The organism is Streptomyces sp. NBC_00210, from assembly GCF_045160975.1.
In the GTDB taxonomy this organism is placed as follows: Bacteria; Actinomycetota; Actinomycetes; order Streptomycetales; family Streptomycetaceae; genus Streptomyces.
This window is the reverse complement of the sequence record NZ_CP108120.1, coordinates 453,576-684,261: the sequence shown is the minus strand read 5'-3', so window position 1 is coordinate 684,261 and position 230,686 is coordinate 453,576. Positions and strand designations below refer to the sequence as shown.

Here is a 230,686-nt window from a genome sequence, read left to right as displayed (position 1 = left end):
TGGATCGCCGTCTGCGCGGCAGACGAGCAGCGGGCAGAGTACGAGTGGGTGAAGTGGCTGCCCCACAGCCTGCATCCGCAGGAGAACGACGGGGCGGGCGCGGCGCGCCGGATCGTCTCGTCGTTCAACGAGCTCGAGGACCTGCTGGGCGCCGAGTTCTCTGAGCGGCCGCCGTTCGACCCCGATGCCGTACCCGGCCGGGAAGAGCCGTTCACCGTGATCGTGCTGGACGGAGTCGCAGCCCCCGGCGGCCACCGCCTCGACGGCCCCGGACTGCGCAATGCCGTGGTGCTCGACCTCGGCTCCTCGCTGACCTGGCGGCCCGGCCGGGCGACCCTGCGGCTGGAGCTCTCCGACGGCCTGCTGCACCTGATCCGTACCGACCGTGAGCGCAAGGAACAGACCACCGCCCTGGGCAGGCCCGACAAGCTCGGCACTGTCGGCGCCGCCTCGCTGGCGAAACTGCTGGCGCCCTACCGGGTGGGACTCGGCACCGAGTCCGCCGAGCCGCTCAGCACCAACGTCGAACTCACCACCCTGCTGGGCATCTCCGACCTCCACCGGCACGACCCGCCCGCACTGTGGCAGCGGCGCACCGGAGCCGACCGGCTGCGGGTGCCGATCGCTGTGGCCGCCGACGGGGTGCCGGTGGAACTGGACATCAAGGAATCCGCCCAGGGCGGCACGGGACCGCACGGCATGCTCATCGGCGCCACCGGCTCCGGCAAGAGCGAGCTGCTGCGCACCCTGGTCCTCGCGCTGGCCCTGACCAACTCCTCCGAGACACTGAACTTCGTCCTGGTCGACTTCAAGGGCGGCGCGACCTTCCTGGGCCTGGACGAACTGCCGCACACCTCGGCGGTGATCACCAACCTCGCCGACGAGGTGGCCCTCGTCTCCCGTATGCAGGACGCATTGCACGGTGAGTTGATGCGCCGTCAGGAACTGCTGCGCAGCGCCGGAAACTACACATCGGCTCTGGAGTACGAGAAGGCCAGGGCGGCCGGCACTCCGCTCGACCCGCTGCCCAGCCTGTTCGTCGTTGTCGACGAATTCAGTGAACTTCTCTCCGCCCACCGGGAGTTCATGGAGCTGTTCGTCATGATCGGGCGACTGGGACGCAGCCTCGGAGTCCATCTGCTGCTGGCCTCGCAACGGCTGGACGAGGGGCGGATGCACCAGCTGGAGAGCCATCTGTCGTACCGGGTGGGGCTGCGCACCTTCTCCGCGATGGAGAGCCGCGGCGTACTCGGTGTGCCCGATGCCTACGAACTTCCGTCCCAGCCCGGAAGTGGCTTCCTGAAGACGGGTGTCGAGGCGCTCACCCGCTTTCGCGCGGCCTATGTCTCCGGCCCGTACCGCAAGCGCGGCGGGGCGATCAACCAGGCGCGGGTGGCCAGCCAGGTGGTGCCGTGGACGGCCGGCTGGGTGGTGCCCAGGAATGTGCCCGACCCGGCGGCGACCACGCCCCCGCCGGTTGCACCCGACGAGGAGGAGGGTGATTCGCTGCTGTCCGTGGCAGTGGAGCGGCTGCGGGAGGCCGGCCCGCCGGCCCACCAGGTGTGGCTGCCGCCGCTGGATCTGCCCTCGACGCTGGACGAGTTGCTGCCGCCACTCACGCCGCACCCCGAATACGGCCTGACCGCCGCCGACTGGCCCCGGCGCGGCACGCTGCGCGTCCCGGTCGGCATCGTGGACCGGCCTTTCGACCAGCTCCGCGACGAACTCGTCGTCGATCTGTCCGGCTCCGGCGGCCATGTCGCCGTCGCCGGCGGCCCGCAGAGCGGCAAGAGCACGCTCGTACGCACCCTGATCACCTCGCTCGCCCTCACTCACACACCGCGCGAAGTGCAGTTCTACTGCCTGGACTTCGGCGGCGGCACCCTGGCCGGCCTGGCCGGACTGCCGCACATGAGCGGCGTCGCCGCCCGTCTGGACGAGGAACGGGTGGGCCGGGTCATCGCCGAGGTCACCACACTGCTCGCGCAGCGGGAGCGGCTCTTTTTGGAAGAGGGAATCGACTCGATGGTCACCTTCCGGCGCCGCCGCGCCGCGGGGGAGTTCCCGCAGGAGGCACATGGGGACGTGTTCCTGGTCATCGACGGCTGGTCGACCGTGCGTCAGGATTTCGACCGGCACATCCAGACCTTCAACGCGCTGGCCGCACGAGGTCTGAACTACGGCATCCATCTCATCGTCACCACCGCGCGCTGGGTGGAACTGTCCTCCGCCGTCCGCGATCAGGCGGGGACCCATCTGGAGCTGCGCATGGGAGACGCGATGGACTCCGGGATCGACGCCCGCAAGGCGGCGACCGTCCCCCGCACACCGGGCCGCGGACTGACCCGGGACGGCAAACTCCACTATCTGACGGCGCTGCCGCGCATCGACGGACAGCCGGACTCCGACGACCTCTCCGAAGGCGTCGCCGCCATGGTCGCCGCCGTGCGGGAACACTGGTCCGGTCCGCCCGCCCCGCCCGTCCGCATGCTGCCGACCAAGCTGACGGCCGCCGAACTCCCCGCGCCCGAAGGGAAACTCCGCGTCCCGCTGGGACTGGAGGAGGACCGGCTGTCCACGGTCTGGCACGACTTCACCGAGAACCCGCACATGATCGTCGTCGGCGACTCCGAGAGCGGAAAGACCAACCTCCTGCAGCTGGTGGCGGCCGCGATCATGCGCACATACACGCCCGCCGAGGCCCGCATCATGGTGGTGGACTACCGGCGTGAGCTGGTGGAGGCCATTCCCGACGAGTACCGGCTCGGGCACGCGGTCTCCATCGACGCGCTCAAGGACCTTGTCGACGGCGCGGCGCGGGCCGTACAGACCCGGCTGCCGGGACCGGACATCGCGCCGTCCCGCATGCGACTGTGCGACTGGTGGACGGGCCCCCGGCTGTTCATCCTGGTCGACGACTACGACATGGTCGGCGGCAACCCGATGAACCAGCCCTTCGGCCCGCTCCTCGACCATCTCGCACTCGGCTACGAAGTGGGCCTGCACCTCGTCGTCGCACGCTCGGCGGCCGGCGCGGGCCGGGGACTCAACGAGTCGATGATGCGGCGCCTCCAGGAGGTCAACACGCCCGGACTGCTGCTGTCCTGCCCGCCGGCCGAAGGCTATGTGTTCGGCAATGTGAAGGGCCGCATCCTGCCGCCCGGACGTGGCACCCGTATCGCGCGTCGCAAGAGCGTGCAGATCCAGACGGCCCTCGCCGGACCGGAGGAGTCATGAGCGGCTCAGCGGTCCGCGGCACGCCAGCCGCGGGCCCGGCCACGGGGAATCACCGCAACTGCGCCGAGCACCAGCAGCCCGAGCATGCCTGCAGCCCCCGTGATCGCCAGCGCCTTGGTGCGCGGGCTCTTGGGGGCGTCCGCAGTGACGTGGGCCTCGGCCGCCTGCGGAGCCTTCGCGGGACTGCCGTCGAGGACCGCGGTCAGGGAGGCGTACGGATCGAGACGGGGAGTGTCGGCCGGGTAGGCGGCGGCGACCAGCCGGCGGGCGACCTCGGCGGCGGACAACTGCGGATAGCGGCCGCGTACCAGGGCGGCCACGCCGGCGGTGTGCGCGGCTGCCAGCGAAGACCCGGAACCGATGTAGTGGCCGCTGCCCTTCGGCCCGCCACCGACCACCGCGTCGCCGGGCGCGGACAGATCCGGTGCGAAGGCATCGGGCGCATTGGACGGACGGCTGCCGTCGGCGCCGTGGTCGACGACCGAGAGGACCTGCGGTACGAAGGCCGGGAAGTACGGCCGTGCCGTGGTGTCGGGTCGGTGGGTCGCGCCGTCCACGGGGGCGGTGTCCGGCGTGGCCGGCGCGACGACCAGCACATCCCGCTCGGTGGCGTGTGCGACGGCCGCCGTCAGTTCCGCCCTGCCGTCGAGCAGCGCCTGACCCACGTAGACCACGCGGGCGCCCCCGTCCACCGCCGCCCGGATGCCGGCTGCGACGGTCGCTCCTGTGCTCCGCCCGCGCAGGTCCGTGCCGCGCACGGCGAGCACCCGTGCCTGCGGGGCAACACCGGTCACTCCGGTCCCGGGCGTGGGTGCTGCGGCGATCAGACCTGCTGCGAAACTTCCGTGGCCCACACAGTCCTGCCCGGCGTCGTCCGCCGCCTCGACCCGGCCGGCCAGAGCGGGCACCGCCGTTCCGACCCCGGTGTCCACCACCGCCACCGGAACGCCGGCGCCCCGGGACAGTTGCCAGGACCGCGACAGGCCGAGCGCCCTGCGGGTCCAGGGCTCGGCCTCGGCGGTCACGGCCGAGGGACCGGTGCAGTCCTCGTCCGGGCCTATCCGGCCGCGCAGAGCGGGCAGTTCCACGGGCTTGTCGTCGGCGGCCCGGGCAACCGGCAGAGCCGTCCGGGCAGTTACGGCCTGGGCGGGTGGCATCAAGGTCAGGGTCGGTACGGCGGCAGCCGCCGCGAGAAGCAGAACACGCGGGTAACGGTCGTGTCGCATGAGGCACATGATGCCACCCGTCGGCAACCAAGGAGGAACGACCGTGTCACGGCAGGTACTTGTGGTCTCGCCGGAACAGCCGGACAGCTTCCGGACGATCAGTGAGGCGCTGGCCGCGGCACGCACCGGAGCAGTGATCCGCGTGCGCCCCGGCCGCTACGCCGAGAACCTCAGCGTGAAGACCCGGGTGACCGTCGTCGCCGACGGCGAGCCCGGCAGCGTAGAGATCTGTCCACGGCGTGGCACCGCCGTCGTCCTCGTCGCCGACGCGGTGATGCTCACCGATCTGGTCCTGCGCGGCGGCAGCGAGGACGTGGCAGTCGTCGACGCAGCGCGCGGCCAACTGGCCATGGACGGCTGCACGGTCACCGGCTCGGGCTGGACGGCGGTCCTGGCCCGGCAGACCGGCTCGCTGGCGATGCGCAACTGCCGTATCAGCAACCGTGAAGGCGCGGGCATCGTCGACACCGCCCCCACCGGCAGTGTCATCGAGGACTGCGTCATCGAGAACCTCGGTACGTCCGGAGTCGTCTTCAGCGAGCACTCACGCTCGACGGTTCGCAACTGCCGGATCCGTGACGCGCGCGGCAACGGAATTCTCGCCAACGGCGAGGCCCAGGGCACCGTCGAGGACTGCGAGATCTCGACCACCGACAAGCCCGCCGTCGCACTCGAGGGCAACAGCAGCACCCAGGTGCTGCGCGTCGCCGTCCATGACGTCGCGGTGGGCGTCTATCTCACCAGCGCTTCCCGTCCGGTCCTGGAAGATGTCACCGTCTCCACCACCACCGGTCCAGGAATCGCACTCTCCGCGGGCGCGGACCCGCTGCTCCGCCGCTGCCGTACGACCCGCACCAAGGGGAACGGGCTGTTCGTCACCGAACGCTCCCGGGGCACCTTCGAGGACTGCGAGTTCACCGGATCCACGGCCGCCGCCATCCAGGTGGCCGGCAGCAGCTCCCCGTCCTTCGCCCACACGGTCGTACGGGACTGCGCCGACGCTGCGGGCGCGGTGCTGCTCGCGGAGGAGTCGGCGGCGGAGTTCGACCGGCTGGAGGTGCTCGACGCCGCGGGCACCGCCATCACGGTCCGCTCCCAGGCCAACCCGCTGATCCGGCGCGCCCGTATCGTCGCCCCGGTCGGCACCGGGGTGGACATCGGCGACGACGGACGTGGCCGCCTGGAGTCCTGCACCGTGGAGGGCGCCGGGGGAGCAGGCATACGCGTCGCGGACGGCGGCCACACTCACATCAGCGACTGTGTCCTGCGCTCGGTCTCCGATGTCGCACTGCTGGTCGGGGCGCAGGGGGTCGCCACCGTGCGCGACTGCGAGATCGACTCCAGCGGGGCCTCCGGGGTCGTGATCGCCGACGGCGGCGAACTGACCCTGACCCGCGTGCGGATCAGCGCGGCCGGCGCCCATGGCGTACTCGTGCCGGCGGGCGCCCGCGCCGACCTGCGGTCCTGTGAGATCACCGGCAGCCTCGGCGACGGCATCAGGACCGACAGCGCCGAACCGGTCACCGTCACCGGCTGCTCCGTACGCGACAACAGGGGAGCCGGTCTGCGCCAGACAAGCCCGGGGGAGCGGCTGGAGGTGACCGATCTGACCAGCTCGGGCAACGGTTTGCCGGACGCCTGGGGCGCTGCGGCGGACCTCGCGGGGGTCGGCGGTGCCGCGGGCCGCGGCGAGGGCGCCAAGGCCGAACCCCGTGGCCCATTGGACGAGTTGGAGTCGCTGATCGGGCTCGACGCGGTGAAACACCAGGTCCGCACGCTCGTCAACCTCAACCAGCTCGCCCAGCGCCGGATCAGGCTGGGGATGCCGGTGCCCACCATGAGCAGGCATCTGATCTTCGCCGGCCCGCCCGGCACCGGAAAGACCACCGTCGCCCGTCTGTACGGCGGCATCCTCGCCGAACTCGGTGTACTGCGCTCCGGCCATATCGTCGAGGTGTCCCGCGCCGACCTCGTCGCGCAGTTCATCGGTGGCACAGCGATCAAAACGACGGAGGCCTTTACCGAGGCCCTCGGCGGAGTCCTGTTCATCGACGAGGCGTACACCCTGGTCTCCGACTCCAAGGGTTCCGGCCCGGACTTCGGCCGTGAGGCCATCGACACCCTGGTCAAACTGATGGAGGACCATCGCGACGACGTCGTGGTGGTGGCCGCCGGCTACTCCGCGGAGATGGAAGGCTTCCTGTCCGCCAACCCGGGAATGGCCTCTCGCTTCACCCGGAGCATCGAGTTCGCCAACTACTCGGTCCCGGAACTGGTCACCATCACCGAGAGCCTGTGCGCCGACAACCGATACGAACTCGGCCCCGGCACGTCGGCCGCGCTCACCGCCCACTACGAGCGGATGACCCGCGACGCCACATTCGGCAACGGCCGCGCGGCCCGTCGGGTCTTCGAGGAGATGGTGGACCGCCAGTCCTTCCGGCTGGCCGCCATGTCCGATCCGGCCGAGAGCGACTTGACGCTGTTGCTGCCGGAGGACGTCGCGGACGAGACCGCAACGTCAGTGCAGCAGGCGGGTGGCCGGGAGGAGATGCTGGCCCAACTGGACAACATGATCGGACTGGCCGCCGTCAAACGGGAGGTCACCGACCTGGTGAACCTCCTCTCCACGGCCAGACAGCGAGAGGCGGCGGGCCTGCCCGCACCGCGTATCAGCCAGCACCTGGTCTTCGCCGGACCACCCGGCACCGGCAAGACCACGGTGGCGCGTCTCTACGCCCAACTGCTGCACGCCCTGGGCGTGTTGCCCAAGGGGCAGCTGGTGGAGGTGGCCCGGGCCGACTTGGTGGGCCGCTATGTGGGTCACACCGCGCAGCTCACGAGGGACGTTTTCCAAAGCGCCCTCGGCGGAGTGCTGTTCATCGACGAGGCCTATGCTCTCGTCCCCGAGGGCAACTCCTCGGACTTCGGCCGGGAAGCCGTGGACACGTTGCTGAAACTCATGGAGGACCACCGCGACGAGGTGGTTGTCATCGTCGCCGGCTACGGCGAGGAGATGGGGCGTTTCCTCGATTCCAACCCCGGACTCGCCTCACGCTTCTCGCGCCATGTGGCGTTCGAGAACTACACCACGGACGAACTTGTCACGATCGTGGAACGCCATGCCGTGGCGTCGGGATACGAGTGCGTGCCCGAGACCCTGGAAGCGCTCGGCGCCCGGATCGCCACCCTGCCCAGGGGCCGATCCTTCGGCAACGCCCGGCTGGCCCGCCAGCTCCTCGAGACGATGATCACTCATCAGGCCCGGCGGCTCGGCACAGTGGGCACCCCCAGCGTGGACGACCTGCGGATGCTGATGCCGCAGGATCTGCCACCCCACCCGTTGGGCAGCTCAAGCTGAGCGCACGGGTCACACCCGCAGGACCTGGGGGCCCAGCAGTGCATAGCGCTGGGCCTCCACAGCCGTGAGCGAGCTGTCGGTGATGATGGCCTCGAACTCCCGCACTTCGGCGAACCGGCTGAAGCTCACCGCGCCGAACTTGGTGTGGATGCCCGAGAAGATCCGCCGCCGGGCCGACTTCATGGCCTGCGCCTTGACATGGCCGACTGCCGGATCGGGGGTGGTCAGCCCGTACTCACGGGAGATGCCGTTGGCCCCGACATAGGCAAGGTCGATAACCAGGCCGGCCAGCATGTCGGTCACCCAATGGTCCACAGTGGCCAGCGTGTTGCCCCGCACTCGGCCGCCGAGCAGGAGTACCTGGGTGTTTTCCCGAGGGGCCAGCAGGCCGGCGGTGGTGAGCGATGCGGTGACGACGGTCAGCGGCCGGTCCTGGGGCAGCGCCTCGGCGATCAGCTGTGGGGTGTAGCCCTCGTCGACGAAGACGGTCTCCGCGTCCCCGAGCAACTCGACGGCTGCCGCGGCGATGCGGGCCTTCTGTGGTACGTGCCGGGTGGTGCGGGAGGCGAGTGTCGTCTCGAATCCGGCGCTCTCGACGGGGTAGGCCCCGCCGTGCCTGCGCCGGACGAGGCCGCTTTCCTCGAGCATCCGCAGATCGCGCCGGACGGTCTCCAGGGACACCGCCAACTCCGTCGCGAGGGCAGCGACTTCCACAGAACCGTCGCGTCGCGCGACGGTGAGAATTGCACGCCGACGTTCGTCGCCGTCCAGGGTCTTCTCCTCCTTCGGTCGGAAGGTCCCTGGTCTCCCCGTTTGAGCCTGCCAGGATTCTCCACAGGATCCTTCGGCATCGACCAGCATGTTCTGCATTCGGGCATGAGTGTGATGAGCAGCACTGCTCTGTCGCTACCACCTCCTCTTTCTAGCCCGGAGGACGACGGGTTCTGGCGAGGAGCACCGCCACATCGTCCTGGGCCGTGGAGGGCAGCAGTCGGCCGAGAATGCGGTCGCAGATCTCCTGCAACGGATGGTCGAGGTGTCGCAGCGCCTGGGCGAGCTGTTGCATGCCCTGGTCGATGTCCCTGTCGCGAGCCTCGATGAGTCCGTCGGTGTAGAGCACCAGCAGACTTCCGGGGGGCAGCGGCACCTGTTCGGTCTGGAAGTCCTGCCCGCCCGCGCCCAGGGGAGTACCCGGGGGGCCGTGGAGGAATGAGATCGTCCCCCGGCCGTCGGCCACGGCCGGGGGCGGATGGCCGGCCCGGGCGATCAGGCAGCCGCCGGCAGCCGGGTCGTGGACTGCGTAGATGCACGTCGCCATCTCGTTCTCGCCCAGGTCGGCCACGACAACATCCAGCGAGCGCAGCATCTGGGCCGGGGGGATGTCGAGCCGCGCCAGCGTGCGCACCGCCGTGCGCAGCTGTCCCATGACGGCCGCCGCGTGGATTCCGTGCCCCATGACGTCGCCGATGACCAGCCCGGTCCTGCGCTCGGGCAGGGGGATGACGTCGAACCAGTCGCCACCGACCTCGTGGTCGCTGGCGGGGAGGTAGCGCCCGGTGAGGTCCAGGTCTCGCACGTCGGGCAGCGCGCTGTTCGTCAGGCTGCGCTGCAGAGTGAGGGCCGCCGCACGCTGGCTGGTGTACATGCGCGCGTTGTCGATGTTCAGCGCCGCTCGGGCGACCAGCTCGTCGATGAGCACGCAGTCCTGCTCGTCGAACGGCTCGCGGCCGCGGATACGCGTCACCACCACGGCACCGAGCACTGTGCCGCGGGCGACCAGCGGGACCAGTCGCGCCGAGCCCACATTGGCACTGAGGTAGGAACGCAGTCGCTCGGCCCCCGGATCGTTGATCAGCGCCGGGATGTCGGCCAGGTAGAGGTTCATGGGGCGACCGTCGGCGATGACCTGCTCGTACACCGAGCCGAGCGGGACCTGGAAGGTCATGCCCACCGCCAGGTGCGCGGTGGGGGCGGCCGGATCCGGGAAGGAGGCCGCCAGACGACGCACCACGCCGTGGGTGGATGCGGCGGCCTCATCGGGGTCGATCACCTCTGCCAGCAGTTGTACGTCGGCCGAGTCGGCCAGCTGGGGCACCAGCAGCTGCACCACCTCTTCGGCGGTCTGCCGCAGATCCAAGGTGGTCCCTATCCGCGTGCCGGCCTCGGCCAGCAGCGCGAAGCGGTGCCGCGCCCGGTCGGCGTCGACGTGTGCCTGCTGGCTGGCGGTGATGTCGATCAGGGACGCGATCAGTCCGAGCCTGTGGCCGGCGTTGTCGAGCAACGGAGCGTAGGAGCAGGACCAGGTCCGGTCGTGGTCCGGATCGGCTGCGGTGCGACCGGTGCGGCGTACGTCGACCACCGCCTCGCCGAGATCCAGGGACTGCCGCATCACCGTCTCCAGCGCCGCGGCGTTGACATCGGGCGCCACCTCGGCCGGGCGTTTGCCGAGGTGCTCGGCCGCGGAGACGCCGTTCATCCGTGCCAGCGCGTTGTTGACCCGCAGAAAGCGCAGATCGGGGCCGAGGATGGCCAGACCGATGGGGGACTGGGTGAACAGACCTTCCAGGGCCGCCAGCGAATCCCGCATCCGCAGAACCGCGGAGGTCTCCACGGCGATGACCAGGACACCGGTGCCGCCCTGCCGGTCCACAGCCGGGCAGATCCACATCTCCATCGGCACCAGGTGCCCGTCGCGATGGCGCACCGGGAGGGTCGCGACAATCGCCTCACCCGCCGCGACCTTTCGCGTCAGTTGCTCGGCCAGTTCCCAGTTGGGCTTGGGGACCAGCATCGGGATCCCGGACCGGCCCAGCAGCTGCTCCGGTGTGTAGCCGAGCAGGTCCTGAGCGGCGAGCGACCACTCGGCGATGCGCCCTTCCGCATCGGCCCTCCACAGCGCGATCGGAAGCAGGTCGCGGAGCACCCCCGCGTACCCGATCGCCGTCAGGGGGTGATCCGGCGCGTGGCTCGTCGACTCGTGTATGTCCAACGCAATGACCTCACCCCGGGGCGTGGGGGCCACTGCCTGCCAACCACTCCCTGGCTTCCGGCCGAGCGCTGCGGACGCATTGTCACTGCGGCGTCCTCGCCGCAGTGACTTTGGGCGCAGCGCTTTTCGGGTGCAATTGCTAACACATCAGCCTATCCGAGGCGCCGACGGGGGCGAGCGGAAACCGACGCGGTCACCTTCTGTGAGGAGATCGTTCCGGTCGGTCACGGTGATCTCTGTGCTGTGCAGCCGGGCGTGCCCCTCGTTTCGTTGAACGCGATCGTCAGGGCGATGGTCAGGCCCAGGGGTGGGAGGCTGCGATGGATCTCGTCTCCCTGACCCCTGGGCCCATTTCGATGGCCATCATGTTGTGTGCGTGTTGCGGCGTCGATAGGTCCTCCTTCCCTCGTCGGGCCCAGCCCGCTATGCGGGGCCGGCGCAGACATGAAGTTCGAACCACACCACCTTTCCCGCGCGTGTGCGGTGGCTGCCCCAGCAGCGGGACAGCAGGCTCAGCAGATGCATCCCCCGCCCTGCTTCGTCGTGCTCGCGGGCCTGGCGCCTCAGGGGGCCGGCCGGGTTCGCGTCCTCGATCTCGCACCGCAGCCCGCCGTCCTGGGAGGCCAGGGAGAAGGTGAGCCGTATCGGCCCCCACGCGTGGCGCAGCGCGTTCGTGACCAGCTCGCTGACGAGCAGCTCCGTGTCGTCGATCTGCTCGTGGAGCGCCCAGTGAGCCAACTGGGTGCGGGCGAGTCGCCGTGCTTCACGCACGGAGGACGGTTCGGGGGGCAGGAGCCAGGAGCTTGTACGGGCCGGCTCGTCCTGGGCGGCGCCGAGCCCGGCCGACTGAGCCTGGACAGCCGCTGGCGGGGGCATGGGCGCGGTGAACGGTTTCATACCGTCCTGCCCCCCAGAGCCTGAACGCTTGACGCGGAAGTGCCGTCGGGCAGGAGCTCACCCATGTCCTCGAAAACTGTCACACCGTTGCAGAGGAGGCCCCAGCCCTGCTCGGGGTGGTAGGCCACCAGGCGGGCGGCGTCACGGTCGGGCGCGGTTGAGGAAGGGCAGGATGGCTGGTGCTGGCACATTGCTCGGACCTTCGATTCTCCGCCCCGGCTGGGGCGGATCTCGTTTGACCCGACCATCCTGTGCCGACGGCAAGCGTGACGGGGAGGGGATAAATCCCCGGATTGGGTACCTGAAACCATTCCAGCGGACCCGGCGGGCTTCGGAGGGTGAGGGCGTCATCGCTCGGCGTGCGGCGCCGTCCCCGCATAAAGGGCCCAGTCGGCCGCTCCGTCGCGTCCCATCCTCGCTCCACGCCGTACTGCCGCGGCGTATCTGCGCTCGCCGAGCTCGGTGCGGAGACGGGATTCGGTCCTCTTGTGTCCCGCGGCCAGGTGCCGGAACCCGGACTGCGAGATCCCCGTGGAACGCCACTCGACCTCAGCCGCGCCCAGCAGCCGGGCACCCCGCTCGGCCTCGCCGGCCGAGGCGGCGGCCCAGGCCAGCGCCTCCAGGCACAGGGCGATTCCCCACCCGTCGCCGACGACCCGGCGGGTCCTGAGGGCATCGCGGAGGAGTTCTGCCGCACGCAGTGGCTCGCCCTGGCGCCACAGATGGAGGCCGAGCGCCCACAGGGCATAGGAGCGGGACCAGGGAGCGTGCGCCTCATTGCACAGGTCCAGGCAGTCCTTGCCGAAATCCGCGGCACGGGGATCGCCGGACATGGCGCAGGCCATGGTGAGCTGATAGAGGGCGGTCATCAGGCCATTGCGATCGCCGGCCGCGCGGTGGCCCTCCACGGCTTCCTCCAGAAGACCGATGGCCCTGGGGAAGTCGCCCTCGTACAGCGCGCGTCCGCCCAGGAACTGCTTGGCGTGCACCAGGGTGGGGCCGTCGTGAAGCCGGAGCGCGAGAGCCCGGCACTCCTCCAGCTGCGGCAGCGCGGAAGCCGTGTCGCCCCGGAGCACCGACAGCCAGCCGTCCACCCACAGCGCCTTGCCGCGGGCCACCGTGTCCTCGGGTGCCAGGGCCAGCGCCCTGCCGAGCCAGTGGCGGCCCTCGCCGAGGAACCCGCTGCACAGCCAGTGGAACCACAGCGACGCCGCGATCTGAAGCCCTGCCTGTGCCTGGCCGGGCTCACTGAGACAGAAATCCAGGGAGGTGCGCAGGTTGGCGTGCTCGCTCTGCAGCCGGGCGAGCCAGGTCTCCTGGCGCGGGCTCAGCCAGTCCGCCTCCGCGCGGTTCACCAGCTGCTGGTACCAGTCCCGGTGGCGGTACTGCAGGACCCGCGTCTCCCCGGCCTCGGCCAGGCGCTCCGCGCCGTACTGCCGGACCGTTTCCAGCAGGCGGAAGCGCACCTCGCTGCCCTGCTCCTCCCGGACCAGGACCGACTTGTCGACCAGCCCCGTCACCAGGTCGAGGATGCGTTCCTCGGGTATGCCGTCACCCGAGCAGACCGCTTCGACCGCCTCCAGCCCGCAGCTGCCGGCGAAGACCGATGTGCGCGCCCACACCCTCTGCTCACCGGGAGAACACAGACCGAAGCTCCAGTCGATCGACGCGCGCAAGGTCCCGTGCCGGGGCAGCTCCGCGGTGGTGCCATCCTCGGACAGATCAAGGTGTTCGTTCAGGCGCCACAGGATCTCGTCGGGCGTGAACGCCCTCAGTTGCGCCGCGGCCAGTTCGATGGCGAGCGGAATGCCGTCCAGGCGCCGGCAGAGCTCGACGACCGTCTCCAGGTTTTCGGGGCCGAGTGTGAACTCCGGCGACGCCTCCGCCGCGCGCCGCTCGAACAGCCTGACCGCCGCATAGTGCGTGGCCGTCGCTGAGCGGAGCGTTCGACGGGGTTCCGGCACCGCCAGGGCGGGCACCGGGAGGACGGACTCGCCGTACACCCCCAGGGGCTGGCGGCTGGTGGCCAGCACACACAGCCGGGGAGCCGCGCGCAGCAGGCGGTCGGTGAGCACCGCGCAGCTGTCCAGGATGTGCTCGCAGTTGTCCAGCACTATCAGGGAGCGTGCGTCGCTCAGGTGGTCGCAGAGCAGGTCCATCGGGTGTCGGGCCGACTGGTCCCGCAGCCCGAGCGCCGTCGCGACGGTCCCCGGAAGCAGCCCCTCGTCCTCCAGCGCGCCGAGTTCGACCAGCCACACGCCGTCCGGGAACGCCCTTCGCACCTCGTCGGCAACTCCTGCTGCCAGCTTGGTCTTGCCCACGCCACCCACGCCGGTCAGTGTCACCAGGCGGGAGTGCCACAGCATCCGTTTCGCCTCGGCCAGCTGCTGCCGGCGGCCGATCAGCAAAGACTCGTCGCCGAAGGCGGTGCCCCGCCGGAGACGGGGACCGGTGCCATTGGCGCCGTGGGCGGACATAACACCATGGTTGCACCCCACCGCAGGAGGAGCAGGATTCCCTCGGTCTTCGCTGAACGGGCAGGCCGGAGCCGCGGAGGAATAGGCTGGATGGCGTCGGCCCGGGTCGCGAACGATTGGTGCTCCGCGGATCGGACCGATCCGAGGAATCGATGGCTGTCGTGGCACCGAGCGTCTCGGCACGTCGGCAGGACGGCAAGCTGCCGGCCGAGGTGACGAGCTTCGTGGGGCGTCGGCACGAAGTGGCCGAGGTCCGACGAAGGCTGTCCGGCTCGCGTCTGGTGACGCTCACAGGAGTGGGTGGCGTGGGCAAGACGCGGCTGGCGTCGCGTGTCGCAGCCGAGGTCAGGCCGGCGTTTCCGGACGGCGTGTGGCTGGTCGAACTCGCGGCCCTGGAGAATTCCGAGCTGCTCGCCCAGACCGTGGCCGAAGCGCTGGAGATCCGTGACCACTCCTCCCGGGAACCGCTGGACGTCCTCACCGACCACCTCCGGGACAAGCGCACGCTGGTGATCCTGGACAACTGCGAGCATCTGCTGCCGCAGTGCGCGGTGCTGGCCGACTTCTTGCTGCGCTCCAGCCCCGACCTGAAGATCCTGGCCACCAGCCGGCAGGTGCTGGGGGTCGCCTACGAGCACACCCTGGCCGTGCCGACGCTGGACCTGCCGAGCCCCGGGAACCATCGGATGTCCATCAAGTCGCTGTCCCGGTGCGATGCCATTCGGCTGTTCATCGAGAGGGCGGGCGCCGTCCTGCCCGGCTTCGCCGTCACCGAGGACAACCGCGAAGCGGTGGAACGGATCTGCCGGCAGCTGGACGGCATTCCGCTGGGAATCGAGCTTGCCGTCGTGCGGCTGCGGGCCCTTTCCGTACAACAGCTGCTGGAGCGGCTGGACGACCGGTTCCAGCTGCTCACCGCCGGTTCGCGGGTGGTGCTCCCGCGCCACCGGACGCTGCGCGCGCTGATCGACTGGAGTTACGTGCTGTGCACCGATCAGGAGCGGCTGCTCTGGTCGCGCGCCTCGGTGTTCACCGGCGGCTTCGACCTGGAGGCGGCCGAGGAGGTCTGCTCCGGCGACGGCATCGGCCGCGAAGAGGTCCTCGACGTGGTGACCGGACTGGTCGACAAGTCGGTCCTGTTGCGGGAGGAGCCCCATTCGACGGTCCGCTACCGGCTGCTGGACACACTGCGGCAGTACGGCCGGGAGCGGCTCGTCGCGGCCGGGGAGGCGGTGCCTGCGCAACGGCGCCACCGCGACTACTACCGGCGGCTGGCGGGCGATGCGCGCGCCGAGTTGTTCGGTCCGTCCCAGGTCGCCTGGTTCACGCGGCTCCACCAGGAGCACACCAACCTGCGCACCGCCCTGGAGTACAGCTTCGCCGAACCCGGGGAGGCCGAGACCGGCCTGAGCATGGCCTCGGACCTGCTCTACCACTGGATCACCAGTTACTACCTCGGCGAGGGACGACGCTGGCTGGACGAGGGGCTCGCCGTTTGCACCGAACCGAGCCAGGTCCGGGCCCGAGCGCTGTGGACCAACAGCTGGCTGGCCGTCATCCAGTCCGAGACCGATGCCGCTGCGGCCATGCTCGCGGAGAGCGGGAGGCTCGGGGAACGGCTCTCGGACGAGTCCGTGGCCGGCTACACCGCGCTGTACTCCGGCATGATCGCCATGTACCGGGGGGACGCCGAATCCGCGATCGGGCTCTACGAGGAGGCGGTGGCCCGCCACCGGGCCACCGACGACCCCGTGGGGCTCGCGCTGTCGCTGATCCGGCTCTCCATGGTCCACTCGTTCCTCGGTGACTCGCCGCGCGCCATCTCCATCGGCGAGGAGTCCTTGAGGGTGTGCGACGCCTACGGAGAGGGCTGGCACAGGGCCTACACGACGATGGCGCTCGGAATCGAGGTCTGGCGCCAGGGCGAGTCCCGTCGCGCCGCCGAGCTCGAGAAGGAGAGCCTGGCGTTCAACCGTTCGCTCGACGATCCGCTGGGAGTCGGCGTCAACCTCGAGGTGCTGGCCTGGATCGCAGCCACCGAGGAGCAGTACGAGCGCGCCGCCCGGCTCCTGGGCGGCCTGCGGACCATCTGGCAGGCGATCGGCGCGCCGCTGTCCGGGTACGGGCACCTCGTCAAGTACCACGACGAATGCGAGTCCCGCACAAGCCGTGCCCTCGGCGCGACGGCCTTCCGTGCCGCCGTCCGGAAGGGCTCCCAGCTCTCCTACGACGAGGTGCTCGGCTATGCGCTCGAGGCGCCCCCTGCTGCGGGGGAACCGAGCGCAGAGGATGAGCGGCCGTCCCCGCTCACGCGTCGGGAGAACGAGATAGCCCGTCTGGTCGCGCAGGGGCTGAGCAACAAGGAGATCGCGGCCACGCTGGTGATCGCCCAGCGCACGGCGGAGGGCCATATCGAGCACATACTGAGCAAACTCGGCTTCACCTCCCGTGCCCAGGTGGCTGTCTGGGTCTTCGAACAGGACCGCCCGGAAGCAGACGGCTCGGCGTCAACTACCCCTTGACCGCACCCGAGGTGAGCCCCTGGACGATATGGCGGCTGGCGAAGGCGAAGAGCACCATGGTCGGCACGATCGTGAGCACGGCTGCCGCGGACATCGAACCCCAGTCGATGTTGAAGCTGGAGATGAAGCCGTTCAACGCCGTGGGGACGGTTTTGTTGTCGTCGCTGTTCATGAGCGTGACCGAAAGGAAGAGCTCGTTCCAGCAGTTCACGAAGTTGAAGATGAACGCGGCGATGATGCCCGGCTTCATCACCGGCAGAAGTACCCGGAAAAGCGCCCCGAACCGTGAGAGGCCGTCGATCATGGCGGCCTCCTCCAGCGCGTCGGGAATGTTCGCGAAGAATCCACGGAGCATCACCGTGCAGAAGGGGATGCAGACTCCTACGTACACCAGGATGAGACCGAGCCGGTTGTCGACCAGTTTCAGTTCGGTCATCATCAGGTACAGCGGTCCCAGCGCGATGAACGAGGGGATCATCTGCGTGATCAGAGCCGCCATCAACAGCGCGCTCTTGCTCCGGAACTCGAAACGGGCCAGCACATAGGCCGACAGCATCGAGATCGCGGTCGCCACCACCCCCGCGGCCGTCGCGACGATCAGACTGTTGGTCAGATAGACACCGAACTGCGCATTGCCGAACAGGCCCGCGTAGTTCTCCAGGGAGAAGTTCCGTGGCCAGTAGGCGATCGGGAACGTGAAGATGTCGCCGGGGCGCTTCAGCGATGTGATGGTGATCCAGTACAGCGGGAAGACCGTGACGGCCAGCCAGAGCGAGAGGAAGAAGACTCTGGTGACACGTCCTGGAACGGACTCCTTGTTGATCACGAATGTGCTCCCTTCTTCTCGCGCGTGGCCAGGAGGTAGAAGACCGAGAAGACCAACAGCACCGCGACGACGATGAGACCGAGCGCGGACGCCTTTCCGTAGTCGCCCTGCTGGGTAATCGTGATCATCCATGTGGTCACGATGTGCGTCTCGTTGTTCGGGCCGCCGCCGGTCATCCCGAAGATGATGTCGGGGAAGTTGAAGATCCAGATCACCCGGAGCAGCACGGTCAGCGCCAGCGTCATCCGGATGTAGGGAATGGTGACCTGGAAGAGCGTGCGGACCTTGCCGGCGCCGTCCAGTTCGGCTGCCTCGTAGAGGTCGTTGGGGATCGACTGCAGGGCGGCGAGGATCATGATCGAGAAGAAAGTGACGCCGTACCAGATATTGGCGACGATGACGGCGATCATCGCCATTTTCGGATCCGCGAGCCAGGCGATCGGCTCGTCGATCAGTCCTGCCTTCTCCAGAAGGTCGTTCACGACCCCGAACTCGCTGTTGAACATCCAGCGGAACAGAATGCCGATGAGGAACCCGGATATGGCCCAGGGGAAGAAAACCAGTGCCTGGTACAGCCCGCGGAAGCGGAAACGGCGGCGCAGCCACAGCGCGATGGCGAAACCGATGACGAACTGGGGAACGATGGAGGCGAACACCCACAGCGCGGTATTGCTGAGAACGGTGCTCCATGCCGGGTCCGTGAAGATCGCCTGGAAGTTCCCGAAGCCCACCCAGGAGGTGTCGGTGAGGTCCGTGAGGTTCCAGTGGCGGAAGGCCATCTGACTGCCCCGGAGCATGGGGTAGTAGATGAAGACAGCGACGAAGAGCGCGGCCGGGGCCATATACGCGGCGATGACCAGGCCGCGGCGTGCGGTGAAGGCCGGCTTGCGCCGGCGCTGACCGGACGTTGTCGGTGCGGGCCGAGCGCCCCCCTTGAGGGAGGGGCGCTCCACCTGCTCGTAGGTCGATCGGGTCACGTCCCGCCTTCCCCTCAGCCCTTGCTCTTCCACTTCTCGGTCCAGTACGTGTCCCAGCTGTCGAGCAGTTGCTTCGGGGTCATCTTGCCGAGCAGCACCCGCTGGATCTCCGCGTCGGCCTTCTGGGACCACTCGGTCCACCACGGCGCGTCACGGGGCTGTGTGACGGTGATGTACTTGTCCGGGTTCTCGGTCATCGTCACGTAGCTGGCCCACGGACCGGTCTTGTAGAACTCGTCCTGGCTCGCCGCCTTGAGGATCGGGACCAGGCTGTTCTCCTTGCTGAAGGTGGTCGACGCCTCGCCCTGCGAGAGGAACTTGATCAGCTTGATGGACTCCGCCTTGTGCTTGCTGCCCTTGGCGATTCCCCAGCCGGCGGTCGCCAGCGGCTGGACGGCCTTTCCGCCGGGACCGGCGAGCAGGGGAGCGGTGGTCCACTGGTCCTTCTTGATCGCCTTCGACTGCCCCACCGTTGCGATCACTTCGGGGTCCTGCAGCAGGAAGGCGGTGGAGCCGTTCGAGAAGCCCTCGACCATCTCGGGGTATCCCCAGGCGACCGACGACGGTGGCGACGCCTGCTTGAACAGCTTGAAGTAGGTGTTCAGCGCGTCGAGAGCCTCCGGTGCGGAGAAGATGGTGCTGCCGTCGGTGAGCTTGTACCCGTTCGCTCGGTCGACCTTGTCGGCGACATACGCCTCGATGGCCGCGGTCACATTGCCGTTGGCATTGGTTCCGCCCCGGAATGCATACCCGTACTGGCGCTTGCCCTTGTCCTGGATCGCGCCGGCCTGCTCCAGCAGTTCGTCCCAGTTGGCGGGCGGACTGGTGGCTCCGGCCTTCTTGATCAGGTCGGTGCGGTAGAAGAGGCTCAGTCCGTAGAAGCCGTACGGGACGAAGTACGTGTTTCCCTTGGCGTTCTTGGCGGCCTTGGTGGCGTTCGCGGTCATGTCCTTCCAGCCGCCCCACCCCTGAAGGTCCTTGCCCATGTCGTAGAGCCAGCCGTTGGTCGACCATGGACCGGCGGTGATGTCCCGCACCTCGAGGGTGTCGACGCCGCTGCCGGACTGGAGCATCTGCTGGATCTTCTGATCTGCCTGGTCGGTCGGCGGCGAGATCAGATTGACCTTGATCTTCGGGTTCTCCTTATGGAACTCCGCGACGAGTTTCTTCAGGAGCTCCGTCCGGGCGGGGTTGGTCAGGCTCTCCACCATCTGAAGGGTGACGGTCCCGTCACTCGCACTCGTGGAGCAGCCCGTCAGTACCATCGCGGCGGCGATGCCGAGGGCGACTATTGCCTTCCTTCTTCTCAACTGTCCTCCTCCAGAGATGTGAATCCGAGGGTGTGAATCCGCACAGCGGTATCGGGTGGGAACATGGCTCGGACCTCCTTACGCCGCGGCGTCCGCAGTGCGGGCCCATTCGCCGAGCACCGGGACGCAGCGCTCGGCGAAGTACTCGAAGTCGGCGGCCGTGTTGTACACGTGCGTCGACAGGCGGATGTAGCCGACTGCGTCGAAGCAGGTGAACGCCGCCGCGACACCCAACTCCCGTGCCACCCGGTCGCGCAGCGCGTCGGCGGCGGCAGGGCTGGTGGCCAGGCCTTCGGGGAGACGCACCAGCCGCAAGGCGTTGACCGGCATGCCGACGTCGACCTCGCAGCTTCCACCGGTGAGTTCGGCGAAGGCCTCGCCGACGATCCGCTCCGCGTAGTCGGCCAGATCCCGCATGTAGGTACGTGCCGTCTTCCAGCCCCAGGTGCGCTCGATGAAGTCGAGAGCGGTCGGCGCCGCCAGGTAGCTGGTGACGTCCACCGTTCCCTGGGTGTCAAAGCGTTCGGGGAACGGATCGGCGGCGCCCCAGGAGTCGATCAGGGGATAGAGGCTGTCGCGCAGCGCGCCGCGGGCGACCAGAGCCGACGTGCCACGGGGCGCGCAGCCGAACTTGTGAAGGTTGCCGATCCAGAAGTCGCACTCCACAGCGGAGAGGGGATCGTCGATCAGGCCGGGTACGTGAGCCCCGTCCACGAGGAGTGGGATGCCGCGCCTTCGTGCCTCCGAGCCGATCCGTTCCACGGGCATCCGGCGCGCGGTGGCCGAGGTGATGTGGTCCACGACGATCAGTTCCGTCGCGTCGTCGAGTTCGGCGACCACCGCCTCGTAGGCCTGCTCCTCGCCGGCGTCGAGGGGAATCCGCACTGTGCGGACTGTGGCGCCGCAGCGCCTCGCGAGGCGCTGAGCCCCCATGGTGACGGCTCCGTAGCCGTGGTCGGTCACCAGGATCTCGCCACCGCGCCCGACCGGCAGGTTCGCGTAGACGACGCTCGCGCCGCCACTCGCGTTCGGTACCAGAGCGAGGTCCTCCACGGCGACGCGCAGGAACGCGGCGATGTCGGCCCTGGCGGTCGCGACCCGCGCGGGGAGCGCCGGGAACCACACCAGCGGGGACCGTTCCATCTCCCGGCGCAACCGGTCCTGTTCGTCCTGTGCGACGAGGGGAACGGCCCCGAACGACCCGTGGTTGAGATGTCTCTGCGCCGGGTCCAGCGACCACGCTTGGGCGGCGGCCCGGCCGTCCGGGAGGAGCAGCGGGCGCGGTGCTGGGCCGAGGTGGGACTCGCTCACATGACTCCCGATCTCCCGTGATCTTCCAGATCTGCGTGCGACATCAGACGATTCTCAGAAGAGATATGATGACTTGGGGCGGCATCCTGGCACGCCCCCTCCTGCGAGGGCAATAGCCGTGCATCCCTCTTCAGGCTGCTGTGTCAGCCTCAAGGGTCGCGATCAACCAGTCTTCCTGTATCGGTCACCGACTATGACCTGCTCAAACAACGAGAGTTGAGGTTGTCCCCTTGGTGTCGTCCGCCGCTGCGTGCGGTGTGGCCGCGCGCCTGCCGCTGCTGGTCTTTCGTCGCTGATCGGGTCGCGAAGTCACCTTCGGAAACGTCTCTCGCTCCAAGTCATCTAATGACTTGTTGCTGATCACCGTGCACTGTCTGATGACTCGGTAGACTGTCCCGAGACCGGGCGGTGCTGCCGGGTCATCCGGGGAGGAAGCGATGTCCGCAGTCGACAAGGCATTTCACGGCCTCAGACACATGATCGCCACCGGTCGTCTGGGCGCGGGGGAGCGTATTCCGCCCGAGAACGAGTTGTGCGAGGAGCTTGGTGTGTCCCGGGGGCCACTCCGCGAGGCGGTGCGGATGCTCGTGGCCCTGCGTATCGTCGAGCCGCGGCACGGCTCCGGAACCTTCGTCTCCCAGCTGCGGCCCGAAGACATCATTGGCAGCCTGTCGTTGACCGTCGACCTGCTGCCGCTGAGCGGGCTGCTCGAGGTGTACGAGATCCGGCGCGTGCTGGAATCCCACATCGCTGCTCAGGCGGCTGCTCGCGCGACCCCCGAAACGCTGAAGACGATCCTCGAACCCATCGAGGCGATGGAGGCGACGGAGGACCCGACCGAGATCTCCGAGCTCGACAACCGCTTCCACTCGGCGATCGCCCGAATCGGAGGCAACCCGACGCTGGAGTCCCTGCTCGGCGTGTTCCGCGCGCGCTCCCGCGCCTACCAGTTGTTCACGCTTCCCGAGAGCGCCGAGATCAAGCGCGCAAGCGATGAGCAGCACCGGGCGATTGCCACCGCGATCGCCAATCGGGACCCTGTCGCCGCCGCCAGCGCGGCGGCGACCCACGTCGCTCACACGGAGAGGTGGCTGCACGTCTTTCTGCCGCCTCCGGAGGGGGACGGCACGAGCGCCTCCTCGTGACAGCCGAGCCCGGGCGCCTGCGGCTTGCCGCGCCGTACGCCTTGAGCCGGCATGACGGTCAGCCCGCCGAAGGTGCCCCGCTGCGCCGGTAGCGCAGAAGGGCGACTCCATTGCCGAAGGTCCGGGTCTCGACGAGCCGGAGATTGATCTTGGAGTCCGATGCCCGGAACAGGGATTTGCCCCGTCCGATGAGGATCGGATGGACGTAGACGCGGTACTCGTCGATCAGGTCGTGCCGCATGAATGCCGCGGCGAGGTCGGCACCACTGAGCACCAGATCCCCGCCCGGCTGTGCTGCAGCTCGTCGTCGACCATGTGCCAGTCGATCTCGCGGTCCGGTCCCTCGATGAAGCCATCGAGGGACACCGACATCGACAAGATGATCTTCCTCATCGCGGTCCTCGCCTGAGTCGGAGCAGCCGGCCAGAGGTGCGCGCCGGTCACGGCCGAGACGATACGCCCGCAGGATCCCGGCGGGACGCATCCAGGAGGAGACGGGCGTGCGCGGCGCCCACGAGAGCCCCTTCTCCCGCGTGCAGCCGAGGCGGATCAGTTGCTCCCGCCGCCGTCCCCGCCTTGCGCTTCGCCGAGCCGGCTGGACGCGCTGTCCAGCAGCATCTGCAGCGCGGTGGGATACGCACTGTGGTTCATCCGGGCGACCAGCAGATGCGCGGTCGCCGCGATGTGCGGATGGGTCGCGGCGGGCAGCCGGGCGTATGTGGCCTGCCAGACCTCCTCGTCCGCCGCGCGTGCCGCCGCCGGCAGCGCCAGCGAAGCGGCGTCCAGCGCAGCGAACGCCAAGCTCTGGTCGATGAAAGCGTGATAGATCCGGACCGCTTCGGCGTCCGGGAAGCCGGCTGTGCGCAGCAGACCCAGGATCGTCTCGTCGGCCGCCACCTCGTGAGCCTTGCCGGTCACACGGCTGGCGGTCAGCACTGCCGCCTGCGGATGTTCGACATACGCGGCGTGGATGCGCAGCCCCAGCTCCCGCAGGTCCCCGCGCCAGTCGCCGGTGCTCTCCCACCCCGCCAGTGCGCGCCCGATGAGCACGTTCCCCACCGCAAGCGTCAGGTCGTCGATGCCGCTGAAGTACCGGTACAGCGTGCTCGGGTCCGCCCCCAGGGCGGTGCCGAGGCGGCGGACGGTCAGCCCCGCGCTCCCGTGCTCCCGCAGCATCCGCAGCGCGGTCTCCACGATCAGCTGCTCCGAGAGCACCGCGCCGTTCTTCGTAGGACGCCGCCGTCTCCTGGCCTCCTCCGGCACCACGGGCTTGGGCACGACACGCTCCTTCCGTCGTTATCCGCCATGACTCCACCACCTTATGCCAACATGATTGACGTTAATAGTGGGGGGCGCGTTGGATCAGATTCGACAGGCGCCGCGCCCACAAGCGGCGCCCTGCACACCTGTGTCTGGGAAACGGAGTTTGGCCATGCGTGTTCTTCTCGTGGGAGCCGGCGGCGTCGGCACCGCCATCACCCGGATCGCTGCCCGCCGGTCCTTCTTCGACCATGTGGTCGTGGCCGACTACGACCTCTCCCGCGCGCAGGCCGCCGTCGCGGCCCTGGAACCGGACGGCCGCTTCAGCGCCGAGCAGATCGACGCGAGTGATGAGGGGGCCGTCACCTCCCTGCTGCGCAGCCGGCGTTGCGACGTCCTGCTCAATGCCACCGACCCCCGCTTTGTGATGCCGCTGTTCCAGGCGGCCCTGGCCGCCGGGGCGCACTACCTGGACATGGCGATGTCGCTGTCCCACCCGCACCCGGACCGCCCCTACGAGCTGTGCGGCGTCAAGCTCGGCGACGCCCAGTTCGAGCAGGCCGCGGACTGGGAGAAGGCCGGACGGCTCGCTCTCGTCGGCATCGGTGTCGAACCCGGGCTGTCCGACGTCTTCGCCCGTCACGCGGCCGACGAACTCTTCGACGAGATCGAGGAGATCGGCATCCGCGACGGGGCGAACCTCACGGTCGACGGCTACGACTTCGCGCCCTCGTTCAGCATCTGGACCACCATCGAGGAATGCCTCAACGCGCCTGTCGTCTACGAGGCCGGCCGCGGCTGGTTCACGACCGCCCCCTTCAGCGAGCCCGAGGTCTTCGACTTCCCCGAGGGGATCGGCCCCGTCGAGTGCGTCAACGTCGAGCACGAGGAGGTCCTGCTGGTGCCGCGGTGGGTGGACGCGGGCCGTGTCACCTTCAAGTACGGCCTCGGCGAGGACTTCATCCGTACGCTGCAGACGCTGCATCTGCTGGGCCTCGACCGCACCGATCCGGTGCCGGTGCCCGCGGCGGACGGATCGGGCACGGTCCATGTCTCCCCGCGGGACGTGGTCGCCGCCTGCCTGCCGGACCCGGCAGCCCTCGGGGAGCGTATGCACGGCAAGACCTGCGCGGGCACCTGGGTCAAGGGCACCAAGGACGGCCGCCAGCGCGAGGTCTACCTCTACCACGTGGTCGACAACCAGTGGTCCATGCGTGAGTACGGCTGCCAGGCCGTCGTGTGGCAGACCGCGATCAACCCCGTCGTGGCCCTGGAACTGATCGCCGCCGGCACCTGGTCCGGCAGCGGTGTCCTCGGCCCCGAGGCTCTGCCCGCCCGGCCATTCCTGGACCTGCTGACGGAGTACGGCTCACCCTGGGGCATGCGCGAGCAGTGAGGCTCGGTGTCCGGTCAGCTACCGTTTGCGTCAGAAATGTGTGTTTCGCGCACACTGGCCTCACGGCGGAAGGGCGCACGCATGGACCCGCAACTGGACGGCGCTGTGCGCGGCGTTCCCGGACCCATGTCGGCATGACGACCCCGGACCCGGAACCGCGATCGGCCGACTCCGAGCACACGGCCGCCACGGCAGCCCGCGCCGGCGACACCGCGGCCGCGCGGCTCAAGGAACGGATCTACGCGACCATCACCTTGACCGCGGTCGTGGTGACCCTTGCCGAGGCAGAGGACCCCGACCACCTCGAAGCCGCGCTCACCGTGGCGGCGGCAGCGCTCGGGGTCTGGCTGGCCACGCTGGTCGCCGACGAGCAGGCGCACCGAGCCGTGAGCGGGCGCAGCGCGAACCGCGCGGAAATCCGGACGGCGTTGTATGTCTCGAGTCCGCTGCTGCTGAGTGCCGTGGGGCCACTGGTGCTGATCGGTATGTCGGCACTGGACGTGATGGGTCTGGAGACCGCGCTGATGACAGCGGCAGGCGTGGAAGTGGCGACCCTGTTCGTGTGGGGCTGCCGGACAGGCCTGAGGATGGGCAACGGGCCGCTGAGTGCCCTGACCTCAGGCCTTCTGGACACCGTGATCGGCGCCGGGGTCGTGGCCGTGAAGCTCATCGCCGGCCACTAGGGCCTGTCTTTGGGGTCAGGCCGGATCAGCCCGGCAAGATCGGCCGGACAGGACCTGAGCCTGCCGGTCAACCTCCGGCCGGTTCGCGCGCCTTGCGCAGCGCCTGGTGGACCGACCAGAGGACGGACACCAACGGCACGGCCACCACCGCCCCCACCACTCCGGCCGCGATGGCGCCGCCGATGACCGTGAGCGCGACCACCACCGGATGCAGCTGAACGGCCCAGCTCATCACGATCGGGTGCAGCACATGGCCCTCGATCTGCCCGATGACCACGATGAGGGCGACGACCAGGGCCGCGATCAGCGGGCCCTTGGCCGCCAGCGCCACCACGGCGGCGACCGCGAGGGCGATGGGCGAGCCGATCAGCGGAATGAAGGCCGCGAAGAACTCCAGCAGAGCCAGCGGGACCGCGAGCGGCACGCCGAGAACGAAGAGGGCCACGCCGACCAGGATCGCGTTGGTCCCGGCCACCAGCACGATGCCGTGGGTGTAGCCCGTGAAGGTCCGCCAGGCCGCGCTGCCCCCGATCGACACCCGTTCCCGTGCGCCCTGCGGAAGCTGGTCGCAGAACCAGCTCCACTGCCGGTCGCCGGAGTGGATGAAGAAGACCGAGGAGAACAGGGCCAGGGCGAACACGGTCAGGACTTCGACCACCCGGCCGGCGCCGCTGATTGCCGTACTGATGAGGGTGGCCCGGTGGCTGGACAGGAACTCCCCGATCCGGGACTGGAGGTCGTTGAGTGCCCCGGGGTTGAGCCGGAGCGGCGGCCCCTCCAGCCAGCGTTCGATCCTCCCGAAACCTGAGCGGAACTCCCGTACGAGCCCGGCCTGCTCTCCCGCCACCGCCTGGCCGACCAGCGCCAGGACCCCGAGGACGACGACGATGCTGCCGAGCAGGGACACGGCGACGGCGAGCGGGCGTGGCATGACGCGTTCCAGGAGGTCGGCCAGCGGCCGGAGCATCGCGGTGATGACCATGCCGAGGAAGACGGCCACGGCAACCTCGTGGAACCGGCCCAGCAGCGAGAAGACGGCGTAGACGACGGCGCCCACGACGAGGATCCGCCAGGCGTACGCGGCAGCCGTCCGCAGGGTGGGGGACACCCGCAGCTCGACGCCGGGCCGCGAGCGGGGCGGTGGCCGCCGACCCGCTCGGTTCCCGGTCGGCGGGCGGGTGCCGCCGCCCAGTGCCTGACGCGACGCCGTACGGATCCGGTGCCGGCGCCCGGGGGAAGGCGCGCCGGGGTCCGGATTTTTGGGCTGCGGATCCGTGGGCCTGGACATCCACAAGCTCGTACCACCGGAGGCCCTTCCTGCCACGCCACCGGCCAGATATTCGCCCGAAGGCACCCGAACCGTGTGCCGGGGTCCACAGAGCGACGGGACCTTGATGACCCCGCCGTCGGCGCGCACCCGATCGGCCGCGTCGCCCGGCGGGGGCAACGCGGCCATGAGCCGCACGCCGTGGGCCGCTCGGCCTGCGGCCCGTTCGGGCTCAGCCGCCGTTGTTCTCCGGGTGGGTGAGGTTGACACCGGTGCGCGGGTCGAAGACATGCATGCGTGAGGTGTCCACCCACAGTTCGGCCCGGCCCCCCTCGGTGATGCGCGTGGACGCGTCGAGCCGGGTGACGATCTTGTTTGCTTCGGCTCCGGTCTCCTTCTGGCCGGAGTCGGCTGCCAGCTCCTCGAGTTCCGAGGTCATGGTCGGCTCCCAGCCCTCCTCGGTGACGTAGGCGTAGACATCCGAGCCGAGGGACTCGATCACTTCCACGGTCACGGTGAACCGCGTCCCTTCCCGGTCCGGATCCACAAGCGAGGCGTCCTCGAACGCTTCGGGCCGCAGCCCGACGATGAGGTCGCGCGGTGCGTTCTGGCGCTCCAGGCTGCGACGGATCTCGTCGTTCACCGGAAGGGCACCGATGGCGGTGTGCAGCCTGTTCTCCTCCAGCGTGGCGTGGATGAAGTTCATGGCGGGTGAGCCGATGAACCCCGCGACGAACAGGTTGCGCGGGGCGTCGTAGAGGTGCTGCGGGGTGCCGACCTGCTGGACGATGCCGCTACGCATGACGACCACTCGGTCCCCGAGGGTCATGGCCTCGGTCTGGTCGTGGGTCACGTAGACGGTGGTGGTGGCCAGACGCTGTTGGAGGCGCGAGATCTGGGTGCGCATCTGCACCCGGAGCTTCGCGTCGAGGTTGGACAGCGGCTCGTCCATCAAGAACGCCTTGGGACTGCGGACGATGGCGCGGCCCATGGCGACACGCTGTCGCTGGCCACCTGAGAGGTTCGCCGGTTTCCGGTCAAGGTGTTCCGTCAGGTCGAGGATCTGGGCGGCCTCCTCCACCTTGCTCTTGATGGTGGCCTTGTCGACCTTGGCCAGGCGCAGAGCGAAGCCCATGTTGTCGCGCACGGTCATGTGCGGATAGAGGGCGTAACTCTGGAAGACCATCGCGATGTCGCGGTCCTTGGGCGCCTTGTCGTTGACCACCTGATCGCCGATGCGCAGTGTGCCGTCGGTGATGTCCTCCAGCCCGGCGATCATGTTGAGGGTCGTGGACTTGCCGCAACCGGAGGGACCGACCAGGATGACGAACTCCCCGTCTGCCACGGTGAGGTTGACGTCCCGCACGGCCAGGGCGCCGTCGGGATACCTCTTGGTGATGCCCTCGAGAACAATCTCGGCCACGGTCGGTGCTCCTTGTCCTGACGATCGGCTGCTGCCGGTCAGCCCTTGACGGCCCCGGACGTCAGTCCGGCGACGATGCGCCGCTGGAACAGCAGCACGAAGACGATGATCGGAATGGTGATCACCACCGCGGCGGCGGCGATCGAACCGGTGGGCTGCTGGAACGCGCTGCTCCCGGTGAAGAAGGCGAGCGCCGCCGGCACGGTGCGGGCCGCGGTCGTCGAGGTCAGGGAGATCGCGAAAAGGAAGTCGTTCCAGCAGAAGATGAAGACGAGGATCGCGGTCGTGAACACGCCCGGCGCTGCCAGGGGTGCGATCACCAGCCGGAAGGCCTGGGCGGCAGTTGCCCCGTCGACCTTGGCGGCCTTCTCCAGGTCCCAGGGGATCTCCCGGAAGAACGCCGAGAGGGTGTAGATCGCGAGCGGCAGGGAGAAGGTCATGTACGGGATGATCAGCCCCAGCCAGGTGTCGAAGATCCCGATGATGCGCTCGATGTTGAACAGTGGGGACACCAGGGAGATCGGCGGGAACATCGCGATCAACAGGGACATACCGATCAGCAGCTTCTTGCCGGGGAAGCGAAGCCTCGCCACGGCATAGGCGGCCATGGTGCCGAGCACCACGGCGATCACCGTGGAGATCAGGGCGATACCGATCGAGTTGATCAGGGCACGGGTGAACTCCGAGGTGTCGAAGATGCCGCTGTAGTTCTCCCACGTCCACTTGTCGGGGACGAAGTTGCCGTCGGTGAGGGTGCTGGGGTCCTTGAACGACAGAGCCGCGATCCACCAGACCGGGAACAGTGCGTAGGCGATCACCACGATGTTGGTGATGGCCCAGCCGGTGATGTGCCTCTTGCCTGCGCTGGCCATCAGCGTCCCGCCTCCCCTGCGCCGGGGGCGGCAGCCCCGAAGAGTTTGATGAAGGCGAAGGCGATCACGCCGACGCAGATGAAGATGAGCACGGAGATTGCCGATCCGATGCCGAGGTTGAGTGACGTGAACAGGTTGTCGTAGCCGAGAATCGACACCGATCCTGTGCCATGAGCACCCGACGTCAGGATGTAGATGTTGTCGAAGATCCGGAAGGCGTCCAGGGTGCGGAACAGCAGGGCGACCAGGATGGCCGGCTTCATCAGCGGCACCGTAACCAGAATAAAGCGCTGCCAGGAGGACGCACCGTCGACCATGGCGGCGCGCAGCGTCTCCTCCGGCACCAGGGCGAGTCCGGCCAGCAGGAGCAGGGCCATGAAGGGGGTGGTCTTCCAGACCTCGGCGAGGATGATGATCCCGATGGCAGGCCACTGCTCGGTCAGCGGGGCTTCACCCGACGGAAGCAGCGCGGCGAGGTAGCCGGTGTCCGGGGTCCAGGCGTACTGCCAGGAGTAGGCAGCGACGACCGTGACGATGCCGTACGGGACGAGGATCGCGGTACGCACGGTCCCTCTGCCGAAGATGGCGCGGTGCATGACCAGGGCCAGCGCGAAGCCGAGGACGAGTTCCACGGCCACCGAGACGGCGGTGATGAACAGCGTGACCCAGAACGCCTCCCACCAGAAGTCGGAGGAGAGTACGGCCCCGTAGTTGCTCAGGCCCACCCACTTCGCCTGGTTCGGGAAGCGCAGGTCGTAGCGCTGCAGGGACAGATAGATCGCGTAGCCGATGGGGTAGGCCGTGACGGCGAGCATGACGACCACCGCAGGCGCGCACAGCAGCCAGCCCAGCCGTCGTTCCTGCCGTGCGCCCTCGGACAGTGCCTCGGCCGTGCCGGGGGCCGGGGCCGTAGCCGTAGCGGAGGTCGGGGTGTTCACGGGATCAGCCCCTTGGACTCGAGGGCGTCCTCGATCTGGCTGCCGATTTCATCGACATCGCTTCGGGGATTGATCGCCGAGGGCGGGGAGAGCGTGTGCGAGATCGCGATGGACACGTTCTGGTAGGCGGGGGTCTGGGGGCGGGTGCTCGCGTTCTCCAGGGCCGAGAGCACGTCGGCGGCGAACGGGTAGCTCTTGATCAACGCCTTGTCGGAGTAGAGCGAGCGCAGGGTGGGCGGAAGTCCGCCCTCGATCGCCGCGGTCATCTGGTTCTGACGATTGCGCAGGCACAGGGCGGCTTCGAAAGCGAGGCCCGGGTGCTTCGAATAGGCGCCGATGGCGAGGTCGATGCCGCCGATGGTCGGCCTGGAGGGCCGGCCGGGGACAACTCCTGGGTACGGTGCCCAGCGGAAACTCTTGAACAGCTCGGGGTTGTTCGCCTTCATCGAGGGATAGACAAACGGGTAGTTCAGCTCGAAGGCCGCGGTTCCCGACTCCATGGCCAGCCGGTTCTGGTCCTCCATCTGGTTGGACAGGGAGGGGTCTGCGGCGGGAGATGTGGCCAGGTCGTGCATGATCGTGGCCGCCAGGACCGCGGGCGGGCCGAGCGAGGGTGCGGTGGCCGTCCGGTTGAGGATGGAGCCGCCCGCGCTCTCCACGAGCGTGTTGAACCAGACCGTCAGACCCTCGTACTGGGCGCCCTGGATCTCCACGAAGTGGGGCTTGCCCTGCTTCGCGAGGACGCGCGCCATGGCCAGCATCTCCGCCCAGGTCTTGGGCGGCTTGGGCACGAGGTCGCTTCGGTACCACAGCAGCTGGGTGTTGGTGTTGTAAGGGACGGCGTACAGCCTGCCCTTCCACGTCGCCGTTTGCAGCGGCACTGCGAGGGTGTCCTCGGTGGCCCTGCGGCGGTTGCTGCCCGTCCACGGCAGGATCCACTTGGCCTCGGCGAACTCCGCGGCCCAGGTGACATCGAGGCCCAGGATGTCCATGGCACTGTCCTGGGCGGCGAGCCGGCGGACGAGCTGCTGACGCTGGCCGTCCGCGGCGCGCGGGAGCTTGTTGTACGAGATGCTGTACCGCCCGCCCGAGGCCCGGCTGCAGTTGGTCGCCGCAGTGGCCAGGGCGCCCGAGTCGTCGGGGAAGTTGTACCAGTTCAGGTGGACCGGGCCGCCGGATTCCTCTGAGCCGCAGGACGTCAGCAGCCCGGCCAGCAGCGACAGCGCGGCAAGGCACCGCAGCCGTTGCGCGGCACGACTTCCGGCGGTTCGCGGCGAAGCTTTGCCGCGCACCCGTACCGGACGGGCCTGTCCGTTCGTGCGCCCCACCATTCACCTCCCGGCCGGCGGTCACCGGGTGTCTGGTCACCCCGTGCAGCGCCATCGTCGCCGTGAACCTAACGGTTCCTTTGTCGTTGCCCGCGGAGGGCGGCGTGTCGGAGGGGGGAGATCCCCCGGATGGCCAGGGGGCGGCCGGCACAGGGAGCCGGCGCTGTGCGATCGCCACCACTGGCTCTTTCCGCCTACGAGGCACAGGAGAACGACGGCGACTCGGCGGCGCACACGAGGCCGTACCGGCTCGCACTTCTCGCCTCAACGGAGTCCAGGCCGGCGCCCTGCACAGGCGACTGGCCGCCCTCGACGGCCGCCCCCCGCCAGCCGCTCACTGCTGCTCCGCGGGGCGGCCACCGCGTCCCTCTCGCAGATCGCCTGGTGGGGTGCGCTCGCCATCGGCTTCCTCCACAGCCGGCAGTGACGTGCGCGGACCGGTTCCTTGAACTCGTCCTCGCGCGAGAAGCACTGTGTGCTCGGCGTCGGCGGGGCCGGCTCGTGGAGGTCCCAGCCCTCGAACGCGTTGCCGGTGTTCACATTCCGCTCCTTCCCGTCGGCTCCGCCGGGCATCGCCCGGGCGCCGTTCGGTTCGGGGGACCACAGCGTGACTCGGCCGTCCGGGGGTGTCGGGCACCTTGCTCCGACAGCGGTGTGTCGCACGCAAGGTCCTCGGTAGCCCGGCCGGCGGCGCACCGGATGCCGCCCCGCCCGGAACGCGGCAGGGTGGCAGCCACCAGAACCATCCCGCACAGACGAGGACCGCCCATGTCCGTGACCGATCACCGGCGCCTCTGCGTCGTCGCCGGGGCAGCGCTCTTGACCATCGCCGTCTCGGGCTGCTCCGGCCTCGGTCGCACCGCGGTGGGCACCATCTCCTACGGATCGGCGGACGAACGCTATGTGATGGTGTCGAACCCTCCGGTCAAGGGCTGCCACGGCCTCGGGCCCGCTGGTGCGAGTGCGGTCGCCAACAACACGCTGGTCGACATCATCCTGTATCCCGGCCAGGACTGCTCAGGGGACGAGTCGACGTATCTGCCGACGGAGACGTCCGACACCGTCGCGCCCGGCGGACGGCTGTGGCGCAGCTACTCCCTGGTGCACTGAGGCCTGCCGGGAGGGCCGGCCATGCCTCTCGGGGCGCGCCGGCAGCCGGCGATGCCGGAGTCAGGGCTCCCCGTCTTCCGGGATGCCATCGCCGGCCGGGTGCCCGGCGGGCACCCGGTGGCACGGCTACCACTGTGGACTGCTGTCCCTCAGATGAGCCCCTGGGCGAGCATCGCGTCCGCGACGCGCTCGAACCCCGCGATATTGGCTCCTGTCACATAGTCGCCGGGCGCTCCGTAGCGCTCGGCGGTCTCGTAGGTCACGCGATGGATATCGCGCATGATCCCCGCGAGTTCGTCCTCCACGCGCCCTGGTGTCCAGGAGTCCCGGGCGGCGTTCTGGCGCATCTCCAGGGCGCTGACGGCGACGCCGCCCGCATTCGCGGCCTTGCCCGGGCCGAAGGCCACCCCCGCGTCCTGCAGGATGCGAACCGCCTCCGGAGTGGTGGGCATGTTGGCGCCCTCGGAGACGGCCTTGACTCCGTTGCGGACAAGCGCGAGAGCGTCCTGGGCGTCGAGCTCGTTCTGGGTGGCCGACGGGAAGGCCACGTCGCAGGGCACCTCCCACACCCGGCCGCCGGGAACGTAACGGGCCGAAGCACCACGACGCTTGGCGTACTCGCTGACGCGTGCGCGTTCGATCTCCTTGATCTGCCTGAGCAGTTCGAGGTCGATTCCCTTCTCGTCCACGACATAGCCTTCGGAGTCGGAACAAGTCATGGGATGGGCGCCGCTGCGCGTCAGCTTCTCGATGGTGTGGACGGCGACGTTGCCCGAGCCGGAGACCACGGCCCCCTGGCCCTCGAGCTCCTCACCTCGCCGACTCAGCATTTCGGCCGCGAAGAGCACGCTGCCGTAGCCGGTCGCCTGTGTGCGCATCGCCGAGCCGCCCCACCCCTGGCCCTTGCCGGTGAGGACACCCGCTTCCCAGCGGTTGGTGATGCGCCGGTACTGGCCGAAGAGGTAGCCGATTTCGCGGCCGCCGACGCCGATGTCGCCGGCCGGAACGTCGGTCTGCTCGCCGATGTGCCGGTGGAGCTCCGTCATGAAGGACTGGCAGAAGCGCATGACTTCGGCGTCCGAACGGCCTCGTGGGTCGAAGTCGCTGCCGCCCTTGCCGCCGCCGATGGCCAGCCCGGTGAGGGCGTTCTTGAAGATCTGCTCGAAGCCGAGGAACTTCACGACGCCGAGGTTCACCGAAGGGTGGAAGCGCAGGCCGCCCTTGTAGGGGCCGAGCGCGCTGTTGAACTCCACCCTGAATCCCCGGTTGACGTGCACCCTCCCGTGATCGTCCTGCCAGGGCACCCGGAAGATGATCTGCCGTTCGGGCTCGCAGAGGCGTTCGATGAGCCCTGGCTGCGCGTACTCGGGACGGGCGGCGAGCACGGGAGCCAGGGTCTCCAGCACTTCCCTTGACGCCTGATGGAATTCCGGCTGTGCCGGGTTGCGGCGCTCGAGGTCGGCGCGCAGGGAGGCCAGTTGGGCCTTCGAGGAAGACAGGGTCACAGCATGTCCCTTCCTGCCCGGCCGGCGGACGACGGCCCGGCCGTGGCGGTGACGGTCCAGGTGTCGTTGCCAGCCAGCAGTACGGCCTGGTCGCACTTGCTGTTCACTGCAACAGCGGTTTCGAGTCATAGGTCACCACTCCATTGCCGGAGGGGTGACGCCATGAAGGCTGTGAGATTCCGGGGCCTTCGCTTTCCGGTTGGTCAACCGGGCGACGGGACGTGCGCTCGATGTGAGCGGCGCGTCGACCTCCGACGGCGCCGCGGCCATCGCGTGGACTGTCAACAGCGGCGCGAACCATCACTGGATCGCCACCACGACCGAGGGGGTACACACGGCTGACGAGCCTGCACAGCGGCAAGGTGCTCGAAGTGCCGCAGTCGTCCACGACGAACGGCACGGGGCTCGTGCAGTGGGGACACAACGGCACCAACACGCAGCAGTGGACGCTCCAGTCCACGGGTGACGGGTACCACCGGCTCGTCAGCCGCAACAGCGGCAAGTGATGGCGATGGGCGGATTTTCAAAGTCCTTCTGTCATCACTGAGTAACACCGCCCCGGTTTCCGTATCCCTGAGCGTTGAGCTGTGTTCTCGGACCGAACGTGCGAGGGCACGGCCCGACGCTGCCGAGGGGCAATGAAGCCCCCGGTAGGCGACCACGAACAATGAGGGGCGGAGCCGTGACGTACAGGCAGAGACACAAGCGGTCCAGATGGATCGGCGTGACAGTCGCCGCAGTGGCAGCGATGGCCGTGGGAGGCGGGGCTCTCCTGATGACCGACAACAACGCCTCGGCCGGTTCCGCGAATGCCACGCGCCAGGACGCCTGGGCACAGGCGCCGAAGACGATCAACTGTCCTGACGTCGCAGTCGGTCTGTCGAGTGTGCCGCAGCAGTCGCGGCCCACCGTCGACCATGAACTGGCGCAGCTGGACAGCCAGGTCGCGGCTGCCTATGGGCAGCTCGCCGCGGGCGGCGCGAAAGCAGACCAGGACTGGGTGCGCACTCGAGTGCTTGACCCGCTGTCGTCCCAGCGCCGCCGCACGCTGGACCGTATCGCCGCCGAAATCTACCGGGCCTCGAACAGGCCGGACGGATGGGACTCGCTGGCCTCCTGCACGGTCAAGCGGGACGACGTGGCCCCCCTTGCGGCGTCCGGGTCTCCCACTGGAACCCCGAGCGCCCCGGCCCCCAATGCCTCCGCTCCGGCCGCAGGCGGTCAGGCCGCAGCCGGTCAGGGGCAGGCCGGCCCCCGAAGGTCCGACTTCGTGGACATCCGTACAGTTCGGCCCAATGTCGCCAACCCCCGGCTACAGAGCAATGCCTCCCGCGGCACCTTCCGGTCGCGCTGCGGGCGCAACGAGAACAAGCACTTCAACCCCGACAACGTGATCGTCGCCCCCGGGGTCAGCAACGGCGCCCACCACATGCACGACTACGTCGGCAATCTCGAGACCGACGCCTTCGCCACCAATGACGACCTGGCCGCCGCCGGGACGACCTGCACCAACGGAGACCGCTCCACCCACTACTGGCCGGTCCTGCGACTGCGCAACGGAAAGATCGAGGCCGACGCGAACCTCCCCGGCGGAGGACAGGACGGCAACATCGGACGCATTCTCCAGCCCGCTTCAGTGCAACTCACCTTCCGTGGCAGCCCGGTCAGCAAGGTGACTGCGATGCCCAAGTTCCTGCGCATCATCACCGGCGATGCCAAGGCGTTCACCAACGGAACAGCCAACGCCAACGCCTCATGGAGCTGCACCGGCTTCGAGAACCGGCAGTTGAAGGACAAGTACCCGCTGTGTCCGCGGGGCAGCAATGTGGTGCGTACGTTCAAGTTCCAGAGCTGCTGGGACGGCAAGAACACCGACAGCGCGAACCACCGGACGCACGTGGCCTTCGCCCGCGCCGACGGCTCGTGTCCCGAGGGATTCCGGGCCATCCCGCAGCTGGTCCAGCGGATCACGTACGGGATTTCGCCCGGCTCGGTGTTCGCCGTCGACAGCTTCCCCGAGCAGTTGCACAAGCCGGTTACGGACCATGGCGACTTCATCAACGTGATGTTCAACTCACTGATGAGGAACGCGGTGAGCTGCATCAACAACGGCCGTAGGTGCGGCTGAGGCGCAGGACCCGGCACGGCGGATGCCTCGTTGCTGCCGGGTCCACCGCGGTCGCTCGGGCGGTACACCCGTGAGAATCCGGACATTGTAGTGCCATGACCACCCATGGGGATGTATCTACGTCACTGTCCTCTCACTGACGGCTATTCGGGGGATACGCTACGTCAGGAGCGAGGGAGAGATCGTCGACGTGCATGCTCACCGTCCCGGGAGGAAAACGGGTGGTCACGGATCGGTCCGGCAAAGAGCGAGCCGTAGCCCGGGCGGTGGACGACAAGCAGCGCGAGCGCGAGACGCGGTTCGTTCCAAGAACCCTTGAGCGGGACGCCGAGCTGGTCACTGCCAAGGCGGCGTTGGACGCCGTGTGCGGCGGTTCGACGACGGGTGCGGTGATCCCCTCCGCACGCTGCGGTGGACTGCTGGCCTTCACCGGGCCGGCCGGAGCGGGCAAGACGACCCTCCTTGCGGAGGTACGTCGCCTTGCGGCCGAGCGGGACTGTAAGGCGCTCTTCGCGAGGGGCTGCGAGCAGGAGCAGAATCTGGCCTTCCATGTGGCGCGACAGCTGCTCCAGCCGTTGCTGGCCTCGTACTCCGAGAGCGAGCGCCGGGAAGTGCTGGGCGAGTGGTATGGCATCGTCGGTCCGTGCGTCGGCCTGTGTCCGGCCGCCGAGGGCGCGGTGCCGGATCCGCAGGGCGTGCGGGACGGTCTGGACTGGGTGGTCACTCAAGTGGCCGTGCGGCGCGGTCCCTTGGTCGTGGTTGTCGACGACGCGCACTGGGCGGATGCCGAGTCCCTGACCTGGCTGACCTCCTTTGCCGGACGGGTCGAGGAACTGCCCATCCTCGTGGCCGTCGCGTACCGTCCGGAGGAACTGCCCGATGCGGCCAGGGCGTTCGACGGCATGGTCGGGCGGAACCGGGTGCGTCCGCTGGACCTGGCGCCGCTGACGCCGACCGCGGTCGCCGCCCTGATGCGCGATGCCCTGGGCACCGCGCCCGACGACGCCTTCTGTCGTGAAGCCTGGCTGGTCACCGGCGGCAATCCCTTCGAGACGGTCGAGCTGGCGGCGAAGGTACGTGACCGTCAGCTGGCCCCCAGGAAGGAGAACGCCTGCGCGTTGCGGGACCTTGCGGCCGAGACCACGGGCGGCGGCCTGGTGGACCGGCTGGAGCAGCTGGGTACGGTCGCGGTGCGGCTGGCCTGGGCTGTTGCCGTCCTTGGCTCGGAGGCGACCTTCAGCATGGCCGCGTCCCTGGCGGCGCTGGGACCGGCCCAGGCCGCGGAAGCGACCGAAGCGCTGCGGACCGAGCGCATTCTGACGTACAGCATGAAGCCGGAGTTCGTCCATCCGCTCGTCGCGACGGCGGTCTATCGGGCCATCCCGCCCGCGATGCGGGTGGCACTGCACGGCAAGGCCGCCTGGGAGCTCGTCGAGGCGGGCGAGGGCCCGGCCGTGGCGGCTCGACATCTGCTGGAGACACAGCCGGAGGGCGACGCCTGGGTGGCGGAGCAACTGCGCGACGCGGCCCGTGAGTATGTCCGACGCGGCGCTCCCGACGCGGCCCGGCGCTGTCTGAGCCGCGCTCTGCGCGAGCCTCCGCCCGCCGGACTGCGGGCCACGGTTCTGCACGAACTCGGTGCCCCGGCACTGCTGCACGATCCGGCGGTGACGGTGAACCACTTGCGGGCCGCGTTGGAGGAGCCGGATCTGCCGCCCGAACTGCGGCAGAGCATCGTGATCCGTCTCGGGCGCGCGCTGTCGTACTGCGACCGGCTCACGGAGGCGGCGGAGGTGGCGATGGAGGAAGTCCGCATCGCCACGGACTCGCGAGTACGCCTGCGCATGCTCATGGAACACTTCATGATGTCGTCGTTCACCTCTGACGACCGGGAGGCCCCGGTTCTGTCGCGCCGGCTCAGCCACCTCACCCGTCGGCTGTCCGGCCAGAGCAAGACCGAGCGCTATCTCTACGGGCTGCGCGCATGGGACGCGATGGTGCGCGGAGAACCGGCGGCGACCGCCATGGAGTTCGCGGAGCGGGCGCTGGGCCGCGATGGGATGAGCTGGACGGACGAGCAGTGGGGCTTCGAAGTCCCGTCGCTGGTGGCCCTCACCTTCCTGTACTGCGACCGCCCGGACCGGGCCGAGGAGCTGTACGCGGGAGCCATCGCGGAGTACGAACAGCAGGGCTGGCGCGGGGTGCACCTCTCGCTCGGCCACTGCCTGCTCGGGTACATCCGGCTCTGGAAAGGCCGGCTCACCGATGCCGAGGAGTTCGCACGCGCCGGGCTGCAGCTCGCGGACCGCCTGGGGCCCGCGGGCATCCATGCGCAGTGGTACGCAATGGCGGGTCTGATCGAAATCCTGATCGCCCGCGGGGAGACCGCGGCTGCTCAGGAGCTGGCGGTGGAACGCCGGTTCGGCAAGCCGTTCCCGTCGGCCGTGACGCTTCCCGACGCCGAGACCGTTCACGGGGAGCTGCTGTTGGCCCGGGGCATGCACAGGGAGGCCGCTGAGGAGCTGGCCGCGGTGGGCCGCCGCCTCGATCTGCGCGGTATGCGTAATCCGGCGTGGTGCCCGTGGCTGCCGCATCTCGCTCTGGCGGCCAGGACGACGGATGCCGGGCGAGCGCTGGAGCTGGCGCAGGAGGCACTGCGCCGCGCCGAACGCTTCGGTACGGCAACCGCAGTGGGTAAGGCGCTGTGTGTGCTCGCCCGGGTGACGGTGGGGCCCGGGGAGATCGCCCTGCTGCAGCGTGCCGTCACCACGCTGGAGTTGGCGCCGTCGCCGTACGAACTGGCGGTCGCTCTGGTCGAGCTCGGCGGCGCGCTGCGCCGTGCCGGACTGCTCTCGCAGGCGGCCGAGCCCCTGCACCGTGGTGTGGATCTGGCCGGTCAGTGCGGGGCCGGGGGCGTTGCGGCACGGGCACGCGACGAGTTGGTCGCGGCGGGACTGAGGCCGCGCCGCCTGGAGGTGGTGCGGCGGGAGCCGCTTAGCGGGGCACCATCCGCGTAGTCAACGGCGCACGGTAGCCCGTGCGCGCCATGCCGTGCACCCCATCGTTGGCCAGGGTCCGCCAGAGGCGGCATCGTCGGTTTCTGTCGGCGCCGAGAGGTGAAGCATCAAGGGCGAACGAAGGGCCTCGCCGTTCTACGAGCCACTCCGCCCAAGTCCGCCCTCTGCGCGCTCTGGTGGGCCGTCCCGACCTGACGGAGGAGCAGGCCGCCTCCGTACCGGCCATTGCGGAACACGCCGGGTCGTAGTGGAGCGGATGATCGCCCCTCGCTGCCGCAGAGCCACGAAAGCCCTCGACCACGCACCCTTCCTGGAGGCAACAATGCACACCCTTCACCAACTCGCCCACGCCGCTTCCGTGAGGGCGTTATGACCGAATTTTTCTTACCCGAGCTACCTCGGCTGCTGCCGGTGGCCTACCACCCCAAGGCAGCGCAGATCGAGTTCCGTTCGAACGGCTGGGTGCGCAGCCGGCTCGGCGACTGCTTCGTGAGTGAGGAGGACCTGCTGTGCTTCCTGCGTCAGCGGAACGGGCTCTACGGGCCGCTGACCGTGCCGTACGCCGATGAGCAGCGGGCGCTCGATGTCGCCGACTGGTACCAGTACGTCACCGTCATTGACAGCTTTGTCTCGGACCGCTCGGCACTGGGAGCCGATGAGTCCAGTGCCCGCGACGTGTTCGCCGGAATCATGGACGACTTCCACGGTGACGGCGGTGGGAGCGGGACATTTCCCCTCGGCGTGGCGGGCAAGGAGCTGTGGCGTCGGATCAGCCCCGGGCTCGCTCCCGGTCAGATACGAAGGTTCGCCGGTGCTCTCGAAGCGTTTCTGCGCGGGTGTGTCACCGAGATCCGTTTCAAGCTGACGGAGCGGGTACCGGACTACGAGACCTGTATGACCGTGCGTCAGGACAGTTTCGGCTGTGACTTCATCCGGTTGATGACCGAATATGCGGCCGGCGTCGACATGACCGGACACGATCGGCTGCTCGCGGACGTGCACACGCACTGCATGCGGCAGATGATCACCGTTAACGACCTGCTCTCATGGCGCAAGGAGCATGCCCAGGACGACAGGATGACGGTGGCTCGCGTGCTGATCGAGCGCGAGGGACTCGGTCTGCAGCAGTGCGTCGACCGCCTTCGTGAGCTGGTCGATCACCATGAGCGGGCCTACATCGCGGCTCGCGACCAGATGCTGAACGGTCCACACGGAACACGCGCGGACATGCGTGCGTATCTGAACGGCCTGGACCATCTGATCGGTGGCAGTGCGGAGTTCGAGTACCTCACGCCTCGCTACTTCGGCGACGGCTTTGTCTGGGACGGCTCCACCTCGGGCTGGATCAGCCTCACCGATCCCGTCACCCGATTCCGGACCCGACCCACCACCGATGCCGATGCGGATGTCGGAAGCAGCGGGCCGCAGGCAGCGACACCGCTCATGATGAGGAGTTGAAGCGTGGCAGACACCGCACGTGTACGGCCGAGCACCCAGCCGTCGACGACCGGCACGGCTGCGCCGTTGTCGAAGGGCAAAGCTCCCGGCCGGCTCCCCGTTCTCGGCCATGCGATCCCGCTGCGACGTCGTCCGCTGGAGTTCTTGGCCGCCCTGCCCACACACGGCGACCTCGTCGAGATCCGTCTCGGCCCTCAGCGTGCCTACGTGGTCTGCCACCCCGAGCTCGTACGCGAGGTCCTGCTGAACCCGCGCACCTACGACAAGGGTGGCCCGCTGTTCGACAAGGTCCGACCCCTGGTGGGCAACGGCCTGTTCACCGCGGCGTGGGCGGATCACCGATTGCAGCGCAGGCTGGTGCAGCCCGCCTTTCACCCCGGCCGAATGGCGTCCTACGCAGACGTGATGTGCGAAGAGATCGATGGCATGCTCGGTTCATGGCAGGAAGGCCGTGCCATCGACTTCGGTGCCACGCTGCATGCGCTGACGGTCCGGGTCACCACGCGAACGCTGTTCTCGACCACCATCGGTGGCCGGGCCGTTGCCGACGTACAGCACTGTCTGCCCATCCTCCTGCGGGGCATCTACCGGCGGATGACCTCGCCGGTCGGTCTGCTGGAGAGACTGCCCACACCGGACAACAGGCGCTTCGAGCAGGCACGCAGGAGGCTGTGCGCAGTCATCGACGAGACGGTCCAGGGCTGCCGGCGTTCGGGGGTGGACCATGGGGACCTGCTGTCGATCCTGGTCGGTGCCCGGGACGAGGAGAGCGGTGAGCGGTTCACCGATGACGAACTCCGCGACCAGGTCCTGACCTTGCTGATTGCCGGCACCGAGACCACCGCGAGCGTCCTGGGATGGGCCTTCCATCTCCTGGGTCGATACCCCGAGGCCGAGAAGCAGTTGCACGACGAAGCCGACCGCGTCCTCGACCGCCGACTGCCCGCCTTCGCCGACCTGCCCGCCCTGGACTTCGCCCGGCGCGTCGTCACCGAGACGCTTCGCCTCTACCCGCCCGCCTGGCTGATCAGCCGGATGGCCACCGTCGAGACGGAACTCGCCGGGCAGAGGCTGAAGCCGGGCGCGAGCGTCCTGTACAGCCCCTACCTCCTGGGCCGCAATCCCGACGTCTTCCCCGAGCCCGATCGTTTCGACCCCGATCGCTGGCTTCCTGAACGGGCAGCATCAGTGCCCCGTGGCGCGATGGTGCCGTTCGGCGGAGGCAGCCGCAAATGCATCGGTGACGCCTTCGGACTGGCCGAGGCGACCCTGGCTCTCGCTGCCATCAGCGCGCGCTGGCAGCTCCGTCCGGTGCCCGGGACGACGGTCAGGCCGAAGCCGGAAGCTGCCCTGGGCACAGGTCCCGTCTTCATGCTGCCGCAACCGCGCGACCTCGGAGCAGGCTCGGAGCGCAAGGACGCCTGACGCCGAGGCGCTCGCCGCTCGGGCTTGAGCCGCGCGGGCGGTCAGGTCACCGTCGTCGCCCCGGTTCCGGGACGGGGCCGGGCCCGGGCGATGAGCAGGGCCACGTCGTCGTGGTCTCCCGGCCGGCGCAGCGCATTCAGAAGCAGGTCGCAGGTCTCGTCCAGGGATCGCTGAGGCTTTCCGAGGAGTGCAAGAAGATCGTCCAGACGCTCGTCGATGGCCAGGTCGCGCGTCTCGACCAGGCCGTCGGTGTAGAGGACGAGTTCGTCGCCGGGGTGCAGAGCGACGGTGGTGGTGCTGAAGTCGACGTTGCCGACACCGAGCGGGGCGCCGCTGGGCAGGTCGAGCAGTTCGGGGAGCCGGCCGGGCCGTACCAGAGCGGGCGGCAGGTGTCCGGCGCTGGAGATGAGGCACTCGTTCCGGTGAGGGTCGTAGACGGCGTAGACGCAGGTGGTGATGGTCTGCCCCATGCGGTCGGTGATGCGGTCGAGGTGGCGCTGCACTTGGGCGGGGTCGAGGTCGAGTTCGGCCAGGGTGCGGGTGGCGGTGCGGAGTTGACCCATGGTGGCGGCGGCGCTGATACCGCTGCCCATGACGTCGCCCACAACGAGTGCGGTCTTGTCGCCCGTCAGCGGGATGACATCGAACCAGTCGCCGCCGACTTCACTGGCGGCCTCGGCGGGCTGGTAGCGGTAGGCGATCTCCAGGCCGGGCTGGTCCGGCGGCTGCTGGGGGAGGAGGCTGCGCTGGAGGGTGAGTGCGGTGTTACGCACCTGCCGGTACCAGCGGGCGTTGTCGATGCACACCGCGGCCCGCGCGGCGAGTTCGCCGGCCAGCACCTCATCGTCGGCGTTGAAAGGCTCCGGGTTGTGGGTGCGCTTCAGGTCCAGGGCGCCGAGGACTTCGCCGCGAGCGATCAACGGCACGGCCAGGTAGGAGTGCACGCCCGCGTCGGCCAGCATCGCGGCGGCTTCGGGACTGCGAGCGATACGCGACAGATCGTCGTGCTGCACTCGCGACACACGGACCGGGCGACCGGTGTTCACGCAGTGGGTGACCAGCCGGTCGGCCTCGTACTGGGCAACCTCACCGGGCTGATCAGCCGCGCGTACGGCATCGGTGGAATACGCGGCGGCCACGGCGAGAGCACGGAATACCGCGGGGCCTTCGTGTATCACGGTGGCTGAGCGTCCGTTGAGGACGCTGTCGAGGACATCCACCGCGGCTACGTCGGCCAGCTCGGGTACCGACACCGCGGCGAGTTCACGGGCAGTCTGGTCGAGGTCGAGGGTGGTGCCGATGCGTATGGACGCGTCGGCGACGAGCGCGAGGCGCTGCCGGGCCCGGGCAGCCTCGGTCGTGGCGACATGCCGCTCGGTGATGTCCACGACGGAGGTGGCCAGCCCCAGCACTTTCCCATTGGAGGACTCCAGCCGGTAGAACGAGACCGACCAGGCGTGCTCCCGGTCCGGGTCGGCCGGGGTACGCGCCACGGACTCGCGATCAAGGATCGGAATGCCGGTGGCGAGGACCTCGCGCATGGCGGCCTCGATGGCCTCGGCGTCCAAGAAGGGCAGAGCCTCACGGACGTGTCGGCCAACATGCTCGGCGGCGGGCAGGCCGTTGATGCGCTCCAGTGCCGGGTTGACCATGACGTACCGCAGATCGGTGTCCACGACCGCCAGCCCTATGGGGGACTGGGAGAACAGTCGGGTGGACAGCGCCAGGTCTCGCTCCACGCTCCGCAACGTCGTCTGCTCGGTGGCCAGGCCCAGGGCGTAGAAGTCCTTGTGGTCGTCCTCCAACCGCATATTGCGGAACTCCACCAGCATGGTGCTGCCGTTCTTGTGCCGCACGGGAAAGACACCCGTCCAGCCCTCTCCGCCCGCCATGACCTCGGTGAACCACCGGCGCACCAGTGCCATGTGCTTGTCGTGCACCAGCAGGCGACCCGCATTCCGGCCGAGTGCCTCGTCTGCGGCGTATCCGAACAGCTCCGCGGCCTGCGGGCTCCACAGCACGATCCGGCCATCCGCATTCAGCACCACGGCGGCGACGCTCAGTACGTCCAAGAGGCCGCCGGGCTCGGTCCTGCCGTCCCCGGACCGGGCGGGGTCGGCCGGGAATGACTCGATTGCACTCATCCCAGGCCCTCCGTCCGCCTGCTGCCATCCCTGCCCAGTGCCGATTCCGCCGCGGGCTTCCGCAGCACCCGATCACTCCTATCGTCCACTGTCGTGGCCGAGACCGTACCCCTGCCGAACCGGGTACTTCCCGCGTGCCCGCCCGAGAAGAAAATATGGCTCGGCGACGCCGCCGCCACGGACCAGGCTTCTCTCCGCCATTCTGGCGGCTCTGCGGGGACAGCGCGTAGTGGTTGCCCAATGATGCGTGTCGTGACGCGATCACCTGGGGACGCCGTGCCAAGGATTCGTGTATGAACAGCGCAGATTTGCTGGCAGATGCGTTCGAGCGCGTCCGGGAGGCAGTCCATGGCGCGGTCGGGGGGCTGTCGCCGGATGACCTGAATGCCCGGCTGGACGCCGACGCGAATTCGATCGCCTGGCTCGTGTGGCATCTGACGCGCATCCAAGACGATCACGTGGCCGATGCGGCCGCAGTGGAGCAGGTCTGGTTCTCGCAGGGCTGGGCGGATCGTTTCGAGCTGCCCTTCCCCAAGGGAGCGACAGGGTTCGGACACTCCAGCAAGCAGGTCGCCGCGGTACGGGTGCAGTCCGCCGAGCTGCTGCTCGGCTACTACGACGCCGTCCACGAGCAGACCCTGAGGTTCGTCCGCGGCCTCGACGACGCCTCGCTCGACAGCGTCGTGGACGAGTCCTGGTCCCCGCCGGTCACCCTGGGTGTCCGTCTGATCAGCGTCCTGGCCGACGACCTGCAGCACGTGGGGCAGGCGGCATTCGTCCGAGGACTGCTGGAGCGCCGGTAGGCAGTGCGGCGCACAGCCACGCCTCATCCCGGAACAGGCTTGGCCCGCACGCGCAGGACGGCCGAGACCGCGGGCGGCCATGTCTTGCTTGGCGCGCACGCGGACGCGGCTCCGTTGCCCGCCATGCCGGGGGCTCATGAGACCCTGCCCCCGACCGCGAATGCCGGTACAGTCAGGAAATCGTTTGTGGCCAAAAGAGGTTCTTGTCATGGGCATGTCGCCACGCCTATCTTCTCGGGTCATGAGTGAATCCCCCCACCCCCAGAGCGAGCCGTCCAACGGCCGCGAGAGCTCATCCCGTCGCGCAGTCCTCACCGGACTCGGCGCCACCGCCCTGTCACTGGCCGCCGCCGGACTCGTGGCCCCCGAAGCCCACGGCGCAAGCCCTCAGGGCAAGGCGCCGGCACCGGCGGCAGCCCAGCTCGAAGCCGCATGCGTGCTGACTCCCGAACAGACGGAAGGTCCCTACTACCTGGACCTGGAGACGGTCCGCAAGAACATCACCGAGGGCAAGGCCGGCGTGCCGCTCACCCTGCGCACGACGGTGATCGACACCAGAACCTGCGCCCCGATCCCGAACGTCGCCGTCGACATCTGGCAGTGCGACGCGGTCGGCATCTACTCCGGCTACGTCGCCGGCGGGTCGACCCCGGACACCACCTTCCTGCGCGGTGTGCAGCTCACGAACTCCAGCGGCGTCGCCGAGTTCACCACCATCTACCCCGGCTGGTACGCCGGCCGCGCCCTGCACATCCACCTCAAGACGCACGTCGGCGGCACCGTCTCCGGGGGTACGTACGAGGGCGGGCACGTCTCCCACACCGGCCAGCTGTACTTCCCCGAGAACTACAACACCCAGGTCGCCGCCCTCACCCCGTACCGGACCAACACCGCGCGCCGCACCCTCAACTCCCAGGACGGCATCTACCGCAACGGCGGGTCGTCGACCCTGCTCGGCATCACTTTGGTCGGCAGCACGCTCAGCCAGGGCGTCATCGGCACAGTGATCCTCGGCATCAATCCCACCGTGACAAAGCCCTGACGGAACCGGCTGACCGGAGGATCAGCTCGTGACAGCGCAGCCGTCCCCCAGCGGCTGCGCTGTCCCATGTGCGGAGAAGGCCGTCGCGAGGGCGACACGATGACGGCCGGAGTCCGCCGGGACGGGCGGGTGTGCGGTCAGTGCGCGATGGAGTCGATCAGCTCCCGTGCACCCTGGCGCAGGAGCGCGACCGCGACAGATGTGCCGAGGGTGGCCGGGTCGAGGGGGCCTGCCCACTCGTGTGCGTTGAGGACGGTCTTCCCGTCGGGGGTGAACACGCAGGCCCGTAGGGAGAGGTCGCCATTGCGCTCGGCCTTGGCGTACCCGGCGATCGGGCTGTTGCAGTGGCCCTGCAGGACGTGGAGGAACATGCGCTCCGCGGTGGCCTCGCGGTGGGCGTCGGGGTCTCCGAGGCCGCTGACCGTGTCGATCAGCTCGGTGTCGCCCTCGCGGCACTGGAGCGCCAGGATGCCCGCGCCGATCGGCGGGCACATCACCTCGGGCGTAAGGATCTCGCTGATCACGTCCGTACGGGCGATGCGTTCCAGGCCGGACACCGCCAGGAGCAGCGCGTCGGCCTCGCCGGCGGCGAGCTTGTCCAGGCGCCGGTTGGCGTTGCCGCGCATCGGGACGCAGGTGAGCCGCGGGTGGGAGGCGGCGAGCTGGGCGATGCGCCGTACGGAGGACGTACCGATCCTCGTGCCGGCCGGAAGCTGATCAAGGGTGAGCCCTTCGGGGTGGATGAGGGCATCGCGGATGTCGTCGCGCTTGAGGAACGCTGCGAACGTCGTACCGGCCGGCAGGGGTCGGTCGGCGGGCACGTCCTTGACGCAGTGCACCGCCAGATCGGCCTCGCCGGCGAGCAGAGCCGCGTCGACCTCCTTGGTGAACGCCCCTTTGCCTTCGACCTGAGAGAGGTCGCCCATCCACTTGTCGCCGGTCGTCTTGACCGCGACGACCTCGGTGCGGATGCCGGGGTGGAGGGCGGCCAGCTCGCTGCGCACGCGCTCCACCTGGGCGAGCGCCATGGGCGAGTCCCGGGAGACGATGCGGATCAGTTCAGGGGTGGACATGGCTTCCACGATAGAGCGTCAGGTCTGCGCTTCCGACCCCGAAGCCGACGGCCATCTCGGCCGTTTGGAAAGCGCGTTGGGGCATCGGGCACCTGTGCGAGGAAGTCACCGCCCCGCGTGCGGCGCGACATCTGCCTGTGTGACGGTGCTTCGTCTTGACGTCATGTCGCGCGTTCGGTACGTACATGCCAGACGCTTTGGTATAGACCAAGCCTGTGTCCAGTCTGCATGCTCGAATCCGCGCTTGTTCCCACTCGGGAGGCAGCAATGCGAAGATCGTTGGCGCTGGTCGTCACACTCATCGGGGCCTTCGTCCTGTTCCTGGCCCCACCCGCCGCCGCGGCCACACCGACGGCGGCGTTCTCGAAAACATCGACCTGGGACAGCGGCTACCAGGGCGCGTACACCATCACCAACGGCGGCAGCTCCCAACTGACGAGCTGGACCGTCGAGTTCGACCTGCCCGCCGGTACATCGGTCGGCTCGTACTGGGATGCGCTGCTCACCCAGAGCGGCAGTCATTACACCTTCAAGAACCGTGAGTACAACGGGTCGCTGGCGCCCGGCGCGAGCGCGAGCTTCGGCTGGGTGTCCACCGGGACCGGTACGCCGACGAACTGCAAGCTCAACGGCGCGCCCTGTGGCGGCAGTTCGGGCGGCGGGGACACGACGGCGCCGAGTGTGCCGTCGGGGGTGAGCGTCGGCTCGGCGACCAGCTCGTCCCTGACCGTGCGCTGGACGGCGTCCACGGACAATTCCGGCACGGTGGCGGGCTATGAGGTCTCCCGGGACGGCGGCACGCCCGTCGCCGCGACCGGCACCTCGTACACCGCAACCGGCCTGCAGTCGGGCACGAGTTACTCGTTCCGCATCCGGGCAAGGGACGCGGCCGGCAACACCTCGGCCTACAGTGCGGCGGTCAGCGGTACGACGAGCACAGGCGGCGGCATCCCGCCAGCCGGCGGCGTACGCACCGCGCCGTACGTCGACATGGGCGCGTGGCCGACCCCGAGCATGCCCGTGATGGCCTCGGCGAGCGGGCTGAAGAGTTTCACGATGGCTTTCGTCACGGCATCGGGCTGCAAGGCGATGTGGTTCAACGCCTATGACCCGCGGACCGGCTGGGCCAAGGACCAGGTTGACGAGATCCGGGCAGGCGGCGGCGATGTCAAGATCTCCTTCGGCGGCGCCAGCGGAATCGAACTGGCCCAGGCCTGCGGCTCGGTCGACGCGCTCTTCGCCGAGTACGACGCGGTCGTCACCGCCTACAACCTGACGTACGCCGACTTCGACATCGAAGGGGCGGCCACCGCCGACCCGGCCTCGGTAAGCCGTCGTTCCCAGGCCCTGGCGCGCCTTCAGCAGGCTCACCCCGGCCTGCGGATCTCCCTCACCCTCCCGGTTCTCCCCGAGGGGCTGACCGCCGACGGGCTCGCGGTGGTCAGGTCGGCGCGGGACGCGGGCGTGAACCTGGACGTCGTGAACGTCATGGCCATGGACTACTACCGAAGCATCGACTACGGCGACGCCGCGGTACAGGCGGCGCAGAGCACCTTCACCCAGCTGAAGTCGCTGTACCCGGCCAGGAGCGACGCCCAGGTGTGGGCGATGGTCGGCGTGACGCCGATGCTCGGCCAGAACGACGACGGACACGTCTTCGACCAGGCCGACGCACGTCAGCTGGTCGCCTTCGCCCAGGGCAAGCACCTTGGAGAGCTCGCCTTCTGGGAGACGACACGCGACCGCAACGCCTGCACGGGCGCCCTCTATATGTGCACGAACATCCCGCAGGCTCCGTACGAGTTCTCGAAGATCTTCGCGGCCTACACCGGCTGACGCCCGGCATTGCGTTCCTGGCGGCGCGAGGAGGCGCCCCGGTCCCGGCGGGGACCGGGGCGCCTCGACGTTCATGCCCGCGGCCGCGGAGCCGGCAGTGGCGGCCGGACTCGTGGTGCTCGCTATCGGGCCGCTGCGAAGTCCTGCGTCCAGTAACTGCCCGGCTGCGCGAGGCCGACGCCGATCTCCTTGAACGAGCAGTCAAGGATGTTGCGCTTGTGGCCGGGGCTGGCCATCCAGCCCGCCATCACGCTCTCGGGTGTGGTGTAGCCGTAGGCGACGTTCTCGCCGTAGGTGCTCCAGCTGTAACCGGCACCCTGGATCCGGTCGCCCGGAGATGACCCGTCGGAGCCGGTGTGGGACATGTTCTGATGGGCTGCCATGTCCTTGCTGTGAGCCTGAGCGGCCTTTGTCAGCTTCGCGTTCACGACCAGCGGAGCGCACCCGACCTTGCTGCGCTCGCTGTTGACGAGTTGCACGATGCGGGCCGAAATCCCGGAGGCCGGGGCGGTGGTTTTCGGAGCGCTCGGAGCTGCGGTGGTTTTCGCAGCGCTCGGAGCGGCAGTGGCCTTGGGAGCGCTGGGAGCTGCGGTGGTTTTCGGAGTGCTCGGAGCCCTGGTGGGCTTCTGCGTTGCTCGCGCAGTCGGCTTCGGGCCCCAATGGGCCTCGGTCCACCGGTGATCGGAGCGCGCACCCTTCCAATGGCCGTAGGACTGACTGCCCCGGTTCTCCTGGTGGTTCAGACAGGCCATGGCAACGGAGGGCACACCCACGGCGCCTATGGCGACGGCAGCGATGGTTATCTGCCGGTAGCGCGACTTCCTGCGATGCTTCCTCATGCGTGACCTCACTTGCTGATCGCGGAGCGTCCCTGGAGCGGCCAGCTCTGCACAGACCCTGCCTGAGCTGCGGAGACGCCTTGCGGGCCGTCATTCTTAGGACCACGGCGTGCGTAGGGCAACGGGGCGTTAGTACTACCTCGGTTAGTAGTGGCGGAAGCTCTTGCAATCGGCGCACAGGCGTGCTGGTCCGACTCAGGGGCACGTGCCGTCACGTGCCGTTGCTCCGTCAGAAGTCCTTATGCACCCGATGGACGGGCGAAAGCGCCGAGTGGATCGAATGCCGTCAAACCCCGCGTGAGGAATGTCCGATTCAAGACGGACAAATCTCTTATGTCGCCAAGGCGTCATCTACTATCCAACGGCCTCAGTACGTGAAGTTGATGTGACGGATGTCATGAGGCTGCGTGACGCCGGACCGTACGTATTCGGTCTGCGTCAGCGCCGTCGGTGCGGCGCTGATCCCTCAGTGCGGCCCGGTGTCCGATCCGGGCGGTCGCTCCGACCGTTCCAGGGCGAGTTCGACCTCCTTTCGCCCGTTCCCGGGCGGCCGGGGAGTACGTAAGGTGAACATCGATGCACGCAGAGCGTGATGCCAGTCTCTGAGGCGGCACAAAACCGTCTACCTCACGCCAAATGGAACTTTCAACTCAATCGAGAGGTTTTCTCAGCGTGTTGTGCCAACTTCGCGGCTGTACCGGCGGGTGCACGGCCTGGAGTGCTCATCGGACTGGCGGGCCTGTGTGACGTCGCTGGTCAGTCGCCGGTGACGGCCAGGCGACCGGCGAGTTCGACTCGGGACCGCACGGACAGCTTGGCGTAGATGTGGCTGAGGTGGTACTCGACCGTCTTGACTGACAGGAACAATGCGGCGGCCACTTCACGGTTGGTGTGGCCTTTGATGACAAGCACTGCGACCTGCATTTCCTGTTCGGTCAGTTCGGCATGTGTACCCCTGTGTCGGGCGGGCGTCCCGAAGCCGGCCGCCCGGAGCTCCCTTTCGGCGAGCGCAGTCCACGGCTCGGCGCGGAGCCGCTCGAAGACCTGCCGGGCGGCGGCCAGAGGGCGGCGGGCGGCGCGGCGCTTCCTGATTCTGCGCAGGAAGCGCCCGTAGGCCAGCTCAGTGCGGGCCTTGGCGAAGGGATCCTGCAGGCGCTCGTGGTGTCGTAGAGCCTCCCGGTATGCATTCTCGGCGGTGTCTTCGCCGTCCGCGACAAGCCCTCGGCAGCGCGCGGCCACGGCGTGTCCCCATGCGGACGGCGCCCGTTGGACCTGGCTCTGGAGTTCGGCCAGCGCTGCACGGGCGGCAGAAGGGTCGTCGGCCGCCAGGTTGGCTTCGATCAGGTCGGGCTGGTGCTGGAGCACCGTCGGTTCTCGCAGCCCCAGATCACCGACCCGCTGCTGGAGGTCGTTCAGGCGGGCGGCCGCCTCCGAGTCCCGGCCGGTTCCCAGTTCGAGCAGACCGAGTGCAGCTTCGATATAGGGGCTGACGAGCTCCGCGCCCCGGCTGTCGAGGAGTCCGTGGAACTGACGGGCGTGCTCGCTGCACTGCGCGGCTCGTCCTCGCGCGGCCTCGATCCGGGCCAGCGTGGAGAGCGCGTAGGCATGCAGGACCGGCTGTCCGGTCTCACCGGCGAGGTCAGCTCCTTCACGGGCCAAGGCGTAGGCGTCGTCCCAGTAGCCTGTGCGCAGTTGCGTCTCGGCAAGAACCGTCAGATACGGGGCGAGCCGTTCGGAGGACCCGACCTCCCGCACGCCCCGCACAGCCCGTTCCAGCAGCGTCCGCGCCGCGGAGTACCGCTCGAGCCACATGAGGTCCATTGCGGAAAAGCTCGTCACCTCGACGCCTACCGCGAGCGGGTCGGTGGCAGTGAGGAACTCCTCACGGGAGTTGAACACGGCGGCTGCCTCGGTGCGTTCGCCGGCGAGCATCATCGTGTGGGCCTGGAGGACAGCGGCGGAATGAGCAAGGACGGCAACGGCCTCGCCGTTGCGGGCCAGAGCTGCGGCCCGCTCAGCTGTCGCGCGGGCCTTGCGGATCGAGCCCCCCATACACGCTGCCCCCGCCGCGGCGACCAACAAGGGCACAGCCTGGGCTGGTTGGTCCGCCTCGAGTCCGGCCGCCAGCTCGGCCAGTTGATCGTGGACACGGCGGGGTGGCTGACGCAGGAGCATTACTTGGCTGCGCAGGCGAGTGGCTTCGGCGAGGATCGCAGGGTCTTCCGTGGTGTCGTTGGCCGCCTCGGCCAGGATCAACGCCTGGTCGCCTCGACCGGAAAGCTGGGCCACTTCGGCGGCGGCCAGCAGATAGCGGGCTTGGTCGACGGGGGACGGCGCCAAGGCAGCTGCACGCTCGTAGGCCCGGCGCGCGGCAGGCAGGGCACCACGGGCGCGGGCCCGCGCGGCCGTATCGGCCACGGCAGCCGCCGCGGTCGGGTCCGGGCCGACCGCGGCGGCCGCATCATGCCAGCTCCGCTGGTCACGGTCCACCGCGCCGTCCCGGTCAGTAAGCGCCCCGGCCAACGCTCGGTGGGCCTGGCGTCGCTGATCGGGCGCCGCAGTGTGGTACGCGCTGGCACGCAACAGCGGATGCGCGAACATGACCTTGCCGCCCGACAGCTCGATGAGCCCTGCGGTTTCGAGCACCTGCAGGACGTCGGCATCCAGGGCGAGGGCGCGAAGGGCTCCCATCAGGACCGCGGCATCGTCGGTGTAGCTGGCGGCAGCAACCGTCACTGCGCGGCGACTTGGCTCCGGCAGGGCCGTCAACTGCGCGGAATAGGCGGCGGTCAGTCGCGAACCAACCGGCAGGGGGCCCGCCGAAACCTGCCCGGCCCACGAGGAGCTGCGCAGCGCAGGCACAGCTTCCAGTAGTGCGAGCGGGTTGCCCCCGGTCTCCCGGTACAGCCGCTTGAACAGCTCGCCGTCAGCGGGCATGTCAGCCACCCGCCGCACCAGCGCGGCGGCGGCCGCGGGCTCCAGACCGGGGAGGCGCAGCGTCGGCAGGCCCGACTCGCTGAATACGGATCGTCGGCCATCTCGTGCCGTGACGAGCACGGCGACACCCTCGGCCTGCAGACGCCGGACTGCGAAGAGCAGTGCCTGGGCGCTGGCTTCGTCCAGCCAGTGCGCGTCATCCACGGCGACCAGCACAGGTGCTGTCGCTGCGGCGTCGGTGAGGAGCGTCAACGTGGCTGCTCCCAACGTCAACCGGTCCGGTGTCTCCGCCACTTCCAGTGAGAGGGCCATACGCAGAGCCCGCGCCTGCGGCATCGGCAATCGGTCGACCAGATACTCCACGGGGCGAATGAGCTCACCGAGGCCGGCAAAGGCGAGTTCCGCTTCCATTTCGATCCCAGTGGCCCGTAGCACTGTCATGCCCTCTGCCTCGGCCACCGCTTGGTCCAGCAAGGCGGTCTTTCCGATTCCCGGCTCACCGTGCACCACCAGAACCCCGCTTCGGCTCCGCCGGGCACCGGCAAGGATCTGCCGCACCCGACCGAGCTCCTCCGCACGCGACAGCAGTCCGTGCCGCCCACGCCTCATCGCGGCATCCCCCCACAGAAAAGACGACCACCAGTGCCGACGGATACACATGGCGTCACGATTGTCGCCGAACCCGAGCCACTCCCGCAGGACTAGGGAACATCCCGGTCCGCAACCATCACATCACGTGGAGTGTTGCCCCTGGAACTCAATCGCCGCGCCTTGGGACGCGGCACGAGACAAGGGGGCAAAGTGGCAGTCCACATCCCACGTGCCGACGACCTTCAGCGGCAACTGGCTCCGAGGCCGCAGGGGCGATGCGGTGGACGCAGGGCGATGACCGTGCCCCGGCCGCGCTTGTGCGGCCCGCTCTCACCCGGGGCCCGCGCATTCCCCGACTGTCACTAGAAGCGGGGTCTTGGGCAAATGTGGCGTCCCTCGCAGTTCACAACAGTGCTGTTCTCTCTCATCACCGTGCTGATACTTCCCGTCGCCATCAACGTCGCCGCCGGAGCCGTCCCGGACAATGTGAAGCCATACCTGTGGCTGGCCTGGCCCGCCGCGGCAGCGTCGGCCGTCGCGGCAGCCGTGCTGGAGGCGCGCAGCCGCCAAGCCGCCGCGACGCAGTCCGGGGGCGGAGCCGAGGCCGACGACGAAGCACGACTGCGCCGTGCGGCCGAGGAGTTGGCTCAGACGGTGCACCGTCAGTGGGCCGCCGAAGCGGAGATACGGATGCTGCACCGGCCGCAGCCGCTGCACCTGCGCTGGTCCACCACTGGCCGCCCGGTTTCCGCCGGCCCTTCCGCGGTGCTCGGCGACGGCGTGGTGGGCGGGCGTCCACTGCGACTGCGGCTGCACGGCGGGAACGACGACATCGTCCCCCTGTTCACGCAGTTGCCCAGGCGACGGCTAGTCCTGCTCGGCGATCCGGGGGCAGGCAAGACCGTGCTGGCCATCCTGCTCACCCTGGGCCTGTTGGAGGAACGGCGCGAACATGGTGGGCCGGTGCCGGTCCTGCTGTCCCTCTCGTCGTGGGACCCGCACATCGAGCATCTGCACCGGTGGGTGGTCCGGCGGCTGGTCGAGGACTACCCGGCCCTCGCCAACGCCGACGTCTTCAGCCCTGAGGCTGCCGCCCGGCTGGTCAACTGCGGGCACATCGTGCCCGTGCTCGACGGCCTGGACGAGATGCCTGCCGGGCTGCATCCCGTGGCGATCGACGCCATCGACCGGATCGCTCCCGGAAGCCCCTTGGTGCTCACCTGCCGCAGCGCGGAATACGTGGCTGCCGTTGCGACCGGTGGGACGGTGCTGAGCACCGCGGCTGTGGTGGAGCTGCAACCGGTCGGTGTTCAGGAGGTGATCACGTTCCTGTCCGCCGGCGGCATGGCCGGGGCCAATCGCTGGGCAGCGGTGCTGACCCATCTGCGTGAGGTGTCCGACGGGCCGCTGGCCGAAGCGTTGTCGTCGCCCCTGTTGACCGCCCTCCTCCGCGCCGTCTACACCGACCCGGCCGCCGATCCGGCCGAACTCCTCGATCCCGCCCGGTTCCCCGACCGGTGCGCGATTGAGAGCCATCTCCTGGAGGCGTTCGTCCCCGCTGTCTACGCCCACCGCCTCCCGCCGCCGATGGTGGAGGGCCTCGGTGCGACCCCCCTGCGGTATTCCCCCGAGCCGGCCCGCAGATGGCTGGCCTTCCTCGCCGGCCATCTCCAGCAGCACCAGACGCGTGATCTGGCCTGGTGGCAGCTGCACCGCGTCTTCTCCCCATCCGGACGCCGGGCGATCGGGCTGCTGCTCGGACTCATGAGCGGGCTCGTCGCGGGGCTCGGTGTGGGGGTCGGGGTCGGACTGGAGGTCGGCGTCGCGGCGGGTGTAGCGGGCGGATTCGGCGCAGGCCTGGTGGCCGTGCCCCCGCCGCATCCCCTGTACGCCAACCTCAGACTCCGGGGTGGCTTGCGGTCGTTCGGGAGGAAGCTCGTACCGGGGCTGGCTGTCGGCCTCATGATGGGGGCCGGAGCCCTGTGTGCCTTCGCCGTCGCGGACGGGCTCGGGGCCGGGCTCGGGGGCGGACTGGAGACGGCAGGGAAGGTGGTCTGTGTGGCGGGGCTCAGCACCGGCCTCGCCTTTGCGGCCATGATGTGGCTGAACACTCCGGCGGATGCCTTGTGTTCACCAAGTTCGCGGTCCGTCCTGCGGGCTGACAGATCGGTCAGCGCCATCCGCATCGTTGTGGAGACTCTCGGGTCCGGCCTGCTGGCCGGGCTGACGACAGGGCGGTACGGGTTCGGGATCTCCGTCGGTTTCACGTGGGCACTCGTGGCAGGGGTTGGCGGGGGCCTTGCCTTGGGACTCGCCGGCAGGTACGCGGGCAGGTTTCAGACCGGGCTCGCGGCGAGCCCGTGGGGTTGGTTCCTCGTCAGCCGCTTCTGGCTGGCTCTGCGGGGTCAACTGCCGTGGCGGTTGATGCGGTTCCTCGATGACGCGCACCGGCGAGGCGTACTGCGGCAGGCGGGCGCGGTCTACCAGTTCCGCCATGCCCGTCTACAGGACCACCTTGCAGCACCGGCACCGGCACCATCGGCCCGCCAGGTGCTTCAGCCGGTCAGGGGGCGCAGAACCTAGGGGATGTCGCAGCTCGCTCCTTGCATCCCTTCACGGCCAGTCGGCTCCACCGCCGCCCCGGTACCGCGCTCGACGTCGACGGTCACGTGGCCGGGCGTCGCCGTGGCCTCGGAGCTCGCCGTGCAGGAGGCCAGTGACACGACCGCCATCGCTGCCCCGCAGACCCCGGTGAGCTTCCTTCGCATGATGCGCCTTCCCCGGCACACGCCAGTCGGCGTACGCCCGCCACCTCACCGGAGGACGGGCCCCGGCGCCCCCCCCGTTATCCGTCAGGTCTCATCCTCGATACGGATCGCGCTCCTGAGGTCGTCGAAGGCCTGGCCGGATTTCCCTTCCTGCATCTCCAGCAGCACTGCCGCGATGGCATCGAGCTTTCGCTGGATCGCGCGCTCGGCCCGCCGTTCTGCGTTCTTGAGCAGAGCCAGGAGCAGCAGGGTGACGGCAGTCATCGAATCTCCGGCGAGCAGCAGCCACTCGGACGGAAGTTTTACGGCATGCGCGGTGGCGGCGGCGGCCACCATGGCCAGGCACACACCGAAGAAGACCGGCGAGCTGGTGAAGTTCGAGGCGTGCTCCGCCAGCTCGGCGAACCACCCGCGTTTGTCGCCACCTCGGTCGGCAGGGTGCTGAAGAGTCATACGACGTGCCTACCCGACACGTGGAGGGCATGCGTGCCGACCACGACCGGTGCCGGAGCGCGCCTCACACCCGGACACACGCTGCCCGGCCCACGTGGAGCCAGGCGCCCGCGGCAGCACCCGACCGCCGGGTGGCCGTCACCATGTCCGCTTTAGGGTGACCCCGCGGCTCCGCGTCGGCCATCGCCGGTCCGGCGTACTCGACGATCACAGGCGGCCGGGGGAGTCCCTGCCGGAGACGTTGATCGCTGGGAGGACCGCCATGCACATCCTGCTCGTCGCCAGCGCGTTCAACAGCCTCACGCAGCGCCTCCACGCCGAACTGGGGGACCGCGGTCACACGGTGGCGGTGGAACTCGTGCTGCACGACGAGTCCCTGCCGCACGCCGTACGCCGGCACGAGCCTCAGCTCGTCGTCGCGCCGATGCTGAAGACGGCGATCCCTCGCGAGGTGTGGTCCGCGCACACGTGTCTCGTCGTCCACCCGGGACCCGTTGGCGACCGCGGGCCCTCGTCCCTCGACTGGGCGATCCACGAGAACGCCGGCCAGTGGGGCGTGACCGTCCTGCAGGCCAATGCGGAGATGGACGAGGGCGACATCTGGGCCTCGGTCGCCTGCCCGATGCCGCCGCTGTCCAAGAGCGACCTCTACCGCGGCGAGGTGTCCGACGCCGCGGTGGCGGCCGTGCTGCTGGCGGTGGAGAGGTTCGCCGGCGGGACGTACGCACCTGCTGCGCAGACCGCTGAGAACGGGGGAGGAACCGGCCGCGCCCGGCCGTATCTCGATCAGAGCGTCCGGCGGATCGACTGGGCGTCGGAGCCCACCGAGGCAATTGTCCGCAAGCTGCGCGCAGCCGACTCGCAGCCCGGCGTACTGGACGAACTGCTCGGCGGCGAGTGGTACTTGCACGGGGGCCACCCCGAGGACGAGCTGCGCGGGCAACCCGGCGAACTGCTGGCCACCAGAGCCGGAGCGCTCTGCAGGGCGACAACGGACGGCGCCGTGTGGATCCCCGAGCTACGGGCCCGGCGCAGGCCCGGGGAGCCCCCGACGTTCAAGCTGCCTGCCGTTCAGGCGCTTGCGGGCAGGCTGCCCTCCCTGCCGGAGCGTCCCGCGCCCCTGCGTCCGGACGCGCAGCGCCGTACCTGGACCGACATCGGCTACCGGGAAGAGCGCAACGTCGGCTTCCTCTCGTTCTCGTTCCCCGGCGGCGCGATGAGCACCACCCAGTGCCGTCGTCTGCTTGCGGCGTATCGGGAGGCCTGCTCGCGTCCCACGTCGGTGCTGGTGCTCGGCGGCAGCCGGGTCTTCTCCAACGGCATCCACCTCAACGTCATCGAGGCGGCCGAAGACCCCGGTACGGAGTCCTGGGCCAACATCAACGCCATCGACGACCTGGTCGAGGCCGTCCTGACGACCACGGACCGGCTGGTGGTCTCCGCCGTCGGCGGGCATGCCGCCGCGGGTGGGGCGATGCTCGCACTGGCGGCGGACGAGGTGTGGTGCAGATCGGGCGCCGTGCTGAATCCGCACTACCGCCTGATGGGCCTGTACGGCTCGGAGTACTGGACGTACACCCTGCCGCGCCGAGTCGGCTCAGCAGTGGCCGAGCGTCTGATGAGTCAGGCTCTGCCGGTGAGCGGTACGGCCGCGCAGCGGCTGGGCCTCGTCGACCGGCTGATCGAGTGCACCCCGCAGGCCTTCACCGAAGAGGTCGGCCTGCTCGCCGGGCACCTCGCGTCGCTGCCCGCGGTCCAGTCACGGATCGCTGCGAAGAAGGCGGAACGGGACCGCCAGGAGAGTCTCAAGCCGCTCGCCGCCTTCCGCGAGGAGGAGCTGGCCCGCATGCTGGCGACCTTCTCCGATCCGCGCGCTCCGTACCACGCCTTGCGACGCGCCTTCGTCCTCAAAGAGAAGCCCCTGCGTACGCCGCCGCACCTGGATGTGCCCGCGCCCAGAGGGAGAGCGATGGATCAGCCCCTGCCGGAGGCCCGCGTCACTGGACCGGACGCCGAAAACTCGGCCCCGGCTCCGGATGCCTGCTAGCAAGAAGGCTGGGATCACAATGCGGACTTTCAACTCATACCTCCATGAGAGGGCGCTCCGATGAATGCAGCCACGCCGACCGCAGCCGACGCCACGGACGCCACCGGGGCGCCCGCCGACGACGCTTCGCCCATCCACATCCTCTGGATCAACGCCGGACTGAGCTGCGACGGTGACTCGGTCGCGCTGACGGCCGCGATGCAGCCGAGCATCGAGGAGATCGTCACCGGCGCGCTGCCCGGCCTGCCGAAGATCGCGGTGCACTGGCCCCTGATCGACTTCGAATGCGGTCCGGTCGGGGGTGCGGACACCTTCATCGAATGGTTCTTCAAGGGCGAGCGCGGCGAGATCGACCCCTTCGTCCTGGTGATCGAGGGGTCCGTCCCCAACGAGGCGATCAAGCAGGAGGGCTACTGGTGCGGTTTCGGCGACAATCCGGAAACCGGCCAGCCGATCACCACCAGTGAGTGGATCGACCGGCTCGCGCCCAAGGCGCTGGCCGTCGTCGCCATCGGCACGTGTGCCACCTACGGCGGGATCCACTCCATGGCCGGCAACCCGACCGGCGCGATGGGCGTGCCCGACTACCTGGGCTGGGACTGGACCTCCAAGGCCGGCATCCCGATCGTGTGTGTGCCCGGCTGCCCGATCCAACCCGACAACTTCTCGGAAACTCTGACCTACCTGCTCTACCAGGCGGCGGGCGCGGCTCCGATGATCCCCCTGGACGACAAGCTCCGGCCGACCTGGCTGTTCGGCGCCACCGTGCACGAGGGGTGCGACCGCGCGGGCTACTACGAGCAGGGGCAGTTCGCAGAGACCTACGACTCGCCCAAGTGCCTGGTCAAGCTCGGCTGCTGGGGCCCCGTCGTCAAGTGCAACGTCCCCAAGCGCGGCTGGATGAGCGGAATCGGCGGCTGCCCGAACGTCGGTGGCATCTGCATCGCCTGCACCATGCCGGGCTTCCCGGACAAGTTCATGCCGTTCATGGACGAACCGCCCGGCGCCAGGGTCTCGAGCGCGGCGAGCGGAGCGTACGGGGCGGTGATCCGCAGGCTGCGGTCCATGACCCTCAAGACCGTGGACAAGGAGCCGAAGTGGCGCCACACGGGGAAGAAGCTGACCACCGGTTACCGGCCGCCCTGGTGATCCTCCACCGAATCCGAACCAGACCTCTCCGCGCGATCCGACCTCCCGCTTGAAGCTTGAAGAAGGGCACGGCACACACGATGGCACCGAAGACGAAGGCGGCCGGCGACGGCAGTGGCCTGGTGGAAATGTCCTGGGATCCGATCACTCGGATTGTGGGCAGCCTCGGCATCCACACAAAGATCGACTTCAAGCAGAAGCGGGTCGCGGAGTGCTACAGCACCTCGTCGGTCTTCCGTGGCTACAGCGTCTTCATGCGCGGCAAGGACCCCCGTGACGCGCACTTCATCACCAGCCGCATCTGTGGGATCTGCGGCGACAACCACGCGACATGTTCGGTGTACACACAGAACATGGCCTACGGGGTGAAGCCTCCGCACCTCGGCGAATTGATCATCAACCTGGGGGAGTCCGCGGAGTACATGTTCGACCACAACATCTTCCAGGAGAACCTGGTAGGGGTCGACTACTGCGAAAAAATGGTCCGCGAGACCAACCCCGGCGTTCTCGAACTCGCCGAGCGCACCGAGGCGCCCCATGCCGGGGAGCACGGCTACCGCACGATCGCCGACATCATGCGGTCGCTCAACCCGATCGAGGGCGAGTTCTACCGCGAAGCCCTCCAAGTGAGCCGCTACACCCGTGAGATGTTCTGTCTGATGGAGGGCCGCCATGTGCATCCCTCCACGCTCTACCCGGGCGGCGTGGGCACCAACGCCTCTGTGCAGCTCTTCACCGACTACCTCACCCGCCTGATGCGCTACGTGGAGTTCATGAAGCGCGTCGTCCCGCTGCACGACGACCTGTTCGACTTCTTCTACGAGGCCCTGCCCGGGTACGAGGAGGTCGGCCGCCGCCGCGTGCTGCTCGGCTGCTGGGGTGCTCTCAACGACCCCGAGTACTGCGACTTCACCTACGCGAACATGACCGACTGGGGACGGAAGATGTTCGTCACCCCCGGCGTCATCGTCGACGGCAAGCTCGTCACCAACGACCTGACCGAGATCAACCTCGGCATCCGCATCCTGCTGGGCAGCTCGTACTACGACGACTGGGAGGGCCAGGAGCAGTTCGTCACCCACGACCCGCTCGGCAACCCCGTCGACCCGCGCCACCCGTGGAACCAGCACACCATCCCCGCCCCGCAGAAGCGCGACTTCAACGACAAGTACAGCTGGGTGATGTCCCCCCGCTGGTTCGACGGCAAGGACTACCTGCCGCTGGACACCGGAGGCGGCCCCATCGCCCGCCTGTGGTCCACGGCGCTGTCCGGGCTCGTCGACGTCGGCTACGTCAAGGCCACCGGGCACAGCGTCGTCATCAACCTGCCGCGCACGATGACCAAGCCCGAAACCACCTTCGAGTGGAAGATCCCGCGCTGGAGCAACGCGCTGGAACGCAACCGCGCCCGCACCTACTTCCAGGCCTACGCCGCGGCCATCGCCCTGCACTGCGTCGAGAGGGGCCTCGACGAAGTACGCGCCGGCCGCACTCAGACGTGGGAGAAGTTCGAGGTGCCGGACGAGTCCATCGGCTGCGGCTTCACCGAGGCCGTGCGCGGCGTCCTCTCCCACCACATGGTCATCCGGGACGGGAAGATCGCCAACTACCACCCCTACCCGCCGACCCCGTGGAACGCCAGCACCCGCGACACATACGGCACCCCCGGCCCGTACGAGGACGCCGTGCAGAACACTCCGATCTTCGAGGAGAACTCTCCGGAGAACTTCAAGGGCATCGACATCATGCGCGCGGTGCGCAGTTTCGACCCCTGCCTGCCGTGCGGCGTTCACATGTACGTCGGCGGCGGAAAGACCGTGAAGTCGATGCACGTGCCCACCGGACTGAGCGGCCTCGCCGGATGAGCGCGACAGCCCACAACACCGCGCCGCCGACCGCCGTTGCGGCCGGGGTGATGAACGCGGAGCAGGCCGGACTGCGCGTGGAGGAAGTACTCGAACGGCTGGCCGCCACCTCGGACGAGTCGGCGCGTGCCGGGGCCGAGGAACTGGTCCGGGTCCTGATGGACTTCTACGGAGCCGGTCTGGCCCGGATCGTCCGACTGCTCGATTCCCCCGCCGCCGGCAGACCCACGGGCAGCGCCCTGGCCGGGCTGCTCGCGGACGAACTCGTCTCGAGCCTGCTGGTCCTGCACGACCTGCACCCCGAGGACACCGCCACTCGGATTGCGCGTGCCCTGGACAAGGTCGGCGACCCTGCCTGGGAGGTGGTGGGCTTCGACGACGCCAGCGCAACACTGCGTCTGCGGTCTTCCGGCGGTGCGGGCTGCGGCTGCCCGAGCACCGGTGCGGCCGCGCAGCAGGCAGTCGAGGACGCTCTCGCCTGTTTCGCGCCCGAGGTGACTGCCGTGGAAGTGGAGCCGGTCGGCGCCTCCCGGGAGCCGGCTCTGCTCCAGATCGGGACAGCGCGCACGGCCGGCACGGCGTCCGGACCGGCCACGGCGAAGACGCCGTGAGCGCGCCGCTGGTCCGGCCGCAGCCTCGTGGGCCGGCCGGGGAGCTGCGCGGCCTGCGCCGGTTTCTGACCGAGCGTCCGCTCCGGCAGGAACGCTGCGAGCTGTGCGGAGTGGCAGTGGCTGAAGACGGCCACCGTCACCTGGTGGACACGGAGAAGCGCGCACTTGCCTGTGCCTGCGTCTCGTGTGCCCTCCTGTTCGAGCGGCCGGGTGCCGCGGGCGGCCGCTTCCGGGCTGTTCCGGACCGCTATCTGTCCGACGCGGACCATCGCCTGGACGACAGCGCGTGGGAACTCCTGCAGATCCCGGTCGGCGTTGCCTTCTTCTTCCGCAACGCGGCGCTCGACCGGCTGGTCGCCCTCTACCCGAGCCCGGCCGGCGCGACCGAGAGCGAACTCGAGCCGTCCGCCTGGCAGAGCGTGCTCGGCGGCAGCCGGCTGGCCGGGCTCCTCGAACCCGACGTGGAGGCGCTGCTGTTGCGCCGTACGCAGGGCCGGGCCGAGTGCTATCTGGTCCCGATCGACATCTGTTACGAACTGGTGGGCCGCATGAGGCTGCTGTGGCAGGGCTTTGACGGCGGGGCCGAGGCCCGGGCCGATCTGGAGGCGTTCTTCGAGCATGTCGGGCGCCGCGCCCGGGCGGTGCAGGGGGAGGGCCGGCCATGACGGAGTTCGGCTTCACCTGCACCGGCGTACGGGCCGACCAGTACGCTGCCGGTCCGACCCTCGTCTTCCGGCTGCGTATCACCGCGTCCGAGAACGCCCATGTGCATGCGCTGGCCCTGCGCTGCCAGATCCGCATCGAGCCCGCCCGGCGCGGCTACGAGCCCGCGGAGGCCGACGGTCTTGCGGACCTCTTCGGAGAGCGCTCGCGCTGGGGCAGCACGCTCCAGCCGGTTCAGTTCGCCCAGGTCTCGCACATGGTCACCGGCTTCACCGGAGAGACGGAGACCGACCTCGCCGTGCCCTGCACCTACGACATGGACGTCGCAGCCACCCGGTACTTCAACGCGCTCGAAGCGGGCGAGGTGCCGTTGCTCATGCTCTTCTCCGGAACGGCGTTCACCGGATCGGGCGGCTTCCGCGTCGAACCGGTGCCGTGGGACCGGGAGGCGGCCGTCCGGATGCCGGTGAAGGTGTGGCAGGAGATGGTCGAGCAGCACTTCCCCGGCTGCGGCTGGATCCGGCTGCCCCGCGACACCGTGGACGCGCTGCTCGCCTTCCGTTCACGGCGGGCGCTTCCCTCCTGGGAGGCGGCCGTGCAGGCCCTGCTGGCCGAGGCGGGCACACCGGACCCGCCCCAGGGCCGTGCCCTGACCGCCGCGTTGCTGCCACGCGCCACCGGAAGGACGGCACCGTGACGACAACTGCCTTCGCGCCCGGGACGGAAGCCCGGTTCGCCGTCGCCCGCCAGGTGGCGGACGCTGTTCTCTTCGAAGGCTATGTGCTGTACCCGTACCGGGCCTCGGCGGCCAAGAACCGGCTGCGCTGGCAGTTCGGGGTGCTCGTACCGCCCGCCTGGGGCGCCGAGTGCGAGGAGCACGACTTCCAGCACACCGAATGTCTGATGGAACCGAAGGCGGGCGCGACGCTGGCGGTCGAGGTGCGTTTCCTGCACGCCCAGCGCCGGACCGTGCAACAGGCCCGGCAGGACGGCGGCTTCGAGACAGTGCCCGAACTCCATCTCGAGGACCGCGTCCTGGTCCCCTGGGACGAGGGGGTCGAAGAACGCGTCGAGGTGGTCGCCAGCGTGGCCGACCTGACCGGGGACGGTGTCACGTTTGAATTCACCCGCCTCGCGCGCGAAGAGACCGAGCCCGTCCTCGACGCGGCCGGCCGGACCGCAGGCCGTCTGATCCGCCGTCGTGAGGAGATCAGCGGCGCCGTGCGGCTGTCCGCGCGTGAACTCGACGGCCCCTACCGGGTGTTGCGGCTGACTGCCGTGCTGGAGAACACCAGCACATGGACCCCGCCGGACGGCGCGGCCGCGGACCGTGACGCCGCGCTGCCGCGCTCGCTGGTGGCCGCGCACCTCCTGATGGGCCTCAGCGCCGGGTCGTTCCTGTCGATGACGGATCCGCCCGAGTGGGCCAGGGGAGCGATCGCGTCCTGCCGCAATCTGCACACCTGGCCGGTCCTCGCCGGTGAACCCGGCCGCGCGGACCTGGTGCTGTCTTCCCCGATCATCCTGGAGGACCACCCCGCGATCGCCCCGGAGAGCCCGGGGGCGCTCTATGACGCCACCGAGATCGACGAGATCCTCGCGCTGCGCACCGCGGCCCTCACCGACGAGGAGAAGCGCGAGGCCCGGGGCACCGACGAGCGGGCGGCCGCGGTGATCGACCTCGCCGACTCGATGCCCCCCGAGGTTCTTGAGCGCCTGCACGGCGCGGTGCGCGCGCTGCGGGAGGTGACCGGACCCGACGCGGCGGACGCACCCCCGCCGGCCCGCGGCAGCTTGCCGGACCAGTACGCGGTTCAGGCGCCGGACACTCCGTGGTGGGACCCGGCGAGCGATTCCGGCTTCGACCCGGCGCGCGACCGGGTCCTGGTGGACGGCCGGTCGCTGGGCGCGGGCAGCCGTGTGCTGCTGCGGCCGGGTCTGCGGCGCACCGACGCCCAGGACCTGTTCCTGCACGGCCGCAGCGCCAGGGTCGAGGCGGTGCTGCACGATGTGGACGGGGCAGTGCACCTGGCCGTGACAGTGGAGGGCGATCCAGGCGCCGACATCCGCCGTGAGCAGGGCCGGTTCCTGTACTTCCAGCCCGACGAGGTCACCCCGCTGGAGGACGCATGAACCGGCTTCCGCACAGCAGCGACCGGACTCTGGTGGCGGGCGTGGGAAACATCTTCCTCGGCGACGACGGCTTCGGTGTCGAGACCGTACGCAGGCTGGCCGAGGAACGGCTCCCCGAGCACGCCGAGGTCGTGGACATCGGCGTACGGGGCCTGCACTTGGCCTACCAGCTTCTCGACGGCTACGACACGCTCGTCCTGGTCGATGCCACCGCCCGTGGCGGTGCCCCCGGCACGGTGTATCTGATCGAACCCGACGCCGCGGGCGGTATCGAGTCGCAGGACGCGCTGCTCGACGGTCACCGGATGTCCCCCGACGCGGTCCTTTCCCTCCTGGAGACCCTGTGCTCCGGCACGGACGCCAGCCCGCCGCGGCGCACGCTGGTCGTGGGATGCGAACCGGCCTGCGTGGAGGAAGGAATCGGCCTCAGTCCACCCGTGGCCGCCGCGGTGCCGGAGGCCGTACGGCTGATCATGGGCGTGCTGCGGGACGGGAAGCAGGGATCGCCCGCGCCGCGGGCTGCGGTCGGCGAGGCCGCGAAATGAGGAGAACAGCATGAAAAAGACCGTCAACCACACCGCGGGGACCGCCACTGCCGTGGCTGCGAGCGCGGTGACCGCCACTGCTTTGGCTGTGTTCGTCAGGCAGTTCCTGCCCGACATCATGCGCTATCTGCGCATCCGCAGGATGTGAGGAGACAGACCGCATCCGTGTCGTGTGGACGAACTCCCGGACACCGCCGCGTTCTACGCCTCCGACCGGGCGAGCGCCATGGCCGCGACCGTGGTCGACATCAGCTGCGGCGCGGTCGTCGACGTAGCAGGCGCGAGCGCCCCAGCGGTCCGCTGCCGTCCCTGCGCGGCGTCGTCCAGAACGGCAGCGGACTGCCCCCGAACGGTGTACGCAGCCGTGCGGCGTCGGCGTGCCGGTCTCCCCGCCGCCGGGTCCCCGCCTGTAATGGTGCCGAACGGGCCCCGGCGGTCCGCCCCCGCATGAGCCGGGTGCCGCCCATTGGGCCCAGGGCGGTCGATTGCGGTCGGCCTGTGCCAGGACGGAGAGCGATGCACGAGATGTCCATCGCGGTGGCTGTCGTCGGTCAGGTGGAGCAGGCGGCGGCCGAGGCAGGCGGTGTCCTCGCGGTGAGGTCCGTACGCCTCCAGGTCGGCGAGCTCGCCGGCGTGGTCCCCGACGCCCTCTCCTTCTGCTTCGAACTGGCCTGTTCCGGGACAGTGCTGGAAGGTGCCGAGCTGGTCGCGGAGTCCGTGCCGGGCCGCGCCCGCTGCAAGCAGTGCGCGGAGGAATGGGCGGTCGGCATGCCCCCTCAGCTGTGCTGTCCGGAGTGCGGCGAGGCGAGTGCCGAACTGCTCTCCGGCCGTGAACTGCAGATCGTCAGCGTGCACTGGGACGACGGCCAGGCGCACGAACGCACCCGTGAACACATCTCCGAGGAGCGCTGAAGCATGTGCCGTGTGGTCGATCTGCAACAGGCGGTCCTCGCCAAGAACGACGCGACCGCCGACGCACTGCGCGCCGAACTCGCTGCCCGCGGCACCACGGTCGTCAATCTGCTGTCCAGCCCCGGCAGCGGGAAGACCGCCCTGCTGGAGGGCGAGCTGCTGCTCGCCCGGGCGCGGGGGGTACGGGTCGCGGCCCTGACCGCCGACCTCGCCACCGAGAACGACGCCGTACGCCTGGCCCGTTCAGGAGTCCCGGTCAAGCAGGTTCTGACCGACGGTCTGTGCCACCTGGAGGCCGGGATGCTGGGCCGGCACCTGGACGGGTGGCTGCCTGAGGACACCCGGCTGCTGTTCGTGGAGAACGTCGGCAACCTCGTCTGTCCGGCCTCGTACGACCTCGGGGAGTCCCTGAGAGTCGTGCTCGCCTCCGTGACGGAAGGGGAGGACAAGCCGCTGAAGTACCCCACCGCCTTCGGTCTGGCGCACCTGGTGGTGGTCACCAAGACCGACATCGCAGGCGCCGTCGAGTTCGACGAGGCGGCCTTCCGGGCGAACGTCGCACAGGTCAACCCGGGGGTGGAAGTGCTGCTGACCTCCACGCGACGGGGCGACGGGGTCGGCGCGTTGCTCGACCGGGCGACGGCTGTGGCCGACGGCGGGGCGGTCCACGCGCCTGTCATGGCCGGGCAGCAGAGTCTCCATCACCACGAACGCCGCAATGAACCCCGCACCGAACATTGCCACGAACACGGTGCGCCCACCGATGTGGCGGGCTCGGGCGCCATGGCGCAGTCCTGCTCGTGAGCGGTCCGCAGCCGGGCGTCGCCCTCGTCGAGGAGGCGGTGCAGCGCAGACGGGTCACCGTCCGGGGAGTGGTGCAAGGCGTCGGATTCCGGCCCTTCCTGTACGCACTCGCCACCGGGCTGGACCTGGTCGGCCATGTGACCAACACCGGTGAGGGTGTTGTCGCGGAAGTCGAAGGGGCACCCTCTGCCGTATCCCTGTTCTGCGACCGGATCTCCGCGGATGCGCCACCGCTCGCCCAGGTGGAGTCTGTTGACCATCGGGAGGTCCCCATCGCGGGCGGTGACGGGTTCATCATCGCCGGCTCCACGGCGGACGGGCCCGCGCGCACCCTGGTCTGCCCGGACATGGCCACCTGCGCCGCCTGTCTCGCGGAACTGGCCGATCCTGCCGACCGGCGCCACCGGCACCCATTCCTCACCTGTACGCACTGCGGTCCGCGCTTCACCATCGTGAGCGGCCTTCCGTACGACCGTTCCCACACAACCATGGCCGACTTCCCGATGTGTGCCGACTGCGCCCGGGAGTACGCCGATCCCGCCGACCGCCGCTTTCATGCGCAGCCCGTCGCCTGTCACGCCTGCGGCCCCCGCCTGCGGCTGCTCGTTACGCCACCGGACCCGGGCAGCACGCCCCGGCCCGTATCCGCCGCGGACCCCGTCGCCGAGGCGCGCAGGCTGCTGGCCCAAGGGGCGATCCTCGCCGTGAAGGGCCTCGGCGGCTACCACCTCGCCTGCGACGCCGCCAACTCCCGGGCGGTGGCCGCGCTGCGCCGCCGCAAGGCCCGCGGAGACAAGCCGTTCGCCCTGATGGCAAGGGGGACCGCCGACATCGAGCACCTCGTGCATCTGGGTCCCGAGGAGCGAAGCCTGCTGACGGGCGACGTCAGGCCCATCGTTCTGCTGCGCCGCCGTGCCGGTGCTCCGCCGGGGCCGGGGCCTTGGTGCCCCTCGGAGGAAGTCGCCCCGAGAAGCCCCAATCTCGGGGTGATGCTCCCTTACACCCCGCTGCACCATCTGCTGCTCGGCCTGCCCGGCGACACCGACGGGCCGCGTCTGCTCGTGATGACCAGCGGGAACGTGGCGGGGGAGCCGATCGTCACCGACGACGCCGACGCGCTGGCCCGGCTGGCGCACCTGGCCGACGCGTGGCTCACGCATGACCGCCGGATCCATGTGCCGTGCGACGACTCGGTGGTGCGGGTGTGCGACGGCGAGCTGCTGACGGTCCGCCGCGCCCGCGGCTACGCCCCCCTGCCCCTCGCACTGCCCGTACCCGTGCGGGCGGCCCTCGCCGTCGGGGGCGATCTGAAGAACGCCTTCTGTCTCGCCGAAGGTCGCAGGGCCTGGCTGTCCGCCCATATCGGAGACATGGACGACCTCTCCACACAGCATGCGTTCGAGCGCGCCGAAACGCAGCTGGAGTCGATCACCGGGGTGAAACCCGAGCTTCTTGCGGCCGACCGGCACCCCGGTTACCGCTCCGGACAGTGGGCCGCGCGGCACGCGGCCGCCCGGCCGGTCGTACGGGTCCAGCACCATCACGCCCATATCGCCGCCGCGATGGCCGAGCACGGACTGGACGGTGGCCGGCCCGTGATCGGGGTGGCGTTCGACGGCACCGGCTACGGTGACGACGGGGCGGTGTGGGGCGGGGAGATCCTGCTGGCGGACTACGCCGGGTTCACCCGCTTCGGGCACCTCGCCAACGCCCCACTGCCGGGAGGCGACGCCGCGGTGCGCCGGCCGTACCGCATGGCACTCGCACATCTGCGCGCGGCCGGCATCCCCTGGTCGCCGGACCTTCCGTGCACGGCCGCCTGTCCACCCGCCGAACTCCGGGTGCTGGAACGCCAGTTGGAGCGGGATCTCAACTGTGTGCCCACCTCCAGTATGGGGCGGCTCTTCGACGCTGTCTCCTCGTTGGCGGGCGTATGCCATCAGTCCGGCTACGAAGCCCAGGCAGCCATCGAGCTGGAGGCCGCCGCGCTGACCGCGCCAGGGGACAACGGCGTCGGCTACGCCTTCGCCGTCCGGCCTTCGGATGCGCGGGCCGGGGGAGCAATGACCGCCGACCCTGCACCCCTCCTGGAAGCAGTCGTCGACGACGTACGTACGGGCACGGGCTCGGCCCTCATCGCTGCGCGTTTCCACCGAGCGGTCACCGACCTCGTACGCGACTTCTGCGTCATGGCGCGAGAACAGCACGGGCTGGAGACGGTCGCCCTGACCGGCGGTGTGTTCGCCAACGCCCTGCTCTCCTCGGCGTGCGCACGGGCGCTGCGCGAGGACGGCTTCAACGTCCTGCGCCACCACCGGGTTCCTCCCAACGACGGGGGACTGGCGCTCGGCCAGCTGATGGTGGCCTCACATGCCGAGGTCCGGCGCCGAGGCAGCGATTGACGACGCGTCCCGGCAAGGCCGGGCGACGAAACACCGACAGCGAGGAGAGGCCCATGTGCCTGGCGGTACCCGGGAGAGTCCTGGACATCGAGGAACGCGACGGCACCCGTATGGCCAGCGTCGATTTCGGCGGCGTCGTCAAGGAGGTGTGTCTGGAGTATCTCCCGGACCTCCAGGTCGGCGAATACGCCATCGTCCACGTGGGGTTCGCCCTGCAGCGCCTGGACGAGGAGTCGGCCAAGCAGACACTCGAGCTCTTCGCCACGCTCGGGATGCTCCAGGAGGAATTCGGCGATCCGTGGGAACTGGCGGCGGAAGCCGGCGGATCCCCGCTGCCCGCCGACATCGACGTACCCGAGGAGGCACAGAAGTGAAGTACATCGACGAGTTCCAGGACCCCGACCTGGCGCGTCGCCTGCTCGACGACATCCACTCCACCGTGACCAGACCGTGGGCACTGATGGAGGTCTGCGGGGGACAGACACACACCATCATCCGGCACGGCATCGACCAGTTGCTCCCTGAGCAGGTGGAACTGATCCATGGGCCGGGCTGTCCGGTGTGCGTCACCCCGCTGGAAGTCATCGACAAGGCGCTGGAGATCGCCTCCCGCCCCGAGGTGATCTTCTGCTCCTTCGGCGACATGCTCCGAGTGCCGGGTACGGGGCGCGATCTGTTCCAGGTCCGCAGCGAAGGCGGCGATGTACGGGTCGTCTACTCACCGCTCGACGCCCTGAGGATCGCCCAGCAGAACCCGGGGCGGGAGGTGGTGTTCTTCGGCATCGGATTCGAGACGACCGCCCCGCCCAATGCCATGACGGTGTATCAGGCGCGCAGGCTGGGCATCTCGAACTTCAGCCTGCTGGTGTCCCATGTCCGGGTGCCCCCGGCGATCGAGGCGATCATGCAGTCCCCGAGCTGCCGGGTGCAGGCCTTCCTCGCGGCCGGGCACGTGTGCAGCGTGATGGGTGTCGCGGAGTACCCGGAGCTGGCCGAACGGTTCCGCGTGCCGATCGTCGTGACCGGCTTCGAACCTCTCGACATCCTCGAGGGCGTGCGGCGGACCGTCCGGCAGCTGGAGCGCGGTGAACACACCGTCGACAACGCCTACCCGCGCGCCGTCCGCTCCGAGGGAAACCTCGCCGCCCAGGCGATGCTGGCGGATGTCTTCGAGGTCACCGACCGCGCCTGGCGCGGCATCGGAACGATCCCCGACAGCGGCTGGCGGCTGTCCCCGCGCTACCGGGACTACGACGCCGAGTACCGCTTCTCGGTCACCGGCATCCAGACCCGGGAACCGGCCGAGTGCCGAAGCGGCGCGGTGCTGCAAGGTCTGCTGAAGCCTCATGAGTGCGAGGCGTTCGGCACGCTCTGCACGCCCCGTAATCCGCTCGGCGCCACGATGGTCTCCAGCGAGGGCGCGTGCGCCGCGTACTACCTCTACCGGCGGCTGGACCTTACGAACGCATCGCGGGAGGCGAGCCCCGTTGTCTGACACCACTGAAGTACCGCAGATCAACGCGCCGTTGAACGGCACCGCCGCGCAGAACGCCGTACCGCGGGCCGCCGCGCCGCAGGTGCCGGACCTCATGGAGTGGACCTGTCCTGCACCCTTGCGTGACCAGAGCCGTGTGGTGATGGGACACGGCGGTGGCGGCGCGCTCTCCGCAGAACTCGTCCAGCACATTTTCGCGCCGGCCTTCGGTGGAGAGGTGCTCGGGCAGCTGGGCGACTCCGCGGTGGTACCGCTCGGCGGAGTCCGGCTGGCGTTCTCCACCGACTCCTTCGTGGTACGGCCGCTGTTCTTCCCCGGCGGCAGTATCGGCGACCTGGCTGTCAACGGCACGGTCAACGACCTCGCCATGAGCGGCGCCCGCGCCGCCTATCTCTCCTGCGGGTTCATCCTGGAGGAAGGCGTCGAGCTCTCGGTGGTCTCACGCGTGGCGGATGCGCTCGGTTCGGCCGCGCGCACCGCGGGGGTCGAGGTGGTGACGGGCGACACCAAGGTGGTCGAAGCCGGCCACGGTGACGGGATCTTCATCAACACCGCGGGGATCGGCATCATCCCGACCGGCGTCGATCTGCGCCCGCAGCGTGTCGTCCCGGGCGATGTCGTGATCGTCAGCGGCGACATCGGTGTCCACGGTGTCGCGATCATGAGCGTCCGCGAGGGCCTGGAGTTCGGCGTGGAGGTCGAGAGCGATTGCGCGGCGCTCGGCGGCCTGGTGGAAGCCATGCTCGCGGTCACCCCGGACCTGCATGTGCTGCGCGATCCCACGCGCGGAGGTCTGGCAGCCGCCCTGAACGAGATCGCGGTGGCCTCCGGCACCGGAGTCGCCATCCAGGAGCGCAATGTCCCCGTCCCGCCACCCGTGGCCAACGCCTGCGCCATCCTGGGGCTGGACCCGATGTACGTCGCCAACGAGGGCAAGCTGGTGGCCTTCGTGCCGCGCCGGCACGCGGACGCCGTCCTGGACGCCATGCGCTCGCACCCTCTGGGCGCTGACGCCAGGGTGATCGGCGAAGCCGTGGAGGCGCACCCCGGCATGGTGGTGGCGCGCACCGGACTCGGCGGCACGCGGGTGGTGGATCTGCCGATCGGGGAGCAGTTGCCGCGGATCTGCTGAAGCCGGAGGGCGGACATGGACGGGCGCTCCGGCAGTAGCTGCTGCCGGAGCGCTGGAGCCAAGCCCGGGTGAGTACGCCACCGAGGAGCGCTCTGCCTCCCTGTCCATCAGCAGGCGACGTTGAACTATGCGGCGGCAGCGACCGGCACCGGCGCGTCCGCCCGCTCCGTCAGCGCCTCCAGCTGTTTGATCTTGCGGCGCACGACATACAGCGGGATCACTCCGAAGACCCCGAACGACATGTCGATGACCGACCACCACAGGGGGATCCCCCGGATCGGGCCGCAGATCAGGGCGAGCGGGATGATGCCCGCGCAGGCGATCATGCCGAACTCGATGACCCAGATGTTGCGTACGGGATCACGATACGGCCCGTAGAAGGCGACCGCGATGACGAGATGGGCGAAGGCGAGCCAGTCGGTGCCGTACAGCACGAAGGGGTACTCCTCATCGGTGGCGTCCAGCCCGGCCCGCACCCGCTGGATCCACTCGAAGAACGCCGGGAGCCGGCCGTCGAGTCCCGCGGACTTCAACAGATCCTCCGCCCAGGGCAGTTCGTGCACCAGCGGGAAGGCGGTCAGCCCGCTCAGCACCAGGCAGACGATGAAGGCGGCCAACCACACGCGTATGCGCCGCAAGAGGGCACTTCGTTCGCTCATGCCCGCAGCGTACCCTTGTGTTGAACGTGTTCAAAACTGGCCCTGCAAGGAAGGTCAGCCCGTGGAGGGGCCGCTCCAGTCGGCTGCCACGTGGGCGATGCGTACGCGCTGCGGATGGTCGCCGACCGCTACTGACGCGACCTTCTTGCCGGTGGCGAAGTCGATCGCGGTGACGCGGTCGGCGCCGCTCTCGGAGATGACGCAGGATGCGCCGTCGCCGCTCACGGTCGCCCAGTACGGTTTCGAGGCGGTCACCAGTGGCCCCTCCTGGAGCGAGCTCCGGTCGACGATCGTCGCGTAGTCGTCCATCGTCCCGGCGACGCACAGCTTGTCGCCCGCGGCGTTCATCGACAGGCCATGGTGACGGGAGTCGTTGACCCATGTGGTGCGGTCTTCACTGGTCGCGGGGTTCTTGGGCAGTGTCTTCACCCGGGTGATCCGGTCGGAGGCGACGTCGTACTCGAGGAAGCCGTTGAAGTAGGAGACCTGGAAGTAGAGCGTGGACTGCTCCGGGGTGAAGGTGACGGGCCGGACCGCGTCCGACAAGTCCTTGCGGCCGAAGGCGTCGAGCCGCGGGCGCATGTCGATGACCTTCACCTGTTTGAAGGTGGTCGCGTCGACGACGGTGATGCGCCGGTCACCCTTCGTCCAGTCCATCGCTGGATCGTCAAGGGCGGTGTTGACCTCGCCGATCGACATGTTCCACAGATACTTGCCGCCGTCGGTGAAGACGTTCTCGTGCGGCTTGTCCCCGGTCTTGAACGATCCGAGCTGCTTGCCGGTCCGGATGTCGAGCACATGGACGGTGTTGGAGGTGGAGGCCGAGACGGCGACGCGTGTGCCGTCGGGGGACACGGCCATGTGGTCCGAGCGATATCCGGATACGGGGAAGCGCCAGTTCATCCGGCCGGTGGCGAGGTCGATCGACACGACGTCGGCGAAGCTCGGGCGGGAGACGACCATGGCCGAGCCGTCGGGCGTGGAGTACATGTCGTCGACGAACTGGTCGTGTCCCTCACCGGGGCCGTTGCGGATGCCGAGGAAGTAGATGAGCTTGACCGGGTTGAGAGAGATCTCCGCGAGCCGCTGATCCTTGTCCGGTATGACGTTGACACGGCCGATCCTGGCGAAGTCGCCGCGGGATGCGATGACGTCGGCGGTGCCGTCCCAGTTGTTGCCCACGAACATCACCTCCTTGAGCCCGGCGGCACCGGCCTGGCCGATGGCACCTGCCTGGGCGGTGGTGCCGGGCGTTGCCCGGGGCGCGGCAGGCGCGGTGGACGCGGCGGCCGCCGCCACGGAACCTGCGACGGCCATGGTGAAGGCGGTGGCGAGAGCGCTGAGCGTGCGCAGGGACATCGTCGGTCCTTCCGTGGGGGGCGGCTCGGGCCTCGTAGCAAGGGGGAGTGGTGCGCGTGGTGCTGAAGTCGTGTTGGAGCGTGACGAGTTGTCCAATCTGAATACGCGTCCGTTCAGATTGGCTACTGGAAGGTAACGAGAGGCGGGTTGCTCCACAAGGCTCACGACACGAGAAAATGGGGCGGACCGACGAGGGAGGGCCATTGGCGGGCAGGCTCAGACAACCGACCGGCCGTTACGCGGGCAGGTCCGCCGAGGAACGGCAGGCCGAGCGGCGTCAGCGGTTCCTTGACGCCGGACTCCAGCTCTTCGGCGACAGCCCGGGCTACCGTGCCACGACCGTGGCCGCGTTGAGCGAGGCCGCGGGGCTGTCCACCCGTCAGTTCTATGAGGAGTTCCGCACCCTTGAGGACGTGCTTGCCGCGGTGCACCTGCAGGTCAACGACTGGGCGGAGGAGGCTGCCCTGGCTGCGCTCGCCGAGGTCGACGGCCTGCCGATCGCAGACCGCGCCGCGGCGGCCTTCCGTGCCTATGCCGCCAACGTCACCGGCGACCCACGCCGTATCCGGATCACGTTCGTCGAGATCATCGGTGTCAGCCCGCGGCTGGAGGAGCAGCGTCTGGCCCGCCGCTCCCGCTGGGTGGATCTCATCTGCGCCGAGGCCGCGGCGGCGGTCGAGCGCGGTGAGGCCGCGCCTCGTGACTATCGGGTGGCCGCGGCAGCCTTCATCGGAAGTGTGAACGGCCTCCTGCACGACTGGCGGGCCGGCTGGGTGGATGCGACGCTCGATCAGGTCGTCGACGAGCTTGTGTTGTTGCTGCTGGGCATCATCCGCCCGGCCGGCCAGTGGCCGTCGGGATAGCACGCGATGGTGCCGAGGGGTTACCGGGACGGGCCGGATCCGTCGCTCCCGGACAGCGGATGAGGCTCCGCCGCGGTGGCGATGATACGAGCCACCTCCGCACCCGTCGTGAGTGCACGGGGGTCGGTCGCGGCCCGGCAGCGGCCGAGCGCCGGGTCGTACGTCATCCCGATGACTCCGTCATGATCGGTATCCGGCTCATCGAGATGCACAGGCCAGTTCCGTGCCCGCAGGGCGAGGTGGAGCTCACGTGAGTGGTGGCCGGCGACCACGGAGTCGGCCGACCCGTGAACGAGTCGGCCGACCCGTGAACGAGTCGGACGGGCACCGGCGACACGGACGTCGCGGCAAGATCGTGAAGGGGAATGGACGCAGTGCTGCGGGCGGGCCGGTCGTAGCCGCCGGCGATGCCGACCACCGCGGCGGGGCGCGGTCCGTCCGTCAGATCCGGGCGCAGGGCCATGGCGATCGCGGCGCCCGCTCCGGCCGACCAACCGGCCACGACGATGTGCCCCGCGTCCGCGCCGTGGGCCGCGGCGTTGTCCCGTACGTAGCGAAGTGACGCCATGAGATGGGAACGGCCGCCGTCGGGCGCGTCCGAGCGCCAGTCGGGGACGAAGACGGTCCTGCCGTGTGAGGCAATCTGCTCGGCCAGTGCGGCCATGACGTCCCGCTCGTCGGGACCGACCCCGTGCCAGAGCAGTACGCATGGCGTCGGCGTCCGCTGCCCTGCGGGCCGGTACACATCGAGGTACTTGCTCGCCGAATCGTCCGCGAATACATACGGCACGGTGTGCGCTTCGATTGTCTGCATTGGCCACCCCCAGGATTCCGGACCGAGCCTAACGAAGGGGCGCCCCGAGGTTTCTGCGGAATCGGTGGTGGTGAACGTGAGGTGGGCACGGCTGAATCCGGCAGTGGCTGATGCGCGGCTCCTTGACCGCGGGTCGGGCCTCCACGATGCTGTTGTTGCGACACGTGAGATGCGTGCCGTAATGAGCAACGCTTGCCCCATGGGTTCGTAACAGTCGAGGAGTGGCCATGACTCACCAGGTCCGTGCTGTTGTCGCGCGAGCAAAGGGCGCCCCCGTCAGCCTGGAGACGATCATCGTGCCTGATCCCGGCCCGGGGGAGGTGCTGGTGAATGTCGAGGCCTGCGGGGTCTGCCACACCGATCTGCACTACCGCGAGGGCGGCATCAGCGACGACTTCCCCTTCCTGCTCGGCCATGAGGCGGCGGGCCGGGTCGAGGCGGTCGGCGAGGGCGTCACCGAGGTCGGACCCGGCGACTTCGTCATCCTGAATTGGCGTGCGGTCTGCGGGCAGTGCCGGTCCTGTCTGCGCGGGCGGCCCTGGTACTGCTTCAACACGCACAACGCCAAGCAGAAGATGACGCTGGCCGACGGCACCGAGCTGTCGCCCGCCCTCGGTATCGGCGCCTTCGCCGAGAAGACGCTGGTGGCGGCCGGGCAGTGCACCAAGGTCGACGAGCGGGCCTCGGCCGCCGTCGCAGGGCTCCTGGGCTGCGGTGTGATGGCGGGCATCGGTGCCGCGATCAACACCGGCGGCGTCGGGCGCGGCGATTCCGTCGCCGTCATCGGCTGCGGCGGCGTCGGCGACGCAGCTATCGCCGGATCCCGGCTCGCGGGCGCGGCGAAGATCATCGCAGTGGACATCGACGACCGGAAGCTGGCCACCGCGAAGAAGATCGGCGCCACCCACACCGTCAACTCCAAGGAGACCGATCCGGTGGAGGCGGTGCGCGAACTGACCGGCGGCTTCGGCGCGGACGTGGTCATCGAGGCCGTCGGCCGCCCGGAGACGTACGAACAGGCCTTCTACGCCCGTGATCTTGCCGGGACCGTCGTTCTGGTCGGGGTGCCGACCCCGCAGATGAAGCTGGAACTGCCGCTGCTGGACGTCTTCGGGCGCGGTGGCGCGCTCAAGTCGTCCTGGTACGGGGACTGCCTCCCGAGCCGTGACTTCCCGATGCTGATCGATCTCCATCTGCAGGGGCGGCTGGATCTCGATGCGTTCGTGACCGAGACCATCGCGCTCGACGACGTCGAGAAGGCCTTCGAGCGGATGCACCACGGTGACGTGCTGCGCTCGGTGGTGCAGTTCTGATGAACCCACGGAACTGCAGGATCGATCACCTGGTCACCTCCGGCACCTTCTCGCTCGACGGCGGCACCTGGGACGTCGACAACAACGTGTGGATCGTCGGCGACGACGAGGAGGCCATCGTCATCGACGCCGCGCATGACGCGGAGGCCATTGTGGCCGCGCTCGGGGACCGTACGCTCCGCGCGATCGTCTGCACGCACGCCCACAACGACCACATCGACGCGGCCCCGGCGCTCGCCGAGCGGACCGGCGCGCCGATTCTGCTGCACCCGGACGACCTGCCGCTGTGGAAACAGACCCACCCGGATCGCGCTCCCGATGCCGAACTGGCCGACGGCCAGGTCATCACGGTGGCGGGTGCCGAGCTGACGGTGCTGCACACCCCAGGCCACGCCCCCGGAGCGGTCTGCCTGTACGCGCCGGGCCTGAAGGCACTCTTCAGCGGTGACACGCTCTTCGCGGGCGGGCCGGGGGCGACGGGGCGCTCGTACAGTCATTTCGGCACCATCATCGAGTCGATCCGGGACCGGCTGCTGGCGCTGCCTGGCGACACCGTCGTGCACACCGGCCACGGGGACACGACCACCATCGCCGCGGAGGCCCCGCATCTGCAGGAGTGGATCGACCGGGGGCACTGACCCTCCGAGGCCGACTCGCGGAGGCCTCCGGTCAGCACTCGATGACGTTGACCGCGAGGCCTCCGCGTGAGGTCTCCTTGTACTTCACCTTCATGTCGGCGCCGGTCTCGCGCATGGTCTTGATGACCTTGTCCAGCGAGACCACATGGCTGCCGTCGCCGTGCAGCGCCATCCGTGCCGCATTGATCGCCTTGACGGAGGCGATCGCGTTCCGCTCGATGCAGGGGATCTGGACCAGGCCTCCGACCGGATCGCAGGTCAGGCCGAGATTGTGCTCCATGCCGATCTCGGCCGCGTTCTCGACCTGCTCCGGCGTGCCACCGAGCGCCTCGGCGAGACCGGCGGCCGCCATGGAGCAGGCGGACCCGACCTCGCCCTGGCAGCCCACCTCCGCCCCGGAGATCGATGCGTTCTCCTTGAACAGTGCCCCCACCGCGCCGGCGGCGAGCAGAAAGCGGACGACTCCGTCGTCGTCGGCTCCGGGAACGAAGCGGGTGTAGTAATGGAGCACCGCAGGCACGATCCCGGCCGCTCCGTTGGTGGGCGCCGTCACGATGCGGCCGCCCGAGGCGTTCTCCTCGTTCACGGCCAGGGCGAAGAGATTGACCCAGTCCATGATCTTCAGCGGGTCCTCGGGCTGCGCGTCCTCGGTGAGGGAGCGCAGCAGCTGCGGAGCGCGGCGTGGCACCTTCAGCGCCCCCGGCAGGGTGGCCTCCGTCCGCGAGCAGCCGCGCTCGACGCACTCCTGCATCACGGTCCAGATCCGCAGCAGACCGGCCCGCACCTCGCTCTCGCCGCGCCAGGACAGTTCGTTGGCGAGCATCACTCCGCTCAGCGACTGGCCGGACTCGTAGGCGCGCAGCAGCAGTTCGGACGCGGAGCCGAAGGGCAGGCGTACGGGTGTGTCGTCGGGCTTGATCCGGTCGGCTCCGGTCGCGCTCTCGTCGACGACGAAGCCGCCGCCCACCGAGTAGTACGTACGTGACCTCAGCTCGCCGCCGTCCTGGTCCAGGGCCTGGAACTGCATGCCGTTGGGGTGGAAGGGAAGGGTGCGGCGGCGGTGCAGCACCAGGTGCTCGCGCTCGCGGAAGTCCACTTCCCTGACGCCCAGGAGTCGCAGCCGGCCCATCGCGCGGATCCGGCGCACCCGGTCGTCCACGGTGTCGGTGTCGACGGTCTCGGGGTCCTCGCCCTCCAGGCCGAGGAGTACCGCCTTGTCGCTGCCGTGACCGTGACCGGTGGCGCCGAGCGACCCGAAGAGCTCTGCCCGTACCGAGTGGGTGTGGGACAGCAGTCCGTCCTCGTCCAGTGCGGTGACGAAGAGACGGGCGGCCTTCATCGGCCCCACGGTGTGCGAGCTGGAAGGCCCGATACCTACTTTGAACAGGTCGAAGACGCTGATCGCCACGTCGTTCCTTCCGGACGGGAAGTTGTGTAGTACGCACAGCGTTGCGTAAAAAGCAACGGGGAACAAGGGGTCGGAGTGTCCGGGCGATGCCTTGACAAGGATTTGGGGGCGCCCCAAACTGTTGTTGCGCTTACCGCAATCCGTTTCGCTATATGCACCGAGGTGTCATGATGATTCCCGCGTGCCGTCTCGTGGATCTGCCGCGAGGCGAGGCCATCCGGCTCGACATCGATCCGCCCGTCTCGGTGTTCCACACCGATGACGGCGAGGTCTTCGCCATCGACGACACTTGCACCCACCAGGATGCGTCGCTCGCTGACGGCTGGCTGGAGGGGTGCGAGGTCGAATGCCCGCTGCACGCCTCGAAGTTCGACCTCCGTACCGGAGCCGTCGACTCGCCGCCGGCCAAGCTCCCGGTCCGCACTCACCAGGTCCTGATCGAGGACGGCATGATCTACGTGCAGCCGTCCACGGCGGCCCCGAATCTGCCCCCCTGCGTCGCGTCGCGGCTCGCCGGAGGTCTCGCGTGAGGACCGTGGCCGTGGTCGGCGCCTCGCTCGCCGGACTGTCGGCCGCACGCTCACTGCGCAAACAGGGCTACGACGGTCGGCTCGTCGTGATCGGTGACGAGCCGCACCGTCCGTACGACAGGCCGCCGTTGTCCAAGGAGTTCCTCGCCGGCAAGATCGGCGAAGTGGATCTCGCGCTGGAGGCGGAGGGCGAGGACCTGCGCGCGGAGTGGCTGCTCGGCGTGCGAGCCGCGGGATTCGACCGTGGCGACCGCGCGGTGCGGCTCGCCGACGGCCGGTCCGTCCGGGCCGACGGGGTCGTCATCGCCACGGGCGCGACCGCGCGCATGCTGCCGGGCGGCGAGGGCCTCGCCGGGGTGCATACACTGCGCACCCTGGACGACGCCCGCGCCCTGCGGGCCGACCTCGCCCTGGGCGGGCGGCTGGTGGTGATCGGCGGCGGGTTCATCGGCGCCGAGGTCGCCTCGACCGCGTACGGCATGGGGCTTGATGTGACGGTCGTCGAGGCCGCGCGGACGCCGCTGGCCGGCCCGCTCGGTGAGGTCATGGGAGGCGTTGTCTCCACGCTCCATGCGGACCACGGCGTGCGCCTGCTGTGCGGCGTCGGCGTCAAGGGGCTGAGCGGCCAGACCCGCGTCGAGGCGGTCTTGCTCGAGGACGGCCGCAGCATCCCGGCCGACACCGTCGTCGTAGGCGTGGGCGCCCGTCCCTGCGTCGAGTGGCTGGACGGCAGCGGCGTCGAACTGGAAGACGGCGTCAAGTGCGGCGTGGACGGTCGCACCAGCGTGGCCGGTGTGGTCGCGGTCGGAGACTGCGCCTCCTGGTACGACCCTTACGCCGGGATCCACCGTCGCGTCGAGCACTGGACCGGAGCACGGGAGCGGCCCGACGCGGCCGTGGCCACGCTGCTGTCCGGGGGTGCGGCAACGCCGGCGGCGCCCAAGCCTCCGTACTTCTGGTCCGACCAGTACGGCGTACGGATCCAGTTCGCCGGTCATTCCGCCGGGGCCGACAGCGTGACGGTCGAGGAGGGTCTGCCGGACGAGCGCAGCTTCCTGGCGGTCTACCGGCGGTCGGGCCATCCGGTCGCGGTCCTCGGGATGAACCAGCCGCGCCTGTTCACCCGCTGGCGCAAGCAGCTCGCTGCCGCCACCCTCTGACGCCGCTTGTGCGGCTCACGCGCTACTGCTCAGCACGCCATTCATTGCATACCGCAGAGCGCCGCTCGGACTTCCTGGTCCCCGGCGCCACGACCGACCGACGACGTCACCCCGCGAGGAGTGCCCTGTGACCTCGACCAGCCTGCCGGACAGCCTGATCGCCACGCTCCCCGGCTCCTATTACACAGATCCCGGGATCTTCGCCCAGGAGCAGGAGCACATCTTCGAGGCGATGTGGTTCTGCGCCGCACGCTCCACCGACCTGGCCAAGCCCGGCGCCTTCAAGACCGTCGACGTGGGTCGCGAGAGCATCCTCATCACCCGGGCCCGGGACAACTCCGTCCGTGCCTACTTCAATGTCTGCCGGCACCGCGGCGCCAAGCTCTGCACGGAGGAGAGCGGCGAGGTCAAGCGTGCCTTCCAGTGCCCGTACCACGCGTGGACGTACGACCTGACGGGCAAACTCGTCGCGGCGCCCAACCTCACGAAGATGCCCGACGTCGGCCGTACCGAATACGGCCTGGCGAGTGTGGCCACTCGCGAATGGCTGGGCTATGTCTGGGTCTGTCTGGCGGAGAACCCGCCCTCCTTCGAGGAACAGGTCGTCGGCGAGGTCGTCGCACGGCTCGGCGACGTGGAGTCGATCGAGCGCTACGACATGGACAACCTCGAGGTCGGCAGACGGATCGTCTACGACGTCAAGGCGAACTGGAAGCTCATCATCGAGAACTTCATGGAGTGCTACCACTGCGCCACGATCCACCCGGAACTCACCGAGGTCCTGCCGGAGTTCGCCGACGGCTACGCCGCCCAGTACTACGTCGGCCACGGCGCCGAGTTCGGCGCGGAGATCAAGGGCTTCACCGTGGACGGCTCCGAAGGCCTGGACCGTATCCCCGGGGTCCTGGAGGAGCAGGACCGCCGCTACTACGCGATCACCGTCAGGCCGCAGGTATTCATCAATCTCGTCCCCGACCACGTGATCTTCCACCGGATGTACCCGGTCGCCGCCGACCGCACGATCGTCGAGTGCGACTGGCTCTATCTCAAGGACGTGGTGGACAGCGGCAGGGACGTCAGCCGGTCCGTGGAGCTCTTCGACCGGGTCAACCGGCAGGACTTCGACGCCTGCGAGCGCTGCCAGCCCGCGATGAGCTCCCGCCTGTACGCCAAGGGCGGCGTACTGGTGCCCAGCGAGCACCACATCGGCGCGTTCCACGACTGGATCCTCGAGCGGCTCGGCACCCAGCAGCCGCAGTAGCAGCAACGACGGCGGGCAGGGCACCGCGAGAGCAGCCGGTGGCAAGATCCAAACGACAGGCGCTAGGGGCAAGACCTGGGCCGCCGCGATCCCCGCGGTGACCCACGCCCTGCGCTTGGCGCACGACCGGACGGCCGTGCACGGTCCAGCGGCTCCGCCTTGGCGGGGAGCGCGCGGGGTCAGCCCAGGTAGCCCATCCGGTGACTGATCTCTTCCGCGCCCTGGATCAGGACCGGGGCCAGCTCGCTCATGCGTTCCTCGGTCAGCCGGTACGAGGGCCCCGAGGCACTGAGCGCGGCGATGACATCTCCGTCCCGGGAGCGGATCGGCGCGGCCATGGCGTGCAGCCCGATCTCCAGTTCCTCCAGGGTCCAGGCGTAGCCGCGTTCTCTGGCGTCGGCGAGGTTCTTCTCGAGCTTCGTCTTCGCGGTCAGGGTGTTCGGGGTCACCTTCTTCAGGCCGGACTGCGACAGCAGGTCGGCGCGCTCCTTGGCGGGCATGTGGGCCAGCAGGATCTTGCCGCTGGAGGTGGCGTGCAGCGGGGTCAGCTGGCCGACCCAGTTGTGCGCCGCGACCGCCGCCGGGCCGCGCACCTGGAAGAGGTTGATCGCGAAGTGCTCCTGCATGACGGCGATGTTGACGGTCTCGCCGATCTCCTCTGCGAGGCGCTCACAGACGGGGCGGCCCTGCTGAGTGATGTCGATGCGGCCCGTGACCGCGCCGGCCAGGCGCACGATGCCGAAGCCGAGGCGGTATTTGCCGCGCTCGCCCGCCTGTTCCACCAGGCCGCGCGCCTCCAGCGCGCCGAGCAGGCGGAATGCGGTGGATTTGTGGACCTCGATCTCTGCTGCCACGTCGCTGACGCCCACTTCACCGTGCTGGGCCAGGATTTCCAGCACGCTGATGGCGCGGTCGACGGACTGGACCCCGCCTGTCTGCGAACCGGTCGTTTCGGTATCTGGACTGTAGTTGCTCACAGCGAAACTATACGCGCAGTAATCAACGACTGCGTGGAGAACCTGTGAGGCCATAAGTTGCGTGGCTCGCAACCTGGTGCGTATAGCGCTACTCGTATTAGCATGCCACGCGTATCGAACGGCGCGATCGAGACGAGGCAGCCATGGCTCCCCTGCAGTACGACTTCGTCATCGTCGGCGGCGGATCGGCCGGCAGCGCACTGGCGAACCGGCTCTCCGCTGATCCGGGCAACCGCGTGCTGGTGCTGGAGGCCGGCCGGCCCGACTATCCGTGGGATGTGTTCATTCACATGCCCGCGGCGCTGACCTACCCCATCGGCAGCCGCTTCTACGACTGGAAGTACGAATCGGAGCCCGAGCCCCACATGGGCGGCCGGCGCGTCTACCACGCCCGCGGCAAGGTGCTCGGCGGTTCCAGCAGCATCAACGGCATGATCTTCCAGCGCGGCAACCCCATGGACTACGAGCGGTGGGCGGCCGACCCGGGCATGGAGACCTGGGACTACGCCCACTGTCTGCCGTACTTCCAGCGGATGGAGAACTGTCTGGCGGCCGACCCCGACGACGAGTTCCGCGGCCACGACGGCCCCCTCGTCCTCGAACGCGGCCCGGCCTCCAGCCCGCTCTTCCCCGCCTTCCTCGAGGCCGTCCAGGAAGCCGGCTACCCCCGCACCGACGACGTCAACGGCTACCGGCAGGAAGGCTTCGCCCCCTTCGACCGCAATGTTCATCGCGGACGCCGGCTGTCTGCCTCGAAGGCGTACCTCAAGCCCGTGAAGCGGCGCCCGAACCTCACCGTCAAGACCCGGGCACTCGTCACCCGCGTGATCTTCGAAGGCAAGCGCGCCGTCGGTGTCGAGTACCGGCGCGGCCGCGGCAAGCCCCAGCAGGTCCGCGCCGGCGAGGTCATCCTCTGCGGTGGTGCGATCAACTCCCCGCAGCTGCTGCAGCTCTCCGGTGTCGGCAACGCCGAGGAACTGAGCGCGCTCGGCATCGACGTCGTCCACGACCTCCCCGGCGTCGGCGAGAACCTCCAGGACCACCTCGAGGTGTACGTCCAGTACGGCTGCAAGCAGCCGGTCTCCATGCAGCCGTACATGGCCAAGTGGCGAGCCCCGTTCATCGGCCTGCAGTGGCTTTTCCGCAAGGGCCCGGCCGCGACCAACCACTTCGAGGCAGGCGGCTTCGCCCGCAGCAACGAGGACGTGGACTACCCCAACCTGATGTTCCACTTCCTGCCCATCGCGGTCCGCTACGACGGCTCCTCGCCGTCGGGCGGGCACGGCTACCAGGTGCACGTCGGACCCATGTACTCCGACGCCATCGGCTCCGTGAAGATCAAGAGCAAGGACCCCCGCGAGCACCCGGCGCTGCGCTTCAACTACCTGTCCACCGAACAGGACCGCCGCGAGTGGGTCGAGGCGATCCGGGTGACCCGCAAGCTCCTCAACCAGCCCGCGCTCGCCCCGTACAACGACGGCGAGATCTCCCCCGGACCGGCCGTGGAGAGCGACGAGGATATTCTGTCCTGGGTCGCGAAAGAGGGTGAGACGGCCCTGCACCCCTCCTGCACCTGCAAGATGGGCACCGACGAGATGGCCGTGGTCGACCCGGAGAGCATGCGGGTGCACGGCGTGGAGGGGCTGCGCGTCGTGGACGCTTCCGTGATGCCGTACGTCACCAACGGGAACATCTACGCGCCGGTGATGATGATCGCCGAGAAGGCCGCCGACCTCATCCTCGGCAAGAACCCGCTGCCGCCGTCGAAGGCCACGTACTACCGGCACCGCGACGCTGCCAGATGACCGTGCTCCGTTCACTGCTGCACCAGGTCCGCTACGAGGTGCTCCCCGCCAAGGCGACGCAGGACAAGGTGCTCGCCCATGTGCCGCGCGACGTGGTGGTCACGGTCACCGCGTCGCCGGTCAAGGGCCTCGAGCCGACCCTCGACCTCGCCACCAGGCTGGCGGCGCACGGCTACCGCGTCGTGCCGCACGTGCCCGCGCGGCTGCTGCGGGACGGCGCCCACGTGGCGGAGGTCGTCCACCGGCTGCGCGAGGCAGGGGTGGACGACGTCTTCGTACCCGCTGGGGACGCCGATGCTCCCGCCGGCCCGTACGAGGGCGCGCTGCCCGTGCTGCGGCGGCTCAGCGAGCTGGGCAGCCCCTTCGCGAGGGTCGGCATCACCGGCTACCCGGAGAGTCATCCGCTCATCGACGACGACATCACCATCCAGGCGATGCGCGAGAAACATGCCCATGCCACGTATATCGTCAGCAACTTGTGCTTCGACTCGCGTGTGCTGGGGGAGTGGGTGACGCGGGTGCGGCGGCGCGATGTGACGCTGCCGGTGCACGTGGGTGTGGCCGGGCCCGTCGAGCGCACGAAGCTGCTGGCGATGGCGGCGAAGATCGGTGTGGGGGAGTCGACGCGCTTCCTGGCCCGGCACGCGTCCTGGTTCGTACGCTTCGCGACGCCGGGCGGCTATGCGCCGGAACGGCTGCTGAGGCGCAGTGCGCCCGTGCTGACGGCGCCGGGGGCGGCGGTGGCGGGTCTGCACCTGTTCACGTTCAACCAGATCGCGGAGACGGAGCGGTGGCGCCGGCGGATGCTGGAGCGGCTGGGGGGTTGTTAGCCCCCACCCCGCCCTCCCCCAGAGCTGCTCCGGGGGAGGGCGGGCAGGGGAACAAGCCCGCCCCCCGATTGCGTACCGCTCAGCGGAAGACCACCGTACGGTTCCCGTCCACCATGACCCGGCTCTCGCTGTGCCACTTCACCGCATGCGCCAGCACCTGCGCCTCCACGTCCCGTCCGACCGTGACCAGCTCGTCCGGGTCGAGCGAGTGATCCACGCGGACCACGTCCTGCTCGATGATCTGCCCCTCGTCCAGGTCCGGCGTCACATAGTGCGCCGTGGCGCCGACGAGCTTCACGCCGCGGTCGTATGCCTGTCCGTACGGGCGTGCGCCCTTGAAGCTGGGCAGGAAGGAGTGGTGGATGTTGATGGCCCGGCCCTCGAGCTGCTTGCACAGGTCGTCGGAGAGGATCTGCATGTAGCGGGCGAGCACCACCAGATCGATGTCCAGGTCGCGCACCAGCTCCAGAAGGCGTGCCTCGGCGTCGGACTTGGTGGCCCTGGTCACCGGGATGTGGTGGAACGGAATGCCGTAGGTCCCGGCCAGCTCCTCGAACTCCTCGTGGTTGGAGACGATGGCCGGTACTTCGATGTTGAGCGCGCCGGTGCGCAGACGGAAGAGCAGGTCGTTCAGGCAGTGGCCGAACTTGGACACCATGATCAGCGTACGGGTCGGGGTCGAGGCGTCCCGCAGCGTCCACGAGATCCGGTAGGCCTCGGCGACGGGTCCGAATCGGTCACGCAGATTTTTCACGTCGGTGTCCGGGTCGGACACATCGAAGTGGACTCTCATGAAGAAACGGCCCTGAAGTCGATCATCGAACTGCTGGCTCTCCAGGATGTTGCCGGAGTTCCTGACCAGATAGCCGCTCACGGCGTGAACCAGTCCGGCCTGGTCCGGGCACGAGAGCGTGAGGACGTATTCACGGCCAGGTTGCGGTCGAGGGGACATTCGCGGCCTCCGTTGGTGCGTATTGCACAACACGGTGAGTGATACGCAACATGGTCAGTCCCTCGGGGCCCGCGGTCAAGAGAGTCGGGGCAACTGACCCCCGGGGTGGAATCCGCCCGTCTCGCCCTCTTGACGTGGGTCACACGTTCGGGCCAGTGTGTTCCACCACAAGCAATGCGGTGCATGATGCGCAACGAACTTCGGTCGAAGGGCTCCGCTCGTGGCAGACCTGTATCTGGACGGAGAATGGTGCGATCCGGTGGCCGGTGGCCACCGCGAGATCTGCTGCCCCGCAGATGGGACGCTTTCGGCGATCGTCTCCGAAGGGACCCGGGCGGACAGTGAGGCCGCCATCGCCGCGGCCCGCCGGGCTTTCGACCAAGGCGCCTGGCCGCGAACCCCCGAGCGGGAGCGCGGCGCGCTGCTGCTGCGCACCGCCGATCTTATCGAGCGCGACGCCAAGGAGTTCGCCCGCGCCGAATCGCTGGACACCGGCAAGCGGCTGGTGGAGAGCGAGTACGACATCGCCGATGTGGTCTCCTGCTTCCGCTACTACGGCGGGATCGCGGGCACCAGCGCCGGCCGGGTCATCGACACCGGGCGCGACGACGCCGTCAGCCGCGTCACCTACGAGCCGGTCGGCGTGTGCGGGTTGATCACCCCGTGGAACTACCCGCTGCTCCAGGCGTCGTGGAAGGTCGCCCCCGCACTCGTGGCCGGCAACACGATCGTTCTGAAGCCGAGCGAGCTCACCCCCTCCACATCGATCCTGCTGATGCGGGCACTCGAGGAGGCCGGTCTGCCGGCCGGCGTGGCCAACCTTGTGCTGGGTACCGGTCCCGAGGTGGGCGCACCGCTGGCCGAAGACCCCGCCGTCGACATGATCTCCTTCACCGGGGGCCTGGACACCGGCCGAAGGATCATGGCCACGGCCGCCGCGACCGTGAAGAAGGTCGCCCTCGAACTGGGTGGCAAGAACCCCAACGTCGTCTTCGCCGACGCCGATTTCGAGGCCGCGGTGGACTTCGCTCTCACGGCCGTCTTCCTGCACTCCGGGCAGGTCTGCTCGGCCGGCGCCCGCCTGATCGTCGAGGATTCGCTCCACGACGCCTTCGTCGACGAGGTAGTGCGCCGTGCCGGGCGAATCCGGCTGGGCGGACCCTTCGATCCCGAGGCCGATACGGGACCGCTGGTCTCCGCACAGCACCGGGAGAAGGTCGAGGCGTATGTCGCGGCGGGCCTCGCCGAGGGCGCCGTACTGCGCTGCGGCGGCAGCCGGCCCGAGGACCCCGCGCTCGAAGGTGGCTACTACTACCCGCCGACCGTGCTCGACGAGTGCCATCAGGACATGCGCGTGGTACAGGAGGAGTCCTTCGGCCCCGTGCTGACCGTCGAGCGCTTCAGCGACGAGGACGACGCGGTACGCATCGCCAACGACACCGAGTACGGACTCGCCGGAGCCGTATGGACCCAGGACGCCGGCAAGGCCCAGCGGGTCGCGCGACGGCTGCGCCACGGCACCGTGTGGATCAACGACTACCACCCTTATGTGCCGCAGGCGGAGTGGGGTGGCTTCGGGCACTCGGGCGTGGGCCGGGAACTGGGCCCGACAGGCCTGGACGAATACCGCGAGCCCAAGCACATCTGGCAGAACATCCAACCCCGGCCGCAGCACTGGTTCCGCGGCTGAACGCCGAAGAGAGGTCGACCGTGACCCCAACGCAGACTGAAGTGCCGCAGCGGCGCGGCATGTCCAAGGACCAGGACCGGCCGCCGGTCATCTCCGTGCGCGGGCTGTGGAAGGTGTTCGGACCGAAGGCGGACCAGGTGCCTGGTTCCGAGGAGCTGTGCGGGCTCACGCGCCGCGAGCTCATGGACCGCACGGGATGCACCGCCGCCGTACGGGATGTGAACTTCGAGGTGTCGCCCGGCGAGGTCTTCGTCGTCATGGGCCTGTCCGGCTCCGGCAAGTCCACGCTGGTGCGATGTCTCACCCGGCTGATCGAACCCACCGCGGGCGAAGTCAACTTCGAGGGTGAGGACATCCGCGGCGCGGACGTCAGGCGGCTGCGCGAGCTGCGACGCCGCAAGTTCTCCATGGTCTTCCAGCACTTCGGACTGCTGCCCCACCGCCGGGTCGTCGACAACGTCTCGTACGGCCTGGAGATCCGCGGCATGGGCAAGGCCGAGCGCACCAAGCGGGCCATGGAAGTCGTCGAACTGGTGGGCCTGGCCGGATACGAGAACTCCTACCCCGACCAGCTCTCCGGCGGCATGCAGCAGCGCGTCGGTCTCGCCCGGGCACTCGCCGGCGATCCGGACGTGCTCTTCTTCGACGAGCCGTTCTCCGCGCTCGACCCGCTGATCCGCCGCGACATGCAGAACGAGGTCATCCGCCTGCACCACGAGGTCGGCAAGACCATGGTGTTCATCACCCACGACCTGTCCGAGGCGCTCAAGCTCGGCGACCGCATCCTCATCATGCGCGACGGCAAGATGGTTCAGTGCGGCACGGGTGACGAACTGGTCGGCGCGCCCGCCGACGACTACGTCCGCGAGTTCGTCAAGGACGTGCCCCGCGCCGAAGTCCTGACCCTGCGCTGGATCATGCGCGCCCCGGAGCCCGACGACGCCCTCGACGGCCCCGAGTTGGGGCCGGACGTCGTGGTGCGCGAGGCGACGCGGGCGGTGCTTGCCGCGGACAGGCCGGTCAAGGTCGTCGAGGACGGGCGGCTGCTCGGCATCGTGGGCGACGAGGAGATCCTCGCGGTCGTTGCCGGACAGGAAGGCGGTGCGTGATGGCTGTCGCCGCCGACACGGCCGCCGCCCCGGTCGCGGCCGTACGCCGAGTGAGCCGACGCGTCGTGGTGGCCGCGATCCTGATCGCCTGGCTGGTGCTGTTCGCCGTACTGCGGGGGCGGCAGACCCTGGCGCTCGCGGCCGCCGACCTGACAGATCTGCACCGCTGGTTCAACTCGGTCAACGACAGCATCGGGGCGAACCGCAACAGCAACCCGCTCTTCCTCTACTTCTTCAATGAGATCCGGCTGGTCATCGACAATCTCGTGACCTTCGTCCAGTCGCTGATCTCCCAGCCGCAGGGCGACCGTCCGGTCCCCGTCATCGGCTGGCTGGGTGTCGTCGGCCTCGCCGGCTACGTGTCCTGGGCCTTCGGGAACATACGCGTCGCCGCCCTGGCCGTGGCCGGGTTCGTCTTCTTCGGGCTGCAGGGACTGTGGCAGGAGAGCATGGACACCCTGGCCCTGACCCTGTCGGCGGTCTTCGTCTCCCTGCTCATCGGGATCCCGCTCGGCATCTGGGCCGGGCTCTCCGACCGGGTGAACCGCGCCATCACGCCCTTCCTGGACTTCATGCAGACGATGCCGACCTTCGTCTACCTGGCCCCGCTGACGCTGTTCTTCCTCATCGGCCCGGCATCAGCCACGATCGCCACGCTCATCTACGCGGCGCCTCCCGCCATCCGCATCACCGCGCACGCCATCCGCTCGGTGCCCGCCACCACGGTCGAGGCCGCCGAATCGCTGGGATCCACCCGGCGGCAGACGCTCACCAAGGTGCTGCTGCCCATGTCCAAGCGGACCGTCGTGATGGGCGTGAACCAGACGATCATGGCCGCGCTGTCCATGGTCACCATCGCCGCCCTGATCGACGCGCCCGGCCTGGGCAAGACGGTCGTCAAGGCGCTGCAGACGCTGGACGTCGGCGTCGCCTTCAACGCAGGGCTCGCGATCGTCGTCATGGCCATCGTGCTGGACCGGGTGACGACCGCGGCGGGTGATCGGGTGGAGACAGCACGGAAGCGCGGCGCCGGCCGGTTCACCAAGTGGCGCCGGCCCCTGCTGATGGCCGGCGGCGCGGCGGCCGCGGTGTGCGTGTGGCTGTCCCACACCTATGTGTGGGCTGCCGAGTTCCCCGGCGACGCCGGAGTCGGCAGCGCGATCGCGCGCACGGCGGACTCGGTCACCCTCTGGACGCAGGACACCTTCGGCGGGCTGACCAACGGATTCAGGGACCTGATCTCCACGGTGCTGCTCAACCCCTTCGAGGCGCTGCTCACCGACTCCCCGTGGTGGCTGGTCGGCGCGGTCCTCGTCGCCGTCGGCGCCGTGCTCGGCGGATGGCGCGCGGGTGCCACTGCGGCCGGCTGCGTTGCCCTGCTCGTCGCGACCGGCGTGTGGTCGGACAGTATGACGACGCTGGCCTCCACGGCGGTGGCCACGCTGATCGTCCTGCTGCTCGGCGTCGTGGTCGGCGTCTGGATGGGCCGCAGCCCGCTGGCCGACCGGCTGATCAGACCCAGCCTGGATGCGGGCCAGACCATGCCCTCGTTCGTGTATCTGGTGCCGTTCCTGGCGCTGTTCGGCGCCACGCGCTTCACGGCGATCATCGCCGCGGTGGTCTTCGCGGCCCCCGTGACGATCAAGATCATCGCGGACGGGGTGCGAGCGGTGCCCCAGACCACGGTGGAGGCTGCCACGGCAGCCGGCTCCAGCACCTGGCAGATCATCACCAAGGTGCAGCTCCCCATGTCACGCAGCGCTCTGACACTCGCGACCAACCAGGGACTGATCTACGTCCTGTCCATGGTGGTCGTGGGCGGTCTGGTCGGTGCGGGCGCCCTGGGCTACGACGTCGTAGCCGGTTTCTCCCAGGGCCAGTTGTACGGCAAGGGCCTCGCGGCAGGACTCGCCATTGTTCTGCTCGGGGTCATGTTCGACCGGATAACCCAGGCAGCGGCACGGCGCACGACGCGACCCGGCGCTCGCTGAGCCGGCCACAACCCAGCGGCCAGAGCACAAAGCACAGGAGGCAGCACATGTCAGGGAACTTCATCACGCAGTCGCGGCCCGCGAGACGGCGGGCCGTGGCGGCCGGGCTGGCGCTGGGCCTGGCCGCGCTCACCGGCTGCGGCGGCGCCAAGGTCGGCGAGTCGGGATCGGACAAGGCGGGCGGCGGCTCCGGCAAATGCGGCACGTTCAACCTCGCGGTCAACCCCTGGGTCGGATACGAGGCCAACGCGGCGGTCATCGCGTACGTCGCCGAGAAGGACCTCAAGTGTCAGGTGACCAAGAAGGACCTCAAGGAAGAGGTCGCCTGGCAGGGCTTCGGCACCGGCGAGGTGGACGCCGTCGTGGAGAACTGGGGCCATGACGACCTGAAGAAGAAGTACATCACCGACCAGCGGACCGCCGTGCAGGCGGGTACGACCGGCAACAAGGGCGTCATCGGCTGGTTCGTGCCGCCGTGGCTTGCCAAGGAGCACCCGGACATCACCGACTGGAAGAACCTCAACAAGTACGCCGCCAACTTCAAGACGTCGGAGTCCGGCGCCAAGGGCCAGTTCCTCGACGGCGACCCGTCGTTCGTCACGAACGACGCCGCGCTGGTGAAGAATCTCAAGCTGGACTACAAGGTTGTCTACGGCGGCAGCGAGGCGGCGCTCATCCAGGCGTTCCGGCAGGCCGAGGCGAAGAAGACCTGGGTGATCGGGTACTTCTACGCGCCGCAGTGGTTCCTGTCGGAGGTCGACCTGGTGAAGGTGAATCTGCCGAAGTACGCGGCCGGCTGTGACTCCGATGCGGAGAAGGTCGCCTGCGACTATCCCGAGTATCAGCTGGACAAGATCGTCAGCAGGAAGTTCGCCGGATCGGGCAGTCCTGCCTATGACCTCGTGAAGAACTTCAGCTGGACCAATGAGGACCAGAACCTGGTGGCGAAGTACATCGCCGAGGACAAGATGACGCCGGAGGCGGCGGCCAAGAAGTGGGTGGACGCCAACCGCGACAAGGTCGACGCCTGGATCAAGAAGAGCTGATCCGTAGGAGGGGCCGGGACGCACAGCCGTGCCCGGCGGGCTGCCGTGACAGCCCGCCGGGCACGGCTGTTTTTTGCCCCGGTTACAGGGGCGAAGGCCCCTTGACACCCACCTCGGTGACCGGCATCGTGAGTTGCGCAACCTGAAGCATGTTGCGCTGACAGCAACTGAACTGCTTAAAGGCGGAGGTGCGGCGATGGCGGGACCCCGAGTGGTCATCATCGGAGCGGGCGTCGTGGGAGCGGCGCTCGCGGACGAACTGGCCTCCGCAGGCTGGAGCGACATCACGGTCGTTGACCAGGGCCCCCTTCCCGCCACCGGCGGGTCGTCCTCCCACGCACCGGGGCTGGTCTTCCAGACGAACTCCTCGAAGACCATGACCGAGCTCGCCCGCTACACCGTCGAGAAGTTCTGCAGCCTCGACGTCGACGGAGAGCCCTGCTTCCTGCAGGTCGGGGGGCTCGAGGTGGCCACCACCCCCGAGCGCCTCACCGAGCTGCACCGCCGTCACGGCTGGGTCACCGCCTGGGGCATCGAGTCCCGGCTGCTGAGCCCCGAGGAGTGCATCGAACTGCACCCGCTGGTGGACGGCGAGCGCGTCCTCGGCGGCCTCCTCGTCCCCACCGACGGCCTGGCCAAGGCGGTGCTCGCCGTCGAGGCGCAGATCCGGCGGGCCACCGAGCGCGGCGTGCGCTTCCTCGCCCGCCACGAGGTCCTCGACATCGTCCAGAGCGAGGGCAAGGTCAGCGCGGTCGTCGTCACCGACCTGGGGTCCCCCATGCCGCAGGCCAGGGGAGGAGAGATCCCCGCCGACATCGTCGTGTGCTGTGCCGGCATCTGGGGCCCGAAGATCGCCCGCATGGTCGGCATGAACCTGCCGCTGACCCCGCTCGCCCACCAGCTCGCCTGGACCGGCCCCGTCCCCGCCCTGGAGGGCCAGGCCGAGGAGGCCGTCCGGCCGATCCTGCGCCACCAGGACGCGGACCTGTACTACCGCGACCGCTTCGACCGCATCGGCATCGGCTACTACGGCCACCGGCCCATGCCCGTCGACCCGGACGACATCGCCTCGGTGGGCGAGGCCGAGCAGATGCCCTCCGTCATGAAGTTCACCGAGGACGACTTCGCCGACGCCTGGGCCGAGACGCAGGCACTGCTGCCCGCGACGCGCGACGCCAAGATCGAAGAGGGCATCAACGGCCTCTTCTCCTTCACCACCGACGGCCTGCCGCTGCTGGGCGAGTCACCGGACGTCAAGGGCTTCTGGGTCGCCGAGGCCGTGTGGGTCACCCACTCCGCAGGCGTCGCCCGCGCGGTGGCCGAATGGCTCGTGGACGGACACTGTTCGTCCTTCGATCTGCACGAGTGCGACGTCAACCGCTTCGAGCCGCACCAGCTCTCGCCCGAGTACGTCCTGGCCCGCGACTGCCAGAACTTCGTCGAGGTCTACGACATCCTCCACCCCCTTCAGCCGGCCGGCGCGCCACGCCCCCTGCGCACCAGCCCCTTCTACGCCCGCCAGCAGGAACTCGGCGCCCTCTTCCTGGAGGCCACCGGCTGGGAGCGGCCCCAGTGGTACGAAGCCAACGCTGCGCTCGTCGAGGGCCGTTCGATTCCCACCCCGAACGACTGGGCGGCGCGCTACTGGTCGCCCATCGTCGGCGCCGAGGCGCAGACCACGCGCGAGACCGTCGCGATGTACGACATGACGGCACTCAAGCGCCTGGAAGTCACTGGTCGCGGCGCCGCCGCCTTCCTCCAGCGTCTTGCCACCAGCAACGTCGACAAGTCGGTCGGCTCGGTGACGTACACCCTGCTCCTCGACGAAAACGGCGGCATCCGCAGCGACATCACTGTTGCCCGCCTCGGCCGTGACCACTTCCAGGTCGGCGCCAACGGCAACCTGGACCTCGACTGGTTCAGCAGGCACCTGCCGGCGGACGGGTCGGTCCAGGTGCGCGACATCACCGCCGGCACCTGCTGCATCGGACTGTGGGGCCCGCTGGCCCGCGAGGTCCTCCAGCCGCTCGCCGACGCGGACTTCTCCAACGACGGTCTGAAGTACTTCCGCGCCAAGCGCGCCCACATCGGTTCCGTCCCCGTCACCGCCATGCGCCTGTCGTACGTCGGCGAACGCGGCTGGGAGCTGTACACAGGCGCCGACATGGGCCAGAAGCTGTGGGACACCCTGTGGCAGGCCGCCCAGCCCCTCGGCGGCATCGCCGCGGGCCGCGGCGCCTTCAACAGCCTGCGTCTGGAGAAGGGCTACCGCTCCTTCGGCACCGACATGACCTATGAGCACGACCCCTACGAGGCCGGCGTCGGCTTCGCCGTCAAGCTCGACAAGGACGACTTCATCGGCAAGGCCGCGCTGGAACGGCGCAAGGCCGATGTGCGGCGTCGCCTGACCTGTCTGACCATCGACGATCCGCAGGCCGTGGTCATGGGCAAGGAGCCGGTGTACGACGGCGACCGCCCCGTCGGCTACGTCACCAGCGCTGCTTACGGCTACACGATCGGCAAGGGCATCGCCTACGCGTGGCTGCCCGCGGAGCTCGCCACGACCGGCACCGCCGTGCAGATCGGCTACTTCGACCAGCGCGTCGAAGCGGTCGTCGCCGACGAGCCGCTGTTCGACCCGTCCATGTCCCGCCTGCGCGGCTGAGCGCCCATCCGTATGAAGAGGAGCGATGTGAACGCACGCATCCTGGACGGCAAGCGGACCGCGGCCGCGATCCGCACCGAACTCGCCGAGCGCGTCGCCAGGCTGGCTGCGCGGGGAATCACGCCGGGCCTCGGCACCGTACTGGTCGGCGACGACCCCGGCAGTCACGCGTACGTCGCCGGTAAGCACCGCGACTGCGAACAGGCCGGCATCGCCTCCATCCGGCGCGAACTGCCCGCCGACGCGACGCAGGAGCAGGTGGAGGCCGTCGTCGACGAGCTCAACGCCGACCCCGCCTGCACCGGCTACATCGTCCAACTGCCGCTGCCGCGGGGCCTCGACGCCAACGCGGTACTGGAGCGCATGGACCCGGCCAAGGACGCCGACGGCCTGCACCCCGTGAGCCTCGGCCGCCTTGCGCTCGGCGTCGAGGCCCCGCTGCCCTGCACCCCGCGCGGCATCGTGGAACTCCTGCGCCGGCACGACGTCCCCCTCGCCGGAGCGCGGGTGTGCGTCATCGGGCGGGGCATCACGGTCGGGCGGCCGATCGGGCTGCTGCTCACCCGTAAGTCCGAGAACGCCACCGTGACCCTGTGCCACACCGGGACCAAGGGGCTCGCCTGGCACGTACGCGAGGCGGACATCGTCGTCGCGGCCGCCGGATCGCCCGGACTGATCACCGCCGAGATGCTTCGGCCCGGTGCCGCCGTCCTCGACGTCGGCATCACCCGCACCGACGAAGGGCTGATCGGCGATGTGCACCCCGATGCCGCCCGAGTCGCCGGATGGGTCGCGCCCATGCCCGGCGGCGTAGGACCCATGACGCGGGCAATGCTGCTCGCCAATGTCGTTGAGGCCGCCGAGAGGAACGCCGCATGAACACGCCGAACGCGCCGCTCGCCGAGCTGGACCCCGAGGTCCACGCCGCCGTGTGCGCGGAGCTGGACCGCCAGCAGTCCACCCTCGAAATGATCGCGTCGGAGAACTTCGCCCCCTCGGCGGTCATGGAGGCCCAGGGTTCGGTCCTGACCAACAAGTACGCCGAGGGCTACCCGGGCCGCCGCTACTACGGCGGCTGTGAACACGTCGATGTGACCGAGCGGCTGGCCATCGAGCGGATCAAGTCCCTCTTCGGCGCAGGATTCGCCAATGTGCAGCCGCACTCGGGCGCCCAGGCGAACACCGCCGTCTTCTTCGCCCTGCTGAAGCCCGGGGACACCGTCCTCGGCCTCGACCTCGCGCACGGCGGGCACCTCACTCACGGCATGCGCCTCAACTACAGCGGCAAGATGCTCAATGTCGTGCCCTACCACGTGGACGAGACCGACAACCTGGTCGACATGGACGAGGTAGAGCGGCTCGCCAAGGAGCACAGCCCCAAGATGATCATCGCGGGCTGGTCGGCGTATCCCCGGCAGCTGGACTTCGAGGCCTTCCGGCGGATCGCCGACGAGGTGGGCGCGTATCTGATGGTCGACATGGCCCACTTCGCCGGCCTCGTGGCCGCCGGGCTGCACCCCAATCCGGTACCGCACGCCCATGTCACCACCACGACCACCCACAAGACGCTCGGCGGCCCGCGCGGGGGCGTCATCCTCACCAATGAGGCCGACCTCGCCAAGAAGATCAACTCGGCCGTGTTCCCCGGTATGCAGGGCGGCCCGCTGGAGCATGTCATCGCCGCGAAGGCGGTGTCGTTCAAGGTCGCCGCATCGCCGGAGTTCGCCGAGCGGCAGGCCCGCACGCTGGCCGGTGCCCACATCCTCGCCCAGCGGCTCACCCAGCCCGACGCTGCCGCGGCCGGAGTCAGCGTGCTGACCGGCGGCACCGATGTCCATCTGGTCCTGGTCGACCTCAGGGAGTCGGAACTGGACGGCAAGCAGGCGGAAGACCTGCTCCACGACATCGGCATCACGGTCAACCGCAACGCCGTCCCCTTCGATCCCCGCCCTCCCATGGTCACGTCAGGGCTGCGCATCGGCACACCGGCTCTGGCCACCCGCGGCTTCACCGAAGAGGACTTCGCGGAGGTCGCCGATGTGATCGCGCTCGCGCTCCAGCCCGCGCCCGATGTCGCCGCGCTCCGCGCCCGTACGCAGGCGCTGGCCGCCAAGCACCCGCTCTACCCGCACCTGATCGGAGACGCCCGATGAGCCCCCGCACCCCGGGTGCCGACCTCCCCGAGCACCCCGACTGGCTGTGGCGCACGCCCGATCCGAAGCCGTCGTACGACGTGGTGATCGTGGGCGGCGGCGGACACGGGCTCGCGACCGCCCACTACCTGGCCAAGAACCACGGCATCACGAATGTGGCCGTGCTCGAGAAGGGCTGGCTCGCGGGCGGCAACATGGCCCGCAACACCACGATCATCCGTTCCAACTATCTGTGGGACGAGAGCGCCGGAATCTATGAGCATGCCCTCAAACTGTGGGAAGGGCTGGCGGACGAACTCGACTACCCGATCCTGTTCTCCCAGCGCGGTGTGCTGAACCTCGCCCACAGCCTGCAGGACGTCCGCGACAGCGTGCGCCGTGTCGAGGCCAACCGGCTCAACGGCGTCGACGCCGAATGGCTGGACCCGCAGCAGGTCAAGGACGTCTGCCCCATCGTCAACATCTCGCCCGACGTGCGGTATCCGGTGATGGGCGGCACCTACCAGCCGCGGGCCGGCATCGCCAAGCACGATCACGTCGCCTGGGGGCTGGCGCGGTCCGCCGACGCAGCCGGCATCGACATCATCCAGAACTGCGAAGTCACCGGCATCGACATCGTCGGCGGTCGGGTCGTCGGCGTGCAGACCACGCTCGGCCCCATCGCCGCCGGCAAGGTGGCGCTCTGCTCGGCCGGTCACACCTCGGTGCTGGCCGCCATGGCCGGCTTCGAAGTGCCAGTGCAGAGCCACCCGCTGCAGGCGCTGGTCTCCGAGCTCCTTGAGCCGGTGCACCCCACGGTCGTGATGTCCAACGCCGTGCATGTGTACGTCAGCCAGGCCCACAAGGGCGAACTGGTGATGGGCGCAGGCATCGACGCGTACAACGCCTACACCCAGCGCGGCGCCTTCCACATCATCGAGCACCAGATGTCCGCCGCACTGGAACTCTTCCCGATCTTCGCCCGCGCTCATGTGCTGCGTACCTGGGGCGGCATCGTCGACGTCAGCCCCGACGCCTCGCCGATCATCGGGCTCACCCCGGTCGACAACCTCTACCTCAACTGCGGCTGGGGGACCGGCGGTTTCAAGGCCACACCGGGCGTCGGCTCGGTCTACGCCCACACCATTGCCCACGACACCCCCCACCCGCTCAACGCCCCCTTCTCGCTCGACCGATTCACCACCGGCGCGCTCGTCGACGAGCACGGCGCGGCCGCGGTGGCCCACTGAGGAGCTTGAATCGATGCTGCTCATCCCATGCCCCTGGTGCGGGCCCCGTGACGAGGCCGAATTCCACTACGGCGGTCAGGCGCACGTGCCCTATCCCGAGGACCCCGCCGCCCTGACCGACCAGGAGTGGGCGCGCTACCTCTTCTTCCGCGACAACCCCAAGGGCCCGTTCGCGGAGCGCTGGAGCCACGCGGCCGGATGCCGTCGCTGGTTCAACGCTGTGCGCAATACGGCGACGAACGAGATCCTGGCGGTGTACCGCGCGGGCGAGCCGCGCCCGGAACCGGCGGCCTCCAATCCACCCCGTCCGGCGGCAACTACAGCCCCTCCGGCGGTTGAGGTGGGGGTCCCCCCACGCCCGCCAGGGCGTAGGGGGAGGGGTCCAGCGGCGGAGCCCATGGTTACGGGATGGGTCGGGGAGGGGGAGTCAACCCCCGCCCCCGCCCCCGCCATCGGCACCGGCACTCAGCCTTTCCGCCTCACCACGGGCGGTCGCGTAGCCCGGGCGGAACGGCTCACGTTCACCTTCGACGGCACGACATACCAAGGCTTCCGCGGCGACACCCTCGCCTCCGCCCTCCTCGCCAACGGCATCATCCAAGCCGGCACCAGCATCAAGCTCGGCCGCCCGCGCGGCATCTTCTCCGCCGGAGTCGAGGAGCCCAACGCGGTCGTCCAGATCGAGGAACCGTTCCCCGAGCCGATGCTGCCCGCGACGGCCGTGGAGCTGTACGACGGGCTCGTCGCGAGCAGCCTCCCCGGTCAGGGACGGCTTGCAACCGAGCCCGACCCCGCCCGCTACGACGCCGTCCACGCCCACTGCGACCTGCTCGTCGTCGGCGCGGGACCGGCCGGACTGGCGGCCGCCTCCGCCGCCGCTCGCAGCGGGGCGCGGGTCATCCTCGCCGACGACCAGCCCGAGCCGGGCGGCAGCCTCCTCGGTACAGGCCAACTCCTGGACTGGGCGGCCGAGACCGAGGCGCTGCTCGAAGCCGCGCCGGAAATCCGCATCCTGCGCCGCACCACCGTCTTCGGCTACTACGACGACAACCACGTCCTCGCCGTCGAGCGCCGCACCAACCACCTCGGCGGCGACGCCCCCGAGCATGTCTCCCGCGAGCGGGTCTGGCGCATCCGTGCCCGCCGTGTCGTCCTGGCCACCGGAGCCCACGAGCGCTCGCTGGCCTTCGCCGACAACGACCGCCCCGGTGTCATGCTGGCGGCCTCGGCCCGTACGTACGCCAACCGTTACGGCGTTCTGCCCGGCCGCCACGTCGTCGTCTTCACCACCAACGACAGCGCCTACGCGGCTGCGCTCGACCTGGCGGCGGCGGGCGTGCACATCGCGGCCGTCGTCGACACCCGCCCCGAACCGGGGGAATGGGCGCGCCGCGCCCAGGACGCCGGGATCGAGGTGCTGGCCGGACACGCCGTGGTCGGAACCGAGGGCGAGCAGCGGCTTTCGGCGGTCACCGTCGCTCCGTACGGAGAGTCGGCGGGGCGCCGTGAGTTCGCCGCCGACCTGCTGTTGGTCTCCGGCGGCTGGAACCCCGTCGCGCATCTGTTCAGTCAGGCGGGCGGAAAGCTCCGCTACGACGACACGCTGGGCACGTTCGTCCCCGACGCCTGTGGTCAGGCGGTCGAGGTCGCCGGCTCCGCAGCCGGCGTCTTCGATCTGGCCGGCGTCCTCGCCGGGGGTGCCGACGCCGGTGCCCGCGCGATCGAGGCCGAGGGCTATGTGGCCGACGCGACCGGGCTCCCGGCGGTCGCCGCCGACGAACCGCACTCCCCGTCCATGCACGTCTTCCTCGTCCCCGGTGCCACCGACGCGCCCCGCTTCGTCGACCTGCAGCGTGATGTCACCGTCGACGACCTCGCCCGTGCGACCAGTGCCGGTATGCGCTCGGTCGAGCACACCAAGCGCTACACCACCGCCGGCACCGCCAACGACCAGGGCAAGACCTCCGGCGTCCTCGCCAGCGGCACCGTCGCCCACCTGCTGGGCGTGGACATCTCGGCCCTCGGCACGACGACGTTCCGCCCTCCCTACACGCCCGTCGCTTTCGCCACCCTCGCGGGCCGCGACCGAGGCGCGCTGCACGATCCCGTCCGCGTGACCGCCCTGCACGACTGGCATGTCGACCATGGCGCCCTCTTCGAGAACGTCGGTCAGTGGAAGCGGCCCTGGTACTACCCCCAGGACGGCGAGGACATGAAGGCCGCCGTGCTCCGTGAGTGCCGTGCCGCCCGTGAGGGCGTCGCCTTCATGGACGCCTCCACGCTCGGCAAGATCGACGTGCAGGGGCCGGACGCCGCCGTCTTCCTGGACCGGCTCTACACCAACATGATGAGCACCCTCAAGGTCGGCATGATCCGCTACGGCGTCATGTGCCGCCTCGACGGCATGATCTTCGACGACGGCACCGTCATCCGCCTCGCCCAGGACCGTTTCCTCGTCACCACCACGACCGGCAACGCGGCCACGGTTCTGGACTGGATGGAGGAGTGGCTGCAGACCGAGTGGCCCGAACTGCGCGTCCACTGCACCTCCGTCACCGAGCAGTGGGCCACCGTCGCCCTCGTCGGCCCCCGCTCCCGCGAGCTGCTGGCCGGCCTCGCCCCCGAACTGGCGGTCGCGAACGACGACTTCCCCTTCATGGCGTGGCGCGACACGACGGTCGCGGACATCCCGGCCCGGGTCTGCCGGATCAGCTTCTCCGGCGAACTGGCCTACGAGATCAACGTGTCGCCGTGGGACGCGCGCGCGTTGTGGGAGGCGCTGTACGCGGCAGGGAGCCCGTACGGCATCACCCCGTACGGCACCGAGACCATGCATGTCCTGCGCGCCGAGAAGGGCTATCCGATCATCGGTCAGGACTCCGACGGCACGGTCACCCCGCAGGACCTCGGCATGAGCTGGGTGGTGTCGAAGAAGAAGCCCGATTTCGTCGGCAAGCGCTCCTACGCACGCGCCGACACCACACGTCCCGACCGCAAGCACCTCGTCGGCCTGCTCCCGGAGGACCCGGAATCCTTCCTCCCCGAGGGCACCCATCTGGTCGCCGGCAGCGTGCTCCCCGAGCCGCCGGTGCCCATGCTCGGCCATGTCACCTCCAGCTACCACAGCGCGGCGCTCGGCCGGACCTTCGCACTCGCCCTGATCAAGGGCGGCCGGGACCGCATCGGCGAGCGGCTGTATGCCCCTGTGGGCGACCGTCTGGTCCCGGTGACCGTCGCAAGTCCCGTCCTCTACGACCCCGAGGGAGCCCGCCGCGATGGCTGACACCGCAACCCGCCGGAGCCCCCTGGCGCATGTCGCCGGCCGCTTCGCCGCCGCCACCCGCGCCTCGGGCGGCGCCCTGCGCCTGGCCGAACTGCCTTTCCTCGCCCAGGTCAACGTCCGGCTCGATCCCAAGGGGCCCGCTGCCGACGCCGTCGGGCTCGCTCTGGGTCTCCAACTGCCCCTCGAGCCCGACAGCGTCGTACACGCCGGGGACCGCTATGCCCTCTGGCTCGGCCCCGACGAATGGCTCGTCGTCGGCCCGCCCGGCACCGGTGCGGCTCTGGAGAACGAGATCCGGCAGGCTGCAGGCGACGAGCCGGCAGCGATCACGGACGTCTCCGCCCAACGCACCACCCTGCTCGTCGCGGGCCCGCGCGCCCGCGACCTGTTGGCCCACGGCTGCGCGCTGGACCTGCACCCGCGTGCCGTCGGGCCCGGGCGATGCGCCCAGACCACCCTGGCCCGCGCGCAGGTCGTGCTGGTGGCACGGGACGAGCTCAAGGCGGGGTTCTGGGTGCTGGTCCGTTCGTCCTTCGCCGAGTATCTGGCGGACTGGCTGCTGGACGCCGCGTCGGAGTACGTCTGAGTGAGTGCTTCCGGGGTCAGCCGCGCAGAAACGTCAGGACAGCCATCACCCGGCGGTGGGTCTCGTCCATGGGCGGTGAAGGCCGTCGTCCCCGCGCAACTGGCACTGCGAACCAGGCCGGTTGAGCTCGCTGGGATGCGCGAGTAAGGGCCACGAACCTCCCCGCGGACCTCGGGGGTGCCGCGCGAATCAGTCCCCCCGATCGACCTCGGATCAACCGCCGAGCGCACCCACCGTGGTCGCGGGGACATGCGGACGGACGAGATTGCTCGGGAGCAGGATGAGCTGAAGCTCGGCCTGGGTCAGCAGGCCCTTGTCGAGGACGAGTTCATGGACGCTCCGGCCGGTCTGCAGGGCTTCCTGGGCGACGGCGGTGGCCTGCTCGTAGCCGATGTGCGGGTTCAGCGCCGTCGCCAGGCCGATGGAGTGGGCCACCAGGTGCGCGAGGTGCTCCCGGTTGGCGGTGATGCCGGTGACACAGCGCTCGGCGAGAGTCAGACAGCCGGCCCGCAGGTGAGTCAGGCTCTTCAGCAGGCTGTGGGCGATGACCGGTTCGAAGGCGTTGAGCTGGAGCTGGCCCGCCTCGGCGGCCATGGTCACCGCCATGTCGTTGCCGATGACCTCGAACGCGATCTGGTTGACCACCTCGGGCACGACAGGGTTCACCTTGCCGGGCATGATGCTGGAACCGGCCTGCACCGGCGGCAGGTTGATCTCGGCGAAGCCGGCGCGCGGTCCGCAGGAGAGCAGCCGCAGATCGTTGCACGTCTTGGAGAGCTTGACGGCGATCCGCTTCAGCACCCCCGACAGCTGGACGAACGCGCCGGCGTCCTGAGTGGCCTCGACGAGGTCGTGCGCGGTCGTCAGCGGGAGTCCGGTGATGGTGCGAAGATGCCGGGATGCCCGCGCCGCATATTCGGGATGGGCGTTGAGTCCGGTGCCGATGGCGGTGCCGCCGAGGTTGATCTCGCGGATCAACGCGCATGCCTCGGTGAGGCGTTTGTGGTCCTCCTCCAGCATCACGGCGTACGTGGCGAACTCCTGGCCCAGGGTCATGGGCACCGCGTCCTGCAGCTGGGTGCGGCCCATCTTCAGGACGTCCGCGAACTCCTCCGCCTTCGCGGCGAAGGCGGAGCGGAGCACCTCCATGGCGTCCAGCAGACGCTGGGCGGTGAAGTCGAGGGCGATCTTGACGGCGGTCGGGTAGACGTCGTTGGTGCTCTGTCCCGCGTTGACGTCCTCCAACGGGTGCAGGTGTGCGTACTCGCCCTTGTGGTGACCGAGGAGCTCCAGGGCGCGGTTGGCGACGACCTCGTTGGCGTTCATGTTCGTCGAGGTGCCCGCGCCGCCCTGGATCACGTCGACCACGAACTCGCCGTGGAGCTCCCCGGCGCGGATCTCCTCACAGGCGCTCACGATCGCGTCCGCCTTGCGGCCGTCCAGCGTGCCGAGGTCCCGGTTGGCGAGGGCCGCCGCCTGCTTGACACACGCGAGGGCGGTGATGAGGTCCGGGTAGGCCGAGATGGGGGTGCCGGTGATGGGGAAGTTCTCCACCGCACGCAGTGTGTGGATGCCGTAGTAGGCGTCGGCGGGGACGTCCCGGTCACCGAGCAGATCGTGCTCGGCGCGGACCTCGGGGAGGTGGTCGTGCGTGGCCATGGAGGTGCGGACTCTCCTGTCGGGTGTACGGGGCGGCACGAGATGAGCCGGCCGGAAGTGGTGGGGGCCGCTGGATCCGGGGGAGGGGGTAAGGAGAACCAGCGGCCCCGGTCTATGCGGAGACGAGTTCCGCCGACGGGTCGGCGCCGGCGGAGACCGCCTCGCCGAGCACGTGGCGCAGGACCTGGTCCCGCTCCTGGGGGTCGGTGGCGGCGAGCAGTGCGGTGAGCACGGCGATCCGGGCCTGGCCGGCCCGCAGTGTGCCGGTCGGCACGGCGCCCGCGGCCACGAGGTCGACCCCGCCGCCGTGGGTGTAGATCTCGGCGACCGGTCCGGCCTGGACACGGGTGGTCAGCGCGACGAGCACGCCGCGCGAGGTCGCGGCGGCGACGGCCTCGACGATCTCGGGGGTGGCGTTGCCGGCGCCGGTGGCCACCAGGACGATCCCTTGGGCCCCCGCGTTCAAGGCCGCGTTGAGCAGCAGCGGGTCGGCGTCGCAGTGGTGCATCACCATGTCGACGCGGGGCAGGGCGTCCGGGACGGCGGGCAGGGCCAGGGCGGCCGGGCGCTGAGGGTGGCGCAGTACGGAGATCCGGCCGAAGCCGACATTGCCGATGCGGGGGCCGGACGGATCGCCGAAGGCGTCGGCGGCGATTGTCTGTGTCTTGACGGTGCCGCGGGCGGAGTGCACCTTGCCGTCGAAGGCGACCAGTACGCCGAGACCACGCGTCGTCGTGGCGGTCAGCAGTGCGTCGTGGAGGTTGCCCGGTCCGTCGCCGTCGGAAGCGTCGAGCGTACGCTGGGCGCCGGTGAAGACGACCGGTCGCGGGTCGTCGTGGTGAAGGTCGACAAGGAACGCCGACTCCTCCATGGTGTCGGTGCCATGGGTGACGACTATGCCGTCCACGCCGGGGTCGGCGAGCACCTCGTGCACCGTGCGGAGCAGGGTGAGCTGGTGAGTGGTGGTGAGACGCGGGCTGTTCACGCTGAACAGATCGACGACCTCGATGGTGACGCCCTCGGGCACCGCGGCGGTCGCCATGATTTCCTCGCCATGCGCGTCGGCGGCGAAGCCCGAACCTTGCCAGCGGCTGGCTATCGTTCCGCCGGTGCTGATGACGACGACCCGTCCCACAGTGCCCACTCCTTGTTCGTGCCGCAGGTGAGCGGCGAATGCGACGGGGCACGCGGCCCGGCCTCGCTCGTGGCTCCGGCTGGGCTGCGCCCCATGGCTGGCCCGGGGGTACCGGAGCAGTTGACGCAATGATAGAAGGATTGCCCCGCAATTTGATCGCAAATTTTGGCCTGTACGTAACATTAGGTGGTGGATAATCGCGTCATGGACGAGATCGACCGCGATATCTTGCGTGAGCTCCAGGACGATGGGCGGCTGAGCAACCAGGAGCTGGCCCAGCGGGTGGGGCTGACGCCCTCACCCTGCATGCGCCGGGTGCGGCAACTGGAGCAGGACGGGGTGATCCAGGGCTATCGCGCGGTGATCGACCCGGAGGCGGTCGGCCGGAGCTTCGAAGTCCTCGTTTCCATCGAGGTGAAGCGCGACCGTGAGGTGGTCGAGGCTTTCGAGGCCGGCCTGCAGGACATCCCCGACGTCATCGAGGCGTACCGGCTCTTCGGCAGCCCGGGATGCGTGCTGCGTATCGCGGTCGCGGATCTGCGCGCGTACGAGCGGCTGTGGATCGAGAAGCTGACCGCTCTGTCCGGCGTCACCGAGGTCAATTCGCAGATCATCATGAAGCGGATCAAGGAACCTCGCGGTCTGCCGGTGGACGGCTGACGCAGGAAAGCGTCACAGCCGTACGACGACCAGGGCGATGTCGTCGCGGGCGCCACCGCTGACGCCGAGGCGGGCCAGCAGGGCGTCGGCCAGGTGTTCCGGGCTGAGCCGGCTGCACTGGGCGAGGGCGTCGGTCAGGCGGGCGAGACTGGTGTCAATGTCCTCACCGCGGCGTTCGATCAGCCCGTCGGTGTAGAGGACGAGGGTGTCGCCCGGGGTGCAGTGAAGTTCCTGCTGCGGGCGGGCCGCATGTTCGGGGCGGGCGCCCAGGGGCGGGTCGGTCGCCTGGTCCAGCAGCTCGTGGCTGCCGTCGGCGTGCAGCAGGACGGGCGGTGGGTGGCCGGCGCTGCTGTAGGTGACCCGGGTGTTACTGATGTCGATCATGACATTGACCGCGGTGGTGGCCAGCGCTCCTTCGACGGAGCGCGCGTACAGGCCCAGCACCTCCAGCGCCTTCGCGGGCCCGTCCACGGCGCGGGTGGCGGCGCTCAGGGCGCTGCGGAGCATGCCCATGACGGTGGCTGCCTCCAGGCCGTGCCCGACGACGTCGCCCACCGCGACGGCGAAGCCGTCTCCGGGCAGGTCGGCGACGTCGTACCAGTCGCCGCACACGTTCAGTGATCCGGTCGCAGGCAGGTAGCGCACCGCCACGTCCTGGTGCCGGGCCAGGTCCGGTGAGTGCAGCATGGCTTCCTGCAGGGTGAGGGCGACCTGGCGCTCACGGGCATGGGCTTTGCGGAGCTCCTCGTTCAGCAGCTGCAGCTCACGCGCCCGGGCGTACAGTTCGCCCTCCATCGCCTCCGCACGCTCGCTCAGCGCGCCGCCCTGCCCCGGGTGACGGGAGCGGCGGGAGTGGACGAACGCGGTCACGTCCTCCACCCGGTGGATGATCAACGTCACCTTTCCGTCCGGTCCCAGGACGGGGGTGTTGATCGGGGACCACCACCGCTCCTCGAACTCGCCGAGTCTGTGCGGTATGGGGATGTCGTACTTCTGCAGCGCCATCGTGTCCCGCTTGCGGGTGGTCAGGACCCGGTGCAGTGAGGCGCTGAGGTTCTCCACCCCGTCGGCGTCGGGGTCTGCGGGATTGTCCGGGAAGGCGTCGAAGAGGTACTGCCCGATCAGATCATCCCGAGTCTGCGCGGTCGCCTCGAGGTATGCCTGGTTGACGTCGACGATCACGAGGTCTGTGCCCAGTACCAGATAGGGGCTGGGCGTGGCGGCGAACAGCGCCGCGTATTCGATCTGCTCTGATGCCACCGGCTGCCTGCCAGTTCTTTCCGGCGACGGACCACCCATGCTGTCAATCTACGAGATCCGAAGTCCCGACGCCCGACATGACCTCGCGAGGCGCAGCGCCCCGTGTCACCCGGCGCCGAGCGAGCCGGCTCGGGCAGGTCCTTGTCAGGACGAGCCCGAGCCGCCGAGGGGCGTGCTACAGCTTTGTGAGCCTGGTGTCGGCGCGCAGTCGGTCCCGGACCACCGAGATGGCCACGACCAGCGCCGCCACCAGTACGGAGAGGATCACCTGGTCACGTCCGGCGTCGTCCGTGAGCATGTAGACCAGGACGAACGAGATCATTGCGATGGTCGCCCACGTCAGGTACGGGAAGAGCCACATCCGTACGACCAGCTTGTCCGGCGACTCGCGCAGCAGGATTGGGCGCATCTTCAGCTGGGTGAAGCAGATGACGAGCCAGACGAACAGCGCGACCGCACCCGAGGAGTTGAGCAGGAACAGGAACACCGTGTCGGGCCACTGGTAGTTGAAGAAGACCGCGACGAAGCCGAACACGACCGATCCCAAAATGGCGGCCTGCGGTACACCGCGGCTGTTCGTGCGGGCGAATGCCCTGGGTGCGTCGCCGCGCTCGCCGAGCGAGAAGGCCATGCGCGAGGCCGTGTACAGGCCGGAGTTCAGACACGACAGCACAGCGGTGAGCACGATCACGTTCATGATCTGGCCGGCGTGCGGGATGCCGATCGTGTCGAGCGCGGCGACGTACGAGCCCTTCTCGGTGATCGCCGGGTCGTCCCAGCTGAGCAGGGACACCACGATCAGGATCGAGCCGAGGTAGAAGATGCCGATCCGCCAGATCACGCTGTTGGTGGCCTTGGTGACGGCCCGGCGCGGGTCCTCGGACTCACCGGCGGCGAGGGTGACGATTTCGCTGCCCATGAACGAGAAGACGACCATCAGGATGCCGGTGAGGATCGCCCCGGGCCCATGGGGCAGGAAGCCACCGTGGCCGGTCAGATTGGCCAGGCCCGCGGCTTCGTGGCCGGAGCCGGGCAGTACGCCGAAGACCGCCAGCCCGCCGATCACGATGAAGCCGGCGATGGCGACGACCTTGATGCCGGCGAACCAGAACTCGAACTCGCCGTAGGAGCTCACCGAGGCCAGGTTGGTCGCCGTGAGGACCACCATGACGATGAGCGCCCAGCCCCACTGGGGGACCGCCGGTACCCAGCCCTCGAGGATCTTCGCGCCGGCGGTGGCCTCGACGGCCAGCACCACGACCCAGAAGAACCAGTACAGCCAGCCGATGGAGAAACCGGCCCAGCGGCCCAGTGCCCGGTCGGCGTAGGCGGAGAACGAGCCGGACGTGGGGCGGGCCGCGGCCATCTCGCCGAGCATCCGCATGACGAAGACGACCATGGCGCCGACCAGGGCGTACGACAGCAGGATGCCGGGGCCGGCGGCCGCGATGCCGGAGCCGGAACCGACGAACAGGCCGGCGCCGATCACACCGCCGATCGCGATCATCGACAGATGTCGGTTCTTGAGCCCTGCGCGGAGGCCGTCCGAGGGAGGCGTCTGACCGGTCTCACGGGGTGGCGAAGCCACGTCGGTGTTCGTGGGTTGCGCGCTCATGCTCAGTCCTTACGGAGGGAAAGAGGGGGCAAAACCGGCCTGAGGGGTCGCACACGCGCCGAGCACGGGTGGGACGACGGTGTGTGCGACCACCGGGGAGGCCGACCCCGCTGCAGCAGGTCGTGCCTGTTCGTACACGGGGCGGGTATGGAACGCCGGGGGGTGACCCGGCGCGCGGAATCGGGGTATGCAGAAGGTAGGAGTGATCGCGACCGAGCCACCATGGACAGATGTCACGCGCGGCGGAGCCCTCTTCAGACAAATGCTCAAAGGCTGTCGTGCATGGGCGGCTCAATCCGCTCCACGAGCACGCCGATACGGCGAAGGTCCCGGCAGCCGGTGGCTGTCGGGACCTTTCGCGGACAGGACCTGAGCCCGGCCGTTACGCGCCGGCGGTGATCTCCGCCCGGGCGTCGCTTTCCTGCGGGTGATCGCAGCGGTCTGCGAGCGGCCACGGCACGAAGTCCCCGTCGGCGCGCTGCACCAGCAACCGCTTGCCGTGTGTCACGACGCCGCGCGGCCGCAGCCCGCTCAGGCTCGCCGTCGTATACGCGGCGGTCAGGCTGTTGAGGTCGTGCACGTCGCCGATCCTGAACAGGGAGCGGGTCTCCGCTATTGCCTCGTGCTCACCCGCGCGCATGACCACGCGCAATTCGGGCGCGACGGCCAGTGCAGCCACCGAGACGGCGATGTTGTCCAGGTCGTCGGAGGCGACGGCGGCCAGCGCCTGCGACTGTTGCAGGCCGAGCGTGCTCAGCACGAACCGGTCGGTCGCGTCGGCGATGACCACGGGCACGCCCAGCGCCCTGGCCAGTCGCAGGTTCGGCGCTGCCGGGTCCCGCTCGACCGCGATCACGCCGATGCCCAGGGCCTGCAGCTGGGTGCACAGACGCAGGCCGACCTGTCCGAGCCCCACGACGACCACATGGCCGGACCGGGGCAGCGCACGCGAGCCCACGATGCCGACCGCGCGCGGTCCCAGCAGGCGATCGACCATGCCCGCGGTGAAGACCGCGGTGAAGACGATGGTGACGAGCATCGCGGCGGCGGAGAACAACAGATAGGTGTCAGAGCCATGGGCGGCCGCCGGTCCGACGGCCGATACGACCCGCGCCGCCTCGAACAGCGCCTCGACGGGCGGGCGGTGGTGGAAGACCATGGCCCAGGCCCAGTCGGCCAGCAGCACCGTGAGCAGCCCGGCCAGGCCCATCAGCATGATCCGCGAGCTGCCGTCGTGCGGTCGCAGCTGCCCTTGGATCCTGCCCAGTCGGGCCCTGTATCGCAGCGAGCGCGGTGGCTGCCACGGCTCCTGGCGCACGGCGTCGTCCTGCCACCGGGCGCCGATGTGGCCCGCGTGTGTCCGGGTCAGGCTCAGCAGACCGGGCTGGAGGCAGGCGGCCATGAGTACGGGAGCGGCGATATCGGCAGGAGAAGTGACCTGGCAGTTCGGGAGTACCCGCAGCAGCTGCTCGCTGACCGTTCGGTCGAAGACCGTCACGACCAGCTTGACGTGGGGGCGGATGTGCTCGACGGCGAGCGCGTAGCGCAGGGACTCGACGTCGTCGTCGAGGAGGACCGCGACGCCTGCCACCTCCCGCCGCAGCGCCCGGCGCAGGTCCTCGTCCGTGGGGCGGTCGAAGTGGCGCACGAGGTGCCCTGCCGCTTGCAGAAGCCCGCACACCCTGCGCGCCATGTCGCTGCCGATCACCACGAAGTACTGCTGTGGCGCTTCGTTCTCGGGCATCGCGTACGTGCTCCCTCGCCTCTCGGGTGGTGAGAACGCTAAGGGCACGGACCGCCCGTGTGCTTGTTCGCGCGGCTAACATCGATGGCCATTGGTTGTACGGAGTGCACAAGGCTGAAGAGGTAGGGGCATGGCGCATCAGGACGGTCTCCCGACCCCGCCCGCGCAGCTGCCGCCTGCCGCGGAGGCCGGGGTCAGCCTGCGGCAGCTGCTCACCACGCTGGGCGAGCCGGTGCTGGAGCTGCAGGCCGCCCCGAAGGGACTGGACGTCGAGGTGCGCGAGGTCGGCATCCTCGACCTGGAGGACCCCGAGGACCCGGCGCAGGCACGGACCGGCGAACTGCTGCTCGCCGTCGGCGCGCGCGGCCGAGCCGCACTGCCCTCGCTGCGCGCCGCCGGCGCTGCCGGGGCGGCCGCCGTCGCTGTCAGAGCCGCCGGTCAGGAGCAGACGGCGATGCTGGCCGAGGCCGCCGCGGACGCCGGCGTGGCATTGCTGACGGTGCGTCAGGAGACCCGCTGGGAGCGCCTGGACTCGCTGGTCCGTGCCGTGCTCGGCAGCGGGCAGAGCGCCGCGCCCGCCGAACACGAGACCGGCGGGGACCTGTTCTCGCTGGCGCAGACCACGGCGGTGCTGACCGGCGGCATCGTCAGCATCGAAGACACCGCGCACCGGGTCCTGGCCTATTCGCGTTCCTCGGACGAGGTGGACGCCCTGCGACGGCTGTCCATCCTCGGCTGGCAGGGGCCGGAGGCGTACCTGTCCAAGCTGCGCGAGTGGGGAGTCTTCGAGCATCTGCGCACGTCCGGCACGGTGATCGCCGTCGACGAACATCCGGAGCTGGGCATCCGGCGGCGGCTCGCGGTCGGTATCAGGGCCGGAACGCGGCCGCTGGGGACCATCTGGGTGCAGGAAGGCTCGCGCCCGCTCACGCCGCGCTCGCAGGACGTGCTGCTCGGCGCCGCCCGGGTCGCCGCACCGCACCTGATACGACTCCGACGCGAGGTCTCACCCGACATGCAGCTGACCCGGACTCTGCTGGCCGGGCTGCTGGACGGGTCCAGCGGCCCGCAGTTGCCGGCCGTCCATCTGGGGCTGGACCCGCGCCTGCCCGCGGCCGTGGTCGGCTTCGCGCTCAAGCCTCGCTCTCAGGCGCATGCCGGCGGCGGGGGAGGCGGCGAGGAAGGGGAAGGCCTGGCCGAACTGACCCGGACCGAGATCACCGGCGTGATCGCGGTGCACGCGGCGGCCCGGCACCACAATGCCCTTGTGGTGCCGGTCGGCACCCGGATCTATGTGCTGCTGCCGGAGCTGCCTGCCGGGATCACGGCCTCGGTGCTGCGCGGCTGGTCGCGCGAGATCCTGCAGGCGGCCGAGAGCCATGTGGGGGTCTCGCTCCGGGCGGCGATCGGACCGGTGGTTGCCGAGCTGTTGGACACCACCCTCTCCCGGCGGGAGGCGGACCGGGTACTGGACGCGATGGCCTGCGGCGCCGTGACTGCGGATGTCGCGTCGCTGGACGAGGTGCGCGCGGAGGTATTGGTCGCAGAGATTCTGGCGACGCTCGCACAGCGCCCTGACCTGCGGGATCCGCGGCTGACCGAACTCGCCGAGCGGGACGAGCGCAGCGGCACCCGCTACACGCAGTCGCTGCTGGCCTATCTCGACGCGTTCGGGGACATCCCGACGGCCGCCGCCCGGCTGCACATCCACCGCAACACCCTGCGGTACCGGATCCGCCGCGCTCAGGAGCTGACCGGGCTCGACCTCTCCCACCCCCAGCAACGCCTTCTGGCGATGCTGCAGTTGCGGATGCCCTGACTCGACTGCCCCACCTGCTTCTGCCGTACAACCTGCCGGTGTCAGTGCCGGTCGGTGCTCAGTCCGTCCAGGGTGAGGTCGAGGAGGCGTTCGGCCTGCTCGCGCTGTTCGGGTTTTCCGGAGGCGAGAGCGATGCCGGTGAGAGCGGCGAACATGTCGGTTGCGCCGATGTCCGACCGGATGGTGCCGGCTCTGACACCGGCGTCCAGGAGAGAGGTCAGGGCGGCCAGCATCAACTCGTGGCTCTGGGCATAGGGGTTGACGCCCGACTCGACAAGGGCCCGCAGGGCATCGGCCATGCCCAGTTTGGCGGTCGCGTAGTCGATGAAGCGCCCCATCCAGGCGCGCAACGCCTCCCGTGGCTCCATCGTGGCCAGGAGGTCGGGGGTAGCGTCGCACAGCCGGCTCAGCTCGTTGCGGTAGGCGGCCTCGATCAGGATCTCCCGGGTCGGGAAGTTCCGGTAGAGCGTGCCTGTGCCCACGCCGGCTTCCTTGGCGATGCGCTCCAGGTGAGCGTCGAGTCCCTGCTCGGCGAAGATGCGCACCGCGGCGGAGAGGATCTTGTCCCGGTTCCGCTGCGCGTCGGCCCGCAGCGGGCGCCCTGTGTCTCTGGCCATCGGTGGGTCTCCTGTCGTCCCGGTTTGCTAAGTGGAGGCGCATCCGCTTATGGTTACGAAGTGGCGGCGCCTCCACTTCCACTGTAGGGCATGCACTGCCCGCATTCGCACCCGCAAGGAGAAGCCCCCGCAGCGGGCCACTGCGCGGGAAACCAAGAACCTCACAGGAGAAGAAGATGAGTTTCTCGCTCGAAGGAAAGGTCGCCGTCGTCACGGGCGGCGCGTCGGGTGTCGGCCTGGGTATCGCCCAGGAGTTCGCGGAGCACGGCGCACGCGTCGTCATCACGGACCTCCAGCAGGCGCAACTGGACGATGCGGTCGCGACGATCGGCCCGAACTGTTCGGGAATCGTGGCTGACGTCACGAATCTCGCGGACATGGAGCTGATGTACCAGGAGGTCAAGACGCGGTACGGCCGACTCGACGCAGTCGTTGCCAATGCCGGCATCGGCGATCACGCCCCGCTCGGCTCGATCACGGAGGAGCAGTTCGAGCGGACCTTCAACGTCAACGCGAAGGGCGTCATGTTCACCGTGCAGCCGGCGCTGCCGCTGCTGCCGTCCGGCGGAACGGTCGTCATCATCGGGTCGACGGCGTCCATCCAGCCTCCGCGCGGGATGAGCATGTACGGCGGCGCGAAGGCCGCAGTCCGCAATTTCATCCGGGCCTGGATCCAGGACATCAAGGGATCAGGCATCCGGATGAACGTCCTCAGTCCCGGAGCGGTCGACACCGAATCCCTCAGGCGTGCGCTCGGGATGGCGCAGGGAGCCGATCAGGTCGACGCCGTGGTCAAGACCATGGGGGAGGGCAACCCGACCGGGCGAATCGCCGACCCCCGCGAGATGGGCCGGGCCGCGGTGTTCCTCTCCAGCGACGCCTCGAGTTTCATCACCGGCGTGGAGCTCTTCGCGGACGGCGGCATGGCGCAGGTGTGAGGGACGACCCCGGCTCGTCCCGTCGAGGTGCGAGGGCCCGGCGGCGGCAAGGGCCGGGTTTGCGCCGCCGGGCTGTCGGGGTGGGGGTCAGCAGGCGCCCAGGTCCTGCCAGACACCCAATTCACCAGCGGTGCCGGGTTCCTCGCCCTTCGTCCACCACTTCGACTTCCTGTTGTGCGACCTGTGGGACACGGTCGTGGGGCTGCTGTACTCGGTGGTCGCGCTCCACGCCGGCGCGGTGCGGGTGCCGGGGTTGCCCGGACCGGTCGGGTCCGCAGGCGGACTCGGGCAAAGGGTTGGGGTTCGTGCCGGTGCCCGGCTCGACCACCGTCGTGCCGCGCCCCAGATCGCCGGCGATCGCGTAGGTCGGCGAGCCGGCCAGCAGCGCGGCGGCGGCCGCGCCGACTGCGAGCAGCGATGCTCTCGTACGGGTGGGGGACGGCACGGTGGATCCTCCTGGTGGGGGTCTCGCTGCACCTGCCAGGCAAGGGTGGTTCAGCGCCGCGCAACTGGCATGGGAGTGGGAGGTGTTGGGCCACCGGGGTGCGCACGCACCCCAGGACCGGATCGAAGAGGGTGACGCCGAGATTAAGAGGACTAGACCATCTGGTCAATAGGTATGGACCATTTCTGAGGCGCTTGAGAACGCGAAGGCTCGTGAGCCCTGCCGGCGAACGCACTGCACAGCGAGCTCAGTCGGACGAAGGAGTGCTTTCGCGCCGACCGTCGGCGGACTCCCGCGTCATCGGGGGCTCGGCAGGCGTGGCTGGACGCGGTTCAGGTACCAGCCGGCCGGTCGGTCGGCGACCCGGTTGGTGGCCGCGTTGCCCACCGCGCCCGGCATGCTCTTGTCCGCGCCTGCCGAGATGTCCCAGGCCTGGCGCGAGGTCTCGAACAGCGCCCGCTGGACCCGCCGTGTCGACGGTGCACGTCGCGGATCGGTCAGCACGTCGCGCAGCGCCACCGCGCTCATCGCCGCGACCGTGCCAACTGTCCTTGTCCCGCGCATGGTCCGTCATGTGTCCGCCCCTCGTGGTCAGCGAGTCGATCCAGGAATGATCAGTATCCCGGTCCAGGGCGGTGGATCACGAGCCGCCGATGATTTCCAACCGCTGCACCGTGCCCTGCACTCCTGTCCACTCCTCCCATACCGTCCGTGGCCCATCGTCCGTGAGGTACACGGTGAGCAGGCGGCCGTCGGAGGTCTGGGTGAGGCTCACCCGGAGAGCGGGGCCCGGTATCTGCCAGGAGGGGAAGTCGTGGGCGGAAGTGGTCACGGTGAGGCCGTCGAACGTGGCGTCGGCCTGCGCGCTCAGGCGGCGGTTGCCGAACAGGGCGACGTCGGCGGTGTCCGCCGAGGCCCCGGCTGGTTCCTCCATGTGGAGCCAGCCGTCGGCGAAGTGGTCGCACCAGGTTTCCCGGCGGCCGTCCGGGCGCAGCAGGACGGCTTCCAGTTCGCCCCAGGTGTTGAGGGCGAGGGCGGCGCGGCGGGCGGGGGCATCGCTGACCGGGCGGCGGTGGGGGCCGCCGGGGCCGGACTCGGGCCAGGTCCACAGTTCCACGGAGTCGGGGAGCCCGACCAGGACGCAGGGGCGGCCCTTGTGGTCGCGGGCGGCCGCCAGCACGGTGGGGGCCGACGGGGCCGCGGCCGACACCGCCTGCGGCTCGGTGCCGGCAGACCAGCGGTACATCAGGACGCCTGAGGGGTGGCCGGTCCAGAGCAGTGGCGGTGCCCCAGCAGTGGTGAGGGTGACGACGCCCCTGGCGTCCCCGGCGAGCTCACGCCACCGGGCCGCCGTTCCCAGCCACAGCACGCCCTGGCTGTCGGTCGCGGCAATGGCCGGCTGGCCGTAGGGGTCGAGGAGGCATGCGATCTCGCGGATGGCGCGAGGAGCGCCGGTCGCGACGGGTGGATGGTGCGACTGCAGGCCGGGCAGCCCGTGATAGCGGATGCCGGACGGCCCGCCGGTGACCACCAGGGGGTGGCCGACGCCGCCCCGCAGGACGTCGACGCAGCCGTGGGGGGCGTCCCGGGCGGTGGACAGCGCCGTACGCAACTCCTCGGCCCATGCCGACAGCGGGGAGGGGCGTTGTGCCGGATTCGGGTCGAGGGCGCGGACCAAGCAGTCAGCGGCCTCCACCGGATAACCGTCGGCAAGGAGTTGACGACGGGTCACTCGCACCGCGTCGTCGTGTCTTCCGAGCCGGGCCAGGGTGGGCAGCAGCAGTGTGCGGGCCAAGGCACCGACCGAGTAGCGGTCCCGCGCGGGATCCGGCCGCAGACTCTGGCGTTCCTCGCCGGCCGGGGCGTAACCGGGGGTGTACGGGGCCCGGGTCAGACCCCTTTCCACCGGGGCGAGGAAGGTGATGTCGATCAGCCGGACCTGCCCGTCCTCGGTGACCAGGACATTGCCCCCGGAGATGTCCCGGTGCACATAGCCGCGGTCGTGCAGCCGGTCCACGATCACGCACAGCGCGCGCAGTACGTCGGCCCGAGCGACCGCGTCGGCCGTGGAGGAGGCGGCCCAGAGGTCGGCGGGGGTGCCGTCGAGCCAGGGTGAGATCAGATAGGGGATCTGTTCGCCGGACGGGCGTCGGTGCGCAGGGTGCGGCAGGGGGCCGACGAAGTAGTGGATCGGCGTGGCCAGACCGGGGATCTCCAGCGCGGCGCCCCGGTGGACGCTGTCGGCCCAGCGCTCACGCCAGGCCGAGTGTCCCTGCGGATGGTCGTCGGTCGCGTGTGGTTGCAGGATCTTGATGGCGCAGAAGCCTTCGTCCCCGTCGCGGTGCCGACGCGACGCGCGCCAGACCTCGCCCTCGCCGCCTGTGTGCAGATAGCTGACCAGGGTGTACTCATCAGGGCGTTCGGGTGGACCGCACTGCCAGCCGGGCTCCCAGCGGGACTGGTCGCTCACTCCTCACCCCGGTATCTCAGCACGGACGACGTGCCGGTGGGCGGCTGCGCGGCGGGGTCCGGGGCCGTCGGCGGGTACCCGGCCGCCGCGGGGGCGGCCGGGGGATACGGGCCGCTGTACGTGGGGTCGTAGCCGTTCTGCGGCGGGACGTGACCGGCCGGTGCGCCCTCCGGACGGGTGGCGTGGTCGGCGGGTACGTCGTGTGCGTACCCGTTCGGCTCGGGCGCAACAGGCACGGAGGCAGCTGCGGACCCGCTTCCCTCCGGGGCGGTGGCAGGGCCCGGCGCGTCCGGCAAGGTGGCCAGTGCTGCCGCCAACTCCTCCAGGGCGCCGGTGAGTTCACCGACCCATTCGATACGGCGTCCGGCGTCTTTCGGCCCGTTCTGCGGGGCGCGCAGCTGATCCAGGAGCGTGCCGATGGCGGCCAGGGCGGAGTTGAGTGCCGGGGGAGTGGCGGCCAGTCGGGCGGGGGTGAACGAGGAGGCCATGTCGCGGTCGAAGGTCGGACTCGGCCGCGTCTCCAGGGTGAAGACGGCCTTGTGCACCGCGAACTGCGCGGCCTTGTGGCGGAACAGCGGAGTGCCGAGGGCACGCCGGGACTCGCGGATGGCGTTTCCGGCGGACTCCAGCAGCCGGAAGCCGAGTTGCTGCACGTCGGGCTCGCTGTCGCGGGCCGTGCCGCGCGCCGCGCTCTCGCGCAGCTGCTCGGCGAGCCGGTGCAGCGCCTCGGCGAGGTGCGGCGGCAGCTGCGCGTCCGGACGTGCGTGCCGGGCCGCGCCTACGACGACACGTCGCGTCATGCCCGCGCCGAGCCCGGAGAAGTACCGGGTGAGGACGTCGAAACCGCCGATCGCCGCCTCGTCGCCACCGCCCACCCTGACGAGCTGCTGCAGCAGTTCGTGGTTGGGTTCGAACACCTCGCCGCCCCGGTTGCCGTCGGCGATCCAGCGCCGGTACATCGCCAGCGTGCTGATCCCGACTGCATGCAGCCGCACCTTTGTGTTGCGGTGCAGATGCTCCATCAGGCTCACCGGCTCCTTGGCCGCGTACACCACCTCGCCGACCCCGTCGTTGCCGCGGCGGGTCCAGTGCGCGCCGTCGCTGACGAGGACGATCAGCCGCTCGTTGCCCGGCTTGCCGTGCAGGTAAAGGAGGTTGGCGGCCTCGTGGAGGGCGTTTCCGATGTCGGTGCCGGCGTCCTCCGGGCGCAGCAGCGCCACCGCATTGCGGAACTCCTCGACCGCCGGCCCGGCCGAGCCCGCGTCGAGCTCGGCCATGCCGCCCGCCCGCGGGAAGACATGCGCCGTGGTGTGGGTGAACTTCAGCATCGCGAACCGCGAGACCCGCCCGCTGATGCCCAGCCGCATCGCCAGCAGATCGCTGAGCGCGTTGCGCAGCACGTCCATGCGCGGGCGCCGCGCAGCGCCGTAGTGACCGCCGTAGGAACTGCCCTCGCTGATCTCGGGGACGTCCGGGACGCTCATCGAGCCGGAGCAGTCGGCGAGGATGACGATGTCCACGCCATTGCGGGCGCTGGACACGAACAGTTCCACGTCGGTGCGCTCGCCGATCTCGACGAGGACGCCGTGCCGCCCGCCCGCCTCCAGAGCCTTGACCCGGTACGAGGCCGATCCCTGGACATCGAGCCACAGCTCGGCGCTCTCCTGGGGAGGAATCCACAGCAGCATCCCCGGCAGCCCCGCATCGGAGAGCTCGCGGGCCAGTACGTCGAACGGCGCCTCGACGGACGACTCCAGCGTCAGCGACTTCACCGGCTCCACGGGCACGGCGTCCAGCCGCCAGGCGGGTTGCTCGGTGCCCTCGCCGAGGCCGAGCTGGCGGGCGAGGTCCTCGTTGACGGCGATGACGCCCTCGGGGACGGCCGCGAGCGGTACCAGACGTACGGCGGCGGGAACTTGGGCGGTCGCGGAGCCCACCGTGAGCAGGGCGGGCACCCCCATGGGTCCCGCTCCCGGCAGGGCGGCCGGACAGACACCGATCCGCTGGCCGGTCAGCGGGCCCCCGGCGGGCACGGAGTGCAGCCGGTGACGGTCGGGACTGGGCATCGGCACATTCATCGCGACGTCCTCCTGCGGCCGTCCTCCAGCTTGATCTCCATCCCGAGGCGCGCCTTGTACTCCTTGATACGGGACCCCTGCGGGCCGATGAACTTCCCCGTCAGATGCTCGGGCACGCGGATCCACAGGTCGCCTCCGGAGGCCGGCGGGCGTGCGGGTTTGTACTCGGCGAGGGTCAGGCCGTCCGCGATTTCGGCGCCGAAGCGGTAGTCCAGCTCGCGGACGATGGCCCGCAGCCGGGCCACCAGCACCTCGCCCTGCTCGGCCGTACCGATCCGCTCCTTGACCTGACGGTCCCAGTCGCCCGCCGCACGTTCCACCGCCCGCAGCGCGGGCGACGCCCCCGAGGAGCGCATCCTGGCGTGCAGGGCGGTGAGGCGAGCGCGGATGGAGTGGTGGTCCAGGGCGAGTTCGCGGTGTCCGGCGTTGCGCAGATTGTGGCCGAACGCGGCGAGGGACGGCATCCGCTGCCCCTGCCGGCGCCCCGCGGTGCCGCAGATCTGCCAGAGGATCTCGTCGGCGGACAGGGAGCGCACCTGGCTGTGCGCGCGGCACAGACCGATGCCGACGCGTTCGTATCCGAAAACCTGCCAGCGGCGCGCGTGCCGGGTGCAGGCCGGGCGGCCGCAGGTGTGCCCGGCGGTGTCCAGCCAGTCGCACTCCGCGGTGCCCACCGCGGAGCAGCCGGGCTCCTCGCACACGGGGAAGGCCCGCCGATAGCAGTCGGGACAGTAGTCCGTGTCGGGGTCCTGGGGGTGGCGCTTGCGGTGCTGCTCGCACCAGGCCACCGAGGCTCGGCAGTCACGGCCCGCACACCAGAACACGGCCGTCCGGGAGCAGCCCCGGCACGAGGGCCGGTGGTCCGGGCACGACGGGAGCAGTGACCCGTCGAGCACCACGGCGTGATCCACGCACATCCGGTCCGGGCGTCCCGCGTCGCCGCAGCTGCGGCAGCGGAAGGAGCCGTATCCCGAGCGGCCCGCGCGGTCGCATGTCGCACACCGGTACACCAGCGCGGACTGCTGTCGTACGGCGGCGATCGCGAAGCGGGTGTCCTCGGCGGCCCACCTCGACTGCGCATCGACGCGCACGATCTCCACCGTGATCCGTCCGGCGTCGGACTCCCACACGTGCAGTGCGCCGGCGGTCAGTGGCTTGGCATACAGCCCGGGCTCCAACTGCTGCCAGAGCGTCACCAGGGCTTCCTGGCCGTCCGTGGGTGTGGGCCACTGACGCAGGTCGAGGACGACATCCACCTGGCTGTCGGGAAAGGGAACCGATGCGGCCTGCGCTGTGGTCACGACTCGCTTCCTCCGGTGCGCGGTGTACGGCGTTCCTGGGCGGCCGCGCCGCCGGAGCCCTGGCCTCGTTGGGGATCGGGGCGCGCGGTGGTGCCGCCCCGGTCACCGGAGCCGCCACGCGCGCCGTGTTCCCCCTGGCGGCCGGACCCGGCGCCTTCCTGGCGGGGGCGGGAACGTTCGCGGTCCTGCCCGGTGCGCTCCCGGCGGGAGGAGCCGTGCCGGTCCTGGCCCGCCCTGCCGGATGCGCCGCCGCCCCGGCCCTTGCCGCTGCCGCCCTGGCCCTTTCCGCTCCCGCCCGAGCCCGCGCCCCGGTCGGCGCCTCCGCGCGGGCGCTTGGCACCGCGGTCCTCACCGCCCTGTCTGCGCCGTCCACCGGAGCCGGACTGACGCGGCAACTCGGCCCGCGCCAGGCGTTGTGTCCAGGACCCGAGCAGCAGTTCCACCCGGCCCGGCGCCTCCTGACGCAGCGACTCCAGGAGCAGCCCGCCCGGGCGGGAGTCGTGCAGCAACAGGTCGGCCGTGGCGGCCAGTTCATGCGGGCCTCGGCCCGCGGCGGCAGCGAGGAGGTCCTGGCTCCGGGTCGGCGGGAGCCCCGTCGAGGGTCCCTCGACGGGCACCAGCAGCGGGGCGAGTTCTTCGGCCGTGGCCTCCAGCCGGCCCAGAGGCAGCAGCAGTTCGTCGAGGAGCCGCCGTACGCTTTCACGGGCCGGCACCGGATCGGCCGGCTTGGCGCCGCGGCCGCTCTCCTGCAGGAACTGGGCCCGCAGACCCTGTGTGACGGCGCGGGCCCGGTTCTTTTCCAGCGTGGCCTGCGGGATGGGGCCCTCCCGGTTGCCGGAGCGAACCTTGCGGCGGGCGTACAGCGCGAGAGCGGCCAGCAGCAGGGCCTGGGCCCGAAGGTCGGTCAACGACAGCTGGGCGTCCAGGCAGCGCACGAGTACGGCGGCCGGACGGTCCGCGCTCTCCGCGAGCGGGGCGATGTCCATCCGGGTCAGATCGGCGATCCCGTCCCGGCGGCGGATGTCGGCCCGTACGTGGTCGAGGTGCCGGGGGTCGGCGGAGGCGAGGTAGCGCGTGGTGAGGTGCTCGCGGGAGTCGGCCAGCCAGCGCGAGCCGACCCGGTCGGGCAGCGTACCGATCGCGCCGCGCCCGCAGAGCGCGATGAGCGCGGGGCTGTGCCGCCGTAACAGGTTGACCAGTACTTCCTGTTCGGCCCGGTCGGTGACGTACAGGGTGTGCGGGTCGCCGGCGGCGGGCGGTGACGAGCCGCTCAGCCGCACGCCCGGGGCGTGCAGGGCTCCGCCGGCACGGTGTGCGGCGTCGGCGAGCGCCCGCACCAGCGCACCCAGATAGTGGAACGCCTCGTCGCGGGCGGCCGGGGTGCCCAGCCACAGGCCCTCAAGGGTCACGTACACCAGGCCGGGCCGGCGCGGGTCGGCGGAAATCTCGGCCGTGGGAAGGCCCGGCGGCGCGGCCGGCACCCATGCAGAGGCCACCACCGTTGCGGCATCCGCGTCCGTCACGGCCAGCGTCTTGGTGAAGGACTGACGTGTCGCCCCCACCACAGTCAGGCTTAACAGCACGTTGTCATGCTATCGGAGTCCGATCAGACGAGGGGTGTTTTCGCATGTCAAATGCCTTCAATTCAACAGATCATGATGACCCGTCACCCGCGAACTCGGTTGTGGCCGCGACCGGCCCGGACGGCGAGGGCAGGACCCGTTCCCCGGGAAAGTGCTCACGTCCGGAGAGCCTGAGCCGTACCGCGTCCGCGAGCACCAGCGTGTCGGCCGGCCCGAGGGTCGTCTCCTCGCCCGGCACCAGCGCCCGGGTCCGACCGTGCCCGCCCGCGGGCCGCAGCACTGTCCCATTGGTGGAGCCGAGTTCGGTGACGACGAGGCGGGCGCCCTGCCCCCGGCCACCGTGGCCGGACAGCCGCAGCAGCAGATGGCTGCGGCTGACCCGCCGGGTGGCCTCGGTATGAGGCAGGCCGTCGGCGGCGAGGTTCACGCCGTGCGGCAACGAGCCCCGACCGATGAGCACGGACTCGTCCGAGGCCAGCGGAAAGCGCAGGATCTGCCCGTCCGTGCTCTCCTCCGACGCCACCACCACTCGGACCGGAGGCCGGAGCCCGACCGGTTCCAGCCGTGAGCCGCAGGTCGGGCAGAGCGCCGTACCGTCACGGCGGGCGATGTCCGGCCACAGCAGCAGGCGTTCGGGCCAGAGCATGGCATGCAGGCAAGAGGCAGCTGTGCAGCGCCAGTCCTGCTCAAGAACCTTGACGTGCGCCTTCTGCCGTACGTTGAGGCCACTGCCGCGAATGAGCTCCTTCTCCTCCTCCGCGCGCGACTTGCGCTGCTCGGGCACCTCTCGTACGCCGCTGTGCACGAACTCCAGGCCGTTCGGACCCTGCCGCCAGGCCAGGAAGCGCACGGCGGCGGAGGGGATCCAGGGGTGGGTGCGCCTGAGGTCGAGGAACTGGTCCCGGCTGATCACATGCAGCCCCGAGTCCCGGGCGAGAGTTAGCAGTTCGGGATCGGCGGTCGGCGCCAGACGGACCTCGTCGGCGCGCACCATGGCGTCCAGCCGCGGTCGTTCCTCGCGCGGGATCTGGTAGCGCAGCGAATTGTCCGCGATCAGCGTCAGCGGCGCCTGCGCCCCCCGGCGTCGCCGCCACGCTTCGCAGAGCACGTCGAGACGCCCCAGCCGGGGAGCGCGTTCACCGAGCGGGGCGATCTGTTCCGACCAGCAGACATTGGACACATCGACGACGGCGCCGGGCGCGTTCACGGGCATGGGACTCCTCGCCTACGGGCCGTGGCTCTGGCCGGGACACGGCAAACATTCGGCACCGGGGCCCGACGCGACGGTGCCTGTGGGCACGGTCGTAGTGCGAAACGCGGATGTTTTCACAACGAGCTTGCCAAATTGCTGAGTTGGGGAGTCTAGCCGAATGGTGGGCTCGGCCTGGGCGTCTTGGCCGGTCTCTGCAAGGCGCGGCCCAAGTCGCCGGTCATCATGCGGACGTGAGCACGTCATGCAATGTCTGAGCCGGCGTGGTCGCCGTAGCCCCGCGCAGCAATCACGGAAGCGCGCCCAGAACCGACTACGCTCAGTCACAAGCCACCGCCGGCCGTAGTGGGCGCTTGAAGGCGCCCCGTGCCACCTGGCCGGTTACGATGCAAGGAGGCCGATGACCTCAGCGCGCCGAGCAGGCCCCCGTGGGCGACCTGCCCAAGCCTCGTCAGGGAGGCATGCCAGATGGCACACGAACAGATCCCAGGTATCGATCCGACCGCGACTCCGAGCGGCGAAGGTTGCGTGGACTGCCTGGCGGGCGACGGACCGGGCTGGTGGTTGCATCTGCGGCGTTGTGCCGAGTGCGGGCACATCGGATGCTGCGACTCCTCCCCCTCGCAGCACGGTACGAGGCATGCACGCGAGGCGGCACATCCCTTCCTGACCAGCTTCGAGCCGGGGGAGAGCTGGTTCTGGAACGTCGAGACCGAGCAGTACTACGAAGGGCTCGAGCTGCCCCCGCCCACCTCGCATCCGACCTCCCAGCCGACCCCGGGCCCGCGGGGCAAGGTCCCCGCGGACTGGCAGCGGCACCTCCACTGACTCTGCGACTTCTTGATCAGCACCCCCGACGCTGCGACCGGCCGTGAGCTCACCAACGCGGTGGTACCTGAGGCCCTTTGTGCAGCCGCCGCGGTTCGGGCGGGGGCGGGGTATTGGCCCGCAACGGAAGCGCCAGCAACGCCCCGACCACGAAACCGGCCACATGGGCGAGATAGGCAACGGTGCCGACCTCCGCGACGCCGTAACCCGCCGAGTAGAACGCCTGCAGGACGAACCACAGTCCCAGCACCGCCCAGGCGGGGAGCCGCAGTGGGAAGAAGAACAGGAAGGCCACCAGGCCCCAGATCCGGGCCCGCGGGTAGAGGACCAGGTAGGCGCCCAGCACGCCGGCGATTGCGCCGGACGCCCCGATCAGGGGGTCGGCGGAATCGGGGTTGGCCAGCGCGAAGCCGTACCCGGCCACGTACCCGCAGAACAGGTAGAAGAGCAGGTACCGCACCCGGCCCAACCGGTCCTCGATGTTGTCGCCGAAGATCCACAAGAACAGCATGTTGCCCAGCAGGTGCACCCAGCTGCCGTGCAGGAACATCGAGGTCAGCACGGACAGCGGAGGCGCCTTGTCGTAACGGGGCGGTCCAAGCAGGCAACCCGGCCCCTGAGGACCCACCGCCGGGGTCCCGGTCGGGACCAGGTCCGGCACCCGGTTGTGGATCAGCTCCCGCGGGACGGCGCCCCAGTGCTCGAGGAAGGCCTGCAGATGGCACAGCTGCGCGAGGCTGCTGTCGCCCACGATCGAGGACACGGCCACGGGCGTGCGCAGGAACACCACCACGTTGGCCACGATCAGCGCGTAGGTGACCCAGGGGGTGCGCCGCACCGGATTCGAGTCATAGACGGGAATGACCACATTCGGAACCTGCCCCGATCGGCACGGAGAAAGCGGCCCGGCCGCTGCCATGTCAGCCGCCCGGGCGTATCAGCCTGCGGCTCGTCGCGCTGCCGAGCTGATGTTCAAGCCGGCATCAGGCGCGCGGGGACGACAGTCGCGGGTCCGTGATCCCGCCGGGACTGGACAGCCGGGCGATGTCCCAGCCCGCGCGTCCCGCTCCGGCCTGGTACGCGCTCTCGTAGAAGGCGAGCACGGCGGCACGAGGATCGCTCTCGGAGCGGGCCGCGGCATAGGGCAGCACGGCCAGGTGGCCGGCATTGCGCGCAACCCAGTGTGCCGACGCCGGCGTGAGTGGCTCCCTGGTCAGTTCCGCCGGCTCCGGGGCGGTGTAGGAGTAGAAAGCCGGCTCGCCCAATGTGTCGTCGCCGAACCAGAATCCGAAGCTGACGAGCTCTCGGGAGTAAGCCTCCCGGGTTACCGGGTCGACCTGTGGCGGTTGGTCGATGTGACGCTCGGAGAACCGGCTGTGGGCGATGTCCAAGGAATGCCAGAAGTGGTGTACCGGGCTGGCCTTACCCGAATAGCCGACTGCGAATTCCTCCAGTACCAACGCCACCTGGCTGAGGATCTGCCAGTAGCGGTTGGCCTGTACGGGATCGTAGGTCGCATGCTCGGTGTCCTCGGCGAACGGCCGGGCGGTATCGGGCAGGTCGTAGGGCCTGGGAACATGGATCTCCGCCCGTACGCCCAGTGAGGCCAGCGCGGCCAAGGTTTTGTCGTGGAAGGACGCCACGGATTGGCCCAGGAGCGGGAAGGACGTCGATCTGCCGTCCAGGGTGGCGAGCACCAGTTGATGGTCGACGAAGTCGAAGTCGATCGTGAAGACCGGATTACCGTCGATCTGCCCCATCGGACGTGTGGTGATACCGCGTCCGGTCAGGTGGAACGGAACGTTCCACCAGTGATTTCGCCGGGCACTTGAGGCGAGGCGGATTTTGCCGACGACTTGCGCGAAGCGGTGCAGCGTTTCCTTGGTGTCCCGCCACTCGGCGAGCGGCATCGGCGGGAACAGCTCCATCGCGTTCCCCCTTCTGTCGGGCGTTCCGGCCGGCCGGGCAATTCCATGATGACCTTGGCTCGCAGCTCCGGCACCTCGCCGGCCCCAGAGGGGCGCCGTCTGGCTCAGCGGAGCCGAGGCAGCATGGTGCTGTGACTACCGGAGGACAGGTCAGCCGTAACGATTGAAGAGTGCATGCAGATAGTCCTCCAAACGTTGGGTGAGTGTGGCGGTGGTCAAATCGGTGCGGCCAAGCTCCCGCCAGGGACCGGCGACCTTTTCGGCGTCCGGGGCGAAAGCGAGGGCGTCCAGCACCCGCCAGTAGAGATGCGCGGCTGGGGCGCTCGTCAGTTGGCCGCCCGCGGCGATGTACTGGTCGGCGAAGAGCATGCCCGTGCGGGGACCATGGAGAAGTGCGAGGGCGGTGGAGCAGTGAGCCACGTCCAGATCGGCCGGGCCCCATGAGGTCTCCACCCAGTCGACGACGCCGCTGACCTTCTGTTCGTCGTCCTGGCCGGTGAAGAGCACGTTGCCGGGGTGGAAGTCCCGGTGCAGGAAGCAACCGCGGTAGTCCGGGGGATCGCGGCGGATGACGTCCACCGCGCGGTGCCACAGGTCGGGGCGGTCCGTGGCCTCGGGCAGCTGCACACGGTCGGGCGAGGTCCATGCCTGGTAGGAGCGTGGCCGGTTCGGCGCGGCAAGGTCCACTTGGTGGATGCGTACCAGCTGCCGGGCCAAGAGTTCGGAGCGCTGCCCGGCCCCGTCTTCGTGCAGTCGCACCTCGCCGGGCAGCAGTGACATCAGCAAGGAGGGGTGATCGCAGTGCTCTGCGGTTGCGTCAACGGCCTGGACTTCGGCCGTCGGTATGTCCGTGGCACCGAGAACGGTCAGGACATCCGCCTCACGGGTGAGCAGTCCTTCCGCGTGCTTCAGGAAGAATGGCTTGGCGAAAGACCGCAGGACCAGATCGCGTCTGCCGCCCGGCCCGGTGATGTGCAACCGCCGCATTTCCGAGGTCCATCCGCCGCGCAGTCGCTCGACAGCCTCTATCCGCTCGCCTTCGGCCAAGCCTTTCTCCACCCACGCGCGTGTGGCCGCCCAGCCTTGATCGTCCCTGTCCGCTCCGGCAGGATCCGGCCCCGAGTCCCTAGTCATACGGGCAGCGTAGCGATTCGGTGATCACCAACGCTGACGGTCCCGGTCATCCCGCCGGACAGCCCTCAGCCGGTCAGTGTGACGGCAGGTGCCGGTCGAAGAACGACAGCACGTGATTGCGCACCGCGGGCACCGATGCGTCCGGACCGATCGTGCCGACCAGCTCGATCCGGTTGGCGGCGGTCATCAGCCCGGCGGCCTGCAACTGGGGCGCCATTGCGGCGTAGTCGGTGAACACCCAGTGCGCGGCGTTGTTGAGCTGCCGCCGGCGGGTGCATCCCTGCGGGTGGGCGAGCATGGCCGACCAGGAACGCTCCAACGCCTCCTTGTGGGGGAAACCATCGGTTCCCAGCAGGAGCAGCGGCCGGTCCACCCCGTACCGGGCGACCGGGAACAGCTTCCCTTCCTGGCCGGGCCCGTCCGGCGGGTAGTCCAGATAGCCTTCCAGGTTGATCGCCGCGGCGATACGGCGGTCCTCGTACATCGTCTCGGCCGCCGTGGTGCCGCCGGCCGAGTGACCGTAGATGCCCACTCGCCGCAGATCCAGCGCCCGACCGAGGTGCTCCGGCAATGCGCGTCCCTCCGCGTCCGGATTCCGCCCGGCTGCCAGGACTGCCAACTGGTCCAGCACAAACCGGGTGTCCGCGATCCGGGTGTCGATCGCGGTACGGAAGAGCTCCGGATCCGCCCGGGGGTCGCTCCTGAAAACGGTCTCGCGGAGAACCTCGTCCCTGTATGCCGTCGTGCCGGGAAACTCCACCTCGCCGGCGTCCCCCGGGTGATCGATGGTCACCACCACGTAGCCCTGGCCGGCGAGCTCTTCGGCGAGCCCGGTGCCCATGGTGCGCGGGTCGCCGCCGCCCGGGCTGTACAGCAGCACCGGTCGCCGCACGGCCTGCGCGGGCGCGCCCATGTGCGAATGGGCCCTGGTGGCTGCCCAGTTCACACCCGACGTCGGCAAGTGGTGCACGGGGACATCGATCTGCTTGAACAACTCCGCGGCGGCCTCGGTCATTTGTGGTGCGACCGGGTAGCCGCGGACGGTGCGGGTCGGATAGAAGACCGTGACCATCACTTCCCGAACGGGGATCGTGGGCTTCCACGGGTCGCGCCTGGAGCGATCCACCAGATAGAGGGTGGTGACCCCGATCCGGTGCGGGCCGGTCGGCCCCGGCAACCGCAGGGTGACGTCGTCCGCGGCCTGTGCCTGCGCGACCTGCCCGCCGCCCGCGACCAGCAACGCGGCGGCCAGTACGGCTGACTTGGTGACGGTCCGCCGGTCCACTCCGGCGACACCCTCACCGCTGGGAGCGACATCAAGTCCTCGCTCGAGCCCCCCGGTTCGGCCTACCCGCTCACCCTCGCCGAACGTCCTACGAATCATGACTCCCCTTATTCCGCTGTGACTTCAGTCCTTGCGCCTTTCGGCGGCCCCCTGAATGAATGACGGGGCGTGACTGAAATGCTGGCGCCCAGCGGGGAGTGCAGGCGAGGGTTTAGGCACTGCCCTAAACGATGGCGCAGTGCCACCAGGGGGAGTAGTGATCCGGATCCATTTCACGGCCGGCGACTTCGCGCGGGTCCGGTTCGCGTCCCGGCCGGCCCCGTTGCTGGAGCTGAACGTGGCTCTCATGAGGATGTGCCGCCCCGACGACGAGTTGCTCCTCGGTCGCTGGAGACGCCGGTTGCTGCATTCCTTGCCGGCCGCCGTCGAGCCGCTGGGGGACCTGGTTCCGGCGGGCGAAGCCCCGAAATTCATCGACGTGTTCAGCGACACTCTGAAGGAGGGACTGGACACCGTCCGTGCCTCACGCCCGGAACTGGTCCGCTCCGAAATCGAGCGTGTGTACGCCAAGCACCCCTCCCCGGCTCCACTGTGGATCCGCGATCTGCACCGGGGCGATGCCGATGCCTGGCAGCTCCTGCGCCGGGCACAGCATGCGGCCTTCGAGACAGTACTGCGCCCCGTGTGGCCCTTGGTGCAGGACCTGCACCAGACGGAGTTCACCCGCCATGCCCTGGCCGTGGCTGAGTACGGCATCGGCGCCGCACTCGCCGACCTTGTCCCTGGCACGCGGCTGCACGAGGGCGTCTGGGAGTTCGAAGGCCCCGAGGAACGGGACATCAAGCTGAACGGTCGCGGCGTGGTGCTCCAGCCCACCTTCCACTGGACCGGCCATCCCCTCATCGCCGACCTGCCCGACCGCCCCCTGTTCCTTACCTACCCGGCCGGCACGGGCCTGCCGCTCGCTCCGACCGGGGCGGGCGGCACAGACGCGCTGGCCGCGGTCCTCGGGCGAACCCGCGTCGACATACTGCTGCTGCTCGCGGACGAGCACACCACCAGCGAGCTCGCGCGACGGCTGCGCGTCAGCAACGCCACCGCCTCCACCCACACCGCCGCGCTGCGCGGCGCGGGCCTGATCACCACGGTCCGCGCTGGACGGGCGGTCCTGCACCGGCGCACTGCTCTGGGGAGCCTGCTGGTTCAGCGACGCAGTGGAAGGCGGAGCGTGAACGGCTGACTTCCGGCGGGCCTTGGGCAGCGAGCCGGCGCCCCGGGGGCCGGTCAGAGCGTGGTGATGAGCCCGCCGTCGATGACGAAGTCGGCACCGGTGACATTCCCCGTGCGGCTGCTCGCCAGCAGCACGACGAGGTCGGCGACCTCCTCGGGCCGGGTGAAGCGCCCGGTCACCGACTGGGCGGCCGCGCCTCGGGCGATCTCCTCCGGCCGACTGCCGGCGGCCTTCGCCACGGTGGCGGCGACACCGTCGTCGCCGAGCCAGAGCGCAGTGGCGACCGGCCCCGGACTGACAGTGTTGACCCGCACGCCCTGAGGGCCGACCTCCTTGGAGAGTGACTTGCAGAAGTTGGTCAGCGCAGCTTTGGCCGCGCTGTAGTCGATGACGGCCGGATCCGGCAGGAATGCGTTGACGGAGCTGACCGTCACGATCGAGCCCGCCCCGCGCTCGACCAGATGCGGCAGCGCCGCCCTGGTGGTGCGGACCGCCGCCAGGAAGTTGACCGTCAGCGCCCAGGTCCAGTCCTCGTCGGTGACGGAGCCGAAGCCGCCCAGGCGGGGCCGGACCGCGCCGACGTTGTTCACCAGGACGTCCAGGCCGCCGAACCGGGAGACGGCCTCCTCGACCAGGCGGGCGGGACCATCCGCGGTGCTGAGGTCCACCGCCACCGGTTGCACCTCGGCGTGCTCGGCGAGTTCCGCCACAGCGTCCGTGGTGCTGCGGGCGGCAGCGACCACCCTCGCCCCCTCGGCGGCCAGCGCCTGGGTCACGGCGAGGCCGATCCCCCTGCTCGCCCCCGTCACGACGGCCACCTTGCCCGACAGGTGAAGGTCCATCGGGGACTCCTTCGGAAGCGGGAGTGCGCAATCCCCACTGGCACGATCGCAGCAAAGGCAGGGCGCCGCATCTTAGGATCGGCGCATGTCCAAGCACGCTGACTCACCGCTGTCACTCTGGTCCCAGGACTCTGTGCTGTCGATCGGCTCGCAGGGCTCGGTGCTCTCCATCGGGTCGGTCGGATCCGTTCTGTCCGTCGGCTCGGTCGGCTCCGTCCTGTCGGTCGGCTCGATCGGCTCTGCCCTCTCGCTGATCTCGGCCGGCTCCTGGCTGAGCACCGGCTCGGTGCTGTCCGCCCAGTCGCGGTGGTCCGTACTGTCCTGGCGGTCCAGCCGGGGCTTCCTGGCCGCCGGGGTGGTCGCGGCGGTCGCCTGTGCGGCGCTGGCAGGCGGGCACCGGCGCCCGGCTGCCTAGGTCCGGGCTGATCCGACAGGGTTCCGCCCGGACCTCAAGCCGCTGACGGCTGACCTACGGGAGGTCGAGTCAGGAGAGGCATCGAAGGCGGGCGGTCACCGCCTTGACCGGGACGGGGACGGAGACGGGGCCAGCTTGGGGCCGGGCTTCGGGCCGTAGGCGGTCAGGAAGCGGTCGCGGAAGGTGTCCATCCGCCAGACCGGAGCATTCGGGCCGGGCTTCAGGCCCTCCTGCCAGCCCCAGCCGGAGATCCGGTTCAGCACGGCCGGGTCATGGGCGACGATCGCGATCGGTACGTCCCGGCTGGCGTTGTCGCCGGTGACGATCGGGGCGGGCTGGTGGTCGCCGAGGAAGACGAGCACGGTGTTGTCATTGCCGTACTTCGCCACGTAGGAGATGAGGCTGGTCACCGAGTATTCGATGGAACGCCGGTACTCGGTGCGGACTTGGTTGGGGTCCTTCCACACCTCCTTGGGGTCCTTGCCCTCCTTGCTGATGGCGTCGTAGACCGAGCCGTCACCGACCTTGTCCCAGCCGATCATCTTGGGGAGGGGTGCCCAGGGATTGTGGCTGGAGACGAGGATGATCTCGCTCATCAACGGCTTGGGGCCCGGCTTGCCGTGCTCCAGGCGTTCGAAGGTCAACAGGCTGTACTGGTCGGGTACGGGCGCCCAGCTGAACCTCGGGCCCTTGTAGCCGAGCTGCCGGGAGTCGTAGATGTTGTCCAGGCCGTAGAACTGCCCCTCCGGCCAGGCCCGGGTGACGCCCGGCATGATGCCGACCGTTCGCCAGGCGTTGGCACGCTTGAAGGCGCCGGTGAGGGTCAGACGGTCGCTCGAGGTGGCGGTGCGGTAGCGCTGCTGGTTCTTGATCCACAGGCCTGACATGAAGGTGGAGTGGGCCAGCCAGCTGCCGCCGCCGAAAGTCGGTGAGGTGAGGAAGGCGCTCCGGGAGGAGAACCCGGCCGCGCGCAGTCGGCTGGTCTCGTCCGCGAGCACCGCGCCGACCTGCGGCGCCATCCTCGGGTCCTGGACCGCACTGCGGCCGTAGCTCTCAATGAAGGCGAAGATGACGTCCTTGCCGCGCAGCCCGGTGAGCAACTGGTCGGGCGGGGTGTCACGGAAGGCGTCGGTGGCGATCTCCTTCGGGAAAGACTCCTTGTCCTGCAGGCTCGCACGGACCTGGTGCGCACGGTCCTGGACGAACTGGGCCGTGTTCCTGGAGGCGACCGGTGCGCCGGAGATCTGCACGCCGAGCGCCGCGAAGGTGATCCAGACGGTCCCGAGCACCAGGGTGGTACGGGTCGTTATGGTGCGGTGCCGGACTATGAGGTGGCTCAGTCGGACGACCGCCAGCGTCATGAGGACGAGCAGGGCGACGACGAGGGCCACGACCCCGATCACGGCACCGATCGCGCCGGCCTGGCCGACCGAGTCCCTGAGGAACGCCTCGGCGTCGTCGAACAGAATCCAGTCGAGGACCAGGTCGAACGGCCGGTCGAGAACCGAGTAGAAGCCAATGTCCAGGAAGTTCAGGATGGTCAGCAGGCCGAGGCCCACCCCGCCGAGCACCGCCGCCAACCGCCTCGGCTTCGGCGGCAGGACGAGCAGCACGGCGGCGCCGAGTATCCCCTCCACGGGGATGCGCGCGAAGGCGCCGGGCTTGAAGTGGGTGAGCTGGTTCGGCAGGAGGAGGGCGAAGAGCACGAGTACTGCAGCCAGAGCAGTGGTCAGCCGCGCCGCGGCCAACGCCGCGGCCGGGTGCTTGTCCCGCCAGCCGCCGCCTGGGGCTCTCTCGTCCGGGCCCTCACTGTCGGCGTCACCTGCGGTGGCTTCCTCGTGGACGGCCGTGCCGTCACTTGCGGCGGCGTCCTGATCCGCGGCGGTGTCACCCGGTATGCGATCCGGGGAGCCGTCCGAAGTCAGACAGTCCTCCGTGGGTGCCTTGTCCTTGTCCGGCAGCTGACGCGAGCGCGTGAAAAGCACAACCCGAAGGTCCTTCCGTGCGAAGCCCGTTGGTGACACGGCGGACCAGGCTCGGGAGGCCGGGGCCGCCCTCATCTGTACGGCCTGCCGGCGGCTTCCGTTCAATCACCTGGGTCGCCCGCGCGGGAAGCGTACGCCCGTGCGGGTTACCTGGTTGGTGCGGGGTCGGACCGGTGGGCGGGGCACTCGCTTCGGCGGTGCGAGGGCTCACCGTCAAAGATCGGTGGCCCGTTCATGGCGGGGTTCGTACATGCCGATCTCTCCGCCGCCCGGCAGCCGGATTCTGGTCAGCAGTCCCCAGCCCGCATCGGTGATCGGCTGCGTGAACTCCACCCCTCGCGCGGTCAACTCCTCAAGGGTTGCCTCTACGTTGTCGCACATCAGGTAGAACTCGTGCGACTCCGGGCCGTCCGTGGGGTGCATGGCGATCTCGGCCGGCGGGAGTTTGAAGATGAGCCAGCCTCCACCCGCGTCCACGTGCGGGTACCTCAGCACGTCCCGGAAGAAGGCTCGGTCGGCTTCCGCGTCGCGGCTGTAGATGATGACGTGGCCACCATTGATCATGCGGCGAGCATAGGTGCTGCCCACCCGGGCACCGCGTCACTAGGGAGACACGGCGGTGCCGAGGGAGTCGGCGCCCATCGGCTTCGGGGCGCCCGTCTGGTAGAAGACGTCGACCTCAGCGATCGTGAATCCCGCGTTCTTCACCATGTCGACGATCGGCCGGGTGAGGTGGCACCCGCCGAAGATGCGTTTCTCCATCGGTTCGAGGCGTCGTTGCCAGCGGCGTACGTTTTCGTCCTCTTCCGGGGCCAGGCCGTGCTCGATGAAATGCAGGGTCCCGCCGGGCTTGAGGACGCGCCTTACCTCGCGCAGGGCGGTATCGACGTCGGGGATGGTGCAGAGCGTCCAGGTGGACAGGGCGGCGTCGAAACTGTCGTCCGCGAACGGCAGCGCCTGGCCGTCCAGACCGGCGCGCTCCACGGGGATGCTGGTCGCCCTGATGCGTTCTGCGGCCAGGTTCCATCCGACATCGGACGGTTCGACCGCGGCGACGCGGGTGACGGCGGCCGGATAGAAGGGAACGTTGTGTCCCGTGCCGAAGCCGATCTCGACGACGTCGCCCTTCAGGCCCGCGCAGACTCGGCTTCGTAGCGGTTGGGCTGTCTTGACGCCGCAGGCGACATTGATGATCCGCGGCAACATTCGCTCGGCATAGAACCCCATCGCGGCCTCCGTGTCTCCTCTGCAGCATGACACCGGCGCGGCCCGGCCGCACGGTCCCCGCCGGTGGCGCCCGGTCCTCACGCCGCCAGGGGCCGGTCCTTCGCGGTGACGGGAGCCGGGAGCACGGTGGACCCGGTCAGATAGCGGTCCGTCGACGACGCGGCGGCCCGTCCCTCCGCGATGGCCCACACCACAAGGGACTGTCCGCGTCCCGCGTCGCCCGCGACGAACACCCCGTCCGTCCTGCTGCGGCCTGCCTGCCCGGCCTGCTCGACCGGTTCGGCCGCGAAGGCCTCGTCCCGCGCGAAGTTTCCCCGGTCGTCCAGCCTGAGCCCGAGCTGCTTCATCAGACCGGTGCCCCGTTCGGGACCGGAGAACCCGAGGGCGAGCAGGACCAGCTCCGCCGGTATCACCCGCTCGGTGTCCGGCCGCGGCTTTCTGGCCTGGGGTTCCACTTCCGTCAGGTGCAGCGCGCGCACATGTCCGGCCGGGCCACCTTCGAAGCGGAGGGTGGCGGACGAGAAGACCCTCGGATCCGTGCCCTCCCGCCCACGGGCCTCTTCATGGGCATGGGAGATCCGGTAGACCTTCGGATAAATGGGCCAGGGTTCGGTGTCCGGCCGGGCGTCGCCCGGCTCCGGGTTGATGTCCAGCTGCACCACGGAGACCGCGCCCTGGCGCAGGGCGGTGCCCAGACAGTCCGAGCCGGTGTCCCCGCCACCGACGATCACCACGTGCTTGCCCTCGGCGGTGACGGGGGACGAGTCGTAGTCGCCCTCCCTGACCCGGTTGGCGAGGGTCAGGTAGTCCATGGCCTGATGGATGCCGTACAGCTCGCGGCCGGGGACGGGGAGCTCCCGCTGCTCCATTGCTCCGACGGCGACGACGATCGCGTCGTGCCGCCTTCTGAGCTCGGTGGCGTCGAGATCGCCGCCGACGTCCACACCCGTGCGGAACTTGGTGCCTTCCGCCCGCATCTGCTCGATGCGGCGGTCCAGCTGCCGCTTCTCCATCTTGAACGCGGGGATGCCGTACCGCAGCAGCCCGCCGATGCGGTCCGCACGCTCGTACACCGCGACCGTGTGGCCCGCCCGGGTCAGCTGCTGGGCCGCCGCCAGTCCCGCGGGTCCGGAGCCGACGACAGCGACGGTCTTCCCGCTGAGCCGCTCCGGCGGCTGCGGTGGCGCGTACCCGCGCTCCCAGATCTGGTCGGCGATGGCCTGCTCGACGTTCTTGATCGTCACTGCATCGGCGTTGATCGTCAGTACGCAGGCGTCCTCGCACGGCGCCGGGCACAGCCGCCCGGTGAACTCGGGGAAGTTGTTCGTCGCGTGCAGCCGCTCGGCCGCGGCCTGCCAGTCGCCCCGCGCCGCGTACGCGTTCCACTCGGGTATGAGATTCCCCAGCGGGCAGCCGTGGTGGCAGAACGGAATGCCGCAGTCCATGCAGCGCCCCGCCTGTTCGGAGACGAGAGGAAGCAGCGCCTGCCCCGAGTAGACCTCGTTCCAGTCGCTCAGCCGTTCCTCGACGGGGCGCGCCGGAACGGGCCGACGGGGGATCTTGAGGAAGCCGAAGGGGTCGGTCATGCGCCGCGCCTCCATCGCTCATTCGCGGTGCAATACGGCGTTCTGGCCAGCCTACGCCTGCTTTGTTCCGCTTTCATCGGCCGATGGGCCCGGGCCCGGCAGTCTGCGTTGCCCGGCGCGGCCGAACATCAGGCGAGCCAGCTGTAAGGCAGGCGGAGGATCGCAGCGACACGTGCGGCAACGACAGGGGCGTGTGGCGGAACGCCTCCGTCGGCAAGGCCGCGGCTCAGGTGGAGATGGAGGGACTGAAGCGTGGCGAAGGTGTTGCAGGCCCACGGTGGTACGGGGCCCGGGCCTCCACCGTCGAGGGCGTCCGCGACCACGCTCAGCCAGTCGGTGGCCTGCTCGGCCGTGAGGTCCGCAGTGAGCAGGATGAGGCTGAGTGCGCGGGCAAGGCGCGCGTCCTCCAGGTGCGCATAGCGGTAGTCCGCGTGCGCGGCTGTCATCCGGTGCGCGCACAGTTCCAGCAGTTCGGTGCGGCGGGCAGGCAGGGCCTGGGCGAACGCCGCAGCCGCGTCGGCGCCGTGGGCGACAGCGTGCAGCCAACCGAGGGAGTCGTCCCAGCCGCGGGTGTCGCGCTCGGACGGGTACCAGGCAGAGAAGCCGGCGTACCAGCGCTCCGCGGCCGCCTCCGCCACGGTGCCGGGTACGGCGTGTCCGCGCGTCAGAACGCACCGGAGAACGAGCGGAGCGAAGGTTCGGGCCTGAATTTCAGGATGGGTGAAACGGTCCGCGGCAGTGTCACCGAGGTCTGCCAAGACCTCATCGAGGTGCCCTTCCCGAATCCAGCGCGCGGCGGCGGTGTAGGCGTGCTCGTCACGGACCTCGGGGTCGGGAGACACCAGCATTGCCGACAGTTCGTCGCGGATCCGGAAAGCCGATACGGCGTCGGGGAAGGGAAAGCCCTCGGCGGCGATCGATGGCCAGTGGACAAGATCCGTACTCACCGCAGCAGCTTTCCACGCGCCGCGGAGACCGGCAAGGAAAGCTGGAGACGAACTCTCGCAGTAGCCAGGCCAGTTGCCGGGCCGAAGTCAAGGCCGACCGGGCAGGCCTCCGCGATCACCGGTCGTGACTGCGGCTTCGGGTACGCCGGTCATTTGGGCTCTCGTTGAAGAGCTGTTCGAGGACGAGGGCCACACCGTCATCCTCGTTGGAGGCGGTGTGCCGCGGCACTGCGGAGAGGACCGTCGGGTGGGCGTTGGCCATGGCATAGCCCGTACCCGCCCACTGCAGGATGGTCAGATCGTTCGGCATGTCACCGAAGGCGACGACTTCCGAGGAGTCGATTCCGCGCGCCGCGCACAGGGCGGAGAGAGTGCCCGCCTTGCTGACGCCCGGCGCGCTGATCTCCAGCAGACCCTGGCCGCCCGAGTGGGTGAACTGCGCCACGCCGCCGGCCGAGGCTTCCGCGAGGGCCAGCAGATAGTCCGCGTCGAGCTGCGCCGACCAGGCAAGCAGCTTGGTGATGGGGACATCGGTCAGCCACAGGTCCAGCAGGGACGCCACCGCCACCTCGGTGTCGGCGCCTCCGGGAAAGCGCAGCCCGAACCCCGGCTCGTACAGGACCTGGTGGCCGGTCTCCACAGCGAAGCCGAGGCCCGGGGTCGCATCCGACAGCGCGGTGGCCACCTGGCGGGCGGCGGGTACCGGCAGGGAGCGTGTCTCGATGACGGTCCGCGATGCGATGTCGTAGACAAGGGCACCGTTGCTGCACACCGCGGTCCCGACAATGTCGGTTGCGGCGGCGAGCATGTCGACGAACCGGGGTGGGCGGGCGGTGACGAGGACGACTTCAGCGCCGGCGTCGACTGCGCCGTGCAGGGCACGCAAGGTGCGTTCCGAGAGTATGCCGCCGCGGCGCAAGAGCGTGCCGTCGAGATCGGTGGCGATCAGTCGAGGATGGTTCATCGCCCGATGCTACCGATGCTGTGGGCGTCCCTGTCCACATACTTTGCGGCTGCCGCCGGCAACGGCCGCCCGGCCTCCGGCGACGACTTACCCGCGGAAACACCTTTCCCTGCGGAACCGGCTGCTCCACTATGGGCACTTGTTTTCTGCTGGTAAAACCGGCGTGTTTCTGTCTGGACAGACGGGACGGTCGCGCCGTAGTGAGGAGTCAAAAGGGTGCCAGAGCTCCACCAGGCCGGTCCGGAGTCCGCGGACGAGACAACGGTCTACACCGCCCTGTCGGACGCGGAGCTCACCGAACGCATCCGCGCCGGTGCCCCGCGCGCCTATCCCGCCGTCCAGGAGCTCAAGCGACGCCATCTGCCCGCTGTCCTCACCTACGCCCGGCTCTGCGGACGCAATCAGGTCGCCGGGAACCAGCTGGCCGTCCAGACCTTCGATCTCGCTGCCCAGGAGGCGTGCCGGGGCATCGAGCCCCGGGGGAACTGGCGTCACCATTTGCTGATGCTTGTTCAGCGGGTGGGCCTCACCTGGGCCGACAGCAGCCGTATGGACCGGCTCGAACGCGATTTCGCCGCTTGGATCGACGACACCGCCGATGTCAGCGCGCCGGGGCTGCCGGAGCCCCGGCGTCTTCGGTTCGAGCAGTGGTCCGCCATGCTCACCGGCTTCTACCAGCTGCCGGAGCTGACGCGGGGCGTCCTCTGGTACGCGCTGGTTGAGGAGGAGCCGGACGCCACGGTCGCCGGCTTCCTCGGCGTCGAACCGAACTTCGTTCCCGAGCTGCGGGAAAAGGCGCAGCACGCCATGCGACAGGCCTATGTCCGGGCGTATCTGGAGCGTTGCGGGGACAGGAAGTGTCTGGGATTCCGCCGCCTCATCGAGGTGTCGGCGCGGCCGGGGGACGGGCGCCGCAGCGAGGATCTGACGCTCCATCTGGCGGAATGCCCCAGCTGCACCCGGCTGGTCGCGGAGCTGAAGCGGATGGCGGACAACCCGCGGGCCGTGTTTGCCGAGGGCCTGCTCGGGTGGGGCGGCGCGGCCTACGTGGCCCGCGGCCCCGTGCGTGGCCTTCTCGACGCCGTACCGGCCCGGCCCGACCGGTCGAAGCCGACGGCGGGCATGCCGGCGTTCACTGCATCCGCGAAGTCGCCGCAGAGCGACGGGATTGCGCGAAGGAGCACAAGGCGGCTTGCCATGCCCGTCGTCCTCGTCGCTGTGGCGGTCGCGCTCGCGGGCGTCGTCGTCGCCTGCACTCTGCTGGCGGCCGCCTCCGAGGACTCCGGCCCGACCCGTGACCGGGCGGAGGAGCCCCCGCTCCGGGCAGCCTGGCCCACCTTGGCCGCGCCCACTCCTGCGCCTGCCCCGTCGGCGAGCCCCACGCGGGAGCCGTCCAAGAAGCCCTCGCCTTCGCCGAGCGCCACCACTTCGGCCCCCGCGCCCAAACCGCCCGCTCCCTCGAAGAGCGTTCCGCCCCGGCCGGCGCCGATCGTCCCGGGGGGCGGCTTCACTCAGGTCGTCAACGCGGATTCCGGACTGTGCCTGGACATCGTGGACGGCGTGATGGCGAACCGTACCGACGTCTTCACCACCCGCTGCAGCGGTGCCCGTACCCAGCAGTGGAGTCTGGACTCCATCGGCCTCCTGCGCAGCAACGCGGATCCCGACTACTGCCTGGACTCGCGCGGTGACACCGACCGCGGCGTCGGCATCTGGTCCTGCGCCTCGGTCAACGGCCAGAACGGCGTCAATCTGCTCTTCGTCGTCGATGGATCAGGAACCATACGCCCACAGATCGCGCCGGACTTCGCCCTTGAACCCCTGGGAAGTTCGCAGGGCAGTCCGCTCGACTTCGACCCCGCCGACGGAGACAGCGACCAGCGCTGGACCGCCGGGGTCTAGCCGAAGGACTGGCGGCTACGGAGGCATCCCAGGCTGCAAGGGCACCGGCCGGTCCGGCAGTTCCGGGTCCAGGAGGCACGCCTTCCCGTCAGCACAGCACCTTGAGTGCCCCCGGCTGCACCCTTGCCGTTACCGGCAGCGTCGCCTCGATCTCGCCGTCCGCGCCGTAGGGGATGTCGCGATCGGCCTCGATGTGAATCTCCTTGCCCCGCAGGATCTCCACCTCAGGGCGCTGCACGTGCGCCCCTGTTTTGAGCTCATTCATGATCGTGAAAAACAGCCGCTTTGGTGCATGCCGGATCACGACCACGTCCAGCAGCCCGTCGTCGAGCCGTGCGTCGGGGGCGATCTGGCGGCCGAACCCGTAGAAGCGGGAGTTGGCGGCCACGACCGTGTAACCGCGCCGTTCGTGCAGCACGCCGTCCACGGTGATGCGGTAGGAGACAGGTCGCCAGGTCAGCACGGCGCGCATGCCGCCCGCGTAGTACGAGGCGGCTCCCTTCAGCAGCCGGGCGGTGTTGGCGTACTGGTTGGCCACCGCGTCGACTCCCGCGTACACACTGCCCAGCACGCATGTTCCGGGGTGCACCGCTGATTCGACCTGGATGGTGTCGATCGCCCGCGGCGAGGCGTTGAGCAGCAGTTCGGCCAGGGCGGGTGCGTCGGACGGAAGTCCGAGCGCGCGGGCAAAGTCATTGCCCCGGCCGGCCGGGACGATGCTGAACACAGTGTCGGTGCCACTCAGCGACCCGCCGACACAGCCGGCAATCCCGTCGCCGCCCACAGCGAGCACCACGTGCCCACGCTCGCCGGCCTGCTGTGCCAACTCCCGTGCGTGCTCCAGGCTGCGGCTGTACTGGGTGTCGAGCTGCGCCCCGGCCTCCCGCACAAGGCGGGCCAGCGGGAGCAGGGCCGCCGTACCGCTGGAACCGCCTGCGGTGGGGTTGACGATGGCGGTGAAATGTCGCATGAATGCGCCTCCGGTCGGCACGGGGCAAGTCAGCGGACGGGGATGAGGACGCCGGGGTTGAGGACTCCGGCCGGGTCGATCTCGTTCTTGACGGCCTGCAGGATGTTGACTCCGACAGGGCCGATCTCCCGCGTGTACCAGTCGCGGTGGTCGGTACCGACTCCGTGATGGTGGCTGATGGTGCCGCCGGCGAGAAGGATCGCGTCGTTGGCGGCCCGCTTCACGGGGGCCCAGTGGGCGATCGGATCGTCCCCCTGCGCCGAGACCACGGTGAAGTACAGGGACGCGCCGTTCTCGTACACATGGGAGATGTGGCACATGACCAGGGGCGGGGTGCCTGCGTCGGTCAGCGTTGTGGTGAGCGCCTGGCGCACCGCGTCGTACAGAGCCGGCAGGCCGGACCAGAACGTCGCCGTCTCCAGGGTCTCGGCGAAGGCGCCGGCGTCCAGCAGTGCGTCGCGCAGATACGGGGCGTTGTAGCGGCCGTGGGCCCACCGGTCGCCCGGTTCCTCACCGAGGAGTTCACCGCCGCAGGCGAGCAGTACCTTCCGGGCCCGGGCACGCGTGTCCGCAGTGTCCTCAGCGGTGCCCTCGTAGCCGGCGATTGCCATGCAGCCGGCCGCCTGCGGGGCGTCGGATCCGCCGATGGCGTCCGGCTGCGCGAGGCCGATGAAGGTCTCCGTTTCGTCCGACAGCCGTAGCACGGTCGGCAGCGGGCCGTCCTGGGCGAGCTTGCGCAGTGCCAGCGCGCCCGCCTCGAAGGACGAGAAGCGCCAGCCCTCGTAAATCCTGGTCTGCGGCACGGGCCGGATCCGTACGGTCACCGATGTGATGACACCCAGTGCACCCTCGGAGCCGAGGATCAGCTGGCGCAGATCCGGTCCTGCCGCCGATCGGGGCGCGCGCCCCAGTTCCAGGGTGCCCTCGGGGGTGGCCACGGTGAGGCCGAGCACCATGTCGTCGAACCGGCCGTATCCGGCCGAGGCCTGTCCGCTGGACCGCGCCGCGGCGAACCCGCCGATCGAGGCCCACTCGTACGACTGCGGGAAGTGGCCCAGAGTGAAGCCCTGCTCGTTGAGGAGCGCCTCGCACTCGGGTGCGCGCAGCCCGGGCTGCAGAACAGCGGTGCGGGAGACCTCGTCGAGCGCGAGCAGACTGTCCAGTCGGCGCAGGTCCAGCGCGATGAAGCAGCGCTGCGCCTCGGGGGCCAGTCCGCCGACGACGGAGGTCCCGCCTCCGAACGGCACGGCGGACACGCCGTGTTCGGCACAGACTCGCAGCAGGGCGAGTACCTCGTCGTGGCTGCCCGGCAGTGCGACGGCCGCCGGAATGTCGTCGACCTCGCCGGCCCGGATGCGCAGCAGGTCGGGGGTGGACTTGCCCCGGGTGTGCCGGATGCGTGTCTCCGCATCGGTGCGCAGATGCGTGGCGTCCCCCAGACAGTCGACGAGCGCCTGACGGGTCTTGTCGGTGAGGGGGGATTCGGGGGCGGGGATGCTGCCGATGTGCGTGGGTCCGCTCTGCCTGGGCGTGACGCCGAGCAGGTCGCGCAGCAGGCCGACCACCGTGTCGGGCAGCGGGGCCGCCTTGGCTGGGTCTCCCCAGCCGCTCCACAACATGTCCACTTGGATCCTCACCCTCGGTTTTGCGGGTCGCCGTGCCGTACGGCCTGCACTGCGATTACACTGTGACAGATGACGCCCATTCGTCACAACCGTTCGGACGGAGATGCCGTTCTCGACGCGGCACGCGACTGTGTCCTGGCTGTCGGCGTACGCCGCACCACCCTGACCGACGTGGCCCGGCGCGCCGGAGTGTCCCGTATGACGCTCTACCGCCGCTGGCCGGACGTACGGACCCTGGTCGGCGACGTGATGACCCGGGAGTGGATCGCACTCGCCGTGGGCACGATGACCGGCCCGGAGCCAGACGTCCCCACCCGGACCCGGCTCATCGACGGAATGGTTGCCGGAGTCGCCGCCTTTCGCGCCCATCCGCTCTTCCGCAAGATCATCGACGTGGACCCCGAGCTGCTGCTGCCCTACGTGCTCGACCACCGGGGCACCAGCCAGGACGCACTGCTGGGGCTCATCACCGGTGCCCTGCGGGAGGGCCACACCGACGGGTCCGTCCGCCGCATGAACCCCGACCTTCAGGCCCGTTCGCTGCTGCTCGTCGCCCAGTCCTTCACGCTCTCGCTGCGCACGATGACCGACGAAACCGACCCTGAACTCACCGAAGCGGCCTTCCTCGAAGAGCTGCGGACCCTCCTGGAGAGGACCCTTACGCCATGAGCCGCTCGAGTGGCCGTGCTTCTGCCCCCTCCTCGCTCAGCGCGGCACGCCGACGCCGCGAACTCGCCGAACTCGCCGACGGCGCCCACGTCGACGTCCTTGTCGTCGGCCTCGGCGCGACGGGCGCCGGAGCCGCACTCGACGCCGCCTCACGCGGGCTGACCGTCGCCGCCATCGACGCCCATGACCTGGCCTTCGGGACCTCACGGTGGAGCTCGAAGCTCATCCACGGCGGACTGCGCTACCTCGCCACAGGCCAGCTCGACGTTGCCCACGAAAGCGCCGTGGAACGCGGCGTCCTGATGGAACGCACCGCCCCCCACCTGGTACGCGCCCAGCCCTTCGTCCTGCCGCTCACCCCCATGGTCTCCCGCGGCCAGGCGGCGCTTGCCTGGGCCGGTTTCAAGGCCGGCGACCTGCTGCGTGCCTCCGCCCACACCTCACGGGCCACGCTGCCCGCTCCCCGTACCCTCTCCGCGGTGGAGACGCGGCACATGGTCCCCGCGCTGCGGCCGACAGGCCTGCGCGGGGGACTGCTGTCCTGGGACGGCCAACTCGCCGACGACGCACGTCTGGTGACCGCGATAGCCCGCACAGCGGCCGCGCACGGCGCCCGCATCCTCACCCGCACCCGCGCGCTCTCGCTCACCGGCTCCGGCGCCAGGGCCCGCGACGAACTCACCGGAGAGGAACTTCAGATCCGTGCCCGCACGGTCATCAACGCCACCGGGGTCTGGGCAGGCAGCCTCGTCGACGACGTACGGCTGCGTCCCTCCCGCGGCACGCATCTGGTCCTTCGCTCCGAGGAGATCGGCGGCCTCGCCGCCGGGATGCACATCCCGATCCCCGGGGAGTCCAACCGGTTCGTACTCGTCCTGCCGCAGGGCGACGGCCGGGTGTACGTGGGGCTGACCGACGAGCCGATCGAGGGCGCCGTCCCGGACGTACCGGAGGTGCCCGAGACGGACATCGGCTTTCTTCTCGACGTGCTGGGTTCTGCCCTCGACGTGTCCGTCAGCCGCGATTCGGTGGTGGGAGCATTCGCCGGGCTGCGTCCGCTCCTGGACACCACGACGTCGGGCACCGCGACGCCGGGCACCGGCCGCACCGCCGACATCTCCCGCAAGCACGCCGTTGTGACGTCAACCCAGGGTGTGGTCACGGTCGTCGGCGGCAAGCTCACCACCTACCGGCGGATGGCCCAGGACGCAGTGGATGCCGCCGTCACCGGGAGCGGTCTGACCGCCGACCGGTGCCGCACGACCTCGATCCCCCTTGTCGGCGCCGCCCGGCCCGGCACGCTCGCGACGCTTGCCGCGCCCCGACGCCTGGTCCGCCGCTATGGATCCGAAGCCCCGGCCGTCCACGCACTCGGCCTCGCCGACCCGTCTCTGGCTCTGCCCGTGGTTCCCGGACACCCCGTCACCGGAGCCGAACTGCTGTGGGCGGTGCGCCACGAGGGAGCCCTGGACGAGTCCGACATTCTCGACCGGCGCACCCGTATCGGCCTCGTCCCGCACGACCGCGAAGCGGCGTGCGAAGCCGCGCGCGACGCACTGGCCCGCTGAGCCCGGGCCGTCTCCGGCCGCGTTGTTGCGGCGGAACGGCTCGGACGATGGCCTCGGCAGGGGTGGGGCGAGCAGCCCCTGTCTGGTACGTCTTTTGTGCGTCCGGTTTCGTGCGTCGGACCGCCTGAAACCGTAGTGAAACCGCGGTGAAGGTGACCGCGCACAAGCTCTGCGGCATGACTTCGAACCAACGCCTCACCCCGACCCAACCGGCCATTGCGGCCACCGGGCTGCGCAAGTCGTACGGCGACAAGGTCGATGGAAACGCTCCGACAGGGCGAGAAACCGCGCCCCCGACCGCGTACGGCCGGGGTCGAGGTCAACCGCGCCGAGCGCGAGCAGTAGCGCACCACACACCGGAAAGTTCACCAGGGCCGACAGGCCGTCGCGGCGCGTCAGCAGCGCCCCGAGCCTGTCCTCCACCACGCCGTCGATTTCCTCGACCAGGTCGAGCCGGCCGTGCCACGCATGGGCGGTCATGGCCACAGCCTGGACCTCCAGGATCCAGGGTTCCAGCTCCATTCGACGACGGCGTGCAGGGTGCGGTGGCGCTGCGGTGCCTCCCGCGCCCCGCCCCGCAGCAGAGCGAACCGGTCCTCGAGCCTGCGGGCGATCTCGCCGACCGACATGACCCGCACCCGCGCCGCCGCCAGCTCCGCGGCGAGGGGTTCTCTGGTTGGTCGTCCGGCCAGAGCTCCGCCACCAGCAAGCGCTGCTGCACCCTGTGCGCAGCTCGCCCGCCAGGACGGCGAGCAGGCCGCGCAGCCGGGGCGCGGTGATCTCCTGGGCGCGGTAGGAGACCCGCGAGAGCAGCGTCAACTCGGTGGTCATCACAGAAGGTTTGCCTTGCGATAAAGTGCCCAGGCTCGCCAGGCCCGATGAATTGCGCAAAGGGATGCTCGATGGACCCCATGAAGGACCCTCGGATCAAGAGTTGGGCGAAAGCTACGCGTGCTGACCTCGATTACCTGGACTTCCTCTCCGCGCACGCAGGGCTGACCGAATGGATCGCCCTGTCTCGCGTGTTCCTGCCGCAGTTCGTCGAGGTGGAGGGGTGTGTGTTGTGGGATCGTTCGTACGATCCCGAAAATTTTCGTACGTGGCGCAGCGCATTGAACGGGGATGTCGCCTCGATCGAAGCCACCCTGAACCAATTCAGGCTGTGGCAGTACATCGCGATCGAGGAAGACGCCGAATCCGAGGCCAACGCTTTTGCGCTGGCCCAGGAGATCGCGACCTCGTGGCGACTGACTCTCGGGCGGGCATTTCCGCACCGGAGCTTTGATGTACAGGCGACCGATACGGTGGACGGCCCCGTCGTGTCCTTCACGAGTCTCCCGTAGGACTCGCCCCTTTCCTGCGCGCGTTGCCCTGCCTGATCGACCGGACAGGACCCAGCAGGGAACCGTCTGGTCCGGCCGGTGCGTGTTGCCCTACGGTGCCGAAGAGCGAGCCGTTGAGCGGCGAGACGTAGGAGGCCGAGGGTGGGTACGGGAGCGGCGCTTGCGGAACGGATAGCCGAGCGGCGGGCCGGGGATGGAGATCCGCGGACGCTGGTGGGGGAGTTGCGGCGGGCGCTGGTTCTTGTGCCGGTCGACGGCGGAGGGTTGTGGACGGCGGAGTTCGGCGGGGTGCGCTGGATCTGTGGGTTCACGGATGAGGACGCACTGGCCCGGTTTGCGCGGGCGCGGGACACCGGGGACCGGCGAACCACCGGCCGGGCGTGGGAGTTTGCCGAGCTGCGTGGGGCGCGGCTGCTGGACGAGATCATTCCGGCGATGGGTGTGCCGGCCGGGGTGGCCATCAATGTCGCCGATCCGGATGGGTCGATGCTGTTTCCGCCGACGGTGGGCATCGTGCCCAATGCGGTCGCCGTCGACGCGGCTGAGCGGCACGGGGGGCTGGGCTGATGGGCGGCGGCTCGGAGGACCTGAGGATCGATGCGGACAGCGTCCGGCAGATCACCCAGGGGCTGCGCGACGCGGTGGCCGAGCTGCGCGATGTCGGCAACGGCACCGGCTCGGTGATGGGCAAGGGGTTCTCGGAGCTTGCGATGACCGGCATGGAGGCCGGGCATCACGGCCTGTCAGTGGATTTCGAGGACTGTTGTGAGCGCTGGGAGTGGGGCGTTCGGGCGCTGATTCAGGACGCCAACACCATCGCGAAGGAGCTGGGTCTTGCGGCCGGGCTGGTGTGGGAGGAGGACCAGTACCTCCAGGGCACCTTCAAGATCGCCGCGAACTCGTTGGTCGGCAATCCGCATGCGAGCGAGAACGAGGTCGTCCAGCAGAGCTGGGAGCAGGTCCTGAAGCCGGATGCGCTGGACCCGGACTACAGCGCGGAGTCGTTCGAGCGGGCAGGAGACGAGGCCGCACAGACCTGGAAGGACACCGGGCGAGCCCTGCTGACCGAGGGCAACGGCGGTCGTCAGTCGGAGATTCTGAACCAGCTGTTGGGTGTGGACCAGCAGCAGTTCGACCAGGCGGTGGACGACACGTTCGGGCCGTCGCCCGAAGAGCGGGCGGCCGCCGCGCGGCAGCAACAGCAGCCGGGGGCCGGGGGGAACTGAGCGATGGGCATCGGCGATTTCATCAAGGACATCACCCCGGATTCCGTCGAGGACGCGGTCGAGGGGGCGACCGAGTGGGTCGGCGACCGGGTGGAGGATGCCGGAGACTGGACCGCCGACCGGCTGGAGGATGTGGGCTGGGAGTCCGGTGCGGACTGGGTGCGCGAGCAGTCCCGCTCGCTGGCGAACCGGATGGGCGCCGAGGTCGACGAGATGGATCTCGGGCAGACCGAGGACAAGACCAAGCTGATCTACGGCAGCGCCGACAAGCTGCGGGAGACGGCCCAGAACCTGCGGGACTTCCAGGGCGCCTTCACCAGCGTCGGCAAGGGGCTCAAGGGGCTGGACTCGGCCCATCTGAAGGGCCAGGGGGCGGATGCCTTCCGGGAGACGGTGGCGATCGAGCCGCCCAAGTGGTTCACGGCGGCCGATGCCTGCCGCAAGGCCTCCGGGGCGCTGGAGATCTTTGCCGACACGGTCGGCTGGGCGCAGGGCCAGGCGCAGCTCGCGATCGACAAGTGGAAGAAGGGTCAGGAGGCCGAGGCGAAGTATCGGGCCGGGGTCGACGCCTACAACAAGGCGGTGGACCACTACAACGGCCAGCCCGCCGAGTCCCGTGACCCGTCCTCGTTGCCCCCCAAACCCGGCACGACCAACCCCGGTATCGCGCTGCTGAGGGAGGCTCAGGACATCCTGGACGAGGCCCGCCGGCAGCGCAACGAGGAGGCCGCAACGGCCCGTAAGGCGGTGCAGGAGGCACGAGACGCCGCCCCGGCCAAGCCCTCGTACGGCCATCAGGCGATGGATGGTCTGGACGAGATCCAGATCATGCAGGACCACTTCGGCGCCGGAGCGATCAAGGGCACTGCCGGTCTGGTGTCGTTCGTACGCAGCATCAACCCCACCGACCCGTACAACATCACGCATCCGGCGGAGTATCTGCTGTCGCTGAACAGCACCGCGGCCGGGCTGGTCACGGTTGCCAACGACCCTTGGGGCGCGGGCAAGCAGATGGTCACCGACTTCATGAAGGATCCCGCCGAAGGCCTCGGCCGGCTCGTGCCCGATCTGGTGCTCACAGTTGCAACCGACGGGGCCGGAGCCGGAGTCAAGGCCGTCCGGGTGGCCGACGACCTCGCGGACGCCAACAAGGTCCGGCGGCGTGCCGATGACGTCCCGGGCGGAACCCATCTGCGCCCCGACGGGAACCGGATCACCACCGCCACCGACCCGGTCGACCTTGCCTCAGGGCGGATGTTCCTGCCCCAGACGGATGTGACGCTGCCCGGCGCGCTGCCGCTGGCCTTCACCCGCCGGGTGGAGTCCGGCTACTCCTGTGGCCGCTTCTTCGGCCCATCCTGGTCATCGACGGTGGACGAACGGCTCGCGATCGACGCAGCCGGCATCATCCATGTCACCGAGGACGGCCTGCTGCTGCCGTATCCGCACCCCGTGCCCGGGGTGCCCACCCGGCCGGACGCTGCGGCCGGCGGTCTGCTCGAGCGCACCGAAGGCGGCGACTACACACTCACCGACCCCGACACGGGTGTGGTCCGCCACTTCACCGCGCCGGACGGCGCCGAGCCGGGCGGCGACGGCGTGGGGTGGCTGGCGCAGATGTCCGACCGCAATGGCCACACGATCACCATCGACCGCGCCGCCGAGGGTGCCCCGCTGGCGCTGGTGCACTCGGCCGGCTACCGACTCAATCTCACTGTGGCCGACGGCCGCGTCACCACGCTGGCGCTGGCCGGCGCGGGCGAGGACGGCACGGACCGGCGCCTGATCCGCTACGCCTACACCGACGGCAACCTCACCACCGTCACCAAGGCCTCCGGCGGAACCCTCACCTTCGACTACGACGACCGGCAGCGGGTCACGGCTTGGATCGACTCCAATCAGCGCCGCTACGACTACGTCTACGACGACCAGGACCGGGTGATCTGCGAGGGCGGCGAGGCGGGCCACGTACAGGTCACCATCAGCTACGGCGATCCCGCCCCGGACACCGGCCACCGCACCACGGTGCTGACCACCCCCGCCGGCCACACCACTCGCTACCTCATCGACGAGCGCTGCCACGTGCGCGCCACCACCGACGCGCTGGGCCACACCACTGACTTCACTCACGACGCCCGCGGAAGGCTGCTGACCCGCACCGACCCGCTCGGGCACACCACCTGCTTCGCCTATGACGAGGACGGCCGGCCCACCAAGCTCACCCGCCCCGACGGCAGCGAGCTCAGCACGCGGTACAACGCGCTCGGCATGCCTGAGGAGTTCACCACCCCGGGCGGCGGGCGCTGGCGCCAGGAGTTCGACGAGCGAGGCAACCGCACCGCGGTCACCGACCCGGCCGGCCACACCACTCGCTACGCCTACGACTCCCGCGGCCATCTTTCCGAGGTCATCGACCCCCTCGGCGCCGTCACCACCGTGCGCTGCAACCCCGCCGGGCTGCCTCTGGAGTTCGCGGACCCGCTCGGCGGCATGACCCGCTACGAGCGCGACAGCTTCGGCCGCCCCACGGCGATCACCGGCCCCGATGACGCGACCACCCGCCTGCGCTGGACGGACGAGGGCGAACTCGCCTGCCGCACCGCCCCGGACGGGTCGGTGGAGACCTGGACGTATGACGGTGAGGGCAACTGCACCTCTCACACGGACCCGGCCGGCCGGACCACTTGCTTCGAGTACACACACTTCGACCTGCTGGCCGCCCGCACCACGCCGGACGGCCAACGCTACGAGTTCGCCCACGACGCCGAGCTGCGCCTGACAGGGGTCACCAACCCGCAAGGGATGAAGTGGAGTTACGCGTATGACCCGGTCGGCCGGTTGATCTCCGAGACCGATTTCGACCAGCGCACCATCTCTTACGAACTCGACCCGGCAGGCCGGCTCATCACCCGCAGCAACCCGCTCGGCGAGGCGATCCGCTACGAGAACGACGCGCTCGGCCAGGTGATCCGGAAGGACGCCGCCGGCCGGATCACCACCTATGCGTACGACCAGGACGGCCGCCTGGTGCAGGCGGCGGGGCCGGAAAGCGAGCTGGTCCACCAGTACGACCAGCGCGGCCTGGTCAGGACGGAGCTCGTGGACGGCCGCGTCACCTCGTACGCACACGACGCGTTGGGGCGCCGCACCCGTCGCATCACCCCGAGCGGCGCAAAGACCACATACACCTACGATGCGGCCGGCCGCTGCACCAGCCTCACCGCCGGTGCCCGACGCGTGGAGTTCAGCTATGACCCCGCGGGGCGCGAGCTCGCACGGCACGTGGGTCGGGCGCTCTCCATGACCTCCGCCTGGGATGCCGTCGGCCGCCTGACCGACCAGCACTTCACTGCGGGCACCCGGACCCTGAACCGCCGCAGCTACACCTACCGGGCCGACGGCAACCTGACCGCTGTCGAGGACGACCTGCGCGGCTCGCACCGCTTCGCCCTCGACGGGAGAGGCCGGGTCACCTCCGTGACGGCCCAGGGCTGGACCGAGTCCTACGCCTATGACGCGGCCGGCAACCAGACCGCAGCCGCCTGGCCCGAGGGCCACCCCGGCACCGACGCGCAGGGCGATCGAGCCTACGCCGGCACCCGCATCACCCGCGCCGGCGCCAACCGCTACGAGCACGACGCCGCAGGGCGTCTCGTCCAGCGCACCCGCACCAGGCTCTCCCGCAAGCCCGACATCTGGCGCTACAGCTACGACGCCGAGGGCAGGCTGACCGACGTCACCACCCCCGACGGCATCCGCTGGCGCTACCGCTACGACGCCCTGGGCCGCCGCACATCGAAGCAGCGCCTCGCCGCAGACGGCCGGACCGTCCTCGAACAGACGGACTTCACCTGGGACGGGGACGTCCTGGCCGAACAGACCACCACCAACCCGGCCCAGCTCCCGCACCCCGTCACCCTCACCTGGGATCACCAGGGCCTGCAGCCCATCGCCCAGACCGAACGCCTTACCGACGAAGCCACCCAGCGCGAGATCGACACCCGCTTCTTCGCCATCGCCACCGACCTGATCGGCACACCTACCGAACTCGTCGACGAGCAAGGCGGCATCGCCTGGCGTACCCGGCCCACGCTGTGGGGCACCACCACTTGGAACGCCGACGCCACCGCGTACACCCCGCTGCGCTTTCCGGGCCAGTACTACGACCCGGAGACCGGTCTCCACTACAACCATCACCGCTACTACGACCCCCAGACGGCCCGGTACACCACCCCCGACCCCCTGGGCCTCGCCCCCGCCCCCAACCCGGCGACCTACGTCCACAACCCCCACACCTGGAGCGATCCGCTCGGACTGTCGCCCTGCGCGCGAGGAGCCTGGGAGCAGCGGGCCGATTTCACCAACCAGAAGGTGATGAGTAAGAAGTACGACGCGCACGCAGCTGACTTCGGTGTGACGGGCAACAGGAACGGGCAGACGATGGCGCAGTTCCAACAGACGATGCGAGACCATATGGTCGCCCCGGACACGAAGATCTATCGCTTCGACTATCGAGGCCAGGGGACCGCTGTAGGGTTCATCGACCCGAATACGCAGAAGATGGTCATGCTCCATACCGATGGCAGTTTCTGGACCGCGTACAGGCTCGGGGACAATCAGTTCAGGGATATCGTCGACAATGGACACCTCTGGTAGAGGAGCCTCGAATCCGGTGAAGAAACGCGAACTCCTCGACCGGGTGCTGGCCACGCCGGACTCCTTCTCGGCGAGCTGGCTGGCCGAGGGAGGCAAACACCAGGCCCCGCTGCTCCCCGACCAGAAGGGGATCGGCCGCAGAACGGTCGAGCGCATGCTTCGGGGGACTCGGGAGGTCTCGGCCGGGCACATCCTCGTCACCGGGGTCGACGGGGTGACCGGCGAAGAGCCTGTCGGCCAGGTCCCTCCGCTCCAGGACGACGTGCTGGCCCAGGTGGCCCGGAGCGGGGCTGCGGTCCTGCTGGTCACGGCGGACTTCGGCGGCGCCCTGCTGGCCCGCCCGGAGTTCGGCCTTGTCGCGGGCACAGCCCCGTTCTTGAGGGCTGCGTTGCCTGAGGGGTTTCACCGTGCATGCGCGGAGTTCGACCGGTACGCACGCCGGGTGCGGCACGAGATGCCTTCCGCTGCGGCGATCGCCGAGAGGTTCCCGGCAGCGAGAGCGAGCTGGGAGCAGGCGAAGCAGGTGCCGGCTGACAGCCATGTGGGAGAGCAGCTCCGGTTGATGGAAGCGCTGGTGCACGGCGAGGTTTCCGGGCCGGATTTTGCACGGCAATGGCTCGGTGCCAGACGCAGTTCGCTGGAGCTCGGCGAGCGGACGCGAGGGCGGTTGACCAGGGCACTGGACGAGGTCTTCTACGCGTTGGAGGACTACGCGATCGACCCCGCTCAGCGTGAGCCGGGGGATCTGACCGACGAAGGACTGAGGGAACGCGTCGCTTCTGCCCTGGAGCACTAGCCTGCGGGCGCGTCGGGGTCGATGAGCCCTTGCTCCCACAGCTGCATCACGGCGATCGCCGGCGGCGCGAGGTGGTTCCGCTGTAGGGACGTGCTCGTCCAGGTCTGCCCGTCACCCGTGGTGGCCCTGGCGCCCGGGCTGCCCCCATCCGGGTGCCCCGGCACCCGTACGGGGGCATCCTGGGTTCGGGCACAGCTCCACGCTCCTGGCCGGGAGCAGGCAATCTGCCGGAGCGGAGAGGAGGCGACGGTGGCGCAGCCGATCCCCGCGACGACGTCCGCCTGGGTGGTCGAGCGCCCGGGTCCGATCACGTCAGGCCCACTGCGGCTGGTGGAGCGCCCGCTGCCGGCGCCCGGCCGGGGCGAGCTGCTGTTGCGCGTGCGCACCTGCGGGGTGTGCCGGACCGACCTGCATCTGGCCGAGGGCGACCTGGCACCCCGCAAGGCACGCTGTTCGCCGGGCCACGAGGTCGTCGGCGAGGTGATCGCCACCGGGCCCGCTGTCGAGCAATTCCGCGTCGGTGACCGGGCGGGGGCCGCCTGGCTGGCGGGAACCTGCGGGCAGTGCCGCTACTGCCGTACCGGCCGGGAGAACCTGTGCCCCGACTCCCGCTACACCGGCTGGGACATCCACGGCGGATTCGCCGACCATGTCGTCGTGGACGCCCGATTCGCCTACCGCCTGCCGGAAGGGTGGAGCGAGGAGGAGGCCGCGCCGCTGCTCTGCGCGGGAATCATCGGCTACCGGGCACTGCAGCGAGCCGAACTCCCCTCCGGCGGACGGCTCGGCATCTACGGGTTCGGGGCTTCCGCGCATCTGACCGCCCAAGTCGCCATCGCCCGGGGTGCCGAGGTCCATGTCGTGACCCGGTCGCCGCAGGCGCAGCAGTTGGCGCTGGAGCTGGGGGCGGCGTCCGCGGGAGCCGGTGAACTCCCGCAGCCGCTGGACGCTGCGATCTTGTTCGCACCGGTCGGCACGCTGGTGCCGGCGGCATTGGCCGCGCTGGACCGCGGCGGCACACTTGCGATCGCCGGGATCCACCTGAGCGACATACCGCCGCTCGACTACGCGCGCCATCTGTTCCAGGAGCGGACCGTACGCAGCGTCACCGCCAACACCCGCGACGACGGCCGTGCCTTCCTCGCCGAAGTGGCCCGGACACGGCCCACGGTGCGGGTCACGCTCTATCCGATGAGGCAGGCCGACCGGGCCCTCGTGGATCTGGCGGCCGGACGGATCACCGGGGTGGCCGTGCTCGTCACAGAGTGACCGCACGGCCGTCAGTATGCGTTGCCCGGGGAAGGTGCGCGCCAAGGAGGGCATCCTGCTCGGGCTGGATGCCGCCGCCGCTCTCCATTCCCTCGCAGACGATCCGACTACATCATCTCCGATGAGGATCCTGCGTTCCCGGGGCACGGTACCGGCATTCGGCAACCACGTTACGAAGAGTGTCAACTGTTGAAATTCCCGAGTTCTGCGAGGGCGGTGACAATGCTCTGTGTCCAGGACAGCTGGGCTCGGTCGCGGGTAGCGAGGTCGTCGCGGGCTGGGTATCCGAATGCGCCGTTTGGGTTTTGCTGAGCGGTGAGGAATGCCACGGCGTCCCGGGTGATTCTGTGCTCGCCCCATCCGGCTGTGACGAGGTCGCGGACGACACTGGCGATGCGGCTCAGGTCGTAGGTTTTGATGAGGCCGGGCAGCAGGGATGCGTTTTGCTCTGGGGAATTGGACTGAGGGGTTTTCCGGGCGGTGAGTGCCGTGGCTCGTTCGGGGGCGAGCAGGCCAAGTCCGGTGAGCCGGTGCACGTTTGCTGCGGCTTGCGGGGGTACTTCGGTGAGAGAGCTGATGATGTCTGAGATTGCTTTGAGGAATCTGTCGAGTGAGGGGCAGGTGATGCCGAGTGTGCGGAGACCGGCTGCGAACTCTCCGACAATTTCCATCCCGTGTTTCTGCCATAGGCCCTGGTCCGCGTTTGTCAGCTCAGTGGCGAAGTGGACGAGTGCGGGCCGGGCAAGTCGTGGGTCTCCGATGGCGGTGGCTCCGTAGGCGCTGGCAGCGGCAGCGGGAAGTCCTGTCTCAGGGGGGTGGTGCACGCTGGTACGGCATAGCCATTCCACTGCGCGATGGATCGTGTCGGTCGGGACCGTGCAGGGTCCGGGCGGCGCTACTGCACGTTGGGGGTTACATGTGCGGGGGCTGCGGTGCAGGATCCCGGCCAGCGCTGCGACGATAGTGGTGTGGTATCCAGTAGCCCACGATTGGTAATCGCTGTCGCCTTCAGTGATCTGCGTGTGAACGATGCCAGGTGGTCCGTTGACCCGCCCGTCCTTCTCCTGGACTGAGGCCAGGAAATCCCACGCCTGGCCCACTGAGTCGGCTTCCTTCACTCCCAGACAGAGCAGGCAGCAGAGTACTTCTCCGACCAGGTCCGCGTCCTTGCGGGCGCGGGTGAGCACCAGAAGCGCTTCGAGAAGTTCCACGATCTCGCCCAGGCCGGTTCCAACTGGCCACCGGGGTTCCCGTAGGCCGAAATCGGTGGCGTAGAAGACTGTGTGCGTGATGGCGTAGATGTCACGGTCTGCGAGTTTGGTGACGTTCGGGCGATTACAGAGCAGCGTGAGTGGAAGAACCTGGTCCACCGTCGGCAGGGAATTCCCGATCTGACACATCTCCAGTGTGTGGAGAAGATCGAGCTGCCGGTACGGAATCCGCTCGAATACTGTTGCGTATCCGCCTGCAGAGGCTTGTTGGATGATGTGACGGAACTGCGGGTCATCATGCCCGCACAGCCTGAGTGCCGCATACGTGCCTGCGTAGAGAAGCAGAGCGGCTTCATCTCTGGCGATGAGCTCGCGGTATGACGGGCGGGAAGTGATGTCTTGGACTTGCCGCATGAGCAACGCGTAGTCACCGTCGAGAGGATCCGGGTCGAGCCGGGCGCGGAGCCCGACCAGAAACGCGGTCTCAAGCAGGGCTTTGCGAGTAAACATAACCCTGTCCGAGTGGGCAGAGCTGGGGTCGGTCAACGCTCGGCGCGCAGCGAGCCAGGCAACCGCCCGGGTTTCCACTGCGCGCCTTGCCGCTGACCACTGGCCGGGTTGCATCACGTCCATCAGATACTCCGCCTCCCGGCAGTCGTCTGCGCCCTTACGGCACAGAGTCAGCTTCCTGCGCCTTCGCGTTCATCCGCCGCCGCGACAACGAGAACGTACTTCTCCCATGCGAGTACGTAACCCGCGACGTCATCAAGCTGGCTGATCTGAGCCACGACTTGCTCCAGAGGGAGCGAGAGATCAACCAGACCACTCGCCCTCAGGAAATCCAGAGCCTTTCGCGCATCAACAGGTGGAGGGCACCTTCCTGACATTTCAGAACTCCTTGGTCCAGTCGGACAGTTAAGAGTGGTATCGCCAGGAAGAAGGCCTCTGACACTAGGCGCGCCTGAACAGAGAAATACCCCAATCACGTTTCCCGGTCACCGCTTGGTAAGCCGAAGCTAAACCACCCCGAAGGGTAATGTTCCCTTCATCCAAAATGATCTTCGGGGCCTGTACGCAAAATCGACTCTGCCTCGAAGGCGGTGGTGACGGAGCGGCCAGGTCCACAGGCTGCGGCCTCGGGTCTGCGCCATGCGCCAACCCCGCCGTTTCGGTTGAAGTTACGAGATACACGACGAGCAGACAGCCACGGTCTAGCCATCACGTTCAGCTACTTGTCACTTCGCGGCAGCTTCGGGAGTACGGGGCCGTCTGGGCAGGGAGGCCCGGTCGGCGAGCCAATGCGCGGCCCTGCCTCACACGGTGATGACGACCTTGCCGCGTACGTGGCCGCTGCGCAGATGCCCGATCGCCTCGGGGACCTCGCTCAGCGGGTACGTTCTGTCGATGACCGGCGTGATCTTGCCGGCCTCGATGAGCTCCTTCAGGAGCTGCAGGTCCTCCTGGCGCTCCGCCGAGATCAGCCCGAGCAGCTTCTGGCGTGTGAACGGTGACAGCAGAAATGCCCGGATCAGGCGGTCGGTGCCGCCGAGCCACCGTCCTCCCTCGCCGCCGACGATGACGAGCGTTCCCGCCGGGGCGAGCGCACGCCGGAGGTGTGACAACGAGCGGTTGCCCGCGATGTCGAGGATGACGTCATAGCGGCGCGTCCCGTCCGCGAAGTCCTCGCGGGTGTAGTCGATGGTGTCGTCCGCACCGATCGAACGGACCAGATCCGCTTTCGTCGTACTGCACACGCCCGTGACGTCCGCTCCGAACATCTTGGCCAGCTGCACCGTGAACGTCCCCACACCTCCGGCCGCACCGATGACGAGGACCTTCTGCCCTGCCTGAACCCGCCCCTTGTCGCGTACCGCCTGGAGGGCGGTGAAAGCGGAGATGGGGACTGCCGCCGCCTGTTCAAAGGTGAGGTTCTCCGGCTTCGGAGCAAGCCGGTCGTCCCGAGCGCACGCGTACTCGGCGAAGGAGCCGTCGCAAGCGCCGAAGACCTCATCACCCACCTGGAACCGGGTCACTTTTCTGCCGACCGCTTCAACGCGCCCGGCCACATCCAGGCCCCGCACACCGTTCTTGGGTGCGCGGAGACCAAAGCCCCCGAGACGAAGCAGGTAGGGCAGGCCCGTCATCAGATGCCAAACGCCCGCATCGAGGCCGGCCGCGTGTACCCGTACAAGCACGTCACCGTCCCCGACCGTCGGCGGGTCGATGTCCCTGAGTTCCAGCACATCGGTTGAGCCGTACACGTCCTGGACGATGGCCTTCATGGTGTCTCTCCTTCAATTTCCGTGTACTGGAACACGGTGTCGAGCGGGACGTTGAACACCCGGGCGATCTGAAAGGCCATCTCGAGGGAGGGCGAGTAGCGGCCCTTCTCGATGGCGATGACGGTCTGGCGGGTCACGCCGATGCGATCCGCCAGCTGCGCCTGCGTCATCTCCTTGCTCGCGAATCGGAGGGCTCGGATCGAGTTGGTGACTCTCGTCGGCCTCACCACGGCTGAAAGCCTCGGCGGTAGGCGACGAGCTTTGCCACGCAGCCAAGGACCGACGACAGGACGAACGCCAGGTAGATCGCGTTGGCGATCCAGAAGTGGTTCAGCTCTGCCATCGCCATGCCGAGTGCCGCCACGCCGCCGATGACGACGAAGGACTGGCCGATGTACTCGCCGAACCTGCCGATCTCCCTGTCGCGCTGGTCCTTCTTGTCGGCGTCCTTGGGCGAGGCGATGGCCATCACGATGTGGAGCACGATCGACACCGCGATCGCGGCGCCGATCGTCCACAGCAGTGTCGAGACGTACGGCACCTCGGTGAGGGGGGTGCTCCCCGCTCGCCCGAGGATGATGGCGAGGTAGGTCGCATAGGCCCCGACCGTGACCACCGCCATGATCCACGTGCGCTTCTCTTCGAACGACACGCCTGCTCCTATGTAAAAGATATTTGACATGGGTGAATGTAAGGAGTCATAGACCCCATGTCAAGGATTCTTGACTTCAGTGGTACGGCCATGTGCCCGTTCTGCCGGACAACCGGGGCCCGGGAAGGCTCGTCATCTCACTCGTGTGAACGTACGCACGTGGCCTGAAGTAGCCCCACCTCAGGGACACTTGGTGCTGTCCAGGTCCAGGGCAGTCGGCCTGGCCTTGGAGGTTTGGCCAGATGGAGCCCCCATAGGCGGGCTCTTCTTTGGAGGAGTCTACGATGTTCGCCGAGTTACCGTCTGGCGTTGGATATGCGTTCAACAGGACGAAGGGCCGGCGGAGACACCGCGAAGCTTCGATCCCCATGCGACTGGCTGAAACCAGGGTGCGCCATCGTCGTCGCGCCAGGGATAACCAGAGCTTCCTCTCACTACCTACCTCTTGAAGGGCAAGGCGGAGATGGCACGAGTCGCTTGGCTTTCCGCTGCCGGAAAGCAGAGCGAGCACCCGGTCGACGAGGTGCTCCCCCTCCCGAAACTGGCACTCTACGGTTTCCAGCACGTCCTGGCGTTCTACGCCGGTGCCGTGATCGTCCCCATCATCGTTGGCGGGGCCCTCGGGCTCAGCCGCGAACAGCTCGTCTACCTGATCAACGCGGACCTGTTCACCTGCGGTATCGCGTCGATCATCCAGGCGTTCGGCATCGGCCGGATCGGCTCGCGGCTGCCGCTGATCCAAGGAGTCACCTTCACCGCGGTCTCCCCGATGATCGCCATCGGTCTCGGCGCCGGCGGCGGCACGGCCGCACTGCTGGTCATCTACGGCGCGGTGATCACTGCGGGTCTCGCGACGTTCGCCTTCGCCTGGCTCCCCGCTCCGGCCTTCAGGGCGGTGCTGAGGCTCTTCCCGCCGGTGGTCACCGGCACGGTGATCACCGTCCTCGGGCTGGTCCTCATCCCGGTGGGGCTGAACGACGCGGCGGGCGGTGTGGGCAGCCCGCACTTCGGCGATCCGAAGAACTTCGCCTATGCGGGCGGCACCATGGTCTTCATTCTGGTGCTGATGAAGCTCGGCCGGCCGTTCCTGTCCAGCATCGCCATCCTGCTCGGGCTGGTGGCCGGCACCGCGGTCGCCTTCCTGCTGGGCGACGCGAGCTTCGCGGACGTCGGCAAGGCGAACTGGCTGGGTGTCATAACGCCGTTCCACTTCGGCGCCCCGCAGTTCCAGTGGTTCCCGATCCTGCTGATGCTGATCGTCATGCTGATCACCATGGTGGAGACCACCGGTGACACGTACGCCATCGGCGACATCGTCGGCAAGAAGATCGACGGCGAGACCGTGGCCCGCGCCCTGCGCGCCGATGGCGCCGCGACCGCCCTGGGCGGTGTGCTCAACTCCTTCCCGTACGTGGCCTTCGCCGAGAACGTCGGCCTGGTGCGGATGACGAAGGTGAAGAGCCGCTTCGTGGTCGTGGCGGCCGGTGTCTTCATGATCGTGCTGGGCATGCTGCCGAAGGCCGCCGCGGCGGTCGCCTCGGTTCCGCACCCGGTGCTCGGTGGCGCCGCGACCGTGATGTTCGCGATGGTTGCGCTGGCCGGTATCCAGACCCTGGCCAAGGTGGATCTCAAGGAGGAGAAGAACGCCCTTGTGGTGGGCGTCTCGCTGGCCGTGGCCCTGCTGCCCTCCACCGTCCCGGTGCTGTTCAAGGACCACATGAACGCGGACCTCTCCTCGCTGCTGAACAGCGGCGTCACGCTCGGCGCGAGCACCGCGATCCTGCTGAACCTGCTCCTCAACGGCCTCGGCCGGAAGGAACCGGAGAGTGAGCCGGGCGTGGCCGGCAGCGTGGTGGCGGGTGTGGACCCGGCGGACGCCGCAGCGGCTGACCCCGCTCCTGCCCCCGCCGGGGTAGCGGCTCAGAGTGCCCCGGCGAGCAGTGCCCCCGCTGGTGCGTCGGGGCGGCTGGCGGAGGAGCCGGACGGCGCCTGAGGACTGCCGCCGGGCCCGCTCGCGGGCCCGGCGGTCATCTGCACGTACGGCGAAGCGCTGGGCGAGGAGCGGTTACTTCACGTTGACCGCACCCCAGGCCGCGGCGACCGTCTTCGCCTCCGTGCCGTCCGCGCCGTACAGGTCGTTGGCCGCCTTCACGGTCGCCTCACGGGCAGCCTTGAAGTCGGTCGTCGAGGTCATGTACGTGGTGAGCGCCTTGTACCAGATCTTGTAGGCCTTCTCGCGGCCGATCCCGGTGATCGTCGAGCCGTCCGAGGTCGGTGAGTCGTAGTCGACCCCGTTGATCGTCTTCTTGCCGCTGCCCTCGGACAGCAGGTAGAAGAAGTGGTTCGCGATGCCGGATGAGTGGTGGACGTCCGCGTTGCCGGCGTCGGCCTTCCAGGCGTCCAGGGATTGCCCGTCCTTGCTGGGCTTGTCCATGTAACGCAGCGGCGTGCCGTCGCCCCTGATGTCGATCTCTTCGCCGATGAGGTAGTCGCCGACGTCCTTCTTGTTGTTGGCGAAGAACTCGACCGACGTGCCGAAGATGTCGCTGGTCGCCTCGTTGAGACCGCCTGACTCGCCGCTGTACTCGAGGCCCGCGGTACGGGAGGTCAGGCCGTGGCTCATCTCGTGGCCCGCCACGTCGAGCTCCGTGAGGGACTTCTTGTCGCCCTCGCCGTCGCCGTACGTCATGCAGAAGCAGCTGTCGTCCCAGAAGGCGTTGACGTACGACTGACCGTAGTGGACCCGGGAGTACGCGGCTTTGCCGTCGCCCGCGATGCCATTGCGGCCGAGCTCGGTCTTGTAGAAGTCCCAGGTCGTGGCGGCGCCGTAGGCCGCGTCGACGCCGGCGGTCTGCCGGTTGTCGTTGGTGCCGCTGCCCCACTTGTCGTCATCGTCCGTGAACAGCTTGCCGGTGCCGCTCTGGCCCTGGTTGAGGTCGTACGCCTTGTGGCCGCCGCGCTCGCCGTCGGTGAGCTCGAAGCCGGAGCCGGCCTTGGTGGTGGACAGGGGGACCTCGCCGCTGTACTGGCTGGCGCCGGTGCCGGTCTCGATCCCCTCGTACTGGTGCAGCTTCTTGCCCGTGGTGGCGTCCGTGATGATGTGCAGCTTGCTGGGCGTACCGTCCTTCTGCACACCGGTCCTGACCGTCTCGAAGGCGAGGACGGGCTTGCCGTCGCCCGCCCAGATCACCTTGCGGGCGCCGAGCGCGGCTTTGAGTACGGCATCGGTGCTCGCCACCGATATCCGTGCGTCGTTCGCCTTGTCCACGCCCTTGAGACTGCCGTTCTTGGCGGTGTGCGTGACGAGGTCACCGCCGAGGACGGGCAGTCCGGCATAGGTGCGCTCGTAGCGGGTGTGCACCGTGCCGTCGGCGTCCGTGATGACGTCACGGACGACCAGCTTCTCCTTGGCGCCGAGTCCGAGCCCCGCGGCGGCCGAAGTGGCCTCGGCCTGAGCGGACTTGATGGCAGCGGCACGCGCGGACACGCCCGTCGGGGCGGGGGTGGGGCCGTCCGCCCGGTCGGGTGCGGTGGTCGCGGAAGCGGTCTGCACGCCGACGACGACCATGGCGGCCGTGGCCGCGAGGGCAGCGGCGCGCAGGGTGTTCTTGTGGAGGGTCATGCGATCTCCGTCGCTCGATCTGTGGGGGGATGATCGCTGCCGAGCGTGTCATCGAATGACAGAAATTGACGGGGTGTCGACAATTACCTCACAACCTTTTGACCAGTTCTTGTCCGAATGGAAGTCGCCGTTGTCCGCTTACCGGCGAACTCCCGAGACTTGGTCAACTCGGCTCAGGGGCAGGGGAGTAGGCGGAACTCGCGGTGGTGGATCACCGGGTGGCCGAGCGCCGCGCAACCCGCGTCCGTTGCGCCCCAGTGGTATGTGCGGTCGACGCGAGCGGCTTGCAGGGGCAGGGAGTTGGCGCGGCCGGTTACGGGCCCCACGTGGAGCCCGACCACTGTCCTTCGAGCGAAGTCACGCGTAGATTCCAGCCTTTGACGTTGTGATCACTGCTGGGGGAAGACGTGGACTGGGGGACGCTCGTGGCGGCGGTGAGCGGTGGCTCTCTCGCCATTTCCGGCACGGTTCTGGCTGATCGCCTGCGCCATCGCCAGGAAGAGGACCGTGGAGTTGGGGCCCGGCGGCGCGCGGTGTACATCGAGTTCATCACCGCCGCGGGGGCGTGCCACGCTCGGTTGCGCCAGATCGCCGAGGTCCCCGACGCCGAAGCCTGCCTGGACACGGCCAGCCGTGCGGCACTGAGCGATGCCGCGATCTACGAAGTGCGCGAACGGCTGTTCATCGACGCGACCGCCGCCGTCGCCAGTGCCGGGCAGGCGATGTTCGAGCAGCTCCGCGCTCTTCAACACGCGGTTGCGGCAGGCGCGACACTGACATCACCCGCCTTCCACGATGCCTACCACCCCTACCTCGGCACGGTCTGGGCCTATCGGGTCGCAGTGCGCAATGAGTTGGAGGGAAAGCCTCTCTCGCCCGCGGTCTTCGGATGGGACGGGTGGGACGGCAAGGACAGATGCCCGATATGCCAGGGGACCGCCGTCACCGGAACGTGAACGACAGGCTCCCGCCGGGACGTTGCCCAATCGACAAGATCGTGGCCGGCCACGGCGGGGACGCCCCGCCGTGGCCGGCGCGCACAACAGCTACAACGTCACATGCGAGGCGGTCACGAGGACCGCACGATGCGCGGGCCGGCGAACGTCGCATTGTCGATGACGACGTCCGCCCTCCCAACGGGGTCGACTTCCTCCAGATAGATGCGTTCCGCCGCCAGATAGCGGTTGCGGTGAATCGACTCCGCTTCGGAGCCGGCCCAATCCTGATCCCGCAGGGCGCCTCGCTGAACGGACAGCTCCGCGTCGATCTCCAGCCAGATCCGGAAGTCCCAGTACTCGTCGATCTCCGGCCGGAAGGCGAAGACACCATCCACGATCAGCACCGCGTCCGGAGCAAGCGGCACCGCATCCGCAGAAAGGTCGCGCTGGGTCAGCGGGTCAATGCTGCACAGGACGGCGGACGTTGCCTCCTGGGCCCGGCACGGCTCAAGGAGCAGCCGCTTCAGCACGTCGTAGTCGTACGCGTTGCGGTAGTAGCCCTCGCCTGATTCCCGGTCGTACAGGTGCCGGTCTTTCCACGGCTTCTTGAAGTCGTCGAGGGTCGCCCGGAGCACTTGCCGCCCCTCGCCGCTTATCTTCTCGGCCAGTTCGTGCCCGAAGCTCGTCTTGCCCGCCGCGGTGAAACCGTCGATGGCTGCCAATAGGCGTCCCTCGCCGACAGTCAGGAGGCGTTTCGCGATCTCGTCGACCAGCGCACTGCGCGCACTGGAGGCAGCCGGAGGAGAAGGCTGTTGCCACGTAGAACCCGAATGATGCACGTCTGCGTGCCGTGATCGCACGATGTGTACCTCCTTGCTGGAGCCCGCTGTTGCGGAGCGACACCACAAAACGCCATTGACCGGGATCGGGACCGGGACCGGAACTGGAGCCGGGCGGCGTATGCGGTGGGGCGGACGCCGGACCTGATCATCGTGCGCAGCTCCGGCACGACGAGGACCGGCTGCTCCAACCAGGCCGCCAGGCGCGGGCGCACTGGTCTCGGGCGCGCTGGGCCACCTCCGGGGGCATCCGATCTTCGTGATACGACCGTACCATGTTGATGGTACGGTCGTACCATCAACATGGCCTGGCAAGAGCCCGGAGCAGAGGGACGGACGAGCGGAGACACGGCAGATGCCCAAGCGCGTGGACCACGATGAACGGCGCACCCAGATCGCCGAGGCACTCGTCCGGGTCGCCGGGCGGCGCGGGCTGCATGCCGTGGGGATGCGCGATGTGGCCGCAGAGGCAGGGGTGTCACTGCGATTGGTGCAGTACTACTTCCAGACCAAGGAGAATTTGCTGCTCTACGGGCTGCAACAGCTGGCCGGCGGATTCAGCGAGCGGGTCGCCGCCCGGGTCCGGGCCGCCGGGGACGACCCGGGGCCGCGCGCGATGATCGAGGCGCTGCTGAAGGCGTCGTTGCCGACCGACGAAGAGAGTCGCACCTTCCACCTCGTCTATACCTCGTACGCCGTTCTGGCCGTGACGGACGAGGCGCTCGCCGCCCAGCCCTTCATCAAGAACCCCGACGCCGCCGAGGACGCCGTAACCGACCTGCTCCTGCAGGCGAAGGAGGCGCACCTCACCCGGCCCTGTATGGATGCGCGACTGGAGGCGATCAGCCTGCTCGCCATGTCTGCCGGACTCGGCACCAGCATCCTGGTCGGCCGGCGCGGCCCGGAGACCGCCGCCGCGGTCCTGGACCATCACTTGGACCGGATCTTCCAGGACGGCGGGCGAAGCGACTGCGAACCTGTCGAACGGCCTCGAGGGTAGCCCGCTCCTATCCTGGTGAGGGGGATGCCGCTCGCGGAGCGCGAGAAGGGAGCCGCGGTGGCTGAGCAGATGACCCACAGCGAGCAGGCAAGGGATGCCGTCGCCCGCGAGGCGTGGGCCGATGCCTACGCCGCCTTGCGCGGCCTCGGCAACGACCGTACGACCCCGGACGACTTCGCTGCACTCGCCGACGCCGCCTGGTGGACCAGCCGCATCGAGGAGTCGATCGCAGCGCGCACCAAGGCCTACTCCGGCTATGTGGCGGCAGGCGCCGCCCGGCAGGCCGGATTCAGCGCCTGGATGCTCTTCTACGAGTATCAGCTCGCGGGACGTACGGCCGCGGCCGCCGGCTGGCTGCGCCGGGCGCGGCAGCACCTCAGCGGCGAGCCCGAGTGTGTCGAGCAGTGCTATCTCGCCTGGGTCGAGGCAGAGGAGGCACAGCAGCGTGGCGCGTTCGACGAGGCCATGAGCTGTGCCCGCCGGATGGCCGACATTGCGCGGCGCTGCAGCAGCCCGGATCTCCTCGCCATGAGCACCCAGGCGCAGGCGGGCGTACTACTTTCCCAGGGGCGGATCGTCGGCGGGCTCGAACTGCTCGACGACGCCATGTGCTCGGCCATGGCGGGCGAGCTCAGCTCGTTCTTCACCGGGTGGACCTACTGCCTCGGCCTCCAGAAGTGCATGGCCTGCGCCGACCTGGAACGAGCCGTCGAGTGGACCGACGCTGCCATGACCTGGTGCGCGTCGATGCCCGATGAGAACAACTTCCGGGGGCTGTGCCGGGTCCACCGGGTGGAGGTGCTCGAGCTGCGCGGTGAATGGTCCCGGGCCGAGACCGAGGCGGCCATGACCTGCAGGGAGCTGCTGCCCTACGAGGCCCGGATCGCCGCCGAGGCGTTCTACCTGACCGGAGACATCCAGCGACGGCGCGGCGATCTGGCGGCGGCCGAGGCGTCGTACGGCCGTGCGCACGAGCTCGGCCGTGACCCGCAGCCGGGCCTTGCGCTGCTGGGCCTGGCCCAGGGCAGGGCTGACTCCTCGGCCGTTGCCCTGCGGCTCGCGGTGGCGGCCGAGGCCGGTGGGGGTGGCGGGGGCGCAGCCGGCCGCCTCGGGCGCTGTCGGCTGCTCGCGGCTCAGGTGGAGACCTCGCTCGCCCTCGGACAGCTCGACCAGGCCCGTACGGCGGCGGACGAACTGGAGTCGACCGCTCGCGAGTGGCAGCAGCGGCGCGAGTCCGAGACCACCTTGCTGCATGCGATCGCGGCCGCCGCGGGCGGCGCGGTGGCATTCGCCGACCGTGACCTCGGGCATTCGCTGCCGCTGCTGCGCCGGGCGCTGTCACTGTGGCTGGAGCTGGGAGTTCCGTACGAGGCGGCGCGGGTCCGGATGACTCTCGCCGCCGCCGACCGTGCCGCGGGGGACGACGAAGGCGCACGGCTGGAACTCCACGCCGCGCACGCGGCCTTCGAGCGCCTCGGCGCAGTGCCCGATGCGCGGCGGGCGGCGGCTCTGCTCAGCACTGTGCACCACCGGCTCCCCGGCGAACTCACCGACCGGGAGGCCCAGGTGCTGCGCCTCGTGGCCGCAGGCCAAACCAACCGGTCCATCGCCTCCGAGCTGGTGATCAGCGAGCACACCGTCGCCCGCCACCTCAACAACATCTTCGCCAAGCTCGATGTGTCCTCGAGAGCGGCCGCCACGGCGTACGCGTACACACACGGGCTCGCGTGATCCCGGGGCCGCGCCGCGCGTGATCCCTCGTACGTGATCCCGTGCGCGATCCGGCCCATGGGCTGTTCTGCCCATGCCCGCTTCGGCGAAATGGGCGGTTCCGCCGATGAGAGTCGCCCGGCCCGGTGCCTACAACAGTGCTGTCCCCATTCCCCGAATATCCCGAGAACCCCGAGAACCCCGAGAACCCCAGGAACCACGAATCGCGGAAAGCCGGTGGCGGCCATGACCACCTACACATCAGCCCTCGACGACAGGCTGCTGGCGCGGCTGCAGGGAGCCGTACGCGGCGAGATCATCCAGCCCGGCGACGCCGACTACGACGAGGCCCGCAAGGTCTACAACGCGATGCACGACAAGCGGCCGGCGATCATCGTCCGGGCAGCCGACGTGGGCGACATCGTCGCCACCGTGGACTTCGCCCGGGAGCAGAATCTGCTGCTGGCGGTGCGCGGCGGCAGCCACAGCGTCCCGGGCTACGGCACCTGCGACGGCGGCGTCGTGCTCGACCTCGGTCGCATGCGCGGCATCCGGGTCGACCCGGAGGCGTCCACGGCTCGGGCCGAGGGCGGCTGCACCTGGGCGGATTTCAACCACGCCACGCATGCCTTCGGCCTGGCCACCACGGGAGGGGTCGTGTCCAGTACCGGTATCGGCGGGCTGACCACCGGAGGAGGCATGGGGTATCTGGCCCGGCGGTGCGGGCTGGCCTGCGACAACCTGATCTCGGTCGATCTGGTCACGGCCGACGGATCCTTCCTGACCTGCACGCAGGAGCACAACTCCGATCTGCTGTGGGCGGTGCGTGGCGGGGGCGGGAACTTCGGGGTCGTCGCGTCCTTCGAGTACCGGCTGCACCCCGTGGCCGACATTCTCGGCGGGCCGACGTTCTACCCGCTCGACGGCGACGTGATGCGGCGATACCGGCAACTGATCGCCGATTCCGACGAGAAGCTCGGCGCTCTGCTCGTCGTCGCGCTCGGCCCGCCGGTGCCGTTCCTGCCCGAGCACTGGCACGGGCGGCCGCTCTGCGGAGTGGTCACCTGCTGGAGCGGCCCCGAGGACGAGGACGACCGGATCCGTGCCCAACTCGCCGACCTCGGACCGATCCTGGGGCAGTACGTCGACCGCATGCCTTATCCGGTGGTCAACACCCTCTTCGACGAACTGCTCCCCGCTGGGCTCTTCCACTACTGGAAGGGAACCTTCAGCCATGGCCTGCCGGACGGAGCCATCGACGCGTACGTCGAATACGGCGCCACGACGCCCACCATCCAGAGCGCGACGGTGGTGTTCCCCATCGACGGGGCGTGCCACAGGGTGCGGCCCGAGGAGACGGCATTCACCTACCGGGACGCCGACTTCGCCACCGCACTCAGCCCGACCCTCCTCACCCGCGCCGACTGCGAGGCAAGCGTCGGCTGGGCGCGCGCCTTCGCCGCGGCGCTCGAGCCCCACTCGCTGGAGGGTGGCTATGTGAACTTCATGGACCACGACGACCAGGACCGCGTCCGGGCCAACTACCGGCAGAACTACGACCGCTTGAGGGCGATCAAACAGCGCTACGACCCTGGCAACCTGTTCCGCCTGAACCACAACATCGCGCCCTGACAAGCAGCCCGCCCCCGACCTGACCCGGCGCAGGGGCCGCCCTGCCGGGGTGCCTCAGGCTCGGCCTTTCTGGATTCGACGACACCGGCCCGATGATTCTTCGGCGCGGCGGGGGTCCTACCTGAGACCGCACACTTGAGAGGGTGGACCCATGGGCGAGCTGCGCGACACTCTGGAGACGCACGTCAGCAAGGGCTCGGTGCCCGGAGCAGTGGGCCTGGTGGCCCGCGGTGACCGGGTCGAGGTGGAGGCCGTGGGATCCGTGGACGTCGAGGGCACCGCCCCGATGGCCAGGGACTCGATCTTCCGCATCGCATCGATCACCAAGCCCATCGTCGCCGCGGCCGTCATGATGCTGGTCGAGGACGGCCGGATCGCGCTGGACGACCCGGTCGAGCAGTGGCTGCCGGAGCTGGCATCACCGAGCGTCGTCCGTACGCCGGCCGCGCCGGTGGACGACGTGGTCCCGGCGGTCCGGCCGATCACCGTGTTCCATCTGCTCAGCTCCCGTGCCGGGTACGGCTTTCCGTCCGACTTCTCGCTGCCCGCCGTCGCACCGCTGTTCAGCGAGCTGAAGCAGGGACCTCCGCAGCCGCAGACCGTCCCCGCGCCGGACGAGTGGATGTCGAGGCTGTCCCGCATTCCGCTGCTGCACCAGCCGGGGGACGGCTGGCTGTACAACCTCAGCTCCGACCTTCAGGGCGTGCTGATCACCAGGGTCACCGGGCGTCCGCTGCCCGAGTTCCTGGCGGAGCGGCTGTTCGAGCCGCTCGGGATGGCCGACACGGCATTCGCGGTACCGGCCGCCAAGCTCGACCGGTTCACCGGCTACTACCGGACCGATCCCGAGGGCGGCCTTGAGCTGGTCGACGCCGCCGACGGGCGGTGGAGCAGCCCGCCGGCGTTCCCGAGCGGCGCCGGCGGGCTGGTATCGACCGTCGACGACTGGCTCGCCTTCGGCCGGATGCTGCTCGCCGAAGGGACGGCCGGCGGCCGCCTGGTGCTCATGCCCGAGTCGGTGCGGAAGATGACCACCAATCAGCTGACCCCGTCCGAGCGTGAGTCCGCCGGCTTGTTCCTCGAGGGAATGGGCTGGGGTTTCGGCGGCGCGGTCGATGTCGAGGCCGCCGAACCGTGGAGCGTGCCGGGACGCTACGGATGGGTCGGCGGCACCGGCACGACAGCGCACATCACACCGTCCACCGGCGCGGTGACCATCATGCTCAGCCAGCTGGAGATGGGCGGACCTACCTTCCCCGCGCTGATGCGGGACTTCTGGCGGTACGCGGCCGGCGTCTGAGGCAGGGCGTGGTGCGGGGCCGGAGTTCCGGAACTATGACCGCCGGACGGCGGCGTGCTGACGGGCCGTTCGTACGGCGGCGGTGAGGTGGGCGATGTCGTAGGCGCCGTGGTGGCGCCGTCCGTTGATGAAGAAGGTGGGTGTCCCGGACACGCCACTGAGGTCGGCGGATTCGACGTCCTCCGCCACCCGCCCGGCGCCGATTCGCTGTCGCAGGTCGCGCTGGAAACGCTGTGCGTCCAGGCCGATCTCCGTCGCGTAGCGGACGAGGTCGGATGCCTTCAGAGGGTCCTGGCGTTCGAGGAGGAGGTCGTGCATTTGCCAGAACGCGCCCTGCGCGGCCGCGGCTTCGGCCGCTTCTGCGGCCAGTTGAGCGTGGGGGTGGACATCGGTCAACGGCAGATGCCGCCAGACGTAGCGGACGTCCCCGAAGTCGGCGAGAAGAGCGCGGACGACCGGTTCCGCCCGACCGCAGTAGGGGCATTCGAAGTCGCCGTACTCGACCATCGTCACCGGAGCGTCCGACCGCCCGCGGATGTGATCGCGTTCGGCGTCGACAGGCGCGGCCAGGTCGACGATGCCCTCCGTCGCGCCCAGCAGCGCACGAATCTGCGTGCGGCGCGGCAGCAGTCCGATCACGGCCGTGACCACCCAGGTGAGCGCGAAGGCGCAGACGACCGCGCCAAGGATGCCGATCTTCGCCTGTTCCAGCTGGTCGCCGGTGAAGGCGAGGGTCGCGATCAGCAGGGACACGGTGAATCCGACGCCTGCGATGGTGCCGCCGGCCGCCGTCGCGCCCCAGCCGACCGGCGGACGCACCCGTCCGTGGCTGAGCCGGCTCGCCAGCAACGATGTACCCAGGACCGCAATCGGCTTGCCCAGCACGAGGCCGAGCAGGATGCCGAGAGTGACCGGTGAGTTCACGGCGCTCGACAGCCGCTCGGCGCTGATAGGGATGCCCGTGTTGGCCAGCGCGAACAGCGGCACGATCACATAGCTGGTCCACGGGTGGAACATCCGCTGCAGCCGCTCGTTCGGCGAGATGGCCGATGCCAGTCCCTGCCGTACCGAGCGCTCGAGCTCCGGTGTCGGCTGTTCACGGAACAGCCGGAACAAGCTGCTCGCGCGCTCCAGGTCGCTGCGGGCCGCAGGGTACGCGTAGGTGAGCAGCCCGACGGCCAGGCCGGTGACGACGGGGTCGACGCCGGACTTCAGCAGCGCCGTCCATGTCGCGACGGCGAGCACTGCGTACACAGGGCCGGGGCGTACGCCCGAGGCCCGCAGCAGCACAATGACGCCGAAGAGGCCCAGCGCAACCACCAGGGCGGCCACGGCGATGCGGTCGCTGTAGGCGACTGCGATGACGCCGAGCGCGACGAAGTCGTCGACGACGGTGACCGTGAGGAGGAAGCCACGCAGGGCCGCCGGCAGGCGCGAGCCGAGCAGGGCAAGCATGCCCAGGGCGAATGCGGTGTCCGTGGACATCGCGGCGCCCCAGCCGTGCACCGAGGCGTGGCCGCTGTTGATGCCGAGAAAGATGGCCACCGGTACGAGCATGCCGGCGATACCGACGAGCAGCGGCAGAGTCGCGCGGCGCCGTTCCCGCAGCTCTCCCATGTCGAACTCTCGGCGTGCTTCGAGTCCGACGACAAAGAAGAACAGAGTCATCAGACCGTTGTTGACCCAGTCGCGCAGGTCGAGGGACACGCCGCGGGAACCCAGCTCGAGCGACAGGTGCGTGCCCCAGAAGGCTTCGTAGGAAGCCGGCCCGATGTTCGCCCAGGCAAGCGCCGCCAGCACCGCGGCCAGCAGGAACGTGGCACTGCCCGTCTCGGTCCGCAGGAAGGCGCGCCACGGCGTGCGCATGTCGTCGCCGCAAACGGTCTGCCCGCCCAGGCCGGGAGCCGCTGAAGGTTCGGTCACCTGGTGATTCTCTCCCGCATCCCGCGGTCGAGCCTGCTCGCGCACTGCTTGAGAGTTGGCCGGGGCGTCCCATGCTGCGACCGGACATGCTGCAACCGACCCAGGCCGAGGGAGCCCGTCCGGTGGGGCGGACGTGGAACCGAGTAAGGTGCGCTGGTCGTTTCCGGGGTGGACGCATAGGCACGGCGCAGGGGGATGGGATGGCAGGCACAGAAGTCACGCAGTGGCCCGGGTCGGACCGGGCCGTGACTGCGGCCAAGCTGATGGCCGGCTGGGTGGCGCTGCTGTGGGTGCTCGAAGCGGTCGACGCGGTAACGGGCCATGCGCTCGACGCCTACGGAATCGTGTCGCGCGAGCCGGCCGAGCTGGCCGACATCATCCCGGCGGCCTTCATCCACTTCGGCTTCGGGCACGTCGCGGGCAACAGCATCGCGCTGCTGGTCTTCGGCTTCCTCGCCGCGCTCGGCGGCATCCGCCGCTTCCTGGCCGTGTCACTGTTGATCGTCGTGGTGGACGGGCTCGGCGTCTGGCTGATATCCCCGTCCAACACGAACACGGCGGGTGCGTCGGGTCTGATCTTCGGCCTGTTCGGCTATCTGGTGATGCGCGGATTTGTGGACCGCAAGCTGCTGGACGTGGGCGTGGGCCTGCTGGTCGGTGCGATCTGGGGCAGCACGATCCTGCTCGGCATATCCCCGGGCAACACCGAGGTCAGCTGGCAGGGCCATCTCTTCGGCCTGATCGCAGGTGTGGCGGCGGCTTTCGTCTTCCGCCGCCGGGCCAGGAGGTCCAGCCCCGCCGACGTTTGAGGCGAGGGGTCCGGCTCCGGCTGGATGCTGTCCGGTGCGACAGCGCGAGCCCATGCACGAACCCCGGAACTTGAGGTTCCGGGGTTCTGGCCAACCTGCCGGACTTCCGATGGACCGGTGGGTCGAGTGAGGCTCCTGGGCCGTAACGCCTTGTCGCAGACGCCGCTTTCAGATGCCGGTGGTCTGCACCGTGACGAGGCTGGAGAGCTGCGAAACGGGCAGGGCGGGCGCGAGGGACTGGGCAGTCCCGAGGACATCGCCGACGTTCACGGAGGCGCCGTTACCGGCGGCTTCGGCACCGGCGCTGGCGATACCACCGGAAATGCCGTCCAGCTCGCTGTCGGAAATCTCGCCGGTCTCGACCGCGGGGCTGAAGTCCTGACGCATGACTTTCCCTTCCTTTCAATGTTATGGGGTTCCTGAACTGGTGTCGGACGGGTTTACGGTAGAGCAAACCCGGCCGGTTCAACGGTCGTCTGATTCCCGAATCGGGCACCAATAATTCGGGCACCAATAATTACGACTCCCGCACTCGAAGGATGCAATCACGCCGACGGGCCGCCCGGCAACTTACTGCGCGTTTCTTCTCGGTGCACACACTTCGTCACCACAACATGCTCTGAAGTGCAGTTTCTTCGCCAGTCAGTAGGTGACGAAAAAGCCTGCGCATGACCCGACAGGGCATATCTGCATTTACTGTTCCATGGAGATCCGGTGAGGTGAGATGGCATGAGATGTCTATATCTTCTGCCTATCGATGTATAGGTGAACCGAAAACGGCATTTAGTTACGAGGTGCCCTCGTTCACGTGCCATCTCTCTCCTGGAAGCGTTTTCCGCAGGCCTTGGTGAGGCGGCCCTCGACGGTCCACTGTCGTAAAGGAAGGAGTTCCGGCAGGCGGCCGGCTGCTTATGCGTTCGAGGAGGCTCTGGGATCACCAGCCGGTCGGCGGCGTCGTCCGGGCCGCTCACGTCAGGTGCCGTTCCAGGATCCCCCGCGCGGCGACGGGCAGCCCCGGCAAGGGCGCCCGTCGCTGGGTCACCCGATCAGGACTCGTGGGGCGGTCTGCTCGGACGGCCGCTCGTGGGTGCGGGGCCGCAGTAGTCCGTACAGCAGCAAGCCGGACAGGGCCGAGAAGGTCAGCGCGCCGGTGACGCCGAAAATCGTGTATTGCGCCTCGACGTCGATCCCGGACACGGTCGTGACGGTCCAGGCCAGGGCCCACAGGGCCGGCATCGCGGCAGCCCAGGCCCAACGGGGGCGGGCCGCGCTCGGCAGCGCCCACGCTTGCGCGGCGCCCATGATCAGGCCGGTGACGGCGCCCATGCCGATCAGTTCGGGGAGCGAGGTGCCGTAACCGACGAGAGCGGCGCCCAGCCCCAGACCGAGCCCCATGCCGATGGCGGTGGCGGGGATCCAGCGGCGCGGATCGAGCCGGGGGTGAGCCACCAGTGCCTGGGCGGCGCCGATGACGAGTCCTGTGACAGCGCCGCCTACCAGTGCCGCAGCCAGGCTGTCGACATGCCCGACGATTGCCCGGCCGGCCAGGCCGGCAATCGGGAAGGCAAGGAATCCGGCCGTCCAGAGTGCCCAGGCGAGGCGGGGAGAGGTGGGGCCTGAGATGTGTGCGAGCATCGCAATCACTTCATTTCTGTACTCCGTACAATTAATGTACGACGTCCAGAAAATAGCGTCAATCGATGGCACGACAAACGGAGCGCGATATGACAGCTGAGGTCAGGCGGGTCCGGGGCAGGCGACGGACCCTCGACGAGGAGCAGATCCTCGAGGCGGCCCTGAGTCTGCTCGCCTCGCGCGGAGCCGACTCTGTGTCGGTACGCGGGATCGCCGCCCGGGTGGGCGTGGCGCCCAACGCCGTCTATACGTACTTCCCAGACAAGGCCAGTGTGGTCCGCGCCCTGGCCGAGCGAATCCTCGGCGAGGTCGACCACGGCGCGTTCGACGACCGGGACCTGCCCTGGCGAGAGCGCATCCACGCGCTGGCCGCCGATCTCAGAGCACGGCTGATCGCCCGCCCCGGCGCGATCGACCTGCTTCTCGCGGGGCCCCTGGACGGCCCCAACGCCCTTGCGCTCGTTGAGACGCTGCTCGCGATCCTGGCCGATGCCGGGCTCAGCCCCGACGATGCCGCCAGGGCCTCGCACCTGCTCATCGTGCACAGCCTGGGATCCATCGCCCTGGAGGTCGCCGAGCTGGACCGCCCCGGTCCAGTGCTCCCCGAAGAGCAGCGTGTCCTGCGGCGGCAGGCTGCCTTGCGGGCCGTGCCTGCCGACCGATATCCGCGCACCGCATCGGCGGCCGACGTGATGGCGGGGTTCATCACCACCGAACAGTTCACCTGGGGCCTGGACCGGGTGCTCGACGGACTGTCCGTGCAGCGCAGTTCGGAAGCGAAGCAGCACCCGCCGGACCACCCGCTGCGCGGATGATCCGACGGGCGCTGCAGATCCCGTGGTGCTGGTGGCGGCTCAGGGGTGGGACGGCTTGCCCTTTGTGCCGATCCAGGTGTGGAACAACTTGTCGAGGTCCTTGCCGGACTGCCGCTCCGACAGGCGGATGAACTGCGCTGTGGTTCCGTGCCCGTTGCGGTGCTCGGCCGCCCATGTGCGCAGGATCCGGAAGAACGTCTTGTCGCCGACGGTCGTACGCAGCTTGTGCAGAGCCATGGCCCCGCGCGAGTAGACGGGCGCATCGAAGATGTGCGCTCCGCTCCCGGGGTTGGCGGGCGGGAAGGACCACAGCTCGCTGTTCGCCGGGCCGGCGTACAGCGAGTCGAAAGTCTTCTGTGCGCTCTTGCCGCCGTGCTGCTCTTCGTAGAGCCACTCGGCGTATGTCGCGAAGCCCTCGTTGAGCCAGATGTCCTTCCAGGTGGTGAGGGAGACCGAGTCCCCGAACCACTGGTGCGCGCTCTCGTGGACCAGGGTGCTCAGGTCCGGCGCCCGGTCGTACAGCGGCCGTGCCTGGGTCTCCAGTGCGTATCCGGCCTGCGGGGCACGGTCCACGATGGCTCCCGCGCCCTTGAAGGGGTAGGGGCCGAAGAGCTTGCTCTCCCACGCCAGGACGGACGGCAGTTTCTTGAGCACGGGCGCTGAGGCGGCCGCCTCGCGGGGATCGACGGCGTTGAAGACCTTGATGCCGCCGGGGGCGGTGTACTGCTCGACCTTGAACGTGCCCACCGTCGCCGTGGCGAGGTATGCGGCCATCGGCTCGGTCTGCCGCCAACGGAAAGTGGTGCGTCCGTGGGCTGTTTTCTGCCCCCGGAAGACACCGTTGGCGACGGCGGTGCGTCCCTCGGGGACGGTGACTGCGAAGTCGTAGGAGGCCTTGTCCTTCGGGTGGTTGTTGGCGGGGAACCACGTCATGGCGCCCTGCGGCTCCCCGGCTACGAAGGCCCCGTCGTCGGTGGGGATCCACCCGTCCAGGGAGCCGTCCGGGTCGGTGACGGGCCCGGGAGTGCCCGCGTAGGTGACGGTGGTACGGAACTCGTGGTCCTTGCGTATGGCGTTGCTCGGGGTGACCACGAGTTCCTGTCCATCGCGGCGGAAGGCTGCCTTGGCATGGTTGACCGTGACGCTCGTGACCTTCAGCCCTTTCAGGTCGAGGTCGAAGCGGGTCAGCCGCTGAGTGGCCCGGGCTGTGATGACCGCCCGTCCCTCGAGGTGACGGGTTTTCGGGTCGTATCCGAGGGTGAGGTCGTAATGGCGGACGTTGTAGCCGCCGTTGCCCGCCAGGACAAAATACGGGTCCCCAACACCGGACGAGCCCACCGTGGCGGCCGCCGCAGGCCCGGCTGCCGTGGCGAGCATCGCCACGACGGCGATGGGGAGGCCTGCCGCGACAACGGCGCCTCGCCGATGGATGGTTGGGCGCGTAGCGGGTTGCTGCGGGGATGGCGTCACAGAGGCTCCTCCGGGCTCGGTGATGATCATTCGGGCCAGCTTATGGGTCTCCTGCGCCCCAGAACTCCCTTGAACGGGTCAAGTCACGCCCATTCGCGCCACGCGAGGACGGAAAACCAGGTGTGGGGCGCAGCCCGGCTCACTACAGTCGTCTCGCGCGCCAACAACATCGACAACGCGCGCTTCGACGAGTGAGGGGAGCCAGACCGTGCGATACCGCACCGCTGTCGTCGTTCCCCGGTCACGTTACGACGTGATCCTGACGTCTATCTGAGCCCGGTGTCGGCTGCGCGGCCGCCACTGGACGCCCGCGACGAACGCCTGACCCCTGTCGGCTCGACTGGCCGAGTACGTCCCGATGCGGTACCGCTGCATCTGGGATGACGCTGCATCAGGGGATCACGCTGGATCAGGGGATCCAGCCGGTCTGGCTCCAGGCCGTTCAGTCCGGGAATCGCGCCGCCCTGTTCTCGATCCCCCTGAAAGGCCCTGGGCCGTGCGTACCAACCTGCAACGTCATCTCACCAGTCCGCTGGCCGACGTCCGAAACCTGGGCATCCTCGCCCACGTTGATGCCGGCAAGACCACCATCACCGAACGGATCCTGTACCTCACCGGCGCCACCCACAAGCGGGGTGAGGTCCATGACGGAACGACCGTCACCGACTTCGACTCACAGGAGCGCGATCGTGGGATCACCATCTTCGCCGCGGCGGTGAGCTGCGACTGGGACGGTCACCGGATCAATCTGATCGACACACCGGGCCACGTCGACTTCTCCGACGAAGTGGAGCGCTCGCTGCGGGTGCTTGACGGCGCGATAGCGGTGTTCGACGGTGTCGCGGGCGTCGAACCGCAGAGCGAGTCGGTGTGGCGACAGGCCGACCGGCACGGAGTGCCGCGGATCGCCTTCGTCAACAAGCTGGACCGTGCCGGCGCCGACCTCGACGCGGCCGTCGAGTCGATCCGAACGCGGTTGCACACGGTCCCGTTGGTGGTCCAGCTGCCAATCGGGCAGGAGGACGGGTTCACCGGGGTGGTTGATCTGCTGCGTATGCGCTCGCTGGTTTGGGGCGCCGGCCGCGACACGTTCGAACAGGGCCCGGTGCCCGACGCCCTGCGTGAAGAGGCGTACCGCCGTCGCCGACTGCTCGAGGAGGCGGTGGCGGAACTCCATCCGATCGTGTTGGAGGAGTTCTGCGCGGAGTCGACGGTCTCCGCACAGACTCTGGCCGCAGCACTGCGCGACCTGACCCGTAGTGGTGAGGGTGTCGTGGTGTTGTGCGGATCGGCCTACCGCAGCTGCGGGATCGAGCCGCTGCTGGAGGCCGTCGGGGCCTACCTCCCCTCGCCTCTGGACGTACCCGCGGTACGCGGAACCCTGGGTGGCACGGTGCAGGAGCGGGTCGCCGACCCGGCGGCGCCGTTCGCTGCACTGGTCTTCAAGGTGAATTCAACCGCTACGGGGCGGCTGACCTACCTGCGCGTGTATTCAGGAACGATCCAGAAGGGAGACGCGGTGCTCGACGTAGGCGCGGACCGCACCGAGCGGGTCGGCCGGATCCTGCGGGTGCAGGCCGATCGGCACGCGGAGGTGGACCGGGCGGTGGCCGGGGACATCGTCGCCGTGGTCGGCCTGAAGGCTGCCCGCGCCGGGGCCACCCTGTGCACACCCGCAGCGCCATTGCTCTTCGAATCGGCCACGGTGGCCGATCCGGTCGTCTCCGTGGCGGTCGAGGCCCGCAGCAGCCTCGAAACCGGTCGGCTGGCGTCGGCGTTGGCACGGCTGGTCGAGGAGGATCCTTCACTGGCGGTCCGGACCGACCCCGAGACCGGCCAGACGGTGCTGTCGGGGATGGGCGAGCTGCATCTGGAGGTCGCGGTGGAGAAGATCCGCCGCGCCCAAGGGCTGGATGTCGGCGTGGGCCGACCGCAGGTGGCCTACCGTGAGACGGTCGCCCGCGGGGTGTCCGGGCTGGTGTACCGGCATGTCAAGCAGGACGGAGGCGCCGGCCAGTTCGCCCACGTCGTCCTTGACGTGGAGGCTCTGGAGACTGCGGCCGACGCCGCCGGTGGCAACACCGGTGGCAACACAGGGGACTTCGTGTTCCGGTCGACCGTCGTTGGTGGACGGGTACCGCAGGAGTACATCCGCGCGGTGGAGGCCGGTTGCCGGGATGCTCTGGCCGAGGGCCCGCTCGGCGGTCACCCGGTGACCGGGCTGAGGGTCACACTGACCGACGGAGCCACCCACTCCAAGGACTCCTCGGAGATGGCGTTCCGGACAGCAGGCCGGCTCGCCCTTCGGGAGGCACTGCGCGCCAGCCTGATGGCGCTCCTGGAGCCGGTGGTTGAGGTCACGGCCACGGTGCCCGACGACGCGGTGGGCGGGGTTCTCGGCGACCTTGCGGCACGACGTGGCCGGGTCTCGGGCCAGGCAGCGCGGGCCGGCACAGCGGTGATCACCGCGACCGTGCCGCTGGCCGAGTTGTTCGGCTATGCGTCCCGGCTGCGCAGTCGGACCCAGGGCCGGGGAACCTTCACCACCCGGGCCACCGGCTACGCCCCTGTGCCGGCCGCCGTGTCCAACGGGATGCTGTCCCGGTAGATCCCGATGACGGCCCCGCCCACACCCGGGCGGGGCCGTCCGACCGGCGTCCGCAGGCGCGCCGATGGGCGTGACGATGCTGGTGGGACGCGCGGCAGTAGCTTTGATCCGGCATTGTCACCGCTGTGTCACAGATGATCAATGGCCGAAACCTGACGTCGGCGGGCGCTGTCTGCAGTGACGAGTGCCGGCGAGAGGCCGGTACCTGTCCACTTCTCAATCGGGGGCGTCATGAAGTACGGAAACAGCATCCGCAGAGCCGGGATGGCCATGGTCGCGGCGTCGGCGGCCACATTGCTGGTGACGGGGTGCCAGCCTGGCGGCGGCGATGCAGCGGAGGCCGGGTCGCCGACGGCGGCGGGGGGCTCTTCGGGGGCGCCGGACTCTGCTGCCTCAAAGCCGGCCGAGGGGGGCACATCGGCGGAGCCGGCGGCGAGCGCTTCTCCCTCGGCGCCGGGTTCGGGGTCCGGATCGCCGGGCGACGAGGCCCGAACCTGTCCGGGGACGGGGCTGAAGGCGAGCGCGTATCAGGCCGCTGTTCGTCCTGACGGCACGGGCACCGGTGCGGCGGTCGTCGAGTTCGCCAACACCTCTGGGCACGCGTGCACCCTGCAGGGCCACCCGACGGTGGCGGGGGCGGGCAATGGTTCCCCGCAGAAGAACGCTCCCCTGACGGTGACGCGCACGGGATCGGCGTCTGCGGTGCGGCTGGCGCCCGGTGGCAAGGCATGGGTGAAGCTGACCTTCGTCCAGGTTCAGGGCGAGGGGGACGGCTACTGCAAGTCCGGCTCCGAGCCCGTCGTCTACCCGACGCTGGTGGTTGGTCTGCCGGGGGCGGGGGCCCACCAAGTCGCCCTGGAGGACGGGCTCTTCGCCGAGTGTGACAACAAGGTGACCGTCACCGCCGTGACCGCGGCGAAGCCCTCCTGACGGAACCGCAAAGGCAAGGGCCCGTAGGACCCTTCGATTCGAGCCCGGCACCCCCAGCGGTGCCGGGCTCGACCTGCTTCCACCAACGGCTGCACGCATCGCCGTTCACCAGTCGAGACGACCTCCGAGAGCCAATCGCCTGTCGCAGATGGGCACTTGCGTGATCGGAACCTTTCCATCCGGGACCATTGTCTGACATCTTGCGTCCACCACTTCCCACACTCGGCCCGGTCGGCGCCACCAGCGCCGCCGGGCTCTCGGAGGATGCATTGCTTACCCTCATATCCGGCCGTCTGAGACGCTCGGTCGTGGCCACCGCTGCACTCGGTGCGGCCGTGGCGTTGGTAACTCCCGTCGGGGCCGCCCAGGCAGCGACGACCGCGTCGGGGACTCCCGCGGAGTCCGCGGCGTCCGCGTCGCCCACGGCCTCGTGGGCCGCCGGTACCCGGGCCTACCTGGTCATCACCGCACCGGGCGACACGTCGGCCGTACAGACCGCCGTCACGGCAAACGGCGGCACGGTGTTCGCGCACTACGACGCGATCGGCGTGATCGTGGCCCACTCGGCGTCCACGACGTTCGCCGGCACCCTGCGCGGCGTCAGCGGGGTCCAGCAGGTCGGCGCCACCCGGACCTCGAATGTTCCGGCCGACGCGTACAACCCCGCAATTCCCGCCACCCCCGGGCAGGCCACGACCACCCTCACCGAGTCCAACCGCTGGGACATGACCCAGATCAATGCCGACAAGGCATGGGCCGTGACCACCGGCTCCTCCGCGGTCAAGGTCGGTGTCCTCGACACCGGCGTCGACGACCTGCATCAGGACATCGCACCCAACTTCGATGCGGCCGACTCCGTCTCCTGCGCCTACGGCAAGGCGGACACGAGGACCGGCGCATGGCGTCCCGTCGGCGACCACGGCACCCATGTGGCGGGCACGATCGCGGCAGCCAAGAACGGCAAGGGCGTCATCGGTGTGGCCCCGGGCGTCAAGATCTCCTCCGTCCGGATCGCCGAGCCGAACACCAGCATGTTCTTCGCCGAGAACACCGTCTGCGGCTTCATGTGGGCCGGCGACCACGGCTTCAAGGTCACCAACAACAGCTACTACACAGACCCGTGGATGTTCAACTGCCCGGACAACGTGGACCAGGCAGCGATCATCGAGGGCGTCAGGCGTGCCCAGGAGTACGCGGAGAGCAAGGGCTCGCTGCAGGTCGCGGCCGCGGGCAACTCCAACTACGACCTGGCGAACAAGCGGACCGACACATCGAGCCCGAACGACTCGACCCCCGTCACCCGCACCATCACCAACGCCTGCATCGACATCCCCACCGAGCTGCCGGGCGTGGTGACCGTCGCAGCCATGGGCAACGGCAACGTCAAGGCCTCGTACTCCAACCTCGGCCGGAACATCATCGACATTGCGGCACCGGGCGGCGACGGCGCGTCCGGGGTCTACTCGACCCTGCCGGGCGGCAAGTACGGCACCATGAACGGCACGTCGATGGCTTCCCCGCACGTCGCCGGTGTGGCCGCGCTGCTGGCGAGCACCAACCCCGGCTCCACGCCTGCGGACCTCCGGGCCAAGCTGGCCGCCCAGGCCACCGACACGGCCTGCCCCTCCGACAGCCGCTGCACGGGCACGACCGCCAACAACAGTTTCTTCGGCGAGGGCCAGGTCGACGCGCTGAAGGCCGTCGGCGGCACGCCGCCGGGCGCGTACTTCGAGAACACCGTGGACGTGGCCATCGCCGACAACGCCACGGTGGAGTCCCCGCTCACCGTGACCGGGGTCAGCGGCAATGCCCCGGCCACGCTCAAGGTCGGCGTGGACATCAAGCACACCTACCGCGGCGACCTCGTGCTCTCTCTCGTGGCCCCCGACGGCACGGTCTACACGCTCGAGGACTTTCCGAACAACGACGGCACGGACAACGTCGCCAAGACGTACACCGTGAACGCCTCATCGGAAGTGGCCGCGGGCACGTGGAAGCTGCGCGTCCGTGACCTCGCCTCCCAGGACACCGGCAAGATCGACGCCTGGAACCTGACCTTCTAGCGCGCCACCGGGTCCTGGTGGGAGCTGTACGCAGCCCTCACCAGGACCTGGCCGGTGTCGCCCATCGCCCAGCTTTGGAGCGCAGCGTTCCGTCGTGACGACGTCACAGTTCCGCCGCTGCAAGGACATCAGGACTTCACCTGCGCAGCATCCCGCCGTGGCCCGCGAGGCGGCGCTGCGGCGTACCTTCCCGGCATGCCCTCTCTCCTTCAAAACCGGCTGGCGAAGTGGGTCTTGAACCCAGCCGTCGCCATGATCGAACGGCGCATCGAGCAGCACGTGACGCGTGCCACGCAGGCATTGCAGACCGATCTCGACGCTCTCCACCGGAAGGTGGCCGCCCTGCAGAACCCGCAGTACGGACTCGGCCTGCTCGTGGACGGGACGGGCCGAAGCGGCCACCGGACGCCCACCGCAGCCCAGATCGACACCCTCGCGCGTCAGATCCAGGGCGTTGCGGACGGCAGTGAACACGCTCTTCGCAATGTGACCGTCGCCTATCGCACGGTGATCGCCCTGGAGTCACTCGGCGTGGGCAGGCTGGCCGGGTCCACCTCCAATGTGTGCGGAAAGCTCGCCACGGTGCCGCTGCTCTCCCCGCCGAACGGCAACGTCCTCGAAATCGGGACTCTCTACGGAATGTTCGCCGCGGGACTGCTGCGGATGCTGCACAGGTCCGGGACCGAACCGCATCTGACGATCGTCGATCCGCTGGCGGGCGCGCAGCTGCAGCCCGGAGCCGCCCCGCAGGGAGCGGATCCCACCGGCACGCCGGTGCGCGAGGACGTCGTACGGGCCAACCTGGCACTCGGCGGCGTCGGTTCGGTGATCGATGCGCGAATCCAGCAGGGCTTCTCGGGTGATCCGGAGGTGCGGGCCGCCGTTTCCGACCGGGAGTACGGGGTGATCGTGGTGGACGGCGATCACTCCATGGACGGGGTGCGGTCCGATCTGGAGTGGGTCGAGCAGATCGTCGCCCCGGGCGGGATCGTGGTGCTCGACGACTACGGAGACAAGGCCTGGCCCGGGGTGCAGGACGCCTTGGACAAGCATCTGGCGAGCGGGACTTCGCGGCTGAGCTTGCTCGGCCGGGTGTCCACCTCGGCGTATCTGCGCGCAAGCTGATCGTTCTCGCGCTACCGGGACGTTCCTCATTCTCGCCTCGACCGGCGATGGCACCCCGCTACCGGCACGGCAGGCAGTGTCGTGGAAAAGTGGTGGCGTGACGACGAAGACAGACACGCGTGAGGACCGGCTGCTGTACGGGTGCATGGGACTGGGCGGGAGCTGGGACACCCAGTCCTACCGTGCGGCGGACATCGATGATGCCGAGGCCGCGATCAAAGCCGCGCTGGACATCGGCATCACCGCGTTCGACCATGCCGACATCTACCGTCACGGGAAGGCGGAAGCGGTTTTCGGTGAAGTCCTGGCTCGCACGCCGGGGCTGCGCGAACGCATCACCGTGCAGACCAAGTGCGGTATCCGCCTCGCGGACGGCGACCGGCCCGGCGTCTACGACCTGCGCGGGCACAGCATCATCCAGCGCGTTGAGGAAAGTCTCGCTCGCCTGCGCACCGACGTCATCGACGTACTGCTCCTGCACCGGCCCGACCCGCTGGCCGGTGCGGAGGAGATTGCCCAGGCGCTCACCTCGCTGCACCGGCAGGGCCTGGTACGGCGCTTTGGCGTGTCGAACATGAGCGCCGCGCAGATCGCCCACCTCCAGGCCGCCCTCGATGTCCCCCTGGTCGCCAACCAGCTGGAGATGAGTCTGCAGCGCCGGGACTGGCTCGAAGCCGGAGTCCTCGTCAACACTCCCGAAGCGGCCACGAACAGTTTCCCACTGGGGACGATCGAGCACTGCAGGGCCAACGGCATCCAGCTGCAGGCGTGGGGGTCGCTCGCTCAGGGACGCTTCACGGGTCGTCAGGAGACGGCGGCCGAGCACGCGACCGCGCAGCTCGTCACTGCTCTGGCCACGAAGAAGGGCACGACAGCGGAAACCATTGTGCTGTGGTGGCTCCAGCGTCACCCGGCCCAGATCGCGCCGGTCATCGGCAGCGCCCGACCCGAGCGCATCCTCGCCTGCGGCGACGCCGCCCGGCGGGAACCCGGCCTCACTCACGACGAGTGGTACGAGCTGTGGCTGACAGCCCGCGGCACCGCTCTGCCATAGGCCCTGCCTGGCTGTCGGCTACTCGTTGACGAGGTTGGTGAGGTGGTTGGCGATGGTGTCCAGTACTTGGATGGCGCCTGCCTTGTCGCCGAGTACCAAGTAGTTGAGGGTGAGGCCGTCGGTCATGGCGGCCAGGTAGCGGGCCAGGACGGGGGCGGGGACGAGGAGTTCGTACCCTCTGGTGCGGCCGAGTTCCTCGAGGAGTTCGGTGTAGATGTGGGTGTACTGCTCGTACTGGTGTCGAGCCAGATGCTCAAATCCCGGCTGGCGCAGGGCGTACTGGGTGAGTTCGTAGGTGAGCATGTGCTCGCCGGGGTTGGCTGCCACATGGTCGAAGTAGGCGTGGATGCCCGCAAGGAAGGTTTCCCGCAGGGTGGCTTTGGGCTGGATGGCCTCCCTGACGCTGGCGATGTAGTGGTCGGTGATGGAAGTGATCACGGACTCGAGCAGGGCCTGCTTGGAGTCGAAGCAGTAGTGGAAAACGCTCAGGGAGACGCCTGCTTCGGCGGCGATGGACCGTGTTGTGGTCTTGGCGACGCCGTCGCGGGTCATGGCCCGGATGGCTGCTTCGATCAGCTGCCGGCGCCGTTCGGCCGACGGCTTGCGTGACATGTGCCTTCCCTTTCCCGGCCTGATACCTCCCCGGGGGCGGACGTGCTTCCGAGGCTGCGGCATGCTCGCTTCGGCGGCGGATGCCGGTGGCAGCGGCCCCGGACACGTGCGTGCCCGGGGCCGTGAAGCGGGTCGAGCCGATTGTTTCAGCTGCTGTGGACGTTCAGCTGCTGTAGACGCCGACTTCGTGGAGTGAGTAGCCCCAGCCGGTGCCGCGTTTGATCCCGTGGATACGTACGTACCGGGCCGAGACGCCGGCGAATTCGGCGGTGTCGAGGCCGCCGTTGCCGGCGGTGGTGGACCACACCGGCCGCCAGTTGGTGCCGTCGGTGGAGATTTCGATGCGGTACTCGGCTGCGTAGGCGCGTTCCCAGTCGAGGGTGACCCGATTGATCAGCCTCGGGCTTCCGAGGTCGACTCGGAGCCACTGGTCGTCGCTCCAGTCACTGGCCCAGCGGGTGCCCTTGTCGCCGTCCACGGCCCTGTCGGGGGCGTAACTCGTGAACAGGTTCCACTCCGACGAACTGGCCGTGGCGGGCACGTTCGCGGCGAGGTTGACCCCCGGCTTGTGGGTCTGGGTCGCCTTCCAGGTGTCCAGGTAGGACTCGGCCCCCTTGAACAGGTCGTCGACCACGCCCTGGCCGCCGACGAGGCGGACCTCCTCGACCCAGTCCGGAAACATGCCGTAGTGCGCGGTGCCGTCGACGTTGATGTCCCAGGTGCGGTCGCCGGTGACCTGCCGGTCGATGACGGAGCCGCCGTCGGTGCTGCGGAAGGGGTACTTCACCGGGTTCGGCGCGTTCGTACCGCGGCCCAGCGAATGCTCGCCGAGGCCGTTCATGTCGCTGCCGAAGCCGAGACCGACCTTGTACTTGTCGCGCAGCGCGTCGGCGAGCCTCGACTCGTTGGTGAAGCCCTCGGCGCCGCTCATGTACTGGGCGACGAAGCCGCCGAGACGGTAGACCCGCTCGATCCAGCCCAGGTCCATCCAGCTGTGCGAGGAGATCACGCCGGGGTATGCCTGAGACTCGAGGATGTCGAAGGCCTGGCCGGTGGCCTTGACGCTCATGTGGTCGATCTCCAGCATCATGCTGCGCTTCATCATGCCCCGTACTGCGTACTCGCCCAGCTCGGTGAGACCTCGGGTGTTGCACTGCGCGTCGGCGGCGTATGCCGGGACTGCGACGCCGGCGGGGAGCTTCTCCTCCTCGCGCGCCGATGCGTTGCCGATGGGGTTGTCATGCTGGGGGCCGGTGCACTTCTCGGTCTTCCAGAACGTGCCGGTCGACAGGAACTGGCCGACGTTGATCGCGGTGCCGAGGGTGCCGGAGTCGAAGCGGACGCCGCACAGCGCGTTGTCGAACTTGTGGCACAGGAACATGCTGCGCACACCGAGTTTGTGCAGCTCGTCCAGACCGCGGTCGATGTCGTCCTTGCCGCACTGCGCGATGTCCAGTATCTGCTTGCATCCGAACGGCTCGGAGGTTTCTACGCCCAGGACGACGGCCAGCTTGCCCTGTTCGACGACCTGGCGGGCCTGGGCGGCGTCGGTGACGATCCTGAACCAGCCCTTGCCCGGGCCGCCGTACATTCTGTCGACATAGTCCTGCAGTTCGTACGTCTTCTTCGCCTGCAGGCGGATGGATGTCATTTCGTCGCATCCGCGGTCCTTGAAGGGGGAGACCGAGCAGATCACACCGTTGGTGACGAGGTCGTTGACCAGGATGCGCTGGCCGCCTCGCCAGGCCCGCTCGACCCAGGCGTAGTAGTTCTGCTGGTGGGTCAGGGAGTCAGGGGCCGGCCAGTCCTTGAACGTCGGCCATCCGTTGGGGTCGTGCTTGCCGTCGCCGCCCTTGGTGATGAGGTCGAACAGAGCGAGCGAGCCGTCCGGGTAGTGCTCGGGACAGTCCTTGAGGGCGTCTGCGACTCCCTGCTCGGAGAACGGCTTGCCGCACACGAGCCGGCCGCCGAAGGCCTCGTTGGACATCAGGTGATCGTGCGCGTCGACGAAGCCCCGCACCTCGCCGTGGGCGTCGGTCCCGGTGAACGGCTCGCCGGTGACGTTGATCTGGGAGTCGGGAACGGGCCGGGCCCCGGGGGACCACCAGTTGACATCGGCCTCGGCGGAGGAACCGGTCCCCGCGCCGAAGAGCATCGTGGCCAGGGCGAGGAAGGTCGACAGGGTCGCGATCAGTCTGGGCCTGCGGTGCGTGTGTGGGGTCACGGTACGGCCTTCCATCAGGGGATGGTGTGGGGGTAACGCGCTGAGGCCGTCACCTGGGCCACAGCCGCCGGACTGTCCGGCCGTTGGCCGCGGCGCGACGGTTGGCGCGTGGAGGAGGGACACCGGCCGGTCGCAGCACCCGCCGGCTCACGGGCGTATTCGGCCGACGCAGCATGCCGAAGAGAATCCCTAGGGTCTGAACTGGAGTCAATAGTCCGGGACGGATGACCTACTCGCTGGTTCAGAGGATTTCAACTCTCGGACCAGAAAGCCCGGTTGGACCCTTTGCATCCTGCCGCTCCCTTCGGCACGAGCGGGCGGTGTGCCTGGCGACCTGCCGATCACGACGCCCTCGGCCGCACCGCCCGTATCTCCTGCCGGCTACGGCCCGCGGACGGCCCCCCTCCCTTCGCGCCGTCGCGGCCGGGCCACCATCGCGGCGGCGGTCGTGGCAGTGGTGCTGGCCGGCGGAGGGATGACGTACGCCCTGGTGGGATCGGGGGGTTCGAGCGGCGACGCGTCGCGGAACCACGCAGGATTCGCGGGCAGCACTCCGCAGGACCAGGCCGGCAGCGCCGGCGGAACACTCGACTCGACGACCCCGGGAGCGTCGCCGTCCCTGTCCGCGTCCGCCGCGCCCCCCTCCGCGTCCTCCTCTCGCGCGTCCGGGAACCCTGCGAAGCCGTCCGGCCGCGAGAGCACGAGCACTGGCCGCCCGACGGCATCGGGCTCCAGCGCCGGTGGGCCCCCGTCGTCGCCTGCGAGCCCGACCGCGACATCCAGTTCCGTGTCAACGAGCTGCGGCGGATGGAGCCACCAGGACCCGCATCCTGGTACCTACGGCAACATGACCGGGAGCTACCACCTCAAGACCGGGCCGTACGCGGCATGCTCGAACGTGGCGCAGGCCCAGTCGGGGGCAAAGCTCTGGTACCACTGCTACGTGGTCAACGCGTACGGTCACGCGTGGACATACGTGCGGATCGCCGGCACCAAGACATCCGGCTGGATGTCCAACGACAACCTCGCCAATCAGAACGGCCCCGCTTTTCGTTGCTGAGTGCCGCCGAGGTTGCAGTGGTAGTGGAATCTCAGTGGAGCAGGTTCGCTGAGACTGCGTGCAGAGCGGCTACCTGTCCAGGATCTCGCTGCGGCACTCGCCCGCATTCGGGAGGTCACGCTCGTGCTTGTCGACCAACACCTCGGCCTCCGACCGGTCCGGCCGCGGTGGACTTGCGGCCGGCGCCTTCGGCATGATCGAGAGCTGAGGCTCGGTGCGATGTGCGGGCACCGGTGCCCCGAAGACCACCGGTACGCCAGGGGAGTAGAGCCGCTGCACGGCGGCTCCTGCGGGGCGGGGAGGCCGGCGGCTCGTATCAGGTCCTCTTCGAGGTGGCGGACGCGGGCGGTGTGCAGAGGCCAGGTGGGGTGCGCGTTCGGCAGGTGGAGTGTGCGTCCGTACCAGTCGACGTGCAGCCCCCAGCGCGCGGTGAGAAACGTCTCCAGCTCGCCCGGTTGTTCCAGTTCAGAGCCGATCTCGACAGATATACGGTAGGACGTGGGGCGTTGCGGGGGAAGCCTGCGCCCGGTGTAGGTGAGGTGGCGGCCGCCGTTCCGGGTGATGCTCATGGACGACCAGAGGTAGGGCAGCCGGAATCCGGCCCGACCGCCGAGGACCGGCAGCAGGCGGGCCGCGTCGAGGCTCAGGAAGACGACTCCCCGCCGCCCCAGTTCGTCCACGCTGTACAGCCGTACGTTCGTCTCCGGAAAGGTGCCCAGATAGGGGAGCGCCGGGCGGCGGCCGATCGCGACCCGCTCCATGCGAAAGGGCACGAGACCCACGTACGTCGTGCCGTCGAGTACGTCGGGACGCGTGCCGCGTGGCAACAGCGGTGCGACAGTGGCCGGGTCGGCAGGCCAGTGCAGGAACGTCACATCAGTCCACCACTGCGACAGAACCGGGCGACGGATCCTATGAGGCGCCGTCGCGGCCAGGGGGCGAGGGACGGCGTCGCGTTCACGTCGGTCCATCAGGTCGACTCCGATGCGGCTGCGGGGAGAGGGGCGGCAGGCCGGGCCCAATGTATCCCGCAGCAAATCGGCGCTTTCGGTGCACCCCCGGACTGGGCCGCCGCGTACTCCGGCCAGATCCCACTTGGCGGCGAGTCGGACCCGGGCCCAGTCTCTGGGCGCGCAGCGAGTCCAGTTGCCGCCGACATGGATGAGGAACACGCCGTCCTCGCCGCGGCCGGTCTCAGGCTGTTGGGAGTGCCCGCATGGCGGTTACCACGACGACGCCCGGAACCAGCAGTGCGGCTTCGCCCAGCGTGTAGACCAGCCACGGTGACATGGCAGTCCAGTTCTCGTGAGGAATGCCGACCGCGATCCCGCTGGCCACCGCCAGTAGTCCGCTGAGCGCGAGAGCTGTCCAGGCGCTCACCGAGACGCGGTCGTTGAGTAGGGCCTCGTCTCGCCAGTAGTCGGGTGCCATAGGGGGCGGCGGCGCGTTGTCCGGTAGTGGTTTCCACCAGTGGAGAAAGACCGCCACCATGAGCGCGGCTCCGCTCACCCACATCGCCGCGTCCGCCCACGCCGAAGCCTGCCGCCGGAGAACGGAGTTGTTGAAAGCGACGGACGATACGGTCAGCATCAAGATGGAGAACTGCGCCGCGAACTGGACGAGCCCACGAAAGAAGGGGACTTCGCCGTGCTTGTTGCGTTCGTACGCGGGCAGCAGCCACGCGAGCGCCACGATCACTACTACGGCATCAGCCGCGAGAATCGCCCCGGAGAACAACTGCTCCGTCGTGGCGCGCAGACACACCAGTTCGCCTGTCGCCAGAGCGTACAGGTAGGAGGCGGCGGCCAGTCCGAAGAAGCAGGGGAGCAACAGCCTCAGACCTCGCGAGGCATGGCCATCGCCGCCTGACGGGTTCTTCTCGCCGATCACGACGATGATGCCGGCGAAAACGAAGCCGGCGAAGATACCGCAGAACGAGCTCATCGCGCCCGCGGACGCGATCGGGCTCCAGTCACCGGGGCCGCTGTCGCAGACGTCCGGATGGAATGGGGGCGGCGCTATTAACTGCCTCATAGCCGCCGATGCTGACACCGGAACAGAGCGGGTGTTTCGGATCGACGCAATGGGGCCGCACGAGACGAGGCACAGGGCGCATTCAGCATGCGCGTGTGCAGCCCTTCGCGCTCCTCATCGCAGGCGCTGCTGCTGGGTGCTCCCCGACTCGTGCCGGCCGGCAGCGGCAAAGAGTGCGGTCCAGCACAGTGGCTCCACCGACGTCAGTCTTCGCCTCGCACACTCCTGCTCCGGTGGCGGGTTCCGGACCAACCGCGCCAGGGTGCGGACGTTGAGCACCCGCGCCTGGGCGCTGCCGCCTGAAACGCCGTCCGGCGGCTCTGCGGCGACATCCACCAGCCCCTGACCGTCACTCCTGGCAGCGTCGCTGGTCCTCCGCAGTCGTAGGATTGGCGCAGAGGTGCCGAGACGAGGCGCGCAGCCATGAGAGCAGTGGGCAGGCACACCGTCAGGGAAGGCCGCTTCTGGCATCGCCGGGCTGAGCTGTTCTACGACGACGCCGGTGAGGGCCCGCTCGCCGTGTACGCACACGGCGGGTTCGTGAGCCAGGCCACCGAGGACCGGATGGGCTTGTTCGACTGGGCGCCGGTCCTGGACGCGGGGCATCGCCTGGTCCGTTACGACGCCCGGGCGCACGGGCGATCCACCGGCGAGCCCGTGGACACCGACTACACGTATCCCTCGCTTGCCGACGATCTGCTGGCCCTGCTCGATCACCTGGATGCCGCCGAGCCCGTCGCCGCCATGGGCGCGTCGATGGGATGCGGCAGCGTGCTGCACGCCGCTGTCCGGGCGCCCGACCGGTTCTCCCGACTGGTCCTGCTCATCCCACCCACAGCATGGACGACGCGGGAGGCGCATGCGCGAGCCAACCGGGAATCCGCCGACACCATCGAACGAGAGGGAGTGGATGCTTGGCTCGCCGCCAAAGGGACACAGCCTCGCCCCGCAGTCGTAGCCGACGTTCCCGAGTTCCCACCAACGCCCGCCGAGCAGGTGATGCCGTCGGTCCTGCGTGGCCTGGCGCTGTCCGACCTGCCGTCCCGCACGGCAATCGCCGGGCTGCGCCGGCCGGGCTTGATCCTGGCCTGGGCGGATGACCCGGGCCACCCCCTGTCGACCGCGGAAACTCTGGCCCAATTGCTGCCGCACGCCGACCTGCATGTGTCCCGGACGCGCGCCGGCATCCGTACATGGGGAGAACGCATCGCGGAGTACCTGGCCCAGCCACGTTCCTGATCGGGAGATCGGCACCCTTGCGCGACGGGGCGGCGATCGCCCGGCGCTGCGCTCGCGGCGCCGGCCACGGTCCGCCCTGAGGCGGAAGTCCAGGCCATGGAAGAAGACGGATCACGCTGACGCGAAGCGGCTCTTCTCGCGCTTGAAGCGTGCGGCATCTGTCGGCAGCACACCGACGTGGCGCCCGGCACGCCGATCTGCAGGCCCCCGTCCTGCAGATCGGCAATCAGTTGAGACCAGCGGTCAGCCGTTCTTCCGGAGAACCATCGCGGAGCCACCACCGCGGCGTGCCGCTTCCGCAACGGCCTGGATGTCGCCGTCGTCGAGGAATTCCAGGGCCGCGACCGCTCCGATCTCCGGTGCCGGGGTGAATGTCTGGCTGGCGAGTACGAACTTGTGGCCGAGCTTTTCCAGTTCGGCCCTCGCGGGGGAGTCGAGGAAGGCAGGCTCGACCTCGGTGTTCGCGCGGTTGCGTTGCGAGAGGCGCGGTGCGGCGACCGCTTCCGGCAGGGTCATGCCCAGGTCCACGCGGTTGACGAGGGTCTGGAGGACGGTGGTGATGATCGTGGCACCGCCCGGTGAGCCGACCGCAAGCAGGGGCTTGCCGTGCTGCAGAACGATGGTGGGCGACATGCTGCTGCGCGGGCGCTTGCCGGGTCCGGGAAGGTTCGGGCCGTCCACCTCCGCGGAGTAGGGGGTGAAATCGAAGTCCGTCAACTCGTTGTTGAGCAGGAAACCACGGCCGGGCACGGTGATGGCGGAGCCGCCGGTCTGCTCGATGGTCAGGGTGTACGAGACCACATTGCCCCAGCGGTCGGCGGTCACCAGATGAGTGGTGGAGGGCCCTTCGTAGGGTTCGGCGCGTCCGGTTCCCTTGGTGCAGTGGGAACCGGGGCTGCGCGGGTCGGCGGGGGCCAGGGGACTGGTCAGCGCCGAGTCCGGACTGATCAGGCAGGCCCGGTCCTTGGCGAACTCCTTGGAGAGCAGCTCCTGTGTGGGCACTTTGGAGAAGGCCGGGTCTCCCACCCACCGGTTGCGGTCGGCGAAGGCGATACGACTGGCCTCAAGGTAGCGGTGAAGTGCCTGGGTACGGTCACTCGGCGTCGCCGCGGACAGGTCGAAGTTCTCCAGGATGTTCAGAGCCTCGCCGACGGTGGTTCCGCCGGAGGAGACGGGCGCCATGGAGTAGACGTCCAGGCCCCGGTAGGGGGTGTGCGTGGGCGCGCGCCGTACGGTCCGATAGGCGGCGATGTCGCTGGTCTCCATGAGCCCGGGGCGAACGCGCGTGTCCGAGTCCGGTGCCACGGGAGGGTGTTGGACCGTATCGGCTATCTCGCGGGCCATGTTGCGGCCGTAGAAACCGGCGAGACCCTTCTCGGCGAGCAGGCGATAGGTGCTCGCGAGGCCGGGGTTGCGGAAGCGTGAGCCCACGACAGGGAGTTCGCCGCCCGGAAGGAACAGGTCGGACGTGGAGGTGAAGTCCCGGAAGCGGTCCTCGTTCATGGCCGTCTGCGCCCGGAACTCCTTGTTCACGACGAAGCCCTCGTCGGCGAGCCGGGTGGCGGGGGCCAGTGTCCGTCTGAGGGGCATCGTGCCCCAGTCCTCCAGCGCGTTCTGCCAGGTGGCGGGTGTTCCTGGTACGCCTACGGAGAGACCGGAGTTGACGGCTTCCTTGAAGGGGACAGGACCGCCCGTGGCCGGGTCGATGAACGAGTCCGACCGCATACGGGCCGGTGCGGTCTCCCGCCCGTCGATGGTGTGGACCTTGCCGGTCTTGGCGTCGTAGTACACGAAGAACCCACCGCCGCCGACGCCTGCCGAGTAGGGCTCGACGACACCGAGTGCGGCAGCGGTCGCCACTGCGGCGTCAACGGCGTTGCCGCCCTTCCGCAGAATCTCGAGGCCTGCCCGGGAGGCGTACGGGTTCACACTGGCGACTGCTCCACCGCTGCCGGTCGCGACCGGCTCCTTCGCCGGGGGCCGTTGCGCGGGTGCGGCCTCCACAGGTGTCAGGGACAGGGCGAGCGGAACGCTCAGGGCCGCCAGGAGAGCAGCACAGGCACGACGACGTATAGGCATGGAGCCTCCGGATCAAGGGTTGCCGGCTCGGGGGTGGCGGAATGGAGACGACCCTGACAGTGGAGGGCTGCTCCCGACAACGCCTGCCTGGAAGATTTGCGCTAGATCTGAGGTTGCCGCCCCCTGCAGGCCGTCTGTGCGCGAGGGATCCTGCACCGACCCAAGCGCTACAGCCGACGCCTGCGCCGCGCGTCCCACCTCCCCTATCTCACCATTTCTGGTCGCGATCAAAGACGAGCAATCCAGGACAGAAAGTTGTCATAAATGGATCCATTTACATCAACCGATAGTCGAAGTAATGTCCGAATGGGATATCTCTGGATTGACGATGAGCGATGCCCTGGGCTTGTGTACTATCAGCACCATAAATGCCGTTAATTTCACCAGGATTGTCCGGGGGGACGGGTGGCTGAGTTCCACATCGACAAACAGAGCGCCCAGAACATCTATCAGGGAGAGACCCTGCATATCGGGCCCGAGACCACTTCCACTGCTTTGGCGCAACTCGGCGCTCTGCTCGCCCGGATCGACGAGCAGAGTGCCCCCGCGGACGATTGGGCCGAATTGCGTGCCGAAGTCGAACGGGCTCGCGACTCGCTGCCCGAACGGGAAGCCGCAGTCGGTGCGCTGGCGCGGGCCCGTGACATCGCCACACGCCTGCCTGTCGGTTCCATCGCCACCACCATCGCCATGATCATCAGCTCCCTTGCCGGGTGATGTCACATGGGAGGCTCCAAGAACCAGAAGGCCAAGGGCACCCACAATGTGGACCGACAAGTGGCCGAAACGATCTACAACGCCGACACGATATACCTCGCTTCGCCGGAACCCTCCGCGCAGGAGCGCGCGGAGGATCTTTTCCGGCGCGGAGAGAGGTCCCTGAGGGATGTTTTCTACGAATCGGCGGTCGCGCACCTGACCCAGTGTGTCGATCTCGGCGCCCTCGGCCCTTCCGCCACCGCCGACGCACGTTTCTTCCATGCGCTCGCCATACTCGGGGGGAAGCGTCCGAGTATGTGCAGCGGTTCTCAAATCACCGCGGCGCTGAAGGCGCTGGGTCCATCGCCGCATACCGCTCATGCCCGCTTCCTCTTGGCACTCGTGGAAGAGGATCGCACCAACGCCTGGATGGACTCCCCTCGGATTCCCGGCAACCTGCGCCTGATGGCACAGCAGGTCGACCGTTCACATGCCGAGCTGATCTGCCGACATGTCCCCGCACGCGAAAGCCGTGTCTGGCGAGCCTTGAACGAACACGTGGAAGGTACTGTCTGATGTCTTCGAATCTTGCCGGAAATCAGGCGACCGAGCGTAAGCGGAGAATCGAAAAGTATTTCCAACCCACCCCGAAGGACAGCCTGCAGCAGATCGCCGTGGCGCTGCTCGCCGGCGGTGGGCTCGCGGTTCTGCTCGGCCTGATCCTGCTCAGCAGCCAGGGCTTCCTGGCCGTCCTGCTGTTCATAGGTGGCGGTTACGCCCTCGTCCAGGGCGCCATCCGGAAGGCGCGCTACAAGGCCGAGTACGCGAAAGCCGAACCCAAGCCCTCCGACCGGGAGATGGACCGGACACTGGCCCTCGACCTGCAGCAGATCGAGGTCCGCGCCATGCACCGCCTCGGCATCACCGCGGATCATCTGGAGACCGGCGCGGCGTCCTGGGATCCGGTCGTTGCCCTGCTCGCCGACAAGATGGTTGAACGTCCCAAGAAGCGTCCGCTGGTGCTGTACGGGCCGAAGCTGAGCGACTTCGGGATCGGCGAGGACGGAGTGTGGCGGTTCAAGCAGTACGAGGTCCTCGTCATCTGCCCGACGGTCCACCATCTCGCCATCTATCACTGCACCCTGGATTTCCTCAGCGGCGGGCTGTCCATGGAGGACACCGAGGAGTACCAGTACAACCATGTGGTGGCGGTGTCGACCCGGACCACGCCGGCTCCGGACGATCTGTCTCTGGAGCGGTTGAACACTCGTGACCCCGAGGACGACGAGGTCCGCTTCGCCAAAGTCCTGCGCCGTCGGCTGGAAGTGAGCGTGTCCAACGGGCAGTCCATGGGTGTCACGGTCGGCATCACGGACGAGCAGGACTCCTCGAAGCAAGCGGTTCTGCAGTCGAGCGGTATCGATGAGGTCATCGGATCTGTCCGGCGCGTACTGCGGGACCATTCCCGGCCGTAGCGGTGCCGGGTGGAAGCGCGAGCTGTCCGTGGTCACAGTGGAACTGTGACCACGGACGCTGCTTGTGGCGGCGGGAGTCCTCGTGGCCGCTCGCAGCGGTCACCTCGCGGTGATCGTGCCATCGACCGCCCCGCCGGCGTCGCTCCGGGAGCAACGGCACCGTCCATCATTCGCCATGTACATCGGTCACCGGCCCACCCGTGGTGCTCGGCGCAGGACTACTCGTGGGCGAGGTGCTGACACTGCCGGTAGGACTTGCGGAAGGAGTCGCCGTCGGCGAGGCCGAGTGGCTGGGGCGGCCAGGGGAGGGGCGGGGCGTCGGCCTGGCTTTCACGGGTGGACCGGTGGGGGCTGAGGGAGTTTGGGAGGCCGGTGATTCCCGGTGAGTGGCCGTCGGGCGAGGGCGCCCAGTCGCACCACTGTTCCGGTCCCGGACGCTTCCTCTGGCTGGGTGCGTGGCCGGACGTTCCGGTGGACGTGAGGCTCTGGGTGATTCGCTGACGGGGACATGGGGCTCGTCGGGGGATGCCTGTTCCGGGCTCGGCGCTGCTCGTGGGGAGCCAACGGAGTGCTGAGGCAGCAGCGATGCAGCGGCCAGGCCGCCGAGCATGGCGAAGGTGGCCGCGGCAAGAGTCCGACCGCCGTACTTCTTCAGTCGCGGCGGACAGGGTCGCCGGGCTGCGGGCGCATCGGCTGAGGCAACGGGGGACCAGGCAGGGGCCGGGGGCTCGAAGGAGCCGGCTCCCTCGCTGAAGAGGACCTCAAGCACCGCCGTGTCGACTGCCGGTGCACCGCCGCTCCGATCGCTCGGCGGTGGCATGTCGGAGTCGTAAGCCCCGCACTCTGGGCACGTCACGGCGCCGTTGAGGGCGCGGCGGCAGGGGAAGCAATAGTCCATGGTTCGACCGCTCAGTGGGTGATTCGCTGGAAGGAGCCGTCGGCCGGCCAGGCTGGGCAGCAGACAGCGGCCGGAAGGCGCCGCTCGGTGTCTTTCGGAAGGATCCTTGGCATGTGCGAACCTCACTCACTCACCGGCTGCAGGTGGGGCACCGGTTACCGAGGTCAACGGGCCGGAGCGAGTCAGCGTTCAACCAGCGGCTGAAACGTGGGGCACGCAACTCCCTTTGATATTATGGCTGGTCACGTCATCGCTACGCTTCGGCGTCAGAGCCGACAGTCACGGCTCGTCCGAGTCGACTGCGTTCACCTCCTGGCGTTGAACATCCGCTGGAGTCATTCGCCGTCGTGATTGCCTCCGTAACCAGCGACTGCACGCTGCTCATTTTGTCCGCGTCCGCGTCGGCGCTCGGCGGGCTGCCGCAGGCGTCAACTCCCCGAGGAATCAACGAGATGTGGGCCACATCCCGGAGGTCAGGTTGAGACAAGGCCGCACGGGCTGCGTATCGCCTCACAACGACCCAGCGAAGCCCGACCCGTCCCGCCCGGCGCTCCGTCACAGACCCACCCCGGCGGCCACCATCCAACGTTTTGGTGCGTATCCGCCCATGAAAGACATCGCTGGCCTGTCCGCGACAAGACATTCCACGGACGTTGGTTGAGGAGGACTGCCGGTGGGATTCAACGACACCGAACCTCGGCGAGCTCACGGTCCAGGTCCTGATCTCGCGCAAGAGATACAGGACTCCTTCCAGGCGGTGCTGGACGCCTTGGACGCCGCACGCGCCGACCTCTACGCGGTCGACGAGCAGCAGGGCCGGCCCGAGTCCCCGCCGCCGTCCTGGCAACAACCCGGCGAACCACGCAGGGATCCAGGCGTCACTCGTCCGCCCCCGCCTCTCCCCTTGCCCCCGCCTCCACCCCGACGGACACAGCCGGTGGCGCCCGGGCCAGAGTGCCTGGATCCGGATCCTCCGCACACCGTCGAGCCGTATGTGGTGGAGCCGCCGCGGACCGATGGCGTACGGCAGGTCGACGCTCCGGAGGATGTCGTGGTGGAGCCGCTGTGGTTGCGCGCCACGCATCTGGAGCCTGTTCCTCCCCCGTCATTGGGAAAGCTGCCGCCGGCGGGAAAGCCGCCGATGGCGAGTGGCGCAGGCCCGACGTACGCCGCACCGCCGCTGACCTACCCTCCCCCGCAGGAGGGCGCGCGCAGCCGGACCGGTCCGCGCCCGTACATCAACCGGCCGGCCACCCCCGGGCGCCCGGCCCCGCCCTCGGACCAACTCCTCGCCCCGCCTTCGGACCAACTCCTCGCCCCGTCCTCGGAGTCGCCACCGCCACCCGCACCGCCACCCGTCCGCGCGCACGCGAGGAACAGAAGCCGAGGATGGCGGCGCTTCGCCGACCGCCGGGACACTCGTGTCGCCGGAGTCTTCGGACTGGGCGCCGTGAGCGGACTGATCCTCGCCGCTTCGCTGCTGGGCATCGACAACCCCGGACCGGCGGTCCCGTCCGCGCCCTCCGAGCAACCGGACCGGCCGCCCGTGCCCGACAACCCCGCTCCCGGGCTCCCCGAGATCCCGGGCACGGGCGTGCTGCGCCAGGGCGACAGCGGCCATGGGGTATACGAGCTGCAGGTCCGGCTGCTCCAGGTCCCGAACATGTACGACGGCGGCGCGATCGATGGTCGCTACGACAAGGAGGTCCGAGCGGCCGTGGCCAGATTCCAGCAGTGGTACGGCATCCGCGGTGACGAGACGGGCGTCTACGGCGACAACACACGCCTCGCTCTCATGTTGCGAACCAAGTAGTAGGAATCGGTGAGGCTGGCCTGGCCCGCGCGGCCGGGCTCGCCAAGCACTCCTCGAACGCAGCCCCGAGTTCACAGCACGATGGAACGAACACCCGGTCAGTCCTGCCCGTCTGCTGCCGCCGCGGATTCCGCTGCGGCGGCGGCCGATTCGGCGGCATCCACGAGTCGCTTCATTTCGCTGACCTCTGCGGGGCTGGTGGCCGCGGGGCGGTCGGTGGTTTCGTTGCCTTCCCGGTCACCGCCCTGCCCGCAGCCGGTGAGGGCGGTGAGGAACAGGAGGGTGGCCGCTGCGGCAATGGCGGTGCGTCGGCACGGCATCAGTTCTCGCTCCCGTTGTTGTTCGCCTTGCACCAGGTCTTGACCGCGGTCAGGTCCTTCTGGCGCTTCTCGAGAGTGGGAACGAGGGAGCGGCGGAAGGTGAGCTTGTCGTTGAGGTAGGTCTCGATCTCGGTGTGGCCGGCTGTCCTTGCGTTTTCGACCCGCTTCTCCAGCCGGGCGATTGAGCCGCGCTGCGTCGCGTCCCCGCCGAGACGGTCCAGGGCTTGCTCAAGACGCTTCTCGATTTTCGGTATCCGCTTGCACAGCACCTGCGCTCCGTCCCCCGTGGGCGTTGCGGTCGGCGCCGGTGTCCCGCCGCCGGCCGAGGCCGTGCCTGCTGCAGCGAGCAGTGCGCTGACGGCGGTGAGAGCCAGGGCTGCGGTCTTGGCGGTCCTCATGACGGTGTCTCCTCCGTTGGCGGGCGCGAGGCCCAGATGCCTGCGCCTGCCGAGAAGTTAGGAGCCGTCTTTGTGGAAACCTTGTGGGCGCTCGGCGGTGCCGATCAGCCAGTCCCGCTCGGCCGGCAAGGGGACCCGGGTGCTGGGCGAGGATCTCCAGGTTCGGGGCTGTCCCGGCCTGCGTTTTCCCCTTGGGCGTTCACCAGTGCCAGGTGAGGCAGCCGCCCTCTTCGACGGCCGCCCAGCGGGCAGCGGCCGCGTCCAGAGCAGCGCCGGTGCGGGCCAGATCGGCGTCGTCGAGCGGCCCGCGGCCGATGCCGCGGCCTTCGGCGGGCAGACCACTCCAGACCCGATAGGCCCAGTTCACTGCCAGCTCAGCAGCCATCACTGCATCACCCTTGCGGCGCAGAACTTTGAGACCCGAGCGACGGTGCCTGCCTGGCGAGACCAGTTCGAAACCCTGGAAGGTCGCGCCCTGTGCGACAGCGCCCCAGAAGCCGTCGGTCAGGCCGAGTGCCTGCTCGACAGCGGCATGGACCAGATCGTGCGGCACGGTCGGGCCGGTCGGCTGCGCGTGCAGCCGGACGTCGGGTCCGCGGCGGTCACGGACCAGGATCTCGTGCTGGTTGTCCGGCAGCTTCCGGAAGAGAATTTCCATCGCGTCCGACGGTAGGCCGCCACCTCGGCGCCACCAACTGGATTTCCGCTGCTCGGGACTGTCAGTGGGGGCCTGTTCAATGTGGTGCATGGAGATGGATACGCACAGGCGCGGCTTTTTTTGGGATGTGCAGGCGGGGCGGGTCCCACCACCCCCAGCAGCGGTGGTTCTCGGCTGGGAGCTGGTCGGGGTGGATCCGGAGCAGGGGACTATCGAGGTGGCGTTTCTGGCGGGTGATCAGTTCGTGAACCCCGCCGGTGTCATCCAGGGAGGGTTCTTGGCCGCGATGCTCGATGACACGTTGGGTCCGGCGCTGGTTGCGACGTTGCCGGAAGGCCAGTTCGCGCCGACTCTCGATCTTCATGTTCAGTTCCTCCGCCCCGCTCGTCCGGGACGGCTTCTGGGGCGCGGACGGGTCGTGCAGCGTGGCAAAGAGGTGTGTTTTCTGGCCGGTGAGCTCATCGGTTCCGACGGCAGGCCCGTGGCTGTGGCGACCGCAACCGCACGAATACAGAGTGTTCGCCGGCGGTCGTAGGCGGTCAGCTACCGTCGCGGCTCTCCGTACATGCGATGTACGAACAGGTTGGCCCTCGCCCTCGGTTCGGCGGAGCTGAGGGCGAGGGCGGCCGGTCCTTTGCCCGCGTTCGTGCTATTCGATGATGGTGTGGAAGAAGGTGACGGCGGCGGTGAAGGTGGCGCCGCCGATGAGGGTGGCGTCGGCGAGGTTGCCGCCTTTGGCAGCGGTGAGGCCGCCGGCGGCGAGGGCGGTGAGGATGCCGAGGAGGAGGATGACGGCGGCACGCTGGCCCAGGAGGGGAGCGTTCACGGCAGCTCCTTTTGCTGACAGGGCGACGCGGCTGAGGGCCGTGTCCGGATGTTGTTGCTGTAGCCGCGTGGGGCGCCGTTGCCCCCGCGTGATTCTTGGGAGATTTCCGGGGGGAGATCCGCGCACCGGAGCTATCAGAAGGTCGTGAGCCAAGTGCCACGCACCCGATGACGGGTCCGCAACTGCGCGAAGGAGCCGGTGTGTCGAGTGAGATCACAGCTGGTGCCCCCGGGTGCCCCGGTCCGCAGTGCTCCGGCCCGTCCTCGGATGCCGGCAGCGAGGGACCGCTCCTGCCGCCACACGGGCAGGAACTGGCCCGGATCGAGGATCTGCTGGCCCACGGTGTGGAGCCGGAGGCTGCGGCAGCCCGCGCGGAGCGGCTGGCCGGCGATGCCCGGGTGGTGGAAGTGCTGCGCGCCGATGGCTTCACCGGCCCCCGCTACCGTAAGTTCGCAGGTCAGCTGATGGAGTACGGCTGGCCCATCATGATCGGCTGGAACAGTACGGGGGAGATCTTCCGGCAGACCGGGATGATTCACAGGCCGGTCCCGGATGCCGTGATCATCCGCGACTGGAACCGGGACGACCGCAGCGAGGTCGCCACCGACACTGTCCTGGCGGGTTTGGAGCTCTTCCGCACGCATGCGCTTGAGAACGGCAGATGGACTCCGGACGGCGGTGCGCGGCTGACGACGTATTACGTCGGTGCCTGTGTGCGCGCTTTCCGGCCGGTATACGTCCGCTGGAGCCGGGAGCGCATGACACGGCAGGCCATGAGGGTCGTACCTCTGGGCCCGGAGGATGCGGATCCGTTGGTCGGCATTCCCGATCAGCGTGCCGCCGATCCCTGCCACGCAGCCGCCGTCCAAGACGAGATCAACCGCATCCTCCCCCTGCTGACCGACTCGCAAGTGCGGATCGGCATCGGCTGGCGGGCCGTGGGATGCAGCCAGAGCGAGGCCGCCGCGTTGGCGGGACTGACCGAGAAGGCCCTGGAACGTCGCTTGAGCCGGGTACGCGTCAAGCTCCGCGCCACTGCAGAGCGGTGGCAGGAACCCGGCACGGGGGGAACGGGATGACTGAGCCGACAGGTGGAGCCATGGACTTCAACCGAGCTCCCAGCGTGAGTGACGACTTCGATGCCTTGCTGGCAGCCTCCAGTCTGGGAGCGCCCCGGGTCAGGGCAGTACGCGCCCACACCCCCAGAGGCGTCCGTGATCTTCTCGAGGCCCGACTCGAGAACCAGACGCCGCAGCCGGCGCCGAAGTCGCTCCGGGCGACTGACGTCCTCGGGGCCACGCGCTGCCGGGTGAGCGAACGCACCACGGCAGATCCCCGCACCGCCGTTGTGTCCATCGGGATGGCGGGGGCGATGAGGGCGGGGAAGGCGACGCTCGTCGACCGCCTCCTCTCCGGCGGACGCGCGCTCGCCGGATGCACCGACGACCTCGTGCGCGGGGTCTGTCCGCACCGGGCTTCCGATGCCTGGCCCGAGCGCCTCGAACGGTGCGGACACCTCTCTGCGGGTTCCGCGATCTCGGTCGAGGCGGGGGCCTCCGCCGTGGCCGGGTGGCTCTTTCCCCGGGCACGGCACGACCTGGTCGTCGTCCCGGCCGAGTGGAGAACAATGACGGGGATATGGCGACGGGCCGCCTGCATCGCACCTCTGGAGCTTTCTCATCTCGCTCCGGAGGTGGTCCTGTGGGACATCCCCGGGGTGGGGGAGAGCCTGGGGGAGTTCGAAGCCTGGACGTCTCTCACGACCGTTCCGCCGACGAGCCTCAGCGGCTGCAGCCCGCGGCCGGGATTGATCGAGCGGACCGTGCAGCAGTCTGCCCGATGGCACCCACTGCCCTTTGCCGACCTGTACGGCCGTCTCGACCCGTGGCTCAAGCCGCCGTGTGGGCGGCGACAGCCGTGCCGCTGGTGCGCCCGCGCACAGGCGCCAGGGCTTGGCCTTGGCGACCTGGGTCTCCCGCCGTACCTCGATCTCCCGCTTTTCCATGCCCACCGGGATTTCGGCCGACCGGTTCCGGTGCAGACGGGGTTGTGCCTTGCCTGGCGCATTCCCATGCCGCCGCAGACCACCGTGCTCGGACCGGACGTGCTGCCGGGGGCCGACCGGCCACGACGCACGCTTCTTGTGGTCGCGCAGGGGACGCATCCGCTCCGGCACCTGCTCCCAGGACGCGACCTGGCACATCCACGGCCGGAGCCCGCTCCCGCCACGGGCAGGGACGTCGGGCTGCCCGTGGATGAACAACGGGCACCACTGGCCTGCACCGTGGAGACCGAGCGGGGGGTGACGACCGTCCGGGCGACCACCCAACTGCAGCTCCTCGTGGACGGCCCGCCGTGCCCCCAGTTGGTTCCCACCACCTTCACGTATCGCTCGGACGACCCGTACGCGGTGCGCGTCGTTTTCGGAGAGCGCCCTGGTGCTCAGGTCGAGTGGGTCTTCGCCAGAGAACTTCTCATCGAAGGCCTGCGCCGTTCCTCCGGTACGGGAGACGTCAGGGTCCACAGGGAAGCGGCCGCCCCCGGGCAGGCGGGGCCCGCCCGCGTGCACATCAGCCTCAACTCGCCCGAGGGGAAAGCCTTGTTGGCCATGCTCTCCAGCGACCTGGAGACGTTCGTTGCGAAGACGCGTGCTGTGGTCGTGTACGGATCCGAGCACCGGCACATGCGCGTTCCGTGGGAGACCCTGACCGAAGAACTGTGGCGGCACCCCAACCATCACCGGTAGACCGCTCGGGTCTGACCGTGCCTGGACCTTCCGGATCCGGTCACGGTTCGTGAAGCGGTCGCTCACGGTGGTCCCCAGTGCTCCAACAACCGCCGGGACAGCTGGTTGGCTTCCACATCGGTCACGGCCGCGTCCACGAGGGGCGCCCGGTGCCCGGCTGTCAGTGGCCGGGACGTTCCCGCGGCGAGCGACAGAACCGAAAGGTTTTGCTGCGCCGGACCCCGACGTGATGGGTGGAGCCTTCGCAGTACCGAAGGGCCCTACGAGTGCGATACCGAAGCCTTACCGAAGTCTTTGCCCTCAGCCGCGGTGATGGGTTGTGAAGTCGTAGCCGACCTTGATCACATAGGGCTTCGGGGGTTCGGCCGACGGCTGGTCGCGACGCCTCTTCCGCCGAGCGGGAGAAGGACTCGACCGGTACGTGCGGCTTCAGGCCTGGCGTCATCAGAGGCATGCCGCAGTCGCCGGACAGCGATCGCGCACGCCTCTCAGCGACCGGGGCGACGAGGCCGGCCACCGACTGCGGCACTTGCGCGGACACGAGAGCCGGGCTCGTCGCAACGGTCTGGCCATAGCGACTCCCGCCGGTCGCACACGAGTTGCGCTCCGGCGGTTCAGCGCGGACACCCACGCCACCGAAGAATCACGCATCACCGTCCCCGAGCGATCCAGGACGGTGCGATCCACGAGGAGACACAGGCTTTGAATGGCGCAGATACCGCCTTCGTATTGATCAGTGCCGCGCTCGTCATGTTGATGACGCCCGGCCTCGCATTCTTCTACGGCGGCATGGTGAGGGTGAAGAGCGCCCTCAACATGCTCATGATGTCCTTTGTCCCGCTCGGCATCGTCACCGTGCTGTGGGTGCTCTACGGGTACTCGCTCGCCTTCGGTGACGACCTCGGGGGCGGACTGCTGGGCAACTTCGACCACATCGGCCTCAGGGGAATCAACGCCGAGACGCTCACCGGCGGCAAGGAAGGCATCCCGGTCTTCGTCTTCGCACTGTTCCAGCTGATGTTCGCGGTCATCACCCCGGCGTTGATGAGCGGGGCAGTGGCCGATCGCGTGAAGTTCAGTGCCTGGGCGCTCTTCATCACCCTGTGGGTGTCGCTGGTGTACTTTCCCGTCGCGCACTGGGTGTGGCAGGCCGACGGCTGGCTGTTCAAGCTCGGGGTGATCGACTTTGCGGGCGGCGCAGCGGTCCACATCAACGCGGGTGTCGGGGCTCTCGCCGTGGTGCTCGTGGTGGGCAGGCGGATCGGATTCAGGAGCGAGCAGATGCGCCCGCACAGCCTGCCCCTGGTGATGCTGGGCGCGGGTCTGCTGTGGTTCGGCTGGTTCGGATTCAACGCCGGCTCCGCCCTCGGGGCCAACGGCACGGCGGCCAACATGGCACTGAACACACAGGTCGCCGCGAGTGCCGCGATGCTCGGATGGCTGGCGTACGAGCGGATTCGCAACGGGGCGTTCACCACGGTGGGTGCCGCGTCCGGCGCGGTCGCAGGCCTGGTAGCCATCACCCCCTCCGGCGCACACGTCAACGCCTTCGGCGCGATCCTCATCGGTGTCGTGGCGGGTGTGCTGTGCTCCTGGGCGGTGAATCTGAAGTACAGGCTGGGTTACGACGACTCCCTGGATGTCGTCGGTGTCCACCTGGTAGGCGGTCTGGTCGGCACCCTGCTCGTGGGTGTCCTGGCCATCGACGGTGTGGGTGGTCTGGCGCAGCTGGGCAAGCAGGCGGTCGGTGCGTTCTCCGTGATGGCGTTCTCCTTCGTCGTTACCTGGATCCTGGCGAAGGCTGTCGAAGTGACGATCGGATTCCGGGCGATCGAGGGCGACGAGACCTCCGGTGTCGACCAGGCCTTCCACGCCGAGACCGCCTACGACTTCACCGCCGTGGGCGGTTACTCGGCCGAGGACACCACGGTTCCTGCCTCCGGCACGGAGGCGTCGATCGCTGCCGAGCCGCACAGCACGATGGTGAATGCATGAGGCTCACCACGGCGGTTGCCGATGTGTTCCCCGTGATCCCGTGTTCCCGGTGATCCGCACCGGCGAACGCGGACCCGGCGCTCTCTAAGCCGGCACAGCCCCAAGCATCCGGCCCTCGGACTCGGGTGAGCCAGGACGGTGCCCGGTACGGCCATGAAACGGCTGTACCGGGCACCACTGCGTTTCGCACGCCCGGAGCCCGGCTCGTACAGCTGACGTCCACCGTGCGAGCCGGGCTCCGGAATCCCAGGCACTTGGGAAACCTCGTCCAGGCGGAGCCCGACGCGGGCGGTGCGGGTGTCTCACACCTCGCTGTGCCACAGTGCCGCCGCCCGTGGCGCCCCGTGCCGGTTGTGAAAGGGCCCGCGGTGCGGCCCCGCCCAGGGAAGTCCCCCGCCCAGGGAAGTCCCCCGCGCACCGGCCGCGAGCCGTGGACGGACGCGCCCCACAACTGCCGGGGGCCGCCCCGGCGGTGATGCCGGGGCGGCCCTGGTGGGTTGGGAACTGGCAGGTCAGACCTGGCCGGCCCGCTCCAGTGCGGTGCAGCAGGTGTCGACGATCAGGCGGGTCACGACATACGGGTCGACGTTGGCGTTCGGGCGGCGGTCCTCGATGTAGCCCTTGCCCTCCTGCTCGACCTGCCACGGGATGCGGACCGAGGCGCCGCGGTCGGAGACGCCGTAGGTGTACTCGTCCCACGGGGCGGTTTCATGCAGGCCGGTCAGGCGGTCGTCGATGCCCGCGCCGTAGTTCTTGACGTGGTCGAGGGGCTTGGAGCCCTCGCCCAGCGACTCGCAGGCGGTGATGATCGCGTCGTAACCCTCGCGCATCGCCTTGGTGGAGAAGTTGGTGTGCGCGCCGGCGCCGTTCCAGTCGCCCTTGACCGGCTTGGGGTCGAGGGTGACGGAGACGCCGAACTCCTCGGCGGTGCGGTAGAGCAGCCAGCGGGCGACCCACAGCTGGTCGGCGACGTCGAGCGGCGACAGCGGGCCGACCTGGAACTCCCACTGGCCGGGCATGACCTCGGCGTTGATGCCGGAGATGCCCAGACCCGCGGCGAGGCAGCGGTCGAGGTGCTTCTCGACTATCTCGCGGCCGAAGATCTCCTCGGCGCCGGCACCGCAGTAGTAGCCGCCCTGCGGGGCCGGGAAGCCGCTCTCGGGGAAGCCCAGCGGCCGGGCGCCGTCGAAGAAGGTGTACTCCTGCTCGATGCCGAAGATGGGTGCCTGCGCCGCGAAGCGCTCGGCGACCGGGGTCAGTTCGGCGCGGGTGTTGGACACGTGCGGGGTGCCGTCGGTGTTGACGACCTCGCAGAGCACCAGCACGTTGTCGCCGCCGCGGATCGGGTCCGGGCAGGAGAACACCGGCTCGAGCACGCGGTCCGAGGCGTGGCCCTCGGCCTGGTTGGTGCTGGATCCGTCGAAGCCCCAGATCGACGGCTCGTCTCCGTGGGCGAGGATCTTCGTCTTGGAGCGGAGTTTGGCGGTCGGCGAGGTGCCGTCGGTCCAGATGTACTCAGCGCGGTAACTCATGGCTTCTTTTCTTTCCTGGATTTCCGGGGCAGGAAGGCCCTGTCCCGTTGTGGGTGGGTGACAGCCGGCTCGGATCCGCCGGGGCATTTCAGCCCGGCGGATTCCGGCAGCGCGGCGGGTCGGTGGTTCGGTGGGTGCGGATTCGTCCGGGAATCCGTGGAGGTCAGGCGGTCTGCTTCCTGGCCCGGGGAGATGGCGCGACGGGATCGGCCGCCCGCCGCAAAGCCTCGATGACCGTGGTGTGGCGGCCGTTCTCCGCGTCGGTGAGCGGGGTCCCGCCCCACCGGTCGGTGGCTGCCAGGTCGGCGCCCTGCTCCAACAGATAGGTGACGACGTCGAGATGCCCCTCGGAAGCTGCCAGGTGCAGGGCTGTACGGCCGTCGTAATCACTGGAGGAGGCCGCGACTCCCGACGCCAGACAGGCACGTACTCCGTCGGCGTCGCCCTTGCTCGCCGACCACAGGAGCTGGATCGTTCCCTCGATCGCCGTCTGGTTCTTCTGCAGCCGCGGATCGCGCTTGCCCTGCCGGTCGTCTCCTACGAGGGAGTCGTACACGTGGAAGTTGTACTTGGCGACCAGTTGCTTGCAGAACTCGATGCCCCGTACGGAGTTTCCCAGTGCGTCGAGGCGGGGCGACCAGATGGCGATCCCCATGACCTGCGGGACGACGAGCATGAGGGCCCCGGACACCCCGCTCTTGGCCGGCAGGCCGATGGTGAAGGCGAACTCACCGGAGTAGTCGTACATGCCGCAGGACGACATGAGGGAGAGGCACTTCTGTACGGTGCCGGTCGAGAAGACCCGGTCGCCGGAGAGGGGCACGACGCCGCCGTTGGCGAGGGTGGAGGCCACGGAAGCCAGGGCACCGGCGTTGAGTTCGACGGAACAGCACTGGAAGTAGAACTCCAGGGTCTCGATCAGGTTGATGCCGGCCGGGAAGGCACCGTGCTCGCGCATGAAGTAGCCGAGGGCGAAGTTGCGGTCGGCCGTCTGCCGCTCGGAGAGGTAGACGGCGTTGTTGAATCCGACGGGGCTGCCGCCCGACAGCCGCCGCCAGGTGTCCGCTACGTAGTCGAAGCGGTCGGCGATGTCGAGTGACGCCTCGATGAGCGAACAACTCATGATGGCACCGGAGTTGATCATCGGGTTGTGGGGGAGACCGTTCCCGTTGACCGACAGTTCGTTGAATCCGAGTCCGCTCGGCTCCCGTCCCACGTGCCGGTGGACCACCTCGGCACCGTGCCCCTCCAGCGTGAGGCAGTAGTTGATCGGTTTGCACACCGACTGCACGCAAAAGCTCTCGCCGAAGTCGCCTATCGTGAACCGCTGGCCGTCCACTGTGCAGATCGCGATGGCGAACTGGTCGGGCGGCACCCGCTTCAGCTGGGGAATGTAGTCGGCCACATGGCCGCGCTTGTCTGGCAGCAGACTCTCGTAGATCTCGGTGATGTCGGCCACCAGGGAGGGAAAGTCCGGGATGACGAGCTCACCGGTGATGGCACGGGCCAGCAGTCGTCGGTTCCGCTGGCACAGCTTTGTGAACCGCGCGAGGTCCAGCCGTTGGCCGTCGCCGTCCGACTCTTCCAGCGAGGCCCAGATGTCCCTGATGCGCGGGTCTTCGGGAGTGATGCCCGCCTGTCGGAGTCGCTCCATGATCTCGACGCGCGAGATGCACCCCTTGGCATCCTTCTTGAAGGAGTCGAACAGCTCCCGCACTCCGCCGAGGTCGTCGTCCGAGCTCTTCCCCGCCCGTACGGTGTCGGTATCAGCGGTGATGCCGGCGCTCCTCACTTTGGCGTCGCTCCCCGTTCTCCCCATGGCGGTACCTGCTTTCGTTCGCATTTGCTGCTTGCTCCCCCTGGAATGGCCCCGAGCGGCTGGACCGTGGCGGCAGTGGGGCGATGCGCACGAATGCGCAGGCATTCCCTGAACCGCAGCCTGGGGCGGCGCTGTTGCCGGCAGCGAGGGGTTGCCCTCCAGCTGTCCGGGGAAGCGCTGTTGATGGATCTCACTTCACCAACGTCGGCAAGGTCCGTGCAAGCCAGGAACCACCGTCCGGCCAAACCCTTGGGTGTCCCGGTCGACACCTCGGTCAACGTCCTCGGTGGACACCCCGGTCCCCTTTCGGTTCATCCGGGGTCGACGACACGCTGTAACTCGGCACCCCTCTGCTCTTGAACTTTCCTGCAAATATGCTGAGCGCAGCCTTGCTCGTCACCACGGAGCGTCATCCTCGGCGCAAAAACCCGGTACGGTGACGGCACGGTCGCCTCCCTGACCACAGCGGAGGGCTGTGGGTTGGGGAAGCATGACAACGGGGCAACGACCGTGCTGATTGGACGACAACGAGAACTCGCCACACTTGGTGAGCTGACCAGACCTGCCGCACCCGCAACGGCGGTGATCGTGCGCGGGGGGAGCGGCGTGGGCAAGAGCGCCCTGCTCCGCCGGGTGCTGCACCGAGCGAAAGCCGACGGGCATCTCGTCCTCAGTGCGACGGCCGACTCTCTGGACACACCGACCGATTTCGGTGTTGTCCACCAGCTGTTGGAGCACGTAGCCGAAGAGAAGCTGGACGAGACCGTGCAGGCGGCCGTCGCCGACTTCCAGGCTCCGTACCGGGCCGCGGCTGCTCTCACCCGCGACGACCGCCGGGTCGTGCTGGGAATCGACGACCTCCAATGGGCCGACACGGCCTCGGTCACGTGGCTGGGCAGGCTGCTTCGCCGACTGGACGGACTGCCGATCACCGTGGTCGCCACCATGGGTCCGGCGCTCCCGTCCGGCGACGAGCACTGCATCGGCACGCTGCTGCCGCTGTTCCGGCACCGCATCTGGCTCACCCCGCTGGGCGACGCAGAAGTCGGCGAACTCACCGAGGGGGTGCTCGGGACTGAGCCCGAACCGGACTTCGTCACCGCCTGCCGCACGGCCACCGGCGGCATCCCCGCCCTGCTGCATGCCCTGCTCCGGTCCATACGCACCCATGGAGCGGCGCCGGACGCCGATACCGGCGCCGATCTCGCCCGCTACGTACCCGCCGAGGTGGGCCGTACCGTTCAGGCCACGCTGCGGGCCTGCGGACCCGATGCGGTCGCCACCGCCGAGGCGGCCGCCGTGCTGGCCGGTCCACGGCCGCCGGCCGCCGATCTGATCGCCTGCGCCGCCGAACTGCCTCAGCTCGCTGTCGAGGACAGCCTGCACACGCTCACGGCCACCGGAGTGATGATCCGCGCAGCGGAGGGCGTCGCCTTCAGTTGTCCGGTCCTGTCCGTGGCCGTCGCCAATGAAGTACTGCCCAGCCGCCGTCAGGAACTCCACGCCCGCGCGGCGCAGTTCCTGATCGACCAGGGGGCCGCCTGGGACACAGTCGTCCCTCATCTGCTGAACGCTCCGCTTGGCCGGCAGTGGGCGGTCGACGCCCTGCTCCACGCCGCCGACGAAGCGATGGCCCGCGGGGACCGCGCGGCCGCACTCGACTGTCTGCGACGCGCACTGCGCGAACCCCTCCCCGACCCGGTTCGGGCCCAGGCGCTCGCCTTGCTCGGTGAGGCCGAACTCGCCCGCTGCGTGCCCAGTGCGGTGCACAGCCTCCGCCGAAGTCTGGATCTCGCCGGCGCGCCCGGCGAACAGGCAGCGGCGGCACGCTCGCTGTCCGCTGCCCTGTTCACCCTGGACCGCTACCGCGAAGGGCTCGACGTGCTGGAGCACATCGCCGAGCGGATCCGCCCGGCCAGCCCGGTGGACGCCCTGCGCCTGGAGATCGACCTGGTCTACGCCCAGCTCAGCCGCGCCTCCACGGCCGCCGCGGCGATGCCCCGGCTGATGGCGATGGACCTGGCCGAGGCCGGGGGAACCCTCGTACAGCGGCCGCTCGCCGCATTGCTCTCGCTCCGTTCGATCATGGACGGAGGCAACCCGGCGGACGCGGTCACCTACGCCCAGGAGGCCTTGAGCGACGGGGTCTGCCCCGAGGACGACGAATCGTTCGTCTACACCGCCCCGGTGCTGGCACTGGCCGCGTCAGGCCGCTCCGATCTCGCCCTCGCCCACGTCAACGCGAGCATGGACGCGGTCCGCGTGGGAGGGTCCGCACTCAGCTCCGCGTACCTCTCCACGCTGCGCGCCGGGGTCAACTACCGCGTCGGCAACGTTGTCGGATGCGAGGCCGACGCCCGCGCCGCCGTCGAGTCGCTGAGAGGCGTCGGCGCCGGACCGACCACCAGTCACGGCGTGGCCATGTGGACGGACGCACTGGTCAAACAGGGCCGTACCGAGGAGGCCGAGCAACTGCTCGCCGACCACGGGCTGACCGGCCGGCTCAACCGCCACTGGGCCAATGACTTCACCGCGCTGGTCCGCGGCCGGCTGAGGATGGCACAGGGCCGGGCCCGGGAGGGCCTCGCCGACTTCCTCCACGCCGGAGCCTGTGCCCGGGCCCGCCGGATGGCCGGACCGGGCGTGCTGCCCTGGCGTTCCGAGGCCGCGCTGGCCCACGCTTCCCTCGGTGAGCACGAACAGGCGAGTGCACTCGTCGAGGAAGAGCTCACTCTCGCCCAGGCGTGGGGGATACCGGAGTTCACCGGGGTGGCGCTCCGCGCTCGTGGAGTCATCACCGGGGGCTCCCCGGGCGCGGAAATGCTTCGTGAGTCCATCCGGCTGCTGGAACCCTCCACCGCGCGCTTCTCGTACGCGCAGGCGCTCGCCGACTACGGGGCGCTGGTACGACGGAACGGGCTGCCTTCGGCGGCGCGGAACTGGCTGCTGCAGGCGGTGAGCGTCGCCGAGCAGTGCGGGGCGACCGCTGTGGTCGGCTTCGCCCAGGAGGAATTGCGGGCCGGCGGTTACCGGGCGGAGTCCCGCGCCTCACACGGGCTGGAGGCACTGACCCGCTCGGAGCGCCGGGTCGCGGAGCTCGCTGCCGAGGGCCTGACGAACAAGGAGATCGCGGCGCGGCTCTTCGTCGGTCTGCGGACCGTCGAGGTCCATCTCAGCAAGGCGTACCACAAGCTCGGTATCAGCGGCCGGGCCGGACTGGCGGAGGCTCTTGCGGTGTAGGGCCTGTCTTCCGGATCTTGCCGGCGCGCGAACGACAGGCCGGGACCGGAAAGGGCAACAGGATGCCGGGCGGTGGGGGGAGTCACTGCCCGGCATCCGGTCTGTGTGGCGGCCCGTTTCTCCGGATCGCCGCTGTGTGGTGTTGGCGGGGACTCAGTCCTCGTTGGCCGCGGTGGGCAGCTTGGACTGGATGAGGTTCATGACGGAGGAGTCGGTGAGGGTGGTGACGTCGCCCAGTTGGCGGTTCTCGGCGACATCGCGCAGCAGCCGGCGCATGATTTTGCCGGAGCGGGTCTTGGGCAACTCGGCCACCGCGAGTATGCGCTTGGGTTTGGCGATGGGGCCGAGGGTCTTGGCGACATGCGCCCGCAGCTCTTCCACCAGGCCTTCGTCTTCCGTGGCGGTGCCGCGCAGGATCACGAAGGCGACGATGGCCTGGGTGGTGGTGGTGTCGGCCGCGCCGACGACTGCCGCCTCGGCGACCTTCGGGTGGGAGACGAGTGCGGATTCCACTTCGGTGGTGGAGATGTTGTGGCCGGAGACGAGCATGACGTCGTCGACGCGGCCGAGCAGCCAGATGTCGCCGTCGTCGTCCTTCTTCGCGCCGTCGCCCGCGAAGTACTTCCCCTCGAAGCGCGACCAGTACGTCTCGATGAAGCGCTGGTCGTTGCCCCAGATGGTGCGGAGCATGGACGGCCACGGCTCGGTGAGTACGAGGTACCCGCCGTGCCCGTTCGGGACCTCGTTCGCGTCGTCGTCGACGACGGTGGCGGAGATGCCGGGCAGGGCGCGTTGGGCGGAGCCGGGCTTGGTCTCGGTGACGCCGGGCAGTGGGCTGATCATCATCGCGCCGGTCTCGGTCTGCCACCAGGTGTCGACGATCGGGGTCTTGCCCGCGCCGATGTGCTCGCGGTACCAGATCCATGCCTCGGGGTTGATCGGCTCGCCGACCGACCCGAGCACCCGCAGTGAGGACAGGTCGAACTTCGCGGGGATGTCGTCGCCCCACTTCATGAAGGTGCGGATCGCGGTCGGCGCGGTGTAGAGGATGGTGACGCCGTACTTCTGGACGATTTCCCAGAAGCGGCCCTGGTGCGGGGTGTCGGGGGTGCCTTCGTAGATCACCTGGGTGGCGCCGTTGGCCAGTGGGCCGTAGACGATGTAGGAGTGGCCGGTCACCCAGCCGATGTCGGCGGTGCACCAGTAGACGTCGGTGTCCGGTTTGAGGTCGAAGACGGCGTGGTGGGTGTAGGCCGCCTGGGTGAGGTAGCCGCCGGAGGTGTGCAGGATGCCCTTCGGCTTCCCGGTGGTGCCGGAGGTGTAGAGGATGAACAGCGGGTGCTCGGCGTCGAAGGCCTGCGGGGTGTGTTCGGCGGGCTGGCGGGCGGTGATTTCGTGCCACCACACGTCGCGGCCCTCGGTGAAGGCGACGTCCTGGCCGGTACGGCGTACGACGAGGACGTGTTCGACCCGGTCGACGCGCTCGATCGCGTCGTCGACGGCGGGCTTGAGGGCGGTGGCCTTGCCGCGTCGGTAGCCGCCGTCGGCGGTGATGACGACCTTGGCGTCGGCGTCCTCGATGCGGGTGGCGAGTGCTTCGGCGGAGAAGCCGCCGAAGACGACCGAGTGCGCGGCGCCGATCCGGGCGCAGGCCAGCATGGCGACGACGGCCTCGGGGATCATCGGCATGTAGACGGCGACCCGGTCGCCTGCCTGGACTCCGAGCTCGGTCAGGGCGTTCGCGGCGCGCGAGACCTCGTCCTTGAGTTCGGTGTAGGTGAGGGCGCGGCTGTCGCCGGGTTCTCCCTCGAAGTGGATGGCGATGCGGTCGCCGTTGCCTGCCTCGACATGGCGGTCCACGCAGTTGTAGGCGATGTTCAGCGTGCCGTCGGCGAACCACTTCGCGAACGGCGGGTTGGTCCAGTCAAGGGTCTCGGTCGGTTCGGTGGCCCAGGTCAGCCGCCTCGCCTGCTCGGCCCAGAAGCCAAGCCTGTCCGCCTCGGCCTGCTCGTACGCCTCCGCCGTCACGTTGGCGTGCGCGGCCAGCTCCGCCGGCGGTGCGAACCGCCGTTCTTCCTTGAGCAGGTTGGCCAGGCTTTCGTTACTCAATTTCTTGTTCCTCATGGTCTGTTGCGGAAGATGAAACGATGGAGGGCATCGGCAAGGACGCAGAAAGGGCGGTGGGCGGGCTCAGTTCGCGCCAATGCCCGTCAGGGAGCGGATCTCCAGCTCCGCGTGCTTTTCTGCGCCGTGCTCCTCGGGCCGGGACAGCACCGTGCCGAGCCACCCGAGCAGGAAGCCGAGCGGAATGGAGATCAGTCCCGGGTTCTCCAGCGGGAAGATATGGAAGTCCGCGCTCGGGATCATGGACGTCGGCTTGCCCGAGACCACCGGGGAGAAGATCACCAGCAGCAGGGAGGAAGCTAGGCCGCCGTAGATGCCGGCCAGCGCGCCCGTGGTGTTGAAGCGCTTCCAGAAGAGGCTGTAGACGATGGTCGGCACATTGGCGGATGCCGCGATCGCGAAGGCCAGCGCCACCAGTGCCGCCGTGTTGAGCTTGTCCGCGAGCATGCTCAAGGCCACCGCGACAGCTCCGATCGCCACCGCCGACCAGCGGGCCACCCGCACTTCCTGCTTCTCGCCGGCCTGGCCCTTGCGGATGACATGGGCGTACAGGTCATGTGCGAAGGAGGCCGAGGATGCCAATGTCAGGCCGGCCACCACAGCGAGGATGGTCGCGAAGGCGACCGCCGAGATGACGGCGAGCAGCAGCGCTCCGGTACTGGTCCCCGAGCCGCCGCCGAGTTCCTCGGCGAGCATCAGCGCAGTGGTCGTACCGGCAGGGTTGGACGCCTTGATCGCGTCCGGGCCGATCAGCGCCGCCGCGCCGAAACCGAGCGCGATGGTCATGAGATAGAAGATGCCGATGATCGCGATGGCCCAGTTCACCGACGTTCGCGCGGCTCGTGCGGTGGGCACGGTGTAGAAGCGGACCAGGATGTGAGGCAGGCCGGCTGTGCCCAGGACGAGGGCGAGGCCGAGGCTGATGAAGTCGAGCCGGGTGAGTGAGCTGATGCCGTACTTCAGTCCCGGCTCGAGGAAGGCGTCACCCTTGCCGCTGGCGTCGGCCGCTGAGCCGAGAAGTGAGGAGAGGTTCCAGCCGAAGCGGTTCATCACCATCACGGTCAGCAGCAGCGCTCCGGCCATGAGCAGGCCGGCCTTGATGATCTGCACCCACGTGGTGCCCTTCATCCCGCCGACGGTGACGTAGAGGATCATCAGTGCGCCGACGCCGAGAATGATCCACTTCTTGGCGCCGTCGCCGGACACTCCGAGCAGCAGTGCGACCAGCGAGCCCGCGCCGACCATCTGGGCGAGCAGGTACACGATGGAGACCACGATGGTGGAGACACCGGCGGCGGTACGGACCGGACGCTGCCGCAGTCGGAACGCGAGGATGTCCGCCATGGTGAACCGGCCGCTGTTGCGCAGCGGTTCGGCAACGAGCAGCAGGGCCACGAGCCAGGCGACCAGGAATCCGACCGAGTAGAGGAAGCCGTCGTAGCCGAAGAGGGCGATGGATCCGGTGATGCCGAGGAAGGAGGCCGCGGACATGTAGTCGCCGGAGATGGCAAGACCGTTCTGGAAGCCGCTGAACGACCGTCCTCCGGCGTAGAAGTCGGTGGCGTTCCTGTTGTTTCTGCCGACCCAGACGGTGATGCCCAGGGTGACGGCGACGAAGAGCAGGAACAACGCGATGATCATCGTGCGGTTCTGCGAGGTGCTGGACGCGGCGAGCGTGCCGGTACCGAGGAGTGCAGTGCCGTTCACACCTCACCTCGCGCGGGGGCGAGGGGGTCGATGTCCGGCTGGACGGCGAACCGCAGGGAATCGGCGATCGGGTCGAGCCGGGCCTTCGCGTAACGGGTGTAGAGCCAGGCGATGAGGAAGGTGGAGGCGAACTGCGCCAGGCCCAGCAGCAGGGCGACGTTCACATCCCCCACCACCTTGGTTGCCACCAGGTGCGGTGCATAGGTGCACAGGACGACGTAGGACACATAGAAGAGCAGAAACGCTCCGGTCATCGGAAAGCTGAAACGCCGGAAACGGCTGCGAAGTTCGGCGAAGCTCTCGGTTTCGCGTATGTCCGCGTACTGCGGTTTCTCGAGCGGTTCGGTCGGGCTGGACATGGATCTCCGTACGTGCTGGTGAGCTTGGGGAACGGTGGGGGGTGCCGGCGAGCGCGGGGTGACGAAAGCCCTCCACGGCCGGTGCCGGAAGCTTGTGACGTCGGCGTGCACCGAAGGTCGGTCCGATCTCATCAGCGGACGACGGGATACGGCCAGCGTTACGCACCGTAAGGTCTAGATCTTTCGGCGAGGGTGTGGATTCTTTCGGTAGGTCCCCTCGTGCTTCGGTGCAAGAATCTGTCTGCGGCATCCGAGCGACGGAGAGCCGTGAAGGGGGACACGCGATACCCATGCCGTACGCAGCACAATCGGCCGCCATATCCGGGCGGGGGAGCGGGGGGACCAGGCCGGTTGCACCTCCCGGCCCGCCCGGAACGATCCCCGATTCGATCGGCCGGGAAGCCGATCTCGCGGAACTGCGGACCCTGCTCGGGATCGGCGCCGGGCCCGCGGTCACGGACGGTGACCATCTGTTCGTCCTTGTACGGGGCGGCTACGGCAGCGGGAAGAGCGCCCTCCTGCGCGCCCTGCTCGATGAGGCGCGGGCCGACGACAGGGCTGTGCTCGACGCCTGGGCCGATCCCGACGAGAGCCGCACCGACCACGCCGTGCTGCGGCAGTTGCTCGAATCGGCCCCGGCCATCCCCTCCGCGCGGCCCTCCGGCGAACCGCCCGAGGACGGCGCGTATCACCGGAGCCTGGACGCCGTGGTCGCCCGGCTTGCCGCGGGCGGGCGCCGACCCCTGCTCTGCGTGGACGACCTCCAGTGGGCGGACGCGGCCTCGCTCCGCCTGCTCCGACGGCTGATGCGCCGCGCCGACGGCTCTCCGCCCGCCGTCATCGCCTCGCTGGGCCCCGGCGAGTCACCGAACGAGGACGCGCTCGGCGCCGTCCTGCCGCTCTTCCGCGACCAGATCAACCTCTCCCCGCTCGCCCCGCAGGCCATGGAAGCACTGCTCGACCGGACCCTCGGACACGACGCCGGCCAGACGTTCCTCGAGGCATGCCAACAGGCCACGGGCGGCAACCACTTCCTGCTCCGTTCCGTCCTCGGCATCCTGGCCGCCGCACCCCCGGAACCGAAGCCCGGGACTGCCACCGGTGAGCGGACCGTTTCCGTCGCCCTCGGCGCGCTGCTGCCTGAACTGGCCCCCGCCGTCCGCTCGTTGCTCCGCGGCACCGTAGCCCACGGTGAAGCCCTGGTCGGCGCGGTGGCGGTCTTCGGGTCTCCCCAGTCGGTGGAACTGATCGCCGAAGTCACCGCAGTGCCGCAGCCCGCCGCCGAGGACGCCGTGCACACCCTCGTACGTGCCGGGCTCCTGCACCAGAGCGAGCAGGGCGTGGGCATCGCCGCCTCGCTGCTCTCGGACGCCGCTGAACAGTTCGTACCACCCAGCCGACGCCAGGAACTCCACGCCGGCGCCGCCCGTTTCCTGCTCGGCCGCGTCGCCGCGCCCGAGCAGGTCGCCCACCATCTGCTGCACTGCGCCCCCGGACAGCCGTCGGCGCCCGAGGTACTACGCCGGGCGGCGGTCGAGGCGAGCGATGCCGGTGCCCACGACCGAGCCGCCCGCTATCTGCGACGCGCCCTGCGCGAGCCACTGGCGGAGGAGGAGCGGGCGACGGTTCTCAGCCTGCTGGGCGAGGCGGAGCTCGAGTCCAGCGTCCCGACCGCCATAGACGAGCTGCGCCGCAGCCTCCAGCTCAGCAAGGGGCCCGGCGAGCAGACCTCAGCCGCCCGCCGGCTGGCCGGCGCACTGTTCGCCGTCGACCGATTTCTCGACGCCCTGGACGTACTGGAACGCACCAGCGCCGCCATACGCCCGGTCGACCCGGCGTACGCGCTGCGCCTCGAGATCGACTTCCTCTTCATCAGCCTGGTCGAGCTGGCCTCCGCCGCACGTGCCTATCCGCGGCTGATGGACCTGGCCATGACGGACGCGTCCGGAACCGCCGTCGAACGTCCCCTCGCCGCGCTGCTCAGCCTGCGTGGAGCGATGGTGGGGGAGGAGGCGGAGGAAGTGCTCCGGCTGGCCCGCCTGGCGCTGGGCCACGGCTTGGCGCCGGCAGACGACGAGTCGGTGGTCTACCACTGCGCGATACTCGCCCTCGGTGCCGCCGGCCGCCCCGACCTCTCACACGACTACGCAGAGGCGGCCATCGACGAGGCGCGGGCCCGGGGCGCGGTCTTCCAGTACGCGCATGCCGTCGCGACGCGAGGCAACGCCAACGCGCGGCTGGGCCACACCCTGGAGTGCCAGGCCGACGCCGAAGCCGCCCTGGAAGCACTGCTGGAAGTGGGGGTGTCGCTCGGGTCCAGCCACACGGTGTTCGCCGTCGCGACCCTCGTCGAGGCGCTGACCCGGCAGGGCCGCATCGAGGAGGCACAGTCCCTGCTGGAGCGCAGCGGGCTGGACAGGCAGCTCCATCCGTACTGGATCAACGACTATCTGCTGCTCGCCCGGGGCTGGTTGCGCACTGAACAGGGCCGACTGGAGGAGGGCCTCGCCGACTTCCTGACCTGCGGCGCCCGCACCGTGGCCCGCAACATGCTCGCCCCCGGCTTCTACCCCTGGCGGTCCGAGGCGGCGCTGGTGCACGCCCGGCTGGGCCGCGCCGAGGAGGCCGTGCGTCTTGCCGAGGAGGAGGTGGCGCTCGCCCGGCGCTGGGGCGTCGCGGAGATGACGGGTGTCGCGCTGCGCGCCCTGGGAATCGTCACCGGCGGGCCAAAGGGCCTTCAGCTGCTCGACGAAGCGGTACGCACGCTGGAGACGTCACTTGCCCGCTTCCGGTACGCGCAGGCGCTGGCGGACCGCGGGGCCCTGGCCATCCGCTGCGGCAGGATCCCGGAGGGCCGTGCGGACCTGCAGGAGGCGGTCAGCGTCGCCCATGCGTGCAGTGCCGGTGTGGTCGCGGAGGGCGCGCTGCGGGAACTGCGTGCCCTCGGCGACCGGCCCCGTACCCGCACGTTCCACGGTGTGGACGCGCTCACTCCGACCGAACGCAGGGTCGCCGATCTCGCGGCGGGTGGAATGACCAACCGGGAGATCGCCCAGCATCTCTTCGTCGGCCTGCGGACCGTGGAGGTCCATCTCACCCATGTCTACGGCAAGCTGGGAATCAAGGGCCGTCAGGGACTGGCGGAGGCACTGCGCTGAAGGATCTCGTCCTTCGAGTGATGCGACAGCGGACGAGTGGTCAGCCGGTGGACGATCGCCCACGGTGCCGCCAGGACGACGGTCGCAGCGACAAATGCCGGACCACCGCCGACGGTGGTGACGGCCCAGATGATGATGGCGGTCACGGTCGTGAGAACTCCGGCCAAGACCAGGAGGAGACCGCGAACCAGCCTTCCTGCCGAACGATTGGGCATGCTGCTGGTGTTCACTCGCGGGTGCCGGGCCGGGTGCGGTGCACGATGGCGTCGTCCCAGGATTCCTCGTTGTCGAGGGGTATTTGGCACTCGCCCGAGTGCTCGTTCGCTGGAGTCGTCTCTGCGTACATGTTGCGCTGGACGGAGACGTAGAGGCTGCACAGGCTGAGCAACAGGGCGCAGGAGAGAACGACGATGACGGCGCTGTTGCCGCGTCGGTCGTCCCGCGCGGGCAACATGGGCGGCCAGGGAGCCTGTGGCGGCACCGATCCGGTCGTGGCGGCCGGTACGTCGGCGGGTACCGGAAGGGCCTGGTGCGTCACCGGCGGGTTCTCGGCGGTTGCGGGTGGTGGGGTGTGCGGCATGGTGCTCTCTTCATCGTGTGGTGGCGGGCCCCGTCGGGCCGCCCTTCGCCGCAGGGTTCTCCCTGGGCGGTGTTGGGGCGTCGCCTGGCTCGATCCCATCAGTGGGCGCTGGGCCGTGGCCAGGGTTACGCACCGTAAGGTCCAGATCTTTCGGCGAGGGGTGCGGGGTCTTTCGGTGGAGCCACTCGGCAGCAAGTGCCCTCCGGCAACGCCGCCGTAGCCCTTCCCGGGAACCCGGGGGCCGGGAGGGGTGACCTGATCAGACCCAATCCGGCGCGCCATCTGGGCCGGAACCACACACCGTCCGGTTCACAGCTGATTGAGCCATCCCACGAACAGCGCCGCTCCTGCTGCGGCCAAGAGGATGGCGAGCGGCCTGCTCCACCGGTGGGACCTCGCTCCGGTGGACGATTCCTGATCGTAGGAGCCGAGTGCGACCAGGCCACGCAGTAGCCATACGGCAGCCACGAGAATCGGCACGGTCAGCCCCGCGTGGGCCGCCCAGGCACCCGCCAGGGTAGGGCCGCCCCAGGAGTTCTGGTAATCGTGCGCGTCCAAGAGCGGGTAGAGAGCGCCATTTACGGCCGCCTGTGTACTGATCAGGATGATGAACCAGGCGACGAGCCCCAGCCCCATCCCCAGGAGCGCCGCCGGCGCGTCGGCGAAGCGCCCTCTCGATACTGTGCGCATGAGCCGGGCAGCCGACACCGGCAGCAATGTGATCCCCCGCCAGACGCACGACTGGGCGGGCCTGCCCATGGTCTTCGAAACGAACGAACGGGCGGAACGGCGATATGACTGTTGCGTGATCTCCATGCATCCACGATCACAGTCGTTGCACGCAGGATCGATCGTGCCTGTACGAACGTCGGCGGTGGGGTTTTCCCCCGCAGTGGCGACTGTCCTGCTCGGCGGCCCGTCGGCTCGTCGCCTACGGCATGGAAAGGGCTCTCGGTGCCGCCGATACAAAGGCCGCGCTCCGCCGCCGCACCGTTCGCCAACAGGCGGGCCGGCCGGCTTCGAATCCACCGACCCCGCCCGACATGGGGTGCGGCTGCTTCATTGAAACCGGCAACCAACCGCAACTGGACGTGGCGTGCACCGAGATTCCCGGCTACGGTCACCTCGACACGTTCCTGGCCCGGGGCGCCGCCCTCGACGTGTTTCGGGAACATTCTCGACTTTCTCGCCAAGCGCCGGTGACTGCTTCCGAGGCGGTCGGCGGCAGTACCCGGCCATACCCGAACCACACCCCAGGAGGACACGACCCATGTCGCTTCTCGCTGTCGACGGCGCAGCACTGACGTACGACGACGAGGGCCCCCGCGACGGTGACGGCGTGCCCCTGGTGTTCATTCACGGTTGGACGGCCGACCGGCACCGCTGGGACCACCAGATGGCGCACTTCGCGCCGAAGCGGCGGGTCATACGGCTCGACCTGCGCGGGCACGGCGAGAGCAGCGGGTCGGGCGCGCGGACGATCGAAGAGCTGGCCGTGGACGTCCTCGCCCTCCTCGACCACCTCGAGGTCGACCGGTTCGTGCTCGTCGGCCACTCCATGGGCGGGATGATCGCGCAGACCCTCGCCCTCGGCCATCCCGAGCGGATCGAGCGCCTGGTGCTGGTGAACTCGATCAGCCGGATGACCTACAGCCGTGGGCGGGGCCTGCTGATGGCGGCATCCACGCTGGCGCCGTTCAAGGTGTTCGTCGCCGCCAACATCCAGCGGGCTTTTGCCCCCGGCTACCCGCGCGAGGAGATCCGCGGGTACATCCGGGCCTCCTCGGCCACGCCGCGGGAGGTGGTCATGACGTGCTACGCCGCCATGCGGTCCTTTGACGTCCTCGACCGGGTCGGCGAGATCCGCACGCCCACCCTGTTGGTGCACGGCTACCACGACATCCAGCTGCCCGTCGCGCAGATGCTGCGGATGGCGAAGGCCTACCCCGACGCGCTGGTCCGGATCGTGGACGCCGGCCACGAACTGCCGGTGGAGAAGCCGGCGGAGCTGACCGCGGCGCTCGACTGGTTCGTGACCGAACGAGCATGAGGCGGCAGGCGGCCGAGCGGATCCCGCCGTGCCCCCGGCACCGCCAACGCGACCAGCGCCTCGCTCAACATCTCGGTCCCCGTACCTTGTTGTGCACAATACGAAGACCGTAGCGCTGCCGCGCCCGGGGCGAAGAAGGCTCTCGACGCTGCGGACTTCAAGGCGATGGCGACTCGGCGGGCGAGACGTCACCGCCTGGCGAACGCCTGCTCGTCAAAAGGCCTCAAGGCCATCACCTGCTGACTCCGAAAGCCACCCAGAAGCAGGGTGCGCCGCAGCGAACGAGCCCGTCCCTGCGGCCGCTCCCTCTTCACCCTTCACCCCGTAGCCGTTCGGGACGTCCATTCCGAGGCGTATCCGAGGCGTCTTTAGGCGTCGCCACGGCGAGCTCCAGCTGGGTCAGGTCGAGAGATGTGTCGGCCAGGTCGGCAGACGTGGGCGCTCAGCACGTACGGTGCCGACGAGTGGAGCATGGCGCTTCAACGAGGCAGGCTGTATCCATGCGGTCGCTCTTCCCCTCCGCTCCTCGACCGGGGGCGGGTGGTCATAACCGGGTGCTGTTCACACTCGCGGAGTGTGTGCCGTTCGCAATCGCACTGCTCGTGGTGGCTATCGAGTTCTCGCCTGCACACTTCCTGTATACCGGCCCCCTCCTCACAGCGACGCCGGCGTTGGCCGCGGTTGCGATGGGCCCCAAGGGCACCCTCGCGGCAGCGGCTTTCGCGCTGGCTGTAAGCGTTGCCACGGCCACCTACAACCAAGCCTGGGGCACCCTGCAGGTCTATACCAATTTCCTGGCTCTGTTCCTGGTGTCCGCGGCCAGTGTCACGACCAGTAGCGCTGTGCATACCCACAGGCAGCAGGAGCTCAACCAGGTACGCCGGATCGCCATGGCGGCACAGAGGGTGCTGCTGCGGCCTGTGCCCGACCGAGTCGGCCCGGTGCGGGCGGCCAGCAGGTATATCGCGGCGGAAACGGGGGCGCAGATCGGCGGCGATCTGTACGAGGCCGTGCAGACCCGGTACGGGGTCCGGATGATCGTCGGAGATGTCCGAGGCAAGGGGCTTCCCGCTGTGCGCTCGGCCGCAGCCGTGCTGGGCGCCTTCCGGGAGGCCGTGCACTATGAAGAAGACCTGGCGGAGGTCATCAACCACTGCGCGGCTGCGCTGCGACGGGAGCGCGCCATGCCGCGTGGGATCGATCAGGACGACGAGGAAGAGGCGGAGTCGTTCGTCACCGCGCTCGTGGCTCAGGTGCCGGACGAAGGCGTGGTGGAGTTGGTCAACCGTGGCCATCTGCCTCCGCTGGTGCTCAACGAGGGCAGGGTTCAGGCCCTGATGCCGACCTCACCACTGCCGCCGCTTGGCTTGGAAGACTTCATCACCGGTCCTCCCGCCAAGGCGGAGAGCTATCCGTTCGCACCCGGCGACCGTCTGCTGCTGTACACCGACGGCGTCATAGAAGCCCGCAATGGGGACAACGAATTCTTCGCCCTGCCCGAGGCCATGGAAGCGATGCACGACCGCACCCCGTCCGAGTTCCTGGAACAACTGCACCAGGGATTGATCCGCCACACCGAGGGCCGCCTGGCCGACGATGTGGCGATGATCGTCTTCGACAGGCTCGACGACGAAGTGGGCAGACAAGCCGGCGCAGCTGCCGCGCCCAAGTGACAGTAGTAGGACCCTGCGGCGAGCCGGCGACGCTCAGCTGTTCGCCCTCGACGGGCTTGGACCGGTCGGCTGCGTACGTGCCAGGCTGCGGAAGAACCCTCAGAATGCGAACGGCACCCGAGTCCAGGTCAGGACTTGCTCGCTTCCTGGGTGGACCGTCACCTTCAGGTAGTTGGTGCCGTTGCTCGACCCGTCGACGGTGACGCGGGAGAGGTTCGGGGCTGCGGCCTTGATGCCGTAGAAGGAAAGCCACGTCGAGCCGGTGTCCAGCGGCTTGTCGCTGTTGTAGGCGTGGCTGTCGCCGTTGAACAGGTACACCGGTCCACTGAACCGGGCCGACTCGTCGGCGATCGTACGGACGATCGGCTGGAAGGCGTCGTAGTCGGCGAACGCGGCATCCTTGACCGTCGGGTCGAACATGTCGGCCTGAGTGAGCAGGGCGACCGCCTTGTTGTGGTTGCGCCGGGCCTTGTCGAAGGTGTCATGGATCGACTGCACGGTCGCGGCCGTACGTCCCCTGACCTCGGCGGCCTGCTCCGGGGTGGGTGCGGTGCTGCCGGTCCACGGCGCCATGCCGTTGTTGCTGCCCACGATGTGCACGGCGGCGAACGCTACGCCGGCTCGCCTGTATGTGACGTTCTCGGGGTGGCCCGTGCCGACGCCCGAGGTCACACGGACGCTGTGCTGACCGAGCGTCCAGCCCGGCCGCGGGAAGAACACCTCCCGGATCGCGGCCAGTCGCTCCAGCGGGTTGTACGGTCCGGCGCTCGGCCGGTGGCAGTCGGTCCACTCGTTGTCGCCGGGGGTGTAGACCAACGGATCCTTGAACGTGTCGAACTGCGACCTGATGAGGTGGAAGTACTCGTCACTGCAGACGGACGAGCCGCTCTTGATGTCACCGAGGTGGCCGACGAGCTGAACGTCGGGGTCGGCGTTGATCTGAGCCACGACCTTCGGGAACTCGGCGGCTTGGGCATCGCCGTACGGCATGTCACCGATCACCGCGAAGGTGAAGGGCTGGTCCTCGGGGCCGGCGGACGCAGGCTCGGCCGAAAGGGCAAGGGACAACGCACTCAAGGCAATTGCCGCTGATGCGGTACGGCGCCACGGTCTCATCGCACATCCTCCTGTGGTCTACGGCCCGTCCAATGTCCCGGCATGGCGTGAACTGGCGGCCCGGACCAGGAGAGCGAGGGGTGAACAACATCCGAGGGAGACCGTCGCGCATCCGGCGAACGGCTGCGCGGTGCCGCCGTACTCGTCATGCGGCTCACTCGGCGCAAAGCCGGTGCCGCCTGGTTTCCGTCGCTGTTGAGAGCGCGGGCGCCCGCTCGACTCGATAAGGGCATCCCGCCCTGGAGGCGTGTCCAAAGGCAGGGCCCGGCGCCGGAGTCGGAGCGCAGCCCAGGACCTCGGGTAGGGCAAGTTGTTGCCGGGTCGGCCACCGAGGCTGCGCGGGTGGAGGCCGGCTCGAACCGGTGCCCCGGGTCTGCTACAGAGGTATGTGGATGTCGAGGACGGGCCCTGTCGCGCGGGTGGGCGGCGCATCCAGGCTCTCCAGGACGTGGAGCATTGGTGCGTTGACCGCGGCGACCGACGCGGTCAGGGTGTGGTGGCCGGCCCGGCGGGCCACATCCGCCGCGTGCGCGGCCAGTGCGGTGCCCAGCCCCTTGGACTGCCATGCGTCCTCGATCAGCACGGCGAGTTCGCCGACCCCTTGCTGATCGGTGCGCATGACGTTGGTCATGGCGATGATGCGGTCCGTGTGCTGGGCGGTGGTGGTGACCAAGGTGGTGCCGCGCTCCGGGTCGGACAGCAGCCGCCATCCGGCCCGAGACAGCTCGTGTTTACCCGCGTGATAGCGCAGGGCGCGGCTGCCCAGCGAGCAACGGCGGTGCAGGGCCTGGAGGGGGCCGAGGTCAGAGTGGGTCAGCTCCCGGGTCCGGGTGGCAGTGCCGTCGGTCAGAGTGATCGGGTGTGCGGTCCTTCGAGGCCCGGCGTCGGGCATATGGCCGTCTCCTCAGATTGTGAGCACTGACTGATGTACGCGCAGCCCCTGCGGGGCGCGTGTCCTCTCTGGCACAGGAGAAGTCTTTTGCCGCTGCCCGGCCGGCTCAAGAAGGGTTCAGGCCATATCGATCACGTTATGCGCATTCCTGGTCACGGAACGGAGTTGAGCGGGGTATCCGGATCACCAGGTACCGGTTCTGGTTGGCACGATGTTCGTCCCGGCAAGCGAACTCTTCCAGCGTGCAGGTCGGTTGCCCGAGTCCTGGCAGACCGCTCTGACGCGACCGCGTTACGCCGCACCCGCGGGAGGCCGCGGGTGCGGCGGCTTGGGCGGGAGTCACCTCGCCCGGGACGGGCGGATGTTCTGATTGAGCCGGAACAGATTGGTGGGGTCGTACTTGTCCTTCACCTGCACCAGCCGGTCGTGGACTGCTTCCGGATACGAGGCGCGTACCTTGTCCTCAGCCGCGTCCCCGGTGAAGTTGACGTACATCGCACCGTCGCCGTGGCGGGCCATCTCTTCCCGTGTCTCGCGTGCCCAGGCGGTGTGCTCGTCGAACCCCGTCGGCTCGGGGGAGCGCGCGATCACGTTGCACAGGACGCTTGCGTCACGCTTGCTGAAGGCGGTCCCGTCCGCAGGGACGCGACCGTAGGCGCCGCCGAGATGGTGCATGTGCAGTTCGCTGAAGGGCGTCGGAGTGGTGAGGTGCAGGCGCGTCACTGCATCGATCGCCGCGTCGGACGGCTCGATGAACGCCGAGGTGAAGTAGTTGTGCGCTCCGCGCGTCCACAACGGGTCCAGAAGTGACTGCATGGCGAGATAGGGCATCGGGCCCATGAGGTCGGCGATCGGGGTGCCGAGCGTGCGCAGCGGACGGACCGCCGTTTCGCCGTCCTCGATGGCGCCGGCATACATGCCCGCGATGACCACGATCCGGGTTCCGTGCACCTCTTCCGGCAGGAACGGCAGTGGCGGCGCTGTAGTCAGGTTGACCAGCGTCGTCAGCTCGTCGGGCATCTCGGCGGTCAGGTCACGCCACCCGGTGATCACCTGCCGCGCTTCGGCGAGCGGGTAGACGATCAGGCCCGCGAGCACCTGCGGGCCCACCGGGTGCAGTTGGTACTCGAACGACGTGACGACACCGAAGTTGCCGCCACCGCCGCGGAGCGCCCAGAACAGGTCGGGGTTCTCCTCCGCACTGGCGTGCACGAGACGGCCATCTGCGGTCACGACATCGGCCGCGACCAGATTGTCGCTGCTCAGGCCGTGACGGCGGACCAGCCAGCCCACACCGCCGCCCAGGGTGAAGCCGGCGATGCCGGTCGTCGAGACCAGGCCGCCGGTCACGGCAAGGCCGAACGCCTGTGTTTCGCGGTCGAGATCCGCCCATGTCAGCCCGGGCTGTGCGACGACCCGGCGCTGTACCGGGTCGACCCGGGCCCCCTTCATGGCGGACAGGTCGATGACGATTCCGCCGTCGCAGGTGGAGAACCCGGCGATGCTGTGTGCGCCGCCCCGCACAGCGACGAGCAGGTCCTGGCTGCGCGCGAACTCTACTGCCCTGATCACGTCGGCGGTCCCGGCGCAGCGCACCACCAGAGCGGGCTTCCGGTCGTGGGCGGCGTTCCAGATCGCCCTGGCTTCGTCGTACTCCGGGTCGCTCGGGCGCACCACGGTGCCGCGCAGTTCCGCCTCCAGCTCACCGATGGTGGCGTCGCCGAGGACACCCTTCGTCGTTTGGGTCGACATCGTCGGCCTCCTTGATGTGGGGATTTGCTCCGACATCAAGGAACGTACGAAATGTCACTTAGCACCGGGTTAGCGCCGACTTTGCGCCCGTGACGCGGCTCGGGACAGGTGTTCGAGCCCCGCCGTGTCGCCCAGCTGCGTGAAAAGGCCCAGGGCTCGGGCGGTGGCCGCGTCGGCTCCGGCCGGGTCGCGCGACTCGCGCGCCAGCCGGGACAGCATGACGGCCACCCAGCCGGTGGCGCACGTCGACCCGGCGACGTGTTCGAGATCCAGAGCGCGGGTGAGCAGTGCCCTGGCCGTGGCGGCGTCGCCCGCAGCCCGGGCGACGAGGCCGAGGTGGAGCAGACTGTTCATGGCGCCCGGAATGTCGCCGGTCTCCTCGAAACCGGTGCGGGCTCGGCCGATCGCCGCCCGTGCGCTGTCGACATCGCCGACGGCCATGGCCAGCAGGCCGATGTTGCCGAGAGTGATCCCGACCTCGCGGCGGTCACCGAGTCGGCGCCTGATCAACAGGCCGGCGTCGAGGTAGGCCCGCGCCTTCTCGTGATCCCGGTGCGTGCGGCAGATGTTTCCGAGGGCGTTGAGGGCCAGTGACTCCCCATGAGGGTCACCGAGCGCGCGGAAGCAGTCGACGCTCTCTTCGGCTGCTGCTGCGGCCTCGTCCGTATAACCGTCCAGCCGGGTGGCCCACGCGAGGTTGGAGAGCGCGTACCCGCGAGCCTGCGCCGCACCGACCAGACGTCCGACGAGCACAGTCTCTTCGAAGAACAGCGACATCCTGCCCTCGGGGTCCTCCTCACGCGTGTACCCGGGTGTCATGACCGGGAAGAACGGCGGGGCCGCGCCGTCCAGGTCTGCGAGCAGCCGCAGGCATGTCGCGAAGGCGTCCCGGGCCGCCCTTCCCTCGCCGCGGCAGACGGCCCAGATCCCACGCTGGTGCGCGGCGGCGGCGAGAACCGGCGGTTCGCCGTCGGCGAGCGCGCATGCCTCGTCGAGTGCCGCCTGTGCCTCGTTCCAGGTGCCGCGCATCCACAGCAGGATCGCCTGCTGGTAGCAGGCGTACGCCAGCGCTGCTCGGTCCTGTCGCGGCCGGTGGATCGCCACGATCTCTGCGCCTGTGGAGGCCAGCTGGGCGCCGTCTCCGAGCCGTATCGCGAGCACACCCTGCCCGAAGAGAGCCCGGGCACGCAGGGGGGTCGGTGCGGACGCTCGGGCGAGGGCGTCGTCCAGCCGGCGCCGCCCCTCGGCGAGGTAGCCGCGCTCCACCCAGAACCGCTGCAACGCGACGGCCAGCCGTAGCGCGGTGTCCGGGTCGCTGGCGAGTGCCGATCTCAGGGCGGCGCGGAGGTTGTCGTGGTCGGCTTCGAGGGGGAGTGACGTCCCGCGATCGCCGGAGATACGGGCGGTCCGCTCCGGTTCGTGCGACTCGGCGAGCGCCAGATAGAACTCGCGGTGCATGGTCTCGGTCTGCGCACGTTCCCCGGAGTCCCGCAGCCGTTCCCGGGCGTACTGCCGAATGGTTTCCAGAAGTCGATAGCTCGTTTCGTCACCGCGGCGCTCCACGAGCACGAGGGACTTGTCGACCAGTCGGCCGAGCAGGTCCAGCACCGCTTTGGGGTCGATGTCCCTCGTGCACACCTCCTCCACCGCGGCCAGCGAGAAGCCGCCGGCGAAGGCGGCGAGCCTGCGAAAGAGCAGCCGTTCCTCGGGGTCCAGCAGTTGGTGACTCCATTGCAGGGTCGCGGACAGTGTCTGCTGCCGGGTCACAGTGTGCCTGCTGCCCTGACCGAGGAGGGGGAGCGCGTCGTCGAGCCGCTCGGCGATCTGCTGCGGTGCCAGCATGCGTACCCGTGCGGCGGCAAGCTCCAGGGCCAGGGGCATCCCGTCGAGCCGGAAGCAGATCTGGGCGACGGCCGCCGCGTTTTCCGGGCCCAGCCGAAAATGCGGGTCGGCCTCTGCGGCCCGCTCCACGAACAGCCGCACGGAGGCGAAACGGCCGAGCTCGGCCGGCGGCGGCAGCCGTTGCACGTCCGGCAGCCCGAGTGAAGGCACCCGCCAGGTGCGTTCACCGTAGGCATGGAGCGTCTCCCGGCTGGTCGCCAGCACGACGACCCCCTCACAGCGGGCCAGAACCTCCGAGACCAGGGCGGCGCACGACTCGACCAGGTGCTCGCAGTTGTCGAGCACGAGCAGCAGTTCCCGCCCGGCGATCTGCGCGACCAGCGCTGCTTGTGTCTTGTCACCCGGCGGGAGCTGAATGCCGAGCACCGCGGCGACCGCGTCAGGAACGAACCTGGGGTCGGTGAGCGCAGCGAGGTCGACGAACCACACACCGTCGCGGACAGCGCCGACGTGGCGGGCTGCGACGGCCAGTGCGAGCCGGGTCTTGCCGCAGCCCCCGGGGCCGGTCAGGGTCAGCAGCCGACTGCGCGCGAGCAGTTCCTCCACCTCGGCGATCTCTCGATCCCGGCCGATGAAAGCGGTCATCTGCACTGGCAGGTTGTTCCGGTGCAGGAGACCGGGGGCGGGTTCGACAGGCTCCTCGACCGAGCCCACCAGCAGCGTGCGGTAGAGCTCGCGGGTCTGCGGGTCCGGATCGGACCCGGCGTCTGCCCGGAGCGCGTCGCGCAGTTGCTCGTACACCGCCAGCGCCTCGCGTCGGCGCCCGGCAGCTGCAAGGACCCGCATCAGTGCCCGGTGGCCCGGCTCGTCCAGTGCATCTTCTGCGATCAGGGTCTGCAGCACCTCGATTGCCTCGACCGTGCTGCCCTCCTGCTCGAGCGCTTCGGCAAGGCCCAGTCTCAGCCGGGTGCGCCGCACAGCGACACCGGTACGCACCTCCTGCGTCCATGGCTCGAAGGTGTCCTCGGGCAACAGTTCACGCTCGGCCAGGGCAAGTGCGGCACGGTAGTCCGATGGCCTGCCGTCGGCCGCTGCCCGCCGTGCGGCCTTCTCCAGCTCGTCGAGGTCGACGCGCACGCCACCGTCCGGGCCGAGTGCGACCATGTCGTCTCGCAGGACGACGACATCGCCGGGCCTCCCGGCGGTCGCCAACGCGCGGCGTACGGCATGCAGCACCTGGTGCAGGTTGTTGGAGGCGGCTGCCTGGTCCAGGTCCGGCCACAGCAGGTCGTACAGCCGTTCCCGGTGGAGCCGGTGGTCCGGCATCAGGGCAAGCAGCTTCAGTGCGCTCTTGGCCTTGCGCAGCCGCCACGCCCCGGCTTCCACGTCGCGGTCTCCGACTGCGACGTGGAAGCCACCGAGCAGATCAACGCGTACTTCGTCAGCCATGTCCGCCCCAACGGGGCCATGGGGGGTGGGTGGATCGGTCGGCCGGCCGGCGACCCAGCCTTGATGTCCTGCAGGCACCTCTGCGGCCTGGCGCGGATACGGGCCAGGGCCACCACACACACCCGTGCAGCCGCACCGCTGAACCGAGCACCTGCCGGACCGGTCCGAGGTGACCGTAGGCATCACCGTAACGGCCCGGATGGTCAGGCCACTGCCCCGCGCTCACCAGCCGGAGCCGACAGCCGGCGCACGCAGGACGTACGCCGATCATTTTACGTCCGCCGACGAAGGGCCGCTGCCATCACGTCGCGATCACGTCTGCTCAGAGCCTCGCTGGAGCGCGGTTGAGCTGTCCGATGGCCGGGCTTGTCTCAGCTTGTTCTTTATGGTCTGCCTGGTCACAACAGTAGGCTGCCGGACACCGAGATGTCGGAGGTCGGCAGGAGACCCCGCACCGGCCGGAATGAGTGGAGGAGCCGATGCAGCGACGGCGGGCAGTCTCTCCCGAGAAGCGGTACGAGCAGCTGGTCGCGCAGTTCGCGGAGCTGGACGGGGTGACCATCCCTGGCGACGAGCCGGGACGGGAGGGAAAGTTCGGCGCTGCTGCGCTCAAGGTCGGCGGCGGGAAGATTTTCGCGATGCTCGCGCAGGGCCGTCTGGTGGTGAAGCTCCCGCGGGCCCGGGTCGACCAGCTGGTGGATGCCGGTGAGGGCGAGCGCTTCGACCCGGGGCACGGGCGGCTCATGCGCGAGTGGCTCAGCCTGGACCCCGGCTCGGAGCTCAGCTGGGACGCACTGGCCCGTGAGGCTCTGGACTTCGTCAACCCTACCCACTGAGCCGCACAAGGACGGCTTCCCAACCCAGGCGACCCGCAGGCCGCCGATCTGGCGGCAGCGCGTAGCGATCGTGGGCGTCTCAGCTTGTTCTTATCAACGACGGACCTGCCTACGGCGGTCATTGACGCCGGACGCTCCACACAGCAACCGTGGTCTCTAAGCTTGTTCCTTATGGTCTGACCTCGAACGATGCCTCGAACGCACTCGCTCGTATGAGGATTCTGGGGACGTGAACACGGCCTTCGTCTGATCCTGTGCTCCGACCAGAGGCACTTGATCA

The 230,686-nt window shown here is 69.2% G+C and carries 178 protein-coding genes and 6 pseudogenes (1 of these 184 running past the window's edge); 93 read left to right on the top strand and 91 right to left on the bottom strand.

Going from position 1 to position 230,686, the window contains the following annotated elements; translation table 11 throughout:
• Positions 1–3,237, top strand: the 3' portion of a protein-coding gene (eccCa, locus tag OG729_RS03245; RefSeq protein WP_405804146.1) for a type VII secretion protein EccCa. 732 nt of this gene lie to the left of the window's left edge; the window shows 3,237 of its 3,969 coding nt (coding positions 733–3,969); its start codon lies off the left edge, out of view; the stop codon is at positions 3,235–3,237.
• 5 nt (positions 3,238–3,242) lie between these two features.
• Here the strand turns inward: eccCa and OG729_RS03240 are convergent, their stop codons facing one another.
• Complete coding sequence (locus OG729_RS03240; RefSeq protein WP_405804145.1) at positions 3,243–4,463, bottom strand: S8 family serine peptidase; 1,221 nt, start codon at positions 4,461–4,463, stop codon at positions 3,243–3,245.
• A gap of 43 nt (positions 4,464–4,506) precedes the next feature.
• Here OG729_RS03240 and OG729_RS03235 point away from each other — a divergent pair, with 43 nt between their 5' ends.
• Positions 4,507–7,824 carry a right-handed parallel beta-helix repeat-containing protein gene (locus OG729_RS03235; RefSeq protein WP_405804143.1) on the top strand — a complete coding sequence of 1,106 codons (3,318 nt, stop codon included), beginning with the start codon at positions 4,507–4,509 and terminating at the stop codon, positions 7,822–7,824.
• Positions 7,825–7,833: 9 nt separating this feature from the next.
• Here the strand turns inward: OG729_RS03235 and OG729_RS03230 are convergent, their stop codons facing one another.
• From OG729_RS03230 to OG729_RS03210, 5 genes are all read right to left on the bottom strand, one after another.
• On the bottom strand, positions 7,834–8,595 hold the full coding sequence (locus tag OG729_RS03230; protein ID WP_405811027.1) for a DeoR/GlpR family DNA-binding transcription regulator: 762 nt from the start codon (positions 8,593–8,595) through the stop codon (positions 7,834–7,836).
• Positions 8,596–8,746: 151 nt separating this feature from the next.
• Positions 8,747–10,813, bottom strand: a complete 2,067-nt coding sequence (locus OG729_RS03225; RefSeq protein ID WP_405804142.1) for a SpoIIE family protein phosphatase — start codon at positions 10,811–10,813, stop codon at positions 8,747–8,749.
• 423 nt (positions 10,814–11,236) lie between these two features.
• On the bottom strand, positions 11,237–11,689 hold the full coding sequence (locus OG729_RS03220) for an ATP-binding protein (RefSeq protein ID WP_405804140.1): 453 nt from the start codon (positions 11,687–11,689) through the stop codon (positions 11,237–11,239).
• Positions 11,690–11,706: 17 nt separating this feature from the next.
• Positions 11,707–11,901 (bottom strand): DUF5999 family protein, encoded by a 195-nt coding sequence (locus tag OG729_RS03215; protein WP_360864956.1) that lies wholly within the window; start codon positions 11,899–11,901, stop codon positions 11,707–11,709.
• A 156-nt stretch (positions 11,902–12,057) separates the two neighbouring features.
• Positions 12,058–14,187, bottom strand: coding sequence for an NB-ARC domain-containing protein (locus OG729_RS03210; protein WP_360864953.1), 2,130 nt, complete (start codon positions 14,185–14,187; stop codon positions 12,058–12,060).
• Positions 14,188–14,339: 152 nt separating this feature from the next.
• Here OG729_RS03210 and OG729_RS03205 point away from each other — a divergent pair, with 152 nt between their 5' ends.
• The gene (locus tag OG729_RS03205; RefSeq protein WP_405804138.1) at positions 14,340–16,709 is read left to right on the top strand and encodes an ATP-binding protein; all 2,370 of its coding nucleotides are present in this window, start codon (positions 14,340–14,342) and stop codon (positions 16,707–16,709) included.
• Here the strand turns inward: OG729_RS03205 and OG729_RS03200 are convergent.
• From OG729_RS03200 to OG729_RS03185, 4 genes are all read right to left on the bottom strand, one after another.
• Entirely contained in the window at positions 16,699–17,535 is an 837-nt protein-coding gene (locus OG729_RS03200) for a carbohydrate ABC transporter permease (protein WP_360864947.1), read from the bottom strand. The genes OG729_RS03205 and OG729_RS03200 overlap by 11 nt on opposite strands.
• Entirely contained in the window at positions 17,532–18,512 is a 981-nt protein-coding gene (locus OG729_RS03195) for a carbohydrate ABC transporter permease (protein ID WP_405804137.1), read from the bottom strand. The genes OG729_RS03200 and OG729_RS03195 overlap by 4 nt, the downstream gene beginning before the upstream one ends.
• A 14-nt stretch (positions 18,513–18,526) precedes the next feature.
• Positions 18,527–19,822, bottom strand: a complete 1,296-nt coding sequence (locus tag OG729_RS03190) for an ABC transporter substrate-binding protein (protein ID WP_405804135.1) — start codon at positions 19,820–19,822, stop codon at positions 18,527–18,529.
• A gap of 78 nt (positions 19,823–19,900) precedes the next feature.
• A complete protein-coding gene (locus OG729_RS03185; RefSeq protein WP_405804134.1) occupies positions 19,901–21,133 on the bottom strand; it encodes an aminotransferase class V-fold PLP-dependent enzyme in 1,233 nt (410 codons plus the stop codon).
• A 437-nt stretch (positions 21,134–21,570) separates the two neighbouring features.
• Between OG729_RS03185 and OG729_RS03180 the strand changes: the two genes are divergently transcribed.
• The gene (locus tag OG729_RS03180) at positions 21,571–22,278 is read left to right on the top strand and encodes an FCD domain-containing protein (protein WP_360864935.1); all 708 of its coding nucleotides are present in this window, start codon (positions 21,571–21,573) and stop codon (positions 22,276–22,278) included.
• Positions 22,279–22,336: 58 nt separating this feature from the next.
• Here the strand turns inward: OG729_RS03180 and OG729_RS03175 are convergent.
• Together OG729_RS03175 and OG729_RS03170 are read right to left on the bottom strand one after the other, a co-directional pair.
• Positions 22,337–22,671, bottom strand: a pseudogene (locus tag OG729_RS03175) (dihydrofolate reductase family protein).
• A gap of 156 nt (positions 22,672–22,827) precedes the next feature.
• A complete protein-coding gene (locus OG729_RS03170; protein ID WP_360864929.1) occupies positions 22,828–23,556 on the bottom strand; it encodes a TetR/AcrR family transcriptional regulator in 729 nt (242 codons plus the stop codon).
• Positions 23,557–23,710: 154 nt separating this feature from the next.
• Between OG729_RS03170 and OG729_RS03165 the strand changes: the two genes are divergently transcribed.
• Entirely contained in the window at positions 23,711–24,934 is a 1,224-nt protein-coding gene (locus tag OG729_RS03165; RefSeq protein WP_405804132.1) for a saccharopine dehydrogenase family protein, read from the top strand.
• Positions 24,935–25,068: 134 nt separating this feature from the next.
• Positions 25,069–25,617: a hypothetical protein gene (locus OG729_RS03160; protein ID WP_405804130.1), complete on the top strand. Its 549-nt coding sequence runs from the start codon at positions 25,069–25,071 to the stop codon at positions 25,615–25,617.
• A 67-nt stretch (positions 25,618–25,684) separates the two neighbouring features.
• On the opposite strand, the gene OG729_RS03155 is transcribed toward OG729_RS03160, so the two are convergent.
• From OG729_RS03155 to OG729_RS03135, 5 genes are all read right to left on the bottom strand, one after another.
• A complete protein-coding gene (locus OG729_RS03155) occupies positions 25,685–26,905 on the bottom strand; it encodes an AI-2E family transporter (protein WP_405804129.1) in 1,221 nt (406 codons plus the stop codon).
• A 211-nt stretch (positions 26,906–27,116) separates the two neighbouring features.
• The gene (locus tag OG729_RS03150) at positions 27,117–28,307 is read right to left on the bottom strand and encodes an ABC transporter ATP-binding protein (protein ID WP_405804128.1); all 1,191 of its coding nucleotides are present in this window, start codon (positions 28,305–28,307) and stop codon (positions 27,117–27,119) included.
• A 38-nt stretch (positions 28,308–28,345) separates the two neighbouring features.
• The gene (locus OG729_RS03145; RefSeq protein WP_360864915.1) at positions 28,346–29,179 is read right to left on the bottom strand and encodes a carbohydrate ABC transporter permease; all 834 of its coding nucleotides are present in this window, start codon (positions 29,177–29,179) and stop codon (positions 28,346–28,348) included.
• Entirely contained in the window at positions 29,179–30,117 is a 939-nt protein-coding gene (locus tag OG729_RS03140) for a sugar ABC transporter permease (protein WP_360864912.1), read from the bottom strand. The genes OG729_RS03145 and OG729_RS03140 overlap by 1 nt, the downstream gene beginning before the upstream one ends.
• Positions 30,114–31,448: an ABC transporter substrate-binding protein gene (locus OG729_RS03135; RefSeq protein WP_405804125.1), complete on the bottom strand. Its 1,335-nt coding sequence runs from the start codon at positions 31,446–31,448 to the stop codon at positions 30,114–30,116. Before OG729_RS03135 ends, OG729_RS03140 begins: the two co-directional genes overlap by 4 nt.
• Positions 31,449–32,213: 765 nt before the next feature.
• On the opposite strand from OG729_RS03135, the gene OG729_RS03130 reads away from it, so the two are divergent.
• Complete coding sequence (locus tag OG729_RS03130) at positions 32,214–32,555, top strand: hypothetical protein (protein WP_360864906.1); 342 nt, start codon at positions 32,214–32,216, stop codon at positions 32,553–32,555.
• A 149-nt stretch (positions 32,556–32,704) separates the two neighbouring features.
• Here the strand turns inward: OG729_RS03130 and gdhA are convergent, their stop codons facing one another.
• Complete coding sequence (gene gdhA, locus OG729_RS03125) at positions 32,705–34,060, bottom strand: NADP-specific glutamate dehydrogenase (RefSeq protein WP_360864903.1); 1,356 nt, start codon at positions 34,058–34,060, stop codon at positions 32,705–32,707.
• A gap of 199 nt (positions 34,061–34,259) precedes the next feature.
• On the opposite strand from gdhA, the pseudogene OG729_RS03120 reads away from it, so the two are divergent.
• From OG729_RS03120 to OG729_RS03095, 6 genes and pseudogenes are all read left to right on the top strand, one after another.
• Positions 34,260–34,376: pseudogene (locus tag OG729_RS03120) on the top strand (RICIN domain-containing protein); the annotation flags it as partial.
• Entirely contained in the window at positions 34,339–34,566 is a 228-nt protein-coding gene (locus tag OG729_RS03115) for an RICIN domain-containing protein (RefSeq protein ID WP_405811025.1), read from the top strand. The pseudogene OG729_RS03120 and the gene OG729_RS03115, both read left to right, overlap by 38 nt.
• A 161-nt stretch (positions 34,567–34,727) precedes the next feature.
• The gene (locus tag OG729_RS03110; protein WP_405804123.1) at positions 34,728–36,188 is read left to right on the top strand and encodes a DUF1996 domain-containing protein; all 1,461 of its coding nucleotides are present in this window, start codon (positions 34,728–34,730) and stop codon (positions 36,186–36,188) included.
• Between the two features lie 221 nt (positions 36,189–36,409).
• Positions 36,410–39,205: an ATP-binding protein gene (locus tag OG729_RS03105; RefSeq protein ID WP_405804121.1), complete on the top strand. Its 2,796-nt coding sequence runs from the start codon at positions 36,410–36,412 to the stop codon at positions 39,203–39,205.
• Between the two features lie 369 nt (positions 39,206–39,574).
• Positions 39,575–40,663 carry a terpene synthase family protein gene (locus tag OG729_RS03100; RefSeq protein WP_405804119.1) on the top strand — a complete coding sequence of 363 codons (1,089 nt, stop codon included), beginning with the start codon at positions 39,575–39,577 and terminating at the stop codon, positions 40,661–40,663.
• A 3-nt stretch (positions 40,664–40,666) separates the two neighbouring features.
• Positions 40,667–42,088 carry a cytochrome P450 gene (locus OG729_RS03095; protein ID WP_405804118.1) on the top strand — a complete coding sequence of 474 codons (1,422 nt, stop codon included), beginning with the start codon at positions 40,667–40,669 and terminating at the stop codon, positions 42,086–42,088.
• Positions 42,089–42,129: 41 nt separating this feature from the next.
• Here the strand turns inward: OG729_RS03095 and OG729_RS03090 are convergent, their stop codons facing one another.
• Positions 42,130–44,232 (bottom strand): SpoIIE family protein phosphatase, encoded by a 2,103-nt coding sequence (locus tag OG729_RS03090; protein WP_360864886.1) that lies wholly within the window; start codon positions 44,230–44,232, stop codon positions 42,130–42,132.
• Positions 44,233–44,525: 293 nt separating this feature from the next.
• Between OG729_RS03090 and OG729_RS03085 the strand changes: the two genes are divergently transcribed.
• Together OG729_RS03085 and OG729_RS03080 are read left to right on the top strand one after the other, a co-directional pair.
• Positions 44,526–45,035: a mycothiol transferase gene (locus tag OG729_RS03085; RefSeq protein WP_360864884.1), complete on the top strand. Its 510-nt coding sequence runs from the start codon at positions 44,526–44,528 to the stop codon at positions 45,033–45,035.
• A gap of 241 nt (positions 45,036–45,276) precedes the next feature.
• Positions 45,277–46,077, top strand: a complete 801-nt coding sequence (locus tag OG729_RS03080; RefSeq protein WP_405804116.1) for an intradiol ring-cleavage dioxygenase — start codon at positions 45,277–45,279, stop codon at positions 46,075–46,077.
• 137 nt (positions 46,078–46,214) lie between these two features.
• On the opposite strand, the gene hemC is transcribed toward OG729_RS03080, so the two are convergent.
• Positions 46,215–47,150: a hydroxymethylbilane synthase gene (hemC, locus tag OG729_RS03075; RefSeq protein ID WP_360864878.1), complete on the bottom strand. Its 936-nt coding sequence runs from the start codon at positions 47,148–47,150 to the stop codon at positions 46,215–46,217.
• A gap of 267 nt (positions 47,151–47,417) precedes the next feature.
• Here hemC and OG729_RS03070 point away from each other — a divergent pair, with 267 nt between their 5' ends.
• Positions 47,418–48,986 (top strand): cellulose binding domain-containing protein, encoded by a 1,569-nt coding sequence (locus OG729_RS03070; RefSeq protein ID WP_405804114.1) that lies wholly within the window; start codon positions 47,418–47,420, stop codon positions 48,984–48,986.
• Between the two features lie 122 nt (positions 48,987–49,108).
• Here OG729_RS03070 and OG729_RS03065 read toward each other — a convergent pair whose 3' ends face one another.
• Both OG729_RS03065 and OG729_RS03060 read right to left on the bottom strand, forming a co-directional pair.
• Entirely contained in the window at positions 49,109–49,825 is a 717-nt protein-coding gene (locus OG729_RS03065) for a CAP domain-containing protein (RefSeq protein WP_405804112.1), read from the bottom strand.
• Positions 49,826–50,581: 756 nt separating this feature from the next.
• Positions 50,582–53,371, bottom strand: coding sequence for an AAA family ATPase (locus OG729_RS03060; protein ID WP_405804110.1), 2,790 nt, complete (start codon positions 53,369–53,371; stop codon positions 50,582–50,584).
• A 393-nt stretch (positions 53,372–53,764) separates the two neighbouring features.
• On the opposite strand from OG729_RS03060, the gene OG729_RS03055 reads away from it, so the two are divergent.
• Positions 53,765–55,936 carry an NACHT domain-containing protein gene (locus tag OG729_RS03055; RefSeq protein ID WP_405804108.1) on the top strand — a complete coding sequence of 724 codons (2,172 nt, stop codon included), beginning with the start codon at positions 53,765–53,767 and terminating at the stop codon, positions 55,934–55,936.
• Here the strand turns inward: OG729_RS03055 and OG729_RS03050 are convergent.
• Together OG729_RS03050 and OG729_RS03045 are read right to left on the bottom strand one after the other, a co-directional pair.
• Positions 55,933–56,121 carry a hypothetical protein gene (locus OG729_RS03050; RefSeq protein ID WP_405804106.1) on the bottom strand — a complete coding sequence of 63 codons (189 nt, stop codon included), beginning with the start codon at positions 56,119–56,121 and terminating at the stop codon, positions 55,933–55,935. The genes OG729_RS03055 and OG729_RS03050 overlap by 4 nt on opposite strands.
• 84 nt (positions 56,122–56,205) lie before the next feature.
• A complete protein-coding gene (locus OG729_RS03045; protein WP_405804104.1) occupies positions 56,206–56,574 on the bottom strand; it encodes a low affinity iron permease family protein in 369 nt (122 codons plus the stop codon).
• Positions 56,575–56,836: 262 nt separating this feature from the next.
• On the opposite strand from OG729_RS03045, the gene OG729_RS03040 reads away from it, so the two are divergent.
• The 15 genes from OG729_RS03040 (at position 56,837) to hypE (ending at position 72,332) form a co-directional block, all read left to right on the top strand.
• Positions 56,837–58,621, top strand: coding sequence for a hydrogenase maturation protein (locus tag OG729_RS03040; protein ID WP_405804102.1), 1,785 nt, complete (start codon positions 56,837–56,839; stop codon positions 58,619–58,621).
• Positions 58,622–58,681: 60 nt separating this feature from the next.
• The gene (locus OG729_RS03035; protein ID WP_360864853.1) at positions 58,682–59,770 is read left to right on the top strand and encodes a hydrogenase expression protein HypE; all 1,089 of its coding nucleotides are present in this window, start codon (positions 58,682–58,684) and stop codon (positions 59,768–59,770) included.
• Positions 59,771–59,850: 80 nt separating this feature from the next.
• Complete coding sequence (locus tag OG729_RS03030; RefSeq protein ID WP_360864850.1) at positions 59,851–61,635, top strand: nickel-dependent hydrogenase large subunit; 1,785 nt, start codon at positions 59,851–59,853, stop codon at positions 61,633–61,635.
• A complete protein-coding gene (locus OG729_RS03025) occupies positions 61,632–62,246 on the top strand; it encodes a hypothetical protein (RefSeq protein WP_405804101.1) in 615 nt (204 codons plus the stop codon). Before OG729_RS03030 ends, OG729_RS03025 begins: the two co-directional genes overlap by 4 nt.
• A complete protein-coding gene (locus tag OG729_RS03020; protein ID WP_360864845.1) occupies positions 62,243–62,911 on the top strand; it encodes a DUF5947 family protein in 669 nt (222 codons plus the stop codon). The genes OG729_RS03025 and OG729_RS03020 overlap by 4 nt, the downstream gene beginning before the upstream one ends.
• The gene (locus tag OG729_RS03015; protein WP_360864842.1) at positions 62,908–63,606 is read left to right on the top strand and encodes a DUF6084 family protein; all 699 of its coding nucleotides are present in this window, start codon (positions 62,908–62,910) and stop codon (positions 63,604–63,606) included. Before OG729_RS03020 ends, OG729_RS03015 begins: the two co-directional genes overlap by 4 nt.
• Positions 63,603–65,042, top strand: coding sequence for a hypothetical protein (locus tag OG729_RS03010; RefSeq protein WP_405804099.1), 1,440 nt, complete (start codon positions 63,603–63,605; stop codon positions 65,040–65,042). Before OG729_RS03015 ends, OG729_RS03010 begins: the two co-directional genes overlap by 4 nt.
• Positions 65,039–65,587 carry a hydrogenase maturation protease gene (locus tag OG729_RS03005; protein WP_405804098.1) on the top strand — a complete coding sequence of 183 codons (549 nt, stop codon included), beginning with the start codon at positions 65,039–65,041 and terminating at the stop codon, positions 65,585–65,587. Before OG729_RS03010 ends, OG729_RS03005 begins: the two co-directional genes overlap by 4 nt.
• A 10-nt stretch (positions 65,588–65,597) precedes the next feature.
• Positions 65,598–65,735, top strand: coding sequence for a DUF6893 family small protein (locus OG729_RS03000; RefSeq protein ID WP_405804096.1), 138 nt, complete (start codon positions 65,598–65,600; stop codon positions 65,733–65,735).
• Positions 65,736–66,103: 368 nt separating this feature from the next.
• Positions 66,104–66,499, top strand: a complete 396-nt coding sequence (gene hypA / locus OG729_RS02995) for a hydrogenase maturation nickel metallochaperone HypA (protein WP_405804094.1) — start codon at positions 66,104–66,106, stop codon at positions 66,497–66,499.
• A gap of 3 nt (positions 66,500–66,502) precedes the next feature.
• Entirely contained in the window at positions 66,503–67,303 is an 801-nt protein-coding gene (hypB, locus tag OG729_RS02990; RefSeq protein ID WP_405804093.1) for a hydrogenase nickel incorporation protein HypB, read from the top strand.
• Positions 67,300–69,705 (top strand): carbamoyltransferase HypF, encoded by a 2,406-nt coding sequence (gene hypF, locus OG729_RS02985; RefSeq protein ID WP_405804092.1) that lies wholly within the window; start codon positions 67,300–67,302, stop codon positions 69,703–69,705. The genes hypB and hypF overlap by 4 nt, the downstream gene beginning before the upstream one ends.
• A gap of 53 nt (positions 69,706–69,758) precedes the next feature.
• Positions 69,759–70,079 carry a HypC/HybG/HupF family hydrogenase formation chaperone gene (locus OG729_RS02980; RefSeq protein ID WP_405804091.1) on the top strand — a complete coding sequence of 107 codons (321 nt, stop codon included), beginning with the start codon at positions 69,759–69,761 and terminating at the stop codon, positions 70,077–70,079.
• Positions 70,076–71,200, top strand: a complete 1,125-nt coding sequence (hypD, locus tag OG729_RS02975; protein ID WP_360864824.1) for a hydrogenase formation protein HypD — start codon at positions 70,076–70,078, stop codon at positions 71,198–71,200. The genes OG729_RS02980 and hypD overlap by 4 nt, the downstream gene beginning before the upstream one ends.
• Before the next feature lie 94 nt (positions 71,201–71,294).
• On the top strand, positions 71,295–72,332 hold the full coding sequence (hypE, locus tag OG729_RS02970; RefSeq protein ID WP_405811023.1) for a hydrogenase expression/formation protein HypE: 1,038 nt from the start codon (positions 71,295–71,297) through the stop codon (positions 72,330–72,332).
• Positions 72,333–72,457: 125 nt separating this feature from the next.
• Here hypE and OG729_RS02965 read toward each other — a convergent pair whose 3' ends face one another.
• Together OG729_RS02965 and OG729_RS02960 are read right to left on the bottom strand one after the other, a co-directional pair.
• Entirely contained in the window at positions 72,458–72,991 is a 534-nt protein-coding gene (locus tag OG729_RS02965) for a hypothetical protein (RefSeq protein ID WP_405804090.1), read from the bottom strand.
• 54 nt (positions 72,992–73,045) lie between these two features.
• Positions 73,046–74,350, bottom strand: coding sequence for a YncE family protein (locus OG729_RS02960; RefSeq protein WP_405804088.1), 1,305 nt, complete (start codon positions 74,348–74,350; stop codon positions 73,046–73,048).
• 203 nt (positions 74,351–74,553) lie between these two features.
• Here OG729_RS02960 and OG729_RS02955 point away from each other — a divergent pair, with 203 nt between their 5' ends.
• Positions 74,554–75,213: a TetR/AcrR family transcriptional regulator gene (locus OG729_RS02955; protein ID WP_405804086.1), complete on the top strand. Its 660-nt coding sequence runs from the start codon at positions 74,554–74,556 to the stop codon at positions 75,211–75,213.
• A gap of 20 nt (positions 75,214–75,233) precedes the next feature.
• Here OG729_RS02955 and OG729_RS02950 read toward each other — a convergent pair whose 3' ends face one another.
• The gene (locus tag OG729_RS02950; RefSeq protein WP_405804084.1) at positions 75,234–75,380 is read right to left on the bottom strand and encodes a hypothetical protein; all 147 of its coding nucleotides are present in this window, start codon (positions 75,378–75,380) and stop codon (positions 75,234–75,236) included.
• Positions 75,377–76,027, bottom strand: a complete 651-nt coding sequence (locus OG729_RS02945; protein WP_405804082.1) for an alpha/beta hydrolase fold domain-containing protein — start codon at positions 76,025–76,027, stop codon at positions 75,377–75,379. The genes OG729_RS02950 and OG729_RS02945 overlap by 4 nt, the downstream gene beginning before the upstream one ends.
• Before the next feature lie 227 nt (positions 76,028–76,254).
• Here OG729_RS02945 and OG729_RS02940 point away from each other — a divergent pair, with 227 nt between their 5' ends.
• Both OG729_RS02940 and OG729_RS02935 read left to right on the top strand, forming a co-directional pair.
• A complete protein-coding gene (locus OG729_RS02940) occupies positions 76,255–77,340 on the top strand; it encodes an S-(hydroxymethyl)mycothiol dehydrogenase (RefSeq protein ID WP_360864811.1) in 1,086 nt (361 codons plus the stop codon).
• Positions 77,340–77,978, top strand: a complete 639-nt coding sequence (locus OG729_RS02935; RefSeq protein ID WP_405804080.1) for an MBL fold metallo-hydrolase — start codon at positions 77,340–77,342, stop codon at positions 77,976–77,978. Before OG729_RS02940 ends, OG729_RS02935 begins: the two co-directional genes overlap by 1 nt.
• 31 nt (positions 77,979–78,009) lie before the next feature.
• Here OG729_RS02935 and OG729_RS02930 read toward each other — a convergent pair whose 3' ends face one another.
• Complete coding sequence (locus tag OG729_RS02930; RefSeq protein ID WP_405804078.1) at positions 78,010–79,386, bottom strand: L-serine ammonia-lyase; 1,377 nt, start codon at positions 79,384–79,386, stop codon at positions 78,010–78,012.
• Positions 79,387–79,553: 167 nt separating this feature from the next.
• Here OG729_RS02930 and OG729_RS02925 point away from each other — a divergent pair, with 167 nt between their 5' ends.
• From OG729_RS02925 to OG729_RS02915, 3 genes are all read left to right on the top strand, one after another.
• Positions 79,554–79,916 (top strand): bifunctional 3-phenylpropionate/cinnamic acid dioxygenase ferredoxin subunit, encoded by a 363-nt coding sequence (locus OG729_RS02925; RefSeq protein WP_360864803.1) that lies wholly within the window; start codon positions 79,554–79,556, stop codon positions 79,914–79,916.
• Complete coding sequence (locus tag OG729_RS02920) at positions 79,913–81,076, top strand: NAD(P)/FAD-dependent oxidoreductase (protein WP_405804075.1); 1,164 nt, start codon at positions 79,913–79,915, stop codon at positions 81,074–81,076. Before OG729_RS02925 ends, OG729_RS02920 begins: the two co-directional genes overlap by 4 nt.
• A 127-nt stretch (positions 81,077–81,203) precedes the next feature.
• On the top strand, positions 81,204–82,337 hold the full coding sequence (locus OG729_RS02915) for an aromatic ring-hydroxylating dioxygenase subunit alpha (protein ID WP_360864798.1): 1,134 nt from the start codon (positions 81,204–81,206) through the stop codon (positions 82,335–82,337).
• A 179-nt stretch (positions 82,338–82,516) separates the two neighbouring features.
• Here the strand turns inward: OG729_RS02915 and OG729_RS02910 are convergent, their stop codons facing one another.
• Positions 82,517–83,314 carry an IclR family transcriptional regulator gene (locus tag OG729_RS02910; protein WP_360864795.1) on the bottom strand — a complete coding sequence of 266 codons (798 nt, stop codon included), beginning with the start codon at positions 83,312–83,314 and terminating at the stop codon, positions 82,517–82,519.
• 143 nt (positions 83,315–83,457) lie between these two features.
• Between OG729_RS02910 and betA the strand changes: the two genes are divergently transcribed.
• Both betA and OG729_RS02900 read left to right on the top strand, forming a co-directional pair.
• Positions 83,458–85,119 (top strand): choline dehydrogenase, encoded by a 1,662-nt coding sequence (betA, locus tag OG729_RS02905; protein ID WP_360864793.1) that lies wholly within the window; start codon positions 83,458–83,460, stop codon positions 85,117–85,119.
• The gene (locus tag OG729_RS02900; RefSeq protein ID WP_405804072.1) at positions 85,116–85,949 is read left to right on the top strand and encodes a 5,10-methylenetetrahydrofolate reductase; all 834 of its coding nucleotides are present in this window, start codon (positions 85,116–85,118) and stop codon (positions 85,947–85,949) included. The genes betA and OG729_RS02900 overlap by 4 nt, the downstream gene beginning before the upstream one ends.
• 79 nt (positions 85,950–86,028) lie before the next feature.
• Here OG729_RS02900 and purU read toward each other — a convergent pair whose 3' ends face one another.
• A complete protein-coding gene (gene purU / locus OG729_RS02895) occupies positions 86,029–86,901 on the bottom strand; it encodes a formyltetrahydrofolate deformylase (protein WP_405804070.1) in 873 nt (290 codons plus the stop codon).
• 220 nt (positions 86,902–87,121) lie between these two features.
• On the opposite strand from purU, the gene OG729_RS02890 reads away from it, so the two are divergent.
• The 10 genes from OG729_RS02890 (at position 87,122) to OG729_RS02845 (ending at position 102,653) form a co-directional block, all read left to right on the top strand.
• Complete coding sequence (locus OG729_RS02890; RefSeq protein ID WP_405804068.1) at positions 87,122–88,591, top strand: aldehyde dehydrogenase family protein; 1,470 nt, start codon at positions 87,122–87,124, stop codon at positions 88,589–88,591.
• 20 nt (positions 88,592–88,611) lie between these two features.
• Complete coding sequence (locus tag OG729_RS02885) at positions 88,612–89,700, top strand: glycine betaine/L-proline ABC transporter ATP-binding protein (RefSeq protein WP_360864782.1); 1,089 nt, start codon at positions 88,612–88,614, stop codon at positions 89,698–89,700.
• Complete coding sequence (locus OG729_RS02880) at positions 89,700–91,691, top strand: ABC transporter permease (RefSeq protein WP_405804066.1); 1,992 nt, start codon at positions 89,700–89,702, stop codon at positions 91,689–91,691. Before OG729_RS02885 ends, OG729_RS02880 begins: the two co-directional genes overlap by 1 nt.
• A gap of 47 nt (positions 91,692–91,738) precedes the next feature.
• A complete protein-coding gene (locus OG729_RS02875; protein WP_404726275.1) occupies positions 91,739–92,737 on the top strand; it encodes an ABC transporter substrate-binding protein in 999 nt (332 codons plus the stop codon).
• Positions 92,738–92,933: 196 nt separating this feature from the next.
• Entirely contained in the window at positions 92,934–95,402 is a 2,469-nt protein-coding gene (locus OG729_RS02870; RefSeq protein ID WP_405804063.1) for an FAD-dependent oxidoreductase, read from the top strand.
• 27 nt (positions 95,403–95,429) lie between these two features.
• Positions 95,430–96,281 carry a bifunctional methylenetetrahydrofolate dehydrogenase/methenyltetrahydrofolate cyclohydrolase gene (locus OG729_RS02865; RefSeq protein ID WP_405804061.1) on the top strand — a complete coding sequence of 284 codons (852 nt, stop codon included), beginning with the start codon at positions 95,430–95,432 and terminating at the stop codon, positions 96,279–96,281.
• Positions 96,278–97,555, top strand: coding sequence for a serine hydroxymethyltransferase (gene glyA / locus OG729_RS02860; RefSeq protein ID WP_405804059.1), 1,278 nt, complete (start codon positions 96,278–96,280; stop codon positions 97,553–97,555). Before OG729_RS02865 ends, glyA begins: the two co-directional genes overlap by 4 nt.
• A complete protein-coding gene (locus OG729_RS02855; protein WP_360864767.1) occupies positions 97,552–98,784 on the top strand; it encodes a sarcosine oxidase subunit beta family protein in 1,233 nt (410 codons plus the stop codon). Before glyA ends, OG729_RS02855 begins: the two co-directional genes overlap by 4 nt.
• A 13-nt stretch (positions 98,785–98,797) precedes the next feature.
• Positions 98,798–102,067: a sarcosine oxidase subunit alpha family protein gene (locus OG729_RS02850; protein WP_405804057.1), complete on the top strand. Its 3,270-nt coding sequence runs from the start codon at positions 98,798–98,800 to the stop codon at positions 102,065–102,067.
• The gene (locus OG729_RS02845) at positions 102,060–102,653 is read left to right on the top strand and encodes a sarcosine oxidase subunit gamma (protein WP_405804055.1); all 594 of its coding nucleotides are present in this window, start codon (positions 102,060–102,062) and stop codon (positions 102,651–102,653) included. The genes OG729_RS02850 and OG729_RS02845 overlap by 8 nt, the downstream gene beginning before the upstream one ends.
• A 213-nt stretch (positions 102,654–102,866) precedes the next feature.
• On the opposite strand, the gene aspA is transcribed toward OG729_RS02845, so the two are convergent.
• Together aspA and OG729_RS02835 are read right to left on the bottom strand one after the other, a co-directional pair.
• Positions 102,867–104,312 carry an aspartate ammonia-lyase gene (aspA, locus tag OG729_RS02840; RefSeq protein ID WP_405804053.1) on the bottom strand — a complete coding sequence of 482 codons (1,446 nt, stop codon included), beginning with the start codon at positions 104,310–104,312 and terminating at the stop codon, positions 102,867–102,869.
• 112 nt (positions 104,313–104,424) lie between these two features.
• Positions 104,425–105,447, bottom strand: a complete 1,023-nt coding sequence (locus OG729_RS02835) for an asparaginase (RefSeq protein WP_405804051.1) — start codon at positions 105,445–105,447, stop codon at positions 104,425–104,427.
• A 204-nt stretch (positions 105,448–105,651) separates the two neighbouring features.
• Between OG729_RS02835 and OG729_RS02830 the strand changes: the two genes are divergently transcribed.
• Positions 105,652–106,107 carry an Lrp/AsnC family transcriptional regulator gene (locus OG729_RS02830; RefSeq protein ID WP_360864754.1) on the top strand — a complete coding sequence of 152 codons (456 nt, stop codon included), beginning with the start codon at positions 105,652–105,654 and terminating at the stop codon, positions 106,105–106,107.
• 12 nt (positions 106,108–106,119) lie between these two features.
• On the opposite strand, the gene OG729_RS02825 is transcribed toward OG729_RS02830, so the two are convergent.
• From OG729_RS02825 to OG729_RS02815, 3 genes are all read right to left on the bottom strand, one after another.
• Positions 106,120–107,406: a PP2C family protein-serine/threonine phosphatase gene (locus tag OG729_RS02825; RefSeq protein ID WP_405804049.1), complete on the bottom strand. Its 1,287-nt coding sequence runs from the start codon at positions 107,404–107,406 to the stop codon at positions 106,120–106,122.
• Positions 107,407–107,542: 136 nt separating this feature from the next.
• Positions 107,543–108,982, bottom strand: coding sequence for an amino acid permease (locus tag OG729_RS02820; protein WP_360864749.1), 1,440 nt, complete (start codon positions 108,980–108,982; stop codon positions 107,543–107,545).
• Between the two features lie 382 nt (positions 108,983–109,364).
• Positions 109,365–110,726 carry an NAD-binding protein gene (locus OG729_RS02815; protein ID WP_360864747.1) on the bottom strand — a complete coding sequence of 454 codons (1,362 nt, stop codon included), beginning with the start codon at positions 110,724–110,726 and terminating at the stop codon, positions 109,365–109,367.
• A gap of 130 nt (positions 110,727–110,856) precedes the next feature.
• Between OG729_RS02815 and OG729_RS02810 the strand changes: the two genes are divergently transcribed.
• Positions 110,857–112,545, top strand: coding sequence for a PucR family transcriptional regulator (locus OG729_RS02810; protein ID WP_405804047.1), 1,689 nt, complete (start codon positions 110,857–110,859; stop codon positions 112,543–112,545).
• 41 nt (positions 112,546–112,586) lie between these two features.
• Here the strand turns inward: OG729_RS02810 and OG729_RS02805 are convergent, their stop codons facing one another.
• Complete coding sequence (locus tag OG729_RS02805; protein WP_405804046.1) at positions 112,587–113,162, bottom strand: TetR/AcrR family transcriptional regulator; 576 nt, start codon at positions 113,160–113,162, stop codon at positions 112,587–112,589.
• A 176-nt stretch (positions 113,163–113,338) separates the two neighbouring features.
• On the opposite strand from OG729_RS02805, the gene OG729_RS02800 reads away from it, so the two are divergent.
• The gene (locus tag OG729_RS02800) at positions 113,339–114,100 is read left to right on the top strand and encodes an SDR family NAD(P)-dependent oxidoreductase (protein ID WP_405804045.1); all 762 of its coding nucleotides are present in this window, start codon (positions 113,339–113,341) and stop codon (positions 114,098–114,100) included.
• A gap of 87 nt (positions 114,101–114,187) precedes the next feature.
• On the opposite strand, the pseudogene OG729_RS02795 reads toward OG729_RS02800, so the two are convergent.
• The 7 genes and pseudogenes from OG729_RS02795 to OG729_RS02765 form a co-directional block, all read right to left on the bottom strand.
• Positions 114,188–114,476: pseudogene (locus OG729_RS02795) on the bottom strand (chitinase); the annotation flags it as partial.
• 378 nt (positions 114,477–114,854) lie between these two features.
• Positions 114,855–115,082, bottom strand: a pseudogene (locus tag OG729_RS02790) (monooxygenase); the annotation flags it as partial.
• Between the two features lie 103 nt (positions 115,083–115,185).
• A complete protein-coding gene (locus OG729_RS02785; protein WP_405804043.1) occupies positions 115,186–117,015 on the bottom strand; it encodes a serine/threonine protein kinase in 1,830 nt (609 codons plus the stop codon).
• A complete protein-coding gene (locus OG729_RS02780) occupies positions 117,012–119,093 on the bottom strand; it encodes a vWA domain-containing protein (RefSeq protein ID WP_405804041.1) in 2,082 nt (693 codons plus the stop codon). The genes OG729_RS02785 and OG729_RS02780 overlap by 4 nt, the downstream gene beginning before the upstream one ends.
• The gene (locus OG729_RS02775) at positions 119,090–120,394 is read right to left on the bottom strand and encodes a hypothetical protein (RefSeq protein WP_360864730.1); all 1,305 of its coding nucleotides are present in this window, start codon (positions 120,392–120,394) and stop codon (positions 119,090–119,092) included. Before OG729_RS02775 ends, OG729_RS02780 begins: the two co-directional genes overlap by 4 nt.
• On the bottom strand, positions 120,391–121,977 hold the full coding sequence (locus tag OG729_RS02770) for a hypothetical protein (protein WP_405804039.1): 1,587 nt from the start codon (positions 121,975–121,977) through the stop codon (positions 120,391–120,393). Before OG729_RS02770 ends, OG729_RS02775 begins: the two co-directional genes overlap by 4 nt.
• A gap of 70 nt (positions 121,978–122,047) precedes the next feature.
• Positions 122,048–123,190 carry a hypothetical protein gene (locus tag OG729_RS02765; RefSeq protein WP_405804038.1) on the bottom strand — a complete coding sequence of 381 codons (1,143 nt, stop codon included), beginning with the start codon at positions 123,188–123,190 and terminating at the stop codon, positions 122,048–122,050.
• 465 nt (positions 123,191–123,655) lie between these two features.
• Here OG729_RS02765 and OG729_RS02760 point away from each other — a divergent pair, with 465 nt between their 5' ends.
• Entirely contained in the window at positions 123,656–124,015 is a 360-nt protein-coding gene (locus OG729_RS02760; RefSeq protein WP_360864723.1) for a UBP-type zinc finger domain-containing protein, read from the top strand.
• A gap of 49 nt (positions 124,016–124,064) precedes the next feature.
• Here the strand turns inward: OG729_RS02760 and OG729_RS02755 are convergent, their stop codons facing one another.
• The 4 genes from OG729_RS02755 to OG729_RS02740 all read right to left on the bottom strand — a co-directional run bounded on the left by OG729_RS02755 (position 124,065) and on the right by OG729_RS02740 (position 128,362).
• Positions 124,065–124,883 carry a rhomboid family intramembrane serine protease gene (locus OG729_RS02755; protein ID WP_405804036.1) on the bottom strand — a complete coding sequence of 273 codons (819 nt, stop codon included), beginning with the start codon at positions 124,881–124,883 and terminating at the stop codon, positions 124,065–124,067.
• A gap of 115 nt (positions 124,884–124,998) precedes the next feature.
• Entirely contained in the window at positions 124,999–125,943 is a 945-nt protein-coding gene (locus OG729_RS02750) for a DUF5996 family protein (RefSeq protein WP_405804034.1), read from the bottom strand.
• Positions 125,944–126,093: 150 nt separating this feature from the next.
• The gene (locus OG729_RS02745) at positions 126,094–127,077 is read right to left on the bottom strand and encodes a phosphotransferase family protein (RefSeq protein WP_405804033.1); all 984 of its coding nucleotides are present in this window, start codon (positions 127,075–127,077) and stop codon (positions 126,094–126,096) included.
• Positions 127,078–127,150: 73 nt separating this feature from the next.
• Positions 127,151–128,362 (bottom strand): alpha/beta hydrolase family protein, encoded by a 1,212-nt coding sequence (locus OG729_RS02740; protein ID WP_405804032.1) that lies wholly within the window; start codon positions 128,360–128,362, stop codon positions 127,151–127,153.
• A gap of 256 nt (positions 128,363–128,618) precedes the next feature.
• Here OG729_RS02740 and OG729_RS02735 point away from each other — a divergent pair, with 256 nt between their 5' ends.
• Positions 128,619–129,602, top strand: a complete 984-nt coding sequence (locus OG729_RS02735) for an ArsR/SmtB family transcription factor (RefSeq protein WP_405804030.1) — start codon at positions 128,619–128,621, stop codon at positions 129,600–129,602.
• 44 nt (positions 129,603–129,646) lie between these two features.
• Here the strand turns inward: OG729_RS02735 and OG729_RS02730 are convergent, their stop codons facing one another.
• The gene (locus OG729_RS02730; protein ID WP_405804029.1) at positions 129,647–130,435 is read right to left on the bottom strand and encodes an oxidoreductase; all 789 of its coding nucleotides are present in this window, start codon (positions 130,433–130,435) and stop codon (positions 129,647–129,649) included.
• 85 nt (positions 130,436–130,520) lie between these two features.
• Between OG729_RS02730 and OG729_RS02725 the strand changes: the two genes are divergently transcribed.
• Positions 130,521–130,850: a hypothetical protein gene (locus tag OG729_RS02725; protein ID WP_405804027.1), complete on the top strand. Its 330-nt coding sequence runs from the start codon at positions 130,521–130,523 to the stop codon at positions 130,848–130,850.
• Between the two features lie 95 nt (positions 130,851–130,945).
• Here the strand turns inward: OG729_RS02725 and OG729_RS02720 are convergent, their stop codons facing one another.
• From OG729_RS02720 to OG729_RS02695, 6 genes are all read right to left on the bottom strand, one after another.
• Positions 130,946–132,835, bottom strand: coding sequence for a sulfatase (locus OG729_RS02720; protein ID WP_405804026.1), 1,890 nt, complete (start codon positions 132,833–132,835; stop codon positions 130,946–130,948).
• 213 nt (positions 132,836–133,048) lie between these two features.
• On the bottom strand, positions 133,049–133,399 hold the full coding sequence (locus tag OG729_RS02715) for a VOC family protein (protein WP_360864697.1): 351 nt from the start codon (positions 133,397–133,399) through the stop codon (positions 133,049–133,051).
• Positions 133,400–133,438: 39 nt separating this feature from the next.
• Positions 133,439–134,062 carry a class I SAM-dependent methyltransferase gene (locus tag OG729_RS02710; RefSeq protein ID WP_405804024.1) on the bottom strand — a complete coding sequence of 208 codons (624 nt, stop codon included), beginning with the start codon at positions 134,060–134,062 and terminating at the stop codon, positions 133,439–133,441.
• A gap of 77 nt (positions 134,063–134,139) precedes the next feature.
• Positions 134,140–135,648 carry a glutamate synthase subunit beta gene (locus tag OG729_RS02705; RefSeq protein ID WP_405804023.1) on the bottom strand — a complete coding sequence of 503 codons (1,509 nt, stop codon included), beginning with the start codon at positions 135,646–135,648 and terminating at the stop codon, positions 134,140–134,142.
• Between the two features lie 128 nt (positions 135,649–135,776).
• A complete protein-coding gene (locus tag OG729_RS02700) occupies positions 135,777–136,595 on the bottom strand; it encodes a DUF2785 domain-containing protein (protein WP_405804021.1) in 819 nt (272 codons plus the stop codon).
• A 115-nt stretch (positions 136,596–136,710) separates the two neighbouring features.
• Complete coding sequence (locus OG729_RS02695) at positions 136,711–137,559, bottom strand: HAD hydrolase family protein (protein ID WP_405804019.1); 849 nt, start codon at positions 137,557–137,559, stop codon at positions 136,711–136,713.
• Between the two features lie 216 nt (positions 137,560–137,775).
• Here OG729_RS02695 and OG729_RS02690 point away from each other — a divergent pair, with 216 nt between their 5' ends.
• Positions 137,776–139,461: a ricin-type beta-trefoil lectin domain protein gene (locus OG729_RS02690; RefSeq protein ID WP_405804018.1), complete on the top strand. Its 1,686-nt coding sequence runs from the start codon at positions 137,776–137,778 to the stop codon at positions 139,459–139,461.
• Between the two features lie 88 nt (positions 139,462–139,549).
• Here the strand turns inward: OG729_RS02690 and OG729_RS02685 are convergent, their stop codons facing one another.
• Both OG729_RS02685 and OG729_RS02680 read right to left on the bottom strand, forming a co-directional pair.
• Positions 139,550–140,431: a YegS/Rv2252/BmrU family lipid kinase gene (locus OG729_RS02685; protein ID WP_360864679.1), complete on the bottom strand. Its 882-nt coding sequence runs from the start codon at positions 140,429–140,431 to the stop codon at positions 139,550–139,552.
• A 29-nt stretch (positions 140,432–140,460) separates the two neighbouring features.
• Positions 140,461–142,056: an FAD-binding oxidoreductase gene (locus OG729_RS02680; protein WP_405804017.1), complete on the bottom strand. Its 1,596-nt coding sequence runs from the start codon at positions 142,054–142,056 to the stop codon at positions 140,461–140,463.
• Between the two features lie 69 nt (positions 142,057–142,125).
• Here OG729_RS02680 and OG729_RS02675 point away from each other — a divergent pair, with 69 nt between their 5' ends.
• Both OG729_RS02675 and OG729_RS02670 read left to right on the top strand, forming a co-directional pair.
• Positions 142,126–142,725: a TetR/AcrR family transcriptional regulator gene (locus tag OG729_RS02675; protein WP_360864673.1), complete on the top strand. Its 600-nt coding sequence runs from the start codon at positions 142,126–142,128 to the stop codon at positions 142,723–142,725.
• Entirely contained in the window at positions 142,722–144,293 is a 1,572-nt protein-coding gene (locus OG729_RS02670) for a glycerol-3-phosphate dehydrogenase/oxidase (RefSeq protein WP_405804016.1), read from the top strand. The genes OG729_RS02675 and OG729_RS02670 overlap by 4 nt, the downstream gene beginning before the upstream one ends.
• Before the next feature lie 195 nt (positions 144,294–144,488).
• Here OG729_RS02670 and OG729_RS02665 read toward each other — a convergent pair whose 3' ends face one another.
• Positions 144,489–144,815 (bottom strand): hypothetical protein, encoded by a 327-nt coding sequence (locus OG729_RS02665; protein WP_405804014.1) that lies wholly within the window; start codon positions 144,813–144,815, stop codon positions 144,489–144,491.
• A 380-nt stretch (positions 144,816–145,195) separates the two neighbouring features.
• Here OG729_RS02665 and OG729_RS02660 point away from each other — a divergent pair, with 380 nt between their 5' ends.
• From OG729_RS02660 to OG729_RS02635, 6 genes are all read left to right on the top strand, one after another.
• On the top strand, positions 145,196–145,636 hold the full coding sequence (locus OG729_RS02660; protein WP_360864664.1) for a hypothetical protein: 441 nt from the start codon (positions 145,196–145,198) through the stop codon (positions 145,634–145,636).
• A gap of 141 nt (positions 145,637–145,777) precedes the next feature.
• The gene (locus OG729_RS02655) at positions 145,778–146,203 is read left to right on the top strand and encodes a hypothetical protein (RefSeq protein WP_405804012.1); all 426 of its coding nucleotides are present in this window, start codon (positions 145,778–145,780) and stop codon (positions 146,201–146,203) included.
• Positions 146,203–146,862, top strand: a complete 660-nt coding sequence (locus OG729_RS02650) for a hypothetical protein (protein WP_360864658.1) — start codon at positions 146,203–146,205, stop codon at positions 146,860–146,862. The genes OG729_RS02655 and OG729_RS02650 overlap by 1 nt, the downstream gene beginning before the upstream one ends.
• 3 nt (positions 146,863–146,865) lie before the next feature.
• Complete coding sequence (locus tag OG729_RS02645; protein ID WP_405804011.1) at positions 146,866–151,518, top strand: putative T7SS-secreted protein; 4,653 nt, start codon at positions 146,866–146,868, stop codon at positions 151,516–151,518.
• A 16-nt stretch (positions 151,519–151,534) separates the two neighbouring features.
• Positions 151,535–152,314, top strand: coding sequence for a colicin immunity domain-containing protein (locus OG729_RS02640; protein WP_405804009.1), 780 nt, complete (start codon positions 151,535–151,537; stop codon positions 152,312–152,314).
• A 249-nt stretch (positions 152,315–152,563) separates the two neighbouring features.
• Positions 152,564–153,583: a zinc-dependent alcohol dehydrogenase family protein gene (locus OG729_RS02635; RefSeq protein WP_405804007.1), complete on the top strand. Its 1,020-nt coding sequence runs from the start codon at positions 152,564–152,566 to the stop codon at positions 153,581–153,583.
• Positions 153,584–153,765: 182 nt separating this feature from the next.
• Here OG729_RS02635 and OG729_RS02630 read toward each other — a convergent pair whose 3' ends face one another.
• The 4 genes from OG729_RS02630 to OG729_RS02615 all read right to left on the bottom strand — a co-directional run bounded on the left by OG729_RS02630 (position 153,766) and on the right by OG729_RS02615 (position 157,728).
• On the bottom strand, positions 153,766–155,418 hold the full coding sequence (locus OG729_RS02630) for a DUF6895 family protein (protein ID WP_405811021.1): 1,653 nt from the start codon (positions 155,416–155,418) through the stop codon (positions 153,766–153,768).
• A 689-nt stretch (positions 155,419–156,107) separates the two neighbouring features.
• Positions 156,108–157,076, bottom strand: a complete 969-nt coding sequence (locus OG729_RS02625) for an NAD(P)-dependent alcohol dehydrogenase (RefSeq protein WP_405804006.1) — start codon at positions 157,074–157,076, stop codon at positions 156,108–156,110.
• Complete coding sequence (locus tag OG729_RS02620) at positions 157,073–157,303, bottom strand: helix-turn-helix transcriptional regulator (protein ID WP_405811020.1); 231 nt, start codon at positions 157,301–157,303, stop codon at positions 157,073–157,075. The genes OG729_RS02625 and OG729_RS02620 overlap by 4 nt, the downstream gene beginning before the upstream one ends.
• On the bottom strand, positions 157,300–157,728 hold the full coding sequence (locus OG729_RS02615) for a hypothetical protein (protein ID WP_405804004.1): 429 nt from the start codon (positions 157,726–157,728) through the stop codon (positions 157,300–157,302). Before OG729_RS02615 ends, OG729_RS02620 begins: the two co-directional genes overlap by 4 nt.
• A gap of 463 nt (positions 157,729–158,191) precedes the next feature.
• Here OG729_RS02615 and OG729_RS02610 point away from each other — a divergent pair, with 463 nt between their 5' ends.
• Positions 158,192–159,721 (top strand): nucleobase:cation symporter-2 family protein, encoded by a 1,530-nt coding sequence (locus tag OG729_RS02610; RefSeq protein ID WP_360864637.1) that lies wholly within the window; start codon positions 158,192–158,194, stop codon positions 159,719–159,721.
• Between the two features lie 72 nt (positions 159,722–159,793).
• Here OG729_RS02610 and OG729_RS02605 read toward each other — a convergent pair whose 3' ends face one another.
• Positions 159,794–161,350 (bottom strand): M4 family metallopeptidase, encoded by a 1,557-nt coding sequence (locus OG729_RS02605; RefSeq protein WP_405804002.1) that lies wholly within the window; start codon positions 161,348–161,350, stop codon positions 159,794–159,796.
• Positions 161,351–161,775: 425 nt separating this feature from the next.
• Between OG729_RS02605 and OG729_RS02600 the strand changes: the two genes are divergently transcribed.
• Complete coding sequence (locus tag OG729_RS02600; protein ID WP_405804001.1) at positions 161,776–162,306, top strand: CchlQ; 531 nt, start codon at positions 161,776–161,778, stop codon at positions 162,304–162,306.
• Positions 162,307–162,419: 113 nt separating this feature from the next.
• Here OG729_RS02600 and OG729_RS02595 read toward each other — a convergent pair whose 3' ends face one another.
• Positions 162,420–163,010: a uridine kinase gene (locus OG729_RS02595; protein ID WP_405811018.1), complete on the bottom strand. Its 591-nt coding sequence runs from the start codon at positions 163,008–163,010 to the stop codon at positions 162,420–162,422.
• 213 nt (positions 163,011–163,223) lie between these two features.
• Positions 163,224–163,351 (bottom strand): annotated as a pseudogene (locus OG729_RS02590) (alpha/beta hydrolase); the annotation flags it as partial.
• 131 nt (positions 163,352–163,482) lie between these two features.
• On the opposite strand from OG729_RS02590, the gene OG729_RS02585 reads away from it, so the two are divergent.
• From OG729_RS02585 to OG729_RS02570, 4 genes are all read left to right on the top strand, one after another.
• Positions 163,483–164,127: a TetR/AcrR family transcriptional regulator gene (locus OG729_RS02585; protein ID WP_405803999.1), complete on the top strand. Its 645-nt coding sequence runs from the start codon at positions 163,483–163,485 to the stop codon at positions 164,125–164,127.
• Positions 164,128–164,196: 69 nt separating this feature from the next.
• Positions 164,197–165,858 (top strand): response regulator transcription factor, encoded by a 1,662-nt coding sequence (locus OG729_RS02580; RefSeq protein ID WP_405811017.1) that lies wholly within the window; start codon positions 164,197–164,199, stop codon positions 165,856–165,858.
• A 225-nt stretch (positions 165,859–166,083) separates the two neighbouring features.
• Positions 166,084–167,469, top strand: coding sequence for an FAD-binding oxidoreductase (locus OG729_RS02575; RefSeq protein WP_405803997.1), 1,386 nt, complete (start codon positions 166,084–166,086; stop codon positions 167,467–167,469).
• 151 nt (positions 167,470–167,620) lie between these two features.
• The gene (locus tag OG729_RS02570) at positions 167,621–168,769 is read left to right on the top strand and encodes a serine hydrolase domain-containing protein (RefSeq protein WP_405803995.1); all 1,149 of its coding nucleotides are present in this window, start codon (positions 167,621–167,623) and stop codon (positions 168,767–168,769) included.
• 33 nt (positions 168,770–168,802) lie between these two features.
• Here OG729_RS02570 and nhaA read toward each other — a convergent pair whose 3' ends face one another.
• Positions 168,803–170,635: a Na+/H+ antiporter NhaA gene (gene nhaA / locus OG729_RS02565; RefSeq protein ID WP_405811016.1), complete on the bottom strand. Its 1,833-nt coding sequence runs from the start codon at positions 170,633–170,635 to the stop codon at positions 168,803–168,805.
• A 257-nt stretch (positions 170,636–170,892) separates the two neighbouring features.
• Between nhaA and OG729_RS02560 the strand changes: the two genes are divergently transcribed.
• On the top strand, positions 170,893–171,501 hold the full coding sequence (locus tag OG729_RS02560) for a rhomboid family intramembrane serine protease (RefSeq protein ID WP_405803994.1): 609 nt from the start codon (positions 170,893–170,895) through the stop codon (positions 171,499–171,501).
• A gap of 168 nt (positions 171,502–171,669) precedes the next feature.
• Here OG729_RS02560 and OG729_RS02555 read toward each other — a convergent pair whose 3' ends face one another.
• Together OG729_RS02555 and OG729_RS02550 are read right to left on the bottom strand one after the other, a co-directional pair.
• On the bottom strand, positions 171,670–171,888 hold the full coding sequence (locus OG729_RS02555; RefSeq protein ID WP_360864615.1) for a hypothetical protein: 219 nt from the start codon (positions 171,886–171,888) through the stop codon (positions 171,670–171,672).
• A 651-nt stretch (positions 171,889–172,539) separates the two neighbouring features.
• Complete coding sequence (locus OG729_RS02550; RefSeq protein WP_405803992.1) at positions 172,540–173,136, bottom strand: hypothetical protein; 597 nt, start codon at positions 173,134–173,136, stop codon at positions 172,540–172,542.
• Between the two features lie 89 nt (positions 173,137–173,225).
• Here OG729_RS02550 and OG729_RS02545 point away from each other — a divergent pair, with 89 nt between their 5' ends.
• On the top strand, positions 173,226–173,951 hold the full coding sequence (locus tag OG729_RS02545) for a TetR/AcrR family transcriptional regulator (protein WP_405803991.1): 726 nt from the start codon (positions 173,226–173,228) through the stop codon (positions 173,949–173,951).
• Positions 173,952–173,990: 39 nt separating this feature from the next.
• Here the strand turns inward: OG729_RS02545 and OG729_RS02540 are convergent, their stop codons facing one another.
• Positions 173,991–175,451, bottom strand: coding sequence for a M1 family metallopeptidase (locus tag OG729_RS02540; protein ID WP_405803990.1), 1,461 nt, complete (start codon positions 175,449–175,451; stop codon positions 173,991–173,993).
• A 466-nt stretch (positions 175,452–175,917) separates the two neighbouring features.
• Here OG729_RS02540 and fusA point away from each other — a divergent pair, with 466 nt between their 5' ends.
• The 5 genes from fusA to OG729_RS02515 all read left to right on the top strand — a co-directional run bounded on the left by fusA (position 175,918) and on the right by OG729_RS02515 (position 183,201).
• Positions 175,918–178,029, top strand: coding sequence for an elongation factor G (gene fusA / locus OG729_RS02535; RefSeq protein ID WP_405803989.1), 2,112 nt, complete (start codon positions 175,918–175,920; stop codon positions 178,027–178,029).
• A gap of 231 nt (positions 178,030–178,260) precedes the next feature.
• Positions 178,261–178,959: a DUF4232 domain-containing protein gene (locus tag OG729_RS02530; protein WP_405803987.1), complete on the top strand. Its 699-nt coding sequence runs from the start codon at positions 178,261–178,263 to the stop codon at positions 178,957–178,959.
• Positions 178,960–179,267: 308 nt separating this feature from the next.
• Complete coding sequence (locus OG729_RS02525; RefSeq protein WP_405803986.1) at positions 179,268–181,022, top strand: S8 family peptidase; 1,755 nt, start codon at positions 179,268–179,270, stop codon at positions 181,020–181,022.
• 195 nt (positions 181,023–181,217) lie between these two features.
• Positions 181,218–182,147, top strand: coding sequence for a class I SAM-dependent methyltransferase (locus tag OG729_RS02520; protein ID WP_405803985.1), 930 nt, complete (start codon positions 181,218–181,220; stop codon positions 182,145–182,147).
• 97 nt (positions 182,148–182,244) lie between these two features.
• On the top strand, positions 182,245–183,201 hold the full coding sequence (locus OG729_RS02515) for an aldo/keto reductase family oxidoreductase (protein WP_405803983.1): 957 nt from the start codon (positions 182,245–182,247) through the stop codon (positions 183,199–183,201).
• Positions 183,202–183,219: 18 nt separating this feature from the next.
• Here OG729_RS02515 and OG729_RS02510 read toward each other — a convergent pair whose 3' ends face one another.
• Positions 183,220–183,813, bottom strand: a complete 594-nt coding sequence (locus OG729_RS02510; protein WP_405803981.1) for a TetR/AcrR family transcriptional regulator — start codon at positions 183,811–183,813, stop codon at positions 183,220–183,222.
• 163 nt (positions 183,814–183,976) lie between these two features.
• Entirely contained in the window at positions 183,977–185,968 is a 1,992-nt protein-coding gene (locus OG729_RS02505) for a discoidin domain-containing protein (protein WP_405811015.1), read from the bottom strand.
• 916 nt (positions 185,969–186,884) lie between these two features.
• On the opposite strand from OG729_RS02505, the gene OG729_RS02500 reads away from it, so the two are divergent.
• Positions 186,885–187,097 carry a hypothetical protein gene (locus OG729_RS02500; protein WP_405803980.1) on the top strand — a complete coding sequence of 71 codons (213 nt, stop codon included), beginning with the start codon at positions 186,885–186,887 and terminating at the stop codon, positions 187,095–187,097.
• A 69-nt stretch (positions 187,098–187,166) separates the two neighbouring features.
• On the opposite strand, the gene OG729_RS02495 is transcribed toward OG729_RS02500, so the two are convergent.
• The 3 genes and pseudogenes from OG729_RS02495 to OG729_RS02485 form a co-directional block, all read right to left on the bottom strand.
• The gene (locus OG729_RS02495) at positions 187,167–187,376 is read right to left on the bottom strand and encodes a hypothetical protein (RefSeq protein WP_405811461.1); all 210 of its coding nucleotides are present in this window, start codon (positions 187,374–187,376) and stop codon (positions 187,167–187,169) included.
• A 59-nt stretch (positions 187,377–187,435) separates the two neighbouring features.
• Positions 187,436–188,068, bottom strand: a pseudogene (locus OG729_RS02490) (YqjF family protein); the annotation flags it as partial.
• Between the two features lie 223 nt (positions 188,069–188,291).
• Positions 188,292–189,131 carry a hypothetical protein gene (locus OG729_RS02485; RefSeq protein ID WP_405803979.1) on the bottom strand — a complete coding sequence of 280 codons (840 nt, stop codon included), beginning with the start codon at positions 189,129–189,131 and terminating at the stop codon, positions 188,292–188,294.
• 423 nt (positions 189,132–189,554) lie between these two features.
• Between OG729_RS02485 and OG729_RS02480 the strand changes: the two genes are divergently transcribed.
• Complete coding sequence (locus OG729_RS02480; protein ID WP_405803978.1) at positions 189,555–190,370, top strand: alpha/beta fold hydrolase; 816 nt, start codon at positions 189,555–189,557, stop codon at positions 190,368–190,370.
• Between the two features lie 243 nt (positions 190,371–190,613).
• Here OG729_RS02480 and ggt read toward each other — a convergent pair whose 3' ends face one another.
• Complete coding sequence (ggt, locus tag OG729_RS02475; RefSeq protein WP_405803976.1) at positions 190,614–192,449, bottom strand: gamma-glutamyltransferase; 1,836 nt, start codon at positions 192,447–192,449, stop codon at positions 190,614–190,616.
• A gap of 405 nt (positions 192,450–192,854) precedes the next feature.
• Here ggt and OG729_RS02470 point away from each other — a divergent pair, with 405 nt between their 5' ends.
• The 4 genes from OG729_RS02470 to OG729_RS02455 all read left to right on the top strand — a co-directional run bounded on the left by OG729_RS02470 (position 192,855) and on the right by OG729_RS02455 (position 197,334).
• Positions 192,855–193,166 (top strand): hypothetical protein, encoded by a 312-nt coding sequence (locus OG729_RS02470; RefSeq protein ID WP_360864581.1) that lies wholly within the window; start codon positions 192,855–192,857, stop codon positions 193,164–193,166.
• A 6-nt stretch (positions 193,167–193,172) separates the two neighbouring features.
• Positions 193,173–193,724 (top strand): hypothetical protein, encoded by a 552-nt coding sequence (locus OG729_RS02465; protein ID WP_405803974.1) that lies wholly within the window; start codon positions 193,173–193,175, stop codon positions 193,722–193,724.
• Positions 193,724–194,623 (top strand): hypothetical protein, encoded by a 900-nt coding sequence (locus OG729_RS02460; protein WP_405803972.1) that lies wholly within the window; start codon positions 193,724–193,726, stop codon positions 194,621–194,623. The genes OG729_RS02465 and OG729_RS02460 overlap by 1 nt, the downstream gene beginning before the upstream one ends.
• A gap of 1,835 nt (positions 194,624–196,458) precedes the next feature.
• Positions 196,459–197,334, top strand: coding sequence for a peptidoglycan-binding protein (locus OG729_RS02455; RefSeq protein ID WP_405803971.1), 876 nt, complete (start codon positions 196,459–196,461; stop codon positions 197,332–197,334).
• A gap of 98 nt (positions 197,335–197,432) precedes the next feature.
• On the opposite strand, the gene OG729_RS02450 is transcribed toward OG729_RS02455, so the two are convergent.
• The 3 genes from OG729_RS02450 to OG729_RS02440 form a co-directional block, all read right to left on the bottom strand.
• Positions 197,433–197,654, bottom strand: coding sequence for a hypothetical protein (locus tag OG729_RS02450; protein WP_360864569.1), 222 nt, complete (start codon positions 197,652–197,654; stop codon positions 197,433–197,435).
• Positions 197,654–198,052: a hypothetical protein gene (locus OG729_RS02445; protein ID WP_405803969.1), complete on the bottom strand. Its 399-nt coding sequence runs from the start codon at positions 198,050–198,052 to the stop codon at positions 197,654–197,656. The genes OG729_RS02450 and OG729_RS02445 overlap by 1 nt, the downstream gene beginning before the upstream one ends.
• A 199-nt stretch (positions 198,053–198,251) precedes the next feature.
• Positions 198,252–198,710, bottom strand: a complete 459-nt coding sequence (locus OG729_RS02440; RefSeq protein ID WP_405803968.1) for a hypothetical protein — start codon at positions 198,708–198,710, stop codon at positions 198,252–198,254.
• Positions 198,711–198,798: 88 nt separating this feature from the next.
• Here OG729_RS02440 and OG729_RS02435 point away from each other — a divergent pair, with 88 nt between their 5' ends.
• Positions 198,799–199,245: a PaaI family thioesterase gene (locus tag OG729_RS02435; protein ID WP_405803966.1), complete on the top strand. Its 447-nt coding sequence runs from the start codon at positions 198,799–198,801 to the stop codon at positions 199,243–199,245.
• A 114-nt stretch (positions 199,246–199,359) separates the two neighbouring features.
• On the opposite strand, the gene OG729_RS02430 is transcribed toward OG729_RS02435, so the two are convergent.
• Entirely contained in the window at positions 199,360–199,536 is a 177-nt protein-coding gene (locus OG729_RS02430; RefSeq protein ID WP_360864558.1) for a hypothetical protein, read from the bottom strand.
• A gap of 200 nt (positions 199,537–199,736) precedes the next feature.
• Here OG729_RS02430 and OG729_RS02425 point away from each other — a divergent pair, with 200 nt between their 5' ends.
• The 3 genes from OG729_RS02425 (at position 199,737) to OG729_RS02415 (ending at position 204,277) form a co-directional block, all read left to right on the top strand.
• Positions 199,737–200,615, top strand: a complete 879-nt coding sequence (locus OG729_RS02425; protein WP_360864556.1) for a hypothetical protein — start codon at positions 199,737–199,739, stop codon at positions 200,613–200,615.
• A gap of 230 nt (positions 200,616–200,845) precedes the next feature.
• Positions 200,846–202,282: an SsgA family sporulation/cell division regulator gene (locus OG729_RS02420; RefSeq protein ID WP_405803964.1), complete on the top strand. Its 1,437-nt coding sequence runs from the start codon at positions 200,846–200,848 to the stop codon at positions 202,280–202,282.
• A gap of 702 nt (positions 202,283–202,984) precedes the next feature.
• Entirely contained in the window at positions 202,985–204,277 is a 1,293-nt protein-coding gene (locus tag OG729_RS02415) for an ammonium transporter (RefSeq protein WP_405803962.1), read from the top strand.
• A 512-nt stretch (positions 204,278–204,789) separates the two neighbouring features.
• On the opposite strand, the gene glnII is transcribed toward OG729_RS02415, so the two are convergent.
• Entirely contained in the window at positions 204,790–205,809 is a 1,020-nt protein-coding gene (glnII, locus tag OG729_RS02410) for a glutamine synthetase (RefSeq protein WP_360864548.1), read from the bottom strand.
• 163 nt (positions 205,810–205,972) lie between these two features.
• Complete coding sequence (gene glsA, locus OG729_RS02405; protein WP_405803960.1) at positions 205,973–207,628, bottom strand: glutaminase A; 1,656 nt, start codon at positions 207,626–207,628, stop codon at positions 205,973–205,975.
• Between the two features lie 510 nt (positions 207,629–208,138).
• Here glsA and OG729_RS02400 point away from each other — a divergent pair.
• A complete protein-coding gene (locus OG729_RS02400) occupies positions 208,139–210,868 on the top strand; it encodes an AAA family ATPase (RefSeq protein WP_405803959.1) in 2,730 nt (909 codons plus the stop codon).
• Positions 210,869–211,021: 153 nt separating this feature from the next.
• Here OG729_RS02400 and acs read toward each other — a convergent pair whose 3' ends face one another.
• From acs to OG729_RS02385, 3 genes are all read right to left on the bottom strand, one after another.
• Positions 211,022–212,977, bottom strand: coding sequence for an acetate--CoA ligase (gene acs / locus OG729_RS02395; RefSeq protein ID WP_405803957.1), 1,956 nt, complete (start codon positions 212,975–212,977; stop codon positions 211,022–211,024).
• Between the two features lie 81 nt (positions 212,978–213,058).
• Positions 213,059–214,633 (bottom strand): cation acetate symporter, encoded by a 1,575-nt coding sequence (locus OG729_RS02390; protein ID WP_405811014.1) that lies wholly within the window; start codon positions 214,631–214,633, stop codon positions 213,059–213,061.
• Between the two features lie 62 nt (positions 214,634–214,695).
• The gene (locus tag OG729_RS02385) at positions 214,696–215,058 is read right to left on the bottom strand and encodes a DUF485 domain-containing protein (protein WP_405803956.1); all 363 of its coding nucleotides are present in this window, start codon (positions 215,056–215,058) and stop codon (positions 214,696–214,698) included.
• 290 nt (positions 215,059–215,348) lie between these two features.
• Between OG729_RS02385 and OG729_RS02380 the strand changes: the two genes are divergently transcribed.
• Positions 215,349–218,216, top strand: coding sequence for an AAA family ATPase (locus OG729_RS02380; RefSeq protein WP_405803954.1), 2,868 nt, complete (start codon positions 215,349–215,351; stop codon positions 218,214–218,216).
• Here OG729_RS02380 and OG729_RS02375 read toward each other — a convergent pair.
• The 3 genes from OG729_RS02375 to OG729_RS02365 all read right to left on the bottom strand — a co-directional run bounded on the left by OG729_RS02375 (position 218,189) and on the right by OG729_RS02365 (position 219,612).
• Positions 218,189–218,362 carry a hypothetical protein gene (locus tag OG729_RS02375; RefSeq protein WP_405803952.1) on the bottom strand — a complete coding sequence of 58 codons (174 nt, stop codon included), beginning with the start codon at positions 218,360–218,362 and terminating at the stop codon, positions 218,189–218,191. The genes OG729_RS02380 and OG729_RS02375 overlap by 28 nt on opposite strands.
• Before the next feature lie 80 nt (positions 218,363–218,442).
• Complete coding sequence (locus OG729_RS02370; protein ID WP_405803950.1) at positions 218,443–218,796, bottom strand: hypothetical protein; 354 nt, start codon at positions 218,794–218,796, stop codon at positions 218,443–218,445.
• Between the two features lie 309 nt (positions 218,797–219,105).
• Complete coding sequence (locus tag OG729_RS02365) at positions 219,106–219,612, bottom strand: hypothetical protein (protein WP_405803949.1); 507 nt, start codon at positions 219,610–219,612, stop codon at positions 219,106–219,108.
• A 454-nt stretch (positions 219,613–220,066) separates the two neighbouring features.
• On the opposite strand from OG729_RS02365, the gene OG729_RS02360 reads away from it, so the two are divergent.
• Positions 220,067–220,846: an alpha/beta fold hydrolase gene (locus OG729_RS02360; RefSeq protein WP_405803947.1), complete on the top strand. Its 780-nt coding sequence runs from the start codon at positions 220,067–220,069 to the stop codon at positions 220,844–220,846.
• A gap of 500 nt (positions 220,847–221,346) precedes the next feature.
• A complete protein-coding gene (locus OG729_RS02355) occupies positions 221,347–222,519 on the top strand; it encodes a PP2C family protein-serine/threonine phosphatase (RefSeq protein WP_405803946.1) in 1,173 nt (390 codons plus the stop codon).
• 99 nt (positions 222,520–222,618) lie between these two features.
• Here the strand turns inward: OG729_RS02355 and OG729_RS02350 are convergent, their stop codons facing one another.
• The 4 genes from OG729_RS02350 to OG729_RS02335 form a co-directional block, all read right to left on the bottom strand.
• Positions 222,619–223,587 carry a metallophosphoesterase gene (locus OG729_RS02350; RefSeq protein WP_405803944.1) on the bottom strand — a complete coding sequence of 323 codons (969 nt, stop codon included), beginning with the start codon at positions 223,585–223,587 and terminating at the stop codon, positions 222,619–222,621.
• A gap of 424 nt (positions 223,588–224,011) precedes the next feature.
• Complete coding sequence (locus OG729_RS02345) at positions 224,012–224,527, bottom strand: GNAT family N-acetyltransferase (RefSeq protein WP_405803942.1); 516 nt, start codon at positions 224,525–224,527, stop codon at positions 224,012–224,014.
• Positions 224,528–224,866: 339 nt separating this feature from the next.
• Positions 224,867–226,279, bottom strand: coding sequence for an FAD-binding oxidoreductase (locus OG729_RS02340; RefSeq protein WP_405803940.1), 1,413 nt, complete (start codon positions 226,277–226,279; stop codon positions 224,867–224,869).
• Positions 226,280–226,348: 69 nt separating this feature from the next.
• Positions 226,349–229,570, bottom strand: a complete 3,222-nt coding sequence (locus OG729_RS02335; RefSeq protein ID WP_405803939.1) for a BTAD domain-containing putative transcriptional regulator — start codon at positions 229,568–229,570, stop codon at positions 226,349–226,351.
• A 479-nt stretch (positions 229,571–230,049) separates the two neighbouring features.
• On the opposite strand from OG729_RS02335, the gene OG729_RS02330 reads away from it, so the two are divergent.
• Positions 230,050–230,406 carry an MmcQ/YjbR family DNA-binding protein gene (locus tag OG729_RS02330; protein ID WP_405803938.1) on the top strand — a complete coding sequence of 119 codons (357 nt, stop codon included), beginning with the start codon at positions 230,050–230,052 and terminating at the stop codon, positions 230,404–230,406.
• The last annotated feature ends 280 nt before the right edge of the window (positions 230,407–230,686 follow it).

Excerpts from the sequence above, each read along its gene's own strand:
- OG729_RS03240 (WP_405804145.1), bottom strand. The coding sequence starts at position 4,463 with ATGCGACACGACCGTTACCCGCGTGTTCTGCTTCTCGCGGCGGCTGCC.
- OG729_RS03220 (WP_405804140.1), bottom strand. The coding sequence starts at position 11,689 with ATGCCCCCGCCAGCGGCTGTCCAGGCTCAGTCGGCCGGGCTCGGCGCC.
- OG729_RS03215 (WP_360864956.1), bottom strand. The coding sequence starts at position 11,901 with ATGTGCCAGCACCAGCCATCCTGCCCTTCCTCAACCGCGCCCGACCGT.
- OG729_RS03210 (WP_360864953.1), bottom strand. The coding sequence starts at position 14,187 with ATGTCCGCCCACGGCGCCAATGGCACCGGTCCCCGTCTCCGGCGGGGC.
- OG729_RS03205 (WP_405804138.1), top strand. The coding sequence starts at position 14,340 with ATGGCTGTCGTGGCACCGAGCGTCTCGGCACGTCGGCAGGACGGCAAG.
- OG729_RS03180 (WP_360864935.1), top strand. The coding sequence starts at position 21,571 with ATGTCCGCAGTCGACAAGGCATTTCACGGCCTCAGACACATGATCGCC.
- OG729_RS03165 (WP_405804132.1), top strand. The coding sequence starts at position 23,711 with ATGCGTGTTCTTCTCGTGGGAGCCGGCGGCGTCGGCACCGCCATCACC.
- OG729_RS03160 (WP_405804130.1), top strand. The coding sequence starts at position 25,069 with ATGACGACCCCGGACCCGGAACCGCGATCGGCCGACTCCGAGCACACG.
- OG729_RS03155 (WP_405804129.1), bottom strand. The coding sequence starts at position 26,905 with ATGTCCAGGCCCACGGATCCGCAGCCCAAAAATCCGGACCCCGGCGCG.
- OG729_RS03145 (WP_360864915.1), bottom strand. The coding sequence starts at position 29,179 with ATGGCCAGCGCAGGCAAGAGGCACATCACCGGCTGGGCCATCACCAAC.
- OG729_RS03135 (WP_405804125.1), bottom strand. The coding sequence starts at position 31,448 with ATGGTGGGGCGCACGAACGGACAGGCCCGTCCGGTACGGGTGCGCGGC.
- OG729_RS03130 (WP_360864906.1), top strand. The coding sequence starts at position 32,214 with ATGTCCGTGACCGATCACCGGCGCCTCTGCGTCGTCGCCGGGGCAGCG.
- OG729_RS03110 (WP_405804123.1), top strand. The coding sequence starts at position 34,728 with ATGAGGGGCGGAGCCGTGACGTACAGGCAGAGACACAAGCGGTCCAGA.
- OG729_RS03100 (WP_405804119.1), top strand. The coding sequence starts at position 39,575 with ATGACCGAATTTTTCTTACCCGAGCTACCTCGGCTGCTGCCGGTGGCC.
- OG729_RS03090 (WP_360864886.1), bottom strand. The coding sequence starts at position 44,232 with ATGAGTGCAATCGAGTCATTCCCGGCCGACCCCGCCCGGTCCGGGGAC.
- OG729_RS03085 (WP_360864884.1), top strand. The coding sequence starts at position 44,526 with ATGAACAGCGCAGATTTGCTGGCAGATGCGTTCGAGCGCGTCCGGGAG.
- OG729_RS03080 (WP_405804116.1), top strand. The coding sequence starts at position 45,277 with ATGAGTGAATCCCCCCACCCCCAGAGCGAGCCGTCCAACGGCCGCGAG.
- hemC (WP_360864878.1), bottom strand. The coding sequence starts at position 47,150 with ATGTCCACCCCTGAACTGATCCGCATCGTCTCCCGGGACTCGCCCATG.
- OG729_RS03070 (WP_405804114.1), top strand. The coding sequence starts at position 47,418 with ATGCGAAGATCGTTGGCGCTGGTCGTCACACTCATCGGGGCCTTCGTC.
- OG729_RS03065 (WP_405804112.1), bottom strand. The coding sequence starts at position 49,825 with ATGAGGAAGCATCGCAGGAAGTCGCGCTACCGGCAGATAACCATCGCT.
- OG729_RS03060 (WP_405804110.1), bottom strand. The coding sequence starts at position 53,371 with ATGAGGCGTGGGCGGCACGGACTGCTGTCGCGTGCGGAGGAGCTCGGT.
- OG729_RS03050 (WP_405804106.1), bottom strand. The coding sequence starts at position 56,121 with ATGCGAAGGAAGCTCACCGGGGTCTGCGGGGCAGCGATGGCGGTCGTG.
- OG729_RS03045 (WP_405804104.1), bottom strand. The coding sequence starts at position 56,574 with ATGACTCTTCAGCACCCTGCCGACCGAGGTGGCGACAAACGCGGGTGG.
- OG729_RS03040 (WP_405804102.1), top strand. The coding sequence starts at position 56,837 with ATGCACATCCTGCTCGTCGCCAGCGCGTTCAACAGCCTCACGCAGCGC.
- OG729_RS03035 (WP_360864853.1), top strand. The coding sequence starts at position 58,682 with ATGAATGCAGCCACGCCGACCGCAGCCGACGCCACGGACGCCACCGGG.
- OG729_RS03030 (WP_360864850.1), top strand. The coding sequence starts at position 59,851 with ATGGCACCGAAGACGAAGGCGGCCGGCGACGGCAGTGGCCTGGTGGAA.
- OG729_RS03025 (WP_405804101.1), top strand. The coding sequence starts at position 61,632 with ATGAGCGCGACAGCCCACAACACCGCGCCGCCGACCGCCGTTGCGGCC.
- OG729_RS03015 (WP_360864842.1), top strand. The coding sequence starts at position 62,908 with ATGACGGAGTTCGGCTTCACCTGCACCGGCGTACGGGCCGACCAGTAC.
- OG729_RS03005 (WP_405804098.1), top strand. The coding sequence starts at position 65,039 with ATGAACCGGCTTCCGCACAGCAGCGACCGGACTCTGGTGGCGGGCGTG.
- OG729_RS03000 (WP_405804096.1), top strand. The coding sequence starts at position 65,598 with ATGAAAAAGACCGTCAACCACACCGCGGGGACCGCCACTGCCGTGGCT.
- hypA (WP_405804094.1), top strand. The coding sequence starts at position 66,104 with ATGCACGAGATGTCCATCGCGGTGGCTGTCGTCGGTCAGGTGGAGCAG.
- hypB (WP_405804093.1), top strand. The coding sequence starts at position 66,503 with ATGTGCCGTGTGGTCGATCTGCAACAGGCGGTCCTCGCCAAGAACGAC.
- OG729_RS02980 (WP_405804091.1), top strand. The coding sequence starts at position 69,759 with ATGTGCCTGGCGGTACCCGGGAGAGTCCTGGACATCGAGGAACGCGAC.
- hypE (WP_405811023.1), top strand. The coding sequence starts at position 71,295 with ATGGAGTGGACCTGTCCTGCACCCTTGCGTGACCAGAGCCGTGTGGTG.
- OG729_RS02965 (WP_405804090.1), bottom strand. The coding sequence starts at position 72,991 with ATGAGCGAACGAAGTGCCCTCTTGCGGCGCATACGCGTGTGGTTGGCC.
- OG729_RS02960 (WP_405804088.1), bottom strand. The coding sequence starts at position 74,350 with ATGTCCCTGCGCACGCTCAGCGCTCTCGCCACCGCCTTCACCATGGCC.
- OG729_RS02950 (WP_405804084.1), bottom strand. The coding sequence starts at position 75,380 with ATGACGTACGACCCGGCGCTCGGCCGCTGCCGGGCCGCGACCGACCCC.
- OG729_RS02945 (WP_405804082.1), bottom strand. The coding sequence starts at position 76,027 with ATGCAGACAATCGAAGCGCACACCGTGCCGTATGTATTCGCGGACGAT.
- OG729_RS02940 (WP_360864811.1), top strand. The coding sequence starts at position 76,255 with ATGACTCACCAGGTCCGTGCTGTTGTCGCGCGAGCAAAGGGCGCCCCC.
- OG729_RS02935 (WP_405804080.1), top strand. The coding sequence starts at position 77,340 with ATGAACCCACGGAACTGCAGGATCGATCACCTGGTCACCTCCGGCACC.
- OG729_RS02925 (WP_360864803.1), top strand. The coding sequence starts at position 79,554 with ATGATGATTCCCGCGTGCCGTCTCGTGGATCTGCCGCGAGGCGAGGCC.
- betA (WP_360864793.1), top strand. The coding sequence starts at position 83,458 with ATGGCTCCCCTGCAGTACGACTTCGTCATCGTCGGCGGCGGATCGGCC.
- OG729_RS02900 (WP_405804072.1), top strand. The coding sequence starts at position 85,116 with ATGACCGTGCTCCGTTCACTGCTGCACCAGGTCCGCTACGAGGTGCTC.
- purU (WP_405804070.1), bottom strand. The coding sequence starts at position 86,901 with ATGTCCCCTCGACCGCAACCTGGCCGTGAATACGTCCTCACGCTCTCG.
- OG729_RS02880 (WP_405804066.1), top strand. The coding sequence starts at position 89,700 with ATGGCTGTCGCCGCCGACACGGCCGCCGCCCCGGTCGCGGCCGTACGC.
- OG729_RS02875 (WP_404726275.1), top strand. The coding sequence starts at position 91,739 with ATGTCAGGGAACTTCATCACGCAGTCGCGGCCCGCGAGACGGCGGGCC.
- OG729_RS02870 (WP_405804063.1), top strand. The coding sequence starts at position 92,934 with ATGGCGGGACCCCGAGTGGTCATCATCGGAGCGGGCGTCGTGGGAGCG.
- glyA (WP_405804059.1), top strand. The coding sequence starts at position 96,278 with ATGAACACGCCGAACGCGCCGCTCGCCGAGCTGGACCCCGAGGTCCAC.
- OG729_RS02855 (WP_360864767.1), top strand. The coding sequence starts at position 97,552 with ATGAGCCCCCGCACCCCGGGTGCCGACCTCCCCGAGCACCCCGACTGG.
- OG729_RS02850 (WP_405804057.1), top strand. The coding sequence starts at position 98,798 with ATGCTGCTCATCCCATGCCCCTGGTGCGGGCCCCGTGACGAGGCCGAA.
- OG729_RS02845 (WP_405804055.1), top strand. The coding sequence starts at position 102,060 with ATGGCTGACACCGCAACCCGCCGGAGCCCCCTGGCGCATGTCGCCGGC.
- aspA (WP_405804053.1), bottom strand. The coding sequence starts at position 104,312 with ATGGCCACGCACGACCACCTCCCCGAGGTCCGCGCCGAGCACGATCTG.
- OG729_RS02830 (WP_360864754.1), top strand. The coding sequence starts at position 105,652 with ATGGACGAGATCGACCGCGATATCTTGCGTGAGCTCCAGGACGATGGG.
- OG729_RS02825 (WP_405804049.1), bottom strand. The coding sequence starts at position 107,406 with ATGGGTGGTCCGTCGCCGGAAAGAACTGGCAGGCAGCCGGTGGCATCA.
- OG729_RS02820 (WP_360864749.1), bottom strand. The coding sequence starts at position 108,982 with ATGAGCGCGCAACCCACGAACACCGACGTGGCTTCGCCACCCCGTGAG.
- OG729_RS02815 (WP_360864747.1), bottom strand. The coding sequence starts at position 110,726 with ATGCCCGAGAACGAAGCGCCACAGCAGTACTTCGTGGTGATCGGCAGC.
- OG729_RS02810 (WP_405804047.1), top strand. The coding sequence starts at position 110,857 with ATGGCGCATCAGGACGGTCTCCCGACCCCGCCCGCGCAGCTGCCGCCT.
- OG729_RS02805 (WP_405804046.1), bottom strand. The coding sequence starts at position 113,162 with ATGGCCAGAGACACAGGGCGCCCGCTGCGGGCCGACGCGCAGCGGAAC.
- OG729_RS02800 (WP_405804045.1), top strand. The coding sequence starts at position 113,339 with ATGAGTTTCTCGCTCGAAGGAAAGGTCGCCGTCGTCACGGGCGGCGCG.
- OG729_RS02780 (WP_405804041.1), bottom strand. The coding sequence starts at position 119,093 with ATGAATGTGCCGATGCCCAGTCCCGACCGTCACCGGCTGCACTCCGTG.
- OG729_RS02765 (WP_405804038.1), bottom strand. The coding sequence starts at position 123,190 with ATGCCCGTGAACGCGCCCGGCGCCGTCGTCGATGTGTCCAATGTCTGC.
- OG729_RS02760 (WP_360864723.1), top strand. The coding sequence starts at position 123,656 with ATGGCACACGAACAGATCCCAGGTATCGATCCGACCGCGACTCCGAGC.
- OG729_RS02750 (WP_405804034.1), bottom strand. The coding sequence starts at position 125,943 with ATGGAGCTGTTCCCGCCGATGCCGCTCGCCGAGTGGCGGGACACCAAG.
- OG729_RS02745 (WP_405804033.1), bottom strand. The coding sequence starts at position 127,077 with ATGACTAGGGACTCGGGGCCGGATCCTGCCGGAGCGGACAGGGACGAT.
- OG729_RS02730 (WP_405804029.1), bottom strand. The coding sequence starts at position 130,435 with ATGGACCTTCACCTGTCGGGCAAGGTGGCCGTCGTGACGGGGGCGAGC.
- OG729_RS02725 (WP_405804027.1), top strand. The coding sequence starts at position 130,521 with ATGTCCAAGCACGCTGACTCACCGCTGTCACTCTGGTCCCAGGACTCT.
- OG729_RS02715 (WP_360864697.1), bottom strand. The coding sequence starts at position 133,399 with ATGATCAATGGTGGCCACGTCATCATCTACAGCCGCGACGCGGAAGCC.
- OG729_RS02710 (WP_405804024.1), bottom strand. The coding sequence starts at position 134,062 with ATGGGGTTCTATGCCGAGCGAATGTTGCCGCGGATCATCAATGTCGCC.
- OG729_RS02705 (WP_405804023.1), bottom strand. The coding sequence starts at position 135,648 with ATGACCGACCCCTTCGGCTTCCTCAAGATCCCCCGTCGGCCCGTTCCG.
- OG729_RS02695 (WP_405804019.1), bottom strand. The coding sequence starts at position 137,559 with ATGAACCATCCTCGACTGATCGCCACCGATCTCGACGGCACGCTCTTG.
- OG729_RS02685 (WP_360864679.1), bottom strand. The coding sequence starts at position 140,431 with ATGCGACATTTCACCGCCATCGTCAACCCCACCGCAGGCGGTTCCAGC.
- OG729_RS02675 (WP_360864673.1), top strand. The coding sequence starts at position 142,126 with ATGACGCCCATTCGTCACAACCGTTCGGACGGAGATGCCGTTCTCGAC.
- OG729_RS02670 (WP_405804016.1), top strand. The coding sequence starts at position 142,722 with ATGAGCCGCTCGAGTGGCCGTGCTTCTGCCCCCTCCTCGCTCAGCGCG.
- OG729_RS02665 (WP_405804014.1), bottom strand. The coding sequence starts at position 144,815 with ATGGAGCTGGAACCCTGGATCCTGGAGGTCCAGGCTGTGGCCATGACC.
- OG729_RS02660 (WP_360864664.1), top strand. The coding sequence starts at position 145,196 with ATGGACCCCATGAAGGACCCTCGGATCAAGAGTTGGGCGAAAGCTACG.
- OG729_RS02650 (WP_360864658.1), top strand. The coding sequence starts at position 146,203 with ATGGGCGGCGGCTCGGAGGACCTGAGGATCGATGCGGACAGCGTCCGG.
- OG729_RS02645 (WP_405804011.1), top strand. The coding sequence starts at position 146,866 with ATGGGCATCGGCGATTTCATCAAGGACATCACCCCGGATTCCGTCGAG.
- OG729_RS02630 (WP_405811021.1), bottom strand. The coding sequence starts at position 155,418 with ATGCAACCCGGCCAGTGGTCAGCGGCAAGGCGCGCAGTGGAAACCCGG.
- OG729_RS02625 (WP_405804006.1), bottom strand. The coding sequence starts at position 157,076 with ATGAAGGCCATCGTCCAGGACGTGTACGGCTCAACCGATGTGCTGGAA.
- OG729_RS02610 (WP_360864637.1), top strand. The coding sequence starts at position 158,192 with ATGGCACGAGTCGCTTGGCTTTCCGCTGCCGGAAAGCAGAGCGAGCAC.
- OG729_RS02605 (WP_405804002.1), bottom strand. The coding sequence starts at position 161,350 with ATGACCCTCCACAAGAACACCCTGCGCGCCGCTGCCCTCGCGGCCACG.
- OG729_RS02585 (WP_405803999.1), top strand. The coding sequence starts at position 163,483 with ATGCCCAAGCGCGTGGACCACGATGAACGGCGCACCCAGATCGCCGAG.
- OG729_RS02580 (WP_405811017.1), top strand. The coding sequence starts at position 164,197 with ATGACCCACAGCGAGCAGGCAAGGGATGCCGTCGCCCGCGAGGCGTGG.
- OG729_RS02575 (WP_405803997.1), top strand. The coding sequence starts at position 166,084 with ATGACCACCTACACATCAGCCCTCGACGACAGGCTGCTGGCGCGGCTG.
- OG729_RS02570 (WP_405803995.1), top strand. The coding sequence starts at position 167,621 with ATGGGCGAGCTGCGCGACACTCTGGAGACGCACGTCAGCAAGGGCTCG.
- nhaA (WP_405811016.1), bottom strand. The coding sequence starts at position 170,635 with ATGCGCACGCCGTGGCGCGCCTTCCTGCGGACCGAGACGGGCAGTGCC.
- OG729_RS02560 (WP_405803994.1), top strand. The coding sequence starts at position 170,893 with ATGGCAGGCACAGAAGTCACGCAGTGGCCCGGGTCGGACCGGGCCGTG.
- OG729_RS02555 (WP_360864615.1), bottom strand. The coding sequence starts at position 171,888 with ATGCGTCAGGACTTCAGCCCCGCGGTCGAGACCGGCGAGATTTCCGAC.
- OG729_RS02550 (WP_405803992.1), bottom strand. The coding sequence starts at position 173,136 with ATGCTCGCACACATCTCAGGCCCCACCTCTCCCCGCCTCGCCTGGGCA.
- OG729_RS02545 (WP_405803991.1), top strand. The coding sequence starts at position 173,226 with ATGACAGCTGAGGTCAGGCGGGTCCGGGGCAGGCGACGGACCCTCGAC.
- OG729_RS02540 (WP_405803990.1), bottom strand. The coding sequence starts at position 175,451 with ATGATCATCACCGAGCCCGGAGGAGCCTCTGTGACGCCATCCCCGCAG.
- OG729_RS02530 (WP_405803987.1), top strand. The coding sequence starts at position 178,261 with ATGAAGTACGGAAACAGCATCCGCAGAGCCGGGATGGCCATGGTCGCG.
- OG729_RS02520 (WP_405803985.1), top strand. The coding sequence starts at position 181,218 with ATGCCCTCTCTCCTTCAAAACCGGCTGGCGAAGTGGGTCTTGAACCCA.
- OG729_RS02510 (WP_405803981.1), bottom strand. The coding sequence starts at position 183,813 with ATGTCACGCAAGCCGTCGGCCGAACGGCGCCGGCAGCTGATCGAAGCA.
- OG729_RS02505 (WP_405811015.1), bottom strand. The coding sequence starts at position 185,968 with ATGCTCTTCGGCGCGGGGACCGGTTCCTCCGCCGAGGCCGATGTCAAC.
- OG729_RS02500 (WP_405803980.1), top strand. The coding sequence starts at position 186,885 with ATGACCGGGAGCTACCACCTCAAGACCGGGCCGTACGCGGCATGCTCG.
- OG729_RS02485 (WP_405803979.1), bottom strand. The coding sequence starts at position 189,131 with ATGAGGCAGTTAATAGCGCCGCCCCCATTCCATCCGGACGTCTGCGAC.
- OG729_RS02480 (WP_405803978.1), top strand. The coding sequence starts at position 189,555 with ATGAGAGCAGTGGGCAGGCACACCGTCAGGGAAGGCCGCTTCTGGCAT.
- ggt (WP_405803976.1), bottom strand. The coding sequence starts at position 192,449 with ATGCCTATACGTCGTCGTGCCTGTGCTGCTCTCCTGGCGGCCCTGAGC.
- OG729_RS02465 (WP_405803974.1), top strand. The coding sequence starts at position 193,173 with ATGGGAGGCTCCAAGAACCAGAAGGCCAAGGGCACCCACAATGTGGAC.
- OG729_RS02460 (WP_405803972.1), top strand. The coding sequence starts at position 193,724 with ATGTCTTCGAATCTTGCCGGAAATCAGGCGACCGAGCGTAAGCGGAGA.
- OG729_RS02450 (WP_360864569.1), bottom strand. The coding sequence starts at position 197,654 with ATGCCGTGCCGACGCACCGCCATTGCCGCAGCGGCCACCCTCCTGTTC.
- OG729_RS02445 (WP_405803969.1), bottom strand. The coding sequence starts at position 198,052 with ATGAGGACCGCCAAGACCGCAGCCCTGGCTCTCACCGCCGTCAGCGCA.
- OG729_RS02440 (WP_405803968.1), bottom strand. The coding sequence starts at position 198,710 with ATGGAAATTCTCTTCCGGAAGCTGCCGGACAACCAGCACGAGATCCTG.
- OG729_RS02435 (WP_405803966.1), top strand. The coding sequence starts at position 198,799 with ATGGAGATGGATACGCACAGGCGCGGCTTTTTTTGGGATGTGCAGGCG.
- glnII (WP_360864548.1), bottom strand. The coding sequence starts at position 205,809 with ATGAGTTACCGCGCTGAGTACATCTGGACCGACGGCACCTCGCCGACC.
- glsA (WP_405803960.1), bottom strand. The coding sequence starts at position 207,628 with ATGGGGAGAACGGGGAGCGACGCCAAAGTGAGGAGCGCCGGCATCACC.
- OG729_RS02390 (WP_405811014.1), bottom strand. The coding sequence starts at position 214,633 with ATGATCATCGCGTTGTTCCTGCTCTTCGTCGCCGTCACCCTGGGCATC.
- OG729_RS02385 (WP_405803956.1), bottom strand. The coding sequence starts at position 215,058 with ATGTCCAGCCCGACCGAACCGCTCGAGAAACCGCAGTACGCGGACATA.
- OG729_RS02380 (WP_405803954.1), top strand. The coding sequence starts at position 215,349 with ATGCCGTACGCAGCACAATCGGCCGCCATATCCGGGCGGGGGAGCGGG.
- OG729_RS02370 (WP_405803950.1), bottom strand. The coding sequence starts at position 218,796 with ATGCCGCACACCCCACCACCCGCAACCGCCGAGAACCCGCCGGTGACG.
- OG729_RS02365 (WP_405803949.1), bottom strand. The coding sequence starts at position 219,612 with ATGGAGATCACGCAACAGTCATATCGCCGTTCCGCCCGTTCGTTCGTT.
- OG729_RS02360 (WP_405803947.1), top strand. The coding sequence starts at position 220,067 with ATGTCGCTTCTCGCTGTCGACGGCGCAGCACTGACGTACGACGACGAG.
- OG729_RS02355 (WP_405803946.1), top strand. The coding sequence starts at position 221,347 with ATGCGGTCGCTCTTCCCCTCCGCTCCTCGACCGGGGGCGGGTGGTCAT.
- OG729_RS02345 (WP_405803942.1), bottom strand. The coding sequence starts at position 224,527 with ATGCCCGACGCCGGGCCTCGAAGGACCGCACACCCGATCACTCTGACC.
- OG729_RS02340 (WP_405803940.1), bottom strand. The coding sequence starts at position 226,279 with ATGTCGACCCAAACGACGAAGGGTGTCCTCGGCGACGCCACCATCGGT.
- OG729_RS02335 (WP_405803939.1), bottom strand. The coding sequence starts at position 229,570 with ATGGCTGACGAAGTACGCGTTGATCTGCTCGGTGGCTTCCACGTCGCA.
- OG729_RS02330 (WP_405803938.1), top strand. The coding sequence starts at position 230,050 with ATGCAGCGACGGCGGGCAGTCTCTCCCGAGAAGCGGTACGAGCAGCTG.